211 protein-coding genes, 1 tRNA gene, 1 other RNA gene and 4 pseudogenes (2 of these 217 only partly in view) are annotated in these 230,686 nt (G+C 68.7%); 120 read left to right on the top strand and 97 right to left on the bottom strand.

Annotated elements, in window-relative coordinates:
* From AB0K11_RS01650 to AB0K11_RS01685, 8 genes are all read left to right on the top strand, one after another.
* Positions 1-1,003, top strand: partial view of an acyl-CoA dehydrogenase family protein gene (locus AB0K11_RS01650; RefSeq protein WP_364971656.1) — the 3' portion only. Its footprint begins 179 nt before the window's first position; the window shows 1,003 of its 1,182 coding nt (coding positions 180-1,182); its start codon lies beyond the left edge, outside the window; it ends in the stop codon at positions 1,001-1,003.
* Positions 1,004-1,018: 15 nt separating this feature from the next.
* On the top strand, positions 1,019-1,927 hold the full coding sequence (gene bphC, locus AB0K11_RS01655) for a biphenyl-2,3-diol 1,2-dioxygenase (RefSeq protein ID WP_364971657.1): 909 nt from the start codon (positions 1,019-1,021) through the stop codon (positions 1,925-1,927).
* A complete protein-coding gene (locus AB0K11_RS01660; protein ID WP_364971658.1) occupies positions 1,924-3,390 on the top strand; it encodes an FAD-dependent oxidoreductase in 1,467 nt (488 codons plus the stop codon). Before bphC ends, AB0K11_RS01660 begins: the two co-directional genes overlap by 4 nt.
* A 189-nt stretch (positions 3,391-3,579) precedes the next feature.
* On the top strand, positions 3,580-4,431 hold the full coding sequence (locus tag AB0K11_RS01665; RefSeq protein WP_364971660.1) for an IclR family transcriptional regulator: 852 nt from the start codon (positions 3,580-3,582) through the stop codon (positions 4,429-4,431).
* Positions 4,428-5,372: an alpha/beta hydrolase gene (locus AB0K11_RS01670; RefSeq protein ID WP_364971662.1), complete on the top strand. Its 945-nt coding sequence runs from the start codon at positions 4,428-4,430 to the stop codon at positions 5,370-5,372. The genes AB0K11_RS01665 and AB0K11_RS01670 overlap by 4 nt, the downstream gene beginning before the upstream one ends.
* Entirely contained in the window at positions 5,365-5,712 is a 348-nt protein-coding gene (locus AB0K11_RS01675; protein ID WP_364971663.1) for a hypothetical protein, read from the top strand. Before AB0K11_RS01670 ends, AB0K11_RS01675 begins: the two co-directional genes overlap by 8 nt.
* Entirely contained in the window at positions 5,705-6,343 is a 639-nt protein-coding gene (locus tag AB0K11_RS01680) for a Dabb family protein (protein WP_364971664.1), read from the top strand. Before AB0K11_RS01675 ends, AB0K11_RS01680 begins: the two co-directional genes overlap by 8 nt.
* Positions 6,340-6,774 carry a nuclear transport factor 2 family protein gene (locus tag AB0K11_RS01685; RefSeq protein ID WP_364971665.1) on the top strand — a complete coding sequence of 145 codons (435 nt, stop codon included), beginning with the start codon at positions 6,340-6,342 and terminating at the stop codon, positions 6,772-6,774. The genes AB0K11_RS01680 and AB0K11_RS01685 overlap by 4 nt, the downstream gene beginning before the upstream one ends.
* A 103-nt stretch (positions 6,775-6,877) precedes the next feature.
* Here the strand turns inward: AB0K11_RS01685 and AB0K11_RS01690 are convergent, their stop codons facing one another.
* A complete protein-coding gene (locus AB0K11_RS01690; RefSeq protein ID WP_364971666.1) occupies positions 6,878-7,765 on the bottom strand; it encodes an SDR family NAD(P)-dependent oxidoreductase in 888 nt (295 codons plus the stop codon).
* On the bottom strand, positions 7,743-9,584 hold the full coding sequence (locus tag AB0K11_RS01695; RefSeq protein WP_364973620.1) for an NAD(P)/FAD-dependent oxidoreductase: 1,842 nt from the start codon (positions 9,582-9,584) through the stop codon (positions 7,743-7,745). The genes AB0K11_RS01690 and AB0K11_RS01695 overlap by 23 nt, the downstream gene beginning before the upstream one ends.
* A 217-nt stretch (positions 9,585-9,801) precedes the next feature.
* Here AB0K11_RS01695 and AB0K11_RS01700 point away from each other — a divergent pair, with 217 nt between their 5' ends.
* From AB0K11_RS01700 to AB0K11_RS01725, 6 genes are all read left to right on the top strand, one after another.
* On the top strand, positions 9,802-11,388 hold the full coding sequence (locus AB0K11_RS01700) for an acyl-CoA synthetase (RefSeq protein ID WP_364971667.1): 1,587 nt from the start codon (positions 9,802-9,804) through the stop codon (positions 11,386-11,388).
* Between the two features lie 73 nt (positions 11,389-11,461).
* A complete protein-coding gene (locus AB0K11_RS01705; protein WP_364971669.1) occupies positions 11,462-11,941 on the top strand; it encodes a nuclear transport factor 2 family protein in 480 nt (159 codons plus the stop codon).
* Positions 11,942-11,946: 5 nt separating this feature from the next.
* Entirely contained in the window at positions 11,947-12,807 is an 861-nt protein-coding gene (locus AB0K11_RS01710) for an SDR family NAD(P)-dependent oxidoreductase (RefSeq protein WP_364971671.1), read from the top strand.
* 4 nt (positions 12,808-12,811) lie between these two features.
* On the top strand, positions 12,812-13,756 hold the full coding sequence (locus AB0K11_RS01715) for an alpha/beta hydrolase (RefSeq protein ID WP_364971673.1): 945 nt from the start codon (positions 12,812-12,814) through the stop codon (positions 13,754-13,756).
* A 114-nt stretch (positions 13,757-13,870) separates the two neighbouring features.
* The gene (locus tag AB0K11_RS01720) at positions 13,871-14,947 is read left to right on the top strand and encodes a hypothetical protein (RefSeq protein WP_364971675.1); all 1,077 of its coding nucleotides are present in this window, start codon (positions 13,871-13,873) and stop codon (positions 14,945-14,947) included.
* 3 nt (positions 14,948-14,950) lie between these two features.
* Positions 14,951-15,733, top strand: a complete 783-nt coding sequence (locus tag AB0K11_RS01725; protein WP_364971676.1) for an SDR family oxidoreductase — start codon at positions 14,951-14,953, stop codon at positions 15,731-15,733.
* A 3-nt stretch (positions 15,734-15,736) separates the two neighbouring features.
* Here the strand turns inward: AB0K11_RS01725 and AB0K11_RS01730 are convergent, their stop codons facing one another.
* The 3 genes from AB0K11_RS01730 to AB0K11_RS01740 are packed head-to-tail and all read right to left on the bottom strand — an operon-like array spanning position 15,737 to position 17,982.
* A complete protein-coding gene (locus tag AB0K11_RS01730) occupies positions 15,737-16,549 on the bottom strand; it encodes an SDR family NAD(P)-dependent oxidoreductase (protein ID WP_364971678.1) in 813 nt (270 codons plus the stop codon).
* A gap of 9 nt (positions 16,550-16,558) precedes the next feature.
* Complete coding sequence (locus AB0K11_RS01735; protein ID WP_364971680.1) at positions 16,559-16,846, bottom strand: ferredoxin; 288 nt, start codon at positions 16,844-16,846, stop codon at positions 16,559-16,561.
* Positions 16,843-17,982, bottom strand: a complete 1,140-nt coding sequence (locus tag AB0K11_RS01740; RefSeq protein WP_364971682.1) for a Rieske 2Fe-2S domain-containing protein — start codon at positions 17,980-17,982, stop codon at positions 16,843-16,845. The genes AB0K11_RS01735 and AB0K11_RS01740 overlap by 4 nt, the downstream gene beginning before the upstream one ends.
* A 99-nt stretch (positions 17,983-18,081) precedes the next feature.
* Here AB0K11_RS01740 and AB0K11_RS01745 point away from each other — a divergent pair, with 99 nt between their 5' ends.
* Positions 18,082-19,794 (top strand): 3-ketosteroid-delta-1-dehydrogenase, encoded by a 1,713-nt coding sequence (locus AB0K11_RS01745; RefSeq protein WP_364971683.1) that lies wholly within the window; start codon positions 18,082-18,084, stop codon positions 19,792-19,794.
* 42 nt (positions 19,795-19,836) lie between these two features.
* Here AB0K11_RS01745 and AB0K11_RS01750 read toward each other — a convergent pair whose 3' ends face one another.
* Positions 19,837-20,505 (bottom strand): PadR family transcriptional regulator, encoded by a 669-nt coding sequence (locus AB0K11_RS01750; protein ID WP_364971684.1) that lies wholly within the window; start codon positions 20,503-20,505, stop codon positions 19,837-19,839.
* 235 nt (positions 20,506-20,740) lie between these two features.
* On the opposite strand from AB0K11_RS01750, the gene AB0K11_RS01755 reads away from it, so the two are divergent.
* The 3 genes from AB0K11_RS01755 (at position 20,741) to AB0K11_RS01765 (ending at position 23,409) form a co-directional block, all read left to right on the top strand.
* The gene (locus AB0K11_RS01755) at positions 20,741-22,294 is read left to right on the top strand and encodes an FAD-binding protein (RefSeq protein WP_364971685.1); all 1,554 of its coding nucleotides are present in this window, start codon (positions 20,741-20,743) and stop codon (positions 22,292-22,294) included.
* Positions 22,291-22,884 carry a PaaI family thioesterase gene (locus tag AB0K11_RS01760; protein ID WP_364971686.1) on the top strand — a complete coding sequence of 198 codons (594 nt, stop codon included), beginning with the start codon at positions 22,291-22,293 and terminating at the stop codon, positions 22,882-22,884. Before AB0K11_RS01755 ends, AB0K11_RS01760 begins: the two co-directional genes overlap by 4 nt.
* A gap of 261 nt (positions 22,885-23,145) precedes the next feature.
* Positions 23,146-23,409: a hypothetical protein gene (locus AB0K11_RS01765; protein ID WP_364971687.1), complete on the top strand. Its 264-nt coding sequence runs from the start codon at positions 23,146-23,148 to the stop codon at positions 23,407-23,409.
* Between the two features lie 100 nt (positions 23,410-23,509).
* On the opposite strand, the gene AB0K11_RS01770 is transcribed toward AB0K11_RS01765, so the two are convergent.
* The 10 genes from AB0K11_RS01770 to prfB form a co-directional block, all read right to left on the bottom strand.
* Positions 23,510-24,448, bottom strand: a complete 939-nt coding sequence (locus tag AB0K11_RS01770; RefSeq protein ID WP_364971689.1) for a cutinase family protein — start codon at positions 24,446-24,448, stop codon at positions 23,510-23,512.
* A gap of 148 nt (positions 24,449-24,596) precedes the next feature.
* Positions 24,597-24,965, bottom strand: a transfer-messenger RNA (tmRNA) gene (gene ssrA / locus AB0K11_RS01775).
* A gap of 128 nt (positions 24,966-25,093) precedes the next feature.
* Entirely contained in the window at positions 25,094-27,421 is a 2,328-nt protein-coding gene (locus tag AB0K11_RS01780; protein ID WP_364971691.1) for an EAL domain-containing protein, read from the bottom strand.
* A gap of 91 nt (positions 27,422-27,512) precedes the next feature.
* A complete protein-coding gene (locus AB0K11_RS01785) occupies positions 27,513-28,370 on the bottom strand; it encodes an EamA family transporter (RefSeq protein WP_364973623.1) in 858 nt (285 codons plus the stop codon).
* Positions 28,367-28,861: an SsrA-binding protein SmpB gene (smpB, locus tag AB0K11_RS01790; protein ID WP_364971692.1), complete on the bottom strand. Its 495-nt coding sequence runs from the start codon at positions 28,859-28,861 to the stop codon at positions 28,367-28,369. Before smpB ends, AB0K11_RS01785 begins: the two co-directional genes overlap by 4 nt.
* Before the next feature lie 2 nt (positions 28,862-28,863).
* Positions 28,864-29,760 carry a permease-like cell division protein FtsX gene (ftsX, locus tag AB0K11_RS01795; protein WP_364971694.1) on the bottom strand — a complete coding sequence of 299 codons (897 nt, stop codon included), beginning with the start codon at positions 29,758-29,760 and terminating at the stop codon, positions 28,864-28,866.
* Positions 29,761-30,450: a cell division ATP-binding protein FtsE gene (gene ftsE, locus AB0K11_RS01800; protein ID WP_264012268.1), complete on the bottom strand. Its 690-nt coding sequence runs from the start codon at positions 30,448-30,450 to the stop codon at positions 29,761-29,763.
* Positions 30,451-30,490: 40 nt separating this feature from the next.
* Entirely contained in the window at positions 30,491-31,009 is a 519-nt protein-coding gene (locus AB0K11_RS01805) for a hypothetical protein (protein ID WP_364971696.1), read from the bottom strand.
* On the bottom strand, positions 31,006-31,980 hold the full coding sequence (locus AB0K11_RS01810; RefSeq protein WP_364971698.1) for a mechanosensitive ion channel family protein: 975 nt from the start codon (positions 31,978-31,980) through the stop codon (positions 31,006-31,008). The genes AB0K11_RS01805 and AB0K11_RS01810 overlap by 4 nt, the downstream gene beginning before the upstream one ends.
* Positions 31,970-33,085 carry a peptide chain release factor 2 gene (gene prfB, locus AB0K11_RS01815; protein ID WP_364971700.1) on the bottom strand — a complete coding sequence of 372 codons (1,116 nt, stop codon included), beginning with the start codon at positions 33,083-33,085 and terminating at the stop codon, positions 31,970-31,972. Before prfB ends, AB0K11_RS01810 begins: the two co-directional genes overlap by 11 nt.
* Before the next feature lie 196 nt (positions 33,086-33,281).
* On the opposite strand from prfB, the gene AB0K11_RS01820 reads away from it, so the two are divergent.
* A complete protein-coding gene (locus AB0K11_RS01820; protein ID WP_364971702.1) occupies positions 33,282-34,652 on the top strand; it encodes an FAD-dependent oxidoreductase in 1,371 nt (456 codons plus the stop codon).
* A 3-nt stretch (positions 34,653-34,655) separates the two neighbouring features.
* On the opposite strand, the gene AB0K11_RS01825 is transcribed toward AB0K11_RS01820, so the two are convergent.
* Positions 34,656-35,009, bottom strand: coding sequence for a hypothetical protein (locus tag AB0K11_RS01825; RefSeq protein WP_364971704.1), 354 nt, complete (start codon positions 35,007-35,009; stop codon positions 34,656-34,658).
* A gap of 23 nt (positions 35,010-35,032) precedes the next feature.
* Between AB0K11_RS01825 and hisN the strand changes: the two genes are divergently transcribed.
* The gene (gene hisN, locus AB0K11_RS01830; protein ID WP_364971706.1) at positions 35,033-35,821 is read left to right on the top strand and encodes a histidinol-phosphatase; all 789 of its coding nucleotides are present in this window, start codon (positions 35,033-35,035) and stop codon (positions 35,819-35,821) included.
* 80 nt (positions 35,822-35,901) lie between these two features.
* Here the strand turns inward: hisN and AB0K11_RS01835 are convergent, their stop codons facing one another.
* Entirely contained in the window at positions 35,902-37,650 is a 1,749-nt protein-coding gene (locus AB0K11_RS01835) for an MOSC and FAD-binding oxidoreductase domain-containing protein (RefSeq protein WP_364971708.1), read from the bottom strand.
* Between the two features lie 103 nt (positions 37,651-37,753).
* Positions 37,754-39,019, bottom strand: coding sequence for a cytochrome P450 (locus tag AB0K11_RS01840; RefSeq protein ID WP_364971710.1), 1,266 nt, complete (start codon positions 39,017-39,019; stop codon positions 37,754-37,756).
* A 305-nt stretch (positions 39,020-39,324) separates the two neighbouring features.
* On the opposite strand from AB0K11_RS01840, the gene AB0K11_RS01845 reads away from it, so the two are divergent.
* Together AB0K11_RS01845 and AB0K11_RS01850 are read left to right on the top strand one after the other, a co-directional pair.
* Positions 39,325-40,725 carry an acyl-CoA dehydrogenase family protein gene (locus AB0K11_RS01845; RefSeq protein ID WP_364971711.1) on the top strand — a complete coding sequence of 467 codons (1,401 nt, stop codon included), beginning with the start codon at positions 39,325-39,327 and terminating at the stop codon, positions 40,723-40,725.
* A 41-nt stretch (positions 40,726-40,766) separates the two neighbouring features.
* On the top strand, positions 40,767-41,984 hold the full coding sequence (locus tag AB0K11_RS01850) for an acyl-CoA dehydrogenase family protein (RefSeq protein ID WP_364971712.1): 1,218 nt from the start codon (positions 40,767-40,769) through the stop codon (positions 41,982-41,984).
* Between the two features lie 15 nt (positions 41,985-41,999).
* On the opposite strand, the gene AB0K11_RS01855 is transcribed toward AB0K11_RS01850, so the two are convergent.
* Both AB0K11_RS01855 and AB0K11_RS01860 read right to left on the bottom strand, forming a co-directional pair.
* On the bottom strand, positions 42,000-42,998 hold the full coding sequence (locus AB0K11_RS01855) for an acryloyl-CoA reductase (RefSeq protein ID WP_364971713.1): 999 nt from the start codon (positions 42,996-42,998) through the stop codon (positions 42,000-42,002).
* A gap of 73 nt (positions 42,999-43,071) precedes the next feature.
* On the bottom strand, positions 43,072-44,046 hold the full coding sequence (locus AB0K11_RS01860; RefSeq protein WP_364971714.1) for an alpha/beta hydrolase family protein: 975 nt from the start codon (positions 44,044-44,046) through the stop codon (positions 43,072-43,074).
* Between the two features lie 525 nt (positions 44,047-44,571).
* Here AB0K11_RS01860 and AB0K11_RS01865 point away from each other — a divergent pair.
* The gene (locus tag AB0K11_RS01865; protein WP_364971715.1) at positions 44,572-44,958 is read left to right on the top strand and encodes a nitroreductase/quinone reductase family protein; all 387 of its coding nucleotides are present in this window, start codon (positions 44,572-44,574) and stop codon (positions 44,956-44,958) included.
* Between the two features lie 34 nt (positions 44,959-44,992).
* On the opposite strand, the gene AB0K11_RS01870 is transcribed toward AB0K11_RS01865, so the two are convergent.
* A complete protein-coding gene (locus AB0K11_RS01870; protein WP_364971716.1) occupies positions 44,993-45,472 on the bottom strand; it encodes an SRPBCC family protein in 480 nt (159 codons plus the stop codon).
* Positions 45,473-45,620: 148 nt separating this feature from the next.
* On the opposite strand from AB0K11_RS01870, the gene AB0K11_RS01875 reads away from it, so the two are divergent.
* Genes AB0K11_RS01875 through AB0K11_RS01910 form a run of 8 tightly spaced genes read left to right on the top strand, consistent with a single transcriptional unit; the run spans position 45,621 to position 53,293 of the window.
* The gene (locus AB0K11_RS01875; RefSeq protein ID WP_364971717.1) at positions 45,621-46,745 is read left to right on the top strand and encodes a homogentisate 1,2-dioxygenase; all 1,125 of its coding nucleotides are present in this window, start codon (positions 45,621-45,623) and stop codon (positions 46,743-46,745) included.
* On the top strand, positions 46,742-47,938 hold the full coding sequence (locus AB0K11_RS01880; protein WP_364971718.1) for an alpha/beta fold hydrolase: 1,197 nt from the start codon (positions 46,742-46,744) through the stop codon (positions 47,936-47,938). The genes AB0K11_RS01875 and AB0K11_RS01880 overlap by 4 nt, the downstream gene beginning before the upstream one ends.
* A complete protein-coding gene (locus AB0K11_RS01885; protein WP_364971719.1) occupies positions 47,935-49,176 on the top strand; it encodes a CoA transferase in 1,242 nt (413 codons plus the stop codon). Before AB0K11_RS01880 ends, AB0K11_RS01885 begins: the two co-directional genes overlap by 4 nt.
* Positions 49,173-50,087 carry a hydroxymethylglutaryl-CoA lyase gene (locus tag AB0K11_RS01890; RefSeq protein WP_364971721.1) on the top strand — a complete coding sequence of 305 codons (915 nt, stop codon included), beginning with the start codon at positions 49,173-49,175 and terminating at the stop codon, positions 50,085-50,087. The genes AB0K11_RS01885 and AB0K11_RS01890 overlap by 4 nt, the downstream gene beginning before the upstream one ends.
* 2 nt (positions 50,088-50,089) lie before the next feature.
* Positions 50,090-50,701, top strand: a complete 612-nt coding sequence (locus tag AB0K11_RS01895) for a TetR/AcrR family transcriptional regulator (protein ID WP_364971722.1) — start codon at positions 50,090-50,092, stop codon at positions 50,699-50,701.
* Positions 50,702-50,722: 21 nt separating this feature from the next.
* A complete protein-coding gene (locus AB0K11_RS01900; protein WP_364971723.1) occupies positions 50,723-51,961 on the top strand; it encodes an acyl-CoA dehydrogenase family protein in 1,239 nt (412 codons plus the stop codon).
* A 1-nt stretch (position 51,962) separates the two neighbouring features.
* Positions 51,963-52,949, top strand: coding sequence for a phosphotransferase family protein (locus AB0K11_RS01905; RefSeq protein WP_364971724.1), 987 nt, complete (start codon positions 51,963-51,965; stop codon positions 52,947-52,949).
* On the top strand, positions 52,949-53,293 hold the full coding sequence (locus tag AB0K11_RS01910) for a DUF6285 domain-containing protein (protein ID WP_364971725.1): 345 nt from the start codon (positions 52,949-52,951) through the stop codon (positions 53,291-53,293). The genes AB0K11_RS01905 and AB0K11_RS01910 overlap by 1 nt, the downstream gene beginning before the upstream one ends.
* On the opposite strand, the gene AB0K11_RS01915 is transcribed toward AB0K11_RS01910, so the two are convergent.
* Complete coding sequence (locus AB0K11_RS01915) at positions 53,278-53,916, bottom strand: class I SAM-dependent methyltransferase (protein WP_364971726.1); 639 nt, start codon at positions 53,914-53,916, stop codon at positions 53,278-53,280. The two genes, AB0K11_RS01910 and AB0K11_RS01915, sit on opposite strands and share 16 nt — an antisense overlap.
* Positions 53,917-54,113: 197 nt before the next feature.
* On the opposite strand from AB0K11_RS01915, the gene AB0K11_RS01920 reads away from it, so the two are divergent.
* From AB0K11_RS01920 to AB0K11_RS02005, 18 genes and pseudogenes are all read left to right on the top strand, one after another.
* Entirely contained in the window at positions 54,114-54,650 is a 537-nt protein-coding gene (locus AB0K11_RS01920) for a YceI family protein (RefSeq protein WP_364971728.1), read from the top strand.
* A gap of 77 nt (positions 54,651-54,727) precedes the next feature.
* Positions 54,728-55,129, top strand: a complete 402-nt coding sequence (locus AB0K11_RS01925; protein WP_264012235.1) for a hypothetical protein — start codon at positions 54,728-54,730, stop codon at positions 55,127-55,129.
* 182 nt (positions 55,130-55,311) lie between these two features.
* On the top strand, positions 55,312-55,716 hold the full coding sequence (locus tag AB0K11_RS01930; RefSeq protein ID WP_364971729.1) for an NADH-quinone oxidoreductase subunit A: 405 nt from the start codon (positions 55,312-55,314) through the stop codon (positions 55,714-55,716).
* A complete protein-coding gene (locus AB0K11_RS01935) occupies positions 55,707-56,261 on the top strand; it encodes an NADH-quinone oxidoreductase subunit B (RefSeq protein ID WP_264012237.1) in 555 nt (184 codons plus the stop codon). The genes AB0K11_RS01930 and AB0K11_RS01935 overlap by 10 nt, the downstream gene beginning before the upstream one ends.
* On the top strand, positions 56,258-56,974 hold the full coding sequence (locus tag AB0K11_RS01940; RefSeq protein WP_364971730.1) for an NADH-quinone oxidoreductase subunit C: 717 nt from the start codon (positions 56,258-56,260) through the stop codon (positions 56,972-56,974). The genes AB0K11_RS01935 and AB0K11_RS01940 overlap by 4 nt, the downstream gene beginning before the upstream one ends.
* Positions 56,974-58,314: an NADH dehydrogenase (quinone) subunit D gene (nuoD, locus tag AB0K11_RS01945; protein WP_364971731.1), complete on the top strand. Its 1,341-nt coding sequence runs from the start codon at positions 56,974-56,976 to the stop codon at positions 58,312-58,314. Before AB0K11_RS01940 ends, nuoD begins: the two co-directional genes overlap by 1 nt.
* A 28-nt stretch (positions 58,315-58,342) precedes the next feature.
* Positions 58,343-59,218 (top strand): NADH-quinone oxidoreductase subunit NuoE, encoded by an 876-nt coding sequence (gene nuoE, locus AB0K11_RS01950; RefSeq protein WP_364971732.1) that lies wholly within the window; start codon positions 58,343-58,345, stop codon positions 59,216-59,218.
* A complete protein-coding gene (gene nuoF, locus AB0K11_RS01955) occupies positions 59,215-60,540 on the top strand; it encodes an NADH-quinone oxidoreductase subunit NuoF (protein ID WP_364971733.1) in 1,326 nt (441 codons plus the stop codon). Before nuoE ends, nuoF begins: the two co-directional genes overlap by 4 nt.
* The gene (locus AB0K11_RS01960) at positions 60,537-62,927 is read left to right on the top strand and encodes an NADH-quinone oxidoreductase subunit G (RefSeq protein WP_364971734.1); all 2,391 of its coding nucleotides are present in this window, start codon (positions 60,537-60,539) and stop codon (positions 62,925-62,927) included. Before nuoF ends, AB0K11_RS01960 begins: the two co-directional genes overlap by 4 nt.
* Positions 62,927-64,099: pseudogene (gene nuoH / locus AB0K11_RS01965) on the top strand (NADH-quinone oxidoreductase subunit NuoH); the annotation flags it as partial. The gene AB0K11_RS01960 and the pseudogene nuoH, both read left to right, overlap by 1 nt.
* 12 nt (positions 64,100-64,111) lie before the next feature.
* Positions 64,112-64,700: pseudogene (gene nuoI / locus AB0K11_RS01970) on the top strand (NADH-quinone oxidoreductase subunit NuoI).
* An 11-nt stretch (positions 64,701-64,711) separates the two neighbouring features.
* Positions 64,712-65,539 carry an NADH-quinone oxidoreductase subunit J gene (locus AB0K11_RS01975; RefSeq protein WP_364973627.1) on the top strand — a complete coding sequence of 276 codons (828 nt, stop codon included), beginning with the start codon at positions 64,712-64,714 and terminating at the stop codon, positions 65,537-65,539.
* Positions 65,536-65,835 carry an NADH-quinone oxidoreductase subunit NuoK gene (nuoK, locus tag AB0K11_RS01980; protein WP_364971735.1) on the top strand — a complete coding sequence of 100 codons (300 nt, stop codon included), beginning with the start codon at positions 65,536-65,538 and terminating at the stop codon, positions 65,833-65,835. Before AB0K11_RS01975 ends, nuoK begins: the two co-directional genes overlap by 4 nt.
* Positions 65,836-65,842: 7 nt before the next feature.
* On the top strand, positions 65,843-67,723 hold the full coding sequence (nuoL, locus tag AB0K11_RS01985; RefSeq protein ID WP_364971736.1) for an NADH-quinone oxidoreductase subunit L: 1,881 nt from the start codon (positions 65,843-65,845) through the stop codon (positions 67,721-67,723).
* The gene (locus AB0K11_RS01990) at positions 67,717-69,297 is read left to right on the top strand and encodes an NADH-quinone oxidoreductase subunit M (RefSeq protein WP_364973630.1); all 1,581 of its coding nucleotides are present in this window, start codon (positions 67,717-67,719) and stop codon (positions 69,295-69,297) included. Before nuoL ends, AB0K11_RS01990 begins: the two co-directional genes overlap by 7 nt.
* 1 nt (position 69,298) lies before the next feature.
* Entirely contained in the window at positions 69,299-70,861 is a 1,563-nt protein-coding gene (gene nuoN / locus AB0K11_RS01995; RefSeq protein ID WP_364971738.1) for an NADH-quinone oxidoreductase subunit NuoN, read from the top strand.
* A gap of 12 nt (positions 70,862-70,873) precedes the next feature.
* Positions 70,874-71,656, top strand: coding sequence for an enoyl-CoA hydratase (locus AB0K11_RS02000; protein WP_364971739.1), 783 nt, complete (start codon positions 70,874-70,876; stop codon positions 71,654-71,656).
* A gap of 29 nt (positions 71,657-71,685) precedes the next feature.
* Complete coding sequence (locus tag AB0K11_RS02005) at positions 71,686-72,465, top strand: SDR family oxidoreductase (RefSeq protein WP_364971741.1); 780 nt, start codon at positions 71,686-71,688, stop codon at positions 72,463-72,465.
* On the opposite strand, the gene AB0K11_RS02010 is transcribed toward AB0K11_RS02005, so the two are convergent.
* Positions 72,462-73,079 carry a TetR/AcrR family transcriptional regulator gene (locus AB0K11_RS02010; protein WP_364971742.1) on the bottom strand — a complete coding sequence of 206 codons (618 nt, stop codon included), beginning with the start codon at positions 73,077-73,079 and terminating at the stop codon, positions 72,462-72,464. The two genes, AB0K11_RS02005 and AB0K11_RS02010, sit on opposite strands and share 4 nt — an antisense overlap.
* 44 nt (positions 73,080-73,123) lie before the next feature.
* Between AB0K11_RS02010 and AB0K11_RS02015 the strand changes: the two genes are divergently transcribed.
* On the top strand, positions 73,124-74,260 hold the full coding sequence (locus AB0K11_RS02015; RefSeq protein WP_364971744.1) for a phosphotransferase family protein: 1,137 nt from the start codon (positions 73,124-73,126) through the stop codon (positions 74,258-74,260).
* On the top strand, positions 74,260-75,372 hold the full coding sequence (locus AB0K11_RS02020; protein ID WP_364971745.1) for a hypothetical protein: 1,113 nt from the start codon (positions 74,260-74,262) through the stop codon (positions 75,370-75,372). The genes AB0K11_RS02015 and AB0K11_RS02020 overlap by 1 nt, the downstream gene beginning before the upstream one ends.
* Before the next feature lie 445 nt (positions 75,373-75,817).
* Here AB0K11_RS02020 and AB0K11_RS02025 read toward each other — a convergent pair whose 3' ends face one another.
* Positions 75,818-77,308, bottom strand: a complete 1,491-nt coding sequence (locus tag AB0K11_RS02025; protein WP_364971746.1) for an NAD(P)/FAD-dependent oxidoreductase — start codon at positions 77,306-77,308, stop codon at positions 75,818-75,820.
* A 43-nt stretch (positions 77,309-77,351) separates the two neighbouring features.
* The gene (locus AB0K11_RS02030; RefSeq protein WP_364973633.1) at positions 77,352-78,335 is read right to left on the bottom strand and encodes a TIGR03617 family F420-dependent LLM class oxidoreductase; all 984 of its coding nucleotides are present in this window, start codon (positions 78,333-78,335) and stop codon (positions 77,352-77,354) included.
* 28 nt (positions 78,336-78,363) lie between these two features.
* Here AB0K11_RS02030 and AB0K11_RS02035 point away from each other — a divergent pair, with 28 nt between their 5' ends.
* Positions 78,364-79,728, top strand: a complete 1,365-nt coding sequence (locus tag AB0K11_RS02035) for a flavin monoamine oxidase family protein (RefSeq protein WP_364971747.1) — start codon at positions 78,364-78,366, stop codon at positions 79,726-79,728.
* On the opposite strand, the gene AB0K11_RS02040 is transcribed toward AB0K11_RS02035, so the two are convergent.
* Positions 79,725-80,687 carry an alpha/beta hydrolase gene (locus AB0K11_RS02040; RefSeq protein WP_364971749.1) on the bottom strand — a complete coding sequence of 321 codons (963 nt, stop codon included), beginning with the start codon at positions 80,685-80,687 and terminating at the stop codon, positions 79,725-79,727. The genes AB0K11_RS02035 and AB0K11_RS02040 overlap by 4 nt on opposite strands.
* 44 nt (positions 80,688-80,731) lie before the next feature.
* A complete protein-coding gene (locus AB0K11_RS02045; protein WP_364971750.1) occupies positions 80,732-81,817 on the bottom strand; it encodes an NAD(P)-dependent alcohol dehydrogenase in 1,086 nt (361 codons plus the stop codon).
* Positions 81,818-81,860: 43 nt separating this feature from the next.
* Between AB0K11_RS02045 and AB0K11_RS02050 the strand changes: the two genes are divergently transcribed.
* From AB0K11_RS02050 to AB0K11_RS02065, 4 genes are all read left to right on the top strand, one after another.
* On the top strand, positions 81,861-82,832 hold the full coding sequence (locus AB0K11_RS02050; protein WP_364973636.1) for an NADPH:quinone oxidoreductase family protein: 972 nt from the start codon (positions 81,861-81,863) through the stop codon (positions 82,830-82,832).
* A 94-nt stretch (positions 82,833-82,926) separates the two neighbouring features.
* The gene (gene aceA, locus AB0K11_RS02055; protein ID WP_364971751.1) at positions 82,927-85,212 is read left to right on the top strand and encodes an isocitrate lyase ICL2; all 2,286 of its coding nucleotides are present in this window, start codon (positions 82,927-82,929) and stop codon (positions 85,210-85,212) included.
* 7 nt (positions 85,213-85,219) lie between these two features.
* Complete coding sequence (locus tag AB0K11_RS02060; protein ID WP_364971753.1) at positions 85,220-85,981, top strand: DUF1684 domain-containing protein; 762 nt, start codon at positions 85,220-85,222, stop codon at positions 85,979-85,981.
* A 115-nt stretch (positions 85,982-86,096) separates the two neighbouring features.
* Positions 86,097-87,476, top strand: coding sequence for a DUF222 domain-containing protein (locus AB0K11_RS02065; protein ID WP_364971754.1), 1,380 nt, complete (start codon positions 86,097-86,099; stop codon positions 87,474-87,476).
* A 22-nt stretch (positions 87,477-87,498) separates the two neighbouring features.
* Here the strand turns inward: AB0K11_RS02065 and AB0K11_RS02070 are convergent, their stop codons facing one another.
* The gene (locus tag AB0K11_RS02070) at positions 87,499-89,436 is read right to left on the bottom strand and encodes a potassium transporter Kup (protein ID WP_364971756.1); all 1,938 of its coding nucleotides are present in this window, start codon (positions 89,434-89,436) and stop codon (positions 87,499-87,501) included.
* Positions 89,437-89,627: 191 nt separating this feature from the next.
* Between AB0K11_RS02070 and AB0K11_RS02075 the strand changes: the two genes are divergently transcribed.
* The 7 genes from AB0K11_RS02075 to AB0K11_RS02105 all read left to right on the top strand — a co-directional run bounded on the left by AB0K11_RS02075 (position 89,628) and on the right by AB0K11_RS02105 (position 94,431).
* On the top strand, positions 89,628-90,026 hold the full coding sequence (locus tag AB0K11_RS02075) for a DUF6319 family protein (protein WP_364971758.1): 399 nt from the start codon (positions 89,628-89,630) through the stop codon (positions 90,024-90,026).
* 105 nt (positions 90,027-90,131) lie between these two features.
* Positions 90,132-90,647, top strand: a complete 516-nt coding sequence (locus AB0K11_RS02080) for a nitroreductase family protein (RefSeq protein WP_364973639.1) — start codon at positions 90,132-90,134, stop codon at positions 90,645-90,647.
* Position 90,648: 1 nt separating this feature from the next.
* Complete coding sequence (locus AB0K11_RS02085; protein ID WP_364971759.1) at positions 90,649-91,236, top strand: hypothetical protein; 588 nt, start codon at positions 90,649-90,651, stop codon at positions 91,234-91,236.
* Positions 91,237-91,350: 114 nt separating this feature from the next.
* Complete coding sequence (locus AB0K11_RS02090; protein ID WP_364971761.1) at positions 91,351-91,755, top strand: helix-turn-helix transcriptional regulator; 405 nt, start codon at positions 91,351-91,353, stop codon at positions 91,753-91,755.
* A complete protein-coding gene (gene modA, locus AB0K11_RS02095) occupies positions 91,752-92,528 on the top strand; it encodes a molybdate ABC transporter substrate-binding protein (protein ID WP_364971762.1) in 777 nt (258 codons plus the stop codon). Before AB0K11_RS02090 ends, modA begins: the two co-directional genes overlap by 4 nt.
* Positions 92,525-93,337, top strand: coding sequence for an ABC transporter permease (locus AB0K11_RS02100; protein WP_364971764.1), 813 nt, complete (start codon positions 92,525-92,527; stop codon positions 93,335-93,337). Before modA ends, AB0K11_RS02100 begins: the two co-directional genes overlap by 4 nt.
* The gene (locus AB0K11_RS02105) at positions 93,334-94,431 is read left to right on the top strand and encodes an ATP-binding cassette domain-containing protein (protein WP_364971765.1); all 1,098 of its coding nucleotides are present in this window, start codon (positions 93,334-93,336) and stop codon (positions 94,429-94,431) included. The genes AB0K11_RS02100 and AB0K11_RS02105 overlap by 4 nt, the downstream gene beginning before the upstream one ends.
* On the opposite strand, the pseudogene AB0K11_RS02110 reads toward AB0K11_RS02105, so the two are convergent.
* Both AB0K11_RS02110 and AB0K11_RS02115 read right to left on the bottom strand, forming a co-directional pair.
* Positions 94,413-95,044, bottom strand: a pseudogene (locus tag AB0K11_RS02110) (SRPBCC family protein). The gene AB0K11_RS02105 and the pseudogene AB0K11_RS02110 sit on opposite strands and share 19 nt — an antisense overlap.
* Positions 95,041-95,379 (bottom strand): metalloregulator ArsR/SmtB family transcription factor, encoded by a 339-nt coding sequence (locus tag AB0K11_RS02115; protein WP_364971766.1) that lies wholly within the window; start codon positions 95,377-95,379, stop codon positions 95,041-95,043. The pseudogene AB0K11_RS02110 and the gene AB0K11_RS02115 overlap by 4 nt, the downstream one beginning before the upstream one ends.
* 219 nt (positions 95,380-95,598) lie before the next feature.
* On the opposite strand from AB0K11_RS02115, the gene AB0K11_RS02120 reads away from it, so the two are divergent.
* From AB0K11_RS02120 to AB0K11_RS02130, 3 genes are all read left to right on the top strand, one after another.
* Positions 95,599-96,066, top strand: coding sequence for a hypothetical protein (locus AB0K11_RS02120; protein WP_364971768.1), 468 nt, complete (start codon positions 95,599-95,601; stop codon positions 96,064-96,066).
* 46 nt (positions 96,067-96,112) lie between these two features.
* On the top strand, positions 96,113-96,874 hold the full coding sequence (locus AB0K11_RS02125; RefSeq protein WP_364971769.1) for an alpha/beta hydrolase: 762 nt from the start codon (positions 96,113-96,115) through the stop codon (positions 96,872-96,874).
* 88 nt (positions 96,875-96,962) lie between these two features.
* Positions 96,963-97,304 carry a hypothetical protein gene (locus tag AB0K11_RS02130; RefSeq protein WP_364971770.1) on the top strand — a complete coding sequence of 114 codons (342 nt, stop codon included), beginning with the start codon at positions 96,963-96,965 and terminating at the stop codon, positions 97,302-97,304.
* 25 nt (positions 97,305-97,329) lie between these two features.
* Here AB0K11_RS02130 and AB0K11_RS02135 read toward each other — a convergent pair whose 3' ends face one another.
* Genes AB0K11_RS02135 through AB0K11_RS02150 form a run of 4 tightly spaced genes read right to left on the bottom strand, consistent with a single transcriptional unit; the run spans position 97,330 to position 100,927 of the window.
* On the bottom strand, positions 97,330-97,923 hold the full coding sequence (locus tag AB0K11_RS02135) for an HD domain-containing protein (protein ID WP_364971771.1): 594 nt from the start codon (positions 97,921-97,923) through the stop codon (positions 97,330-97,332).
* Positions 97,923-99,278, bottom strand: a complete 1,356-nt coding sequence (locus AB0K11_RS02140; RefSeq protein ID WP_364971772.1) for an MFS transporter — start codon at positions 99,276-99,278, stop codon at positions 97,923-97,925. The genes AB0K11_RS02135 and AB0K11_RS02140 overlap by 1 nt, the downstream gene beginning before the upstream one ends.
* Before the next feature lie 12 nt (positions 99,279-99,290).
* A complete protein-coding gene (locus tag AB0K11_RS02145; protein WP_364971773.1) occupies positions 99,291-100,196 on the bottom strand; it encodes a DMT family transporter in 906 nt (301 codons plus the stop codon).
* A complete protein-coding gene (locus AB0K11_RS02150; RefSeq protein WP_364971775.1) occupies positions 100,193-100,927 on the bottom strand; it encodes a VIT family protein in 735 nt (244 codons plus the stop codon). The genes AB0K11_RS02145 and AB0K11_RS02150 overlap by 4 nt, the downstream gene beginning before the upstream one ends.
* Before the next feature lie 105 nt (positions 100,928-101,032).
* On the opposite strand from AB0K11_RS02150, the gene AB0K11_RS02155 reads away from it, so the two are divergent.
* On the top strand, positions 101,033-105,253 hold the full coding sequence (locus AB0K11_RS02155; protein WP_364971776.1) for a TIR domain-containing protein: 4,221 nt from the start codon (positions 101,033-101,035) through the stop codon (positions 105,251-105,253).
* A 15-nt stretch (positions 105,254-105,268) separates the two neighbouring features.
* Here the strand turns inward: AB0K11_RS02155 and AB0K11_RS02160 are convergent, their stop codons facing one another.
* The gene (locus AB0K11_RS02160; protein WP_364971777.1) at positions 105,269-107,044 is read right to left on the bottom strand and encodes an NAD-binding protein; all 1,776 of its coding nucleotides are present in this window, start codon (positions 107,042-107,044) and stop codon (positions 105,269-105,271) included.
* 140 nt (positions 107,045-107,184) lie between these two features.
* On the bottom strand, positions 107,185-107,766 hold the full coding sequence (locus AB0K11_RS02165; protein ID WP_364971778.1) for a TetR/AcrR family transcriptional regulator: 582 nt from the start codon (positions 107,764-107,766) through the stop codon (positions 107,185-107,187).
* 112 nt (positions 107,767-107,878) lie between these two features.
* Here AB0K11_RS02165 and AB0K11_RS02170 point away from each other — a divergent pair, with 112 nt between their 5' ends.
* Genes AB0K11_RS02170 through AB0K11_RS02180 form a run of 3 tightly spaced genes read left to right on the top strand, consistent with a single transcriptional unit; the run spans position 107,879 to position 110,508 of the window.
* Positions 107,879-108,748, top strand: coding sequence for an alpha/beta hydrolase (locus AB0K11_RS02170; protein ID WP_364971780.1), 870 nt, complete (start codon positions 107,879-107,881; stop codon positions 108,746-108,748).
* A 30-nt stretch (positions 108,749-108,778) separates the two neighbouring features.
* Positions 108,779-109,474: an SDR family oxidoreductase gene (locus tag AB0K11_RS02175; protein WP_364971781.1), complete on the top strand. Its 696-nt coding sequence runs from the start codon at positions 108,779-108,781 to the stop codon at positions 109,472-109,474.
* Positions 109,475-109,506: 32 nt separating this feature from the next.
* The gene (locus AB0K11_RS02180; RefSeq protein ID WP_364971783.1) at positions 109,507-110,508 is read left to right on the top strand and encodes an NADP-dependent oxidoreductase; all 1,002 of its coding nucleotides are present in this window, start codon (positions 109,507-109,509) and stop codon (positions 110,506-110,508) included.
* A gap of 14 nt (positions 110,509-110,522) precedes the next feature.
* On the opposite strand, the gene AB0K11_RS02185 is transcribed toward AB0K11_RS02180, so the two are convergent.
* A complete protein-coding gene (locus AB0K11_RS02185; protein ID WP_364973641.1) occupies positions 110,523-111,335 on the bottom strand; it encodes an SDR family oxidoreductase in 813 nt (270 codons plus the stop codon).
* Between the two features lie 177 nt (positions 111,336-111,512).
* Between AB0K11_RS02185 and AB0K11_RS02190 the strand changes: the two genes are divergently transcribed.
* The 5 genes from AB0K11_RS02190 to AB0K11_RS02210 all read left to right on the top strand — a co-directional run bounded on the left by AB0K11_RS02190 (position 111,513) and on the right by AB0K11_RS02210 (position 116,094).
* A complete protein-coding gene (locus tag AB0K11_RS02190) occupies positions 111,513-112,439 on the top strand; it encodes a LysR family transcriptional regulator (protein ID WP_364971784.1) in 927 nt (308 codons plus the stop codon).
* A gap of 160 nt (positions 112,440-112,599) precedes the next feature.
* Positions 112,600-113,442: a sulfite exporter TauE/SafE family protein gene (locus AB0K11_RS02195; protein WP_364971786.1), complete on the top strand. Its 843-nt coding sequence runs from the start codon at positions 112,600-112,602 to the stop codon at positions 113,440-113,442.
* A gap of 40 nt (positions 113,443-113,482) precedes the next feature.
* Positions 113,483-114,166, top strand: coding sequence for a cysteine hydrolase (locus AB0K11_RS02200; protein ID WP_364971788.1), 684 nt, complete (start codon positions 113,483-113,485; stop codon positions 114,164-114,166).
* A gap of 55 nt (positions 114,167-114,221) precedes the next feature.
* Positions 114,222-115,046 (top strand): alpha/beta hydrolase, encoded by an 825-nt coding sequence (locus tag AB0K11_RS02205; protein WP_364971789.1) that lies wholly within the window; start codon positions 114,222-114,224, stop codon positions 115,044-115,046.
* A 169-nt stretch (positions 115,047-115,215) separates the two neighbouring features.
* Positions 115,216-116,094: a 1-acyl-sn-glycerol-3-phosphate acyltransferase gene (locus AB0K11_RS02210; RefSeq protein ID WP_364971790.1), complete on the top strand. Its 879-nt coding sequence runs from the start codon at positions 115,216-115,218 to the stop codon at positions 116,092-116,094.
* Between the two features lie 495 nt (positions 116,095-116,589).
* Here the strand turns inward: AB0K11_RS02210 and AB0K11_RS02215 are convergent, their stop codons facing one another.
* The 3 genes from AB0K11_RS02215 to AB0K11_RS02225 all read right to left on the bottom strand — a co-directional run bounded on the left by AB0K11_RS02215 (position 116,590) and on the right by AB0K11_RS02225 (position 119,897).
* On the bottom strand, positions 116,590-117,537 hold the full coding sequence (locus AB0K11_RS02215; RefSeq protein ID WP_364971792.1) for a TIGR03619 family F420-dependent LLM class oxidoreductase: 948 nt from the start codon (positions 117,535-117,537) through the stop codon (positions 116,590-116,592).
* Between the two features lie 168 nt (positions 117,538-117,705).
* Positions 117,706-118,695, bottom strand: a complete 990-nt coding sequence (locus AB0K11_RS02220) for a hypothetical protein (protein ID WP_364973643.1) — start codon at positions 118,693-118,695, stop codon at positions 117,706-117,708.
* Positions 118,696-118,766: 71 nt separating this feature from the next.
* The gene (locus AB0K11_RS02225) at positions 118,767-119,897 is read right to left on the bottom strand and encodes a sulfotransferase (protein WP_364973645.1); all 1,131 of its coding nucleotides are present in this window, start codon (positions 119,895-119,897) and stop codon (positions 118,767-118,769) included.
* A gap of 222 nt (positions 119,898-120,119) precedes the next feature.
* Here AB0K11_RS02225 and AB0K11_RS02230 point away from each other — a divergent pair, with 222 nt between their 5' ends.
* Entirely contained in the window at positions 120,120-121,055 is a 936-nt protein-coding gene (locus AB0K11_RS02230) for a LysR family transcriptional regulator (protein WP_364971794.1), read from the top strand.
* A 481-nt stretch (positions 121,056-121,536) separates the two neighbouring features.
* A pseudogene (gene mobF, locus AB0K11_RS02235) lies at positions 121,537-122,830 on the top strand (MobF family relaxase).
* Positions 122,831-122,988: 158 nt separating this feature from the next.
* On the opposite strand, the gene AB0K11_RS02240 reads toward mobF, so the two are convergent.
* From AB0K11_RS02240 to AB0K11_RS02275, 8 genes are all read right to left on the bottom strand, one after another.
* Positions 122,989-123,065: transfer RNA gene (locus tag AB0K11_RS02240), tRNA-Met, on the bottom strand.
* A gap of 170 nt (positions 123,066-123,235) precedes the next feature.
* Positions 123,236-124,624, bottom strand: coding sequence for an FAD-binding oxidoreductase (locus AB0K11_RS02245; RefSeq protein ID WP_364971796.1), 1,389 nt, complete (start codon positions 124,622-124,624; stop codon positions 123,236-123,238).
* A gap of 92 nt (positions 124,625-124,716) precedes the next feature.
* Entirely contained in the window at positions 124,717-125,262 is a 546-nt protein-coding gene (locus tag AB0K11_RS02250) for a hypothetical protein (RefSeq protein WP_364971797.1), read from the bottom strand.
* Positions 125,259-126,455 carry a type VII secretion target gene (locus tag AB0K11_RS02255; protein ID WP_364971798.1) on the bottom strand — a complete coding sequence of 399 codons (1,197 nt, stop codon included), beginning with the start codon at positions 126,453-126,455 and terminating at the stop codon, positions 125,259-125,261. Before AB0K11_RS02255 ends, AB0K11_RS02250 begins: the two co-directional genes overlap by 4 nt.
* A 1-nt stretch (position 126,456) precedes the next feature.
* Positions 126,457-126,969, bottom strand: a complete 513-nt coding sequence (locus AB0K11_RS02260; protein ID WP_364971800.1) for a hypothetical protein — start codon at positions 126,967-126,969, stop codon at positions 126,457-126,459.
* Between the two features lie 78 nt (positions 126,970-127,047).
* Positions 127,048-130,476 (bottom strand): BTAD domain-containing putative transcriptional regulator, encoded by a 3,429-nt coding sequence (locus AB0K11_RS02265; RefSeq protein WP_364971801.1) that lies wholly within the window; start codon positions 130,474-130,476, stop codon positions 127,048-127,050.
* 29 nt (positions 130,477-130,505) lie between these two features.
* The gene (locus AB0K11_RS02270; RefSeq protein ID WP_364971803.1) at positions 130,506-133,520 is read right to left on the bottom strand and encodes a UPF0182 family protein; all 3,015 of its coding nucleotides are present in this window, start codon (positions 133,518-133,520) and stop codon (positions 130,506-130,508) included.
* Positions 133,521-133,605: 85 nt separating this feature from the next.
* Entirely contained in the window at positions 133,606-134,634 is a 1,029-nt protein-coding gene (locus AB0K11_RS02275) for a PDZ domain-containing protein (RefSeq protein WP_364971805.1), read from the bottom strand.
* A 71-nt stretch (positions 134,635-134,705) separates the two neighbouring features.
* Between AB0K11_RS02275 and AB0K11_RS02280 the strand changes: the two genes are divergently transcribed.
* The 3 genes from AB0K11_RS02280 (at position 134,706) to AB0K11_RS02290 (ending at position 138,403) form a co-directional block, all read left to right on the top strand.
* Entirely contained in the window at positions 134,706-136,085 is a 1,380-nt protein-coding gene (locus tag AB0K11_RS02280) for a zinc-dependent metalloprotease (protein WP_364973647.1), read from the top strand.
* 86 nt (positions 136,086-136,171) lie between these two features.
* Positions 136,172-137,029, top strand: a complete 858-nt coding sequence (locus AB0K11_RS02285; protein WP_364971806.1) for a cyclodehydratase — start codon at positions 136,172-136,174, stop codon at positions 137,027-137,029.
* A gap of 42 nt (positions 137,030-137,071) precedes the next feature.
* On the top strand, positions 137,072-138,403 hold the full coding sequence (locus tag AB0K11_RS02290; RefSeq protein ID WP_364971807.1) for an AarF/UbiB family protein: 1,332 nt from the start codon (positions 137,072-137,074) through the stop codon (positions 138,401-138,403).
* 25 nt (positions 138,404-138,428) lie between these two features.
* Here the strand turns inward: AB0K11_RS02290 and AB0K11_RS02295 are convergent, their stop codons facing one another.
* Positions 138,429-138,710 (bottom strand): WhiB family transcriptional regulator, encoded by a 282-nt coding sequence (locus AB0K11_RS02295; RefSeq protein WP_364971809.1) that lies wholly within the window; start codon positions 138,708-138,710, stop codon positions 138,429-138,431.
* 490 nt (positions 138,711-139,200) lie between these two features.
* On the bottom strand, positions 139,201-141,321 hold the full coding sequence (locus tag AB0K11_RS02300; protein WP_364971810.1) for an ATP-dependent DNA helicase UvrD2: 2,121 nt from the start codon (positions 141,319-141,321) through the stop codon (positions 139,201-139,203).
* A gap of 83 nt (positions 141,322-141,404) precedes the next feature.
* On the opposite strand from AB0K11_RS02300, the gene mrx1 reads away from it, so the two are divergent.
* A complete protein-coding gene (gene mrx1 / locus AB0K11_RS02305) occupies positions 141,405-141,659 on the top strand; it encodes a mycoredoxin Mrx1 (protein ID WP_364971811.1) in 255 nt (84 codons plus the stop codon).
* Positions 141,660-141,670: 11 nt separating this feature from the next.
* On the opposite strand, the gene nudC is transcribed toward mrx1, so the two are convergent.
* Both nudC and AB0K11_RS02315 read right to left on the bottom strand, forming a co-directional pair.
* Positions 141,671-142,621, bottom strand: coding sequence for an NAD(+) diphosphatase (gene nudC, locus AB0K11_RS02310; RefSeq protein ID WP_364971813.1), 951 nt, complete (start codon positions 142,619-142,621; stop codon positions 141,671-141,673).
* Complete coding sequence (locus AB0K11_RS02315; RefSeq protein WP_364971814.1) at positions 142,618-143,712, bottom strand: potassium channel family protein; 1,095 nt, start codon at positions 143,710-143,712, stop codon at positions 142,618-142,620. Before AB0K11_RS02315 ends, nudC begins: the two co-directional genes overlap by 4 nt.
* 48 nt (positions 143,713-143,760) lie before the next feature.
* Between AB0K11_RS02315 and AB0K11_RS02320 the strand changes: the two genes are divergently transcribed.
* Positions 143,761-144,156 (top strand): hypothetical protein, encoded by a 396-nt coding sequence (locus tag AB0K11_RS02320; protein WP_364971815.1) that lies wholly within the window; start codon positions 143,761-143,763, stop codon positions 144,154-144,156.
* A 13-nt stretch (positions 144,157-144,169) separates the two neighbouring features.
* Here AB0K11_RS02320 and AB0K11_RS02325 read toward each other — a convergent pair whose 3' ends face one another.
* Positions 144,170-147,403 (bottom strand): ATP-dependent DNA helicase, encoded by a 3,234-nt coding sequence (locus tag AB0K11_RS02325; RefSeq protein ID WP_364971817.1) that lies wholly within the window; start codon positions 147,401-147,403, stop codon positions 144,170-144,172.
* Positions 147,400-150,546 (bottom strand): ATP-dependent DNA helicase, encoded by a 3,147-nt coding sequence (locus AB0K11_RS02330; RefSeq protein WP_364971818.1) that lies wholly within the window; start codon positions 150,544-150,546, stop codon positions 147,400-147,402. Before AB0K11_RS02330 ends, AB0K11_RS02325 begins: the two co-directional genes overlap by 4 nt.
* Before the next feature lie 77 nt (positions 150,547-150,623).
* Here AB0K11_RS02330 and AB0K11_RS02335 point away from each other — a divergent pair, with 77 nt between their 5' ends.
* A complete protein-coding gene (locus tag AB0K11_RS02335) occupies positions 150,624-151,433 on the top strand; it encodes an alpha/beta hydrolase (protein ID WP_364971819.1) in 810 nt (269 codons plus the stop codon).
* A gap of 1 nt (position 151,434) precedes the next feature.
* Complete coding sequence (locus AB0K11_RS02340) at positions 151,435-151,731, top strand: MGMT family protein (RefSeq protein WP_364971821.1); 297 nt, start codon at positions 151,435-151,437, stop codon at positions 151,729-151,731.
* A 6-nt stretch (positions 151,732-151,737) separates the two neighbouring features.
* Here AB0K11_RS02340 and AB0K11_RS02345 read toward each other — a convergent pair whose 3' ends face one another.
* The 3 genes from AB0K11_RS02345 to AB0K11_RS02355 all read right to left on the bottom strand — a co-directional run bounded on the left by AB0K11_RS02345 (position 151,738) and on the right by AB0K11_RS02355 (position 155,005).
* Positions 151,738-152,592: a TIGR02569 family protein gene (locus AB0K11_RS02345; protein WP_264010867.1), complete on the bottom strand. Its 855-nt coding sequence runs from the start codon at positions 152,590-152,592 to the stop codon at positions 151,738-151,740.
* 85 nt (positions 152,593-152,677) lie between these two features.
* Positions 152,678-153,856: an adenylyltransferase/sulfurtransferase MoeZ gene (moeZ, locus tag AB0K11_RS02350; protein ID WP_364971823.1), complete on the bottom strand. Its 1,179-nt coding sequence runs from the start codon at positions 153,854-153,856 to the stop codon at positions 152,678-152,680.
* 111 nt (positions 153,857-153,967) lie between these two features.
* Positions 153,968-155,005 (bottom strand): DUF3152 domain-containing protein, encoded by a 1,038-nt coding sequence (locus AB0K11_RS02355; protein WP_364971825.1) that lies wholly within the window; start codon positions 155,003-155,005, stop codon positions 153,968-153,970.
* A gap of 169 nt (positions 155,006-155,174) precedes the next feature.
* On the opposite strand from AB0K11_RS02355, the gene AB0K11_RS02360 reads away from it, so the two are divergent.
* The gene (locus AB0K11_RS02360; RefSeq protein WP_364971827.1) at positions 155,175-155,849 is read left to right on the top strand and encodes a TetR/AcrR family transcriptional regulator; all 675 of its coding nucleotides are present in this window, start codon (positions 155,175-155,177) and stop codon (positions 155,847-155,849) included.
* On the opposite strand, the gene AB0K11_RS02365 is transcribed toward AB0K11_RS02360, so the two are convergent.
* Entirely contained in the window at positions 155,836-156,093 is a 258-nt protein-coding gene (locus AB0K11_RS02365) for a DUF3107 domain-containing protein (protein ID WP_364971828.1), read from the bottom strand. The genes AB0K11_RS02360 and AB0K11_RS02365 overlap by 14 nt on opposite strands.
* A 244-nt stretch (positions 156,094-156,337) precedes the next feature.
* On the opposite strand from AB0K11_RS02365, the gene AB0K11_RS02370 reads away from it, so the two are divergent.
* Positions 156,338-157,174, top strand: coding sequence for a hypothetical protein (locus AB0K11_RS02370; protein WP_364971830.1), 837 nt, complete (start codon positions 156,338-156,340; stop codon positions 157,172-157,174).
* Between the two features lie 3 nt (positions 157,175-157,177).
* Here AB0K11_RS02370 and AB0K11_RS02375 read toward each other — a convergent pair whose 3' ends face one another.
* Positions 157,178-157,882 carry a ferritin-like fold-containing protein gene (locus AB0K11_RS02375; RefSeq protein WP_364971832.1) on the bottom strand — a complete coding sequence of 235 codons (705 nt, stop codon included), beginning with the start codon at positions 157,880-157,882 and terminating at the stop codon, positions 157,178-157,180.
* A gap of 254 nt (positions 157,883-158,136) precedes the next feature.
* Here AB0K11_RS02375 and AB0K11_RS02380 point away from each other — a divergent pair, with 254 nt between their 5' ends.
* Together AB0K11_RS02380 and AB0K11_RS02385 are read left to right on the top strand one after the other, a co-directional pair.
* Positions 158,137-159,609: a DEAD/DEAH box helicase gene (locus AB0K11_RS02380; RefSeq protein ID WP_364971834.1), complete on the top strand. Its 1,473-nt coding sequence runs from the start codon at positions 158,137-158,139 to the stop codon at positions 159,607-159,609.
* 18 nt (positions 159,610-159,627) lie between these two features.
* Positions 159,628-160,839, top strand: a complete 1,212-nt coding sequence (locus AB0K11_RS02385; RefSeq protein WP_364971835.1) for a hypothetical protein — start codon at positions 159,628-159,630, stop codon at positions 160,837-160,839.
* Positions 160,840-160,854: 15 nt separating this feature from the next.
* On the opposite strand, the gene AB0K11_RS02390 is transcribed toward AB0K11_RS02385, so the two are convergent.
* A complete protein-coding gene (locus tag AB0K11_RS02390; RefSeq protein ID WP_364971837.1) occupies positions 160,855-161,562 on the bottom strand; it encodes a PP2C family serine/threonine-protein phosphatase in 708 nt (235 codons plus the stop codon).
* A gap of 9 nt (positions 161,563-161,571) precedes the next feature.
* Entirely contained in the window at positions 161,572-162,411 is an 840-nt protein-coding gene (locus AB0K11_RS02395; RefSeq protein WP_364971838.1) for a ParA family protein, read from the bottom strand.
* Between the two features lie 51 nt (positions 162,412-162,462).
* Here AB0K11_RS02395 and AB0K11_RS02400 point away from each other — a divergent pair, with 51 nt between their 5' ends.
* Genes AB0K11_RS02400 through AB0K11_RS02410 form a run of 3 tightly spaced genes read left to right on the top strand, consistent with a single transcriptional unit; the run spans position 162,463 to position 164,650 of the window.
* The gene (locus AB0K11_RS02400; protein ID WP_364971840.1) at positions 162,463-163,074 is read left to right on the top strand and encodes an acid phosphatase; all 612 of its coding nucleotides are present in this window, start codon (positions 162,463-162,465) and stop codon (positions 163,072-163,074) included.
* On the top strand, positions 163,071-164,162 hold the full coding sequence (locus tag AB0K11_RS02405; protein ID WP_364971842.1) for an isochorismate synthase: 1,092 nt from the start codon (positions 163,071-163,073) through the stop codon (positions 164,160-164,162). The genes AB0K11_RS02400 and AB0K11_RS02405 overlap by 4 nt, the downstream gene beginning before the upstream one ends.
* Positions 164,159-164,650 (top strand): GNAT family N-acetyltransferase, encoded by a 492-nt coding sequence (locus AB0K11_RS02410; protein WP_364971844.1) that lies wholly within the window; start codon positions 164,159-164,161, stop codon positions 164,648-164,650. The genes AB0K11_RS02405 and AB0K11_RS02410 overlap by 4 nt, the downstream gene beginning before the upstream one ends.
* Here the strand turns inward: AB0K11_RS02410 and AB0K11_RS02415 are convergent.
* The gene (locus AB0K11_RS02415; protein ID WP_364971846.1) at positions 164,596-165,036 is read right to left on the bottom strand and encodes a hypothetical protein; all 441 of its coding nucleotides are present in this window, start codon (positions 165,034-165,036) and stop codon (positions 164,596-164,598) included. The two genes, AB0K11_RS02410 and AB0K11_RS02415, sit on opposite strands and share 55 nt — an antisense overlap.
* Before the next feature lie 64 nt (positions 165,037-165,100).
* On the bottom strand, positions 165,101-166,924 hold the full coding sequence (locus tag AB0K11_RS02420) for a TIM barrel protein (RefSeq protein ID WP_364971848.1): 1,824 nt from the start codon (positions 166,922-166,924) through the stop codon (positions 165,101-165,103).
* Between the two features lie 89 nt (positions 166,925-167,013).
* Between AB0K11_RS02420 and AB0K11_RS02425 the strand changes: the two genes are divergently transcribed.
* From AB0K11_RS02425 to AB0K11_RS02475, 11 genes are all read left to right on the top strand, one after another.
* Positions 167,014-167,658 (top strand): TetR/AcrR family transcriptional regulator, encoded by a 645-nt coding sequence (locus AB0K11_RS02425; RefSeq protein ID WP_364971850.1) that lies wholly within the window; start codon positions 167,014-167,016, stop codon positions 167,656-167,658.
* Between the two features lie 105 nt (positions 167,659-167,763).
* On the top strand, positions 167,764-168,621 hold the full coding sequence (locus AB0K11_RS02430; RefSeq protein WP_364971851.1) for a shikimate dehydrogenase: 858 nt from the start codon (positions 167,764-167,766) through the stop codon (positions 168,619-168,621).
* 31 nt (positions 168,622-168,652) lie between these two features.
* Positions 168,653-170,008, top strand: coding sequence for an MFS transporter (locus AB0K11_RS02435; protein ID WP_364971853.1), 1,356 nt, complete (start codon positions 168,653-168,655; stop codon positions 170,006-170,008).
* A gap of 16 nt (positions 170,009-170,024) precedes the next feature.
* Positions 170,025-170,822 (top strand): protocatechuate 3,4-dioxygenase subunit beta, encoded by a 798-nt coding sequence (gene pcaH, locus AB0K11_RS02440; protein ID WP_364971854.1) that lies wholly within the window; start codon positions 170,025-170,027, stop codon positions 170,820-170,822.
* A complete protein-coding gene (gene pcaG / locus AB0K11_RS02445; protein WP_364971855.1) occupies positions 170,819-171,376 on the top strand; it encodes a protocatechuate 3,4-dioxygenase subunit alpha in 558 nt (185 codons plus the stop codon). The genes pcaH and pcaG overlap by 4 nt, the downstream gene beginning before the upstream one ends.
* A complete protein-coding gene (gene pcaB / locus AB0K11_RS02450; RefSeq protein WP_364971857.1) occupies positions 171,373-172,575 on the top strand; it encodes a 3-carboxy-cis,cis-muconate cycloisomerase in 1,203 nt (400 codons plus the stop codon). Before pcaG ends, pcaB begins: the two co-directional genes overlap by 4 nt.
* A complete protein-coding gene (gene pcaC / locus AB0K11_RS02455; RefSeq protein ID WP_364971858.1) occupies positions 172,572-173,810 on the top strand; it encodes a 4-carboxymuconolactone decarboxylase in 1,239 nt (412 codons plus the stop codon). The genes pcaB and pcaC overlap by 4 nt, the downstream gene beginning before the upstream one ends.
* Positions 173,807-174,502 (top strand): 3-oxoacid CoA-transferase subunit A, encoded by a 696-nt coding sequence (locus tag AB0K11_RS02460; protein ID WP_364971860.1) that lies wholly within the window; start codon positions 173,807-173,809, stop codon positions 174,500-174,502. The genes pcaC and AB0K11_RS02460 overlap by 4 nt, the downstream gene beginning before the upstream one ends.
* Complete coding sequence (locus AB0K11_RS02465) at positions 174,499-175,176, top strand: 3-oxoacid CoA-transferase subunit B (protein ID WP_364971861.1); 678 nt, start codon at positions 174,499-174,501, stop codon at positions 175,174-175,176. Before AB0K11_RS02460 ends, AB0K11_RS02465 begins: the two co-directional genes overlap by 4 nt.
* A gap of 51 nt (positions 175,177-175,227) precedes the next feature.
* Positions 175,228-176,181 (top strand): diacylglycerol kinase family protein, encoded by a 954-nt coding sequence (locus AB0K11_RS02470; RefSeq protein WP_364971863.1) that lies wholly within the window; start codon positions 175,228-175,230, stop codon positions 176,179-176,181.
* Between the two features lie 258 nt (positions 176,182-176,439).
* Complete coding sequence (locus AB0K11_RS02475; protein ID WP_110319505.1) at positions 176,440-176,694, top strand: WhiB family transcriptional regulator; 255 nt, start codon at positions 176,440-176,442, stop codon at positions 176,692-176,694.
* 118 nt (positions 176,695-176,812) lie between these two features.
* Here AB0K11_RS02475 and AB0K11_RS02480 read toward each other — a convergent pair whose 3' ends face one another.
* The 4 genes from AB0K11_RS02480 to AB0K11_RS02495 all read right to left on the bottom strand — a co-directional run bounded on the left by AB0K11_RS02480 (position 176,813) and on the right by AB0K11_RS02495 (position 179,805).
* The gene (locus AB0K11_RS02480; RefSeq protein ID WP_364971866.1) at positions 176,813-178,303 is read right to left on the bottom strand and encodes a sensor histidine kinase; all 1,491 of its coding nucleotides are present in this window, start codon (positions 178,301-178,303) and stop codon (positions 176,813-176,815) included.
* A gap of 37 nt (positions 178,304-178,340) precedes the next feature.
* Positions 178,341-178,556: a biotin/lipoyl-binding carrier protein gene (locus tag AB0K11_RS02485; protein ID WP_264010909.1), complete on the bottom strand. Its 216-nt coding sequence runs from the start codon at positions 178,554-178,556 to the stop codon at positions 178,341-178,343.
* Between the two features lie 311 nt (positions 178,557-178,867).
* On the bottom strand, positions 178,868-179,176 hold the full coding sequence (gene rsrA, locus AB0K11_RS02490; RefSeq protein WP_364971867.1) for a mycothiol system anti-sigma-R factor: 309 nt from the start codon (positions 179,174-179,176) through the stop codon (positions 178,868-178,870).
* Positions 179,173-179,805, bottom strand: coding sequence for a sigma-70 family RNA polymerase sigma factor (locus AB0K11_RS02495; protein WP_364973651.1), 633 nt, complete (start codon positions 179,803-179,805; stop codon positions 179,173-179,175). The genes rsrA and AB0K11_RS02495 overlap by 4 nt, the downstream gene beginning before the upstream one ends.
* Positions 179,806-180,026: 221 nt before the next feature.
* On the opposite strand from AB0K11_RS02495, the gene AB0K11_RS02500 reads away from it, so the two are divergent.
* Positions 180,027-180,515, top strand: a complete 489-nt coding sequence (locus AB0K11_RS02500) for a YbaK/EbsC family protein (RefSeq protein WP_364971869.1) — start codon at positions 180,027-180,029, stop codon at positions 180,513-180,515.
* 21 nt (positions 180,516-180,536) lie between these two features.
* Positions 180,537-181,406, top strand: a complete 870-nt coding sequence (locus tag AB0K11_RS02505; RefSeq protein WP_364971870.1) for an NAD(P)-dependent oxidoreductase — start codon at positions 180,537-180,539, stop codon at positions 181,404-181,406.
* Here the strand turns inward: AB0K11_RS02505 and AB0K11_RS02510 are convergent.
* Entirely contained in the window at positions 181,403-182,122 is a 720-nt protein-coding gene (locus AB0K11_RS02510; protein WP_364971871.1) for a DUF2071 domain-containing protein, read from the bottom strand. The two genes, AB0K11_RS02505 and AB0K11_RS02510, sit on opposite strands and share 4 nt — an antisense overlap.
* A gap of 66 nt (positions 182,123-182,188) precedes the next feature.
* On the opposite strand from AB0K11_RS02510, the gene AB0K11_RS02515 reads away from it, so the two are divergent.
* Positions 182,189-182,968 (top strand): methyltransferase domain-containing protein, encoded by a 780-nt coding sequence (locus AB0K11_RS02515; protein ID WP_364971872.1) that lies wholly within the window; start codon positions 182,189-182,191, stop codon positions 182,966-182,968.
* A 10-nt stretch (positions 182,969-182,978) separates the two neighbouring features.
* Here AB0K11_RS02515 and AB0K11_RS02520 read toward each other — a convergent pair whose 3' ends face one another.
* The 4 genes from AB0K11_RS02520 to AB0K11_RS02535 all read right to left on the bottom strand — a co-directional run bounded on the left by AB0K11_RS02520 (position 182,979) and on the right by AB0K11_RS02535 (position 188,042).
* Entirely contained in the window at positions 182,979-184,142 is a 1,164-nt protein-coding gene (locus tag AB0K11_RS02520) for an NDMA-dependent alcohol dehydrogenase (RefSeq protein ID WP_364971873.1), read from the bottom strand.
* Positions 184,139-185,686 (bottom strand): aldehyde dehydrogenase family protein, encoded by a 1,548-nt coding sequence (locus AB0K11_RS02525; RefSeq protein WP_364971874.1) that lies wholly within the window; start codon positions 185,684-185,686, stop codon positions 184,139-184,141. The genes AB0K11_RS02520 and AB0K11_RS02525 overlap by 4 nt, the downstream gene beginning before the upstream one ends.
* 80 nt (positions 185,687-185,766) lie before the next feature.
* Positions 185,767-187,233, bottom strand: a complete 1,467-nt coding sequence (locus AB0K11_RS02530; protein WP_364973653.1) for a methyltransferase — start codon at positions 187,231-187,233, stop codon at positions 185,767-185,769.
* A gap of 56 nt (positions 187,234-187,289) precedes the next feature.
* Positions 187,290-188,042, bottom strand: a complete 753-nt coding sequence (locus tag AB0K11_RS02535) for an SOS response-associated peptidase (RefSeq protein ID WP_364971875.1) — start codon at positions 188,040-188,042, stop codon at positions 187,290-187,292.
* A 114-nt stretch (positions 188,043-188,156) separates the two neighbouring features.
* Between AB0K11_RS02535 and aroA the strand changes: the two genes are divergently transcribed.
* The 3 genes from aroA to AB0K11_RS02550 all read left to right on the top strand — a co-directional run bounded on the left by aroA (position 188,157) and on the right by AB0K11_RS02550 (position 191,410).
* On the top strand, positions 188,157-189,464 hold the full coding sequence (aroA, locus tag AB0K11_RS02540; protein ID WP_364971876.1) for a 3-phosphoshikimate 1-carboxyvinyltransferase: 1,308 nt from the start codon (positions 188,157-188,159) through the stop codon (positions 189,462-189,464).
* Positions 189,461-190,441: a ribosome small subunit-dependent GTPase A gene (gene rsgA / locus AB0K11_RS02545; RefSeq protein ID WP_364971878.1), complete on the top strand. Its 981-nt coding sequence runs from the start codon at positions 189,461-189,463 to the stop codon at positions 190,439-190,441. Before aroA ends, rsgA begins: the two co-directional genes overlap by 4 nt.
* A gap of 120 nt (positions 190,442-190,561) precedes the next feature.
* Entirely contained in the window at positions 190,562-191,410 is an 849-nt protein-coding gene (locus tag AB0K11_RS02550; RefSeq protein ID WP_364971879.1) for an aldo/keto reductase, read from the top strand.
* Positions 191,411-191,414: 4 nt separating this feature from the next.
* On the opposite strand, the gene AB0K11_RS02555 is transcribed toward AB0K11_RS02550, so the two are convergent.
* From AB0K11_RS02555 to AB0K11_RS02580, 6 genes are all read right to left on the bottom strand, one after another.
* The gene (locus tag AB0K11_RS02555; RefSeq protein ID WP_364971881.1) at positions 191,415-192,893 is read right to left on the bottom strand and encodes a heme peroxidase family protein; all 1,479 of its coding nucleotides are present in this window, start codon (positions 192,891-192,893) and stop codon (positions 191,415-191,417) included.
* Positions 192,894-193,158: 265 nt separating this feature from the next.
* Positions 193,159-194,442 carry a fatty acid desaturase gene (locus AB0K11_RS02560; protein ID WP_364971882.1) on the bottom strand — a complete coding sequence of 428 codons (1,284 nt, stop codon included), beginning with the start codon at positions 194,440-194,442 and terminating at the stop codon, positions 193,159-193,161.
* Positions 194,443-194,511: 69 nt separating this feature from the next.
* Positions 194,512-195,678, bottom strand: a complete 1,167-nt coding sequence (locus AB0K11_RS02565) for a ferredoxin reductase (RefSeq protein ID WP_364971884.1) — start codon at positions 195,676-195,678, stop codon at positions 194,512-194,514.
* A 62-nt stretch (positions 195,679-195,740) separates the two neighbouring features.
* Complete coding sequence (locus AB0K11_RS02570) at positions 195,741-196,238, bottom strand: hypothetical protein (RefSeq protein ID WP_364971886.1); 498 nt, start codon at positions 196,236-196,238, stop codon at positions 195,741-195,743.
* 14 nt (positions 196,239-196,252) lie between these two features.
* A complete protein-coding gene (locus AB0K11_RS02575; RefSeq protein ID WP_364971887.1) occupies positions 196,253-197,992 on the bottom strand; it encodes a BCCT family transporter in 1,740 nt (579 codons plus the stop codon).
* Positions 197,993-198,053: 61 nt separating this feature from the next.
* Positions 198,054-199,463 (bottom strand): wax ester/triacylglycerol synthase family O-acyltransferase, encoded by a 1,410-nt coding sequence (locus AB0K11_RS02580; protein WP_364971888.1) that lies wholly within the window; start codon positions 199,461-199,463, stop codon positions 198,054-198,056.
* A gap of 174 nt (positions 199,464-199,637) precedes the next feature.
* Here AB0K11_RS02580 and AB0K11_RS02585 point away from each other — a divergent pair, with 174 nt between their 5' ends.
* Positions 199,638-200,129 (top strand): Rv3235 family protein, encoded by a 492-nt coding sequence (locus AB0K11_RS02585; protein WP_364971889.1) that lies wholly within the window; start codon positions 199,638-199,640, stop codon positions 200,127-200,129.
* Between the two features lie 4 nt (positions 200,130-200,133).
* Here the strand turns inward: AB0K11_RS02585 and secA are convergent, their stop codons facing one another.
* From secA to AB0K11_RS02605, 4 genes are all read right to left on the bottom strand, one after another.
* A complete protein-coding gene (secA, locus tag AB0K11_RS02590) occupies positions 200,134-202,986 on the bottom strand; it encodes a preprotein translocase subunit SecA (RefSeq protein WP_364971890.1) in 2,853 nt (950 codons plus the stop codon).
* A gap of 156 nt (positions 202,987-203,142) precedes the next feature.
* Positions 203,143-203,814, bottom strand: coding sequence for a ribosome-associated translation inhibitor RaiA (raiA, locus tag AB0K11_RS02595; protein WP_364971892.1), 672 nt, complete (start codon positions 203,812-203,814; stop codon positions 203,143-203,145).
* Between the two features lie 298 nt (positions 203,815-204,112).
* A complete protein-coding gene (locus AB0K11_RS02600) occupies positions 204,113-204,742 on the bottom strand; it encodes a ComF family protein (protein ID WP_364971894.1) in 630 nt (209 codons plus the stop codon).
* Between the two features lie 41 nt (positions 204,743-204,783).
* The gene (locus AB0K11_RS02605; protein ID WP_364971895.1) at positions 204,784-205,281 is read right to left on the bottom strand and encodes a DUF302 domain-containing protein; all 498 of its coding nucleotides are present in this window, start codon (positions 205,279-205,281) and stop codon (positions 204,784-204,786) included.
* Between the two features lie 148 nt (positions 205,282-205,429).
* Between AB0K11_RS02605 and AB0K11_RS02610 the strand changes: the two genes are divergently transcribed.
* Entirely contained in the window at positions 205,430-206,740 is a 1,311-nt protein-coding gene (locus tag AB0K11_RS02610; RefSeq protein ID WP_364971897.1) for a DUF2252 domain-containing protein, read from the top strand.
* Positions 206,741-206,769: 29 nt separating this feature from the next.
* Here AB0K11_RS02610 and AB0K11_RS02615 read toward each other — a convergent pair whose 3' ends face one another.
* The 5 genes from AB0K11_RS02615 to AB0K11_RS02635 form a co-directional block, all read right to left on the bottom strand.
* Positions 206,770-207,816 (bottom strand): substrate-binding domain-containing protein, encoded by a 1,047-nt coding sequence (locus tag AB0K11_RS02615; protein WP_364971898.1) that lies wholly within the window; start codon positions 207,814-207,816, stop codon positions 206,770-206,772.
* A gap of 134 nt (positions 207,817-207,950) precedes the next feature.
* Entirely contained in the window at positions 207,951-209,711 is a 1,761-nt protein-coding gene (gene lpqB, locus AB0K11_RS02620) for an MtrAB system accessory lipoprotein LpqB (RefSeq protein WP_364971899.1), read from the bottom strand.
* Positions 209,708-211,357: an MtrAB system histidine kinase MtrB gene (gene mtrB / locus AB0K11_RS02625; protein ID WP_364971900.1), complete on the bottom strand. Its 1,650-nt coding sequence runs from the start codon at positions 211,355-211,357 to the stop codon at positions 209,708-209,710. The genes lpqB and mtrB overlap by 4 nt, the downstream gene beginning before the upstream one ends.
* A gap of 22 nt (positions 211,358-211,379) precedes the next feature.
* Complete coding sequence (gene mtrA / locus AB0K11_RS02630; RefSeq protein ID WP_264015934.1) at positions 211,380-212,066, bottom strand: two-component system response regulator MtrA; 687 nt, start codon at positions 212,064-212,066, stop codon at positions 211,380-211,382.
* A 50-nt stretch (positions 212,067-212,116) separates the two neighbouring features.
* Positions 212,117-212,746 carry a dTMP kinase gene (locus AB0K11_RS02635; protein WP_364971902.1) on the bottom strand — a complete coding sequence of 210 codons (630 nt, stop codon included), beginning with the start codon at positions 212,744-212,746 and terminating at the stop codon, positions 212,117-212,119.
* 166 nt (positions 212,747-212,912) lie between these two features.
* Between AB0K11_RS02635 and AB0K11_RS02640 the strand changes: the two genes are divergently transcribed.
* The 7 genes from AB0K11_RS02640 to AB0K11_RS02670 all read left to right on the top strand — a co-directional run bounded on the left by AB0K11_RS02640 (position 212,913) and on the right by AB0K11_RS02670 (position 219,741).
* On the top strand, positions 212,913-213,677 hold the full coding sequence (locus AB0K11_RS02640; protein WP_364971903.1) for a WXG100 family type VII secretion target: 765 nt from the start codon (positions 212,913-212,915) through the stop codon (positions 213,675-213,677).
* Positions 213,678-213,696: 19 nt separating this feature from the next.
* Complete coding sequence (locus AB0K11_RS02645) at positions 213,697-213,981, top strand: WXG100 family type VII secretion target (protein ID WP_364971905.1); 285 nt, start codon at positions 213,697-213,699, stop codon at positions 213,979-213,981.
* Positions 213,982-214,001: 20 nt separating this feature from the next.
* Complete coding sequence (locus AB0K11_RS02650; protein ID WP_364971907.1) at positions 214,002-217,154, top strand: hypothetical protein; 3,153 nt, start codon at positions 214,002-214,004, stop codon at positions 217,152-217,154.
* Positions 217,154-217,756: a hypothetical protein gene (locus tag AB0K11_RS02655; protein ID WP_364971909.1), complete on the top strand. Its 603-nt coding sequence runs from the start codon at positions 217,154-217,156 to the stop codon at positions 217,754-217,756. Before AB0K11_RS02650 ends, AB0K11_RS02655 begins: the two co-directional genes overlap by 1 nt.
* A gap of 247 nt (positions 217,757-218,003) precedes the next feature.
* The gene (locus AB0K11_RS02660) at positions 218,004-218,255 is read left to right on the top strand and encodes a hypothetical protein (protein WP_364971911.1); all 252 of its coding nucleotides are present in this window, start codon (positions 218,004-218,006) and stop codon (positions 218,253-218,255) included.
* Positions 218,256-218,317: 62 nt separating this feature from the next.
* Positions 218,318-219,289 carry a hypothetical protein gene (locus AB0K11_RS02665; protein WP_364971912.1) on the top strand — a complete coding sequence of 324 codons (972 nt, stop codon included), beginning with the start codon at positions 218,318-218,320 and terminating at the stop codon, positions 219,287-219,289.
* Complete coding sequence (locus AB0K11_RS02670) at positions 219,286-219,741, top strand: hypothetical protein (RefSeq protein ID WP_364971914.1); 456 nt, start codon at positions 219,286-219,288, stop codon at positions 219,739-219,741. The genes AB0K11_RS02665 and AB0K11_RS02670 overlap by 4 nt, the downstream gene beginning before the upstream one ends.
* Before the next feature lie 36 nt (positions 219,742-219,777).
* Here AB0K11_RS02670 and AB0K11_RS02675 read toward each other — a convergent pair whose 3' ends face one another.
* A complete protein-coding gene (locus AB0K11_RS02675) occupies positions 219,778-220,161 on the bottom strand; it encodes a hypothetical protein (protein ID WP_364971915.1) in 384 nt (127 codons plus the stop codon).
* A 121-nt stretch (positions 220,162-220,282) separates the two neighbouring features.
* On the opposite strand from AB0K11_RS02675, the gene AB0K11_RS02680 reads away from it, so the two are divergent.
* Together AB0K11_RS02680 and AB0K11_RS02685 are read left to right on the top strand one after the other, a co-directional pair.
* A complete protein-coding gene (locus tag AB0K11_RS02680; RefSeq protein ID WP_364971917.1) occupies positions 220,283-220,843 on the top strand; it encodes a mammalian cell entry protein in 561 nt (186 codons plus the stop codon).
* A complete protein-coding gene (locus tag AB0K11_RS02685) occupies positions 220,840-221,349 on the top strand; it encodes a hypothetical protein (protein WP_364971919.1) in 510 nt (169 codons plus the stop codon). The genes AB0K11_RS02680 and AB0K11_RS02685 overlap by 4 nt, the downstream gene beginning before the upstream one ends.
* Before the next feature lie 7 nt (positions 221,350-221,356).
* Here the strand turns inward: AB0K11_RS02685 and AB0K11_RS02690 are convergent, their stop codons facing one another.
* The 7 genes from AB0K11_RS02690 to AB0K11_RS02720 all read right to left on the bottom strand — a co-directional run bounded on the left by AB0K11_RS02690 (position 221,357) and on the right by AB0K11_RS02720 (position 228,269).
* Complete coding sequence (locus AB0K11_RS02690) at positions 221,357-222,622, bottom strand: lipase family protein (protein ID WP_364971921.1); 1,266 nt, start codon at positions 222,620-222,622, stop codon at positions 221,357-221,359.
* Between the two features lie 225 nt (positions 222,623-222,847).
* A complete protein-coding gene (gene ahcY, locus AB0K11_RS02695) occupies positions 222,848-224,308 on the bottom strand; it encodes an adenosylhomocysteinase (RefSeq protein ID WP_364971922.1) in 1,461 nt (486 codons plus the stop codon).
* A gap of 78 nt (positions 224,309-224,386) precedes the next feature.
* The gene (locus AB0K11_RS02700) at positions 224,387-224,929 is read right to left on the bottom strand and encodes a TetR family transcriptional regulator (protein ID WP_364973656.1); all 543 of its coding nucleotides are present in this window, start codon (positions 224,927-224,929) and stop codon (positions 224,387-224,389) included.
* A gap of 107 nt (positions 224,930-225,036) precedes the next feature.
* Positions 225,037-225,219 (bottom strand): rubredoxin, encoded by a 183-nt coding sequence (locus tag AB0K11_RS02705; protein WP_364971924.1) that lies wholly within the window; start codon positions 225,217-225,219, stop codon positions 225,037-225,039.
* Positions 225,216-225,389 (bottom strand): rubredoxin, encoded by a 174-nt coding sequence (locus AB0K11_RS02710; protein ID WP_364971926.1) that lies wholly within the window; start codon positions 225,387-225,389, stop codon positions 225,216-225,218. The genes AB0K11_RS02705 and AB0K11_RS02710 overlap by 4 nt, the downstream gene beginning before the upstream one ends.
* The gene (locus tag AB0K11_RS02715; RefSeq protein ID WP_364971927.1) at positions 225,386-226,624 is read right to left on the bottom strand and encodes an alkane 1-monooxygenase; all 1,239 of its coding nucleotides are present in this window, start codon (positions 226,622-226,624) and stop codon (positions 225,386-225,388) included. The genes AB0K11_RS02710 and AB0K11_RS02715 overlap by 4 nt, the downstream gene beginning before the upstream one ends.
* Before the next feature lie 175 nt (positions 226,625-226,799).
* Positions 226,800-228,269: an amino acid permease gene (locus AB0K11_RS02720; RefSeq protein WP_364971929.1), complete on the bottom strand. Its 1,470-nt coding sequence runs from the start codon at positions 228,267-228,269 to the stop codon at positions 226,800-226,802.
* 76 nt (positions 228,270-228,345) lie between these two features.
* Between AB0K11_RS02720 and AB0K11_RS02725 the strand changes: the two genes are divergently transcribed.
* Positions 228,346-229,707, top strand: coding sequence for an oxidoreductase (locus AB0K11_RS02725; RefSeq protein WP_364971931.1), 1,362 nt, complete (start codon positions 228,346-228,348; stop codon positions 229,705-229,707).
* Positions 229,708-229,719: 12 nt separating this feature from the next.
* Here AB0K11_RS02725 and manA read toward each other — a convergent pair whose 3' ends face one another.
* Positions 229,720-230,686, bottom strand: partial view of a mannose-6-phosphate isomerase, class I gene (manA, locus tag AB0K11_RS02730; protein WP_364971933.1) — the 3' portion only. Its footprint extends 260 nt past the window's final position; 967 of the gene's 1,227 nt are visible here — the last part of the coding sequence; its start codon lies beyond the right edge, outside the window; its stop codon occupies positions 229,720-229,722.

The raw sequence follows: 230,686 nt of genomic DNA on the forward strand, positions 1-230,686 counted from the left end.
GTTCGCCGAGACCGTGATGGCCACCGCGGCGCTCGACCCGGCGGCGGGGTGGGTCAACGGCGTGGTCGGCGTGCACCCCTACCAGCTCGCGTACGCAGATCCTCGGGTCGCACAGGAAGTCTGGGCCACCGATGTCGACACCTGGATCGCCTCACCCTATGCCCCACAGGGGGTGGCCAAGCCAGTCGACGGCGGCTACGTGTTCAACGGCCGCTGGCAGTTCAGCTCCGGCACCGACGCGTGCGACTGGATCATCCTCGGCGCGATGGTCGGTGACGCCGACGGCAAACCCGTGATGCCGCCGCAGATCCTGCACATGATCCTGCCGCGCACCGACTACGAGATCGTCGACGACTCCTGGGACGTGGTCGGTCTGCGCGGCACGGGGTCCAAGGACGTCATTGTTCGCGACGCGTTCGTACCGGCATACCGCACGATGGACGGCCTGAAGGTGATGGACGGCACCGCGCAGATCGAAGCCGGCATGACGAAGACGCTCTACAAGATGCCGTGGTCGACGATGTTCCCGCTGGGGATCAGTGCCGCCACCATCGGCATTTGCGAGGGTGCGCTGGCGGCGCACCTGGACTACCAGCGTGAACGTGTTGGCGCCAACGGCACCGCGATCAAGGACGACCCCTACGTCATGTTCGCCATCGGCGACGCTGCAGCCGAGATCGAGGCATCCCGCCAGGCGCTGCTGGCCAACGTCGACCGCGTCTACGACATGGTCGACGCAGGCAAGGAAGTCAGCTTCGCCGACCGTGCGGCTGTGCGGCGCAGCCAGGTGAAGGCGGTCTGGCGGGCAGTCGCCGCGGTCGACCAGATCTTCTCCCGCTCGGGCGGCAACGCACTGCGGATGGACAAGCCGCTGCAGCGGTACTGGCGCGATGCGCACGCCGGCGTCGCCCATGCCATCCATGTCCCTGGCACCATCTACCACGCCTCGGCGCTGAGCTCCCTGGGCGTCGACCCGCAGGGGCCGCTGCGGGCGATGATCTGACCTGTAGGACACGACATGACAGCACTCAAGAGCCTCGGATACGTCACCGTTCAAACCGCCGACGTCGATCGCTGGCGCCACTTCGCCTTTCAGGTGCTGGGTTTCGCAGAAGGACGCGGATCCAACGAGTCGGCGCTGTATCTGCGGATGGACGAGCGGGCAGCGCGCATCATCGTCACCCCGGGAGACGCCGACCGCATAATGACCGTCGGCTGGGAGGTGCGCGACCGTGCCGGCCTGGAGGACGTCAAAGCCGCCCTCGACGGCGCGGGCGTGCCCTTCAAGCAGTTGTCGCTGGAAGAGGCCGACGCACGCCGTGTCGAAGAGGTCATCGCCTTCGACGACCCGGCCGGCACCGCGATCGAGGTCTTCCACGGACCGGTCCTCGACCACAGTCCGGTGATCACGCCGTTCGGGGCACGGTTCGTCACCGGAGCACAGGGGCTGGGGCACGTGGTCATGCCCGCGCTGGACGCCGACGGCCTGTTCGACTTCTACACCGGTGTACTCGGATTCCGTTCCCGCGGCGCGTTCCGGGTGCCGGTGCCACCGGAGTACGGGCCGGTGCGTGTGCGCTTCCTCGGCATCAACGAGCGCCACCACAGCCTGGCGATCTGTCCGGCGACAACCGTGCGCGATCCCGGTCTGGTCCATCTCATGGTCGAGGTCGACAGCCTCGACACGGTCGGGCAGGCGCTGGATCGCGTCGGCGCCGACGGGTACCAGCTGTCGTCGACGCTCGGTCGGCACACCAACGACAAGATGGTCTCCTTCTATGTCCGGGCACCGGGCGACTGGGACATCGAATTCGGCACCGACGGGATGCGCGTTGACGAAACTTACTACACCGCAGAGGAAATCACCGCCGACAGCTACTGGGGTCACCAGTGGGTGAGCGACCTGCCTGCAGCGATGCAGCCGTGAGACCCGACGCCGACGTCAGCCCGGTCTCGGCGTCCACGATCAGCCACTGGGATCATGAGGCGGACGTGGTGATCGCCGGTTACGGCATCGCCGGCGCCGCCGCAGCGGTTGAGGCCGCCCGAGCGGGCGCCGACGTGCTCGTGCTCGAACGGACCGGCTCCTGGGGCGGGGCGGCTGCCATGGCCGGCGGCTTCATCTACCTCGGCGGCGGGACGGCGCTGCAAAAGGCCTGCGGCTTCGCTGATTCCGTCGAGAACATGGCGGCGTTCCTGAACGCGGCGATGGGTCCCGGCGCCGACGGCCGCCGCATCGCCGACTACTGCGAAAGCAGTGTCGCCCACTTCGACTGGCTCGTCGAAAGCGGCGTGCCGTTCAAGGCCGAGTTCTTCGGTGAGCCGGGCTGGGAGCCGATGGGCGACCAGGGTCTGATGTACAGCGGCGGGGAGAACTCCTACCCGTTCAACACCATCGCCACGCCGGCACCCCGCGGACACGTCCCGCAGATGTCGGACAAGAAGCAGGGCGAGGCCAGCGCCGGCTACATGCTGATGAAGCCGCTGGTCGAGACCGCCACCGCGGCCGGGGCCAGGGCGCTCTACGACGTGCGGGTGCAAACCCTGGTGGTGGAAGCCGACGGCCGGGTTGCTGGCATCCGCGCCCGGCAGTACGGCACCGAGGTGACGATCCGCGCGCGTCGTGGCGTGGTGCTGGCCACTGGCAGCTTCGCCTACAACGACGCGATGGTGGCGCAGTACGCCCCGCGTATTGCCGGACGTCCGGCGGCGTCGATCGAACAGCACGACGGTCAGGCGATCCGGATGGCCCAGGCGCTCGGCGCCGACCTCGCCCACATGGACGCAACCGAGGTCGCGATCTTCATCGACCCGCAGCAGTTGGTCCGCGGTGTCCTCGTCAATGAACGCGGCCAGCGTTACGTCGCCGAGGACACCTACCCGGGCCGGGTGGGCCAACTGACGCTGTACCACCAGAACAACACCGCGTACCTGATCATCGACGGCGACGCCCAGGAAGAGGCGATGGCATCGCTGTCCCCACAGTTGATGATGCGTCCGCCGACGTGGGTGTGCGAGACCGTTGCCGAACTCGAAGCCGAGATCGGGTTGGCGCCCGGATCACTTCAGGCCACGATCGCCGCCTACAACCACGGGGCAGCGCGCGGTGAGGATCCGCTGCTGCACAAGAAGCCGCTGTGGCTGCGCCCGGTCGGCTCGCCGGTCGGGGCGATCGATCTGCGGGAGATCACCGGAGGATTCACCCTGGGCGGCCTGCAGACCTCCCTTGACGGCGAGGTGCTGCACGTCAGCGGAGAGCCCATCCCCGGGCTGTTCGCCGCCGGGCGCTCCACCGCGGGCCTCGCTGCCTGGGGCTACGCCAGCGGCATCTCGTTGGGCGACGGAAGCTTCTACGGGCGACGCGCCGGCCGCCGCGCCGCCAAGGGCTGACCGCGACCCAGCCGGAATCAACGTGGCGTCGTCCTCGTGAGCGGGGCAGACGACCGGTTGACCGGCGCTGCCTCCTGATGGCCTCTCTCATATCGACACTCTTTGTGTGACACGGCCCACTCTGATGTGGTACAAACAGGCATATTCCTATTAGGCATATGTGCTCTGCACATTCAGCGAGGAGATGTCATGACTGCAGCCCCCGTCACCCAGGAATCCACCACGCCCAGCGCGGTCATCGATCGGGTGTCGCTGGTGCTCGACGCGTTCGACGGCCCGGGCAGACTGACGCTGGCTCAGATCGTCCGTCGCACCGGGTTGCCCCGATCGTCGGCGCACCGCATGCTCGAGCGCCTCGTACAGCTGCGGTGGCTGCGCCGCAGCGGTCGTGACTACGAACTCGGAATGCGGCTGGTCGAACTCGGCTCGCTGGCCGTTCACCAGGACCGGCTGCACCGCGCCGCCGCCCCCCTGCTGCACGACCTGCACCGCGCCACCGGCCTGGTCGTGCACCTGGCGGTGTTGGACGGCGCCGACGTGGTGTACCTCGACAAGATCGGCGACCGCATGGCCGCCGCACTACCCAGCCGTGTCGGCGGCCGCCAGGCGGCGCACTGCACCGCGATCGGCAAGGCGATGCTGGCGTACAACGCCGACGCAAGCGACGAGGTCGACCTGTCGAATCGGCGCACCCGGTACTCCATCGGAAGCGCCGCCCAACTCGCCGGCGATCTGGCCAAGGTCCGGGCACACGGGGTCGCCTTCGACCGCGAAGAGGCGCTGAGCGGATTCGGCTGCGTCGCAGCGCCGATCGGGGCCCCCGGTGACGCCGTCGCCGCTCTGTCGGTGTGCGGGCCGATGAGCCGGATGGCCTTCGACCAGCGCCTGGCCGCACCGGTACGGATGACCGCCATGGGCATCTGGCGCAACGTGGAAGGCGGGCCGCAGCGCGTCGCTCCCACGCTGCAGCAGGTGCGCCCGCTGCGCGGCGGGCCTGCGCACCGTCCGCTGCACGAGTCGGCCGCCCTGCAGCTCGCATGACGCTCGACCCGCAAATCGCCGAGATCATCGACACTCTCGACAGCGGATTCCCGGCCGTCGAGACGATGACCGGTGAACAGGCGCGCGCCATCATCCGATCGCGTTTCGTCGCACCGGCCCAACCGGAACCGGTCGGCAGTGCCACGGATCGGATCGTCGACGGTCCGGGTGGCAGCATCCCGGTTCGGATTTACCACCCGGCCGAAGCCGCGGCCGGATTGCTACCGGGCCTCGTCTACGCCCATGGTGGCGGATTCGTGTTCTGCGACCTCGACAGCCACGACGGGCTGTGCCGCGACCTGGCCAACCGACTCGGCGCGGTGGTGGTGTCGGTCGACTACCGCCTCGCACCCGAGCATCCGTGGCCGGCGGCGGTGGACGACGTCTACGCCGTCACCCGGTGGATCACCGACAACTGCATCGAACTCGGCGTCGATACCGGCCGCATCGCGGTGGGCGGCGACAGCGCCGGCGGCAACCTCGCCACGGTGACCGCCCTGATGTCTCGCGACCGCGGGGGACCTGCACTCTGCGCCCAGCTGCTGATCTATCCGATGATCACGCCCGACTTCACTACGGAGTCCTACCAGCGCTACGGGAGCGGCTTCTACAATCCCGAGTCCGCGCTGCGCTGGTACTGGGACCAGTACGTGCCCGACGAGGCGGACCGCACCGACCCCTACGCCTCCCCGTTGCACGCCGATCTGCACGGGCTGCCGCCGGCGGTGGTCGTGATCGCGGGACACGATCCGCTGCGCGACGAGGGTCTGGCCTACGGCGCAGCGCTCAACGCGGCCGGAGTGCCGACCGTGGTGGAGACGTTCGAAGGCGGCATTCACGGGTTCATGACAATGCCCAGGTTCACGATCGCTCAGACGGCGCGGGCTCGATTGTGCGAGCAGGCAGCGAGTCTCATGGCCGGAGTAGCGGCGCGTGGGTGACGGTGCGGTGTACGTCGTCGACCGCGTGGTCACCCGGCCGGGGTGCGCACGGCGCTTCGTCGACGCCTACCTCGCCGGATATGCACCGGGTGCCCGCAGCCGCGGTATGACGCTGGAGCATGTGTTGGTCAGTCCCCCCATCTGGTTCGAGGACCATCCGAATACGGTCACCGCGACGTGGTCACTGCCCAGCGCGCAGGCGTGGTGGGAGATGACGTGGCAGGGCCGCCCGGATCCGGCGATCGGTGAATGGTGGGAGAGGATCGGCGATCTGATTCTCGAGCGCAGCCGCAGCGTGGCCGCCGCCGCCGCTGACGTGGACGCCCTCTGCGATGTCTAGCGTCATCCGGCTGGTCGAGACAGCCGACGAAACGCAGCGGGACCGGTTGCTCGACCAACTGCGCGGCTGCGCCCGCGGAATCGGCGCCCAACGGGCACTCGTGCAGCCGACGCTGCCGGGTGTGCGGAACGGCGGAGACATTCTCGTCCACCTCAGATTCCCCGGTTCCGACGCCCGCGCGGAGGGAATCGCCGCGATCGACGTACTGCTCGGCGACCCGGCGGTACGGCATTACAACGGCGCCACTTACGACGGCGTCCCCGTCGCAGCGGCCGACGGATCCGGCACCGTGTACCGCACGCTGCTGCTGCGGGTGCGCCCTGACACCGACGACATGGCCGTCCAGCGGTTCGAAGACGACCTACGCCTGCTCCCCCGCTATGTCCGCACCATTCATTCGTGGCAACTCAGCCGCGTCGAGGAGGCCGTCGGTGCCTCACCGTGGACGCACGTGTTCGAGCAGGAATTCACCGACCTCGACGGCCTGATGGGCCCCTACCTGATGCACCCCGTCCACTGGGCACGTGTCGATCGCTGGTTCGACCCGGAGTGCCCGGAAGTGATTGTCCGGGAACGTGTCTGCCACAGCTTCTGCCAGATTGTCGAGTTGACGGGCAGGATCGCCGAGTGACCGAAGATATCAAGTCCCTGCTGGACGAACGCGAGATCGTGCGCGCGCTGTACACGGCAGCGCGCGCGATGGACGACCACGACTGGTCCACCCTGACCGAGATCTTCGCCGAGGACGCCAACGGTGATCTCGGCACCGGCCGGCTCGGCAGTGCCACAGCCATCATCGAGGTGATTCGCAACTTCTTGGACTCGTGCGGACCCACTCAGCACATGCTCGGCAACGTCGTCGTGGACCTCGACGGTGACAACGCGGTGTCGCGGGCATACGTCCATGATGTTCATCTCTCGAAGGACCTGACGCAGCGGTTCTACACGATGGGTGACTATCGCGACACATGGGTGAGACGCGGAGGTCGCTGGCAGATCACCGAGAGAGTGAAGAGGAACCGGTCGTACGTCGGATCGCTCGACGCCGTGTTCGGTACGTGACGCCGGCGGTCGATGGGCACACCGACGCGCACTTCCGCGCCGACGACTGGCCTCGTCCGGTTTCCGGCGCGCCGGTGGTCAGCTATGTGCGGCGCCTTCGCAATCAGACTCCGGCCGGGAGGATGTTCGGATTGGCCGTCGCCGGTGGCTGCAGCGGCGGCAGGAGGCCCGCCCCATCGAGCGTATGCACCGGCAAGTTCTGTGACCACGGGTAGTGCAGGCTGAACGCGACCAGTCCGGTCCGTTCGGCGGCAGGCAGGTGGCTCATGGCCAACACCGTTTCGGCGAGGTACTCGACGGGCTCGGTCGGGAAGGTGTCGGGGATCAGGTCCGAGGCGCCCGGCGTGCGCACCGCGGTCGACGGGCCGACGCAGTTGACGGCGATGTTGTCGTCGACCAACTCGGCCGCCAGGCCCTGGGCGAAGCGGTGCAGTGCCGCTTTCAGCGAGGCGTACACCACGTCTCCGGAACTCTTGTTGTAGTCGCGGAACGGGCGCACGGGCGCCATGCCGGTGACCGAGCCGATGTTGACGATCCACCCGCCACCGCGGCTGCGCATGTGCGGAATCGCCTGCTGTGACAACACGAACGGGGTGCGCAGGTAGTGCTCGACGGTGCGGTCGAAGGTGTCCATCGCCATGTTCTCGATCACCGAGTAGTCGGCATAGCCGGCGTTGTTGACCAGGATGTCGAGTCGGCCGGTGTGTTCGATGACGTTCGGTATCAGTGCTTCTCGTTGCACGGCGTCTTCGAGGTCGGCCGCCAAGCCGATGGCCGTGCCACCTGCCGCCTCGATGAGTGCAATCGTCTCGCCGATCGTCCCCGGCAGCGCCGTCGCCCCTCCCGCGCGCACCGAGGGCGACGGCGTGTGGGACCGCGCAGTCACCACCACGCTGGCGCCCTCGGCGGCCAGACGCTGGGCGATCGCCCGTCCGATCCCCCGGCTGCTTCCGGTGACCAGTGCGGTCTTACCCCGCAGCAGATCCGCCACCGGGTGCTCCTTGTCGGCCGTCCAATACGAAATGCTCCTCGATCGGCGCCCGGTGCTGATGCCAGACGTCGACCAGACGCCACGGGGTGGCCACCACCACCCGTCCCGAGCCCGACCGGTAGTAGGTGTGCGCATTGGGAGTGTGGCACCACACTGTGCGCGACATGGCGTCGTCGATCTGCGCCACGTAGTCGTCGTAGGCCTGCTGCGTCACTTCCATCGTCGTCACGCCGCGCGAGGCCATCAATTGCAGGCACTCCACGATGTAGTGCGCGAGCACCTCCATCGAGAAGTTGGCGCCGGCACCATGGCCCGGGCTGTAGTTGGGCGCCGAGGTGATGAACAGGTTCGGGAAGCCAGGCACGGTGCCGCCGCGGTACGCACGGGGGCTGTCGCCCCACTCTTCACGCAGTGTGCGCCCGTCGCGTCCCCGGATGTCCACCGTCGACAGGAAGTCGAGGTGATAGCCCGTGGCGTAGATGATCACATCGAGGTCGATCTGTCGACCGTCCTGCGTGACGATTCCTTCTGCGTTTACCGCTGCGGGCTCACTGGCCTCCACGTCGACGTGATCGCGGGTCAGCGCGGCGTAGTAGCCGCCGGGATCGCGGATGATGCGCTTGCCGTACGGTGCGAAATCCGGCGTGACCTTCCTCGCCAGTTCTGTTCCCTCGCCGAACATCCGGTCGATGTACTCCGTGCACATCTGCAACAGCACGTCGTTCGCCGGAGAGATCGACAGATGCTCGGCGGCCCACTCCGGGTCTCGCAGGATCACGGGATAATTGTTGTCCGCGGTACCCCAGTACGACTTCAGCCGATGCCAATTGGCGTAGTACGGCAAGTGTCGTCCGAGAAAGCGGCGGAAGTCCGGGACGTCGTCGGAAAGCCGTTTGCGCGGTGCCACCCAGTGCGGCTGCCGTTGGAACACTGTCAGATGGTCGACCTGATCGACACAGGCATCGACGATCTGCACCGCTGTGCAACCGGCGCCGATGATCGCCACCCGCTTGCCGGTCAGGTCCAAGGTCGAATCCCACCGCGCGGAGTGCACGCTGACACCGGCGAAGCTCTCGCGGCCGGGAAGGTCCGGCCAGCGAGGACGATTCAGGTAGCCCGCGGCGGTGATCACCACCCGGGCGTGACTCACCTCGCGGTGACCCTCGCGAGTCACCGAGTGGATCTGCCACTGCCGGCGGTCCTCGTCCCACCACAGCGCCTCGACTTCGGTACCGAACCGCGTGTGCTCACGAAGCCCGTACCTATCGGCGAGTGACACGAGATAGGCCTGGTATTCCGCGCCTTGCGGGTAGTAGTTCGACCAATCCGGGTTGACCTCGCGTGACAACGAGTAGTACACCGACGGGGTGTCCACCCCGATGCCCGGATAGGTCGTCGTCAACCAGGTACCGCCGACCTCGTGGTTGCGGTCGTAGATCTCGTAGGTCACGCCCGCATCCGCGGCGGCCAGTGCATTCACGATGCCGGCGATACCGGCGCCGATGATCGCGACCGTCGTGGTGGCTGGAATCGGCACATCACGCGGGAGTGCAGGTTGCGACAGCTGAAAGCCGCCCTGCTCGAGCAGAAGTGGGACGAACTCGTCGTCGACGTCGGAACCGAGGGCGAGCGGGAGCAGGCGGCTGAAGAGCACCTCATCGACGGGCACCGGTGCCGCTTGAGCTTCGAGGGCGCTCACCAGTGCCGCCACGATCGCCTCCATGGTGTCGGAGTCGGTGACACCCCTCTTCTCCGGAGGGTCGGGTTCGTGCGAGATCATCGGCGCGAATCGGTCGAGCACCGACGCGTCATCGGTCATCTGTGCCAGCACCGCCACCAGTACGCCCGGATCCGCCTGCCGCAGGTGGGTCCTCAGCGCCTCGAGGTCGACCTGGGATGCGTCGTGCGTCGTCGGGGTTGCGGCGTCAATCGTCACGTCATCGAGTATCGAACCGCTGACCGGTGACGGCACCGGCTGTGCCTACTGAGCGGGACAGCGATCGGTGAGCAGGGGTGGTTCGTGTTTGGCTGCCCTCATGCAAGGCGACCCCGACACCGACAGCCTGGTCGCACGGGCTCGCAGCCACGCACTCGGTGACATCCCGCGGCGGTCGGCCCGCCGGCAACCCGACAAGACCGCGATCATCGACGGCGAGGTCATACTGACGTTCGCAGAGTTCGATCGGCTTGTCGACCGCACCGCAGCAGCGCTGCGCGACAACGGCTTCGATGTCGGTGACCGGATTGCGCTGCTGTCCCACAACTGCTGGCAGTACGCCGTGCTGACGTTCGCAACCGCGCGGGCAGGCGTGGTGCTGGTGCCGGTGAACTTCATGCTCACCGCCGAGGAGATCGCCTATCTGCTCGGCCACAGCCGGGTCACCGGCTTCATCGTCGAAGCCGAGCTGACGCCCACCGCCGAGGAAGCCATGCTTCGCGGCGGCGCGGTCACCACCACGGTGTCGCTGACCCCCGACGGGGCCACCCCGCCGCCCGGATGGCAGGACTTCGCCACGTGGCTCGACACCGACAGCCCGTCCCCGCGCCCACATATCGACGACGAGCAGGTGCTGCGCCTGATGTACACCAGCGGCACCGAATCGCGACCCAAGGCGGTGATGCACACCAGCCGCAGCTTGATGTGGCAGTACGTCAGCACGATTCTGGCCGGAGGCATGTCCGGTGGCGACGTCGAGATCCACTCCCTGCCGCTGTACCACTGCGCGCAGTTGGACAACTTCCTGGCGACCGACATCTACCTGGGAGCCACCAGCATCATCCTTGCACTCCCTGATCCCGAGACGGTTCTGCGCACCATCGAGCGGTACCGGGTGACGAACTACTTCGCGCCGCCGACGGTGTGGATCAGCCTGCTGCGCTGTCCGGTCTTCGATCAGGTCGACCTGTCCAGTCTGCGCAAAGGCTACTACGGTGCGTCGGCGATGCCGACGGAGATCCTCGCCGAGATGCGGGAACGCCTTCCCGAATTGCGGCTTTGGAACTTCTACGGACAGACCGAGATGGCGCCGCTGGCCTCGGCGCTCGGCCCCGACGAGCAGGACGCGCACGCCGGCTCCGCCGGGCGCCCGGTGCTCAACGTGGAGACCACCATCCTCGACACCGCTGACTCGCCGGTGCCCACCGGCGTCATCGGCGAGATCGCCCACCGCAGCCCCCATCTCATGCTCGGCTATCTCGACGACCCGGCCAAGACTGCGGAAGCGTTCCGTGCCGGCTGGTTCCACTCCGGCGATCTCGGCTACTACGACGAGCACGGGCTGCTCCACGTCGTCGACCGCAAGAAGGACATGATCAAGACGGGCGGGGAGAATGTGGCCAGTCGTGAGGTCGAGGAAGTCCTCTATCGCCACAACGGGATACAAGAAGTCGCGGTCTTCGGGTTGGCTCACCCGGTATGGGTGGAAGCCGTTGTCGCCGCGGTGGTGCTGCGCGAGGGAGCCGACATCACCGAGGACGACGTGATCGCGCACTGCCGAGCGCACCTGGCCGGGTTCAAGGCTCCCAAGCAGGTGTTCTTCGTCGAGGCACTGCCGAAGAACCCCAGCGGCAAGCTGCTCAAGCGCGATCTGCGCCAGCGGTTCAGCCTCGAGCACAGTCACTGAGAGGGGCCGATGGTGTTCCGCTCACCGGTCACGCCTCTGTTTCCGAATCCTCGAAGGGGCTTGACTGACCGGCATGAGCAACGACATCACCCTGGCTGAACTCCAGGACTTCGTCTCCGGCTATTGGTACGCCTACGACGAAGCGCTGTACGACGACATGGCGGCGGCGAAAGCCGAGGACATCCGCTTCATCACCCGCAGCGACTCCGGCGCCAGCCCGTTCGAGGAGCTGATGTCGCCCGAGCTGCACGGCCGCGACGCGGTGATGGAGTGGCTCACCGACCATCGCCGCCAGAGTCCCTACCCGCTGCGCCACCACGCCACCAACATCCACCGCACGGGCACCCACGACGGCACCGTCCGTGCCCGCTTCTACATCTTCGTCAACCAGGTCACGAATTTCGTGCCGTTCGCGGTGTCCAGCGGCGTCGCCAACGTCGCGGTGCGCCGCGGCGCGCGCGGGCTCGAGTTCACCGAGATGGAAATGGTCCTCGACACCACGAATTCGGTGCTGCTATCGGAGATGTCCGCCGACGCCAGTGCGGGCGCCTGAGCGGCGTGGACGCCCGCGAGACCTTCTCCGGCGGTGTCGCCGTCATCACCGGCGCCGGTGCCGGCATCGGCGCCGGGCTCGCCCGTCACGCTGCCGAGCTCGGCATGACGGTGATGCTGGCCGACATCGACGGCGACGCCATCGCCGCGCTGCGCGACGAACTGACCGCACAGGGCGTTCGTGCGATCGATGCGGTCTGTGACGTGACTGATTTCGATGCGGTGCAGGAACTCGCCGCCCGGACCTACCGCGACGCCGGGCCGGTCCGTCTACTCATCAACAACGCCGGTGTCGAACAGTTCGGCTTCCTGTGGGACATTCCGGTCGCCAATTGGCAGCGGCTGGTCGACATCAACATCTCAGGCGTATTCAACGGCATACGTGCGTTCCTGCCGCACATGATCGCGGCCGGATCGCCGGCGTGGGTATGGAACCTGTCCTCGATCGGCGGTGTCGCGGTGGTGCCGCTTCAGGCGCCCTACATCATGAGCAAGCACGCGGTGCTGGCCCTCACCGAATGCCTCAAGTTGGAGACACAACTGGCGGGGCATGACCACATCCACGTGCAGGCGGTGTTGCCGGGTGCGGTGGTGTCGAACATCTTCGAGTCCGCGGGCGGCGTCTCCGACGGGGACATCGAGGCTGCTGAAGCGCAACGCAGCGCCATGCTCGACATCAAAGCCGAGGCGATGGATCCGGTCGCGGCGGCCGAGGTGATCTTCGAGCAATCCGCCGAGGGGCGCTTTTATCTGCTCACCCAGCCCGAGTACGTCGGGTCGGCGATGGCCGAGCGTGCCGACGTACTCCGTTCGCAGCGCGCACCAGCACTGAAGACCAAGCAGCGCTTCGATTCCGCGAAGCACTGACGGGATGTCCGGGTACGCCTTGGACCCCGATGCCGCCGCGCGCGTCGAGGCGTTCGGGGTGATTCCTCCGATGCGGCAGCGTGGCCTGGCCGAGGTCCGCCGATCCGTCGAGGCGGCGCCGTTGCCCGAACTCATGCCGGAGATGGCCGACGTTCATGATCTCCTGGCGCCCGGACAGGCCGGACCGATTCCGCTGCGGATCTACCGGCCGACCCAGCAGCATCGGGCTCCCGTGCTCGTTTACTTTCACGGCGGCGGCATGGTGCTCGGCTCCAACAACTCCTTCGAACCTCTCGCTCGGGCCTTGGCCGCGGCCAGTGGGGCGACGGTGGTGTCCGTGGGCTACCGCCTCGCACCCGAGGCGCGACCGCCCGCCCAGTTCGACGACGCCTACGCCGCCACCGCGTGGGTCAACACCCATGCCGATGCGCTCGACGTGGACGCGCGCCGCCTCGCTGTCGTAGGAGACAGCGCCGGCGGGTCGCTGGCCGCGGCTGTCGCGCTGGCCGCCAGGGACCGTGGCGAACCCCCGATCTGCGCTCAGGTGCTGCTCTATCCGGGTCTCGATCGCGACATGACGTGTTCGTCCATCGTGAGCATGCCCGACGCACCGATGCTCAGCCGCGACGACATCGACTACATGCACGAACTGGCGGACCGTGGCGTGATCACGCCGCCTGGCCCTTACCGGTTCCCGGCACTGGCAACCGATCTCGCGGAACTTCCGCCGGCAATCGTGGTGACCGCGGCCTGCGATCCGATTCGTGATTGGGGGGAGCGCTATGCAATGAGGCTGCGAGATGCAGGTGTGCAAACCACCCTGACCCGTTATCCAGGCGTCTACCACGGGTTCCTGATGCGTTCGGACGCCACCGCCAGAGGCCGGCTCGCGATCGCCGAGACCGGAGCTTTGATTCGCGCCAAGTTTGCTCACCCCCTGTCGGTCTGAGCCGGTGTTCGCCTCCCGATCACCGGACAGGTGGGCTCGCCGGAAGCCGTTACCGCCCCAGTATTGACGTTACGACGGTGCTGCCGAGCGCCTGATGGAACTGGAGGAGACCCGATGCTGACTGATGATCGGCGCATGGAGCTGTCGGACGTGCTGCGCCCGGCCTCGCCGCCGCGGGAGATCGACGAGGTCTACACCGACGACCAGCGGGAGCGTCTGCTCGACGTGGTGCGCACCCAGGGACCGTGGAAACTGATCATCGCCCAGCACTTCGCGTCGGCCGACGAACTGATGGCCACTATGAGCGGCGCGTTCCCGGAAGGATTCGAACCGTCACTCGACCTCTTCCTCACGCCGACCTTCCGTGGCTACCTCGCCAACTACGGTGCGGTGCTCTACCCCGAACTGCACGATTGCTTCTACAACGAGACCTTCCTGAACCAGGCCAAGAGCTACTGGAACGCCCAATACGCCAAGCCCGAGCTGATGCTGTTCAACATCAACGGCCCATGCGCCAACCGCGACCCCGGCCACCTGGACTCCCCCAGCTTTCGCGGTGTGCGCCACGAGAACGCACCGACGTGGCTCTGCAGTGTGATGGGCAAGTCCGGCCTGTTCCAGGACTATCTGATCAAGATGGCCCAGGTGATCACCTGGTTCTCACTCGATGAGCGCAGCGGCTTCACCTATTGGCCCGACGGTCCACTCAAGGCCCCGCAGCGTCTGCTGCCGCCGGTCTTCAACCGTGGCGTCGTCGTGCAGAACGAGATGATGGTGCACCGCGGCGAAGCCAACGGCCCATTGGCGCAGCAGGTCCCGGCCGGTCTCCGGTTCGATACCGTCTTCACCGGCGACTCGGGAGATCGGGACCAGTGGCTGTTGAAGAACGGCGATGACGTGATCGCCCGCCATCACACCGACGAACTCCGCTTCCTGGTGCACTGGTCGGCCGAGGTGTTCTCCGACTTCGACGAGCTCAAGAAGAACATGGACCACTCCGACGACCTGACCATCGAGCAGGCCATCGGCATGATGGTCGACGACCTCAGCCGCAAGGGCATCAAACTGGACGTGCCTGGTGAGCCGCTGCACGACCCGCAGTTCATCGGTGCGCTGAACGCCGCCTACGACCTCGGTGGACCGGCGATCTATCCCGACGAGGCGCCGCTGTCGGCGTTCCAGATGGCCTGACCGATGGATCGTTTCATCGATCGCCGAGTCATCGTCACCGGTGCGGGATCGGGCATCGGTCAGGCGACCGTCGGTCGTCTGCTCGACGAGGGTGCAACCGTCGTCGCCTTCGACATCTCGGAAGACGGTTTGGCGCAGACAGTGTCGGCCGCCGCAGACGCCGGCACCGACAAACGGCTGAACACTGCGGTTCTCGACATCTCGGACGAGCAGTCAGTGACCTCCTCGGTCGGCTTCGCGATCGATGATCTGGGCGGACTGGACGTCCTCGTCAACGCGGCGGCGATCCAACGGTGCGCCAACACCCACGAGCACACGCTCGACGACTGGAACGCCACCTTGGCGGTGAATCTGACCGGCACTTTCCTGATGACCCGCCAGGCACTACCGGCGCTGTGTGAATCCGGCCGAGGCGTGGTCGTGAACTTCACGTCCACCTCGGCATCTTTCGCTCACCCGTACATGGCGGCCTACGCGGCCAGCAAGGGCGGGATCCTGGCATTCACGCACGGCCTCGCACTCGAATACGCGAAGCAGGGACTGCGCGCGGTCAACATCCAGCCCGGTGGCGTGTCCACGGCGCTGGCGCTGAGCACCCTGGACAAGATGCCCGAGGGCTACGACCTCGGCCTGTGGGCCAAGCAGACACCGATCCTGCCGCAGGACGACGGCGGCATCCTGGGCGAGCCCGCCAAGGTCGCCTCCGTCATCGCGATGGTGGCCTCTGAAGACGGAGCGTTCATCACCGGCACCGAGATCCGCATCGACGGCGGCGCCCACGCTTGATCGTCAGCGCACGATCACCTCGCTCGGGGTCCGGGGCGCTCCCAGCACCTCTCGGTGTGACGGCGGAGTTCGTCCTTCCTCGTCCGTGACTCCATAGCGCTGCGCCAGCTCGGCACTGATCAGGGTGTGGCCGCTGAGCGCCGCCCGGTCCGGATCGCGGAAGTGGGCATCGATGACATAGCCGGTGAACTCCGGCGTCTCGGCGTGCTGCGCGAATGCGTCCAGCGCATCCCCGTCTTCGCCGAAGGCTCGCCGCATCTTCTCGGTGAGCAGGATCCCCATCCAGAGGGAAATGACATCGACCGGAGTACCGCGGAAGTCGACCGCCATGTCGGCCGCCATCTTGTCGATGCCGGCTTTCTGCGCGCCGTACGCCGGGCCGTGCATGTAGCAGACGGACCCCGGGGATGACGTGAACACGACGAGCCCCGAACTGCTGCGCAACAGAAGCGGGGCCGCATGCCAGGACGCGACGTACGCCGATCGCAACCCGACATCGAGGATGTCGGCCAAATCGATCGGTTTCTCCCAGAACGGGTTCGGTCCGGTCAATTCATCGTGCACTGCGGCAGCATTGTTGACCAGCAGGTCCAGCCGACCGCTCTCGCGTTCGACCCGGGCGAACAGCTGGGCGACCGCGGCGTCGTCACGGTGGTCCAACGGCACCGCGACCGCTCCATCGCCGGTCGCGACCACGGTTCGGCCGGTCGCGTACACCCGCCACCCGCAGTTCGACAGGGCCCGCGCGATGCCGCGTCCGGCGCCGCGGCTGGCGCCCGTCACCACCGCGACGGGTGCGTCAGAAGAGTGAGTCACACTGCGAGGTTAAGGTGCGACCGGCGCCTCGTCGACGATCTGCAACCGGCCCCCGCGCACCGCGTCCACGATCGATTCGGTCAGCTCGGAGCAAGAGAGAAACACTGGGGGGCGGCCGTGTGCAGCCAGTTCCTCGGCGGCACGGCGCTGCGGACATGTACGCACCGCCGCGGCGTTCCACTGCACACTCGTCTGCTCCCAGGTGCTCTTGCGCGCCAGCACGTCCGCCCCGCAGGCCCGGCAGGTCACCGGAACCATCGGCGCGTCGTCCAGGCGGTTGTCCGGCCGTATGCTCATCCCGCGCTCGACGCCGAGACTCTCGCCGCCAGGTTCTCCTCGACGACCTTCATCCACTCCTCCCGAGGGCGGGTGGTGTCGATCTCGTACTCGAATCGGTCGACCATGTCCGGGGTGACATCAGCGGCGTCGACATAGAACTGTTCGTACCAACGGCGCAGCTGGTAGACCGGACCGTCCTCTTCGCACAGCAGAGGGTTGTCGATGCGCGCCTTGTTCCGCCAGATCTCGACGTCCTGCTCGAAACCCATCTTGACGAAGTCGCCCAGCGCGACGGCCGTCTGCACGGCCAGATCATCGGGTAGTGCATCAGATTTCCTGACGATGATGCCGTATTGCAGGACAAAGGATTCCGCGTCGACGGGGTAGTGGCAGTTGATCAGCACCGTGTGGTGGTCGGCCTGCTCGTAGTGGTAGGTCAGGTCGTCGATCATGAAAGACGGGCCGTGGTAGGAGGCGACCGAGGTGGTGCCCAGCATCTTCGGCCCCTCGGTGGGCTGCATGTCGGGCCGGCCGGCGCTGTTCATGTACTGCGTCGCCACATGGCCCTCGAAGATGTTCTTGAAGTGGGTGGGCAGGGACCCGTGGATGTAGAAGAAATGCGCCATGTCGACCACGTTGTCGATGACTTCCCGGCAGTTGGTGCTGACCACCGTTGTGTACCAGTGCCAGTCGGTCCACTCGTCGCTCGTGGCGCCCTCGATCCGCGGGATCGTCACGCCCTCCGGCGGAGGTTTGCGCTCCGGGTCGTTCCAGACGAACAACATCCCGTCCTGCTCGAGGGTCGTCCACGTCGCCGTGCGAGCCAGTCGGGGGGCCCGCTTGCTGTACGGGACCTTCTTGCATCGACCGTCACCGCCCCAACGCCAGTCGTGGAACGGGCAGGCGATCTCGTCGCCCTTGACCTCGCCCTGGCTCAGGTCCCCACCCATATGCCGGCAGTACCCGTCCAGGACGTTGATCTTGCCGTCGCCGCCACGGAACACCACCAACTTGTTGCCGAAGGCGTTGACCGAATGAGGTTGCCCATCACCGAAATCTTTCGTCAGACCGAGGCAGTGCCATCCGCGGGCGAAGCGTGTCGGCGCCGCATCGGCTTCGATGTGCCGCACCTCGACATCGGGCTGTAGCGTCATGGGACTGTTCTACCGCCGTTGGAGGCAGCGAGAAACCTGCTGTTCCGCTCATCAGGACAGGCAATGCCGTCCTCCGCCCGAGCCACCTAACGTCGGTTCGTGACCACTGCGCCGCACAGCACCATCCCGACGGGCCTGCCCGTCAACGACAGCATCATCGACTTGTTGGTGGTTGGGTCGGGCACCGGTATGGCTGCGGCCCTGGCCGCAAGGGATCACGGGCTGTCGGTGCTGATCGTCGAGAAGTCCGGATACGTCGGCGGGTCGACGGCACGTTCCGGTGGAGCCCTCTGGCTGCCCGCCAGCCAGGTGATCAGCGGCGACGGGGGCGGCGACACCCAGCAGCGGGCGCGGACCTATCTCGACGCCGCGGTGAACGGCACCGCGCCCTCGTCGCGTTCCACCGCATTCCTCGCACACGTCGACTCGACCATCGACCTGCTGCGCCGCACCACACCGATGCGCTTCTTCTGGGCGAAGGAGTACTCCGACTACCACCCCGAGCTTCCGGGCGGCAGCGCGGCGGGTCGAACCTGTGAGTGCCGACCGCTGGACACCGCGGTGCTCGGCCGGCATCGCTCGCGACTGCGTCCCGGCGTCATGGAGGTCAAGATCCCCATGCCGACCACCGGTGCGGACTACCGCTGGCTGAACTTGATGTCACGGGTGCCCCGCAAGGGTGTACCGGTGGTGCTCAAGCGGCTCGGCCAGGGCCTCGGCGGCCTGCTGTTGGGCCGGCGGTACGCCGCCGGCGGTCAGGCGCTGGCGGCGGGACTGTTCGCCGGGGTCTTGCGGGCCGGTATCCCGGTTTGGACCGAGACGTCGCTGCAACGCCTCACCATTGACGACGACGGCCGAGTGACGGGTGCGGTGGTCGACCATTGCGGGCGGGAATTCAGCGTGACCGCGCGACGCGGCGTCGTGCTGGCGGCCGGCGGATTCGACCACCGCATGGACATGCGCTGGAAGTTCCAGTCCGAGTCGCTGGGTGAACATGCCAGCCTGGGCGCGGAGACCAACACCGGCGATGCGATCCGTGTCGCTCAAGATGTCGGCGCCGCAATCGATCTGATGGACCAGTCATGGTGGTTCCCCGCCGTGGCGGCCCTGCCCGACGCCGATCCGAAGGTGATGCTGGCAGAGCGGTCACTCCCCGGATCACTCATCGTCGACCACACCGGCAGCCGGTTCGTCAACGAGGCCACCGACTACATGTCCTTCGGACAGTGTGTGCTCGATCGCGAGCGCGCCGGCAATCCCGTCGACTCCATGTGGATCGTGTTCGACCAGCAGTACCGCAACAATTATGTCTTCGCGGCGGAACTGTTTCCTCGCATGGCGCTTCCGCAAGCGTGGTACGACGCGGGCATCGCGCACCGCGCGGACGATCTCGGCGAACTCGGCCGCAGGATGGGGGTGCCGCCCGCCGACTTCCTCACCACCATCGCTCGTTTCAACGAGATGGCTCGCGCCGGACAGGATTCGGACTTCGGGCGCGGTCGCAGCGCCTATGACCGCTACTACGGCGATCTCACGGTGACGCCCAATCCGAATCTGCGGGCGCTCGACCGCGGGCCGTTCTACGCGGTGAAGATGGTGCTCAGCGACCTCGGCACCTGTGGCGGCCTACGCGCCGACGAGCGCGCAAGGGTGCTGCGGGAGGACGGCACCGCGATCCCTGGTCTCTATGCGATCGGCAACACGGCCGCCAACGCGTTCGGGACGACCTACCCGGGCGCAGGTGCGACGATTGCACAAGGACTGGTGTACGGATACATCGCCGCCCGAGACGCCGCACAACACGCGACGTAGAGCGGCCGATGCGTCAGAGACGCATCGACGTGAACGGGCGGACTACTCCGGCTCTTCGGCCTGCACTCTGCGCTCGATCTCGTACCAGTAGTCGCGCAGCAAGGGCGGCGTCCCCTTGTCGCTAGCGGGTTGCGCCTTCGCGAAGGCTTCCTCGGCCTCGTCGAGGTCCTTGATCACTTTGAGCGCCAGTTCCCGCTCGGCGGCGTAATAGCGCTCGGCCCACTGCAGCGCCACACGTCCGTACGCCCAGGCGGGTTCCACCTCGGCCCACTTCGCCTCGACGGCGGCTTCGCGCTGCATCCGATCGGCGAACGCCACGTGCTCCTGCATGATCTCTTTGAGTCGGGCCGGATTGGTCAGGTGCCCGAACATCACTCTCAGCAGAGGATTGTGCTTGAGCTGCGGCGGGTCGACAGGCGCTTTCTCGGCCCATTCCCGCAACGCGGCCGACCCCGCTTCGGTGATCTTGTAGAGCCGCTTGCTACGTGCACCGCCGTCGTTCTCGACCCGCGAGGTGAGCAGATCCTGCTCTTCGAGCTTCTTGAGTTCGGTGTAGATCTGGCTGTAGGCCGGGCTACCGTAGAAGAACCGCAAGCTCCACTCGGTCCACTTCTTGATGTCGTACCCCGACAGCTCGTCCTCATACGACAGCACCCCGAGCAGGGCCCAGCCTGTCGCGGTCACCTTCGGCCTGTCGGCACTCGAGGGCATTTGTCCAGGCTAACAACTCCCGGTCGCAGCGGTCGTCGCGTCATCCGCTGATCGGGAGCGCCACTTGCCAGTGCGTTGTGGGCCGCCGACAGTTGAGGTACTCCAGACCCGGCCAGGATGGTGATGACGATCAGCGAGACCACTCAGACGAGCGTCGAGGACTGCTCTCCCGATCCCGCGGTGATGCGGCGGGTGTTGGGCCACTTCGCGGGACGCGTGGAGGCGGGCTCCGGCGATGCCTGACGACGCCTTCGATGACGAGGTGGATGTCGTCGTCGTGGGGTCGGGCGGCGGGGTCGCGGGCGCATACACCGCGGCGCGCGAAGGCCTGTCGGTCGCCCTGGTCGAGGCGACTGATCAATTCGGCGGCACCACCGCGTATTCCGGCGGTGGGGGCATGTGGTTCCCGGGCAATCCGGTGATCCAGCGAGCAGGCGTCGACGACAGCCCGCAGCAGGCGCTCGAGTACTTCCACGCGGTGGTCGGCGATCGAACCCCGTACGAACTGCAGCAGACCTATGTGGTGGGCGGGTCGAGGCTCATCGAATACCTGGAGCGCGACGAACATTTCGCGTTCGCCGAACTACCGTGGCCGGACTACTACGGATCGGTGCCGGGCGCGCGCGCCGACGGGCGGCGGCACATCGTGCCGGTACCGGTGTCGGCGTCGGCACTCGGAACTCTGGCCGAGGTCATCCGTGGTCCGCTCGACACCGAACGTCTGGGCCATCCGGCACCGCCGATGCTCACCGGGGGGCGGGCGCTCATCGGCCGGTTCCTGTGGGCACTCAGCCGGTTTCGGCACGCACGAACGTATCTGAATTCGCCCCTCATCGAGTTGATCACCACGGGCGACGGCGCCGTGACCGGGGCCGTCGTGGACCGCGGTGGCGAAGAAGTCAGGATCGGCGCGCGGCGGGGAGTGCTGCTGGCGGCCGGCGGCTTCGAACAGAACCCTCGGTTGCGCCGGTACTGGGGTGTGCCGGGACGCGCCGAGGACAGCATGGGGTGTCCCGGCAACACCGGCGCCGCACATCAGGCGGCGATCCGCGTAGGAGCCGACACCGACCTGATGGATCAGGCCTGGTGGTCGCCGGGATTGACCCATCCCGACGGCCGCTCCGCCTTCGCCCTCTGGTTCACCGGCGGCATCTTCGTCGACCGGACCGGTGAGCGATTCGTCAACGAGTCCGCTCCCTATGACCGGCTCGGTCGTTCGGTGCTGGCTCAGATGGATGCTCGGGGCACGGCGTTGCCGTTCTGGATGATCTACGACGACCGTGAGGGCGAGACGCCGCCGGTGAAGGCGACCAACGTCTCGATGGTGGATCCCGCGCACTATCGGTCGGCTGGTTTGTGGCACACAGCCGAGAACCTCGGCGACCTCGCGGCCCTGATCGACGTGCCGGCCGAAGCGCTGTGCGCCACCGTCGCCCGTTACAACGCCCTGGTCGCCGGTGGGCGCGACACCGACTTCGGGCGCGGCGACGAGCCCTACGATCGAGCCTTCTCAGGCGGTGAGCTGCCCCTGGTTCCGATCGAGAAGCCGCCCTTCCACGCCGCGGTCTTCGGGCTGTCCGACCTCGGCACCAAGGGCGGTCTGCGGACCGACGTCGACGCACGGGTGCTCGACACGTCCGGTGCGCCGATCCCCGGGCTCTACGCGGCAGGCAACACCATGGCGGCGGTCAGCGGCACCACCTATCCGGGCGGCGGCAATCCGATCGGCGCGTCGCTGTTGTTCAGCCACCTCGCCGCTCTCGACATGGTCCGCCGGGCATCGCGGTGACAATCAACGGCCAACTCGGCGAACACGACCCGCTGACGGAGTCGGTACGGGCGCTGATCGACAGGGTCATCCGCACCAGGGCCGACACGGCCACGCAAGAGGCCGCCCGAGCGCATGTGGCTGCCGCTCTGGGTCTGCTCGAGGAACGGATGATGCCGGCTTCGTTCGGCGTGCACGCACTCGCAACCCACGGACCCACGACAGCGGGCAATGTGGTGATCGGCGAACGCAATGCCATCGCTCCCCCGCTCATCGTCGAGCGCGACGCCACCGGCCAGGTCAGTGCCGACGTCGACCTGGGTGCCGCGTATGAGGGGCCGGTCGGCCATGTGCACGGCGGTGTCTGCTCATTGCTCCTCGACCACGTCCTCGGCGCCACCGCCCACCGGCGGGGACGTCCCGCCTACACCGGCACGTTGCAACTGCGTTACCTTCGCCCGACTCCGCTGGGTCGGCTCCGGGTGGAGGCGTGGGTCGAGCACGAGCAGGGACGCAAGACCTATGCGCGGGGCCGCATCCTGTGCGAGGGCGACGCCACGGTCGACGCGCAGGGCATTTTCATCCGGCCCCGAGACGTCGACGCCGGTTGATGAAGAGCAGCGGCGTTGTGAGCGGCTTCGGGGTGTTCTCGACTCGCCGTCGTCTGGTTGACCACCAGCAGCACCTTCGCCACCCACACAACAAAAAGGGTCAGGACTTCTGTCCTGGCCCGCTTCCCTTACCTCGAAGCAAGCCTGACCTATCCAATTGACTGAAAATTGTGGCTCCCAAAGGGATATCAGGCGACACTGCAGCCTTCATACGATCTCCAGCAACCGGCTCACCTTGAGGGCCGAGACTAGGAGAAAACCATGACCTCCACGATCGTGACTCGAATCGGATTCGGCTTTGCCGCAGCCGCTTTCATGACGGGCATCGCGCTCGGGGCAAGCCCCCTCGCCAGCGCACTTCCCGAGGGCACCATCAAGTCTGAATGCAAGTCCGCGGGAGGCACGTACGGGACGGGCGTCGGACCCGACGGCAACAGGTACTCGGATTGCAGCTACACAGACATCCGTGGCGGGCTGCACGTCGACCATTACAAGAACGGTAAGTACACGGGCACGTCCGAGTAGGGCGGAATCGCGATCAGTCGAACTTCACCGACCGGGCCAATACTCCTACGGAGGGAAGCTCTCCATAGGAGAAGCCCCATCCATGCGAGGTCGAGGAACGTCAGGGCAATCCGGCCGCGACCGAGGGGTCGTACCCCGGCCCGGACGAGGTGTAGCCGGGCAACTGCTGGTACGCCGGCGCCTGCGGGCCATACGCCGGGGTCTGCGCGTAGTACCCCGGCGGCATGTGATCAGTGCCTTGCGGCGGAGACGCATAAACCGGCGCCGGCGAGGCATAGGAAGGCAGGGGTCCATAACCCGTCGGCGGCCCGAAGCCGGATGTTGATGGGGCCATCCCAGCCAGCAATTTGGACGCAGCGAAACTCGCGGCCTGCGCGGTGTACGCGGGGACGTAGCCGTCGGTGTGCCCGCTCCATGCGTTGCCCGGGCCTGCGTGACAGATCGGATCGGCTGGATGGCAGAAGTCGATCGCCTTGCCGGTGAACATTGCGGACTCGGAAGGCAGCTTGGTGCCCGCGCGGTGGGCGACGTTCCCGAAGGTGGCGATCGCCACGATGTTGTCCGCCATCGAAGACGGGAGTGCCTCGCCCCACGCGATCCCGACGATGGGATTACCTGCGACGATGTTGACGACGTTCGCGCCCTGCGAATAGCCACCCAACACGATCTTGGTGTCGGGGCACGAGGCCACCACGGACTTGATGTGCTTGATCACGTCCTTGGCGCCGTCGCCGCTGCCCAGCTGCAGCTTGCCCGCGTCATAGTTCACCGCGTAGGTCGCGATGTTCATGCCAACGGCCTGCTCCCGCAGTGAGTCGACGAAGGCATCGCCGACGACGCCGATTCCGTCGGGCTCGTCGGTGCCCCTGGCAAACACGACTTCGGCGTCGGCGCAGTCGGCGGCGGACGCAAGCGGTGCGGCGCTCGGACTCCACGCCTGAACGGCGGCGATGACCAGCGCAACCGCGCCACGCCCGGCCCAGCGGCCCACCAATCGCGCATTCGTCGCCCGCGAGCTACGCCCGCAACGAGGTGGCATACATGGAATCTACCCTTAGCCAGGAGATACGCAGCATTCGTGCGGGATCGAGGGTTTTCAGCGAATGTGAACGCGGACCATCGCGGTGAACAAACGGCGAGAACATTGACACAAAACCAGGCCAGGGCTTCCGCCCTGGCCTGGTTCCTGGTGGAGCTGCCGGGAATCGAACCCGGGTCCTACGGCACTTCCTCGAGGCTTCTCCGTGCGCAGTTCGCTATGCCTCTACTCGGATCTCCTGATCACGCGAACAAGTCAGGATGACGATCCCAGTCGCTGTTTGATGTCCCCACGGGTTCCGCGACCGAACCCGTGGGTGGGTCCCTCTAGCTGATGCCAGGGTCCGGGCCGAGGGCGCTCCCGGTCTGACAGACACACCGTCGCTTAGGCAGCGAGGGCGTAGTCGCGCTGATTGGTATCGGCGCTTAATTGGTTGCAACGACGCTTACGGTGGTCAATTGCCTGCACCGGCACGCTTCCCTTGATTCGATGCGCGAAGTCGAAACCGTTCAGCCCCTCGCACACCCGCCGAACATCGGCAGGAAAATCAATGGTACGCCCACATCAACGAGCGTTTCCACTCGATTGTTCCGTGTCGCGACGCGCACCCTCGGCAGGCCGCGAGCGTGCGCAGACGCCGACGATCTACGGCGTGTCGGCCGACAGACCCGCACGCTCGCGGGATGTGGTGGAGGAGTCGAGCTCGGCGGCGATCTCGTCGATCAGCATCGCCCGGCCGAACAGATGGCCCTGCGCCATCCGGCAGCCCGCCCGGAACACGACGTCGGACTGTCCCTGCGACTCGATGCCCTCGGCGATCACCTGCAGACCGAGCGCGTCGGCCAGGCCGACCACCGAGCGGTACACCGCCAGGTTGCCGTCGTGCTCGGCGCCGACGGCGAGGCTGCGGTCGAGTTTTAGGATCTGCACGGGCAGCGCGTGCAGGTAGGTCAGCGAGTTGAACCCCGCGCCGAAGTCGTCGAGGGCCACCCGGACGCCGCTCGCGGTCAACCGCCTGATCGCGGCGGCGCCTGCGGCGAGGTCGACGATCGGAACCGTCTCGGTGATCTCCAGCACCAGGCGGCCGGGTGCCACGCCATGACGGCCGAGCGTGCGGTTCACCTGCTGCTCGAACGCCCGGTTGCCCAGCCGCGCCGCGCCGATGTTGACGTGGATGTCGAGGTCCAGTCCGGCGACCTGGACCTGCCGGCAGGCCAGATCGAGCACCAGGGTGTCGAGAGCGGCGCCCAACCCCGCGCCCTCGGCCGCCGCGACGAACGTCTCCGGGGGGATCTGCATGCCGTTCGGCGCCGCCCATCGGGCGAGTGCCTCGACGGCGACGACTCTGCCGTACGGCAGATCCACCACCGGTTGGTAGGCGAGGCTGAACCCCTTCGGCGAGTCGCCGTTCGCCCGCCGCAGCGCGGTCGGGAAGTCGACGGACACCCCCGATGACGGTTGGTAGACCACGGCGGTGTCCTTGCCGAGCCGCTTACCCGCATACATCGAGATGTCCGCCTGCCGGAGCAGGTCGTCCGAGGTCGGACGCGGTTGCTCGGATCCCGGCCGAACCAGCCCCATGCTGGCGCGCACCCGCACCGACGAACCGTGCACGGCGAACGGATCACGCAGCGCCACCCGAAGCCGGTCCGCGACCACCTCCGGCGCCTCGTGTTCGTCGTCGATCAGGATCGCGAACTCGTCTCCGCCGATGCGGGCCAGCGTGTCCGTGTCGCCGACGCACCCCTTGAGGCGTTCGCCGACGGCCCGGAGCAGCTCGTCGCCCGCGGCGTGGCCGAACCGGTCGTTGACCTCCTTGAAGTCGTCGAGGTCGACGAAGATCAGCACGAATCCGCCGTCGGTCAACGCCGCGTCGAGCCGCTGCGCGAACAGCACCCGGTTGGGCAGTCCCGTCAGCGGGTCGTGGTGCACCTGATGGGCGAGCCGGCGCTGCGCCTCGTACAGGCGACGGGTCAGCTGCCGCTGCGCACGCATCGTCGCCACCTGTCGTGCGGTGACCAGCAGGACGATCACAACTCCGAGACACACCACCGCCGTGCTGAGGTTGCGCCCGATCAGCACGTGGTAGGCCGCAAGCACGACGATGCCGAGGAAGCCGAGGTAGGGCACGACCGCCCGCACCCAGTCCATCGCATCCTGGGCGCGGTCGCTCGACGGTTGCGGCTGCAGATCGAGGACGGCGAACAAGATCGTCAGCGGCCCGAGGATGCCACCGATGCCGCCCCACAGATCCCAGTTGTCCGCACCGACGGAGCGGAAATACGCCACCAGTCTGTCCGACGCGGCGATCATCACGACCCCGCCCGCGAGTAGGAGATAGTTTGCGCGGTAGGGACGGTTGCGCTGGAAGGCCATCGCCATCAGGACGGCCAGCACGACCACCACCAGCTCCAGCGCCGAGTACGCGAGCACGATGGCGGCGTTCTGCGACCGGGGCGCCGCGGCGCCGGTCAATGCGCCGCTGCCGGCGATCACGACGAGGAACGCGAAGGACACGGCCGCGACCAGCCCGTCCAGCGCCGCGATGAGCGGCGGATTACCCGCCCGTCCATCCTTGGCGGTGCGCAGCCCGCCGGCGCGGGCCAGCATGATCATCGCTGCCAGGGACAGCACGGGCGGCAGGAAGTAGGCGACCACCGCGGCCGTCGGCGCGGCCTCACCGCGCTCGTCTGCGCCACTGAACTGCCAGATCAGCTCGCCGACGAGCCAGCTGACCATGGCGCCGATGACCAGCAACCGCCACCAGCGCGCGACGCCGTCGACCCGGCGAGCGACCACCACCGCACACACCATCGCGCTCGCGCCAACCGCCGATTGGAGGGCGACTCCGACCCAGCGGGCGGCCTGGTCTCCGTAGGGAGCGGGCGCGTTCACCGACGCCAGCGCCAGGACGCCGGCGAACAGAACGAGGCGAAGATGGTGGGCCCTGACCGCGACCGCCCCCTCCCTCACGCAGGCCACGTAAACCTATGCCGCCATGATGGCCTACCTGGCGCGGCGCCGTTCGACAACGCAGCTACCTGATGATCCGCGGAAGGATTTCTCAGCCGCCGGCGATCATCGCCACCGCGGCGAGCGCCGCCACCATGCCCAACACCTGCCACCGGGTGACCCGTTCCCGCAGCACCACGATGGCCAGCACCATCGTCGCGGCCGGGTACAGCGACATCAACACCCCGGCCAGCGACAGCAGCGAGGCCTGCAGCGCCAGCAGCATCGCCACGTTGGCACCGGTGTCGAGCACACCCGCCAGCAACGCCAGCCGCAGCGGAGTGCCGGTCGGAGCCCGCAGGTTGCCGCTCACCACCGCGATCACCAGCACCAGCACCGTCGCCGTGACCCTGGCGAACACCAGCGGCCACAGGCCCGCTTCTGCAGGCGCCTGATCGATCAGCACGAAATTCAGGCCGAATGCGATGCCGGAGCCGAGCGTCAGCCAGGCGACCTTCGGGGTGAACGGCAGCGCCGCCGCGTCGGGCGAGGCCGACTGCCGGCTCACCAGCACCACGGCCACCAGCGCGAGGCCGACACCCGCGGTCGCGACGGGGCTGGGCCGCTCCCCCAGCGCCAGGCCGACACCGACCGGAACCCCCGCGACCACCACCGCCGTCAGCGGTGAGACCACCGAGATCGGGCCCGAACCGAGCGCGGCATAGAACCACCACACGCCGAACGCCTGCGACACCCCGCAGAGCGCGCCCCAGATCACCGCGCCACGGGAGATGTCACCGCCCACGACGAACGCGAGCCCCGCCAGCAGGACCATTGCGACGGGGTACGAAATGAGCACCACCCGCAGCGCGGCGACGCGGCGCGAGGCGATGCCCCCGACGAAATCACTGACCCCGTAGGCGAGACCCGATGCCAGCGCGAAAGACGGACCCTCGAGCGGCCCGCTCAGGTCATGCCCTTGGCGCGCCGGCCCAATTCGCGCACGACCTCACGGGCGGCGTCGCGCTTGGCGATGTCCTGCCGCTTGTCGTGGGCCTGCTTGCCGCGTGCCAGCGCCAGCTCGACCTTCACCTTGCCGTCGGTGAAATACAGCGACAGCGGCACCAGCGTGAGGTTGCCGTCGCGGATCTTGCCGATCAACGTGTCGATCTGGCTGCGGTGCAACAGCAGCTTGCGGTTGCGCCGCGGCGTGTGGTTGGTCCAGCTGCCGTGGTGATATTCCGGGATGTGCAGGTTGCGCAGCCAGATCTCGCCGTCGTCGACGGTGGCGAACGCATCGGCCAGCGACGCGGTGCCGTCGCGCAGGCTCTTGACCTCGGTGCCCATCAGGGCGACCCCGGCCTCATAGGTCTCCAGGATCGAATAGTTGTGCCGCGCACGCCGATTCGTGGCGACCACCTTGTTGTTGGATTTCTCGGCCTGCTGAGCCTTCTTGGCCATCGCTACCTCCGCACGTACAGGCGCAGCGTGACGTAGGCGGTGATCCCCGACATGGTCAGACCGAGACCCAGCATCCACGGCGCGCAGTAGTAGACGACGTCCTTGAAGTCGACCTTGGCGATGAGGTTCGCTTGGTAGAACTGGTCGAGCGCGTCCTCGAGGAACAGCGCGCGCACCAGGATGAGCCCGACGATGGCGAGGACCACGCCGATGAACGCGGCGAGCATGGCCTCCACGAGGAAGGGCAGCTGCGTGTACCAGCGGGTGGCGCCGACCAGTCGCATGATGCCGATCTCGGTGCGCCGCGTGTAGGCGGCGACCTGCACCATGTTCGCGATCAGCAGCACCGCGCCGACCGCCTGCACCAACGCGATCGCGAACGCAGCGTTGCTGATGCCGTCGAGGACGGCGAACAGCCGGTCGATCAGGTCCTTCTGGTTCAGCACGTTGAGCACGCCGGGCTGGCCCACCATCGACTCGTCGAAGCCCTGATGTTCCTCCGGGTTGGCGAGCTTGACGACGAACGACGCGGGGAAGGCGTCTCTGCCCGCGACCTCTTTGTACTGCGGGAACTTCTTGATCGCGTCGTCGTAGGCCTGATCGCGGTTGAGGAAGCGCACCGACGCGACGTCGCCGCGCTCCTCGATCTTCGCCCGCAGCGCCCGGCACGGGTCGGCGTCGCAGCTGGGATCGCCCGCCGACACCTCCGGTGTCAGGAACACCTGGCTCTCGACCCGGTCGAGGTAGATCTCCCGGGACTGGTCGGCGAGCCGGATCACCAGCAGGCCGCCGCCGAACAGGCCGATCGAGATCGCCGTGGTGAGGATCATCGCCACCGTCATGGTGACGTTGCGACGCAGGCCGGTGAGGACCTCGTTGATGAGGAAGCCGAAGCGCACTTAGCGGTCCATTCCGTAGACGCCGCGCTGTTCGTCGCGAATCAGGCGGCCGAGTTCGAGTTCGATGACGCGCTGGCGCATCGAGTCGACGATGTGGTGGTCGTGGGTGGCCATCAGCACCGTCGTGCCCGTGCGGTTGATCCGCTCGAGCAGGTCCATGATGTCCTTGCTGGTGTCCGGGTCCAGGTTTCCGGTGGGCTCGTCGGCGAGCAGCACCAGCGGCCGGTTGACGAACGCGCGGGCGATCGCCACCCTCTGCTGTTCGCCACCGGAGAGCTCGTTGGGGAGTCGATTCGCCTTGCCCGACAACCCGACCATCTCGAGCACATCGGGCACGACACGGTTGATGACGTCGCCGCGCTTGCCGATGACCTCGAGCGCGAACGCGACGTTCTCGAACACCGTCTTCTGCTGAAGCAGCCGGAAGTCCTGGAAGACGCAGCCGAGCACCTGACGCAACCCGGGGATGTGGCGGCCGGGCAGCTTGTTGACGTGGAACTTCGACACCCGGATGTCACCGGTCGACGGCGACTCCTCGGCGAGCAGCAGCCGCATGAATGTCGACTTGCCCGAACCCGACGGCCCGATCAGGAAGACGAACTCACCCTTGTCGATCTTGAGAGAGACATTGTCCAGAGCCGGACGGGCCGAAGACTTGTACTGCTTGCTCACGCGGTCGAGGGTGATCATCACGGCACGCCAGTGTAGCGGTGTGGCCGGCCCGGCCGGACTACCGCGGCGGCGCAGGCGTCGTCGGCGCCGGTCCCGGGCCCTCCAGCGGTGCGGTCGCCGTCGGCGTGGTGGGCGGGAACGACTGCACGGTCTGCGTCTGCGGGGGCAGCGGCCCGAGGCCGTCGGGGTCGATGACCGTGGTCTGCGGCGTCGTCGAGGTCGGCGTCGTGGTGGTGGCGCTCGGGTCGGTGGTGGTCGTCGCGGTGGGGGCGGTGGTCGTCGTGGTGGTGGTCGTGGTGGTGCGGCGCGTCGTGGTGGGCTCCTGCACCTGGGTGCGCGGCACCCAGGTGTACTCGGGATCGGGCACGAAACCCGGCGGCACCACCGCGGCGGGCGGCGGCGCCGGCTCCGGTTCGAACCTCTGCTGCACCCAGGACAGTGCGAAGAACGCGATGAGGAGCGCGGCGGTGGTGGTGCGCACCCGTCCGCCGAACAGGTATCCCGGCCAGCCCTGGCCGACCTTGCGCGCGGCTGCGCGGGGACGTAGCACCGCGCGGGAGAACTCGGTCAGCTTCATTTGTTCACCGGGCCCTGGTTCTCCTCGGCGCCGCCGGCCGTGGCGGGGTGCACGATCGCGCCGACGGTCGGGGTGGCGCCGCCGTCGCCCGGGGTGACGACGCCCGCGCGCCGCAACGCAGCGATAACCAGCACCCGCAGCCGCCTGCCGACCTCGAACTGCTTGCCCGGCAGGGTGCGGGCCACCATCCGCAGATTCACGGTGTCCAGCTCGATGCTCTCGACGCCCATCAGTTGCGGTGCGTCGAGGACCAGCTGACGCAGCGCGGGGTCCTCCATCGCCTTCTGGGCCACCTCGTGCAGCAGGTCGTTGACCTTGTTCAGGTCGGCTGACGCCGGCACCGGCACGTCGATCACCGCGCGGGCCCAGTCCTTGGACAGGTTCACCGATTTGACGATCTGGCCGTTGGGGATGGTGAGCATCTCGCCGTCCGACGAGCGCAGCTTGGTGACCCGCAGCGTCACGTCCTCGACGGTGCCCTCGGCGGGCAGCGCGATGCCGGCGACCGTCAGCGCGACGAGGTCACCGAATCCGTACTGCTTCTCGGTGATGATGAAGAAGCCGGCCAGCAGGTCCTGCACCAGGCGCTGGGCGCCGAAACCCAGCGCGGCGCCGAGCACCGCGGCGGGAGCGACCAGTGACCCGACCGGGATCGCGAGCGCGTCGGTGATCTCGACCGCGACCACCACGAACAGGATGGCGATGGACACCCAGGAGATCACCGAGGCGACGGCCTGGCGGTGTTTGGCGCTCTCCGAGCGCACCAGCTGGTCGCTCTCCTGATACTCGGCGTCGATGCGGCGGCTGATGCGCTGCGCGGCCCAGTTGATGAAGCGGGCGGCCAGCAGTCCGCCGATCAGCAGCAGCGCGATGCGGATGCCGCTGGTGAGGATCCATCTACCGATCTCGCCCTGCCAGAAGCCGGACCAGCGTTCTGACATCGAGAGTGCGAGTAGAGAGTTAATCGTCATCTTTCCTGTTGCGCCACCGGATTCCGGCTTCGAGGAACCCGTCGATGTCGCCGTCGAGCACGGTGGCCGGATTGCCCACCTCGAAGTCGGTGCGCAGATCCTTCACCATCTGGTACGGGTGCAGTACGTAGGACCGCATCTGGTTGCCCCACGAACTCCCGCCGTCGCCCTTCAACGCGTCCATCTCAGCACGTTCCTCGCGACGTTTGCGTTCCAGCAGTTTCGCCTGGAGCACGCGCATCGCCGAAATCTTGTTCTGCAGCTGCGATTTCTCGTTCTGGCAGGTGACGACGATACCGGTCGGGATGTGGGTGAGTCGAACGGCGGAGTCCGTCGTGTTGACCGACTGCCCGCCGGGACCGCTGGAGCGGTAGACGTCGACACGCACGTCGCCCTCGGGGATGTCGATGTGGTCGGTGGTCTCGGTGACGGGCAGCACCTCGACCTCGGCGAAGGACGTCTGACGGCGGCCCTGGTTGTCGAACGGGCTGATCCGCACCAGTCGGTGGGTGCCCTGTTCGACCGACAGCGTCCCGTAGGCGAACGGTGCGTGCACGGCGAACGTGGCGCTCTTGATGCCGGCCTCCTCGGCGTAGGACGTGTCGAACACCTCGACGCCGTAGGAGTGCTGTTCGGCCCAGCGGATGTACATCCGCATCAGCATCTCGGCCCAGTCGGCGGCGTCGACGCCGCCCGCACCGGACCTGATGGTCACCAGGGCCTCACGTTCGTCGTACTCGCCGGACAGCAGCGTGCGGACCTCCATCGCCTCGATGTCCTCGCGCAGCTTGACGCGCTCGGCATCGGCCTCGACCTCGGCCGCGGAACCGGTCGCGCCCGCTTCCTCGGCGGCCAGCTCGTAGAGCACCGGAAGGTCGTCGAGGCGCTGTCGCAGCTCCTCGACCCGGCGCAGTTCGTTCTGGGCGTGTGACAGCTCGCTGGTGACCTGCTGGGCATGGGTCTGGTCGTCCCAGAGCGTGGGGTCGGACGCCTCGTTCTCGAGCTTGTCGATCCGGGCACGCAGACCGTCGATGTCGAGCACCCGCTCCACGGTGGTGAGCGTGGTGTCGAGGGCAGCGAGGTCGGCTTGACGGTCGGGATCCACGAAAGTCGAGGGTACCGGTCAGCGGGCGGATTCCCGCCTGCCGCCCGCCGGGGGCCGTCCCACTGTCCGGCGCACCGGTTCTCCGCGACTTGCCGCGACGCGGCGGGTCACCCGGTTAGCATCGGTGGCGGTTACCAGCCCGGCCGCGCCGTGACAGCCCCTCGCGGGTGACCGGGCAAGCGACAGAAGGCTGCCCATGCAGAAGCGCCCCTATCACGTGGCGATCGTCGGCTCCGGTCCATCCGGTTACTTCGCCGCGGCGTCACTGCTCAAAGCTGCCGACACCGAGGACTCCCCCGATGTGCGGGTCGACATGCTCGAGATGCTGCCGACGCCGTGGGGGCTGGTCCGCTCCGGCGTCGCCCCGGATCACCCGAAGATCAAGTCGATCAGCGCCCAGTTCGACAAGACCTCCGGCGATCCGCGGTTCCGATTCTTCGGCAACATCGCCGTCGGCGAGCACGTGCAGGCCGCCGAGCTGACCGAGCGTTACGACGCCGTGGTCTACGCCGTCGGCGCCCAGTCCGACCGGTCGCTCGGCATTCCCGGTGAGGACATCCCGGGAAGCGTCGCAGCGGTGGACTTCGTCGGCTGGTACAACGCCCATCCGCACTTCGAGCAGATGGGCCCCGACCTGTCGACGGGACGCGCGATCGTCGTGGGCAACGGCAACGTCGCCCTCGACGTGGCGCGCATCCTGGTCACCGACCCCGACGTGCTCGCCAACACCGACATCGCCGACCACGCGCTGGACTCGCTGCACGCACGCGGTGTCGAGGAGGTCGTCGTCATCGGCAGGCGCGGACCGCTGCAGGCCACGTTCACCACGCTGGAACTGCGCGAGCTCGGTGCGCTGGAAGGTCTCGGCGACGTCGACGTCATCGTCGACCCGGCTGATTTCGCCGGCATCACCGACGAGGACCTCGAAGCGGCGGGCAAGACCGTCAAACAGAACATCAAGGTGCTGCGCGGCTACGCCGAGCGCGAGCCCGCCGGAGCCAAACGACGCATCGTGTTCCGGTTCGCCACCTCCCCGATCGAGATCAAGGGCGGCGAGCACGTCGAGTCGATCGTGCTCGGGAGAAACGAGCTGGTCGAGGAGAACGGCCGCATCGTGGCCAGGGACACCGGTGAGCGCGAGGAACTGCCCGCCCAGCTGGTGGTGCGGGCGGTGGGGTACCGCGGGGTGGCCACCCCGGGCCTGCCGTTCGACGAGAAGACCGGCACCATCCCGCACACCGACGGCCGCGTCGACGGCAGGCGCAACGAGTACGTCGTCGGCTGGATCAAGCGCGGGCCGTCCGGCGTCATCGGCAGCAACAAGAAGGACTCACAGGCGACGGTCGACACGCTGCTCGCCGACCTGTCCGGTGCACAGCTCTCCGATGTCGACGAAGACCACTCCGAGCAGCTGGTCGAGTGGCTGCTGTCGCGGCAGCCGAAGCTGGTCACCGACGACCACTGGCGGCTGATCGACGAGCACGAGCGCACGACGGGTGAGTCGGCGGGCCGGCCGCGCAGGAAGCTCACCAGCGTGGCCGAACTGCTGCGCATCGGCCACGGCTGAGAATCAGGAGTAGGTCTGCGGCGGGGGCGGTGGCGGCACCTCGTCCGAGCCGAAGCCCCACTTGTCCGGGTTCTTCGTCGAGTACACCACCGGGATGAGCTGCCCCATGGTGGGCCACTGCTCGACGTCGACCACCATCCGCTGGTAGACGACGTGTTCGTTGACCGTGGGCCCGTTGATCACGCCGGTGATCGTGACGAACTGCTCGCCCGGCACGTCCGGGCGCGGGCTGACACCTGTCACCAGCAGCGTGCCCTGGGCCAGTTCACCCTTCATCCCGCGCCGCCGCATGATCATCGGCCCGATCAACAACGCGAGCGCACCGACCATGAGCAACAGGATTCCGAATTCCCACACCCGGCCATGGTAGGACTGCTGCCATGACCGCGGCTCCTCCTGATGATCTGACGCTGGCGCTGCGGCTCGCCGACCAGGCGGACGCGGTGACCGTCGAGCGCTTCGGCGCGATGGATCTGCGCGTCGACACCAAACCGGACCTGACTCCGGTGACCGACGCCGATCGCTCCGTGGAAGCGGCCCTGCGCGACACGTTGACCGCCGAGCGGTCGGGTGACGCGGTGCTCGGCGAGGAGTTCGGCGGTTCGGCGGTCTTCGCGGGACGGCAGTGGGTGATCGACCCGATCGACGGCACGAAGAACTTCGTCCGCGGCGTGCCGGTGTGGGCGACGCTGATCGCGCTGCTGCACGACGGTGTGCCGGTCGTCGGCGTGGTGAGCGCACCGGCACTGCAGCGCCGGTGGTGGGCGGGCGCGGGCGCGGGCGCCCACGTGTCGGTGGCGGGCGGACCGGCTCGCCGGTTGTCGGTGTCGTCGGTCGGTGATCTCGAGTCCGCGAGCCTGTCGTTCTCCAGCCTGTCCGGCTGGGCCGACCTCGGTGTGCGCGACCGGTTCATCGCGCTGACCGACGCCGTGTGGCGGGTGCGCGGATATGGCGACTTCCTCTCCTACTGCCTGCTCGCGGAGGGGGCCGTCGACATCGCGGCCGAACCCGAGGTGTCGCTGTGGGATCTGGCCGCCCTCGATGTGCTCGTCCGTGAGGCGGGCGGCGCGTTCACCGGTCTCGACGGCACCGCCGGACCGCACGCGGGAAGTGCGGTGGCCACCAACGGCCTGCTGCACGGCGCGGTGCTGGCGGCGCTGCGCGGCTGACCGTCGCCGAGTGTGCAACCTCGGCGATTTTCGGGCCGGATTCTCGCCGTGGGTTCACACTCGGCGCACTGCTCCGCCGTTCACAGATCGAGCACCACCGGCTCGTCGGGTTGTGCGCAGCAGATGAGGATGTTGCCCTCGGCCGCTGGCTCGAGGGGTTCGGGGTCGTAGCGGACCGATCCGGACAGCAGCGCCGTCTCGCAGTTGTGACACACGCCGGTGCGGCACGACCACCGGGTCGGGACGTCGCACGCTTCGGCGAATTCGAGCAAGCTGGTGCTCGGCGGACCCCACGGCGCTGAAACGCCGCTGCGGGCGAACTGGACGGCCGGCCCGGGTCCTGGCGGTCCCGCAGGCACATGCGGACTACCCGCCGCGGCCGCGGCGATGCCCGGGGTGAGCGCCGCTGTGGCGCCGAATATCTCGGTGTGAACGCGTCCGGATCCGAGGCCGCGGCTGACGAGGTCCGCGCCCAATTCCGCCATGAAGGTCGCCGGCCCGCAGAGATACGCGTCGGCGTCGTGCGGCAGGTCGAGCCGACTGACCGCCTCGGAGGAGAGGCGGCCGCGGACGTCGTAGTCGACGCCGACCCGGTCATCGGACGCCGGGCTGCTGAAGAACACCCGGGACTGACCGCCCGGCAACTGCTCGAGCAATGCGCGGCTCTCCCGCGCGAACGGATGCTCAGATCCGTTGCGAGCTCCGTGCAACCACCAGACTCGCCGCGTCGACTGTGCGCTCACGAGCGAGTGCAGCATCGAGAGCACCGGGGTGGCGCCCACTCCGGCCGAAAGCAGGATCACCGGGCCGTCGCCGCCTGCGAGGACGAAGGTCCCCCGTGGTGCGGCCACGTCCAGCAGATCGCCGGTCGCGACGTGTGCGTGCAGGTGAGCGCTCGCGACGCCGTGCGGCTCGCGTTTGACACTGATGCGGTACTCGGCGGAACCGGGTCGGTTAGACAGTGAGTAGTTGCGGATCACCGGGCCGTCCGGGGTCGACATCCGCACCGTGATCGATTGGCCGGCAGACCATTCCGGTAATGGAGAACCGTCGGGGTCGGCGACCGTGATGGATCGGACGTGCGTGCTCTCGTCGTGCACCGCCGTGACCTCCAGCGGCCGGAACCCCGCCCACGCCGGTGGCGGATTGCCCCCCGTTGCCGTCAGCCCGGCATTGCCCGCCCCGTCACCCTGTTCGGCCAGGCTCTGCAGGGACGCTTTCCAGCCGGGGCTGAGCGCGGGGATGCGCAGGGCGCGGTGCAGGTCGTCGCGAGGATGGCCCGGCAGGTACAGCAGTGCGTCGATCTCGGCCACGGTGACGCGTTCGGGCCCGGATCTGATCTTGACGATCTCCTGACCGGCCTCCACTTCACCCTCGGTGATCACCCGGCAGTAGAAGCCGGGCCGGCGGTGTGACACCAGCAGCGCAGCCATCCTCGGCTCGCCGATGCGCAGACCGGCTCGGTAGCAGGTGACCCGTGGTTGGGTGACCTCGAAGACCGCATCGCCGATCCGGTACCGGTCGCCGATGCACACCTCGTCGTCGGGCAGCCCGTCGACGGTGAGATTCTCGCCGAGCGTCCCAGGCGGGAGGTCGTCGCGGTGGAACTCCTCGGCCCAGTGCCGGTACGAATCCCGTTGGTAGACCAGCACTGCCCGGTTCTCGCCGCCGTGCCCGCCGAGGTCCCCCTGGCCGTCCCCGTCGATGTTGAGCCGCCGGACCATGCGCGGACCGCTGACCGGGTCTTTCCAGGCGCCGGTGTACACGGTTCGGTCGTTCCAGATGACGTTCCTGGGCAGACCGACGTTCACCGATATCAACGTCGCCATGGTGCACACTCTCGACCATCAACCGCCCCACGTCAGCACAACGCCTCAACATCGGGCGGTGGGGCTGAGGTAGCGCACGCCGGTCACGAGCCGGCGTGGCAGGTCACGCCCACAGCGCGGCATCCGCGGTGGAACGAGCTTCGGCTGCGGTGTCGGCCAACCGCTCCCCCGGGGTGAACACCACCGGGATACGCCGGTATCCCCGGGTGATCGAATTTCCGTGGAACGTCGCCGTGGCGTCTGGAGCGAGCGAGAGGTCGGGCATTCGTCGCAGCGCCTGCTCGACACCGATGCGGAACTCCAGCCGCGCGAGATTGGAGCCGAGGCAGCGGTGAACGCCTGCGCCGAAGCCGAGGTGCCGGTTCGCGGTCCGGTCCAGCACGCAACGCTGCGGCTCGGGGAAGGCGTCGTCGTCTCGGTTGGCCGACGCGTAGTTCACCACGACCGACTCACCGGGATGGAAGGTGTGCCCGCTGACTTCGACTTCCTTGGCGACGGTTCGGGGGATGCCGTGGATCGAGCCTGCGAATCGGAGGAATTCCTCGATCGCCTTCGGCATCAGGTCGGGTTCACCGATCAGGCGATCGCGATCACCGGGATGCGTTGCGAGGTAGTGGAATGCGAAGGACATCGCGTTGGCCGTCGTCTCCAACCCGGCCTGCACCAGCAACATGGCGTTGGAGACGACGTCCTCGAAACGCAGCTTCTCGCCGTCGATCTCCGCCCGGAGGAGAACGTCGATCATGTCGTCCCTCGGTGACTGCGTGCTGCGCAGGGACACCGCATCGTGGATGTGCTGGTAGAGCCCGCCCCACGCCGTCATACGGTCCTGCTCGGTCTCACCGTTCAGCGCGCGGTCGGCGAGCTGTATGCACAGCGGGACATCGTCCACGGGCATACCGAGCAGGTATTTGAAGAAAACGATCCCGGGCTGCCGCCAGGCGACCTGCGCCAGGTCGCCCTCGCCCTCCTCGATGAAGCCGTCGATCAGTAGGTCGGTTTCGGCGCGGATCTGAGGGCTGAGCGCCTTCATCCGCGCCGGCGAGAAGTACGGATTGAGGACCCGGCGGAACTCCTGCTGCCGTGGCGGATCGAGGGTGATGACGAGATCGCCGGCGAGTTGCTCGGCACCCTCCGGGGTCGGATTGCTGGAGAAGTGCTCCCAGTCCTGCAGGATCTGGTGACATTCGCGGTAACGCACGGCGACCCACGCCCCGCCCGGCGACGTGCTGAGGAACGGTGTGTCGGTGTGGACGAACGGGCCGTCGCGCCGCATGACGGCGTACACCTCGTAGAGAAATTCGTCGTCCTGGAAGTCCTCGTGCCGGAGGTCCCAGTCGGCGGCATGCGATTCGGGCGGCTTCGGCACCTGGGCGGCTCCTGCCTGTATCCGCCGGACGACAGTCGTCCGACTCGCGTCACTCGGCCGTAACGGCAAGGTCGCGTCCGACTTTCACTGACTATAGTCATCGAGAGCGCTGCAGCGGAAGGCCTCGCCCATCAGGCAAGCGATTGCCGCACAGCACCTCGCCCGTCTTCCGAAATTCAAGTGTGGTGACCACAGTCAGCGAAGCGCCGCCTCCTGTCGACCTGTGACGTTCGCGACAGAACGGGCGTACCTTACTCTGGAGTAAGATACGGTCCAGATACCGCCCGACGAAGTGAGGCTGTCGCATGACCAACACCCTGCCGTCCAAGCACGGCTCCGAGCCGCAGCGTCCACGGCGCTCCGGGCGCGAGAGCGCCATCGGCATGCAACGCCCCAAGCGGACGGCGACATCCGTGGGATTGGCGCTGGTCACACCCCTCGTCGGCCAGGAGTTCCTGGACCGGCACGGGCTTCGCGACCCACTCAATCGCGGTCTGCGCTACGGCGTGAGGACGGCCTTCTCCGCCCTCGGCGCCTCCACCCGCCAGTTCAACCGCGTGCAGGGTCTCGGTAAACCGCCGACGAGACTGAAGCCGAGCGGCGCGGACTATTTCGACCTGACGCCCGACGACGACCAGAAAATGATCGTCGAGACGGTGGCGGAGTTCGCCGAGGAGATCCTCCGCCCGGCCGCGTACGACGCCGACGCAGCCGCGGCGTACCCGGCCGATCTCATCGCCAGGGCCGCTGAACTCGGTATCACCGCCGTCAACGTCCCCGAGGATTTCGACGGCATCGCCGAGCACCGCAGCACGATCACCAACGCGCTCGTGGCCGAGGCCCTCGCGTACGGCGACATGGGGCTGGCGCTGCCCATTCTGGCCCCCGGCGGCGTCGCGTCGGCGCTGACCCACTGGGGCAGCGCCGACCAGCAGGCCACCTACCTCAAGGAGTTCGCCGGCGAGAAGGTCCCGCAGGCGTGCGTCGCGATCGCCGAACCGCACGCGCTGTTCGATCCGACCGCGTTGCGGACCACCGCGGTGCGCACTCCGAGCGGCTACCGGTTGACCGGCGTCAAATCCCTGGTCCCTGCCGCGGCCGACGCAGAGCTGTTCGTCATCGGCGCTCAACTCAACGGCAAGCCCGCCCTGTTCCTCGTGGAGTCGGCTTCCGAGGGACTGACCGTCAAGGCCGATCCGAGCATGGGCATCCGCGCCGCCGCACTCGGCCGTGTCGAACTCGACAACGTCGCGGTTCCGCTGAGCAACCGGCTCGGCGAGGACCAGGCCACCGATGCGGACTACTCGGAGGCGATCGCGCTGGCCCGATTGGGTTGGGCCGCACTGGCCGTCGGCACGTCGCACGCCGTGCTCGACTATGTCGTGCCCTACGTCAAGGAACGTGAGGCCTTCGGCGAGCCGATCGCGCACCGTCAGTCGGTCGCCTTCATGTGCGCGAACATCGCCATCGAACTCGACGGGCTGCGGCTCATCACCTGGCGCGGCGCCGCGCGCGCCGAACAGGGCCTGTCCTTCGCCCGCGAGGCGGCGCTGGCCAAGAAGTTCGGCACCGACAAGGGCATGCAGATCGGTCTCGACGGCGTCCAGCTGCTGGGCGGTCACGGATTCACCAAGGAACATCCGGTGGAACGTTGGTACCGCGACCTGCGCGCGCTCGGCGTCGCCGAGGGCGTCGTCGTCCTGTAACGCACGGCAACCACCTAGATACCAGGAACGGAAAACCAGTCATGGCAATCAATCTGGAAATGCCGAAGAAGTTGCAGGCCGTGATCGACATGGCCCACGAGGGCGCCGCGGAGATGCTGAGGCCGATCTCGCGCAAGTACGATCTCGCCGAGCACGCCTACCCGGTGGAATTGGACACCCTCGCGGACCTGTTCGAGGGGATGTCCGAGGCGAACACCATTTCGTTCGCGGGCGCGGAGGCGTTCCGCGACACCTCGAGCGGTGGCCCCAAGCAGAACGTCAACGGCGGGAACATGTCCGCCCTGGTGAACGCGATGGAGGTCAGCTGGGGCGATGTCGCGTTGCTGCTGTCGGTGCCACGTCAGGGCCTGGGTAACGCCGCCATCTCCTCGGTGGCCACCCCCGAACAGCTGGAGAAGCTGGGCAAGGACGTGTGGGCCGCGATGGCGATCACCGAGCCCGGCTTCGGATCCGACTCGGCGGCGGTGACCACCACCGCGGTGCTCGACGGCGACGAGTACGTGATCAACGGCGAGAAGATCTACGTCACCGCGGGATCCCGCGCCACCCACATCGTGGTGTGGGCGACCCTGGACAAGTCGCTGGGCCGGGCGGCGATCAAGTCGTTCATCGTGCCGCGCGAGCATCCGGGTGTCACCGTCGAGCGCCTCGAGCACAAGCTGGGCATCAAGGCTTCCGACACCGCCGCCATCCGCTTCGAGAATGCCCGGGTGCCGAAGGAGAACCTGCTCGGCGACCACGAGGTGCACGTCGACAAGGGTTTCGCCGGGGTCATGGAGACCTTCGACAACACCCGCCCGATCGTGGCCGCGATGGCCGTCGGGATCGCCCGCGCCGCCCTCGAGGATCTGCGCAAGATCCTCACCGACGCCGGCATCGAGATCTCCTACGACAAGCCCGCCCACGCGCAGAGCGCCGCGGCCGCCGAGTTCCTGCGGATGGAGGCCGACTGGGAGGCGGGCTACCTGCTGACCGTGCGGTCGGCGTGGCAGGCCGACAACGCCATCCCGAACTCGAAAGAGGCGTCGATGGGGAAGGCGAAGTCCGCCCGGGTGGCCAGCGACATCACCCTCAAGGCCGTCGAGATGGCCGGGACCACAGGCTATTCCGAGGAGACGCTGCTGGAGAAGTGGGCCCGCGACAGCAAGATCCTCGACATCTTCGAGGGCACCCAGCAGATCCAGCAGCTGGTGGTCGCGCGCCGGCTGCTCGGGTTGTCCTCCGCCGAGCTCAAGTAGTCGCCGGGCCGGAGATCAGAAGCCGCCGGCGACCGCGACGCGGGTGCGCCCGGTGACGCCGCCGCCGACGATGGTGCGCAGCGTCTTCGGCGCGTCGAGAATCGACACGTCGGTGGTGATCGCGTCGAGGTGGGCCGGCTTCAGGTCGCCCTCGATCGACCGCCAGAGTTCGCGGCGCCGCTCGATCGGCAGTTGCACCGAGTCGATTCCCGCCAGGGTGACGCCGCGCAGGATGAACGGCAGCACCGTGGTCGGCAGCTCCGGTGACCGCGCGAGACCGGACACTGCCGCCACGCCGCCGTAGTTCAAAACGCTGAGCGCGTAGGCGAGGGTGTCCCCGCCGACGCTGTCGACGACGGCGGCGTAGCTGGACCTGCCCAGCGGGCGCACCTTCTCGCCCTCGGCGGGCAGCCTGCCGATCACCTGGTAGGCGCCCAGCCCCATCAGGTAGTCGTGGGCGTCGGATTTGCCCGTCGAGGCGATCACCTCGTAACCCAGCCCGGCCAGCAGGTCGACGCTGATGCTGCCAACGCCTCCGGTGGCGCCCGTCACCAGGATCGGCCCGTCCTGGGGACGGATGCCGTTGATGCGCAACACATCCACGCTCATCGCGGCGGTGAAGCCGGCGGTGCCGATCGCTGCCGCCTCGGCGGTGCTGAGCGCCTCGAGCTTGACGAGATAGTCCGCCGGGTGGCGGGCGCGGTCGGCGTACCCGCCGTGTCGGCCGGTGCCGATGTCGTAGCCGTGCGCGACCACCCGGTCGCCGGGCGCGAAACTGTCGGCCGAGCTCGCCACCACGGTCCCGGCGGCGTCGATGCCGGGAATCAGCGGATAGGAGCGGGCCACGCCGCCCTTGGGGGTGACGGCCAACGCGTCCTTGTAGTTCACGCCGGAGTATTCGACGGCGATCGTGACCTCACCGTCGGGCAGAAAGCTTTCGTCGACCACCTCCGGGTTCAGGGTGATCGATCCGTCGGAGTCCTGGTGCGCCACGAGGGCGTTGACTGCGGTCATGTCGCCATCGTAGAGACGCGAAACCCCCGCGACGCGCGAGGCGTGGCGGGGGTTCCGCGATCTCTTCGTTCGGTCAGCCGATCAGCACCCGCTGAAGGTCGGGCTTCATCTGCTGCAGCTGCTGGCCCCAGTACATCCAGGTGTGGGTGCCGCTCGGCGGGAAGTTGAACACGCCGTTCTGGCCGCCCGCGGCGATGTACCGCTCCTGGAAACTGATGTTCGTGCGCAGCGTCAGACTCTCCAGGAATTCCTGCGGCAGGCCGCCGCCGCCCAGCTCGCCGGGCTTGCCGCTGCCGCAGTAGACCCAGATGCGGGTGCCGTTCGCGACGATCCTGTCGATGTTGACCGTCGGGTCGTTGCGCCGCCACGCCTCGCTGCCGCCCGGGCCCCACATCGGTTCGGACTTGTAGCCACCGGCGTCGCCCATCGCCAGGCCGACCAGGAACGGCCACTGGCCCTCGGACAGGTTCAGGAAGCCCGACAGCGACGCGGCATAGATGAACTGCTGCGGGTGGTAGGCCGACAGGATCAGCGAGGCGGATCCGGCCATGGAGAGACCGACCGCGGCACTGCCGGTGGGCTTGACGTCCCGGTTGGCCGCCAGCCAGTTCGGCAGCTCGGAGGTCAGGAAGGTCTCCCACTTGTAGGTCTGGCAACCGGCCTTGCCGCACGCCGGCTGGTACCAGTCGGTGTAGAAGCTCGACTGTCCACCCACCGGGAGCACGAGCGACAGACCCGAATCGAGGTACCACTCGAACGCCTGGGTCTCGATGTCCCAGCCGTTGAAGTCTTCGCGGGCGCGCAGTCCGTCGAGCAGATAGACGATGGGCGAGCCGGCGCCACCGCTCTGGAACTGCACCTTGATGTCGCGGCCCATCGACGGTGACGGAACCATCAGGTACTCGACGGGCAGGCCGGGACGGGAGAACGCCCCGGCGATCGCCGAGCCGCCCGTGAAGCCGATCAGGCCGGGGAGCAGCGCCGCGACGGCGGCGGTCACCGCGAAACGGCGGGCCCAACGGTTACGAAACTTGTCAACGAAGGTCATAGAGAGGAGTCCATCCATCTACCGGTTACCGCGTCATTCGTCACTAGCACGCGATCACAGATCGCACAGACGGCACCGCAGCGGTTTCTTCACTGCGCTGTCGCGCGCCCGCCCGGCTTGACCGTGAGAACGGCAGCAGAACGGACCGAAGGTTCAGTTCTCGCGCCCTGAGTAAAACATGAGGGTCAAGCTGAGAAAACCCCGTGAACAGGTGAGTCGTCCTCCGGAGATCCCAAGCGAGACGCCACCTACTCCCAGGCAGGGCCGTCCGCACACCCCCTACCAGGGCGAACACCGGTGAATCTCCGATTCAGCCAACGTGGAACCATCCCTGCCGCGGGTCTCGCACATCGGCCTTTCCCTTAGCGGCGAGGCACGTCAGTGCCTGCAGCGACCGGTCATCGAGCGCGGCCACCGCCCGCGACTGGGCGCGGAGATCAACCGCCGGCAGGGGCCGATGCCGGTATCGTTCGGTCCGCCGTCGAGGACGCCGAGCGCATCTCGGCCGACCAGGAGGAGACGACGATGGCCCAATTGCGCGACGGCTTCACCCGCGGGTTTCAGAAGTACCTGGCCAATCCGCTGATGCGGCTGGTGCCGATCCAGACGCTCCTCGAGACCACCGGCCGCAGATCAGGCTTGCCCCGGCGAACTCCGCTGGGCGGCAGGAGAATCGGCGACGCCTTCTGGTTCGTCTCGGAGTTCGGCGAGAAGTCGCAGTACATCCGCAACATCCAGGCCGACCCGCGGGTGCGGGTGCGGCTGCGGGGCAGGTGGCACTCGGGCACCGCGCACCTGCTGCCGGACGACGACGCCCGCGCCCGATTGCGTGAGCTCCCGCAGTTCAACAGCTTTGGAGTGCGCACCTTCGGCACCAGCCTGCTCACCGTGCGCGTCGACCTCGACGGGTGAGGATCGCCGGCACGTAGGATCCGGAGCCGCCCCATCATTCGCGGCGCGCCAGTGCGGCCAGATGGTCGAGCGAGTTCTGCAGGTGCTCGATCCCGAACGGCGGGAACTCGATGTGCTCGCGCAGGCTCGGCGGCACCGCGGACCAGTCGTAGGTCAGTGTCACCCGGGTGCGAGCGGCGTCGTCGGCGGCCAGGTCGTAGCGCCAGATCCAGCCACCGAACTCGAGATCCCCTCCGTCCGAGGACCGTTGGCCCGGTTCCCAGGCGATCGCCTGCGGACGGTCGAAGTGCACCACCTTGTTCGCCATCTCGTAGTGACCGTCGGGATGGTTCCCGTGGAACATGGCGATCCGGAAGATCTGGCCGGCCTCGGTCAGTACGCGTCCGTCGAGCGACTCGCGCACCCACCCGGTGCCGTCGATCGCGGCGTGCTGCGCGGGATCGGCCAGGATCGAGAAGACTGCGTCGGCGGAGGCGTCGACGGTCGTGGTGGCGGTGATGACGTCGTTCGGCATGGTTGTGGCCCTTTCTCGGCGGCTGTCACGAGAACGACCCGGAACGCGCTCCGAACTCATCGGAGACCCTTGCACCGCACCATAGATGAAAGTAACGTCAGATTTAGTTTTGCGAACCCTCGAACACCCAACGTCATCGGAGCCGCTGATGGAATCGTTCGTCCACCTGCACAGAGGCAAGACGCCGCGCCGCGTGCACGCGGACCTCGACGGACAGAAGGACGACGAACTCGGTCGCGGCGGGTTCACCGGACGCACGGCCCACCTGTACCGGCGTAACGATCCCACCGCGTTCCGCGCCGCAGGTCCGCTGCGTCCCCTCGACGTCCTCGGGGACCAGCTCGAGCCATCGGACGCGACCGACGCCGCAGGCGCGCCGCTGCTGATGTTCTCGAACACCGACTGCCAGGTACTGCTGTCGCGGCGAGCCGACGAGATGCCCTACTTCGCCCGCTACATCGACGGCGACCTGCTGACCTTCGTGCACAAGGGGTCCGGCCTGCTCGAAACGGAGTTCGGGCCGCTGCGCTACCGCGAAGGCGACTGGGTCTACATCCCGAAGGCGTGCAGCTGGCGCCAGGTCCCCGATCACACCGGGGACGGTCCTGCCGAGTCCATGTGGCTGATGATCCAGGCCACCGACGACTTCCGGGTACCGCCCGCCGGCTCACTGGGCAGGCACTTCCCGTTCGACCCGTCACTGATCGTCGTTCCCGAACCGGCGCCCATCGACGACGGTGTCGGCCCCCGCACCGACGGCGAGTACGAGGTGCGGCTCTTTCACGAGGGCGGGCCGACCAGCCTGTACTACCGACACCATCCGCTCGACGTCGAAGGGTGGCGGGGCGACAACTTCCCCTTCACCTTCAACATCGCCGACTACAACGTCATCACCTCCGACAGCGTGCACCTGCCCCCGACGGTGCATCTGTTCATGCAGGCGACCGGTGTCTACGTGATGAACTTGCTGCCCAAACCCGCCGAATCCGTACCCGGCACCGAACGCACCCCCTGGTACCACCGCAACGTCGACTTCGACGAGATCGCGTTCTTCCACAGCGGATCGCTCTACGGCATCCCGATGCCGCCAGGACTGATCTCCCATGCGCCGCAAGGCGTCCATCACGGCGCCCCGGAGAAGGCACGTGAACGAGCCCGCAGGAAGTTCGACGAGTACAGCCGGGTCGACTGGTCGGTGATCGCTGTCGACACCAGGCGCAGGCTCGTCCCGTCGGCCGAGATCCTCGCCAACGACCTCGGGCAGCACGCATGAGCGCCGAAGCCGTGGCACCGGTCAGGCACGAGTACGACCGGGTCCCGTATCTCGTTGCCTATCAGAACGCTTCGGGCGTGCGCGATGTCTACGGCGGCGTCGCCGAACTCGTCGTGCTGGAGAGTCATCTGCTCCGGCCGAAGACCCCGTCCGATACCGTGCTGGTGTTCATGCACCCCATCGGCGGTGGCGCCTACCTCCCGATGATGAACGCGCTGGCCCGCGCCGGGCACCATGTCATTTACTGCAACAGCCGCTTTCGTGGCACCGACTCCGCGCTGTTGATGGAGAAGGTGGTCGAGGACCTCGGCGAGTGCATCAAGGACGCCAAGAACCGGCTCGGCTACCAGAAGGTGGTGCTGGCCGGCTGGAGCGGTGGCGGCTCCCTGTCGGCGTTCTATCAGCAGCAGGCCCAGCATCCCACCGTGACGGCCAGCCCGTCCGGCGACGGACCCGACCTGACGAAGCTGGGTCTCGTCCCGGCCGACGCCATCATGCTGCTGGCCGCCCACATCAGCCGGCACGGCACGCTGACCGAGTGGCTCGACGCCTCGATCCTCGACGAGTCCGACCCGACCAGACGCGACCCCGAACTCGACCTCTACAACCCCGACAACCCGAACCAGCCGCCGTACACGCATGCCTTCCTCGAGCGCTACCGGCAGGCGCAGATCGACCGCAACCGACGGATCACGAGGTGGGTCAAGGCCAAACTGGCCGACCTGAAGGCCGCAGGCCGCCCGGACGACGAGTTCGCCTTCGTCGTGCACGGCACGATGGCCGACCCCCGTTGGCTCGACCCGGCCGTCGACCCGAACGAACGGGCGCCGGGCACCTGCTACCTGGGCGACCCGCAGGTGGTCAACAACGGCCCGGTCGGGCTGGCCCGGTTCTGCACCCTGCGCAGCTGGCTGTCGCAGTGGAGCTACGACGACGCCAACGGCGACGCGGTCGCCGCCGGGCCGGACATCGCGGTGCCCGCGCTGGTGATCGGCAATCTCGCCGACGACGCCTGCACGCCCAGCCACACCCGAAGGCTCTTCGAGGCGCTCGGGCACCCCGACAAGGAGATGCACGAGATCCCCGGCGCCAACCACTACTACGCCGGTCCCGACCAACGCGCTCAATTGCGCCAGGCGGTGAGTATCGTGACGGACTGGCTGATCCGCCACGACTTCGCGAGGGCGCAATGACACCTACCGGCGGGCGAGAAGCCGATCCGGGGCAGACTCCGACCGGTGCGCTCGACGGCGTCCGCGTCATCGAGGTGGGCACGTTGATCTCCGGTCCGTTCGCCGGCCGGCTGCTCGGCGACATGGGCGCCGAGGTCGTCAAGATCGAACCGCCCGGCGCGCCCGACCCGCTGCGCACCTGGGGACAGGCCGAAGTCGACGGCAGGCACTTCTTCTGGACGGTGCACGCCAGGAACAAGAAGGCGATCACCCTCGACCTGCGCACTCCCCGCGGCCGCGAGCTGTTCCTCGAGCTCGTCGAGCGCTCCGATGTGATCGTGGAGAACTTCCGCCCCGGCACGCTGGAGAAGTGGGACCTGGGCTACGAGGTGCTGAGCGGGCGCAACAAGGGCATCATCCTGGTCCGGGTCTCCGGCTACGGGCAGACCGGACCGGACGCGCACCGCGCGGGATACGCCTCGGTCGCCGAGGCGGCCAGCGGACTGCGCCATCTCAACGGCTTCCCCGGCGGCCCGCCGCCCCGGCTCGCGCTCTCGATCGGCGACAGTCTCGCAGGCATGTTCGCCGCCCAGGGCGCGCTGGCGGCGCTCTACCGCCGCTCGGTCACCGGCGAAGGCCAGATCGTCGACACCGCGCTCACCGAATCCTGTCTGGCCGTGCAGGAATCGACCATCCCGGACTACGACGTCGGCGGTGTCGTGCGCGGACCTTCGGGCACCCGGCTGGAGGGCATCGCGCCGTCGAACATCTACAAGACCGCCGACGGCAGCTGGGTGGTGATCGCGGCCAACCAGGACACCGTCTTCCGGAGGCTGTGCCTGGCGATGGACCGCGAGGAGCTCGCCACCGACGACCGGTTCGCCGACCATGTGGCCCGCGGACGCAACCAGGACGAACTCGACAAGATCATCGGCGACTGGGCGGCCGAGCGGCAACCCGGCGACATCATCGACGTGCTGTCGGCCGCCGGGGTGATCGCCGGGCCCATCAACACCGTCGCCGAGGTGGTCGTCGACCCGCAGCTGCGATCCCGCGGCATGATCGCCGAACACTATGACGAGCGGATCGAGCGCACGGTCCTGGGCCCCGGCATCGTGCCGAAGCTCTCGGAATCGCCGGGAAGTATCCGCAGTGCGGGCCCATCCCGACCGGGCCGGCACAACGACGAGATCTACCAGGGTCTGCTCGGCCTGACCGCCGGGCAACTCGACGAACTGCGGGCGGAGGGAGTGCTGTGACCGGATTGCCCGACAGAGTCGACCTCCGGGAGGTGTCGCTGCGCGACGGGCTGCAGATCGAGGAGCCGATCCCGTTGACGGCCAAACTCGAACTGCTCGAGGCCGTCGTCGCGACCGGCGTCCGCGAGATCGAGGCGACGGCGTTCGTGTCACCGTCGAAGGTGCCCGCGCTGGCCGACGCCGCCGAACTGGCCGCCGAACTGGACCGGTTCCGGGCCGAGCGCGACGTCGAGTTCTCCGCCCTGGTCGCAGGTCCCGGCGGGGCGAAGCGGGCCATCGCCGCGGGAATGGGATCGATCGAGTACGTCGTGTCTGCGGCCGACGGCCACAGCCAGGCCAACGTGGGGCGGTCGACGGCCGAGTCCACCGATCTGATCGCCGACATCACCCGCATCGCCCACGACGGCGGCGCCACCATCGAGGTCATCATCGCCACCGCGTGGGACTGTCCCTTCGACGGCCCCACCGATACGCGCCGCGTCGTCGACATCGTCGCAGCGGCAACCGAACTCGGCGCCGACCGGCTGGCGATCGCCGATACGATCGGCACCACGACACCGAGGCGGGTCGCGGACCTGGTCGCTGCGGTCCGCCCGGCGGCCGGCGACGTCCCTCTGGGCGCGCACTTCCACAACACCCGTGGCGCGGGCCTCGCCAGCGCATACGCCGCCGTCACCGCCGGGATCACCCGGCTCGACGCCTCGGTCGGGGGGCTGGGCGGTTGCCCGTTCGCCCCCGGCGCCAGCGGCAACATCGCCACCGAGGATCTCGTCTACCTGCTGCGCGACAGCGGTATCGAGGTCGACGTCGACCTGCAGGCGGCCATCGCCGCCGCCGACGTGGCGCGCCGGGTCGTCGGCCACGATCTGCCGAGCGCGCTGCTGCGCGCCGGCGACCGGATCCTGCGCTGACCGTGGCCACCGACTCGCTCACCGCCAAGGGCCGCCAGACGCGTGGGGCGATCGAGACCGCGGCACGGAAGCTGTTCGCCGAACGCGGTTTTCACGGCACGACGCTGGCCGACATCACCGCGGCGGCGGGCAAGTCACCCGCGGTGTTCTACCGCTACTATCGCGACAAGGAAGACCTGCTGGTCGCGCTGGCGGAGTCCTTCCTGCACGACGTCGTGGTGCCGTCCGGGCTCACCGTTCACCTGCCCGAGTCGGCCGACGACACCGCGTTCTTCTCGGCAGTCGTCACCGGCTACTGGAACATGTTCAAGCAGAACATCGGCATCATGATCGCGGTCAATCAGCTCGCCGACACCAGGCCGCGATTCGCCGACGTGCAGAACGAATTCCGGCGCTTCGGCGTCGACATGGTCTCCGCGACCGTGCGACGCGCGCAGGAGCAGGGCTACGCCGCCGATCTGACACCGGATCACACCGGGGCGGCGATCGCGCTGCTGTTCGAGAACTTCACGGCGGTCTTCCTGCGGCCCAACGGCCTCGGGCTGCAGATCGGCGACGCCGAGGCGATCACCACGCTGTCGACGATCTGGAAGAAGACACTGTACGGGTACTGAGCGCACCAGAGAGGAATCAGAGTGGATTTCGCACTGCCGCAACACCTTCCCGCGCTACTGGAGGAGATGGACGCGTTCGTCGAGGCGGAGATCAAACCGCTGGAGCGCGAACACATCCAATACTTCGACCACCGCCGCGAGTACGCACGCACGGACTGGGACAACGGTGGGATTCCGCGCCGCGAGTGGGAGGACCTGCTCGACGAGATGCGGCGGCGCGCCGACGCGGCGGGCTGGCTGCGCTACGGGCTGCCGTCCCGGTTCGGTGGTCGCGACGGCACCAACATCGACATGGCGGTGATCCGGGAACATTTGGCGCACAAAGGCCTCGGTCTGCACAACGACCTGCAGGACGAGTCCTCGATCGTGGGCAACTTCCCCCAGGTCATCATGATGGACCGGTTCGGCACCGAGGCGCAGAAGGCAGAGTGGATCGAGGCCATGCTGACCGGCGAGCGGTCGATGGCCTTCGGACTGACCGAGCCCAAGCACGGCTCCGACGCCACCTGGCTGGAGACCCGCGCCGTGCCCGACGGCGACGGCTGGGTGATCAACGGCACCAAGCGGTGGAACACCGGGGTGCACCGCGCCACTCACGACCTGATCTTCGCCCGCACGTCCGGGGAACCCGGCCAGGCCCGCGGCATCACGGCGTTCCTGGTGCCGACCGACTCCCCCGGCTTCACCGTGCCGTACTACTGGTGGACGTTCAACATGCCCACCGACCACGGCGAGGTCGAACTGAAGGACGTCCGCGTGCCTGCCGACGCCGTGCTCGGCGAGGCGGACCGGGGCCTGGAGGTGGGCCAGACGTTCCTGCACGAGAACCGGATCCGGCAGGCCGCGAGCAGCCTCGGCGCCGCACAGCACTGCATCGACCGCGCGGTCGCCTACGCCAACTCGCGCAACGTGTTCGGTAAACCGCTGGCCGTCAACCAGGCCGTGCAGTGGCCACTGGTCGAGCTTCAGACCGAGGCGCAGATGGTGCGGCTGCTGGTGTACTACGCCGCGACCGAACTGGATCGCAGCCATCACATGGAGGTCTCGGACAAGGTGTCGATGGCCAACTACCGGGCGAACCGGCTGGTGTGCGAGGCCGCCGACCGGGCCATGCAGGTGCACGGCGGCGTCGGCTACAGCCGCCACGAGCCGTTCGAGCACATCTACCGCCACCACCGGCGCTACCGCATCACCGAGGGCGCCGAGGAGATCCAGATCCGGCGGGTGGCCCAACGGCTCTTCGGATTCGGCAAGCGCTGACATGGCGGGCGGCGACGTCACCACCGATCTGGCCGACGCACTCGTCACGGTGCTGCGGCCGGTGCTCGGCGACACGGTGACGGTGCGCGATCTGCACCGCCTCACCGGTGGCGCCAGCCGCACCACCTGGTCGTTCGACGCGGTCACCGACCGGCCGCAGGCGCTGATCCTGCGCACCGGGCCGCCCGACGAGGTACACGCGGGCATGGAACTGGAGGCCAGGGCGCAGCAGCGCGCGGCTGCCGTAGGCGCACCGGTGCCTCACATCCTCGCCGCGGACAATTCGGTTGCCGCGCTGGGCAATCCGTATCTGATCTGCGGGGCCATCGCGGGTGAGACCATTGTGCGGCGGATCTTCCGCGGCCTCGACGACACCGGGCGCGACCGGCTGCTGAGGCAGTGCGCCCGGGCGCTGGCCGCGATCCATCGCGCGGACCCCGACGGCATCGGCCTGACGCCGGCCGACCCGCTGGCCGAATGGCGTGACCGGCTCGACGAGATGGGCGATACCACCGCGACGTTCGAGTGGGCGTTCCGCTGGCTCGAGGCCAACCGGCCGCCGCCGACGCCACCTCGGCTGGTGCACGGCGACTTCCGGATGGGCAACCTGATCGTCGACGACCACGGGCTGGCCGCCGTGCTGGACTGGGAACTCGTCCACATCGGCGAGGTGCACGAGGATCTTGCCTGGTTCTGCATCCGCGCCTGGCGGTTCGGCGCGCCGGAACACCTCGGCGCGGGCGGACTGGGCAGCGTCGAGACGTTCCTGTCGGAGTACGAGGCCGCGGGCGGAGCTCAGATCGACCGTGCGGCTTTCCGGTGGTGGCTGGCGGTGGCGACACTGCGCTGGGGCGTGATCTGCCGCTTCCAGGCCGAGCGGCATCTCAGCGGACAGACCAGGTCGGTCGAGCTCGCCGCCATCGGCAGGCGTGTCTGCGAGACCGAGTGGGACCTGCTGGAGCTGCTCGAGGGAAGGGGGCCGCGGTGATGCCCGACGCACCGCTGCACGGCCGTCCCACCGCCGCCGAACTCGTCGCCGCCGTCGCGGAATTCCTCGAGCACGACGTGCGCGCGGCCACCGAGGGGCAGGTCGGCTTCCATGCCCGGGTGGCGGCGAACGTGCTGCGCACCGTCGAACGCGAACTGCTCGATCCTTCGGCGGCCGACGTCACCGCAGCGGTGCGTGACCTCGGCTACGACGACGAAGCGCACCTGGCTGCAGGCATCCGGGCAGGCGAGGTCGACGACCGGCCCGCCGAGTTGCTGGCCGCGCTGCGGGTGCTCGTGCGGCACCGCCTCACCATCGCCCATCCCGGCTACGACGCGACGTGACGCACGGTCGCCAACCAGGCCGGCTCCTCGACCCGGGTGCCCACCGGCAGGCCGTACGCCTCGCTCTGCGCCTGGCCGACCACGCCGTGGTAGGTCGCGGTGTCCAGCGCCTCGAGTGTCCAGCCGCCGGCGAATGCGCCACGGATGTCGGCCTCACTGACCTGCGGCCCGAACCCGCGACCGGCGTCCGACAGCGCGAGCACGTGCACCAGCCCGTCGGGACGGCACGCCCGGTGCAACGCGGCGACGTAGCGGGCGCGGTCGGCCACGTCGAACACGTGGAACAGTGCGCTGTCGACGATGGCGTCGTACTGCTGCCGCCCGTCGAGTTCCAGCGCATCGGCCACCTCGAACCGCGCGCTCACGCCCCTGGCCGCTGCGTTGTCACTGGCCGTGCGCACCGCGTGGGGCGAGAAGTCGATCCCGATCACGTCGTAGCCGAGGCCGGCCAGCAGGATCGTGTGCTCACCGGCGCCGCACCCGGCGTCGAGGACCTGCCCCCGGATGAGTCCCCGTCGTTCCAGCTCGACGACCGCGGGCTGCGGGCCGTCGATCACCCACGGCGGGGTCCCCGACCGGTAGGCGTCGTCGAACACGGACCTGGTGGGTGTCACGTCGGGCATTGCCTGGCCTCCTCTGATGCGGAATCCTGCTTGTGACTGCAGTGTGAAACCTCAATAATCATTGAGGTCAAGTCCCACGACGAGGAGGTCGCCATGGCACCGGCACCGCTTCAGGCTGCCGACGACGTGGCCGACCGGCTCTTCACGGCGATCGAAGCCGGGGCGCCGCTGCTCGATCAGCAACCACGGAGGTGATGATGGCCAGCCTGGCAGAACTGCTCGCCAGCCGGCAGGCGGTGGGCGTGTGGACCCTGGAGCCGGACCGGTCCCGGATCGGTTTCAGCAATCGGACGTTCTGGGGCGCCGCGAAGGTGAAGGGGTCGTTCAGCGACTTCAGCGGCGACGGGCAGATCACCGAATCGGGTGCGGTGTTCGGCAGGGTCGACGTGCGCGCGGCCTCACTGAGCACCGGTATCGGTAAACGCGACGCGCACCTGCGGTCCGACGAGTTCTTCGACGTCGAGGCCCACCCCGAGATCAGCGTGGTCGTGACGGCCGCCGAACCACGCGAGACCGACCGTGCCGAACTGCGCGCCGAACTGCGCATCAAGGGGGTCACCCGGCCGATCGAGCTGCCTGCCGTCGTGCGGGTGCTCGACGACGGCGCGATCCGGATCTCCGGTGAGACCACCATCGACCGCACGGAGTTCGGGGTCGACGGCAACCTGATCGGGATGATGGGACCCAAGTCCGGCGTGTCAGCTGATCTGGTGTTCCGCCGAGCCACCACCTGACGACCCAAACACGCCGCAACGCTTTCTGATTCGCCGACCCCACTGCCGGCGTCGGCGGAATCGGTAGCATCTCGCGCATGGCCGAGCCGTCCCGCCCGCTGCGGATCCTGGTGTACAGCGACAACCCGCGCACCCGTGAGGCCGTGCAGCTGGCCCTGGGCCGGCGGATCCACCCGGAACTGCCCGAACTGTCCTACGTCGACGTCGCGACCGGGCCCATGGTGATCAAGCACATGGACGCCGGCGGTTTCGACCTGGTGATCCTCGACGGCGAGGCCAGTCCGACCGGCGGCCTGGGCATCGCCAAGCAGCTCAAGGACGAGATCGACGACTGTCCGCCCGTCCTGGTGCTGACCGGGCGTCCAGACGACGCCTGGCTGGCCAACTGGTCGCGGGCCGAGGCTGCGGTCCCCCATCCCATCGACCCGATCCGGCTCGGTGACGCGGTGGTCTCGCTGCTGCGCACACCGGTGCAGTGAACCGGCACCGACCGAACATCAAAAGAATTGGCGCTCTTGGACCTTGAGCGCGAAGACATGAGCGCTGCGGCGCGCCCACCCATTGGATACCGATACTAACCAAAACGTGTGGCGCGGATCGCAAACATGGCTAGGCTGTGGGTTAGCTCACATCGACAGCCACGAGGGAGCGCTTGCGCGGTATGGATTTGTACACACCGATCCTGGTCTTGGGGGCGATCGCGGCCGCCTTCGCGGTGGTATCGGTGGTGATCTCCATGGTCATCGGCCCGAGGCGGTACAACCGGGCCAAGCTCGAGGCCTATGAGTGCGGTATCGAACCGCTGGCGCCGCCGTTCGAGCCGCGGGCCGTCGGCCTGCACAAAGGCGGGTCGCGGTCGGCGACCGTCCAGCGGATCCCGATCAGGTACTACCTGACCGCGATGTTGTTCATCGTCTTCGACATCGAGATCGTGTTCCTCTACCCGTGGGCGGTGGCCTTCGACAGTCTGGGATTGTTCGCGCTGGTCGAGATGCTGCTGTTCATGCTCACCGTCTTCGTGGCCTATGCCTACGTATGGCGGCGGGGAGGCCTGAATTGGGACTAGAAGAACGGCTGCCGGGCGGGATCCTGCTGTCCACCGTCGAGAAGGTCGCCGGCTACGTCCGCAAGGGCTCGCTGTGGCCCGCCACGTTCGGCCTGGCGTGCTGCGCCATCGAGATGATGTCGACCGCCGGCCCGCGGTTCGACATCTCCCGCTTCGGGATGGAACGGTTCTCGGCGACGCCGCGACAGGCCGACCTGATGATCGTTGCGGGCCGGGTCAGCCAGAAGATGGCGCCGGTGCTGCGGCAGATCTACGACCAGATGGCCGAACCCAAGTGGGTGCTGGCCATGGGGGTGTGCGCCTCGTCCGGCGGGATGTTCAACAACTACGCGGTGGTCCAGGGCGTCGACCACGTGGTGCCCGTGGACATCTACCTCCCCGGCTGCCCACCGCGTCCGGAGATGCTGCTGCACGCAATCCTCAAGCTGCACGACAAAATTCAGCAGATGCCGCTCGGCGTCAACCGGGAAGAGGCGATCCGCGCGGCCGAAGAGGCCGCCCTGGCGGTGACTCCGACCATCGAGCTCAAGGGGTTGCTGCGGTGAGCGACGCCAATGGCAACGGGCACGGCAACGGTGCTGCCAATGGTGACGGCGCCGCCACGCCGGAGGTGATCGGCGTGCGCCGAGGCATGTTCGGCGCCAAGGGCACCGGCGACACATCTGGCTACGGACGGCTGGTGCGCCCGGTGGCCCTGCCCGGTGGCAGCCCCCGCCCCTACGGCGGCTACTTCGACGACGTCGTCGACGCCCTCATCGCCGTCCTCGGTGAGGACGCGTACGCCGAGGCGGTCGAGCGGGTGGTGGTGTATCGCGACGAGCTGACGCTCGAGGTGCGACGCGAGCAGCTACCTGCGGTGGCGCGTGCGTTGCGTGACGATGCCGCACTGCGTTTCGAGTTGTGCCTCGGCGTCAGCGGCGTGCACTACCCCGACGACGCCGGGCGCGAACTGCACGCGGTGTATCCGCTGATGTCGATCACCCACAACCGGCGCATCCGGCTGGAGGTGGCCGCCCCCGACGCCGATGCCCACATCCCTTCACTTTTCGGCATCTACCCGACAACCGACTGGCACGAACGCGAGACGTACGACTTCTTCGGCGTCGTCTTCGACGGCCACCCCTCGCTGACCCGTATCGAGATGCCCGACGACTGGGTGGGACATCCCCAGCGCAAGGACTATCCGTTGGGCGGGATTCCCGTGGAGTACCACGGCGCCGAGATCCCCCCGCCCGACGAGCGGAGGGCCTACCACTGATGCCCACGACCCCGAACCCGCCCACCGACGGCGGTGGTTCCGCGGCAGGCACCGACACCGTCGTCGTCGTCGGCGGTGAGGACTGGAACCAGGTGGTGGCCGCCGCGGCGAAGGCGCAGTCCGGCGAGCGCATCGTCGTCAACATGGGCCCGCAGCATCCGTCCACCCACGGCGTGCTGCGACTCATCCTCGAGATCGAGGGCGAGACGATCATCTCGGCGCGGTGCGGCATCGGCTATCTGCACACCGGGATCGAGAAGAACCTCGAGTACCGCAACTGGACTCAGGGCGTCACGTTCGTCACCCGGATGGACTACCTCTCACCGTTCTTCAACGAGACCGCGTACTGCCTGGGTGTCGAGAAACTGCTCGACGTCACCGATGCGGTGCCCGAGCGCGCCAGCGTGATCCGCGTGATGCTGATGGAGCTCAACCGCATCTCGTCGCACCTGGTGGCGCTGGCCACCGGCGGCATGGAACTGGGTGCGATGAGCGCCATGTTCTACGGCTTTCGGGAGCGCGAACAGATCCTCTCGGTGTTCGAGCTGATCACCGGGCTGCGGATGAACCACGCCTACATCCGGCCGGGCGGGCTGGCGGCCGACCTGCCCGACGACGCCGTGCCCAGGATCCGCGATCTGCTGGATCTGCTGCCCGGACGGCTGCGGGATCTCGAGGACCTGCTCAACGAGAACTACATCTGGAAGGCCCGCACACAGGGCATCGGCTACCTCGACCTGGCCGGCTGCATGGCGCTGGGCATCACCGGGCCGGTGCTGCGGTCCACCGGGCTGCCGCACGACCTGCGCAGGGCCCAACCGTACTGCGGTTACGAGAATTACGAATTCGACGTGATCACCGACGACGGCTGCGACGCGTACGGCCGCTACCTGATCCGGGTCAAGGAGATGCGCGAGTCGATCAAGATCGCCGAACAGTGCCTGGACAAGCTGCGGCCGGGTCCGGTGATGATCACCGACAAGAAGCTGGCCTGGCCCGCCGACCTGAAGCTCGGACCCGACGGGCTGGGCAACTCTCCCGAGCACATCGCGAAGATCATGGGCCACTCGATGGAAGGGCTGATCCACCACTTCAAGCTCGTCACCGAAGGCATCCGGGTACCGGCAGGCCAGGTGTACTCGGCGGTGGAGTCACCGCGGGGCGAGCTCGGGGTGCACATGGTGTCCGACGGCGGAACACGGCCCTACCGGGTGCACTACCGCGATCCGTCGTTCACGAACCTGCAAGCGGTGGCGGCGATGTGCGAGGGCGGCATGGTGGCCGACGCGATCTCGGCCGTCGCCTCGATCGATCCGGTGATGGGCGGGGTGGACCGGTGATGAGCGCTTGCGCGAAGAGGAGGCGGCCGTGACGATCTTCCTGGAACTCGGTCAACGTCCCGACGAAGCGGGTCCGCCCATCCACGGAGCCTCGGCCTATCCGCCCGACGTGGCGGAGAGGCTGACCGCGGACGCGGCAGCGATCGTCGCGAAGTATCCGCAGTCCCGCTCGGCACTCCTACCGCTGCTGCACCTGGTGCAGGCCGAGGACGGCTACCTGACCCCTGCCGGGATCGCCTTCTGCGCGGCGCACATCGGCCTGACCGCCGCCGAGGTCACCGCCGTCGCCACGTTCTACTCGATGTACCGGCGCAATCCCACCGGCGACTTCCTCGTCGGCGTGTGCACCAACACCCTCTGCGCGATCATGGGCGGCGACGCGATCCTGGAGGCGCTGCAGGATCATCTGGACATCCACGCCGGTGAGACCACCGGGGACGGCCGCGTCACCCTGGAGCACATCGAGTGCAACGCGGCCTGCGACTACGCACCGGTGGTGATGGTCAACTGGGAGTTCTTCGACAACCAGACCCCGTCGTCGGCACGCGAGATGGTGGACGGGTTGCGGTCGGGCACACCGCCCGAGCCGACGCGCGGCGCGCCGCTGTGCACCTTCCGCGAAACCGCCCGCACGCTCGCCGGACTCGGGGAACCGCGGGCCGCCGCGGGAGCGGCAGGCGCCGCCACCCTCGCCGGTCTGCACGTCGCGCACGAGCACGCCATGACGGCCCCCGCGCCGACCGCCGCCGAGGACCGGCCACCCACCGGTGCCGCCGGGTCCGCCGCCGCGCCGGACGCCGTGGAGACCACCCGCGACGAACCCGCGCCCGCGCCGTCGGCCACCGTGCCCGCCGAATCCAATACCGCCGAAACCACGCCGCGCGCAACGGAGTCCGACGCATGACGGGCCTGACGCCGGTGCTGAGCCGGTTCTGGGACGAGCCGCAGCCGTGGTCGATGGAGACCTACCGCCGGCACGACGGATACCGCGCACTGGACCGCGCGCTGCGCATGGCGCCCGACGACGTGATCGCGCTGGTGAAGGACTCCGGGCTGCGCGGGCGCGGCGGAGCAGGCTTCCCGACCGGCACCAAGTGGTCCTTCATCCCGCAGGACGACACCGGCGCCGGCGCCAAACCGCACTACCTGGTCATCAACGCCGACGAGTCCGAACCCGGCACGTGCAAGGACATCCCGCTGATGATGACCACGCCGCACTTCCTGGTCGAGGGAGCGATCATCGCCGCCTACGCCATCCGGGCCCACCACGCGTTCATCTACGTGCGCGGCGAGGTGGTGCCCGTGCTGCGCCGCCTGCAGGCCGCCGTCGCCGAGGCCTACGAAGCCGGATACCTCGGCAGCGACATCGGCGGCTCCGGTTACGACCTCGAACTGATCGTGCACGCCGGCGCGGGCGCCTACATCTGTGGCGAGGAGACCGCGCTGCTGGACTCGCTGGAAGGCCGCCGCGGCCAGCCCCGGTTGCGGCCGCCGTTCCCCGCGGTGGCCGGCCTGTACGCCTGCCCCACGGTGGTCAACAACGTCGAGTCCATCGCCAGCGTCCCGCCGATCCTGCTCAACGGCATCGACTGGTTCCGCTCGATGGGTTCGGAGAAGTCCCCGGGCTTCACGCTCTACTCGCTGTCCGGCCACGTGACCAGGCCCGGACAGTACGAGGCGCCGCTCGGCATCACCCTGCGCGAACTGCTCGACTACGCGGGCGGTGTGCGGGCGGGACACACGCTCAAGTTCTGGACCCCCGGCGGGTCGTCGACGCCGCTGCTCACCGACGAACACCTCGACGTGCCACTGGATTACGAGGGTGTGGCGAAGGCCGGATCGATGCTCGGCACCAAGGCGCTGCAGATCTTCGACGAGACCACCTGCGTGGTGCGCGCGGTGCGGCGCTGGACGGAGTTCTACGCCCACGAATCCTGCGGCAAGTGCACGCCGTGCCGCGAGGGCACCTACTGGCTCACCCAGATCTACGCCCGGCTGGAGAGCGGGCAGGCGGTTGCTGAGGACGTCGACAAGCTGCTCGACATCTCCGACGCCATCCTCGGGAAGTCGTTCTGCGCGTTGGGGGACGGCGCGGCCAGTCCGATCATCTCGTCCATCAAGTACTTCCGCGACGAGTACCTGGCCCACCTCGACCCGGCCTCACCTGGGTGCCCGTTCGATCCGCACGCCTCCACACTGCTGGCCGCCGAGGGGGTGGGAGTATGACGCAGACCGCCGAACCCGGCACCGAGGTGCCGCCGGTCGAGATGGTCACGCTGACGATCGACGGCGCCGAGGTCAGCGTGCCCAAGGGCACGCTGGTGATCCGGGCCGCCGAGCTGATGGGCATCCAGATCCCGCGGTTCTGCGACCACCCGCTGCTCGATCCCGTCGGCGCATGCCGGCAGTGCCTGGTCGAGGTGGAGGGCCAGCGCAAGCCGATGGCGTCGTGCACCACCACGGTGAGTCCGGACATGGTGGTGAGCACGCAGTTCAGTTCCGAGGTCGCCGACAAGGCGCAGCGCGGGGTGATGGAACTGCTGTTGATCAACCACCCGCTGGACTGCCCGGTCTGCGACAAGGGCGGCGAATGCCCGCTGCAGAACCAGGCGATGTCCAACGGCCGCGCCGAGACCCGGTTCACCGACGTCAAACGCACCTTCCCCAAGCCCATCAACATCTCCGCCCAGGTGCTGCTGGACCGGGAACGCTGCGTGCTGTGCGCCCGCTGCACCCGGTTCTCCGAGCAGATCGCCGGCGACCCGTTCATCGACCTGCTGGAACGCGGTGCGCTGCAACAGGTCGGCATCGCTCCCGGCGAACCGTTCGCCTCCTACTTCTCGGGCAACACCGTGCAGATCTGTCCGGTCGGCGCGCTCACCGGCACCGCATACCGGTTCCGGGCACGTCCGTTCGACCTGGTGTCCACGCCGAGCGTGTGCGAGCACTGTGCCTCCGGTTGTGCGCAGCGCACCGACCACCGGCGCGGGAAGGTGTTGCGCCGGTTGGCCGGTGACGATCCCGAGGTCAACGAGGAGTGGAACTGCGACAAGGGCAGGTGGGCCTTCACCTACACCGGCCTCGGCGACCGCATCACCACACCGCTGCTCCGGGACCCCGACGGCACGCTGCGGCCTGCGTCATGGTCCGAGGCGCTGGGTGTGGCGGGGGCCGGACTGGCCCGGGCGACCGGCGCGACAGGCGTGCTCGTCGGCGGCCGCGTCACCGCCGAGGACGCCTACGCCTACACGAAATTCGCGCGAATGGTGCTCGACACCAACGACATCGACTTCCGCGCCCGGCCGCACAGCGACGAGGAGGCCCGCTTCCTGGCCGCCCACGTGGCCGGAGCGCCGCGCACCGTGCGGTACGCCGATCTGGAGAACGCGCCCGCCGTCCTGCTCGCCGGCCTCGAGCCCGAGGAGGAGTCGCCGATCGTGTACCTGCGGCTCCGCAAGGCGGCACGCAAGAACGGTCTGCAGGTCCTCTCCATCGCCCCCTACGCGACACGCGCGCTCACCAAGATGTCCGGCCGGCTGATCCGGACCGGCCCGGGTGCCGAGGCCGCCGCCCTCGACGCGTTGACCGACGAACCGCTGCTGCGGATGCCCGGAGCGCTGATCCTGGTCGGGGAGCGCCTGGCGGCGGCGCAAGGGGCGCTGTCCGCGGCGACCAGGCTGGCCTCCGCCACCGGGGCGCGGCTGGCGTGGATTCCGCGTCGGGCCGGCGAACGCGGCGCCGTCGAGGCGGGAGCGCTGCCCAACCTGCTCCCCGGCGGGCGTCCGGTCGACGACCCGCAGGCGCGGGCACAGACGGCGGCGGCATGGAACATCTCCGCACTGCCCGCCGCGACCGGACGCGACACAACGGCGATCCTCGATGCGGCGGGCGCGGGCGGTCTGGGCGCCGTCCTCGTCGGCGGCGTCGAGGTGGCCGACCTGCCCGACCCGGACGCCGCCATGGCGGCCCTGCGCGCCGCACCGTTCGTGGTGAGTCTCGAACTGCGTGAGAGCGCGGTCACCGCGATCGCCGACGTGGTCTTCCCCGTGGCCCCGGTCGTGGAGAAGTCGGGCTCGTTCGTCAACTGGGAAGGGCGGCAACGTCCGTTCCCCGCCGCGCTGCCGACCAACGCGAACGCCGACCGCAGGGTGCTGCACATCCTCGCCGACGAGATGGGTGTCGACCTCGGACTACCCACGGCGGAGGCCGCCGCGGAAGAGATGGCGCAACTCGGCCTGTGGGCCGGCGCGCGGCCGGCCGGTCCGGACGAGGCCACCCTGCCCTCCCCCGCACCGGAAGCGGGGCAGGCGGTGCTGGCCAGCTGGCGCATGCTGCTCGACGCGGGCCGACTGCAGGACGGGGAACCGCACCTGGCCGGCACCGCACGCCCACCCGTGGTCCGGATGTCGGCCGCGACCGCCGCCGAGATCGGCTGCGCCGAGGGCGATCCGGTGCTCGTGGGCACCGACCGCGGCGACGTCGTGCTACCGCTGGCCGTCACCGACATGGACGACCGGGTGGTGTGGCTGCCGGCGAACTCCCCCGGCGCGCCCCTGCATCAGCGCCTCGGAGTCGGCGCCGGCGCCGTGGTGACGATCGGCCGGGCCACCTGATGATCCACCCCGACCCGACCCTGTTCGGCCACGACCCGTGGTGGCTGATCCTCGCCAAGGCGGTCGGCGTCTTCGCCTTCCTCCTGCTGACGGTCCTGGCGGCGATCCTCATCGAACGCAAGGTGCTCGGCCGCATGCAGATGCGCTTCGGGCCCAACCGGGTCGGACCGAAGGGCCTGCTGCAGTCGCTCGCCGACGGCATCAAGCTGGCGCTCAAGGAGGGCCTCACCCCGGCCGGGGTGGACAAGCCGATCTACCTGCTCGCGCCGGTGATCGCGACGGTGCCCGCATTCCTCGCCTTCGCCGTGATCCCGATGGGCGGAGCGGTGTCGGTGTTCGGCCACCGCACGGCCCTGCAACTGACCGACCTGGCCGTCGCGGTGCTCTACATCCTCGCCGTCACCTCGATCGGCGTGTACGGAATCGTGTTGGCCGGCTGGGCATCCGGGTCCACCTACCCGCTTCTGGGCGGACTGCGATCGAGCGCCCAGGTGGTGTCCTACGAGATCGCGATGGCCCTGTCGTTCGCGGCGGTGTTCCTCTACGCGGGCACCATGTCCACCTCCGGCATCGTGGCCGCCCAGGACCGCACCTGGTTCGTGTTCCTGCTGCTGCCTTCATTTCTCGTCTATGTCACCTCGATGGTCGGCGAGACGAACCGGGCGCCGTTCGACCTGCCCGAGGCCGAGGGGGAACTGGTCGGCGGGTTCCACACCGAGTACTCGTCACTGAAGTTCGCCATGTTCATGCTCGCCGAGTACGTCAACATGACGACCGTCTCCGCGCTGGCCACCACGATGTTCCTCGGCGGCTGGCACGCCCCGTGGCCGATCAGCATCTGGGACGGCGCCAACACCGGCTGGTGGCCCCTGCTCTGGTTCACCGCCAAGGTGTGGGCCTTCCTGTTCCTCTACATCTGGCTGCGAGGCACGCTGCCGCGACTGCGCTACGACCAGTTCATGGCCATCGGCTGGAAGGTGCTCATCCCGGTGTCGCTGGCCTGGATCATGGTGGTGGCCACGGCCCACAGCCTGCGCGTGCACGGCGAAGGGGCGTGGGCGACCGCCCTGCTCATCGGCGGCACGATCGCCACCCTGCTGCTCGCCAGGGCGCTGTGGCGGGCGCAGCGGCCCGGCACCGAACGATTCGTCGCCGACCCGGTCGCGGGCCCGGATTCGTTCCCGGTGCCGCCGTTGCCCCACGAACGTGCCGCAGCGACGGTCCAGTCCACACCCAAGGAGAAGACCGATGCCTAAGCTCTGGGACGCCGTCGCCGGATTCGCGGTCACCTTCACGACGATGTTCAAGAAGCCGATCACCGAGGAGTATCCGGAGAAGCCCGGCCCGGTCGCCCCGCGGTATCACGGCCGCCACCAGCTCAACCGTTACGCCGACGGCCTCGAGAAGTGCATCGGCTGCGAACTGTGCGCATGGGCCTGCCCCGCCGACGCCATCTACGTGGAGGGCGCGGACAACACCGAGGCCGAACGGTTCTCGCCGGGTGAGCGGTACGGCCGGGTGTACCAGATCAACTACCTGCGGTGCATCGGGTGCGGCCTGTGCATCGAGGCGTGCCCCACCCGGGCGCTGACGATGACCAACGAGTACGAGATGGCCGACGACAACCGCGCCGATCTGATCTGGGGCAAGGACAAGCTGCTTGCGCCGATGCAGCCCGGGATGACGCCGCCGCCGCACGCGATGGCTCCCGGCGCCACCGACGACGACTACTACCTCGGCCGGATCGCGCCCGTCCCGGAGATCACCACGTGACCGATGCCGTGATGCTGCTCGCCGCCGAGGGCGCCACCCGCACCACCACCACCGAGGCCGTCATGTTCTGGGTGCTCGGCACGATCGCGGTGATCGGCGCGGTCGGGGTGGTGGCCGCACCGAAAGCCGTCTACTCCGCGGTGTCCCTGGCAGGCACGATGATCGTGCTGGCCATGCTGTACATCGCCCAGGACGCGCTGTTCCTCGGCGTCGTGCAGGTGGTGGTCTACACCGGTGCGGTGATGATGCTGTTCCTGTTCGTGCTGATGCTGATCGGCGTCGACCTGTCCGAGTCGCTGGTGGAAACGCTTCGTGGACAACGGGTCGCGGCGATCGCGGTCGGACTAGGCTTCGGTGTCCTGCTCATCGCAGGCATCGGCAGCGTGTCGACCACCGGGTTCGCCGGACTCACCGAGTCGTCGGGCCAATCCGCAGGATCCTTGGCCGAAGCCAACGCGGGCGGCAACGTGGAGGGGCTGGCCGCCCTGATCTTCACCCGCTACCTGTGGGCCTTCGAACTGACCGGCGCGCTGCTCATCACCGCGGCGCTCGGCGCCATGGTGCTGGCCCACCGCGAGCGCTTCGAGCATCGGAAAACCCAGCGCGAGCTGGCGATCGAACGCTTCCAGACCGGCGGGCACGCGACGCCGATGCCCAACCCCGGCGTGTACGCCCGGCACAACGCCGTCGACATGCCGGGCCGGCTGCCGGACGGCTCGGCCTCCGAATCGTCGGTCAGCGCGATCCTGCAGCGGCGCCCCGTGCCCACGATGGACGACGCACCGGTCGACGGCAACGGCAGGAACGGTCACGCCAACGGCAGGAACGGTCGTCGATGAACCCCGACAACTACCTGTACCTGTCGGCGCTGCTGTTCACGATCGGCGCATCCGGAGTGCTGTTGCGCCGCAACGCGATCGTCATGTTCATGTGCGTGGAGCTGATGCTCAATGCCGCGAACCTCGCGTTCGTCGCGTTCTCCCGGATGCACGGCCACCTCGACGGCCAGGTGGTGGCGTTCTTCACCATGGTGGTCGCGGCCTGCGAGGTGGTGATCGGCCTGGCGATCATCATGACCATCTTCCGCTCCCGCCGCTCGGCCTCGGTCGACGACGCCAGTCTGCTGAAGAACTAGGCCCGCCATGACACTTCCGGTATGGCTGCTCATCGCCCTCCCGTTGGCGGGCGCCGCGGTTCTGTTGCTGTCCGGCAGGCGCACCGACCGGTGGGGACATCTACTGGGTTGCGCGGCGTCGATCGCATCCTTCGCCGTCGGCGCCGTGTTGTTCGCCGGCATGCTCGGCCGGGGCGCCGAGGACCGCGCGGTGGTCGAGACGCTGTACTCCTGGGTGCCCGTCGCCGGCCTGCAGGTCGACTTCGGGCTGCAGCTCGACCAGCTGTCGATGTGTTTCGTGCTGCTGATCACCGGCGTCGGCTCGTTGATCCACGTCTACTCCATCGGCTACATGGCCGAGGACCCGCAACGGCGCCGATTTTTCGCGTACCTGAACCTGTTCCTGGCCGCCATGCTGCTGCTGGTGCTCGCCGACAACTACCTCGGGCTCTACATGGGCTGGGAGGGCGTCGGTCTGGCGTCGTATCTGCTCATCGGATTCTGGTCGCACAAGCCCTCGGCGGCCGCCGCGGCCAAGAAGGCGTTCGTGGTCAACCGGGTCGGCGACATGGGCCTTGCGATCGCGCTGATGATCATGTTCGCCACCGTCGGCTCGGTCTCGTTCGCGACGGTGTTCGCGGGCGCCGAGGAACTCGGTGACGGCATGCTCACCGCCGTAGGGCTGATGCTGCTGCTCGGCGCGTGCGGCAAATCCGCCCAGGTGCCGCTGCAGTCCTGGCTCGGTGACGCCATGGAGGGCCCCACCCCGGTGTCAGCGCTGATCCACGCCGCCACCATGGTCACCGCGGGTGTGTACCTGATCGTGCGGTCCGGACCCATCTTCGACCTCGCCCCCACCGCACAACTCGGCGTGGTGATCGTCGGCGCGATCACCCTGCTCTTCGGCGCGATCATCGGCTGCGCGAAGGACGACATCAAGAAGGCGCTCGCCGCGTCGACGATGAGCCAGATCGGCTACATGGTGCTCGCCGCCGGACTCGGTCCCGCCGGGTACGCGTTCGCGATCATGCACCTGCTCACCCACGGCTTCTTCAAGGCCGGGCTGTTCCTTGGCGCCGGTTCGGTGATGCACGCCATGGACGACGAGGTGGACATGCGCCGCTACGGCGGGCTGCGCACCGCCTTGCCCATCACCTTCGCGACCTTCGGGCTGGGATACCTGGCCATCATCGGGATCCCGCCGCTGGCCGGGTTCTTCTCCAAGGACGGCATCATCGAGGCCGCCCTCGGTGCGGGCGGCGCCAAGGGCATCATCCTGGGTGGCACGGCGATCCTCGGCGCAGGAATCACAGCGTTCTACATGACCCGGGTGATGCTGATGACGTTCTTCGGTGAGCGGCGCTGGGCGGCCCACGCCCATCCGCACGAGGCGCCGAAGGTGATGACGTGGCCGATGATCCTGCTCGCGGTCGGTTCGGTGGGCTCCGGCGCGCTGTTCGCGATCGGCGGCACGCTCGAACACTGGCTCGAACCCGTCGTGGGCAGCCACGAGATCCATCACGTGGCACCGGTGTGGGTGGTCACCTCGATCATCCTCGGCGTGGTGGCCGTTGGTATCGCGGTGGCCGTGCGCGCCTACGGCACCCGGCCGGTGCCCGCGGAAGCGCCTGCCGGATCGGCTCTCACCGTGGCGGCCCGGCGTGATCTCTACGGCGACGCCGTCAACGAGGCGGTGTTCATGCGCGGTGGACAGGTGGTGACCCGGGCGATGGTCGACGTCGACGACAGGGGCGTCGACGGCGCCGCCACGGGATTGGCCGCCGGGGTCGGCAGGACCTCGGATGCACTGCGGCAGTGGCAGACCGGATTCGCGCGATCGTATGCGCTGTCGATGCTCGCCGGCGCGGCCCTGGTGATCGGCATGATCATGGCGGTGCGGGTCTGGTGAGCGCCTTTCCGTGGCTGAGCGCGCTGTGGGCGGTGCCGATCCTGGGCGCGGGCGCCGTGATGCTGGTGCCTGCGACCCGCAGGACGCTGGCCAAGTGGGTGGCGCTGGCCGTCGCGGTGGCCGCGCTGGTGTTGACCGCCGTGATCGCGGTCCGCTTCGATCCGGCCGGCGCGCAGTACCAGTTCGTCGAATCACGCCGGTGGATCCCGTCGTTCGGCACCGGATACATCCTCGGCGTCGACGGCATCGCGCTGGCCCTCGTGGTGCTGACCGCGGTGCTGGTGCCGCTACTGATCGTCGCCGGCTGGAACGACGCGGGCGCGCAACGCCGCTCGGTGCACACCTACCTCGCGTTGACCCTGGCCGTCGAGGGCATGGTCTTCATGTCGCTGGTCGCGCTCGACGTGCTGCTGTTCTACGTGTTCTTCGAGGCGATGCTGATCCCGATGTACTTCCTGATCGGCGGCTTCGGCGGCGAGAACCGCTCCGGGGCGGCGGTGCGGTTCCTGCTGTACAACCTGTTCGGCGGGCTGATCATGCTGGCCGCGGTGATCGGTCTTTACGTGGCGACCGCGGGCAGCGACGCCTTCGACGCGGGCACCTTCGACTTCCGCGCCATCGTCGCCGCGGTGTCGTCCGGCGAGTTCGCCCCCAGCGCCGCGGTACTGAACCTGCTGTTCCTGGGGTTCATGTTCGCCTTCGCCGTCAAGGCGCCCCTGTGGCCGTTCCACCGCTGGTTGCCCGACGCGGCGGTGCAGGCCACGCCGGCCAGTGCCGTGCTGATGATGGCGGTGATGGACAAGGTCGGCACCTTCGGGATGCTGCGCTACTGCCTGCAGTTGTTCCCCGACGCGTCGACGCTGTTCCGGCCCGTGGTGATCACCCTGGCGGTGATCGGCATCGTCTACGGCGCGATCCTGGCGATCGGTCAGACCGACGTCATGCGGTTGATCGCCTACACGTCGATCTCGCACTTCGGCTTCATCATCCTCGGCATCTTCGTGATGACCAGTCAGGGTCAGTCGGGGTCGACGCTGTACATGGTCAACCACGGCATCTCCACCGCGGCGCTGTTCCTCATCGCGGGATTCCTGGTGTCGCGCCGCGGTTCCCGCCTGATCGACGCCTACGGCGGTGTGCAGAAGGTGGCGCCGGTGCTGGCGGGCACCTTCCTGGTGTCCGGGCTGGCCACGCTGTCCCTGCCCGGCCTGGCCCCGTTCATCAGTGAATTCCTGGTGCTGATCGGCACGTTCACGCGATATCCGGTGCTCGCGGTGATCGCCGCGACCGCGCTGGTGCTGTCGGCGGTCTACATCCTGTGGATGTACCAGCGGATGATGACCGGTCCGGTGCCCGACGATCTGGCCGACGGCGCCCACCGGATCCGCGACCTGGCGCCCCGGGAACTCGTCGTCGTCACACCTCTGATCGCGCTGCTGCTGCTGCTCGGCGTCTACCCGAAACCGGCGCTGGACGTGATCAACCCGGCGGTCGAGCACACGCTGACCACGATCGACCAGCGCGATCCGGCTCCGAGCGTCGCTGTCTCGACCGAAGCCGAAGGGGGTCGCTGACATGCCCACGCCGAGCGTCGAATACGGCCTGCTGTCGCCCATGCTGATCGTGCTCGGCGCGGCCGTCCTCGGCGTTCTCCTCGAGGCGTTCCTGCCCCGGCGCAGCCGCTACGGGGCCCAGGTCGCACTGGCCCTCGGCGCGCTCATCGCGGCGCTCGTCGCGGTGGTCGTGTTGGCGCGCAGACACACCGAGAGCCAGGCGGTGATGGGCGCCGTCGTGGTGGACGCCCCCGCGCTGTTCCTGCAGGGCACCGTGCTGCTGGTGGCCCTGCTGGGCGTCCTGCTCATCGCCGAGCGCCGGATCCCCAGTCGCACCGAAACCGGTGAGGCGACAGGCGGACTCGACTCCTTCACGCCGCAGGCGTCGGCGATCACCGGGAGCGTCGCCGAGCAACTGGCCACCAAGGCGGGGGTGATCCAGACCGAGGTGTTCCCGCTGACGATGTTCGCCGTCGGTGGCATGCTGCTGTTCCCGGCCGCCGACGACCTGCTCACCATGTTCATCGCGCTGGAGGTGCTGTCACTGCCGCTGTACCTGCTGTGCGGACTGGCGCGGCGGCGACGGCAGCTGTCACAGGAAGCCGCGTTGAAGTACTTCCTGCTCGGCGCCTTCTCCTCGGCGTTCTTCCTCTACGGCGCGGCCATGCTGTACGGCTACGCCGGAACGCTGGACCTGCGCGGCATCGCCGCCGTCGTCTCCGACGGAACCGGACCGACATCGCTCGCCCTGCTCGGCACCGGCCTGCTGCTGGTCGGCGTGTTGTTCAAGGTGGGTGCGGTGCCGTTCCACTCGTGGATCCCCGACGTGTACCAGGGCGCGCCGACCCCGGTGACCGCGTTCATGGCGGCGGCCACCAAGATCGCCGCATTCGGGGCGATGTTGCGCATCTTCTACGTCGCGCTGCCCGAATTGCGCGACGACTGGCGGCCGGTGCTGTGGGCGATCGCCATCCTCACCATGGTGGTCGGCACGGTCACCGCCGTCACGCAGATCGACGTCAAACGCATGCTGGCCTACTCGGCCGTCGCGCATTCGGGTTTCATCCTGACCGGCGTGATCGCCGAGAACCGGGCTGGTCTGTCCTCGACGCTGTTCTACCTGTTCGCCTACGGATTCAGCACACTCGGCGCGTTCGCAGTGGTGGCCCTGGTGCGCGACGCCGACGGTGAGGAGGAGACGGCGATGGCCCGCTGGGCCGGGCTGGGCCGGCGGTATCCGCTTGTCGGAGTTGTGTTCTCGCTGTTCCTGCTCGCCTTCGCCGGCATTCCGCTCACCAGTGGATTCGTCAGCAAGTTCGCCGTGTTCAAGGCGGCGGGCGAGGGTGGCGCGATCCCGCTGGTGATCGTCGGCGTGGTCGCCAGCGCCATCGCCGCGTACTTCTACGTCCGGGTGATCGTGTTGATGTTCTTCACCGAACCCCCCGACGACGCACCGGAGGTGTTGGTGCCCAGCGGCCTGACGACGGCAGCGGTGACCGTCACGGCCGCCGTCACCCTCGCCCTCGGCGCGCTGCCGCAGCCCCTGCTCGATCTGGCCGACAGCGCCGACCAGTTCCTGCGCTGAGAAGATGACGCCATGACCGACGTCGACGCGCTCGTCCTGGTCCTCGACCAGGGCCCGGTCCGGCTGATCACCATTAACCGGCCGCAGTCCCGCAATGCGCTCAGCCGCAATCTGATTCGCCGGCTGTACACGGCGCTGACCGATGCAGACGCCGATCCGTCGGTGCACGCGGTCGTGCTGACCGGCGCCGATCCGGCGTTCTGCGCCGGGGTCGACCTCAAGGAGGCACACCAGATCGGCACGGCCTACTTCGAGGAGTTCCGTGAGCACAGCTGCATCGATGCCACCGGCCGGATGCGGACACCGATCATCGGGGCGGTCAACGGCGCGGTCTTCACCGGCGGCCTGGAGATGGCGCTGGGCTGCGACTTCCTGATCGCCTCGGAGCGGGCGGTGTTCGCCGACACCCACGCCCGCGTCGGCATCCTGCCCGGCGGTGGGATGACCGCGCGACTTCCGCACGTCGTCGGCGCCGCCATGGCGCGTCGGCTGTCGATGACCGGTGAGGTGGTCGACGCTGCCCGCGCCGAACGGATCGGCCTCGTCACCGAGGTCGTCGCGCACGACCGCCTCGTCGAACGAGCCCTCGAACTGGCGCACCAGATCGCGGAGGTACCGGCGCAGACGATGGCCGGACTCAAGGAGATCTACGCGCGCGGCCAGGAGCCGGTCCTCTCCCCTGCGCTGGCGGCCGAGCAGGAGATCGCAGCGGCGCAGACCCGGGACTTCGCGGACCTCGGTGAGCGGTTCAGCCAGGTGAGCGCGCGCAACAAGGGGCAGATCGCCGGGGAATAGCCCGCCGCCGGCCGCGGTTGTGGCGACGCATGACCACACTTTCGGGCAAGACCGCGCTGGTGACCGGCGCGTCGCGAGGGATCGGGCGCGCGATCGCGCGCCGGCTGGCCGCCGACGGGGCCGTCGTCGCCGTGCATTACGGCAGCAACGACGCCGCGGCCGCGGAGACCGTAGACGCGATCCGCGCCGCAGGCGGCGAGGCTTTCGCCGTCAAAGCAGAACTCGGCGTCGACAACGACGTCGACACCTTGTTCGCCGGCCTCGAGCAGGGGCTCGACGGCCGTCCCCTCGACATCCTCGTCAACAACGCCGCCATCGCCACCGCGGACGCGACCATCGACAAGGCGACGCCCGAGCAGTTCGAGCGGGAGTTCGCGATCAACGTCCGCGCGCCGTTCTTCATCACCCAGCGAGCCCTGCCGCTGCTGCGCGACGGCGGCCGGATCATCAACGTCTCCTCCGGCGTCACATGGTTCGCGACGCCGCAGATCGTGTACTCCATGACCAAGGGCGCGCTGAATGTCCTCGGCCGGTCACTGGCCAACACACTCGGCGAGCGCGGCATCACGGTGAACAACGTGGCACCCGGGGTCACCGACACCGACATGAACTCGTGGCTGCACGACAGTGACGACGCGCAGACGGGATTCACCAACATCACGGCGCTCGACCGGATCGGCAAGGCCGACGAGATCGCCGACGCCGTCGCGTTCTTCGCGTCCCCCGACAGTCGTTGGGTGACCGGGCAGACGCTCGACGTCAACGGCGGGCTGTTCCTCGGCCCCAGGGAGAAGCTGCTGCCGAGTTAGTCGTCAGCGCCATGTGCCACCACGCCGTGCGCGACGATGGCCGTGGTCTGGCCCACCCAGGTGTCGTCGAGCGGGTGACCGGGAACCAGTAGCAGCCGCAGCATGGTGGCGCCACCGATGATCTCGACGAGCCGGTCGGGATCGACGTCGTCGTGCACCTCTCCGCGGCGCACCGCGTCGGCGAGTCGGATGTGCACTGCGGAGAACACCCCGGCGAACCGTCCCATCACCCGGGCGTTCAGTTCGGCGTCGGCGGACATGTCGGCGATCAGGCCGGGCAGCGCCGCGCGCACCACCGGTGTGGTGAACACGTCGCGGGTGGCTTCGATCATCGCGCGGACATCAGCGGCGATGTCGCCGGCCGGCGCCGTCAGCGCGGTCGGCGCCGCCGGAAACGCCGCCTCGTGCACCAGTTCGGCCTTGCTGGACCACCGGCGGTAGAGCGCGGTCTTCGTGGTGCCTGCGCGCTGCGCCACCGCTGCCATGGTCAGGTTCGAATAGCCGATTTCCACAAGCAGATCCGCGGTCGCGCGCAGTATGGCAGCGTCAATGCGCGGATCCCGGGGCCGCCCGGCGCCCGGGGTCTTGTCAAGCGAAACAGGGTCTGCTTTCATAACGCTACCCACCGTATCGTAATTGCGGCCAAAGGAAGGGTCTCATGCCCACAGAACCGGCTGTCGAAGACGTCGGCCGTCTGCAGCGCTCCGGCCGCGACACCAGCACGCTGCCCGATGTCTTGTCCCGGTGGCTGGCCACCGTGCTGCCCGGCGGGGTCGCGCCACAGGTCACCGTCGAGAGCGGCATCGATGCGAACGGAATGTCCTCGGAGACAATCGTCCTCACGGTCCGACGGGACGACGACGGGTCTGCCGTCGAGGAGCGGTTCGTCGCGCGGGTCGCGCCGTCGGCGGAGGACGTGCCGGTCTTCGACTCGTACCGCCTGGACCACCAGTTCGAGGTGATCCGGTTGGTCGGCGAGTCGACTGACATCCCGGTGCCGCAGGTGCGCTGGCTGGAACCGACGGGGTCGGTGCTCGGCACCCCGTTCTTCCTGATGGATCATGTCGAGGGCATCGTGCCGCCCGACGTGATGCCCTACACGTTCGGCGGGAACTGGTTCTTCGACGCGCCGGCCGAGAAGCAACGCGAACTGCAGGATCGCACCGTCGAAGTGCTTGCGAAGCTGCACGCCGTGCCACAGCCGGAACAGACCTTCGGCTTCCTGGCCGAGAAGGCGCCGGATCGGAATGCGTTACGCCGCAACCTGGACTGGCTTACGTCGTGGTACGCGTTCGCCGTTCCCGACATCGGCCGCTCCGAGCTGATCGAGCGGGCGCTGGCGTGGCTGGAGGAACACTGGCCCACCGAGGTCGCCGACGCCGACCCGGTGCTGGTGTGGGGCGACGCGCGGATCGGCAACGTCCTCTACGAAGACTTCCGGCCCGTCGCCGTGCTGGACTGGGAGATGGCCACGCTCGGTCCGCGGGAGATGGATCTCGCGTGGATGATATTCGCGCACATGGTTTTTCAGGAGCTCACCGGCCTCGCCGGGCTACCGGGCATGCCGGACTTCATGCGCGAGGCCGACGTCAAGGCCACCTACACGGAGCTGACCGGCGTGCCCGTCGGCGACCTGCAGTGGTTCTACGTGTACTCGGCCGTCATCTGGGCGTGCGTCTTCATGCGGACCAGTGCGCGGCGGGTGCGCTTCGGCGAGATCGAGGCGCCCCAGGATGTGGAATCGCTGTTCTACCACGGCGCCCTGCTGCGCCGGCTGATCGGAGACGACGCCTGATGCTCGGACCCATGGACGAATTCCCGGTTCACCAGATCCCGCAGCCGATCGCCTGGCCGGGCTCTTCGGACCGCAACTTCTACGACCGGTCCTATTTCAACGCCCATGACCGCACCGGCGACATCTTCGTGATCACCGGGATCGGGTACTACCCGAATCTCGGCGTGAAGGACGCCTTCATGCTGATACGGCGCGGCGACACGCAGACCGCGGTGCACGTGTCCGACGGCGTCGACCAGGACCGGCTCAACCAGCACGTCGGCGGCTACCGGGTGGAGGTCGACGAACCGCTGCAACGGCTGCGGATCGTGCTCGACGAGACCGAGGGCATCGCGGCCGACCTGACCTGGAACGGCCTGTTCCCCGTCGTACAGGAGCAGCGGCACCTGCTGCGCACCGGCCACCGGGTGACCCTCGATGCGCAGCGGTTCGCGCAGGTCGGCACCTGGAGCGGGCACCTCGTCGTCGACGGCGAGGAGATCCCCGTCGATCCCGCCCGCTGGATCGGGACACGGGACCGGTCGTGGGGCATCCGACCCATCGGCGAGGCCGAGCCCGCGGGCCGGCCGGCTGATCCGCCGTTCGAGGGCATGTGGTGGTTGTACGTGCCGATGGCATTCGACGACTTCGCGATCGTGCTGATCATCCAGGAGGAACCGACCGGCTTCCGGTCACTGAACGACTGCACCCGCATCTGGCGCGACGGCAGGGTCGAGCAGCTGGGCTGGCCGCGGGTGAAGATCCACTACACGTCCGGCACCCGGATCCCCTACGGCGCGACGATCGAGGCCACCACTCCTGACGGCTCGCCGGTGGTACTGGAGGTCGAGTCGAAGCTGGCGGTGCCGATTCACATCGGCGGCGGCTACGGCGGCGACTCGGACTGGATCCACGGAATGTGGAAGGGCGACAAGTTCACCGAGCGGCTGACCTACGACATGACCGACCCGGCGGTGTCGGGGCGGGCGATGTTCGGCGTCATCGACCACGTCGGGCGGGCTTCGTGCAGTGCCGGCGGTCAGACCGTCGAAGGATGGGGCCTGTTCGAGCACGGGGCACTCGGCCGGCACGACCCGTCGGGCTTCGCGGACTGGCTGACCTTGGCGCCCTAGCGGAAGCGGCGGTGCAGCGACTGCTTCGATACGCCGAGGATCCGGGCGATGTCCCCCCACGAGTAGCCGGCGGTGCGCGCCGCACGGATCGCGGCGTCGTGGTTCTCGCGGGCGCGGTCGAGGTCGTCGCGGGCAATGGAGTCCGCGTCGGCATTCGCCCGACATGATCTCGGCGATGACCGGGTCGGGTTCCTCGATGGCAGGCCGGTCGTCGCGTGCTCCGCATCCGAGTTCCTCGAGGGTGCGGCGGCGCATCTCCTCGAGGTCAGGGTGGTCGGCCCACCATGGTTGCCGCGGTTGGGGCGGTTCAGCCGTGCCGCTTCCGTCGGGCGCCATGGGCGCAGTATGCGGATGGTTACCGACAGGCGGGCCGCTGATTTCGACAACCCCAACGACTCGCGCGCGTCAACAAGAGTTGACGCACTCCACCCGCCGGGCGCTGCGCTCAGGCGGTCTGGCTGACCGGCGCGGACACCTTGCCGAACACCATCGACTCCTCGATGCGGTCGAAGCGGTGGTCGATGACGTCGAGGAAGTAGTTGTGCCGGACGTGCCACGGCCGCCTGGTGCCCGACCGCGGCAACGCGTGCGGGGCCCGCTTGATGTAGCCGGACTGCAGGTCGAACGTCGGCTTCTCTTTCATCTGCTGCCCGCCCAGATGCGGATAGGCGTGGGTGTACCCGTGAGAGTCCATGTAGGCGAGCAGCTTTGCCACCGCCTTGGCGGTCATGTCGGCGCGCAGCGTCCACGACGCGTTGGTGTAGCCGATGCACCAGGCCATGTTCGGCACGTCCTCGAGCAGGTACTCCTTATAGACGAACCGGTCGGTCGGTTTGATCTCGTTGCCGTCGATGCTGACCGTGATGCCACCGAGCGCCTGCAGCTGCAGTCCCGTTGCCGTGACGATGATGTCGGCGTCGAGGTGGCCGCCGGACTTCAGCGCGATGCCAGTGGCGTCGATGCGGTCGATGTGGTCGGTGACCACCTCGGCACGCCCGTCGCTGATGTGCTCGAACAGATCATGGTCGAGCACCAGGCACATCCGTTGATCCCACGGGTTGTACCGGGGATTGAAGTGCACGTCGACCTCGTAATCCGGCGGCAGCGCCGCGACCGTGCGGTTGCGGATCAACTTCCGCCCGAACTTCGGCGCCTTGCGGAACAGGAAATAGGTGAGCACGTGGAACACCGCGTTGCGCACCCGGACCACTGGATGAGCCAGCTTCGGGGGCAACAACTTCCGGATGAAATCCACCATCGGATCGATGCGCGCCATCGACATCATGTACGTCGGTGACCGCTGCAACATGGTCACGTGCGCGGCGTCCTTGGCCAGTGCCGGAATCAAACTGATCGCGGTGGCGCCACTGCCGATCACCACCACCCGCTTACCCGAGTAGTCGAGTGTCTCCGGCCAGAACTGCGGGTGCACCACCTCGCCGCCGAACTGCTCGACGCCCGGGAAATCCGGAGCGTAGGGCTCGTCGTAGTTGTAGTAGCCGGTCCCGCAGAACAGGAAGCGGCCCCGGTACTGCCTCTCCTCGCTCCCGTCGGGCCCCTCGTGCACGGCGGTGACCGTCCAGGTGTCGGTGCCGGAGTCCCAGTCGGCCGAGCGGACGTGGGTGTTGAACCGGATGTGCCGGTCGATGCCGTTGTTGCGCGCCGCATCGGCCAGGTAGTCGCGGATGTCGGCGCCCTCGGCGACGTTCTCGGGCCGCCGCCACGGCTCGTAGGGGAAGCTCAGGGTGAAGATGTCGCTGTCGGATCGGATGCCGGGATAACGGAAGAGATCCCAGGTGCCGCCGATGCGCGCCCGTCGCTCCAGCACCGTGTACGTCAGCTGGGGATTCTTCTCGTGGATCCGGTAGGCCGCGCCGATCCCGGAGATACCTGCCCCGATGATGATGACGTCGGAGTATTCGGCCGCGTGTGCCATCCCGATGAACCTCCCTTGGTCCGCTCGGGTACCACGATAGGACTCAGCTCTTGAGCTCGTCGACGATCCGGGCCAACGCGTCGATCTCGATCGGACCCGGCTGGTAGAGACAGATCCGGTCGGACACCCCCGCCACCCGGCCGCGGATGTGCGCGGCCACCTCGGTCGGCGTGCCGCACGCCGCGATCGTGTGCAGCACCTCGTCGTCGATCAGCGAACCCATCTCCTGCCAGCGGCCCTGCTTGGACAGCGCATGCAGGTCCGGCTGCAGATCGCCCCAGCCGTGCACCTCGAGCACCGGGCGGTACGCCGGGGTCGACCCGTAGAACGCCAGCAGTCTGCGGGCGGCGGCGTGGTCAGGGTTGTCGTCGCCGAGGACCGACACGATGATCTCGGGCACCACGGCGAACTCGTCGAGTTTGCGGCCCGCTGCCGACAGTCCCTCACGCACGGCCGGCAGCGTCGCCTCCTCGAGGTACCGCCGTGACCCGAACGGCATCACCAGCAGACCGTCGGCGACCTCGGCGGTGGCCCTGGTCAGCCGTGGTCCCAGCGCGCCGACGTAGATGGGCGGCGGTCCAAAGGGATTGGCACGCGGGGTGAATGTCGGCGTCATCAAGGTGTGCCGGTAGAACTCCCCGCGGAAGTCCAGCCGCTCCCCCGTCGACCAGGTCTGGAAAATCGCCCGCAGCGCCGCGACCAGTTCGGTCATCCGGGCAACCGGACGGTCGAAGTCGGCGCCGAAGCGCTTCTCGATCTGAGTACGGATCTGGGTGCCCAGGCCGAGAGTGAACCGGCCCTCGCTGAGCAACTGGTGATCGATGGCCTGGTGGGCGAGGTGGATCGGGTTGCGCGGAAACGCGATCGCCACGTTCGTCATCAGCTGCAGGCCGCCGACCGTCGAGGCGAGCGTCAGCGGCGCGAACACGTCGTGCGGACCCTCGAAAGTGAACACGCCCGCCGCTCCGGCCTCGCGCAGTGCCTGCGCCCGGTCGATCGCGTCCGTCGGGCCGAACAACGCCGTCATGACCTCCACGGCGTGAGAGCCTAGTCCGATGACCATGCCAGCCGAGGCGGATGTCGTCGTGGTGGGCGCGGGTTTCGCCGGATTGGCGGCCGCCCGCGAGTTGACACGGCTCGGGCGCGACGTGGTGGTGCTCGAGGGTCGCGACCGCGTCGGCGGCCGCTCGTCGACCACCACGATCGCCGGCATCCCGGTCGACCTGGGCGCGACGTTCGTCGGGCCCACCCAGGACGCGGTCACCACATTGGCCGCGGAGCTCGGTTGTCCGACGGTGCGCACCCACAGTCGCGGCAAGAACCTCATCCGCTGGCGCGGCAAGGTCCGGTCCTACCGCAGCACGGTCCCGCGGCTGTCGATCATCGAACTGGTCGACGTGTCGCGGATCCAGTGGCGATTCGAGCGGTTGTGCCGACAGGTGAAGGTGGCCGAGCCGTGGGCGTCGCCGGCGGCGCACCGCCTCGACGAACAGACCCTCGAGAGCTGGCTGCGCTCAGTGCACGCCAGCGCGTCGACCCGCGACCTGATGGCCATCATGGCGCGGGTGACGTGGGGCTGCGAGCCCGACGAGGTGTCGATGCTGCACGCCGTGCGCTACGTCAAGGCCGCGGGCGGGATCGGGCGGATGCTCGACGTGGAGGGCGGCGCACAACAGGAGCGGTTCCCGGCGGGGACGCAGGAGATCGCGCTGCGGATGGCCGAACAGCTGGGCGTCCGCGTCCTCCTGAGCACGCCGGTGCTGCGCATCGACCGCCACGACGACGGCACGGTCAGCGTGCACGCCGGGTCCGGCGCCTCGACGACGGCGAAGGCGGTCGTCGTCGCTGTCGCGCCCGCGCACCGGGACGCCATCACCTTCGAGCCGGCCCTGCCCGAGGGGTGTCGCGAGCTGGCCGCGCACTGGCCGCAGGGCCGGTTGAGCAAGGCCTACGCCGCCTACGAGACGCCGTTCTGGCGGGCCGGCGGCTGTTCGGGCGAGGCGCTGTCCGACGAGGGCCCGGTGTTCATCACCTTCGACGTCAGTCCGGGCGACGGGCCGGACGCGGACGGCCCCGGCATCCTGCTGGGCTTCACCGATGCCCGCACCTTCGACGCCCTACCCCCGCAGGATCGCCGCCAGGAGGCGCTGGACGGTTTCGCGGCACTCTTCGGCGAACCGGCGCTGTCGCCGATCGACTACGTCGACCACTGTTGGGGCGCCGATGAATTCGCGCCCGGCGGGCCCACCGCTGCCGTGCCGCCGGGGTCGTGGACCGCCTACGGTCCCACGCTGCGCCTGCCGGTCGGGCCGATCCACTGGGCAGGCACCGAGACCGCCGACGAGTGGACCGGCTTCCTCGACGGCGCGGTGCGGTCGGGACTGCGCGCGGCGGCCGAGGTGCACGCCGCCCTGGGCTAGGAGGTGGCGCGGCGGTCGGCCGCCGAGGACTCCAACAGCTCGCGCAGGTGGCGGTTGACCTCGTCAGGGCGCTCGAGGATCGCGCAGTGCCCGCCGCTCAGCTCGACGAACGCCGCCAAGTTGGGGGCGTGCTCGGCGATCCGCCGCGACGACGTGATCGGCAGCAGCCGGTCCTTCGCGCTGCCGATGACCAGGGTGGGCACCGTCAGGTTCTGCAGGCCGATGTGGTCTCTGCCCATCGCGTCGACGAGGATGCGGGCCCAGCCGCCCCGACCCGCGGGCGGGGTGTTCACGAACAGTTCGTAGACGAAGTCGGCGACCGACGGGTCGGCGTCCCGTCCGACCGCGAGCGTCGAGACGAAACGCCGGCTCGACCGTTCCGCGGCGCGCAGCGCCGGGACCGCACCGAAGGTCTTGAGCAGCGTGCCGCCCGCACGGACCCGGGCCGCCGACAACCGCTCCGGAACCGGCAGGAACTTCACGTCGCGCAGCAGGTCGCCGGTCGTGGTGTTGATCAGCGCGGCGCCGCGGACGCGTTGCGTCACCCGCTGCGGATACCGCTCTGCCCACGACGTGATCGCGATGCCACCCATCGAGTGGCCTGCGACGACGGCGCGCTCGTCGGCGGACACGGTGGCGGCAAGCACAGCGTCGAGGTCGGCGGCCAGATAGTCGAGGCTGTAGTTGCCTCGCCGCGCGGGCACACCGCTGCGGCCGTGCCCGCGGTGGTCGAAGGCGATCACGCGATAGTCGCGAGCCAGGTCGGCGATCTGGTACGCCCACACTGCGATGGCGCAGGTGATGCCGTGAGCCAGCACGATCGGCGGCGCGTCGTTCGGGCCGAACACCTCGGTGTGGATGCGGACACCGTCGATCGACCGGACCGGCACGATGCGGCCGGTCGGGAGCGATCTCGCGGCGGCGAATCCCCCACTGCCCCTGCGGTCACGCCGTGCCATGGTTCGCTCCGATCGCCGCCGGCAACGCTGCCGGAACTGCCAGATTAACTCCCGGTGACCAGAACCGGTTTGACGACCCGGCCGGATTTCGCCGCCGCCCAGCCGTCGGCGAAGTCGTCGAACCGGTACCGCGTCACCACCTTCTCCAGCGGCAGCTCACCGCTTCGGACGAGCCCGGCCAGCCGCGGGATGAACGCGTGCGGCTCGCTGTCGCCCTCGACGACGCCGCGCACGGTCAGGCCGCTGCCCATGATCAGTCCCACCGGCAGCGCCGCGGTCGGCGCGCCGAGGCCCACGATGGCCAGCGTTCCGCGTGCCCGCAGCGCCGTCAGCGCGCCAGCCAGGACGTCGGGAATCGCGGTGGTGTCGACCGCGGCGTGCGCACCGCCGCCGGTCAGCTCGACGATCTGGGCGGTGGCGTCCGCGGACGTGGGGTCGACAGCGGCCGTCGCGCCCAATTCCGCGGCGAGGTCGCGGCGCCCGGCCACCGGGTCCACCGCGACGATCACGCCGCACCCGGCGATCCTGGCGCCCATCACCGCCGACAACCCGACCGCACCGACGCCGTAGACCACGATGGCGTCCCCGCGCTGCGGCGCGATGGTGTTCAGCACGGTGCCCACGCCGGTCTGCACGCTGCAGCCCAGCGGGGCGGCCAGCGCGGGGTCCAGGTCGTCGTCGACCGGCACGGTGTTGCGGCCGGAGGCCAGGGCGTAGGTGGCCAGACTCGACTGGCCGAAGAAACCGCCGGTGATCGCCTCGTCGCCCAGGTGCAGCGCATTGCGCCAGCCGCGCATGTTGAGGTCGGTGGAGCGCCTGCAGTACGCCGGACGGCCCTCGACGCAGTTCGCGCACTCGCCGCAGCTGGCGAAGGTCAGCACCACCCGGCGGCCGACGGCCACACCGGCGGCGGGCCCGGCCGCCTCGACGGTGCCCGCCCCCTCGTGGCCGAAGACCATCGGCAGCCGCCGCTGCGGCCAGCGGGCCGCGACACTGATGTCGGTGTGGCAGATGCCGACGGCGTCGATGCGCACCAGCACCTCGTCACCGGCGGGCGGGCGGATCCGGATTTCGGTCAGCTCCGGGTCGGCCCCGGCGTCGAGCAGCACCGCGGCACGGGCATCGATCACCCGGGAAGGTTAAATGTTCTTCGTCGACGACAGGAAGGCGGCCATGCGCGCGATCCAGATAGCCCGGCTCGACGGTCCGCAGGCGGCGGAGGTCGTCGACATCGACGAACCCGGCGCCGACGGCGCCGTCCTGATCGACGTGCATGCCGCCGGGGTGGCGTTTCCCGACGCGCTCCTCAGCCGCGGCCTCTACCAGTACAAGCCCGACCTGCCCTTCGTTCCCGGGGCGGAGATCGCCGGGGTGGTGCGCAGCGCACCGGCCGATTCCGGTGTCGCCGCGGGCGACCGGGTGGCGGGCCTGACCATGCTGTCCGGCGGGATGGCCCAGGTGGTGGCGCTGCCCCCGGAGCGAGTGTTCACCCTGCCCGACAACGTGTCCTTCGAGGCCGGCGCCGGCCTGCTGTTCAACGACCTGACCGTGCACTTCGCCCTGCGCACCCGGGGTCGCCTCGCCGAGGGCGAGACCGTGCTGGTGCACGGCGCCGCAGGCGGCATCGGCACCTCGACGCTGCGGCTGGCGCCGGCGTTGGGCGCGTCCCGCACGATCGCGGTGGTGAGCACCGAGGACAAGGCCGACATCGCCCGCGCGGCCGGGGCGTCGGACGTCGTCCTCGCCGACGGCTTCAAGGACGCGGTCAAAGAGCTCACCGGAGGCCGCGGCGTGGACGTGGTGGTCGATCCGGTCGGCGGCGACCGGTTCACCGACTCCCTGCGCTCGCTGGGGGTGGGCGGCCGGCTGCTGGTGGTCGGCTTCACCGGCGGCGACATCCCCACGGTGAAGGTGAACCGCCTGCTGCTCAACAACGTCGACGTGGTCGGCGCGGGCTGGGGCGCATGGACGTTCTCCCACCCGGACTACATCCGGCAGCAGTGGGCCGAACTGGAGCCGCTGCTGGCGTCGGGCAAGGTCTCCGCGCCTGCACCGGAGGTCTACCCGCTCGAGCGGGCCGCCGACGCCATCGCCGCGCTGGAGAACCGGACCGCGAGGGGCAAGGTCGTCGTCGCGCTGCGCTGAGCGGGCACCGACCTCGCGGGAAAGCCTCGCTCGCGGAACGCCCGCCATACACTCGGAGCACAGCGGCAGTCTGCTCAACGAGGAGCGTAGAACCATGACCCTGATCGACGCGGAGCCGACGGCCCGCACCAGCTTCGATGACGACGTCGAGGCCACCCAGCGGTATTTCGACAGCCCCCGGTTCGAGGGCATCATCCGGCTCTACACGGCGCGGCAGGTGGTCGAACAGCGCGGCACCATCCCGGCCGACTATCCGGTGGCGCGGGAGGCCGCCGCCGCCTTCTACCCGCGGCTGCGCGAACTGTTCTCCGAGCACAAGAGCATCACCACCTTCGGCCCCTACTCACCGGGGCAGGCCGTGACGATGAAGCGGATCGGCATCGAAGGCATCTACCTCGGTGGGTGGGCGACCTCGGCGAAGGGGTCCACCAGTGAGGATCCCGGACCCGACCTGGCGAGCTACCCGCTCAGCCAAGTGCCCGACGAGGCCGCCGGCTTGGTGCGCGCCCTGCTCACCGCCGACCGCAATCAGCAGTACCTGCGGCTGCGGATGAGCGAGGAACAGCGCGCGACGACGCCTGCGGTCGACTACCGGCCGTTCATCATCGCCGACGCCGACACCGGGCACGGTGGTGATCCGCACGTGCGCAACCTGATTCGCCGCTTCGTCGAGTCCGGTGTGCCCGGCTACCACATCGAGGATCAGCGTCCGGGCACCAAGAAGTGCGGCCACCAGGGCGGCAAGGTGCTGGTGCCCTCGGACGAACAGATCAAGCGCCTCAACGCCGCGCGCTTCCAGCTCGACATCATGGGCGTGCCCGGCATCATCGTGGCGCGCACCGACGCCGAGGCGGCCAACCTGATCGACAGCCGCGCCGACGAGCGTGACCAGCCGTTCCTGCTCGGCGTCACCAACGTGAACGTGCCCCCGTACAAGGCGTGCTTCCTCGCGATGATGCGCCACTTCTACGACAGCGGCGTCAAGGAGATCAACGGCCACCTGCTGTACGCCATCGCCGACGGAGAGTATGCGGCTGCGCACGCGTGGCTCGACCGCCAGGGCATCCTGGCCGCGATCGATCAGGCGGCCGCGGATTGGAAAGACGGCGACCCCGCCAACGAGAAGCTCTACGACGACATCGAATCGAAGCTCGTCGACGCCTGGCAGGTCGATGCCGGCGTGATGACCTACGGCGAGGCGGTCGCCGAGCTCATCCAGTTCCGGGAAGGCGAGGACGACGGGCTGGACATGTCCGTCGCCGACTGGCGCGCATTCGCCGAGCGGGCCTCGCTCTACACGGCCACCGAGAAGGCCCGCGAACTCGGCCTCGTCGCGACGTGGGACCCCGAGCTGGCCAAGACGCCTGAAGGCTACTACCAGATTCGCGGCGGCATTCCCTATGCGATCGCGAAATCGCTTGCGGCGGCGCCCTTCGCCGACATCCTGTGGATGGAGACCAAGACCGCCGACCTCGCCGACGCCAAGAAGTTCGCGGAGGCGATCCACGCCCAGTTCCCCGACAAAATGCTGGCGTACAACCTGTCGCCCTCGTTCAACTGGGACACCACCGGCATGAGCGACGACGAGATGCGGGTGTTCCCTGAGGAACTCGGCAAGATGGGGTTCGTCTTCAACTTCATGACCTACGGCGGCCATCAGATCGACGGCGTCGCCGCCGAGGAGTTCGCCACCGCGCTCCGCCAGGACGGCATGCTGTCGCTCGCCCGCCTGCAGCGCAAGTTGCGGCTGGTGGAGTCGCCGTACCGCACGCCGCAGACGCTGGTCGGCGGACCGCGCAGCGACGCCGCGCTCGCCGCCTCCTCAGGCCGCACGGCGACCACGAAGTCGATGGGTGAAGGCTCCACGCAGAGTCAGCATCTGGTGCAGACCGAGGTGCCGAAGAAGCTGCTGGAGGAATGGCTTGCGCTGTGGGGTGAGCACTACAAGCTCGACGAGACCCTGCGCGTGAAACTCCGGCCCCGTCGCGCCGGCGGCGAGGTGCTCGAGCTCGGCATCTACGGCGACGGTGAGGACAAGCTCGCCGACGTGCTCGTCGACCCCATCAAGGACCGGCACGGACGCAGCATCCTGACCATCCGCGACCAGAACACCTACGCCGAGAAGCTGCGGCAGAAGCGTCTGATGACGCTCATCCACCTGTGGTTGGTGCACCGGTTCAAGGCCGACGCGTTCTACTACGTGACGCCGACCGAGGACAACGTGTACCAGACGGAGAAGATGAAGTCGCACGGCATCTTCAGCGACGTGCACGAGGACGTCGGCGAGATCATCGTCGCCGAGGTGAACCACCCGCGCATCGACGAGCTGCTGGCGTCCGACCGCGAGGCACTGCAGCGGCTGATCCGCAAGGAGGACTAGCCCGGTCGTGACCACCACCACAACCGCGTCGTTCCGGACTGAGTGGAACGACTGGCACGCCGAACGCGAACGCTACTACCGCGATCCGCTCGGCTGGGTGAGCATCACCGGGTTGCACTGGCTCACGGAGGAATTCGAGACCGTGGCCGATCTGCCGGGTCGTTGGCGCGCCGACGCCGACGCGGTGTACGTCGAGGGCATCGACGGCATCGAGCGGCTGGAGCCCGTCGAGGGCGCGCCGGGGCTGCTGGTCGACGACGGCGACCGGCGCATCGAGGTCATCCGTCGGACGGGATCGGTGGCGCTGCGGGTACACGATCCGCGGTCGCCGCACCTGGCAGAATTCTCTGGAATACCCGCCTACGAGCCGGACGAACGCTGGCGCGTGACGGGAACCTTCACGCCGTTCCGGCATCCGGAGACGGTGACGACGGGCGCGGTGGTGGCGGGACTCGAGCACCATCACTCGGCCGTTGGCACCATCGATGTCGACATCGCGGGCACCGCAGCGCGATTGATCGCATTCGCCCGCCCGGACGGGTCGCTGCATCTGCTGTTCACCGACGCCACCAGCGGGGTGACCACCTATCCGGGCGCGCGGTCGCTGGCGGTGGCGGCACCGGACGATGCGGGGCAGGTGGTGCTCGATTTCAACCGGGCGGCAAACCTGCCGTGCTCGTTCACCGACTTCGCGACATGCCCGGTGGCACCGCCGGAGAACCGGCTCGCCGTCGCGGTCGAGGCGGGCGAGAAAGACCCGCGGGACTAGAGGTCGGCCCGGAGCGCTCGGTCGCCGGGTTGGCAGCGAAAACACTTGCTTCACAGTGGTTTCTGCTGTCACAGCGCGGCCGATTCTGTCGGACCCTCGCACTAGTGTTCGAGGCATGGACAGGGAGCAGGTGGTGGCGGCGTTGGAGGCGTGGGATGCCGCGCGTGCCGCGTTCGCCGCCCTGCCCTTCGACAGTCTCTCCGCCGCGGACCTTCTCGCGGTGTATGAGCGCCGCGTATACGCGCACCGCCAGGACACGGGCCTCGACCACGCGGTGCTGGCCCAACTGAAGCAGCAGTTCCGCCCCGAGGTGTACGGCAACACCAGCCTGCGTGATGTGTTGGCCCAGCGGCTGCATCTGGACACTGCCGATGCGACGCGACGCCTTGCCGCGGCTGAGACGTTGGGGCCGCGGTGGACGTTCACCGGTGAACGCCTCGACCCGGCCTGGGTGCACACCGCCGCCGCGTTGCGTTCGGGGGCAATCGACCCCGCGCATGTCGAGGTGATCCGCAAATGCCTCAAGAAGCTGCCCGGCTGGGTGGACGCGACGACCCGGGCCGATGCCGAACGCGACCTCGCCGGCTGGGCTCAACGGATGCCGCCGCAGGATCTCGAGGTGGCCGCGGACTACCTGCTCAACGCGATCGACCCCGACGGCGCCGAACCCGATCACGATGAGCAACAGCACCGCCGCAACCTGGTCATCGGTGAGCAACAGCCCAACGGCATGACGCCGACCAAGGGTGACCTCGACCCGGAGACCGCTGCGCTGTTGGACGTGATCATCGCCAAGTACGGCCCCCCGGGTCAGAATCTGCCTGAGGATCCGGGCGCCGGGGAGACCGTCCCGCGGGAGGTCTTCGGGATCGCTGACCCGCGTACCCGCCGGCAGCGCCACCATGATGCGCTGAAGACCGCGTTGCGTGACGTTGCCGCCTCGGGATCCTTGGGTCAGGTCAACGGTGTGCCGGCCACCATCGTGGCCACCACCACCGTCAAGGATCTCGAGTCCCGGGTGGGGTACGCCGACACCGCCGGCGGCCGCAAGCTGCCGATGCGGGATCTGATCCGCCTGGCCGGGAAGTCACAGCATTATCTGGCGGTGTTCGACGACCACACCGAGGAAGTCCTGTACTTCGGGCGGGCGCGGCGGTGTGCGTCGACGGCGCAGCGGTTGGCGTTGTTCGCCCGCGACAAAGGTTGCACCCGACCCGGCTGTACCCGCCCGGCGTTCGACTGCCAGGTCCATCACGCTCAACAGGACTGGTGCGAAGGCGGTTTGACGAACACCACCGACATGGCCCTGGCCTGCGCACCGGACAATCACCTCATCGAGAACACCGACTGGACCACCCGCCGGCGTCACGGCCGCACTGAATGGATCCCCCCACCCACCCTCGACACCGGCCAGACCCGCGTCAACAACCACCACCACCCCCAGCGCTACCTGACCGAGCGAACCAACGAGGACGACGAGGGCGAGGCGGACTAGCTGGGATCACCGCCCAGTCGGGTCACAGCTCCATCCGCGACCCGACGAGTATCGTGCGGTCCCACGGCAATTTGAAGTAGCCCGCGGCATCGGCGGTGATGAAGGACGTCGCGATGAACAGCCGCTTGCGCCATGGCGCCATCGTGGGCTCGTCTCCCGCCGACAGGTCGAGCTTCGACAGGAAGTAAGACGCCCTGTCCAGGTCGATGTGCCCCTCCGTCTGCGACGGATCCAGTAATCGCAGCGCGGCGGGCACGTCGGGTCGTTCCATGTAGCCGTACCTGGCCGTCACATGGAGGATTCCGTCGTCGGCGTGCCCGAGGTCGTTGATCACCATGCGATCGCTGTCCGAGACCCTCGGCACCGGTTGGGTTTCGAGCGCCAGCACCACGACATGCTGGTGCAGGACGTGGTTGTGCTCGACGTTCGCACGCAACGCCAGCGGAGCGCTGTCGTCGCCGCGGTTCAGGAAGACGGCGGTTCCCGGAATGCGCGGCAGCGGTGGTTGCCGTTCGGCGCACTCGTCGACGAAGTCGCGCAACGGCCCTTCGATCTCGGCTCGCTTCTCGGTGACGAGTCGACGTCCGCGTTGCCAGGTGGTCATCACCGTGAACGCGGCGACGGCGATCAACAGCGGCAGCCACGAACCGTGCAGCAGTTTCGTCAGATTCGCTGCCAGGAACAGGAAGTCGACCGTGAGCAGCACTCCGCCACCGATGAGCACCAGCCACAGCGGCACCTTCCACCGCGAGTGTGCGTAATAGAGGAACAGCGTTGTGACGATGGTGATCGTGCCGGTGACCGCCATGCCGAAGGCGTACGCCAGCGCCGACGAACTCCGGAAGGCGAACACCAGGGTCAGCACCGCCACGAGCAGCAGCGTGTTGATGAACGGCACGTACACCTGACCGATCACCGACGCGGACGTGTGCGCGATACGCAACCGCGGCAGGTATCCCAGTTGCATCGCCTGCGACGCCACCGAGAACGCGCCGGTGATCACGGCCTGGGAGGCGATGACCGTCGCCATGGTCGCCAGCAACACCAGGGGAAGCAACGCCCAGGACGGCGTCAGCAGAAAGAACGGTGCACGCACCGCTTCGGGGTCGCCCAGCAGCAGCGCACCCTGACCGAGATAGTTAAGAGTGCACGCCGGCAACACGACGCCCAGCCAGCCGATGGTGATCGCGCGGCGGCCGAAGTGCCCCATGTCGGCGTAGAGGGCTTCGGCGCCGGTGACGGCCAGGACGATGGCGGCCAGCGAGAAGAAGGCGATGTGGAAGTGGCCCACCAGGAATTCGACCGCATACGTCGGCGACAGCGCCTTCAAGATCTGCGGATGGGTGGCGATGCCGCCGACGCCGCACGCGCCGATCACCGTGAACCACACGATCATCACCGGACCGAAGAACCGTCCGATCACGGCCGCCCCCCGGCTCTGTACGGCGAACAGGCCGATGATGATCACAGCGGTGATCGGCACCACGAAGTCCTCGAAGTCCGGTGTGAGGACCTTGAGGCCCTCCACCGCGGACAGCACCGAGATTGCGGGGGTGATCATGCTGTCGCCGAAAAACAGTGAGGCGCCGAATATCCCGAGTGCCGCCAGCATGAGCGCGGTGCGCTTGCCCTGACGCTGGCCCCATTTCCGCAGCAGCGTGATCAGCGCCATGATGCCACCCTCGCCGTGGTTGTCGGCGCGCATCACCAGCGTGATGTAGGTGAGGGTGACGATGAGCATGACCGACCAGAAGATCGTCGAGACGACGCCGTAGACGTTGGTGTCGTTGAGCGGGACCGGATGCGGATCGGTCGGGTCGAACACCGTCTGCAGCGTGTAGATGGGGCTGGTGCCGATGTCTCCGAACACCACACCGAGTGCGGTCAGCACCACGACCGGTCGCGCCGACGGGCGGTGGGCCGCGTCGTCCTCCGCCACATCGGACAAGCGCTGCGCCATCGTGCGATCCCCTCTGCAGCCCGGCAGCGGCCGCCGGCGAACCCGTCTCGACATTATGTGCGGCGACGGGCGTCCCCCGCCCGTGAACCGAAGGACGGGCCCCGCGGGATCACTCCCGACGTCGAACGTGTGTTCTAATGGCTCGGACCGCGAGCCTGCGCACTGCGGGCGATGACGAGAAGGAGTTCGCCGTGACGTTGACCGTAGACACTCTGGCAGAAGATGCGTTGCCGGCAGCGTCGGACACCCCCGAGGTCCTGGTCGCTGCTGAGACTCCTGCCGGGAAGCCCGAGAAGGGGCCGGCCAAGAAGGCGACGAAGAGATCCAAGACGCTCGAGCTCACCCTCACCGTCACCGGTACCGCCGACGGCGAATGGAGCGCGGAACTCAAGCGGGGCAGCAGCTACCTGGTGCGTGACCTCGCCGTCGCGGCTGCCGCAGTCTCTCGCGCCGCGAGGGAACTACACGACGATCTCTCCGCCCCGATCGACGAGGTCATCGAGGAGGCGCGTGCCCAGCAGGCCGCCAGGGTCGCCGCCCTCGAGGCCGAACTCGAGGCCGCCCGAAAGGTTCTCGCCGACCTGGACTGAGGTGTCGCGGCGTCTGGCGGTCGTGATGCAATCAAGTCAGACGCCGGAAGCGCGGCTGTTCTCGTCATGACAGGACGCGGCAGCCGCACAGGGATGGAGGACGACGTGGAGACCTGGGATGCGCTGCGCGCTCGACGCAACGTCAGGAGCTACCGGCCGGACCCGGTGCCCGAGGAGGCGCTGCGGCGCATCGCCGAGGCCGGGTGGCGGTCACCGTCGGCGAGGAATCGTCAGCCGTGGGAGTTCGTGGTCGTCACCGACCCTGCGACGCTGCAGGAACTGTCGACGGTGTGGCAGGGCGCGGGTCACATCGCATCGGCACCCGCGGCCATCGCGCTCGTCGCGCCGGTGCCGCCGGAGGAGCGTCGCAAGACACTCGACCAGTACGACCTCGGGCAGGCGACGATGGCGATGATGCTCGCCGCGACCGATCTCGGCATCGGCACCGGACATTCCTCGGTCGGCGATCAGGAGAAAGCTCGCGCCATCCTGGGTGTCCCAGAGGACCGCATCGTCGCGTATCTGCTCGGCATCGGATATCCCGCCGACCGCCCGCTGGCGCCGATCACCACACCGGACCGCCGCCCGTTCGACGACGTCGTCCGCCACGGCCGCTGGTGACATGCCGGTAGGGAGCACGCAGGATGCGTTCCGCGACGCTGCGCGCGAAGACGGTGTCGAACTCGCCGGTCAGCGCTTCGAATGGCTCAACCAGCGCGGTCACCTCGGGCTCCCGCCCGGTGCGCAATTCGCCTCGGTGAGGGCGACTCTGGAGAGCATCTACATCGCGCTCGGCGGCGACCTGGCGACGCTGGCGACCGCCCGCACCACGGCACTGCGCGGCGACTTCCTCCACGTCGACTCCGGGACGCTGATCGAGGTCGACGAATCGCAGCACTTCACCTCGGCAAGGCTTCGATCACTGCTGCTGTATCCGCATGACGCGCCGCTCGGCTTCGAACACGGCCGGTACACGGCCCTCTCCGAGACCTGGCTCGGCAGGTCGGACAACTTCTACCGCACGAAGGCAGCCCGCGGCTTCGGGATCGGCGGCCGGCAGCGCCAGCGTGCGTATTACGACGCACTCCGCGACCTGGCCACGCCCGCGGCGGGACATCCACCACTCATCCGGATCGACGCCGCGGAACGCGACGGCGCTGACGCCTACCGACGGCACCGGAATAGGCTCCGCGCGGCGCTCGGGATCTAGCACTCCCGAATCGCGGATACGGGCCTGTTACCCGCGCACATCCGCATTCATGGTTGAATTCGGAGAGAACTGCCGCAACTGCGGTGACCTGATTTCCGACCAGTGAGTGATGCGGTGCCCGCAATGAAGATCAAGGACGCTGCGGCGATCCTCGGCGTCAGCGACGACACCGTCCGCCGCTGGATCGACAGCGGCAGCCTCGCGGCCCATAAGGACGACGCGGGCCGCAAGGTCATCGACGGCAAGGTCCTGGCCGAATTCGCCCGCGAACATGCCACGCCGCCACCGGACCCCCTCGGCGGCGGTAGCTCGGCTCGCAACCGGTTCGTCGGGCTCGTCACCAAGGTGACAGCCGACCAGGTGATGTCCGAAGTGCAGATGCAGTGTGGGGCGTTCACAGTGGTCTCCCTGATGAGCACCGAGTCGGCCCGACAGCTCGGCCTCGAACCCGGCGTGCTCGCCGTCGCGGTGGTCAAAGCCACCAACGTGATCGTCGAGACTCCTGGCGGCGCCTCGTGAAGTCGACCGTCGGCGCCGCCGCGACCCTGGCCGTTGCGGTACTCGTCGCGGCATGTTCGTCGTCGTCGACCGACTCGTCCTCCACCAGCGACGGTGCAGGCGCGCCGATCACCGTGTTCGCCGCGGCATCGTTGAAGGCGACATTCACCGAACTCGGCGCCCGGTTCGAGCAGGACAATCCGGGCGCCACAGTCACATTCAATTTCGCCGGCTCCTCCGACCTGGTCACTCAGCTGACCCAGGGCGCACCCGCCGACGTCTTCGCCTCCGCTGACGTGAAGAACATGACCAAAGCGGTCGACGCAGGCCTGGTGGCCGGTGAACCGGTCAACTTCGCCACCAACACCCTGACCATCGTCACGCAACCCGGAAATCCCCTGCAGATCATGACATTCGCCGATCTCGCGAAGCCCGGAACGCAGGTGGTGGTGTGCGCACCGCAGGTGCCCTGCGGCTCGGCCACCGAGAAGGTCGAGCGGGCCACCGGTGTCACGCTCACCCCGGTGAGCGAGGAGTCCGCCGTGACCGACGTGCTCGGCAAGGTCACCTCGGGCCAGGCCGACGCCGGACTGGTGTACGTCACCGATGCCACCGCCGCGCGGGACGAAGTCACCGCGATCCCCTTCCCCGAAGCCGGCGAAGCGGTGAACACCTATCCGATCACCGTGCTCGAGGACTCGGCGAACACCGCTGCAGCACAGGCATTCATCGACCTCGTCACCGGCCCGACGGGCCAGCAAGCCCTCGCGGCAGCGGGCTTCGCCGCGCCGTGACCACCCCGCGGCGGACGAGCGGGCTGATCCAGGTCGGCCTGCCGGCCTGGGTCTACCTCCCCGCCGCGGCGGGAGCGCTCTTCGTCATCGTGCCGCTGGTGGCCATCCTGCTGCAGATCGACTGGGCGCACTTCATTCCGCTCGTCACTTCGGAATCCTCACGTGCCGCACTTCTTCTGAGCCTGCAGACCGCGACGGCGAGCACCGTGGTGTGCGTGCTGCTCGGCATTCCGATGGCGCTCGTCCTGGCTCGCGGCAACTTCCCGGGACAATCCGTGCTGCGCGCGCTGGTGCTGCTTCCGCTCGTGCTGCCGCCCGTGGTGGGCGGCATCGCGCTGTTGTACACATTCGGTAGGCAGGGGCTGCTCGGCCACCAACTCGACCTGCTGGGCATCCGGATCGCCTTCTCCACCTCCGCGGTGGTGCTCGCCCAGTCGTTCGTGTCATTGCCCTTCCTCGTCGTCAGCCTCGAGGGTGCGCTGCGTTCGGCGGGGACGGGCTATGAACACATCGCCGCCACGCTCGGCGCCCGACCCACCACGGTGCTGCGGACCGTGACGATGCCCCTGGTGCTGCCCGGGCTGGTGTCGGGTGCCGTGCTCGCCTTCGCGCGCTCGCTCGGCGAGTTCGGTGCCACGCTGACCTTCGCCGGCTCGCTGCAGGGCGTGACCCGGACCCTGCCACTGGAGATCTACCTGCAGCGCGAAACCGACGCCGACGCCGCCGTCGCGCTGTCACTGCTGCTCATCGTCGTCGCCGCGGTTATCGTGATCGCCTCGGCGGGCCGCCGCATGACGGGCCGGCTGTGAGCAGCGTGCGCGTCGATGCGCGCCTGACACGACGCGGAGTCGACCTCGACCTGGACCTCGACGACGGCGAGGTGCTGGCGGTGCTCGGCCCCAACGGCGTCGGCAAGTCCACCCTGCTGCTGATGATCGCAGGCCTGCTGCGGCCCGACGACGGACGGATCGAGCTGGGCGGCACCGTCGTCACCGACACCCGCACAGGCACTTTCGTTCCGGCTCACTCGCGCAATGTCGCGATGCTCACCCAGCAGGCTCTGTTGTTCCCGCACCTGAGCGTCGAAGCCAACGTCGCCTACGGGCCGCGCTGCGGCGGGCAGTCCCGGTCGGTGGCGAAGGCCACGGCCCACCGCTGGCTCGACGCCGTCGGCGCCACCGATCTCGCCGCGCGCAAGCCCGGCCAGCTCTCGGGCGGGCAGGCGCAGCGCGTCGCCATCGCCCGCGCGCTGGCCGCCGAACCACGGCTGCTGCTGCTCGACGAACCGCTGGCTGCGCTCGACGTCGCCGCCGCTCCTGCGTTGCGCCGACTGTTGCGCGAGATGTTGCGCGACGGCGGCCGTACCGCGATCATCGTCACCCACGACGTGCTCGACGCGTTGGCCGTCGCCGACAGGATCGTCGTCATCGAGAACGGCCGGGTGGTGGAGAGCGGCCCGGCCCGTCGTGTGCTCAGCGCACCTCGCAGCGACTTCGCGGCCAGGATCGCCGGGGTGAACCTCGTCCCGGGCGTCGTCACCGAACCCGGGGTGATCCGCACGTCATGGGACGCCGCCGTACACGGAACCGGCGAGGTCGAACCGGGCGCCGGCGCCATCGCACTGTTCCGGCCCGGTGCGGTCGCGGTCCACCTCGAACCGCCACACGGCAGCCCGCGCAACGTGATCGCCGTGACGATCGCCGAGGTCGACATCCACGGCACCGCCGTGCGGATCAGGGGCGCCGAACAACCCGACGGAAGCACCGGGCTGGCGGCCGACATCACCACGGCCGCCGCGGCCGATCTCGACGTCGAACCCGGCAAGACGGTCTACTTCGTGGTCAAAGCACAAGAAGTGCAACTGCATCCGGCGTTACCGCGGCCCTACTCCTCCCCCAGGTAGGCCTTGAGGCACCGGTCGGCCAGGGCGCGCGCCGTCGGACCGTCCGCGCCATTGCCGACGTTCGCGGTGTACCAGTCCTCACTCGACAGCCGCAGGAAGCGGCGGCCGCCGTCGGTGGCCAGCCACTGCTGTCCGAAGGCCGGGTCGATGGACTCCCCACTGGCCAGATGCAGCGTCAGGCCCAGCAGCATCGAGTCCCAACCGATACCGACCGCGCCGGGCCCGAACTCACGCCAGTTGTCGTCGTCGGCATCGATGATGTGCTCGAGCACCACTCGGGCCCGACCGGGGCCGTCACCGGTGACACGGACGTCGATCCAGCTGACGTTGTCGCCGTATTCCCAGGTGGCCGTGAGTTCTCCGGAGGGTCGCAGGTGAGGATCCTGCCGCCGGCATGACCCTCGAACTGGTAGGTGCCGCCGACGGCCAGGTCGCCGGATATCGGCAGGAACCACCGCGGGATCCGCTCGATGTTCGTCACCGCGTCCCACAGGTCGGCCTGGTCGGTGTCGTAGGACTGGCTGATGGTCAGGATGCGGGCCTCCCCCGCGTCGTGCACCGTGTCACCGACGGTGCGCCGCACCGCATTGATCTGATGATCGACGTCAATCATGATGTATTTCCTCGTCGTTGTCGTTTACCTCGTGCGATCTCGGTCGCCAAGGCATCCAGGCGCGGAGCCCAGAATCGCCGGAAGGTGTCGAGCCATTCGTCGACGTCGCGCAGCGCTGCGCCGTTGACGGCGTAGAGGCGGCGCTGGCCTTCCGGTCGTACCGTCGTGAAGCCGCTGTCCCGCAGCACTTTCAGGTGCTGCGACACCGCCGGCTGGGTGATGTGGAACTCGCCCCGGATGACCGAACCGATGTCACCCGCTGGCCTCTCACCGTCGGCGAGCAGTTCGAGAATGCGGCGACGCACCGGGTCTCCGAGAACGTCGAACGCGTGCACCATCCGACGATAAAGCTGCCGCTTAAATAAGTCCAGGCTGAACTATGACTGCGGCCCACCATGCCGAAGTCGCCGCACGTCGAGGCGGCCAGGGAATGACTTTTGTGCCGATTTCGTTATCAGAGTTTGTCCCACTTGTCACATGGGTAACTCCAGTAACAGCGGACGGGACATCTGCTCCGCTGTCAACGGCGAGAAAGAGTCGAATGGATCATCGCGATGAACACAATTCTCTACTTCAGCACCCGCGGCACCGTATATGAGACCCGTGCCTACACCAGGGCCGACATCGAACACCTCATTCACGACCAGGGCCTGCACAGCCTGACCAGCGCCGACCGGCAGTTCGACTTCTGGTTCAGCCCCTCGGCGAGCCGGTGCCAGCGCCGCGTCAACCGCAGTGCCACCGAACTGTTCCTGGCGACCACCGATTTCACGGCCAAGACCGTCCCCCTGCTGCGGGGTTCCGTGGTCGTGGCCACTCACGACGCCGACGGTGACCTCGACGGCCTCAGCTGGGAGCAGCTGGACCTCCTGGTCGACCGCAACCGCGCCATGAGCCGGCGCGACGAACGAGTGCTCGGCCGGCGGATACAGCGCGAGCTGCGTGCCGAGCGACGGACGGTCGAGACGCCGCAGGTCGCAGGCGTCAGTTGCGCGAGACCGCGCACCCTCGTGCAGCGCTGACGACCTCTCGTCACGCCGTCGCGGCGCGGATGGAAAAGTGGCCGCGATGAGTGCGAACAAACCCGACCTGGTGCTCCTGCACGGCGTCACCATGTCCGCCGCAGCCTGGCGGGACGTGGCACCGCTGCTCGACGCCGACTTCGAGGTCCACGCACCCACCGCCGCCGGACACCGCGGCGGTCCCGCGGCACGCCGTCGCCCCGCCACCATCGCCGACACCGTCGACGCGGCGGAACGCTACCTCGACGAGCGCGGACTCGCCCGGCCGCACATCGCGGGCAATTCGATGGGCGGCTGGATGGCCGTCGAACTCGCGCGCAGAGGACGGGCGGCGAGTGTGTGCGCCCTCTCGCCGGCAGGCTTCTGGACCGTGGGACAGCGCTCGCACTCCGCGTCGACCGCCCGAGTCCGGCGCACGGTCACGATGAGTCGGATACCGCGGCCTCTGTCGTCGGTCACCCTGCGGTCGGGTCTCGCGCGGCGGCTTGCGTTCCGCGACATCGCGTCCCGCGGGGAACGGCTCTCCCATGGGCAGGCCGTCGCCGCGATCGACGACGTGCTCGGCTGCGCGGTCGCGACCGACCTGCTCGGCACCCCGGAAGCCGTCGCGTCCCTCGACCCACTGCCGTGCCCGGTGACGCTGGCCTGGGGCGAACGCGACAAGGTGTTCCCCGTCGACGTCAACGGCGTGATCGCACGAGAACGCCTGCCGCAGGCGAGGTTCGTGGTGCTTCCGGGCGTGGGACACGTGCCGATGATCGACGACCCGGCCCTTGTCGCCGAAACCATTCGCACAAGCACAGGCTGAGGCGTTGGCACCGCAACGCAGCGTGACCCCGGAGACACTGGGGGCATGGGTGATCAAGTGCAATCCGCACAGGACTCCCGTGGAACCCATGCGCGCGTCGGGCCACGCCCACCCGGCATGGTGCGTGGCCGGCAACTATCGTTCGGCACTCATCCGGCCGGATCAGCGGGTGCTGTTCTGGGTGTCGGCGCACCCTCAGCGAGGGATTTGGGGCACCGGCCGGGTCACCGGGGACGTGTCGATCGAGGATGGGCAACTGCGTGTGCCGGTGCACATTCCGCTGTTCAGCCAACCACTCACCGTCGACGAACTGTCCGCGGTACCCGGCCTGCGCTCGATGGAGGTGTTCCGGTCGCCGCAGCAGGCCAACCCGTCCTGGGTGAGCGTGGCGGAACTGGCGCTGCTCGAACCCCTGCTGCGGGCCCGGTGACGAAAGGCGCAGACCCAATGGGGTTTCAGCGATCCGCCCCGCTGTGACCCGAGCGCACGAGTGCATCGCCGGGCCGTAGGAAGCCGGGCTGCTGCAACGTGCGGATCGCACGCAACGTCCCCATCGGGATCACCCGCTTGAAGAAGGCGCCGGCGTCGAACGTGCCGCGAACCTCCTTCACGTAGGTCTTCGGTAGGCCGAACCGGATGATGCCCTGGCTGACGTCGATGAGATCGGCGCGGCGGACGGCCTCGACGAGCGGCGCGTGCGGCCGCGGTGGGCCGTACGTCCGCAGCCGGTGGTGCTCGGCCACGATCAGCGCGAGTTCGTCGGACCACGGTTCACGGCCGGTCCGGTGCAGCCACGCATCCTGCGCCTCGATCGAGGGCACGAGGTAGTCCAGTGTGTCGAATGCGGCGAGGTCGTGGAATGCCGCGGCGATCGCGAGCTTGTCGTCACGGTCGTTCTCATCGGGGGTCAGCGCTCGGGCGAAGTTGATCACGCGGTAGACGTGTGCCTTATAGGCGTCGAAGCCCTCGTCGTCACCGCGGGCCACGTGGCGGTGCGACTCGAGGATCTCGTCGGCCAGCGGGGAACTGCGGAGGATGTCCGGGGCCATCACTGCAGTTCCTTGGCGCCGGCATCGGCCTGGCGCCGCAGCAACAGCATCGAGGTGACGCTGATGACGGCGAGCACGTCGATGTAGCCGGCCACCGACCAACTGGTGTGGGTGGCCGCGAGCAGCGACGCCGTCACGAACGGAGCGAGGCCACCGCCGAACACGGTGCCGACCTGGTACCCCAGCGATGCCCCGGAGTAGCGCACTTCGGTCGGGAACAACTCCGAGTAGAGCGCCACCTGCGGCCCGAACATCATCGAGTGCCCGACGAAACACACGACGAGCGCGAACAGCAACAGCCACAGGTTGGCCGTGTCGATGAGGGCGAACATCGGCCACGCCCAGATCGCGACTCCGAGCGCTCCGATGAGGAAAAGCCTTGGCCTGCCGTACCGATCGCTGAGGTGGGCGAAGTACGGGATGAAGAACAGCGGGCAGGCGCAGGCGGCGAGGATGACGCCCAGTACAGCTTCCCGGCGGAGTTCGAGTGTCTGGACGCCATAGTTCAGCATGCCCGACACGATGATGAACACGACGGCGTTCGGCAGGACGAACGCTCCGCCGGCGAGCAGGATCGTTCGCCAGTGATCCCTCACGACGCTGACGACCGGCGCGGAGTCGGGGCGGGTCGCGGCGGCCGGGCGGGAGGCGCGCTCGGCCTCGAGACGACGGAACATCGGGGTGTCCTCGATCGCACGGTGGATGTAGAGGCCGATGCCGACCATGACGATGCCGCTCAAGAAGGGGATGCGCCACCCCCACGACATCAGTTGCTCGTCGGTGAACGCAAGCGACAGAACGAAATAGCTCGACAGTCCGCCGATGAGCCCCAGTTGCGCCCCGATCTGCACGAAGCTGCCGAAGAACCCCCGGCGTCCGGCAGGAGAACCCTCCGTCAGCAACAGGGACGCCCCACCCCACTGGCCGCCGAGTGCGAAGCCCTGCAGGATTCGCATGGCGATCAGCACCGCCGGTGCCGCCCAGCCGATCGCGGCCGCGGTGGGCAGCAGGCCGATGACGAACGTGCTCACGCCCATCAGGAGGTTCGACGCGACGAGAACGGGTTTGCGGCCGTACCGGTCGCCGTAGTGCCCGGCGACCGCGCCGCCGAGAGGACGGGCCACGAAGCCCACGGCGAAGGTCGCGAACGAGGCGAGAGTGCCTGCCGTACCGCTCAATTCCGAGAAGAACAGGGGGCCGAGGAAGATCGCCGAGGCGGTCGCGAACACGAAGAAGTCGAAGTACTCGACGGCCTGGGCGAGGACGGCGACCGTGATCACCCGCCGCGGCGGCCCGGAGCTTTCGCTGCGCGCGGCGCGAGCCGGGTCAGGATCCGCGTGCGCAGTATCGGTCATCGTCGCCGCTTCCTATGTGTCCACGGGTGTCGGCTCGGGCTTCTTGCGGATCGCGACGATGCCGCCGCCGATCACCAGAACCATGCCGAGGACGACGAACACCGTCGGCGCCCGGTCCCACAGCACCCAGTCGATCAGTGCGGTGAACACGATGACCGTGTAGATGAACGGGCCCACCTTCACCGCCGAGGCGTAGCGGTAGGCCAGCACGATGAACACCTGGCCGACGAGCAGGGTCAACCCGATACCGACCAGGTATATCGACGCTTTCGCACCGAAAGGTTCCCAGTCGGCCAGCGCGAACGGCGCCACCAGCAGGGTGGAGAACAGGAAGTAGTAGAACAGGATCCTGGGCGCCGGCTCGGTCGTCCCCAGCCAGCCGACGGTCATCAGCGCGACCGCGAGGAAGAACGCACCAGCCAGCGCGTAGACGACGCCGACGTTGAAATCCTGGTGATGGGGCTGCAGTACGAACACCACGCCGACAAAGCCGATCGCGGCGCCGACCCATGTCGCCCTCGACACGCGTTGGCGTCGAACGGCCCAGGCGATCACCGGCATCCACAGTGGCGCACTGAAGGTGAGCAGGATCGCGTTCGTCAGCGGCATCAGTGTGATGGCGACGAAGAGCGCGTACCAGGCTGCCGTTCCGGTCACCGCGCGGAGCACGTGCAGGCCGATCTTGCGGGTGCGCAGCGAGGCCCAGCCGCGACGGAGGGTGACCGGAACGATGAACAGGAGACAGATCAGGTTCTGGAACAGCAGGATGACGGCGGTCGAGGTGAGATCCTCGGTGGCTCTCACCAGAGCGCTCATCACCGCGGTGCAGAAGAACGACAGTGAGCTCAGCGCGGCCCCGAATGCCAGGTTCTCCGGCATGCTTCCTGCGCCGGTACCGGGCATCTGGGCCGACGTCATGCCATCATCACGCCGACGAGGTGGCCGATGCCGAACGTGATGGCCATCGCCAACCCGCCGCCCACGGTCACGCGCAGTATCGGGCGCAACGGCTTCGCGCCGCCGAGCCGGGCAGCCACCCAGCCGGTGACCGCCAGCGCCAGCAGCACCACGACGGCGGTGACCGGGACACGGGCCGTTGGTGGCGGAATGAGGATCGCGAGGAACGGCAGCAGGGCGCCGACCGTGAATGACGCCGCGGACGAGAACGCCGCCAGCCACGGATTGGTCAAATTCTCCGGATCGATTCGCAACTCGACCTCCGCGTGCGCGGCGAGCGGGTCGAAGGCGGTCAGCTCGGCGGCGGCCTGACGCGCCGTCTGCGGCGACAGCCCCCGCGCCTCGTACAGCCCGACCAGTTCGTCCATTTCGGCGTCCGGCTGCTGTTGCAGTTCCTGTTCCTCCCGGTCGAGCATCGCCTGTTCGGTGTCGCGGGCAGTGCTGACAGACACGTACTCGCCGACCGCCATCGACAGCGCCCCGGCCACCAGCCCGGCAAGGCCGGCGGTGAACAGCGGTCCGCGGTCGGCGGAGGCCGCGGCGACCCCGACGACGATCCCCGCCGTCGAGACGATGCCGTCGTTGGCCCCCAGAACTGCGGCACGTAGCCAGTTGAGCTTGTCGGCGACCGACCCGTGATGCGGCTTCGCCGTACCCGGCGTGGGGGCGCTGCCGGCACCGTCAGTTGTCATAGGTTGAGGCTAAACCGGCCGTTGACGCTGACGACGATTTCCCGCAAAGCGACTTCACGCTCCGACAGGGAGGTTTAACCTCCGAGCTAACCACCCAAGGATCACATGTCGCGGATATTCCTCAGCCATTCGAGTCTCGATGCGCGCGAGGCGTTGGCTCTGAAGCGCTGGATGGTGGGCCAGGAGCCTGCACTGGCGACCGAGATCTTCCTCGACATCGACCCAGAGGTGGGGCTGCGGCCGGGAGAGCGGTGGAAGGACAGACTGCAGCAGGCCAGCGCCCGATGTGAGGCCGTGGTCTGCCTGCTGTCCGCCAATTGGGAAGCGTCCCATGAGTGCAAGACCGAGTACCGCGTCGCGGAGAATCTGAACAAGCAGATCCTGTGTGCCCGGATCGAGCCTTCGGTCGGTGACGAGCTGACCTCGGAGTGGCAGCGGTGCGACCTCTTCGGTGAGAGCGACATGACCTCCATCGACGTCGGCAGCGGACCGCCGGTGTTGTTCGCCACCAGTGGCTTGTACCGGTTGCGCGACGCCATCCGTGGGACCGGAATCAGCGCGAATTCCTTTGTGTGGCCGCCACCGGAGGATGTGAATCGGGCCCCGTACCGCGGTTGGGAGCCGTTCGAACAGGTCGACGCGGCGGTGTTCTTCGGCCGCGATGCGCCGATCGTGCGGGGGCTCGACGAGCTCCGCGGCATGAGACTTGCCGAAACGAAATCGCTGTTCGTGATTCTGGGCCCCTCCGGCGCAGGCAAGTCCTCGTTCCTCCGCGCGGGTCTGCTGCCGCGCCTGGCGCGCGAGGATCGTCGGTTCACACTCCTGGGCACCGTGCGGCCCGGTCGCAACGCGCTCACCGGCGATACCGGGCTGGCAACGGCCGTCTGGCACGCCCGGGACAGGATGGGTATGTCGACGCCAAGTCTCGGCGACATCAAGACGGCGTGCACGAACGACATCGAGCGCCTCCGCGAACTACTGCTCGACGTTCAACAGGCAGCGGCCGACCGGTTGCCCGATCCGGTGCGCGGCGACGAGCGAGCAGCCGCTCCGACGTTGATACTGCCCCTGGATCAAGCCGAGGAGTTGTTCTCCGCTGACGCCGGGGCGCAGGGTGCGGAGCTGCTGTCGCTGATCAGGCGGCTGACGACTCGGACCGACATTCGCCCCCTGAGCCTGATCGTGGTGGCGACCATCCGGACCGACCGGTTCGAGATCATGCAGACCCATCCGGAACTGGCCGGTATCGAGTCGAGGGTCTTCGACGACCTGAAGCCGATGCCGCCCACCCAATTCAAGGAAGTGATCACCGGTCCGGCGGCGCGCGCCCGTGAAGGGGGACGCCGCCTCTCGATCTCGCCCGCCCTGGTGGAGACGCTGCTCACCGACGCCGCCGAAGGTGCCGACACCCTGCCGATGCTGTCGTTGACGCTGGCACGCCTGTACGCCGACTACGGCTCGACCGGTGAACTGACGGTCGAGCAGTACGAGGCGATGGGTGGGATGCGCCGCGTCGTCCAGACCGAGATCGACGAGGTGCTCGCCACCGATCCCGACGAGCGGACCAGGCAACTCGGCTGTCTGCGAGCTGCTTTCATCCCCTGGCTGGCCACGGTGAACCCGAAGAACGACCAGCCCCTGCGGCGGATGGCCCGTTATGACGACCTTCCGGAGGACAGCAGACCACTGATCGACCGGCTGGTCGCCAAGCGACTGCTGGTCAAGGATCGGCGCGAAGGCCAGGTGGTGGTCGAGGTCGCCTTGGAAAGCTTTCTGCGCCAGTGGGACGAGCTGGCGGAATGGCTTCGCGAGCAGCGGCACGAACTGCAGGTCGCCGACGACGTCGAGCGCGCCGACACGGCGTGGAAGGCCAACAACAGGGATGCGGCGTGGCTGCTGGCCGGAACCCGTCTCACAGATGCCGAAACCGTGGTGAGTTCGCCTACTTTCACGCAACGCATGCAGCCGGTGCGCGAGTACCTCGACGCTTCCCGTCAGAGCGAGAACGAACGGGTGGCCGCGGAGGAAGAACGTCGGCACGCCGAACTGCGTCATGCGCAGGAACGGCAGGCGGAGGCCGAGGCGCACACGAACGATCTCCGCAAGCGATCGCGCATCCTGCGTGCCGTTCTCGCCATGACCGCGGTGGTCGCCGTGGTTGCCGTCGTCGGGCTCGTCTACGCCACCAGTGCTCGCCATCAGGCACAGGACCGGTTCCGCCAGGCGACGAGCGTCCGGCTGGCCTCCGACGCCGACAGCATGCTCAATGGCAGCAGGCCGGGCAGTGATGCCCGGGCCCTGCACGAGCTACTAGCCGCGAACGCGCTGTCTGCGAACACATTCGACCAGAACATGTACTCCGTCGGTGTCGACACGTTCGACACCCTCAAGCTGATCGACCCCGCTATGGGCGTCTTCGGTGCCATTTTCAGCCCGGACGGCCGGCGCTTCGTCGCAGGCGGGGACAACGGGACTTTGCGCTTGTACGACGCTCAGACCGGCCTTCAGCTGGGCCCGGACCTGGTCGGACACACGAAGTGGATCGACGGCGCCACCTTCAGTCCAGACGGTCACACCATCGCCTCCGTCAGTGACGATCTCACCGTACGGCTGTGGAACGCCGACACCGGGCAGCCCATCGGCCAGCCGATGACAGGCCATCAAGATCAGGTGTGGGCGGTGTCGTTCAGCCCGGACGGGCAGATGCTCGCGTCCGGCAGCATCGACCGCACCGTGCGGCTGTGGAATGCCAAGAACGGCCTGCCCATCGGCCAACCGCTGAGACACCCGGACAGGGTCATCAGTGTGGAGTTCAGTCCCGACGGCCGGCGCATCGTCACCGGGAATGCCGACGGAACGCTGAGGTTGTGGGACGTCAAGACAGGGAAGCAATCCGGGCCTTCTCTGACCGGTCACGCCGGCGAGGTGATCGACGTGGCGTTCAGCCCCGACGGCCGCCGCATCGCGTCCGCGGGCGGCGACGGAGATGTGCGGTTGTGGGACGCCGCGACCGGGCGGCCGATCGGCGAACCGCTTGCCGCCCGCGGGAGCCGGGTGCTCAGCGTGGCGTTCAGCCCCGACGGTCACCGGCTCGCCTCCGGTAGTGGTGACGGTGCGGTGCGCCTGTGGGACGCCGACACTCGCCGACTACTCGGCGCGCCCATGCTGGGCCAGAAGGGTGGAGTGTGGACTCTGTCGTTCAGTCCCGACGGGACGCGCCTCCTCTCGGGATCGCAGGACGGGACGATTCGATTGTGGGATGTCGGCATACGTCGGCCCCTCATCGGCCACATCGGCGGCGTGTCCAGCGTGGCGGTGAGCCCCGACGGAAAACGCATCGCGTCGGCCGGCGACGACGGCACGGTGCGCCTGTGGGACGCGGCCAACGGCCGCCCGATCGGCAAGCCGCTCGTCGTCAGCGACAAGCCGCTGTCCAGCGTCGCGTTCGGCCCGGACGGACGGCGTCTCGCCATCGCCGGCGTCGACGGCTTCGTGCGGATGTGGAACGCGGACACGGGCACGGCCATCGGTACGCCGATCGATCCAGGGCAGGGGCCACTGACGAGCGTGGCGTTCAGTCCCGACGGACGCCGGTTGGCCATCGGCGGCGGTGACACGTCGGTCGGCGTGGAGAGCGACCGCGACGGCACCGTCCAGTTGTGGGATGTCACGACATTCCGTCCCGTCGGTGAGCCGCGCAGACACGGCGAACGGGTGAACAGTCTTGCGTTCAGCCCGGACGGGAACCGCATAGTCTCCGGCGGCGACGAGGGTGACAACACCGGGTCCGTGAGGTTGTGGGACACCAACACCGGGCAATTGGTGGCGGCCACAACGATCGGCGAGGAGCGGAGAATCGTGTGGGCCGTGACCTTCAGCCCCGACGGGCACCGCGTCGCCGCCGCCGGTGTCGACGGTTTCATCGAGATCTTGGATGCCAACGGGCTCGGCATCGTCGGTCAGCCGATGGAAGGCCATGAGGACAGGGGGGTTTCCCTGGCGTACAGCCCGGACGGCCGCACCATCGCCTCCGCCAGTCGCGACGAAACAATCCGGCTGTGGAACGTCGAGTCCGGCCAGCAGGTGGGTGATGCACTGACCGCGCACACCGACAACGTGAACAGCGTGGTGTTCACCCCCGATGGCCGCCGCATCGTCTCGGGCAGCGCTGACGGTACCGTCCGGGTCTGGCCGGCCGTTGCCGGGTCACAAGAGTTGTGCGACAAGTTGACTGAGAACATGAGCCACACGCAGTGGAACGACTGGGTCTCACCCGACATCGACTACATCAAGGTCTGTCCGGATCTACCGATTCATCCCGACTAGCTGTACCCGGCACGCCTACCGATCATCGCCGACGAGCGTGGGCTGTCCGAGGCGGCGAGGGGCCGTGTCGGTCCGGACGGCCTTGAGATCGACCAGAGCGAGTGCGTCAGGAATCTGACGCACCGCATCACGGTCGAGATCGGCGATGTCATCCGGGAGTTCGTCGAACGGTACGAGATACGGCGTGGTCTTCTGCTCGACGTCTTTGGGACCCGGACGCCAGCCCGACTCCAGGCGCTCGGTGACCCAGCGCTTGTGCTCCGCGACCGCCAGCATCTCGAACTCCGCCTCGGTGAATTCGAATGCGGGGGCGCCCATGTCATGCAACGGCGCGATGCTGCATCCGATGCTGCGCAGCTTGACCGGCATGTCGCGGGCTTGCGCCCGGTTGGACTCCCTGCGCGACTCGTCCAGCTCCGACCAGGGCGGCGCGTCCTTGCCTGCGGCGAGTTGCCCGGAGCGCCAGCGCTCGTGGATGGCGATGGCAACCCGCTCGTACGACCCGCCTGCGACGAACTCGGCCGTGCACGTTCGCTCGAGCGCTGGGAACACATTGACGTGCGTCAGCTCACCACTGGCGGTGGCATCGGTGATGAGTCGGGCCACACCGTCCGTCCGCGACAGCACGACGATCATCGGAACCGTCGGACCGACGTCGTGGCGCAGCCTCAGCATGGCCTCGATCGCGTCTTCGTCGCGGTACGCGCTCACGTAGGCGCGCGTGACGGGCGGAGCGCCCGCCTCGGCACGCATTGTGTCGAGTCGGTCCAGATCACGCACCGACATCGACGATTCGATGAACCGGCACGTCGATTCGAGCGCGGGGTACCGGTCGAGCAGCGCCTGGATGCGGTCGCGGGCCTGGTCGTCGACGACCGTGACCCACAGCGGCGTGTCGTCCTTCCGGTCCGAATACCAGCTCCAGGCGGCGTGTTTCACCAGCCACGTGCCCACCGCGTCGAGGCGGCTGACGAGAATGTGCGGCCTGTCGCACTCCCCCACGGCGATCGGGAACTCGTCGAGGCACAGCTGCGCGCTGATCTCTTCGAGGTTGAAGAAGTCCAGCGACGACGGCGAACCGGCGGACAGGTTCGCCTCCTGTACACGCAACAACCGGCACAGCTCGGGATTGTCGATCCTCGCCAGGCATCGCAGTGGACCCCGCCGTCGACCCGTGACGAGTCGCCGCGCGACGGCGACGATCTCGGTGTTCACCGAGTCGTCCGGGCAGACCGCGAGAAGGCGGGCCGCGCGCTCCACCCCGGCCTCGCGCAACGTGGCTTCCAGTCGCGCGTCGCCCAGAATGACGGGGCTACGCCAGCTCCGGGACACCTCCAGCTGCGGATTCGCCGGGTCCAACTCGACGACGACGACCCGATGGCCGGCCCGCCGCAGGCGGTCCACGAACAGAGTGCCGACATAGCCCAGTCCGCAGACGACGACGTGGCCCCGCATCAGCGGGATGCGGAGCTGTTGCACTCGGTCGCGGAACAGCAGGGCCAGCCCGCTCAGTGCGGCGTACCCGGACACGAGCGGCGCGAGAATCCGGGCGATCTCGAGCGTCACCGGTAACGCCGTCGCGCCGGGCGATCCCCCGAGGAAGAGTTTGAAGGTGTTGTAGGCGATGTCGGTTGCCACGGGAGGATGCTTGGCGGACCCCTCGACGTACAGTTCGGTGAGGTGGTCCGAGTAGCCCACCCAGCCGAGCACGAACGCCACGAGCGCCGCGAATCCCAGCCAGGCCCAGCGGAAGTCGGCGAAGACGCGTTTGACCGAGCGCGGGCGGACCATGCAGGGATCCCTACGCCGACGTCACGTCGTCAATGCGCGATCCACTTCGGGGCGACGCCATGGGGCGAGCGTATCCGACCACCTGTCGTCGCCATGGGCAATCGCCGAGCATCGGTGCGATCGACGGCGGACTCGAGGCGCTACGGCTCGCTGCGGAGCAGGACGATCGCGTTGTGGACGCCCGATTCGAGTAATTCGTCCGAGAGCTTCCTGTCGGAGACCGCGCGTGCGAGTTGCATGGTGGCGACGAGGATGGTGAGCAGACCCAACGCCTTGGTCCGCGCCGCGGTCGGGTCGCCAGGAGACAGGTGCGCCGCCATCACGTCGACGATGGATTGCATGCCCGTGGTGTAGGACTCGCGCACGGTGTCGCCGCAGCGGCCGATCTCCTCCAGCAGGGCCGCGTTCGGACAGCCGGTGGCGGGGTCGTCGCGGTGTTGCGGCGACAGGTACTGGCGGACGAACTCTTCCACTGCTGCGCCGCCCTCTGGCATTGCCGCGAGGACGGCACGTTGGGCCGCCAGCTGGTCGCCGATCACGGTGCCGACGAGGTCGTCCTTGGACTCGAAGTGTGCGTAGAACGCACCGTTGGTCAGCCCCGCGTCGGCCATCAGCGCCGCCACGCCTGAGCCGTCGATGCCGTGCTGCTTGAAGCGGCGGCCCGCGGTGTCGACGATCCGCCGACGGGTGCGCGTCTTGTGCTCGCTGTCGTATCTGGCCATCCTGGGCGCCTCCCGTCATCACATCTGCAGTGCTTGCACATCCTACCCCATTGGCTTACAGTCATAATATTACGGTCATAAGCCAACTGAACCGGTGACGGGAAGACGATCGATGAACGCTCCGCGCGACCCACAGGCCCTGCACACGACGATGTCGTGGAAGGAGACGCCCAATCGGACCGTCGACGTCGGCGGCGTCCGGTTCGCGTACCGCGAACTGGGCAGCGGTCCCGGAATTCCGGTGGTGTTCCTGCATCATCTGACGGCTGTCCTCGACGACTGGGACCCGCGCGTCGTCGACGGCATCGCCGCCCATCACCGCGTCATCGCCTTCGACAATCGCGGAGTCGGCGCCACCGAGGGGTCGGTGCCCGCGAGCGTCGAGCAGATGGCCGCCGACGCGATCGCCTTCATCCGCGCCCTGGGACTCGACAAGGTCGACCTGTTCGGCTTCTCACTCGGCGGCGGCGTCGCTCAGCTGGTCGCCCTGCAGGCTCCCGAACTCATCCGCCGCATGATCCTCGCCGGCACGGGACCGCGCGGCGGCGGCGGAATCGACAAGATGGCCACGATCGTCGGCGGCGCGTACCTCAAGGCGGCACTCACCCGAAGCGACCCGAGGAACTTCCTGTTCTTCCCGCGCACGCCCGAGGGCAGGCGCGCCGCATCGGAGTACCTGGGTCGGCTCGAAGAACGGACGATGAACCGCGACAGGAAGATCTCGATGCAGGCCCGCCTCGCACAGATCCAGGCGATCCGGCGTGCAGGCCGGAGCGCACCGGACGACCTGTCCGTCATCACGCATCCCGTCCTGGTCGTCAACGGCGATGACGACCTCATGGTGGCAAGCAGCCACTCGGCCGACATGGCACGACGACTTCCCCACGCACAACTGACGATCTACCCCCGATCCGGACACGGTGGTGTGTTCCAACATCACCAGACCTTCGTCGCGGACGCACTGCAATTCCTCGCCGACTGACCAATACCTCGAAACCATCAGGAGAATCGCATGACATCGCTGAAGGACCAGACCGTGCTCGTCACCGGCGCCAATCGCGGCATGGGACGCGAATACGTCACCCAGTTACTCGAGCGAGGCGTCGCCAGGGTGTACGCCGCCGCACGCAACCCGCGGCAGATCGACGTCACCCACCCGCGCGTGATCGCGCTGCCACTGGACGTCACCGATCCGGCGTCCGTCGCCGCGGCGGCCGAGGCTGCGCCCGATGTGAGCGTCCTGATCAACAACGCCGGCATCGTGCGCGGCGCTTCGGTGCTGGCTGACGACAACGCCGATCTGCGAGATGAGTTGGAGACGAACCTGTTCGGGCCCCTGGCCATGGCGTCCGCCTTCGTGGATCGCATCGCGGAAAGGGGCGGAGCGATCGTGAACGTGGCGTCGGTCCTCGCCTGGCTGCCCATCGGAGCGAGCTACGGAGTGTCCAAGGCGGCGTTGGCGAGTGCGACGGACGCGATGCGTATCGAACTCACATCGCGCGGCGTGCAGGTCCTTGGCGTGTACGTCGGTCTGGTCGACACCGACATGGCGTCCTTCTCCGACAGTCCGAAATCGGAACCGGCCGACGTGGTCCGCCAGGTGCTCGACGGCATCGAGTCCGGCGCCGCAGAAGTGCTCGCAGACGAACTGAGCCGCCAGGTCCGTTCGCAGTTGCACCTGCCGGTTCTGGACCGCGCCGTGGGTTGAGCCGGCCGGCCATTTCGAGAAAGCGAACAGAGATGAAGGCATTCGTCGTCACCAGGTACGGCCCGGATGGACTGCGCCCCGGTGAGGTGCCCCACCCGCCGGTGGGCCCCCGCGACGTGTTGGTGAAAGTGAGCGCGGCCGGCATCAATCCGCTCGACAAGATGGTGCGCAACGGCGAATTCAAGCAGCTCCTGCGTTACAAGAAGCCGTTCGTGCTCGGCCACGACCTCGCCGGGTCGGTGGTCGACGTCGGTGCGGACGTCCGGGGCTATGCGGTCGGTGACGAGGTGTACGCGCGGCCGCGCGATATGCGGATCGGCGGCTTCGCCGAGTACATCTCGATCGACCAGGATGACGTCGCCCACAAGCCGGCGTCGCTGAGCCTGCACGAGGCCGCGGCTGTCCCGTTGGTGGCGTTGGCCGCCTGGCAGATCCTGGTGGACACCGCGCGCATCCGGCCCGGGCAGAAGGTGCTCGTGCACGCCGGCGCCGGAGGGCTCGGCTCCACCGTCATCCAGCTCGCGAGGCATCTCGGGGCGCACGTCGCCACGACCGCTGGCCCCAAGAACGAGGAACTCGTCCGCGAACTGGGCGCCGACGTCGTCGTCGACTACACCAGGCAGGACTTCGCCGAATCCCTCTCCGGATACGACCTCGTGGTGGACTCCCTCGGCGGGCTGAACCTCTTGAAGTCGCTCACCGTGCTCAAGCCGGGCGGTCTGGCCATCGGTGTCACCGGCCCACCGGATGCCGGCTTCGCGCGACAACTCAAGGCTCCCAAACCCGTCGAGTGGCTGATGTCCTGGCTCAGTCGCAAGGTGCGCAAGGCCGCCAAAGACTTCGACGTGCGGTACCAGTTCTTCTTCATGCATGCGAGCGGTGGCCAGCTCGCCGCCCTGGCCAAGCTCTACGACGAAGGCCATCTGCGGCCGGTCATCGACCGGACGTTCCCGTTCGAGCAGACCGTCGAGGCGCTCTCGTACTTCGAAGCCGGAAAGGTGAAGGCCGGCAAGGTGATCATGACGCTGGACTGACGACGTGGTTTCGTTCAGCGGTCGCGGCTGGAACCGGCCGCGATCTGAGACGGCATCTTCAGGTCGGACTGTCCGCCGTCGACGAAGAGTTCGGTGCCGGTGATGAAACTGCTCTGTCCTGAGGCCAAGAAGAGCACTGCGGCGGCGAGTTCATCGGGTCGGCCCACGCGGCCCATCGGGATCCTGGCCGCCTCGCCGTCGAGAAGTTGCTGTTCCTGTCCGGCCGGGGCCAGCCCCGTGAGTCCCGGGGTTTCGATCGGACCGGGAATGACGGTGTTGACCCGGATACCGCGCGGGATCAGTTCAGTGGCCCAGGTCCGCCCGAACGAACGGATCGCCGCCTTGGTCGCGGCATAGATGCTGAATGCCGGCGTTCCGTTGTACGCCGCGGTGGATCCGGTCAGCACGATCGACGCACCTGGGTTGAGTAGCGGCAGCATCGCTTGCACCGTGAACAGGGTGCCACCGACGTTGGTGAGGAACACCGAGCTGAACTGGTCCGCGGAGATCTCCGCGAGCGGGGTGAACTCTCCACCGCCCGCGTTGGCGAACAGAACGTCGAGGCCGGATCCCCGAGCCGCGATGGCTTCCGCGACCGTGGCCAGGTCCTCGACGCTGGACACGTCGGCGCGGATGCCGGTTGCGCTGCCACCGATCGTCGCTACCGCGGCGTCGATCGTCTCCTGATTGCGCCCGGTGAGAAAGACATGGGCGCCCTCGGCCGCCAAGCGCTGAGCGGTGGCCAGTCCGATGCCGGAGTTTCCTCCGGTCACCAGAGCCGTCTTTCCTTCGAGTTGGCGCCCCGCGGGAGTTGTCGCTGGGGTCATAGGTGCGGAGCTGGTCATGGCGACTCTCTTTCGATGCTGGGGACGCCCGAGTTGGGGCGTCGAACTCATCGTGCGGGGCGCGTACCGGCCGAAAAAGGGCCGGTACGCCAACACACTCATCGACGAGGGCGATCAATGCGCTGCTGACCCGACCAGCACGCATTACCCTCGGGATGCATGGAGCTGCGGCAGCTCGAAGCGTTCGTCGCAGTGGCCACCGAGCTTCACTTCGGGCGTGCGGCCGAGCGACTGCGCATGGGTCAACCGACGCTCAGTGACCTGATCCGCCGGTTGGAACGCGAACTCGGCGCTCCGCTGCTGACCCGTACCACCCGCAAGGTCGCCTTGACCGGCGCCGGGCAAGAACTCCTCGGCCGGGCCAAGGTCATCCTCGACGAAGTCGCCGCCGCCGCGGCCGCAGTGCGGCGCACCGCCCAGGGCGACAGCGGCACGGTCCGGGTGGCGATCACTCCCCCGGTGGCGCCCGTGCTGGCCCCGCACCTGCTCGGTGCCGCCGACGAGCATCTGCCCGACGTCACTGTCGCCGTGCAACGGATGTGGCTGCCCGATCTCACCAGGGCACTTGCCGAGGGCACCACCGACGTGGCGATCACGTGCGCTCGACTGCCCGACGCACCCGGAGTGGTGAACACGGTCTTTTGCAGTGAGCCCCTCCTGGTGGGCTTGCGACCGGACCACCACCTCGCAGGCAGAGCCGAGGTGACGCTCGACGATCTGGCACACAAGCGACTCGCGATGCCCAGTGACAGCCTGTTCCCCGCTCTGGCCCTGGCCCTGCGTCAAGCCCTGGACTCGGCGGGTGTGTCCCCGCCGGTGGTGACCCTCGAGGCCACCGACCTGTCGGCATCAGGCTGGGCGAACCAGCCCGAGGCGACGTGGGTACTGCTCCCCGCGTCGTTGGGAACGCCGCCGGAAACCGTAGTCTCTCAGGTGATTCCGGCACTACGGGTTCCCTACACGCTGCAGTGGAGCCCGGAACGAACCCAGACCGCCGCGGTCGCCCGCTTCGTCCGACTGGCCCTGGCGATGGCCGTTCCACCGGGATGGCACCTCGAGCCCGGGCATCTGCGCCATCGCGGCTGACGTGCCTGCACGCCGCCTTCGTCCGCAAGCGCTCGTGTTGATTCGCGTCCGTCATTGATCGGCCCAGCCGATCAGTGCCTGAACGGATTGGCCCTTTTTCCGCACCGGCGCAGCGCGCACGCTTCGAAGCGACATCCTCACCAGTGCGCAGGAGAACCTCGTGACCACAGCTTCGATGACCCGCACGGCCCCCTCGGACGCCGCTGCCGTCCGAACCGCGTGGGCCGCGCTGATCCTCACCGGTGCGGTCGGCGGGGTGCTCTCGGGGTTGTTCGCGGTCGGCGGCGCCATCGTGATGGTGCCGCTGCTGGTGTGGCGCGCCGGCATGGATCAACGCCGCGCCGCCGCCACCTCGCTGGTGGCGATCATGCCCACGGCCGTGGTCAGTTCGGCGACCTACTTGGTCCATGTCGACGTCGACATCGCCGCCGTGGCGTTGATCGCTTTGGGCGCCATCGGCGGTGCCGTCATCGGTAGCCGCCTCTTGCGCCGTCTCCCCCTGACATGGCTGCGATGGTTGTTCATCACGTTCCTCCTCCTCGTCGCCGCGCACATGCTGATCGCCGACCCTGAACCCGTTCACGCACTGGTCTTTTCACCTCTGGTCGCCGTCGGCTATCTGGGTCTCGGCGTCCTCACCGGCATCGCATCGGGCTTGTTCGGCATCGGTGGCGCCATCATCTCCGTGCCCGTGCTGGGATCGGTCTTCGCTCTGAGCGATGCAGTCGCCAAGGGCACCGCGCTGCTGGTCAGCATTCCGACCAGCCTGGCCGGCACCATCAGCAACCGCAACGGCGGCAGCTTCGTCGACCTCCGCGCCGGGCTGATCCTCGGTGTGACCGCGGCTGCGACATCGGTGCCCGCGGTGTACGTGGCTGTCGCACTCCCTCCCGCAGTATCTGCGGTGTCCTTCGCCGTGCTGCTCATCGCGATCGCCATTCAACTCAGCGTCACGGCCGCCCACGCCAGCCGCACCGACCCACGTGCACAGCTCCCCGCCTGACCGCAACTCTCACTCACCGACCCCGAAAAGGACTTTCCACATGAGAATTCACCACAGCGACACCGCGGTCGTCATCATCGACCCGCAGAACGACGTCCTGAGCCCACACGGAAAGAACTGGGACAGCGTGGGGGCCAGCGTCACCGAGAACAACACAGTGCAGCACCTGCTGGACATCCTCGACGCGGCCAAGACTTCCGACTTCGGCGTGTTCATCTCCCCGCACTACTTCTATCCCACGGACAGCACCTGGCTGTTCAACGGGCCGCTGGAAGCAGACGAGTTCGCCAGCAACACATTCGCCCGCACTGGCGCACTCACCCTGGACGGATTCACCGGGTCAGGAGCCGACTGGCTCGACGACTTCAAACCGTACATCGAGGACGGGAAAACCGTCATCGCCAGCCCGCACAAAGTGTGGAGCCCGGCAAGCAACGACCTCGTCCTGCAGCTACGCAAACGAGCCGTCTCCAAAGTCATCCTGTGCGGCATGCTCGCGAACATCTGTGTGGAATCCCATCTTCGGGACCTACTCGAAAACGGCTTCGAGGTCGCCGTGGTACGCGACGCCACCGCCGGCCCCCGGCACCCCACCCGCGGCGACGGCTATCAAGCGGCCCTGATCAATTACAGGTTCCTCGCCCACGCCGTCGTCACCACCGAGGACATCGTCGATGCCATGTCCGGCGAACCTGCGACCGCTGAGTTACCCACCCTGACTTGACCTCCGACTGATCCGAGAGCACTCGTCAATCTCGTCTACCAAGAAAGAAGCACCCATGCCCACGATCACCACCTCCGACGGCGTCGAGATCTTCTACAAGGATTGGGGGTCGGGCCGACCCATCGTGTTCAGCCACGGCTGGCCGCTTTCCTCCGATGACTGGGACAACCAGATGCTGTTCTTCCTGGCCCAGGGCTACCGCGTGATCGCCGCCGACCGCCGCGGACACGGCCGCTCGGGTCAGGGCGCCGACGGCCACGACGCAGACCACTACGCCGACGACCTGCTCGCCGTCGTCGAGCACCTCGACCTGCACGACGTCTTCCACGTCGGACACTCCACCGGCGGGGGCGAAGTCACCCGCTTTCTGGGTCGCCACGGCGAGTCTCGCGCATCCAAAGCCGCACTCATCTCCGCCGTACCCCCTCTGATGGTGCGAACCGACGCCAACCCCGACGGCCTACCCAAGTCCGTGTTCGACGACCTGCAAGCGCAATTGGCCGCCAACCGGTCCACGTTCTACCGCGAGCTGGCTTCCGGGCCTTTCTACGGATTCAACCGCGACGGTGTGGAACCCGTCGAAGCCGTCATCGCGAACTGGTGGCGTCAAGGCATGATGGGCGGCGCCAAGGCCCACTACGACGGCATCGTCGCCTTCTCCCAAACCGACTTCACCGAGGACTTGAAGAAGATCACCATCCCCACCCTGGTGATCCACAGCAGAGACGACCAGATCGTGCCCTATGTCGCTGCGGGCCCGAAATCCGCAGAGCTCCTTCAGAACGCCACCCTGATCACCTACGAGGACTTCCCCCACGGCATGCCCACCACACACGCCGACACCATCAACGCCGACCTACTCGCCTTCCTCGAGTCCTGAGCCGCAACAGGTTCGAGTGACCTGCCGTGCGAGGGGCCGAGCCTGGGATTCACACTGACGGGCAAGCGCGAAGACCGGTCGATCCGACATTCGGCCAAGGCACATCCGGTGAGCGATCAATGCGGCATCATTTGGGTAACGCGACGGACGGAAACGATGGAAAGGTCCCATGCCCGGCACAGAGTCCCAGGACCACGACGACGTCGAGAGACTTGCCGATGCACTCCTGGCAGCAATCGAGGAGGGTGCCGAGGCGGACACCAGCGCTGCAGACAACCCCAGTGACTTGATCAGTGGTGCGGCCTTTGCGTTCCGGCGCATGGCCATCGAATTCGTCCGTCGATACAACCGCCTCGAGGTGACCGCCGAGGCGACGACTCCAGACGACGCCGTCCTCTTCGTGGCGAATCACGGATTCGGCGGGATCTTCGACCTCAACGTCTTTGCGGTGGCAGCCACGCTGGAACAGTTGGCACTGGAGCGCGAGGTAACGATTCTCACCCACCAATTGGCCTGGACGCTGAGAGTCGGCAGCCTGATAGAGCCTCTCGGGGCGCGGCCGGCCAACAAGCAGTCCGCGCAAGAGGCATTCGCGCGAGGCGACCACGTCGCCGTGTTCCCCGGCGGCGACATCGACTCCGCCAAGTCGTGGGACGACCGCAACGTCATCAAGTTCGACGGTCGCGCCGGGTTCGCCCGGTTGGCCATCGAAGCGGGTGTTCCCATAGTCCCGATCGTCACCGCAGGCGCAGGCGAGTCTCTGTTCGTGATCTCCAGCGGCGAACGCCTGGCTCGGGCGCTCCGGCTCGACAAGCTCCTTCGTCTCAAGACGGCCCCGATCAGCGTTTCTCTTCCCTGGGGCATCAACGTCGGCGCCGTCGGCTTGCTGCCCTATCTTCCGCTGCCCACCAAGCTCATCACTCGCGTTCTACCCGCGATGTCGGCGTCCGAGAGCGAGGATGCCGACGGGTACGCAGCCCGCGTCCAAGCCGCGATGCAAGACGCGCTCACCGACATGACCGCGACCCGGACTCCCCTCATCGGGTGACGTCCACTCGCAGCGTCGGCCAGTAGGCTTCTGACTAGCCATCATTGGCCCGGGGTGAGCGGGCTCGCCGGCTGAAGCCGACGACAGAACGACCGCTCTCACCAGCGCATGAAAACGGCCCCCGGGAGTGATCTCCGAGGGCCGTTCTACCTAGTAGCGGGGACAGGATTCGAACCTGCGCCTCTGGGTTATGAGCCGAGCGCCAGGCATGCGCCCGGATGCGCCGCGTCTCATAACGCCTGCTCACGCCGCGGACGGCGTCGTGGATGCGGCGCAGGGTCTCAGCCGTTCGGGGCGGTTTCGTAGCGTTTCGTTCCCATTACTGTTCCCATTCCGGTCCTTACTTCGAGGGGTCGCGCCCACGCTCGCTTCCATCGCTCGGCGGCTCATCCTTGCAGTCATCCGAATCCAAAGTCCGCGAGGTACCGCGTTCACGAGGCGAGGTCCCGCCTCTACTTGCACGCGACCTGGTACCCGACCGAATTTTGTCGTGCCTTAGCTGCCCTTGGCAGACGTCGGTTTGATCTGGGCGATGACGTGCTCGCCGATGAACGCGGCGTTATCGCACCACTCGTTGCGGGTTCTGCCAGACACCGATATCGCCACGGCGCTGACCCCGAGCTCCCGGAAGCGGCCGATGCGGTCAACCAGCATCGATGGCGTCCACTGCTCACCCGGTGCCACAACGCTGCCGAGGACGATGTCCAAAGGCCTCGTGCGTCCGACTTGATCGCTGACTTCTGCGATGTAGGAGATGGCTGCGCGCAGATCGTCCTTTCCGGTGAAGGACGCGGTCCGGGTGGTGGCAAGGTCGACCCCGGAAACGGAGGTCAGAAACGGGTTCCAGCCGTCCGCGAACTCGACGGCGCGGCGGATAGCGCGCCGAGAATTGCCTCCCACCAGAATCGGAGGGTACGGCCGCTGAATGGAGCCGGGAAGTACGCGGTTGCCGTAGGCGGTGAAATCCCCACCGGCGAATACGAACTCGTCCAATGACAGCGCTGCTATCAGCGCTGGCAGGTACTCGTCGGTGAGCTCGTTACGGCGGGCGAAGTCCACGCCCAGCGCGCGATACTCCCCCTTGAGGTAACCGGTACCGACACTGAGGGTGACGCGTCCGCCGGTGAACCGGTCCAGCGTAGCCACGGCGCGGGCGACGATGAACGGGTTGCGGTAGGGCAGCACGAGGATGCCGGTCTGCAGTCGTAGAGTGCGGGTGGCTGCGCCGAGCAGCGCAAGCATCACGAAGGGGTCCTGGGCGTGGTGTCCGCCGGCGTCGAGCCAGCGCCCGGTGGGGCATGGGTGATCGGTCACCAGCCCGGCGTGAAAGCCGGCAGCTTCAAGTGTCTTTCCGATGTGTGTGACGGCTTCCGCGGTCAGGAACTCCTCGGCTGCGTCGATGTTGTCGAAGGGTAGTGGCACGTTGATGGCGATGTCGGTCACAGGATGTCCTCAAAGGTCGCGTGCCGGCGTGGCGGGGTGTGCAGTTGTCGTCTCAGATTCGTCGGCGAGGATGTTCTCCTCAACGCTGTCCGGTCAGCCGATCGACCGGGCTCTTGACAGCACCGCCGTCCATGCCCACGGCGATGACGCCAGGGTGTCGTGTGACCGTCACCGCTCGATCTTGTCCAGGGGGTTGGAGCGCTCCAACATTCCGTAGGTCTCTTCGCCGTCCCAGCGGTACCGGACGCCTGCCTGCTGCAGCGCAGGGAAGTTCGGGGTCTCCTTCTTCATTGCTGTCACCGAGTAGGTGTCGTCGTCGTGATGGATGTCGTGGGTGGAGTACACCGTCTCACCCTCGATGCGCACGGTGCCCTCCGCGGTTTCCAGTTCCAGCGAGACGTCTTCGCCGACCGCCTGCAGACGCGTGAGCCACGGCGCAGTCACCACTCGAGCAGGGATGAGGGGCCCGTCGCCGGCGAACAGGTAGCCCTCGTTGAAAGTGGGCTCGCCGTCGGGCCGGGGCGGATAGGCGATATAGCCGAATGCCTTGCCGCTGGGAAACACGGCCGATTGCCAGGCGTGGCCCCAGAATCCGGCCAACTTGCGAACACCTTGGCGGCGGATCCGTAGCCCGCTTCCGGTGAAGTCGCGCCGCTCGCCCCCGTCGATGGTGAGCGAACCCTTCGCCCGGTAGAGCTGCTCATAGCGGGCACCGCCCATGAGGTCTCCCTCGATGGAGGACTTGATCTGCTCACCGGCTTCGCGCTGGAGCGATCCCTGGACCCAGGGCGGAACAGCCATTGTGGCTTCGACGGTGAACTGGATGTCGACGAGCGGTCCGGCCTTCTTGCCGGCGACCAGGTCAGCTGAGGAGGTCTGCACCGCCTTGCCGTCATAGGTCATGGCCCAGGTGTGGAAGGGGTCGACGCAGCGGAAGGTCAACCCCGCCGCACCCAGCACGGTGGGCTCCCCGTCGGGGCCCCGTGGTGACAGTGAGGGGCCGCCACCGCGCAGGCGGTAGACCTGTCCGTCCGGGAAGGCGACGTTGATCTGGATCTCGTGGTTGTCCCAGTTGTCGGCCACCGCCTCGACGCCGATGCGGGGCAAACCAAGTTCACCCCGATCATCGACGGTCCAGAAGCTCACAGAGTCGCGCATCTCGGGGTCGTCGGGGCGTTCGGCGAAGACGTGTTCGCGGGCCGGATTGATTCCGCCGCTGAGATCAGTGGTCACTGTGTCCTCTCGTGGGCTGTCCATCGGCTCGCGTGGTCCACGTAGTCGGCGAAGCGGGGACGTACCTGGTCGATGTCGATGCCGAACTCGATCGGATCGGCGCGCAGGCTCGGCTCCCGTTCGGCAGCCGCCTGCGTCCACCAACTGCGCATGCGTTTCTCGAACACGTCCCCGACCGGCACTCCCAACCAGGAGTAGAGACCGGTGACCTCGCCGATCGGATCGGCCTGCATGGCGGGGAAATCGATGTCATAGAACCGGTCGCCGGCCTTTCTGGCCCGAAACTCAAGGGTCCGCTCCATCCCGAGTGCCCAGTGCTCCACGTTGAGCCGGCCGATGTACTGGCGGTCCAGGTGATCGGTGAACGATCCGATGATGTCGGCATAGAGTTCGGCCACCGATAGGATGACATCGGTTGGGTCACGATGTGTCATAACGTATCTGGCGTCAGGAAAGGCGGCGTCGACAGCTTCTAGCCACAGCACGTGCGACGGGCACTTCAGGCGCCACGGTTTCGTCGGTTCACCCCACTGCAGCAGTTTCATCACTCGACGTTGATATGCGAGTGTGGGACGCAGGTCGGCCTTCTCGCTCAGCCACGCCGAGTACGCCGGGACTTGGGCGAAGGACTGAAATAGGTGTGAGGCGAAACTCAGGGCCATCAGGTCATGGCATTCCATCGGGCCGTGCGTGTCGGCCGGCACGTGGTAGCGGGTGCCGATCATCTCACCCTTGTCCGGGGGGATACGCGGGTCGACGCCCTGCACGGTCGACGGTGGTGGGCACGGCTGCGAGGATTCCCATCGGCGGACATACCGCACGTTGGGGTCTTGGGCCAGCAGCATCGACAGCGCCGTCGATCCGGTGCGAGGCAGCCCTAGCCCGATCAGCGGCGCCTCGATCTGCTCGTCATCGATTTCGGGATGGCGGCGGTACCAGTCCTCGACCTGCAACCGCTGGCCCAGGTACCCGACGATGCGCTGGTAGATGAACGCCTCACCGTGAGCGCTGAGTCGCGCTTCGTTCCGAAGCGATGCAAGAAGGATTTCGAGACCCTCGACGTACGAATCGTCTCCGAACTCGTCTAGACCCGTCTGCGACGTAGCGGCATCGTGAACAGCCCTCAGTGTGGTCACGCCCAGCCCAGGTTCACAGCAGGGGGCGCCGACCGGCCCAGATCAAACGCCGTGATGGCGGCAGCCTCGCTGTCGTTCACCAGCGTCATGAAGAGTCTCCTCGCTTAGGTCCTTACTTTGATGGCGACACTATGGCCGCTAACCCGCCCGCTGGTAATACCGATCTGGGGATTCAGTCATGCCTTTTTCTTATGCCTGCTATACCTGGATGGAGTGGACACCCACCGGTTGAAGTACTTTTTGCGCGTCGCCGAAGAGGGCTCGATCACGCGTGCGGCGAGCGTGCTGGGGATTGCCCAGCCCGCGTTGAGCCGACAGGTGCAGTTGCTCGAAGAGGATCTCGGCGTCACGCTCTTCCATCGCACCCGCCGCGGCGTACATCTCACCGAGGCAGGTGAGCGGCTTCGCTCCTCGGCAGCCGCACCGCTGCGGCAATTGGAACTGGCCGTACAGTACGTGGGTTCACCGCTGGCGCGGCTGGAGCGGGGCCTGCAGCTGGGATTGCCAGAGACGGCCGTCGACGTCCTGGCAGCACCACTGATCACGAGCCTGACGACCCTGTTCCCGCGCGTCAGCTTCTCGGTGGTGGCGGGCAGCACCGATGACTTGGTTGAGGCGATGCTCAAAGGGTCGATCGATGTCGCCATGGTCAACCCGGTACCCGACGACCGAGTGTTTTACCGCAAACTGCTCACCGAAGACTTGGTTCTCATCGGTGGGCCCGACTCGGCCCTTGACCCAACTCGCGGTTCCACTTTCGCCCACGTAGTCGAGCTACCGCTGGTGGTGCCGCGGTCACCGACAGGAATCGGTCAAGCCCTCCAGAATGCGGCGCTACGCGCCAAAGTCGCCCTCGCCTACCGAAGCACGACCGACTCCCTTAGTGTGATGAAGTGCCTGGTTGAAGCGGGGCTCGCATTTGCGGTGTTGCCACAGTCGGCATGTTCACGCGAGCTGCGAGACGGTCGAATGCGCTTCTCGCCCATAACGGAACCGGTCCTCAGCCAACAACTGGGTGTTGCCGCGACAGCCCAGCTGGATCTGCCCAGCGAGATCGCGACTGTGCTTGGGGACACGCTGCGCGAGGAGACGGCGCGACTCATCAGGTCCGGCCGTTGGTCAGCGCGACTTCTTTCGAATGAGGCTTAGGACACAGGCATCTATAGGCGCGGTTATCGCACCGCGACGCCGACACGAGGCTGTGACTCGTCCACTAGAGCTCAATGTCAGCCATCCGCAACACATCTCGTCCGGCGCAGGTCGTCATTCGATCCGAAGTGGCGACCTTGGCAGCGCTCGACGTCTTGATCAAGCCCCCAGTGCCGGACTAGCTCAGCCACCGCTTGTTGTACTGCCGCCGGCAGTAACTTCGAGTGCGCCGCTCACACGCCGACCGGGCCGAAGCGGCAGGCTTGCCCATTGCTACGAGTACTTCATCTTTCCAGGGCGTTCCACCCACGAGCTCGCACGTCAACAGCCCGCTCTTGCGCAGCGTATTGCCACGTCTAACAACTCCATCACCGTCTCAACTACGATCGAATCGTCTCTTTCGCAACAATTTTCAAATTCTTCCTGCAAATGACCATGGCACATTTGCACGGGGAGTGCGAGGTTGGTTCCAGGTGCGGGCATGCGATCGAAGTCCGGCCTGACGGGGAGGTGCGGAGACGTGCTGACCGTCGCCAAGCTCAAGCGGTGGTCGATCAACTACTACAAAGACACCGCCCGCGCGGCAGCTGCCGCTACTGACGCCAGAAGAGCCGGCGGAGGATTGGGTGAGTACTACTCCGAAAGTGAGACGCGAACTGCCGTCTGGTGCATCTCAGGAGACGCTGAAACGGTGGCGAGGCTGGTCGGTTTGACAACCGCACTGCGGGCGGGCGCGGCGGCGGATCCGGACGCCGTGCAGCGATGGCTCGACGAGGGAGTGAGCCCCAACGGCGGGGCCGGTCGCACATTCAACAGCACCAGTGTTCACGGCTTTGATTTGACGTTCTGCGCCCCCAAGAGCGTTTCGCTTCTGCGCGCCGTCGGCCACGAAAGTGTGGCGGGCAAAGCGGTCGCTAACGCTCACGCCGCCGCGCTCGCGGAGGCAATGAACTACCTCAGTCAGCACGCTGGATACAGCCGCGTTCACAACGCCGCCGCGGGTCAGAAGGACCTCCTTCGATTGCCCGGCATCGCGGCTGTGGCGTATCAGCATGAGACATCCCGCGAGGGCGATCCGCACCTCCACGCACACGTCATCGTCCCAAACCGGCAGGCGCGTAGCGACGGCCGGCTGGTGTCGCTCGACGGCACGTCGCTACCACGAAGCCCGCGCCGCCGGCGTCATCTATCAAGCCACGCTTCGACGTGAACTGACTAGCTCATTAGGTATCGAATGGGGTCCCGGCGACCCGCACACGGGAATGGCGGAAGTGGCGGGCGTCGATCGAAAGGACATCCGAGCATGGTCGCGGCGCTCCACGCAATTGCACGAATGGGCGGCGCTCAACCTCACTGTGGCGGACAGTGGCGATCGGCTGACCGCGGCGCAGTTGGGCATCGCCCAGAAGGCCACCCGGCCAGCCAAACCCGAGCACGTGTCGTGGCCAGAATTGCTTCGCAAATGGGCCGCGGACTCGCGCGGATTCTCGGTCGACGAGGCCGCCCAAAGAGCCGCGCGGATGAATCGGTTGGCCGCGCAGCCGGACGCGCTCGCCGCTGCGCGTGCAGCCGTCGCCGACATCACCAATCCAGCCTTCACCCGAGCCGACCTCGTCGAAGCGATCGCCGCCCGCATGCCGATCACCGACGACGCCGCCGCGGGCACGGTGCGCACCCAGGTCGAAGCGCTCGCCGGCCGCGTAGCCATCCGCATCACCGCCACGCGCGAGCCACATCAACGCGAGGGACACTCATTTCTCGGCGGTGCTGCGTGACGGAGGGACGTGCGGTGCCGCACCCACGTCTCAGAGAAGCGACGACTAGACCGGCCCACGTGTGCCCTCAGACGACATGTGCGGGCGCGACGTTCCCAAAAGCGTTCCCAAGCGGCATGAAAACGGCCCCCGGAGTGATCTCCGGGGGCCGTTTTACCTGGTAGCGGGGACAGGATTCGAACCTGCGACCTCTGGGTTATGAGCCCAGCGAGCTACCGAGCTGCTCCACCCCGCGTCGGGTGAACGCAAGGTTACCTATGCCGGGGGCGCAGCTCCAAATCGCGTGGTCGCCGGCCGTCGACGCACCCTCACAGCGCGTCGAGCGTGCACAAAGTGCTGGTCATCAGCGGCGTGTCACCGGCAGACACGCACGCTCGCGGAGAACGGGCGAGGGTGTGGCGCTGGTCACGCCCGCACCACCTGACCGTTGCGGAAGACGCCGGCCGGGTCGTAGCGGTCGGCGAGCGCGGCGAGCCAGTGCCTGGTGTCCTCGCCGTACACCCGCGCGGTGCGCTCAGGATCGGCCGACGGCGCGAAGTTGGGCAGCTGACCACCGGTCGACCACGGCGCCAACGCGGCGAGCACGGCAGCCGCGTGCGCGGGCACCGCCTCGGCGAGTTCGGGGATCAGCGCGCCGATCGTCGCGAGCGTGAAGGCCGCGTCGCGGTGCCCCAGCGCGCTGCGGTGCCGCGGTTCGCGGGCGAACGCGCCGCCGAGCATCCGCAGCTCCACGATCGCCTGCACCGAGCCCGAGCCGGGACCCGCCACCGACAGCAGGGCGTCGGCCGCCTCCGGCGTGAACGACCCCAGCAGGGCGTGCTCCTCGTGCACCGGCATCGGATCCGTCGGATCGGCGTGCACCGCGCCGATCGCCGCGTAGGGCAGCATCCCGACGGTGTCGAGCAGCGGGACCGCGGCCGCCCGCATCGGCGCCAGCAGCCGTTCGGCCTCGCCGAAGTCGCCCAGCGCGGTGTACCGCACCGCTACCGTCAGCCGGCCGGCCAGCGGTTCGGGGATACCGGGCAACGGCGGCAACTGCTGCAGCGCCAGCGAGGTGTTCACCGTCTCGGGAAGCTCGGCGCACCACCGCTGCCAGGTGTGCAGCACCGCCGCCGCGTCGGCGCCGTCGAAAAAGACTGCGCCGCCGTAGAACTCGGTGACCGGTTTCAGGTCAATCTCGACCTCGGTGACGATGCCGAGCGTGGCCTTGCCGCCGCGCAACCCCCAGAACAGGTCGGCGTGGTCGTGCGGCGTCACCCTCAACAGGTCCCCCTCCCCCGTCACCAGCTCAAAGGACCGCACGTGGTCCGAGGACGCCCCGAAGGTGCGCACCAGCGGGCCGATCCCGCCGCCGGTGAGGAAGCCGACCACCCCGACGCCGGGCGCCGAGCCGCACAGCGGCGCCAGCCCGAACGGCGTAGCGGCGTCGACCACCCGCTGCCAGCTGGCGCCCGCACCCACCCGCGCCGACCGGCTCATCGGATCGACCGTCACCGCGGCCATGCCGGTGGTCGAAACCAGGATCGTGTCGGAGGCGACGCCCAACGCGCCGTGGCCGGTGGCCTGCACCGTCACCTGCAGGCCGCGCTTCGCGGCGAAGCGCACGGTCTCGGCGACGTGGTGCGGTGCGCCGGCCAGCACCACCGCGCCGGGCGTCACCGCCGCGGCGACGTTCCATGGCGCGCAGCGCTCGTAGCCGGCCTCGCCGGGCAGGGCCACCGGCGCGGACACCTCGCGTCGCAGAGCGAGCAGCGCATCGTCGAGTCCGTCGCGGGCGACATCGGTCACGGTCATCGAAATCCCTTCAGGTCTGATGTGTGACCAGCATCGGGGACCGCGCTTGGCGTCGGCTTGGCGCGCACACCAAGTGCCCACCAAGGATTCAGTCAGGCCGTGGCCTGGGGGTTGGCGGTGCAGACGGCGGCGAAGTCCTTGCCGTCCCCGGCGGCCACATCGGCAGGGGTCAGCCAGCCCACGCCGTCGAACCAGTAGGTGTCCGGCGGGTGATCGGGTGAGCCGTCGACGATCTCGGAGACCTTCGACCCGGACCCGAAGTTGACGCCCTTGCCGTCGACCTGCAGCACCAATTGGTCGGCGCGGCGCCAATCCGCGTCGGCCGGCCACGACTCGGTGACCGTGAAGCCCGGGTATGGCCCGCCCAAGGTCAGGTACTCGACGTCGGCGCCGTCGGGACGGACCGATGCCAAGCGCAGCTCAGCGCCGCCCATGTTGTAGCCGAGTGAGAGTGTGGTGATCCCGGTGCACGGCGAGCCGGTCCAGATCTTCAACTTCCCGTCGGTCTCCCGGGCACCCCAGACGGGCAGCAAGCTCGGCGCGCCGGGCGGCGGGCGGTAACCCTTCTCGCTGTCGCACGCGCTCGAGGAAGCGAGCGCCGCAACGGCCATGGCAACGGCGAACCACCGACGGATCACCGTGTGTACCCCCCGTCGTGCAGCCCGGCGTCTTCCTCGAGTGGATTCGTCATGCCGTGCTGGTCCATGTAATAGCCGGTGCCGTAGTCGATGCCCATCATGAGGGTGCCCTTCTCGGCCCACTGCTGCGAATGCCGCTCCTCGTGGTGCAGGAGTCGATCGAGGTCCAGGCCGCCCTGGACGGCGGACCCTGGAGTGGTACCCGCGTACCACATGTCGCCGGACTCGATGATCGCGGTGAGCTGCCCGGCCGGGTCCGCAACGTTGTTGATGTTGACCGCGAAGATGTCCCCGTAGGTGGAGCCGCCCTGGAAGGCCGCGTAGTCGGTCGGCTTGCCGCCCAGCGACATCAGCATCCCGTTGGGCGTCGTGGCGACCGCCGCGCCGGTGTAGGGCAGTCCGGCGGCGACCAGATAACTCCTGTCGTTCTCGTTCTGCCGGTCGATGATCCGCTGGATTTCCTCGGCCGAGTACGGCACTTCCTCGAAGTCGTTCTGCACGTCGTCCGACGTGCCGGCGATCCCGTCATCACCGGCTGCCGCCTTGCCGTAGTCGGTGCCGGCATTGAGCACATAGGTCATCATGGTCGCCTTCTTGATGTCCGCCGGGCTGGTGCCGGGCGGGATGATGAAGAACGACTTGCCGTCGGCATCCTTGACCTCCTGCATGCCGTCGAACACGTCGAAGTCCTGCGGGTCGATGTCGTGGGTGCGGGCGATGTCGACGATGGTCTCGGGCGGCACCCCGTTCTCGGCGGCGTTCAGCAGCCACTGTTCGTACTTGGACCCCTTCTCCACCGGACCGGTGAGAAGGCCGGCGTCACGCAGCGCCTGTTCGTAGGCCGGAAGCTTCTGTTCGGGTGTCGCGTTGGGGTCCTCGGCCGGGGGTTCCTCCGGCCCGGCGAAGTCGATGTTCTCGGCCGCTTCGATGTCGCCGTCCTGATACCTGCTCGCCGCCAGGTAGAGCTTGTCGGAAAAGTCGGAGACGTCGTTGCCCAGTGATTTCGCCTGACCGGTCAGCGATTCGCCGACCTCGGTGAGCGCGGACGCGGTCGCGAAGCCCGACATCCCTCCCGCCGCCGCCGACACCTCTCCACCTGCGTGGTCGAACCAGAGCCACTTCGAGATCGTGGCGAGCCCGCTCGCGCTGTCGCGCATCCCGTCGATGCTGACGTCCAGAGCCTCGGGCGCCACATCAGTTCCGGTTCGCCGTGCGGATCGCGCCTGCGGCGGCCTTGTCCGCGGCGTCGAACTTGTCGAGCGCTGTCTGGATCTTCGTCTGCAGCTGCAGCCGCCTGATGTTGACCTCCATGGCGTTTCGCGCCGACAGCGCGCCCCACGCGAGCAGCCGCCAGCCGGGCGTCACGGTCCCGTCGTCGGAGATGTCGAAGTATCCCGCCTCGCCGCTGCTCACCAGGTCGGACAGCTCCTTGCGGATGTCGCGCAGGCTCGCCCCGTAGTGGTTCAGCTGCTTCTCCAAGGCGGACAGCTTGTCGCGGTAGATCACCTGGTCGCCGATCATCTCCTCGCCGCTGACCTGGGCCGCCTCGGCGGCGGTACCGGTCCACTTGCTGTCCAGATCAGCGAACTGGGTGCGTCCGCCGGCGATCTGGACATCGACGTTCGACACCGACTCGACGATCTGACCGGCAGCGGTGATCAGTGCCTCGGGCTTCGAGCCGAGGACCGCTGCGATTCCCGGAGACACCGTGCCGATCCCCTGTCTGCGTGGCCAGTGCCTCCATTGTGCGTGCTGGGGCCGAGGGTCGGATGCACCAATATCGCGTCAGGCCAGTCGGTCGGCCGCCTCGGCGACCGCACGCATCCCGAGCCGTCGTGCCTGCTCGGCCACCTCGCGAGCGGCGGCACTGCGCTGCGGCCCGGGCTGCTCGAGCTCGCATTCGAGCAGCCTGCAGCGCACCAGCGAGGGCGTCCCGCCCGTGCGGGTGGCGATGTCGCGCGCCTGCGCCACATCGGCCAGCGCCCGACCCCGGTCGCCGAGCAGGGCGTGCAGCCGCGCCGTCGCGAGGGCCACCGGCCCGGCGCAGCCGACCTGGCCGATCACCGCGATGCGGTCGGCGAACGGCTCGAGTGCCGACACCAGCGGCACGGCGAACTCGTCCAGACGGTGGTCGGCCGCAAGGTGGGCCAACAGGGTCTGATGACCGAGCGCCGTCCAGACGTGCGCCCGGCTGCCCGACGCCCGCCACTCCCGCAGGCGGGCAAGGGCCGCGGTGCGCGAATCGGGCCGGTGATCGACGGTGAGCAGCGCGGTGTGGACGAGTCCCACCATCCCCTGCCCGCCCGTCTCCCGACTCGCACGCAGTCCCGGCCAGTCGTCGCCCACCGGACCGCCCTTCTCGCGCAGCAGCGACACCGCCGCCACCAGGCCGCTGCCCGCCTCGTAGAGCTCGGTCTGCTCGTGGACGTGCGCGGCGATGCCGTGATGGCGTTCGGCCTCGGCGAAGTCGCCCCGCCACACCGCGATCACCGCTTCCATCCAGCGCAGCTGCGCCCGCAGCACCGGCAGTTGCAGCTGCTCGCTGCCCTCGATGCCGGCCCGCAGATGTGCCGCCGCGCCGTCCACGTCGGTCAGGTTCATCGCCGCCATCGTCGCCACCGAGCGTGCGATCACGTTGTCCTCGTGAGAGCGGTTGTGCCGCAGACCGTTCAACTGCGTCACCCAGTCCAGCGTCTGCCGGCTCAGCGGCGCGACGCCGGAGTAGGTGATCAGCCGGCCCATCAGCACGTCGGCCACCACCTCCCGATCGCCGGTGCGGTCGGCCAGCTCCTGCGCCAGGTCGAGGTGGCCCGCGGCCACCGAGGTGTCCGGGTGGTAGCAGTGCCCCACCGCCAGCGCGGCCAGCACCCGGGCCCCCGCCGCGGGCGAGGACTGCGCGATGGCCGCCGCGCGCTCGAGCAGCGCCAGCAGCGCTCCAGGATCGTGGCCCGGAGCCAGCCACGGCCATCCCCCACTGGCACGCAGCAGTGCGCTGGCCACCCGGCCCGCCGTCCCGGCGTTGCCCGCCCGCACCGCCTCCGCCAGGTTGCGTTCCACGGTTTCCAGCACCAGCCGGCCGCGACCCGCACGCGAATGCGCTTCCAGCAGTGCGACGGTCAGCGCGTCACGCTCATCGTCGGTGCGCATCGACGACGGCAACCGGTCGTAGGCGTCCAGCGCCGACTGCCACCAGCCGGCGGCGATGTCCGAACTCCACCGCGCGGTGGCCTCTTCGGCGGCTCGCCGGCACGCCTGCACCACCTCGGCGGGCTCGACCAGCGGCTGGGCGGCCACCAGGTGCCGGGCCCGCCGCGTCACTGCGTCACCGGAAACGCTGCCGCGCAACACCTTCGCTATCTGGGCGTGCAGACGCTGCCTGCGCAGTGCGGGCATGTCGGCCAGCAGTTGCTCGCGGAGCAGGCCGTGGGCGAAGGTGTACCCGTCGCCGCTGTGCGCGGTGACGATGATCCGCTCGTCGGCAGCCTGGTCCAGATGGTCGGCGAGCGTGTCCATGTCGAGACCGGTGGCCTCGGCGAGCACCCGCACCGCATCGATGTCGAGGACGTCGCCGATCACCGCCGCGGCGCGCAGCACGGCGATCACCGCCGGGTCCAGCGCGGCGAATCGCCGGTGCAGCACCGACTTCACCGCCACCGGGATCTCCGCGCCCACCCGCTCCGCACGGGGCAGCCTCGCATACTCGCAGACGAAGAACGGGTTCCCACCGGTCCGATCGGCCAGAACGGCGGCCTCGGCGTCGCTCACCGCGTCGTCGGCCACCTGGTTGGCCAGATCCACCACGTCGCGCGCCGACAACGCGGACACCTCGATGTGGCGGTTGCGGTCGCCGCGCGCCACCGTCGCCAGCAGCCGCGCCACTTCGGCGGAGTGATCGCCGTCGCGGACCGTGACGATCACCGCCACCGGGTGGTCACGCAGTGCGCCGGCGACATAGGCCAGGCAGGCCGCCGACGTCGAATCCGCCCACTGCACATCGTCGATCACGACGGCCAGGGTCCGCGACACGCCCTCGAGCAGCGTCTGCACCCGCTCGTAGACCCTGAACCGCGCGGTGTCCGGGTCGGCGTCGGGCGGCACCTCGAGCACCTCGTCGGCATCGGCGCCCAGCGCGCGCACCAACTGGCGCATCGGCCACCACGGCGGAGTGGTCCTTTCGTCGGGACAACCGACCCACACCACGTCGCCACCCGCCCCGTCGACCTGCGCGACGAGCTCCTCGGCCAGCCGGGTCTTTCCGATGCCCGGCGGCCCCGACAGCACCAGCCAGCGCGCGGCGCCGGCCGACACATCGGCGAGCAGGCTTGCCGCAGTGGTCATCTCGCGCGCACGGCCGACCAGTTGTCCGCGCGACGGCGCCGCCGCGGGCCCGTCCAACACCACGTGTGCGGCGAGCGGGGTCGCCACCTCGCCGGCACCGGTCCACTCCGGATGGCGGGGCCACGCCGCCAGCTCCGGCGCCTGCCGCAGGATCGCCGTCTGCAGCTCCCGCAGTTCAGCGCCCGGCTGCAGGCCGAGTTCGGTGTCGAGCCGCCGGGCGTAGCCGCCGTAGGCCTCCAGCGCATCGGGCGCACGGCCGGCCCGGTACAGCGCCAGCATCTGCAGCCAGCAGCCGCGCTCGGCCAACGGATCGGCGGCACGCAGCTCGGACACCGCGGTCAGCGCCTGCGGCACCCGGCCCAGCGCGAGCAGCGCGGCGATGCGCTTGTCCAGGCAGTCCGCCCGCATCACCTCCACCCGCGCCGCGTCCTGCGCCACCCACGGCTGATCGCTCAGATCGTCGAGGAACGGCCCGCGCCACAGCGCCATCGCCGCGTCGGCGATATCCAGCGCCGCCGGCCAGTCACCGGCCTCGACGGCGGCGGCCACCTCCGTGCACCGCCTCGCGAACACCGCCAGATCGACACTGTCGGCGTCGATGTCGAGGAAATAGCCGGGTGCCTGGCGCACGATGGGCGATGCCTGCGCGTCGTCACGCAACGCGCGCCGGAGGTTGGAGATGTAGGCCTGCAGGCCGGCCGTCGCACTGCCCGGCGCGTCGTCTCCCCAGACCGCGTCGACGAGCCGGTCCACCGACACCACCCGACCGTGGGCGAGCAGCAGCACGGCCAGCACGGCGCGTTGTTTGGGCGGGCCGAGGTCGACCGGCACACCGGCACGGACCACCTGAAGGGGTCCGAGCAGTCGATAGTGCACCGGTCGAGCTTAAGTGGGCCGTGCGCGGGTCAGCGCGCGTTGGTGTACTCGGTCATCGCGTCGTTGAGACGCTGCAGTGCCTCGCCGTACTGGGCGAAGTCACCACTGCGCTGCGCATCCTGGGCGGCCGTCAGAGCGGTCTCGACCTCCCGCAGTGCCTGCGCCTTGGCCGCCGACAACTGCTGCGGCCCAGCAGGACCCGGTGGTACCGCGCCGGCGGGCAACGGTGTCTCCGGGGCGCGGCCGGCCTGGTTGGACGGCGGCGGTGACGCAGGCTGCCCGTCGGGTGTCGCCGCGGCAGGACGCCCGTTGGGCGGCGCCGTGGGCGCCGGCCCCTGAGCGGTCGCGTCCGCGCCGGGACCGAACAGGTCGGTGAGCGCGTCGCGCACCGTCGGGCCGTAGCCGACCTTGTCGTTGTACATCATCGCGACGCGGATCAACCGCGGGTAGGACGACGCCGCATCGCTCGCCCCGGGTGAGGCGTAGACCGGCTCGACGTAGAGCAGGCCGCCGTTGCCCACCGGCAATGTCAGCAGGTTGCCCCACCGGATGCGGTTCTGGTTGTCGCGGCCGATCACGCCGAGGTCCTGGCTCACCGCGGTGTCGGTGGTGATCGCGTTGTTCGCCAGCTTGGGACCGTTGACCTGGCCGGGGATCGTCAGCACCGTCAGCTTGCCGTACGTGTCCGGATCGGAACTCGCGCTGATGTAGGCCGCCAGGAAGTCACGCCGGAACCGGTTCATCGCGCTCGTCAACTGGAACGACGACGAACTGTCCTCGCGGGCGAGGTCTTTGGCGACGATGTAGTACGGCGGCTGAAAGCTGCTCGCCGTCGGGTTGGGATCGAGCGGCACGTCCCAGAAGTCCGAGGTCGAGAAGAACGTCACCGGATCGTCCACGTGGTACTTGGCCAGCAGGGCGCGCTGCACCTTGAACAGGTCCTCGGGGTAACGCAGATGGGCCTGCAGCTCGGGCGAGATCTCGCTCTTGGGCTTGATGGTGCCGGGGAACACCTTCATCCACGCCTGCAGCACCGGGTCCTGCTCGTCCTGCGCGTACAGCGAGACGGTGCCGTCGTAGGCGTCGACCGTGGCCTTCACCGAGTTGCGGATGTAGGACACCTGCTTGTCGGGCGCCAGCCGGTTGACGGCCACCTCGTTGGAGTCGGCGGTCGCCGAGGACAACGTGGTCAGTTCCGAGTACGGGTAGTTGTCCAGCGTGGTGTAGCCGTCGATGATCCACACCATCCGCTTGTTCACGATGGCCGGGTAGACGCTGGTGTCGGTGGTCAGCCACGGCGCCACCGCCTCCACCCGCTCGGCCGGATCACGGTTGAACAGGATCTTGCTGTTCTCGCCGATCACGTTGGAGAACAAGAAGTTTCGCTCGGCGTACTTCGCGGCGAAGACGCTGCGCGTCAACCAGTTGCCGATCTCGACGCCGCCGCTGCCGGTGTAGGTGTAGTTCTTCGTCTCGACGTTGTTCTCGTAGTCGTACTCGCGCGGGGTGCCGTTCTCGCCGACGATCGCGTAGTCCGCGGGAGTGTTGGCGATGACCGGGCCGAAGTAGACGCGCGGCTGGTCCAGCGGTGCCGGGCCGGGCCGGTCGACGGTGCCGTTGGGGCCCACGACACTGGCCAGGAACTCCGGGTACCCGCCGTTCTGGTTCGGGTCCTCGGCGACGCCGCGCACCACGTTGGCCGGCGAGGCGATGAAGCCGTTGCCGTGGGTGTAGACGGTGTGCCGGTTGATCCAGTCACGCTGGTTGTCGATCAGCCGGTCGGGGTTGAGCTCGCGGGCGGCGACCACGTAGTCCCGCAGATTGCCGTCCCGTCCGATGTAGCGGTCGATCGACAGCTGGTCGGGGAAGTAGTAGAAGTTCTTGCCCTGCTGGAACTGCGTGAACGCCGGGGCGACGATGTTCGGGTCCAGCAGCCTGATGTTCGACGTGGTGGCGCGGTCGGACGCCACCTGCTGGGCGGTCGCGGCGGCGTTGCCCGGGTAGTCACGATAGCTGACCACGTCGTCGGTCAGCCCGTAGGCCTCCCTGGTGGCCGCGATACTGCGGCTGATGTATTCGCTCTCCTTCTGCGCCGCATTGGGTTTGACGCTGAACTGCTCGACCACCAGCGGCCAGCCCGCGCCCACCACCAGTGACGACAGCAGCAGCAGCACCACGCCGATCGCCGGGATGCGCAGGTCGCGCAGAACGATCGCGGAGAACACCGCGGCCGCGCAGATCAGCGCGATCGCGAGCAGGATCAGCTTGGCGGGCAGCACCGCGTTGATGTCGGTGTAGCCGGCGCCGGTGAACGGCTTGCCGCCGCGGGTGTGCACCAGCAGCTCGTAACGGTCCAGCCAGTAGGCCGCCGCCTTGAGCAGGATCAGCACGCCCACCAGCGTCACCAGCTGGATGCGCGCCGAACGGCTCAGCGCACCGCTGCGCCCGGCCAGCCGGATGCCGCCGAACAGGTAGTGGCCCAGCAGATTGGCGACGAACGCCAGGAAGACGGCGACGAACAGGAAGCTCAGCACCAGCCGGTAGAAGGGCAGGTCGAAGGCGTAGAAGCCCAGATCCAGACCGAACTGCGGGTCGGTGACACCGAAGCTGCCGCCGTGCAGGAACAGCTGGATGCGCACCCAGTAGCTCTGCGCGACGAAGCCGGACAGGATGCCGATGAAAGCGGGGATGCCGAGGCCGAACAGCCGCAGCCGGCTCATCACCGTGGTGCGGTAGCGCGCGACCGGGTCGTTGGGTCCGATGGTCGGCACGAACACCGGGCGGCTGCGGTAGGCGAGCGCCAGGCCGGCGAAGACGATGGCGCCGATCACCAGCGTCACCACCAGGAAGATCAGCACCCGCGTCAGCAGCACCGTGGTGAACACCGAGCGGTAGCCGAGTTCGCCGAACCACAACCAGTTGACATAGCCGTCGATCAGGCGGGGCCCGATCAGCAACAGCACGACCACCGCGAGTGCGGTCCCGATCAGGAAACGGCTACGTCGCGTCAGCTTCGGCATCCTCGCCGCGGGCCGCATACCCACTCGTCACTCCAGTTCTGGGGAAGTCCATCGAAGGCACGTCTGTCGACGTGGCACCAACTCTACGCACCCGACCGGGTGTCGCGACCTAGCAGCGGGGCGGTTCGCCACCAGCGGAAAGCGTCTTCAGCGCGTCGACCGTCTGCGTGAGATTCTCCGCCTTGACCAACTCCAGGCCGTCCTGCGGATCGGTCTTCGCCTCGGCGCAGTTGTCGGCGGGCACCAGGAACACCGAGGCGCCGGCCTCCTTGGCCGCCAGCATCTTGTGCGTGATGCCGCCGATCGAGCCGACCTCGCCGTCCGCGGTGATGGTGCCGGTACCGGCGACGAACCTGCCGTCGTTGAGGTCGCCGGTGGTCAGCTTGTCGACCACGGCCAGGCTGAACATCAGGCCCGCCGACGGCCCGCCGATGTTCGCCAGGTTGAAGTCGATGGTGAAGTCGGCCCACGGCGCGTCCAGCACGCCGACCCCGAGGAAGCCCTGCCCGCCGTCGGGGTGCTTGCCCAGCGTGATCGTGGTCTCGCCGTCGTCGGCGTTCTTGCGGCGGAAGGCCACGGTGATGGTGTCACCGGGCCGGGTGGCCTTCACGATCGCCTGGAACTCGTCGAGGGTGGCGACGGGTTTGCCGTTGACCGCGTCGATGGCGTCACCGGCCTGCAGCTTGCCCGCCGACGGCCCGGGGTCGGAGACCGACTCGACGGTGACCGCCTTGGGGTACTTCAGGTAGGCCAGTGCCGCGTACTCGGCGTTGTCCTCAGAACGACGGAAGTCGGTGCTGTTGGCCTCGTCGATCTCGTCCTTGGACTTGTCGGGCGGATAGACCAGGTCGCGGGGCACCAACTGCTCGCGGCCCGACGTCCACAGCGCCAGCGCCTGGCCGAGGGTCAGGCCGTCGCGCTGCGACACCGTGGTCATGTTCAGGTGCCCGGAGGTCGGGTGCACGTCGGCGCCGGGGCCCTCGATGTCGACGACCTGCTTGCCGTCGACCTCACCGAGGGTGTCGAACGTCGGCCCGGGGCCCAGCGACACGTACGGCACCGTCGTCACCGACAGCAGCACCCCGAACACCACGATCGGCACGAGCGCCACCAGCAGCGTCAAAACCCGCCTGTTCACGCCGCCCACAGTAGAGGCCGGGGGGCGGTTCACTCTCAGCGTGACCCGCGCACCCGCACGGGCCGCCCATGGTGAGTACCGTTGACGGCATGGCTGACCTGCCCTTCGGGTTCAACTCTGGAGACGACCCCGAACGTGACCGCAAGAAGGACCCCGACCCGGGTTCCGGTGCGGGCGGGCCGTCGAATCCGTTCGGTGTGGGCGGGGCCGGCTTCGACATGTCCGATCTCGGCCAGATCTTCACCAAGCTCGGTGAGATGTTCAGCGGCGCCGGCGCCATGACCCCGGGCGGGCAGGCCGGCCCGGTCAACTACGACCTGGCCCGCCAGATCGCGTCGAGTTCGATCGGCTTCGTCGCACCGGTGCCGGAGTCGACCAGTTCGGCCATCGCCGACGCGGTCCGGCTGGCCGAGACCTGGCTCGACGGCGTCACCCCGCTGCCTGCGGGCACCACCCGGGCGGTGGCCTGGACACCGTCGGACTGGCTCGACAACACCCTGCAGACGTGGAAGCGGCTGTGCGACCCGGTGGCCGAACAGATCTCCACGGTGTGGGCGTCGGCGCTGCCCGAAGAAGCCAAGAGCATGGCCGGCCCCCTGCTGGCGATGATGTCGCAGATGGGCGGCATGGCCTTCGGCTCGCAGCTCGGCCAGGCGCTGGGCACGTTGTCGCGAGAAGTGTTGACCTCCACCGACATCGGGCTCCCGCTCGGCCCCAAGGGATTGGCCGCCCTGATGCCGGAGGCGGTCGAATCGCTGTCGGAGGGGCTCGAACTGCCCCGCAGCGAGATCCTGACGTTCCTCGCGGCGCGGGAGGCGGCCCACCACCGGCTGTTCAGCCACGTGCCGTGGCTGTCGTCGCAGCTGCTCGGCGCCGTCGAGGCCTTCGCCCGCGGCATGAAGATCGACATGAGCGGCATCGAAGACCTGGCGCGCGGCTTCAACCCCGCCTCGCTCGGCGACCCCTCGGAGATGGAGCAGTTGCTCAACCAGGGCATCTTCGAGCCGAAGGCCACCCCCGAACAGGTCGCCGCGCTGGAACGGCTGGAGACGCTGCTGGCTCTGGTCGAGGGCTGGGTGCAGACCGTCGTGATCGCCGCGCTCGGCGACCGCATCCCCGGCACCTCGGCGCTGTCGGAGACGCTGCGCCGCCGCCGCGCCACGGGCGGGCCCGCCGAGCAGACCTTCGCCACCCTCGTCGGGCTGGAACTGCGGCCGCGCAAGCTGCGCGAGGCCGCCCTGCTCTGGGAGCGGCTCACCGACGCCGTCGGCGCGGATGCGCGCGACGGGGTGTGGCAGCACCCCGACCTGCTGCCGGACTCGTCCGACCTCGACGAACCCGCCGGCTTCATCGACCGTGTGCTGGGCGGCGACACCAGCGGCATCGAGGACGTCATCGCCGAGTTCGAGAAGAACGACAAGAAGGACGACGACAAGGGCGGGGCCGACTAGATCGTCCTCGCGGCGACGCTCGAGTCGCCGTCGGAGCCCTGTGGACAACCCGCGGCGGGGTCTGCCGACCGTGGCACAGTCATCGCATGACGCGCTATGCGCTCGACCCGTCGATGCCGGTGCTGCTGCGGCCCGACGGTGAGGTGCAGATCGGGTGGGATCCCCGGCGCGCACTACTGGTTCGCCCGCCGGACGGCGTCACCCCCACCGCTCTGACCGGCCTGCTGCGCATGATGCATGGCGGCGTCACCCTCGACGGCCTGCGCGCCGCCGCCACCGACGCCGGCCTGTCCGATGCCGCCGCACTGGACGACCTGCTGGCCGCGCTGGTCGACGCCGGCACCGTCACGGTGACGCGTACGTCGGCACGCACGCACCGGACCCGCGCCGCGTCGGTCCGCATCCACGGGCGCGGCCCGCTGTCGGACCTGCTGGCCGGCGGCCTGCGGTGCTCCGGCGCCCGGGTCTTCCAGAGCAGGTTGTCGCACGCCGAGGTCACCGCGGAATCGACGGATCTGGTGGTGCTTTCGGACTATCTGGTGACCGAACCGCGCGTCGTCCAGCAGCTGCACGACGCGGGGATGCCACACCTTCCGGTGCACATCCGCGACGGCGCGGGCGTGATCGGACCGCTGGTGATCCCGGGCCGCACCAGCTGCCTGGAATGTGCCGACCTGCACCGCAGCGACCGCGATTCGGCCTGGCCCGCGGTGGCGGCGCAACTGCGCGGCACCGTCGGCTCCGCGAACCGGGCGACGCTGCTGGCCACCGCGGCGCTCGCCCTCGATCAGGTCGACCGGGTGATCCGGGCGGTCCGCGAATACGAGGATGCACGCCGGCCCGCCGATCCGCCGCCGACGCTGGACACCACCCTCGAATTCGACGTCCGCAGGCACTCCATCGTGGCCCGGCACTGGTCGCGTCATCCCCGCTGCGGCTGCTGAAAACGATTGTTGCCAGTTGGTGACGGGCCGTTCAGCTGAGTCGTGGATGATGGACTGGTGGCTGACATCAAACGCGGGCGCGCCGCCCGTAATGCGAAGCTCGCGAGCCTGCCCGTCGGCATGGCTGGCCGTGCCGCACTCGGCTTCGGCAAGCGGCTGACCGGCAAGTCACGCGACGAGGTCAACGCCGAACTGATGGACAAGGCCGCCCAGCAGCTGTTCACCGTGCTGGGTGATCTCAAGGGCGGAGCGATGAAGGTCGGCCAGGCGCTGTCGGTGATGGAGGCCGCCATCCCCGAGCAGTACGGCAAGCCCTACCGCGAGGCGCTGACCAAGCTGCAACGCGAGGCCCCGCCGCTGCCCGCGGCCAAGGTACACCGGGTGCTCGACGGCCAGCTCGGCACCAAGTGGCGCCAGCGATTCACCTCGTTCGAGGACCAGCCCGTCGCCTCGGCCAGCATCGGCCAGGTGCACAGGGCGGTGTGGGCCGACGGCCGCGAGGTCGCCGTCAAGATCCAGTACCCGGGCGCCGACGAGGCGCTGCGCGCCGACCTCAAGACGATGCAGCGCATGACGAATGTGCTCAAGCAGCTCGCCCCCGGCGCCGACGTCGACGGCGTGGTCGACGAGCTCATCGAGCGCACCGAGATGGAACTGGACTACCGGCTCGAAGCGGACAATCAGCGCGCGTTCGCCAAGGCCTACGAGGACGACCTGAAGTTCGTCATCCCCCGCATCGTCGCCAGCGCGCCCAAGGTGCTGATCGCCGAATGGATCGACGGCATCCCGATGTCGCAGATCATCCGCGAGGGCAGCCCGGAAGAGCGCGACCTGATGGGCACCCGGCTGGCGGAACTGACCTACAGCGCGCCGCGCCGGCTCGACATGATGCACGGCGACGCCCACCCGGGAAACTTCATGTTGATGCCGAACGGACGGATGGGCGTCATCGACTTCGGCGCGGTCGCTCCCCTGCCGGGCGGGCTCCCCGTCGAACTCGGCCGGATCATGCGTTACGCGCTGGACGACGACTACGACAACCTGATCGCCACCATGGAGAAGATCGGGTTCATCCAGCCCGGCGAGAAGGTGTCGGTGCAGGACGTCGATGACATGCTGCGGCAGTACGTGGAGCCGCTGCAGGCCGGAACCTTCCACTTCACCCGCAAGTGGCTGCAGAGGATGACCGCCGTGCAGCTGGACAAGTCCGTCGCCCAGATCAAGACGGCCAGGCAGATGGACATCCCGGCCAAGCTCGCCATCCCGATGCGGGTGATCGCCTCGTCGGTCGCGATCTCGTGTCAGCTCGACGCCCACGTGCCCGTCAAAGCCATTGCGATGGAACTGGTTCCGGGATTCGTCGAAGCCGCATGACCGTCCGGGAAGCCCGGCGGCGACACTAGGCCGCCGCCGGATTCCCTTCGGTGTTCTTGCGCGGCCGTCCGCGCGGACGCTTGCGTGCCACGACGGTGCCACGGTCGAGGATCTCCCCGCCCCACACCCCCCACGGCTCCTGCCGTTCCAGCGCGGCGTTGAGGCACTCACGCCGGATCGGGCAATCGGCGCACAGTGCCTTGGCCCGTTCGAGGTCGGTCGGACTCTCGGCGAACCACATGTCGGGGTCGTTGAGGTGACATGGCACTGCCGGCAGCTTCCGCTCGAGGCACATACCCTGCGACATCAGTTGATTCCTGCTTCCTGGTCGTTGTTTCCTCGGCCATCTGATTTCTGATGGATCTGGGACCAGGTGCTCGGATCATCTCCGAAAAAACTCTGGCCACGGATCCGGTGACTGCGGGTCCGTGGCCATGTGGCGTGTCGAAGGCGTACCTAGGTGGTGCCCCGATTCACGGACGGACGAGTCGCGGTGGCGGCGTGGCGCTTGCGCGGCGCCGGAATGGCGGCGGCAGGCCACGCCGCAATAGCGGCGGCGGCAGCCGCGGACGCGTGATACGCCGCAACGGCGGAGGTGCCGGCGACGACGTGGAGGGTCCGCGACATACCGGCAACGCCTACACCGACAAACGCGTTCGTGTTGCTGATCATGATCCGGGCACCCTCCTTCCGACTCGTCGCCCAACGTGTGATTCGAGGCTAAGCCTAACAGCGCAGCCGCACAACCTATTTTCTACCTGCGCTTTTGGCGGAATCTTTGCGATTCCTGGCCGCCTTCAGCCCCTCTCGCGCACCAGGGCCAGCACGTCGGGCCCGTACTGCTCGAGCTTGCGCGCACCGATGCCCGGAATCGCCACCAGCGCGGCGTCGTCGGTGGGCAGCGTCTCGGCGATGGCGATCAGCGTGTTGTCGGTGAAGACCACGTAGGCGGGCACTTTCAGCTCCTTGGAGGTCTGCAGCCGCCACTCCTTGAGCCGCCCGAGCAGTTCCTCGTCGAGGTCGGACGGGCAGGACTCGCAGCGGCGCAACATGATCGCCGGCGGACTGGTCAACGCGCCGTTGCAGACCCGGCAGCGCGGGGTGGCGCCCTTCTGGCGACGGGGCCGACCGGGGCCGGTGTCCGACGAGGCCTGCGGTGCGAGGCCGTTGAGGAAGCGCGACGGCCGCCTGCCCTGCCTGCCGCCTGGCGCGCGGGCCAGTGCCCAGCTCAGTGCGAGGTGCACGCGCGCCCGCGTGATGCCCACGTAGAGCAGCCGGCGTTCCTCCTCGACCGGTTCACTGTCGGGGCCGTGGGTCAGGGCGTGTGAGATCGGCAGCGTGCCGTCGGCAAGCCCGACCAGGAAGACCGCGTCCCATTCCAGCCCCTTGGCGGCGTGCAGCGACGCCAGGGTGACGCCCTGCACGACCGGTGGATGGCGGGAGTCGGCGCGCTGACGCAACTCGACCACCAGGGCGCGCAGGTCGAGATGCGGCCGCAGCGCCACCTCTTCGTCGACGAGTTCGGCCAGCGCGGCGAGCGCCTCCCAGCGTTCGCGCGCCCGCACGCCCGCGGGCGCCTCGGCCGTCAGCCCGAGCGGCTCGAGAAGGCCGCGCACCACCTCACCGAGTGCGGCCCCGGCCCCGTCGTCCTCGGCCCGTTCCGCGGCGCGCTGCAGGGCGAGCAGGGCCTGACGGATCTCCTGGCGGCTGAAGAAGCCCTCGCCGCCGCGCACCTGGAAGGCCACCCCGGCTTCGGTGAGCGCCTCCTCGTAGACCTCCGACTGGGCGTTGATGCGGTACAGCACCGCGATCTCGGCCGGGGAGGTGCCCGACTCGATGAGCCGGGCGATGGCCTTGGCGACGGACGCCGCCTCGGCGACTTCGTCGGGATGCTCGGAGAACGTCGGCTCGGGGCCCGGTGGACGCTGCCCCACCAGGTGCAGCTTGCTGCCTGCGATGCGTCCGCGCGCGGCGGCGATCACCCGGTTGGCCAGCGACACCACCTGCGGCGTGGACCGGTAGTCGCGTTCGAGCCGCACCACCGCGGCCTCGGGGTGCCGCCGGGAGAAGTCGAGCAGGTAGCGGGGCGTGGCGCCGGTGAAGGAGTAGATGGTCTGGTTCGCGTCGCCGACCACGGTGACGTCGTCGCGGGAACCGAGCCAGGCGTCGAGCACCCGCTGCTGCAGCGGTGTGACGTCCTGGTACTCGTCGACGACGAAACAGCGGTAGCGGTCCCGGAACTCCTGCGCGACCGCAGCGTCGTTCTCGATCGCCGCGGCGGTGTGCAGCAGCAGGTCGTCGAAGTCGAGCAGCGCGGCGTCGTCGTTGCGGGCCTTGAGCGCCTCGTAGCCGGCGTACACCGCGGCGATGCGGGCGGCGTCGAACGGGATGTCGCGGCCGATCTCGGCGACCGCGGCGGCGTAGCCCTCCGGGCTGATCAGCGACGCCTTCGCCCACTCGATCTCACCGGCGAGGTCGCGCACGTCGTCAGTGGAGGACTGCATCCCGGCCCGGTTCGCCGACTGCGCCACCACCGAGAACTTGCTGTCGAGCAGCCGCCAGCCGGTGTCGCCGACGACCCGCGGCCAGAAGTACTGCAGCTGGCGGCGCGCGGCGGCGTGGAACGTCATCGCCTGCACCGACGCCGTGCTGGCGTCGGAGTCCTGGTCGAGTGCACGCAACCGGGCGCGCATCTCACCGGCCGCCCGGGAGGTGAACGTGACGGCGAGCACCTGGCCCGGCGCCACGTGCCCGGCCGCGACGAGGTAGGCGATGCGCCGGGTGATGGTCCTGGTCTTGCCGGTGCCTGCGCCCGCCAGCACGCACACCGGGCCGCGGGGAGCGAGCACGGCTTCGCGCTGCTCGTCGTCGAGGTCGGTGAGCAGCGGCTCGAGCGACGAGCGGGCCTCTACCGACATGCGGTCCATCTTGACAGGGCGGTGTGACAAACGCCCGCCGCAGTGCCGGGCATGTTCGGCCCATCGGTTAGGTTGAATCCGTTATGACTGCTTCCGATACCGCCACCTTGACCATGTACACCACCTCGTGGTGCGGGTACTGCTCGCGGCTCAAGACCGCCCTGAGGTCCGAGGGGATCTCCTGGAGCGAGGTCGACATCGAGGCCGACCCGGCCGCCGCCGAGTTCGTCGGGTCGGTGAACGGCGGCAATCACGTCGTGCCGACCGTGAAGTTCCCGGACGGTTCGACGCTGACGAACCCGAGCATCAAGGACGTCAAGGCCAAACTCGCCGGGTAACCGGGGCGACGTCAGTCCTGGGCCGCCCAGGACTCGATGATCTCCCTGGCGATCGAGATCGATCCGGGCAGCAGAAGCCGTGACGGCGAGCGGCTGTTCCAGTCCCCGTGCTCGAGTGCGTCGCGGATCTCCGCCCGGGTGAACCAGCCCGCCTCGGCGATCTCCCCGTCGTTGTAGGAGAACTCCTGCTCGGGGTCGCCGATCGCGTGGAAGCCGACCATCAGCGAGCGCGGGAACGGCCACGGCTGGCTGCCCAGGTACTCGACGTCGGTGACCGTGAGCCCGACCTCCTCGGCGATCTCGCGGACCACGCACGCCTCGAACGATTCGCCCGCCTCGACGAACCCCGCGAGGATCGAGAACAGCCGTTCGGGCCACACCGTCTGGCGAGCCAGCACCGCGCGGTCGTGGCCGTCGTGCACCAGGCAGATCACCGCCGGGTCGATGCGCGGGAACTCCTCGTGGCCGGTCAGCGGGTTCGACCGGCCCCAGCCCGCCTTGATCGGTCGGGTCGGGGCGCCGTCGACCGGGCTGAACCGGGCGCTGTCGTGCCAGTTGAGCAGTGCCGTGGCGGTCGAGACGAGCTGGGCGCTGACGTCGTCGAAGATGTGCCCCGCCCGACGCAGGTCGAGCACCTCCACCGGTTCGGGACCCTCGGGCGGCTCCAACTCGCCGCGCACCGCCCAAACGTGTCGGCCGTCGTCGAGGCGACCCAGGAAGACCGCGTCGCCGGGGGGCGCGTCACCCAGTGCCGCGGCCGGTCCGAGCACCACCCGTCCGCCGCCGATCAGCACCTGGTTGCGCCGGTCCACCCGCAGCAGCAGGGCGTCGGCCCAGCCCGCGACCGCGGCGTCGACGTCGGTGCGCAGCGTGTCGGCCCGGTCGGCGCCGACCCTGGACAGCAGCGGGACGTTGCGCAGGCTGAACCTGGTCCCCCGTCGCTCCGGCACGCCGGAGGTCATCGCTCCGCGTCCGCGCTGCGGATGTGCAGCAGCCGGTCACCGGGTTCGAGCGCATCGACCTTCGGATCGTCGACGCGCAGCAGCTTCCCGTCGCGCACCACACCGAGCACGATGTCGGACAGATGCCGGGGTGAGCCGGCCACCTCTTTGGGCGTGACCTCTCGCTCGGCGATGGCGAAGCCTGCGTCCGGGGTCAGCAGGTCCTCCATCATCTCCACGACGCTCGGTGTCTGCACCGCGATCCCGAGCAGCCGGCCCGCGGTCTCCGAGGTGACCACCGTGGAGTCGGCCCCGGACTGCTGCAGCAGGTGCTGGTTCTCGGCCTCGCGGACCGCGGCGATGATCTTGGCGTTGGGGGCGAGTTCGCGGGCGGTCAGCGTCACCAGCACGGCGGTGTCGTCGCGGTTGGTGGCGACGATGATCGACTTCGCGTGCTGGGCGCTGGCCAGCCGGAGCACCTCCGAGTCGGTGGCGCTGCCGCGCACCGTGACCAGCCCCGCACTCTTGGCGCGCTCGAGGGCGGTGGGGTTCTCGTCGACGACCACGATGTCGGCCGGGGCGACCTCGTCGCCGATCATCGCCGCCACGGCGGTGCGGCCCTTCGTGCCGTAGCCGATGACGACGGTGTGGTTGCGCACTTTGTTCCTCCATCGCTGGATCTTCAACGCCTGGCGCGACTGCGTGGTGAGGGTTTCGACCGTGGTGCCGATCAGCACGATCAGGAAGGCGACCCGCAGCGGGGTGATCACCAGGACGTTGACCAGGCGGGCCGAATCGGTCACCGGCGTGATGTCGCCGTAGCCGGTCGTCGAGAGCGACACCGTGGCGTAGTACAGACAGTCCAGGAACGACAACGGGTTGTCGGCGTCCGGGGCGCTCTCGATGTCGCGGTAGCCGTGCCGGTCGAGGTAGACGATCAGGACCGCGGCGAACAGCGCGGACAACGCGTAGATCATCCGCATGACGATCCGGCGGGCCGGGCTGACGAACGGCTCCGGAATCGAGAGGACGTCGACCAGGTCGGCGTCCGGCCGGTTGGTCAGATCCTGGTCTACCGCGGCGAGCCGACGTCGCAACCTACCTTTGGCCACGAGGGCCGTTCATCGATCGCCCGGCAGTGCGCACGTCACAATGTAACCATGACCTCTCTCCCACCAGAACTGCAGCGGATCGCCGGCTCGTCCCGCGGGGCCAAGATGGGCGCGATGCTCGTCGGCATGGGGGTGCTGCACTTCGTGGCGCCCAAACCGTTCGACGGGATCGTCCCCGCCGAACTGCCCGGCACCGCGCGGTTTTACACCTACGCCTCAGGGGTCGCAGAACTCGCGGCGGGCGGGTTGCTGATCGCACCGCAGACCCGCAAGGTGGGCGCGCTGGCGGCGGTGGCGCTTTACCTCGCGGTGTTACCCGGCAACGTCAACATGGTCCGGCTGTGGTGGGACAAGCCGTGGCCGATGCGGGTGGCCGCGATCGCCCGCCTCCCCCTGCAGATCCCGATGATCACCCAGGCGCTCAAGGTCTACCGCGAGGCCTAGGACGCCGCACCGGTCAGGCCGCCTCCTGGTTCAGCAGCGCGGCCAGTTCGTCGACGCCGGGCAGGACGGCCGGACGCACGGTCTCGCCGGTGCGCACGTAGTGGAACGCCGCGCGCACCGAGGACACCGGACAATCCTGCAGCGCGGCCCAGGCCAGGCGGTACACCGCCAACTGCACGGCGGCCTGGGTGCGCGCCCGGTCGGTGTCGGGCGGCCCGCCGGTCTTCCAGTCCACCACCGTGACGCCGCCGTCGTCGTCGGCGAACACCGCGTCGATGCGGCCGCGCACCACGGTGTCGCCGATGACCATGTCGAACGGCACCTCCACGTCGATCGGGGTGCGCGCCGCCCAGGGCGACACCATGAACGCGGCCTCCAGTTCGGCCAGTGCCTCGGCCTCACCGCGGCGCAGCTCGCTGTCCACCGCACCAGGCAGGTCGTCGAGGTCGAACAACCGCTCGGCGCCGTAGAAGCGCTGCACCCAATCGTGAAAAGCGCTGCCCAGCAGTGCATGCGGGTCCGGCCGCATCGGCAGCCTGCGGGCCAGCCGCTGCGTGGCCGCCGCCGGATCCCTGCCGAGGTCCACCAGTGTGCTCACCGACACCTGTGCGGGCAGACCGACCTGCGCGGGCCGTCCGGTGCGTTCCCGCTCGGCCAGCAGCGCGTCGACGTCGGCCCGCCAGCCGTCGACATCGGCGTCCTGCCGGAGTTCACCGGCCATCGCCCGCATCACCAACGCGGCACCGCGATCCAGGTCGGCCCGCCGGCCACCCGCCGGATCCGGCGGCCAGACAGCCTTGACGACGTTCTCGCGCAACGGGTTCGGCTCACCGTCGGCCGGGGCCGGAGCCCAGTGTTCGACGACGCCGCACGGATCGCCGTCGGCCACCGAACGGTCGATGATGTCCTTGAGCTCGCAGAGGAAGTCGGACGGCCCCCGCGGTTTTGACTCAGCGGCGCCCCAGTGATGACCCGAGAGCAGCAGTGTGTCCTCGGCGCGGGTGAGCGCGACGTAGAGCAGCCGACGCTCTTCGTCGACACGGCGCTGTTCGAGACGGCTCTTGTGCTCGTGGATGCGGTCCGACAGCATCTTGCGGTCGTTGACGTCGGAGGTGTCCAGTACCGGGACCCCGTGGTCGGCCGCCGTCGCGCGGTCGCCGCGCAGCAGCGGCGGCAGGTCGGCGGCATCGGTGAGCCACGTCCGCGGCTGGGCGGTGGACGGGAACACCCGTGCACTCAGGTGCGGTACGGCGACCACCTGCCACTCCAGCCCCTTGGCGGCGTGCACGGTGAGGATCTGCACCCGGTTGGCCGACACCGACACCTCGGCCGGCGCCAGCCCGTTCTCCACGACCATGGCGGCGTCCAGGTAGGCCAGCAGTCCGCTCACCGTGGCGCCGGGCCGGGCCGCGAAATCCGCGACCACGTCGGCGAGCGTGTCCAGATGCTCGGCACCGGCCCAGCCTGCGCCGACGGGTTGGGCCGCACGGGCCTCGGCGTCGATGCCCAGCACCCGTCGCACGTCGGCGATCAGCTCGGGCAGCGGGAAACCCAGATGCGCGCGCAGGGCGGTCAGCTCACGGCCCAGCGCGACGATCCGGCGGTGACCCTCGGTCGAATACCGTTGCGCCGCACCGGGATCGCAGACGGCATCCGCGAGGCAGGCGGCGTCGGCATCGGGTGCGGTACGGGCCACGATCTCCTCGGTGGACGCCGACCCGGCCGGCGCCGCGGTGTCGTCGAGTTCGACGGCGCGCCGCCACAGCGCGGCGACGTCCTTGGCGCCGAGGCGCCACCTCGGACCGGTGAGCACCCGCATCGCGGCCGCACCGGCCGTGGGATCGGCCAGCAGCCGCAGCATCGCCACCACGTCGGCCACCTCGGGGATCGAGAGCAACCCGGCCAGGCCGACCACCTCCACCGGGACGCCGCGCGCGGTCAGCGCATCGGCCATGGGCGCGGCATCGGCGTTGCGGCGCAACAGCACCGCGGCCGTGGGCACGTCGTCGCCCGCACCGTGGTAGAGCGCGGCCACCCGGTCGGCCACCCACTCCCGTTCGGCCGCCAGGTCGTTCAGCAGCGCGCAGCGGATGGTGCCGGGTTCGGCCCCGGGGCGGGGCCGAAGCTCGCGCACGGCCACCGACCGGCGGCGGGCCTCCGCCGACACCTCGTTGGCCAACCGCAGCGCCCGCGGCGGATTCCGCCAGCTGGTCCGCAGTTCGAGCGTGGGCGCCGGAGTGCCGTCCGCATGCGGGAAGTCGGTCGCGAACCGGGGCAGGTTGGTGGCCGATGCGCCGCGCCAGCCGTAGATCGACTGGATCGGGTCGCCGACCGCGGTGAGCGCGAGACCGTCGTCCACCCCGCCGCCGAACAGCGACGACAACGCGATCCGCTGGGCGTGGCCGGTGTCCTGGTACTCGTCGAGCAGCACCACCCGATAGCGCTGCCGCACCTGGGCGCCGACCTGCGGGAAATCGGCGGCCAGCCGGGCGGCGGCCGCCATCTGCATGCCGAAGTCCATCACCTTGTCGGCCCGCATCCGGCGGTGCAGCGCGTCGATCAGCGGCACGAGTTCGGTTCGCTCGGTCTGCGTCGCCAGCAGCCGCAGCAGCCACTGGCTCGGGCCGCGGTCACGCTGGTACGGGCCCGCGGGAAGGGTGTGCACCAGCCGCTCCAACTCGACGTGGGTGTCGCGCAGCTGATCGGTGTCGACCAGGTGCTCGGCCAGCTGTCCGGCCAGGCGCAGCACCATCGCCGTCACCGCGGCCGGGGTCTTGTCCACCTGCAGCTCACCGGGATGCTCGCACACCACCCGGAAAGCCAACTGCCACAGCTCCGTCTCGCTGATCAGCCGGGTGTCCGGCTCGACCGGCAGCAGCAGCCCGTAGTCGCGCAACAGCGTGCCCGCGAAGGCGTGATAGGTGCTGACCGTCGCCGGGTCTGCGTCGTCTCCGCCGGGCAACAGCCCCACGCCCGCCAGCCGGGACAGCCGGCTGCGCACCCGGCGCAGGAGCTGCCCGGCGGCCTTACGGGTGAAGGTCAGGCCGAGCACCTCGCCGGGCGTGGCGTAGCCGTTGGCCACCAGCCACACCACCCGTGCGGCCATGGTCTCGGTCTTGCCCGCGCCCGCGCCCGCGATCACCACGAGCGGACCCGGCGGTGCGGAGATGACGGCGGCCTGCTCCTCGGTGGGCGCGAAAACGCCGAGCGCCGAGGCGAGTTCGGCGGGGCTGTAGCGGGGTGTCATGACCTCTCTTCTCCGACTGACTGGGCGGGGCAGCTGCCGCGAACGGGGCAGTGCGTGCAGCTGTCGTTGATCCGGGCGACGAACTGCGGACCCTGGGTCGCCGCCGCGGCCCGGCTGACCTGCTGCCGCCACTGCTGCTGAGCCTCGGGGGTGAGCGCATCCTGCTCGCGCTCGGCGGGGCCGCCTGCGGTGGCCTTGCCGAGGTACACCAGCCGACCGCCGCCGGGCTGGTCACCGTCGGACAGCAGGCCGGCCGCGACCGCCAGCTGGTACATGGCCAGCTGGGCGTGGCGCTGCGCGTCGTCCTTGGTGACGGGGCTCTTGCCGGTCTTCAGATCCACCACGACCAGCCGGCCGGCGTCGTCACGTTCGAGCCGGTCCAGCCGTCCGCGGACACGCACCCCCGGCGCTCCGTCGGCGCCCGGCTCGGCGATCAGCCCGTCGACATCGACCTCGGTGCCCACCTCGGTGAGGTCGCGGCGGGTCTGCTCGCGCCACTGCGCGAAACCCGCGAGCATGGCGCGGTGCCGCGTCAACTCGTTGTCGGCGTGCCACGGGGCCTCGAACGGCAGCTGCCGCCAGACTGTTTCGAGCTCGTTGACCAACTGGCTCTCCGTGCGGCCGGGGTCGGCGAGCAGGGCGTGCACGAGCGACCCGACCGCCGACCGCACGTCGCGGGCGTCACTGCCGCCGTGGCGCTCCAGCAGCCAGCGCAGCGGGCAGTCGGTCAGCGTCTGCAGCGTCGACGGCGACAGCGTGACGGTGTGGTCGGCGCCCGACCACAGCGGCTCGACGCTCGACACCGGCGTCATGCCGTACCACTGCGCGGGGTCGGCACCCGGGATACCCACCGCGGCCATCCGCGCCAATTGCGTTGCGGCGCATTCACGGGCGATGCCGTCGGAGCCGTCGCCCGGCGCACAGGCCACCGCCCGCAACCGGCCGACCAGCACGGCGGGGGCGAGTACGCGTGGGGCGCGGGCCGGGAGATCGGGCTCCGGCCGGAGATCGGTGGCCAGCGCCGCCAGTTCGTGGCAGAACGGCGATGGCAGCGCGGCCTCGTCGCCGGATTCACTGTCGACGGCGGTGGCCAGCACCCGGGTGCGGGCCCGGCCGAGTGCGGCGATCAGCAGGCGGCGTTCCTCGGCCAGCAGGGGCGCGCGGCTGGACAGCTCGCGGTCGGTGGCGGCGGCGACGCCGTCCAGCACGTCGACGAGGTGCTGTGTGCCGAGCACCCCGCCGCGTGGAACCGTGTTGGGCCACAGTCCTTCCTGCAGCCCGGCGATCACCACGAACTCCCACTCCCGGTCGAGTGCGGCGTGTGCGCTCAGCACCGCGACCGCGTCGGGTGCGGGCCGCTGGTCGCGCGGCGGTGGCGGCGGCCCGAGCGCGACGACATGGTCGATCAGACCTCGCAGCGAGGCGCCGGCCGTGCGGCTCACGTACTGCTCGGCGACGTCGAAGAGCGCGGTGACCGCGTCGAGATCGCGGTCGGCCTGCGCGCCGGGCGGGCCGCCGCGTTCGCTCGCCGACAACCAGCGTCGCTGCAGACCCGAGCGGTGCCAGGCCTGCCAGAGCGTGTCCCGCGGGTCGGCCCCCGCGGCGGCACTGCGGCGTGCCGCGGTCAGCACCGTGTGGATGCGACGTAGCGGGCGCTGCTGTTCCGGGGACAGGTCCGACGGCCCGTCCTCCAGCGCCGCGACGAGCAGGTCGGCGAAGTCGCGCGGCGGCCGGCTGCCGTCGGCCCGCCGCAGTGCACGGCGCAGCTGACGCAGCGACACCGGATCGACCCGGCCGATCGGCCCGGTGAGCAGCTCCTGGGCCCGCGCGCCGTCGAGGCCGTCGGCGGTGGCTTCGAGCACTGTCAGCAGCGCACGGACCGCAGGGAGATCGGCGAGCGGCGCGGAGGTGGGTGGCACGTCGACCGGTACACCGGCGGCCGACAGTGCCCGCGCCAGAGCCGAACCGGTGCGCGGCATCGACCGGACGAGGACCGCCATCTGCGACCACGGCACGTCGTCGACCAGATGGGCGCGGCGCAGCGCGTCGGCGATGACCGCGGCCTCGGCGTGCGGCGACACCGCCACCCGCACCGCGACGGTTCCGGTGCGGGTGGTGTCACCCGTGAGGTGGCGCACCGCCGACGCGGCGGGCAGCCTGCGGGCGAGCCCGGTGATGGCGTCGGCGACGGCGGACGCACAGCGGTGCGACGCCGTGAGCGTGACGACCGCGCCGTCCCCGTCGTCGCCGCCGCGCAGCAGTGCCGGGTCGGCGCCGCGGTAGCCGAACACCGCCTGGTCGGGATCGCCCGCGATGACCGTCAATTCGGCGCCGGTCGCCAGTACCCGCACCAGCCGGGCGGCCTGCGGATCGAGCTGCTGGGCGTCGTCGACGAGCAGCACGCGCAGCCGGGCGCGTTCGGCGGCGAGCAGGTCGGGGTCGCTGCCGAGGGCCTCCAGCGCGGCGCCGACCAGTTCGGCCGCGCCCAGCGCCGGAACGGTGGCCTGCGGCGCCGCCGCGCCGACCGCCGCACGCAGCAGCATGATCTGCTCGTAGGCCTGAGCGAACCGACCGGCCGCCTGCCACTCCGGCCGCCCCGACAACCGGCCGAGGCGTTGCAGCGCAACCGGATCCACACCCCGTTCGGCGCAGCGGGCCATCAGGTCGCGGATCTCGTTGGCGAAACCCACGGTGGCAAGGGCGGGGCGGAGGGCGGCGGGCCAGCCGCTCGCCGAGCGGTCACCGTCCTCGAGGTCGCCGGCGAGCATCTCCCGGATGATGCCGTCCTGCTCGGCGCCGGTGATCAGCCGCGGCGGCGGATCGCCGTTGCGCTGCGCGGCCATCCGCAGGACCGCGAACGCATACGAGTGCACCGTCCGCACCAGCGGTTCGCGCACCACCGTGCGGGTGCCGTCCCGCAACATGCGGCGGGTGATCACCGCACGGGCCTGTGCGCCGAGCCGGGCCGAACCCGTGAGCAGCAGAACGGATTCCGGATCGGTTCCGGCGGCGATGTGGGCGGCGGCGGTCTCGACCAGCAGGGCCGTCTTGCCCGTCCCCGGGCCGCCGAGCACACGCACGACGCCGCTGCGGCCGGGGCCGGTGAGCGAGGTCGGTGCCGGCTCGGTGCGTGACGCGGTCATGAGGGCATGACACCACGGGGGTCCGACATGTCGGTCCGCGTCGCCCTCCGGGACGGTCCGTCGGGCCGTCCGCTGGGATGGAGCCCTACCATCGACGCGTGACCTCGCGACTGCACGTGCACCGGTACGGGCCCTCGCGGCCCGCGCAGATCCTCGCCGTCCACGGCCTGACCGGGCACGGTCAGCGATGGCAGACCCTTGCCATCCACCATCTGTCCGGATACGCGGTGGCCGCACCCGATCTGATCGGGCACGGGCGGTCGTCGTGGGACGCGCCGTGGACGCTGTCGGAGAACACCACAGCGCTGGCGGCACTGCTCGACGCCGACGCCGGCGGTCCCGTCGTGGTGGTGGGGCACTCGTTCGGCGGCGCGGTGGCGCTCGACCTCGCCTGCGCTCGCCCGGATCTGGTTGCGGGCCTGGTGCTGCTCGATCCCGCGGTGGGGCTGGACGGCGCATGGATGCGCGAGATCGCCGACGACATGTTCGCCTCTCCCGACTACACCGACCGCGCCGAGGCGCGCGCCGAGAAGGCGAACGGGTCATGGGGTGAGGTCGATCCGGCCGAGCTGGACCGCGACCTCGACGAGCACCTGGTCGAGCTGCCCAGCGGGCGCAGCGGATGGCGGATCAGCATCCCGGCGATGATGTCGTACTGGAGCGAGCTGGCGCGGCCGGTCGCACTGCCCCGCGACGGCACCCGCACCACGCTGGTGCGAGCCCTGCGCACGCAGCCGCCCTACGCCTCCGACGAGCTGATCGCCGCACTGGATGCGACGCTGGGCTCGGATCTCGGGGTGCTGCAGTGGGATTGCGATCACATGGTGCCTCATGCCCGGCCTGCCGAGACGGCGGCGCTCATCCGGGCCCATCTCGAACGTCACTGACATGGCACCCATCACCGACGAGCAGGTCGAAGCCGTCCGTGCGCTGGTCGCCAGGATCCCGGCGGGCCGGGTGTCGACCTACGGCGACATCGCCGACGCCGCCGGGCTTTCCAGCCCGCGCATCGTCGGCTGGATCATGCGCACCGATTCGTCGGACCTGCCCTGGCACCGCGTCATCACCGCATCAGGTAGGCCCGCCGCCCACCTTGCCACCCGCCAACTCGAACTGCTGCGCGCCGAGGGTGTGCTCGCCGACGACGGCCGCGTCCGGTTGAGTGAGGCCCGGCACGCGTTCTGACGCGGCCTACAGGACCAGCCGGACCAGCGCAGCGGTACGGGCCAGCCCCGGGAACGCCGCGGCGGTCGAACGTGGATGCAGCGCGTGTACCGCGAGCCGGAACATCAACGCCCGCAACAACATCTGCGGCCACTCCGGCAGCGAGGCCCACCGCTCGATGAGGCCGTCGTCGGATTCACCCCAGGCCAGGGCGTCGACGACCACCACACCGGCCGCCCACGACGCCGGCCGCCAGTACGGGGTGATGTCGGTGATGCCGGGCGCGGCGGCCCCGGCGAACAACACCGTGCCGTAGAGGTCGCCGTGCACCAGCTGGCTGGGGCTCTTGGTGGGTTTGCGCAGCCCTGCGAGCTGACCGATGAGTTCGACCGAACGCTGCCCGTCGGCCGATCCGGGCGACACCCGCGCGCCGGGCGGCAGCTTCTGCAGCGGCCGTTCCTCCCAGGCCGCGCGGTCGGCGGCGATGAAGACGTCCACGTCGGCCCACGGCGCGACAGGAGGCTGGGTCAGGAATCGGGGTCGTTCGAGTTTGGCAGTGGCCTCGTGCAGCCGCACCGCGGCCGAGACGACCTCGTCGTGGCGGGGTTCCGGCGTCCCGGCGACGAAGGTGTCGGCCCGCCACCCGGCGACCACGTACCGGCCGTCGGTCGACCGGACCGGCCGGGCCAGCCGGACGCCGTCGACGAACAGCGTCTCGCGGACCTTGGCCGACCAGGCGGCCCGCGCGTGGTCGGCGATCAGCGAGAGCACCACCTCGCCGCAGCGCCAGCCGCCCTCCCACGTCGACCCGAGCGCCACCGGCCGCTGGCCGGTCAGCCCGAACGCCGCCAGCACGTGCTCCGGCGGACGAGGGTCAGTCACACGGCACAGGCTACCGGCGACAAGTCGCAGGTCGGTGCGCCGTGCAGCCTTGTGTCGGCGTCGTGTCGCGACCGTGACCGTCGGGTCAGTACATCACCATGTCGGGTTCGAGCTGCCTGCCCCAGGCGACGATGCCGCCCTGGACGTGCATCGCGTCGGAGAACCCGGCCTTCTTCGCGATCGCCAGCACCTCGGCCGACCGCACACCCGTCTTGCAATAGAACACCGGCGTGCGGTCCACCTTCAGCTTCGACAGCGCCTCGCCGGTCTCGAACGCACCCTTGGGGATCAGCTCGGCGCCCTCGATGCGGTTGATGTCCCACTCGACCTGCTCCCGCACGTCGATCAGTGCAAGCGGCTTACCCGAATCGAGCAGTTCACGCAGCTCACGGGGGGTGATGGTGGAGTCGGCGGCGGCCTCGGCGGCCGCGTCGGACACCACGCCGCAGAACGCCTCGTAGTCGATCAGCTCGGTGATCTTCGGGGTCTCCGGGTCCTTGCGGATCTTGATCGTCCGGTACGTCATGTCCAGTGCGTCGTACACCATCAGCCGGCCGAGCAGCGGGTCACCGATGCCGGTGATCAACTTGATCGCCTCGGTCCCCATCACCGACGCGATGGACGCGCACAGGATCCCGAGCACGCCACCTTCGGCGCAGGACGGCACCATCCCGGGCGGCGGCGGCTCCGGGTAGAGGTCCCGGTAGTTCAGGCCGAGGCCGTTCGGGGCGTCCTCCCAGAACACCGACACCTGGCCCTCGAAGCGGTAGATCGAGCCCCACACGTAGGGCTTGCCCGCCAGCACGGCCGCGTCGTTGACCAGGTAGCGGGTCGCGAAGTTGTCGGTGCCGTCGAGGATCAGGTCGTACTGCTCGAACAGCTCGAGCGCGTTGTCGGGTTCCAGCCGCACCTCGTGCAGCCGGACGTCGACGAGCGGGTTGATCTCCTTGATGGAGTCGCGGGCGCTCTGCGCCTTGGACCGCCCGATGTCGGACTGGCCGTGAATGACCTGGCGCTGCAGGTTGGACTCGTCGACCACGTCGAACTCGACGATGCCGATCGTGCCGACGCCGGCCGCGGCGAGGTACAGCAGCGTCGGCGAGCCGAGCCCGCCTGCGCCGATCACCAGCACCTTCGCGTTCTTGAGGCGCTTCTGACCGTCGACACCCAGGTCGGGGATGATCAGGTGGCGGCTGTAGCGCGCGACCTCTTCGCGGGTCAGTTCGGCCGCTGGTTCGACCAGCGGCGGCAACGGTGACGACACCGATATCTCCTCAGTTCCTGCGGGCTGCAGACGTGGGCGTACCCCATCACAATAGGCACTTTCCACAACCGTGAACGCCCCGTATTGCTTCCCGTCCGACGGTCGCGGGAATCAGGCGATCGGGTACGGCCAGGGGTTGAACCGGCAGGTCTTGCCGTCGGCGCGCACGGTTTCCGGGTCGAACTTGGCCGCGTCGTTGTTGTTGGTCGAGAACGTCTGCTGCATCATGATCGGCGCCAGCGCGCCGTTCTCCGCGCACTGCTCGTGCCGCTGGTACCCGATGGCGTGGCCGACCTCGTGATTGATGAGGTACTGCCGGTAGGAGCCGATGTCGCCCTGGAACGGCACGGCGCCGCGCACCCACCGGGCCTCGTTGAGCAACACCCGCGGCTGTGCGCCGGCGTAGGCCGGGTTGTAGCAGGACGCCTCGAGCTGGATGTCGTAGCCGCAGCCCTCCCGGACGGTCATCGGCGAGGTCAGCGACACCCGGAAGTCCGGTTCGACGCCGGACGCGGCGTCGACGCGGGTGAACGCGAACTGCGGATTGTGCGTCCAGCTCTTGGGGTTGGCGAGCGTCTCGCTGACCATCCGGGCGAAGCCCTCGTCGCCGCCGATGGTCGTGGTGTCCACCCCGTCCTCGACCTCGACGGTGTAGGTGAACACCTTGGTGGTGCCCTGGCCTGCCTGCGGGGTGGCGCCGGGGACGACGTGCCACGTCCTCGCACCGGCCTCGGTGAACGGGCCGCCCTCGGGCAGGATCCCGGTCGGCAGGCTGGCGTCGAACTGCGTCAGCCCCTTCGGCGGTGCGCCGACGATGGCGGTGCTCGACACCCCGAGCGTCGGCGGTCCCTGCACCGGCCCCTGCTCGTCGTCGGCGGCCTGCGGCGCGCTGGTGCCGGTGATGGTCTGGTAGATCACCACGGCGGTGAGCACCATCAGCACCGGCAGCGCGTAGGCGCGCCAGCCATAGGTGGAGACGAACCGACCGAGCCAGGTCTGCTTGCGCCAGCGCTTGTGCTCGTCGCGATTGCTGCGGACCCGCCCCGAGTCGACGGCCAGCGGATCACGCTGTGCGCGCAGTGGCTCCCGCCATTCGTTGCGCAGCGCCGGGGCACGACCGGGCCCGCGACGCCCCGGGTCGTAGGTCACCGAAACAGGATGGCACAGAGGTGGGCACTTGCACCTCCGCCGCGCCACCGCGGAGGCAGCGGAGGTCGTCCTCGCGCACACCGCCGAAGATCGGTAGTAGTGTCGTTTCGATGAGCGGCTTGGGTGAAACACACCCAAGAGCGCCACTGGAATCCAGATTGAGGACTTGATGAGCGATCTCGCCAACACCGCCGAGAGGAGAGGTGCCAAGAGCGGCGACACCGCGCCGTCCTCGGGTAGCGGCCGCCGCGGCAACCGGCTCCCCCGCGACGAGCGGCGCAGCCAGCTACTGGTTGCTGCCAGCGAGATCTTCGTCGACCGCGGCTACCACGCCGCAGGCATGGACGAGATCGCAGATCGTGCGGGCGTCAGCAAACCCGTTCTCTACCAACACTTCTCATCGAAGCTCGAGCTGTACCTCGCGGTTCTGCAGCGCCATGTCGACAACCTGGTCTCCGGAGTCCGCCAGGCACTGCGCACCACCACCGACAACCGGCAGCGGCTCCGCGCGGCGATCCACGCGTTCTTCGACTTCATCGAGCACGACAGCCAGGGCTACCGGCTGATCTTCGAGAACGACTACACCACCGAGCCACAGGTCGCCTCGCAGGTCAAAGTCGCCACCGAGGCGTGCACCGACGCGGTGTTCGACCTGATCAGCCGGGATTCCGGCCTCGAGGCGCACCGCGCCCGGATGATCGCGGTGGGTCTGGTCGGCATCAGCGTCGACTGTGCGCGCTACTGGCTCGACAGCGAGCGCCCCATCTCCAAGGACGCCGCGGTCGAAGGCACCGTGCAGTTCGCCTGGGGCGGCCTGTCACACGTGCCGCTCACCCGTTCTTGACGGCCTCGGCCCCCACCACGCCGACACCGAATCCGACCCGGCGCACGTCTGCGGCGCCGATCTCGACGTAGGCGATCCGGCCGCTCTGCACGAGGTAGCGGCGGCCCTTCACGTCGGTCAGGGAAAGTACGCCGGACTCGCCGCTCAGTGCCGCGGAGACCGCCTCCTCCACCTCGGCGGGAGTCTGCACGCTGTTGAACGACAACTCGCGCGGGCTGTCCGTGACACCGATCTTGACCTCCACGTTGAACCCTTTCTCGCCTCGGCACCGTCGAGAGTCGACCTGATGCGCTCTCCTGCTGAGCAGGCTAGTGGACGGTACGGCACCCGCGCCGCCGTGGGCGGTTCGCGCTGAGCGAAGCGTGTTCCGGAGCGCGATCGAACCGAGTCCCGACCGTGACCAACACACGGGCTGACACACCTCATCCGTCACTTCTGCCCCGATAGCATCGGGGCCGGTAGTGGACGAGACGATGGGGAAAAACCCGATGGACAGGCGATATTCGGCGAACTCGCCGTACACGACGGCGCCCACCGAGCGGTTCGACGCAGCGACGACCCGGATCGCCGACGGCGGCGTCGGCTATGCCGAGCCCACCTCGCGCGTGGAGGACTATCCGGCGTACGAGGACTACCCGTACGGCGCCGGCTACGACTCGCTGCGCGACACCGGATACGACACCGACTACCGCAGCGCCGACGACTCCGAAGATTCCGGGGAGTCCGACGCCTACGAAGGATTCGACGACGAGCCGCTGCTCGACCCCCGGTGGAAGTTCATCGCAGGCGTCGCGGGCGCGGTGCTGCTCGTCGCCGTGATCTGCACGGTGGTGATCCTCGGCGGCGGCGACAGCGGTTCGGTCACCGCGACGATGGTGCCCCCGACACAGACCAGCCAACCGGCCACCACCGCGGCGCCACCGCCGGCCGCCACGTCCGCACCGACGTCGCTGCCCGCCGAGACGGTCACCACCGTGACACCGTCGCCGAGCGCGACCGCCGCCGCGCCCGTACCCCCTCCGGCCGCGGCCGCACCCCCGCCGCCTGCGCCGAGTCCGCGCACCATCACCTACCAGGTGACCGGCAACCGACCGCTGCTCGATCTGGTCACGGTGATCTACACCGACCACCAGGGCGCGCTGCAGAGCGAGGTCAACGTGGCATTGCCGTGGACGAGGACCGTGGTGCTCGACCCCGGCGTCGATTTGAAGTCGGTGACCGCGACCAGCGTCACCGGTCAGCTCAACTGTGCGATCACCGACGCCGCGGGGGCGACCCTGGCGTCGCAGGCGGCCAACACGATGATCGCCACCTGCACCCAGTGACCGTCAGGCCAGGCCGAGCTCCTGCATCCGCGCGCTGTGGGTGTTCTGCAACCGGTCGAAGAACTCGGTGAGCTGGGTCAGTCCCTCACCGCTGGAGACCACCAGGTCGACGAGTGCGTCGTGTTCGGCCAGCACGTACTGGGCCTGGGTGATGGCCTCGCCGAGCAGCCGCCGGGACCACAGCGCGAGGCGGTGGCGCTGCTTGTCGCTGGCGGTGACGGCGGCGCGCACCTCGGCGACCACGAACTGCGAGTGGCCGGTCTCGGCGAGCACGCCGCGCACCACGTCGGACACCTCGGCGGGCAGCGAGTCAGCGATCTCCAGGTAGAAGTCGGCGGCCAGTGCGTCACCGATGTAGGTCTTCACCAACGCCTCCAGCCAGGTGCTCGGAGTGGTCAGCCGGTGATAATTCTCCAGCGCGGAGGCGAACTTCGTCATCGCGGGGATCACGTCGACTCCCCTGCGCTGCAACGCATCCCGCAGCAACTCGTAATGGCCCATCTCGGCTGCGGCCATGCTCGCCATGTTGATCCGGCCACGCAGATTGGGCGCCATCCGCGCCTCTTCGGTCAGCCGGTAGAACGCGGCGACCTCGCCGTAGGCCAGCAGTGCGAACAGCTCGTCGACCCCTCGATGGGCGGCCGAGACGCCCGACGTCGCCGGGTTGACCGTCTGCTCGGGCGTGGCCGCGGCCGGGGTCGAATTCATGACCCAACTCTAGACGCCGGCCCGCGCAGCAACCCGTTGAGAGCGCGACCAGCTATCATGGGGGCGGATACCGGCGTAAAGCTCTGCTGAGCCGGGACCGAGAAATGTGCGTGCACGCCATGGGCCCGATACCTCGCTGTGCCCAGCGGATCGCCAACGCCCCGCCTCCGGGGCGATGAGACCGCGTCTTTCGTTTCACTCGTGCGCGCGTGACGCAAACGAGGATTGACCACGAAAGGCTCTGTCTACTCCGTATGACTCCACTGCCACCTCTCACCAAGTCCTTCGCCGAACTCGGTGTGCGCGACGAGATCGTCCGCGCCCTCGCCGAGGAGGGTATCGAGCACCCGTTCGCCATCCAAGAGCTCACGCTGCCGATGGCGCTGGCCGGCGACGACCTGATCGGTCAGGCCCGCACCGGCATGGGCAAGACCTACGCGTTCGGCGTTCCGCTGCTGCAGCGCGTCACCACCGACACCGAGAAGGAGCTGACGGGGATCCCCCGCGCCCTGATCGTGGTGCCGACCCGTGAGCTGTGCCTGCAGGTCTACAACGACCTCGCGCTGGCCTCGAAGCATCTGCGGGCAGGCGATCGCAAGTTCTCCGTGGTGTCCATCTACGGCGGACGGCCCTACGAGCCGCAGATCGAGTCGCTGCGCAGCGGCGCCGACGTCGTGGTCGGCACCCCGGGCCGGCTGCTCGACCTCGCCCAGCAGGGCCACCTGCAGCTGGGCGGCCTGTCGGTGCTGGTGCTCGACGAGGCCGACGAGATGCTCGACCTGGGCTTCCTGCCCGACATCGAGCGGATCCTGCGGCTGACACCCGACACCCGCCAGGCGATGCTGTTCTCGGCGACCATGCCGGACCCGATCATCACGCTGGCCCGCACCTTCATGAACCAGCCGACCCACATCCGGGCCGAGGCGCCGCAGTCGTCGCAGACCCACGACACCACCGTGCAGTTCGCCTACCGCGCGCACGCGCTGGACAAGGTCGAGATGGTGGCCCGCATCCTGCAGGCCGAGGGCCGCGGCGCGACGATGATCTTCACCCGCACCAAGCGCACCGCGCAGAAGGTCGCCGACGAGCTGGCCGAGCGCGGCTTCAAGGTCGGCGCCGTGCACGGTGACCTCGGCCAGAGCGCCCGCGAGAAGGCTCTCAAGTCCTTCCGCACCGGCGAGGTCGACGTGCTGGTGGCCACCGACGTGGCGGCCCGCGGCATCGACATCGACGACATCACCCACGTCATCAACTTCCAGATCCCGGAGGACGAGCAGGCCTACGTGCACCGCATCGGGCGCACCGGCCGGGCCGGCAAGACCGGCATCGCCGTCACGCTGGTGGACTGGGACGAGCTGCCCCGCTGGACGATGATCGACAAGGCGCTCGGCCTGAACACCCCCGATCCCGCAGAGACGTACTCCAACTCGCCGCACCTCTACGAGGAGCTGGGCATCCCGGCCGAGTCCGGCGGCTCCGTCGGCAGAGCCACCCGCACCTCGGACAAGCCCAAGCGCGAACCCCGCGACCGCGACCGCGATGCCAAGCCGGCACGCACCCGCAACCGCAGGAGGACCCGCGCGGGCGAGACCCCCACCGAGCACAGCGCCGGGACCGACACCGACGCACCGGCCCAGAGCGCCGACGGCGAATCGTCGGAGGGGTCGCCGGCCAAGCGGCGCCGTCGCCGTCGTCCGCGCAAGACCGCGGCCGCAGGCGCCAGCTAGCGGTCCCGCGACCGGCAGATGGTCACACCCGAGCGCCGCACCCGCGGCGACATCGTGGCGGCGCTCGTCATCGCCGCGGTGGTCGTGGTGACGGCGGGCCTGATCTGGTGGACCAGTGATGCGCGGGCGACGATCAGCCGCCCCGCCGCCACCCCGGTGCCCGCCCTGCAGACGCCCCGCGAGATCCCGGCGTCCCTCCAGCAGCGCTGGACGGTGCCCAGCCCCAAGACCACGACTCCGCTGGTGGTCGCGGGCGCGGTGGTGACCGGCAACGGCCGCGACGTCGAGGCACGCGATCCGGCGACCGGCGCCACGCTGTGGAGCTATGCACGCGACGTCGACCTGTGCGGCGTCACCTACGTCTACTACGACGTGGTGGCCGTGTACCCCGACGCCCGCGGCTGCGGCCAGGTGAGCACCATCGACGGGAAGACCGGCCGCCGCGGACCGGCCCGCACCGCCTACGCCGATCCCGAGGTGACGTTGTCGGCCGACGGCACCACGGTGCTGTCGGCCGGGGACAGCAGGCTCGAACTGTGGCGCTCGGACATGGTCCGGATGCTCAGCTACGGCGCCCTGGACGCCCGGATCAAGCCCGGTGTCCCGCCGTCGCCGGTGTGCCGGCTGGTGTCGGCCGCGGCGAGCTCGACGGCCGTGTCGGTGCTCGAGGCCTGTCCGCACGAAGCCGACCTGCGGTTGACGCTGCTGCGGCCGTCGGACGAGGAGGACACCCCGGAGACCCAGTTCGTCCCCCAACCGGGCGTGTCCGACGACTCGGGCGCCCGGGTGATCGCGGTGTCCGACGTCACGACCGCGGTGTACGTGCCGACCCCGAAGCCCGTGGTGAACATCGTCGACGAGACCGGCGCCACGGTGGCCACCACGCCCCTGCCGGGACCGGTGTCGCCGCAGGCGGCCATGTCGCGCGCCGGCGACCTCATCACCTGGTGGACGGGCAACGCGGTGATGGTCTTCGACAGCGACGAACTGCGCTACAAGTACACGATCAGCCCGTCCGGCGGCGCCGCCGCGGTCGGGCCGGCCACCGCGCTCGCGGGACGGCTCCTGGTGCCGGTCACCACCGGCTACGACGTCTTCGACGCCGCGACCGGCGACGGCCAGCGGCACATCCCGCTGCAGCGGCCCCCGTCGACGGCACCCGTCGTCCCCGCGGTGGCGGGCTCGATGCTGGTCGAGCAGCGCGGTGAGCAACTGGTCGCACTCGGCTGAGCACGGCTGCGGCCGTCAGGCCAGGTCGATCACCACGACCGTGACGTTGTCGGAGCCACCGGCGCCGTTGGCCAGCGCGACGAGTCCGCGCGCCGCCTCGTCGGGATCCACCGGCGCCGCGGTGGCCAGGATCTCGTCGTCGTGCACCTGGCCGAACAACCCGTCGGAGCTGATCAGCAGCCGATCCCCCGGGCGGCAGTCCACGTCGACCACCCGCGGGTCCACCGTCGGCGAGATACCGAGCGCCCGGGTCAGCAGGTGTCGCTTCGGGTGCCAGCGCGCCTCGTCCTCGGTCAGCTCACCGGCGCGCACCAGATGGGCCACGACGCTGTCGTCCTCCGTCAGCCGGTCCAGCGCGCCGTCGCGGATCCGGTACAGCCGCGAATCGCCGATGGTCATCGCGACGGGGCCGCCGTCGGCGTCCGACAGCATCGCCAGCGCGACGAGCGTGGTGCCCATGGTCGCGTTGCCGGTCAGAGTGGCGGAGTGGTCCCAGATGCGGGTGTTGGCGTCACCGACCGCACGAAACAGCCCCTCCCGGTCCGGCGCGGCGGCGAACACCGTGCTCAGCGCCTCGACCGCCAGCCGGCTGGCGATGTCGCCGTAGGTGCCGAACCCGTCGGCGACCACGTAGAGCGGATCCTCGACCAGCGCGCTGTCCTGGTTGGTCGGCCGCACCGGACCCTTGTCGGTGGCGGTCGCAGCGGTCGAGACGGTGGCCATCGGGGCGGCTCACACCTCCGGGGTGAAGGTGGCCATCGCCTTGCCGGTCTTCCAGTGCTTGAGCAGGGCCGCCGCCAATTCGCGGTAGGCCTGGGCACCCTTGTTCTTGCGCCCCGCCAGCACCGACGCGCCCGATGCGCTGGCCTCGGCGAACCGCACGGTGCGCGGGATCGGCGGCGCCAGGACGGGCAGACCGTAGCGGTCGGCGACGTCGAGCAGCACATCGCGGCTGTGGGTGGTGCGCGAGTCGTACAGCGTGGGCAGCGCGCCGAGGAGCGTCAGGTCCGGATTGGTGATCTGCTGCACGTCGGAGATCGTGCGCAGGAACTGTCCGACGCCCCGGTGGGCCAGCGTCTCGCACTGCAGGGGCACGATCGCCTCGGTGGCAGCGGTGAGCCCGTTGAGGGTGAGCACGCCCAGCGACGGCGGGCAGTCGATGATCACGATGTCGAACCGGTCCTTGGCCCGGCCCGACTTCCCGGTGTCCACCGGTCCGGTGATCTTGGCCAGTGCGCGCTTGAGCGCATACTCGCGGCCGGCCCGCATCAGCAGCATCGCCTCGGCGCCGGCGAGGTCGATGTTGGCCGGCAGCAACGTCATTCCCTCGGGCGTCTCGACCAGCGCCGCGTCCGGTTCGACGTCGCCGAGCAGCACCTCGTGCACCGACACCGGCAGCTTGTCCGGGTCGTGGCCCAGCGAGAACGTCAGTGACCCCTGCGGGTCGAGGTCGACGAGCAGCACCCGCCTGCCCTGCTCGGTCAGCGCCGCGCCCAACGATGCCACCGTCGTCGTCTTGGCGACCCCACCCTTTTGATTGGCTATCGCGAGTACCCCCGTCACGGTGTTCATCCTCACATGCGCACCGACCCGGTCGTTGGACGTGCGGCAGAATCGGTGGGCGTGAGTGTTCTGCAGCACCGACTGTTCCTCCTGCGGCACGGCGAGACCGAGTGGTCTCGATCCGGCCGGCACACGAGTCACACCGACCTGGACCTCACCGAGCTGGGCCGGGAGCGTGCCGAGCAAGCGGCGGAGGCGATCGCCGAGCTGGAGCTGGACGACCCGTTCGTGATCAGCAGCCCCATGGTGCGGGCGGTGCGGACCGCCGAACTCGCCGGCCTGCGGGTCGACGAGGTCTCGCCGCTTCTGCAGGAGTGGGATTACGGCGACTACGAAGGACTGACCACACCGCAGATCCGGGAGTCGGTGCCCGATTGGCTGATCTGGACGCATGGCGCCCTGGGCGGCGAAAGTGTCGCCGCGGTCACCGAACGTGCCGACGGCGCGGTGGACCTCGCGCTGCAGTACATGGCGTCACGCGATGTGGTGTTCGTCGGACACGCGCACTTCTCCCGCTCGGTGATCTCCCGGTGGGTCGAGTTGCCCGTACCGAAGGGCATCCGCTTCGCGATGGCGCCGGCGTCGATCGCCGTCCTCGGATTCGAGCACGGTGTCCGCCAGATCATCGCGCAGGGGCTCACGGGACACACGGATTCGTGTAAACCGCGGTGAACGCGCCCTTCGTCCTGGCCGGCCCGGACGGCGTGGTGGTCGCCGCCGGAACCCGCACCGGTTACCGGCGGCTGGCCGACGCGCAGGCGGCGCTCTCCGCCGGTGACGCGTCGATCGTCGTGGGCGCGCTGCCTTTCGACGTGTCGCAGCCGACGGCGCTGATGGCGCCCGAGGCGGTGCGTTTCACCGGCGCGCTGCCGGACTGGCCGGTCCGCCCGCTGCCTGCCGTGCGCGTCGCACGGGCACTGCCCGAGCCCGCCGAGCACCGGGCCCGGGTCGCGGCCGCCGTGCGGCGGCTCAACGACCCGGCGGCCGGACTGCACAAGGTGGTGCTGGCCCGCTCGCTGCAGTTGGTCGCCGACGGGCGGGTCGACGGGTGGACCGTGCTGACCCGGTTGGTGGCCGACGACCCCTCCGCCACCGGGTATCTGGTCGACCTCAGCCCGGCAGGAGGCGTCCACACCGGCACCGTGCTGGTCGGGGCGACGCCCGAACTGCTGGTGGCGCGCCGAGGCGACGTGGTGACCTGCCGGCCGTTCGCGGGCTCCGCGCCGCGCTCCGCCGACCCGGACACCGACCGGGCGAATGGTGCGGCGCTTGCCGACTCCGCGAAGAACCGCCACGAGCACCAGCTCGTCGTGGACGCGATGCGCAAGGCACTCGACCCGCTGTGCGTCGATCTGCAGATCGCGCCGACGCCCACGCTGAGCAGGACCGCGGCGGTGTGGCACCTGAACACGCCGATCACCGCCCGGCTTCGCGAAAGGTCAACCACCGCACTGGATCTGGCGGTCGCGCTGCACCCGACGCCAGCCGTCGGCGGTGTGCCCGCGGATACGGCCGCCGCACTGATCACCGAACTCGAGGGCGACCGCGGCTTCTACGCCGGCGCCGTCGGCTGGTGCGATGCGCGCGGCGACGGCAGCTGGGTGGTGTCCATCCGCGGCGCGCAGCTGTCCGCGGACCGGCGCAGCGCCGACGCCAGGGCAGGCGGCGGCATCGTCGCCGAATCCGACCCGGACGACGAAGTCGACGAGACCACGACGAAGTTCAGGACCATCCTGTCCGGTTTGGGGGTGCAGACATGAGCGGGACCACGATCCGGCCGGTGCGGCGGGGCGACGAGGCCGAACTCGCCGCGATGATTCACGAGCTCGCCGAGTTCGAACGCGCCGCCGCGGGGTGCACGGTGACCGAGAGTCAGCTCGCGACAGCGCTTTTCGGTGACCGCCCGGTGGTCTTCGGACACATCGTGGAAGTCGACGGCGCGCCCGCCGCCGCGGCGCTGTGGTTCTACAACTTCTCGACCTGGGACGGTGTCGCCGGCATCTACCTCGAGGACCTGTTCGTCCGCCCGCAGTTCCGCCGCCGCGGCCTGGCCCGTGCGCTGCTCTCGACCCTCGCCCGCGAGTGCGTCGAGCACGGCTACTCGCGGCTGAGCTGGGCGGTGCTGGACTGGAACGCCGACGCGATCGCCACCTACGACGCGCTGGGCGGAAAACCGCAGACCGACTGGATCACCTACCGGGTGTCGGGCCCTGAATTGTCGGCGCTGGCGGCCCCACCGGCGTCCTGATCGTCGGGCGCGGCCAGCCACTGCAGCGTTGCCGGACTGAACAGCAGCACCAGCACCACCAGCGCGGTCAGCGCCAGCGGGATGCCGTAGGCCCACTGGTGTGATCCGACACCGACGTACCAGGACACCCCCAGCAGCAACAGCTGGGCGAACACCGCCACCCCGCGGCCCCACCTGCGGCCGGTCCACAGCGCCCAGCCCGCCGCCGCGACGGCGCCGCCGATGATCGCGAACCAGCCTGCGGTCCCGTAGAAGTTCAGGCCCGGCTCGCGCTCACCGGACAGCCCGCTCACCACGTAGAACACCGCCGCCGCCAGTCCGGCCGCACCCTGCAGCAGCACCACTACCGCCGCCATCCGCACGGTCGACGGCGCGGGTACCGTCACCGGGCCCGCCGATCGGTCAGGCCGGCGTCCGGCTGGTGGCGCTGCGCACGTCGTTCGGTCACCGTCACACGGTAGCGACGTGCGAACCGCGCTGTGCCGCCAGTCGTACCGGGGCGTTGTCGGCGCCGTAGCCGTCGTACTGGCCGCGGCGCTGCACGAACTCGAAGAACACCGTGCCCACGGTGCGGGTGTAGAAGTGCACGAACTCGCCGCCGTCGGGGTCGCGGTCGTAGAGCAGGTCGAGCTCGTTGAGTTCCTCGACCACCGCGGCGTCGAGGCCGAACCGGCCGGCCAGGTAGTCGTAGTAGTTGTCCGGCACCGGGAGGAACCGGGCGCCGCGGCTGCGCGCGGCCCTGGCCACGGCGAAGATGTCCGCGCAGGCGAACGCGACGTGCTGGGGCATCGTCACGTCGTCGAGAACCTGCGGTGCGACGTTCAGCGGTATCCGCACCGCACCGTCGACGGTCCGCAGCACCTGGCTGCGCACCAGGCCGGTGGGGCCGGGCACTTCGGCGGGCGTGCCGGCCGACAGGCCGAAGACGCTGGTGAGGAACAGCACGGCGTCCTCTGCGGTGTGCCACGGTTGCGACAGGTTGACGTGGTCGATGGCGCGGACGGCCGTCGGCGTCGGCGGGCGCCCGCCGTCGAACTCGTGCACCCAGGCCGGCTCCGATCCACCGGCGGGTTCGGTCACCCAGAACAGCTCGGTGCCGTCCGGAGCGACGGCCGACCCGAGGGCCTGCTCCGCGGCGTAGGTCCGGCGGTAGGCCACGGGAGCCATCAATTCTCGCGCGCGCCTGGTGGTCTCGCCCCCGTCAGGGACCTGGAAGCCGACAGCCGCGACGTGCGGCGCCTGGTCGCGGGCCTGCTGTTCGTTGAGCACCACCCTGGCGTCGCCGGCGACCCACAGCGAGACCGGCTTCGTGCGGTGGCGTCCCGCGGAGGTGAAGCCGAACTGCTCGAGCAGCACCTCGACGTGGGTGGTCTCCTCCGCCTTGATCTCGACGAAGTCGAACGCCGTGGGCGGCTTGGCGGGCGTCAGCGCCACCACGTCGCGGCGCCACCCCTCCGGTTTCCGGTGCGCGGTCTTGTCCTGCAGCCACAGCAGCGAGCGCAGCGCGTGCACCGCGGTGCGCTCGGGGTCGGTCTGCCGGAAGGTGTCGTTGAAGACCTCGAGTGACAGCGGCCCGTCGTACCCGGTGGCCAGCACCCGGGACAGGAATCCGGGCAGGTCGAATGCGCCCTCGCCCGGGAACAGGCGGTGATGGCGGCTCCAGGAGAGCACGTCCATGGTGAGCGCGGGCGCGTCGGCGAGCTGCAGGAAGAAGATCTTCTCGCTCGGGATCCGCTCGATGTCGGCCGGATCGTGGCCGCGGGACAGCACGTGGAAGCTGTCCAGGCACGTACCGACCGCGGGGTGGTCGGCGAGTTCCACGACGCGCCAGGCCCGCCGGTAGTCGTCGATGAAGCGGCCCCACGCCAGTGCCTCGAAGGCGACCCTGATGCCGTACTCGGCGGCGAGATCGCCCAGCCTGCGGAGTTGGCGGGCCGAGACCTCGTCGGAGTCGACGGTGGCCGTCGCGACGTTGCTGCACACCAGGATGGTGTCGATGCCGAGCCGTGCGGCCGTGGCGAAGGTGGCACCCGCGCGACGCAGGTTCTCCGCGAACGTCGCCTCGTCGACACCCTCGATGTCGCGCAGCGGTTGGTACAGGTCGAGCGACAGTCCGAGCCGCCGCGCCAGGCTGCGAATCTCCTCGGGACTGCGGTCGTTGGCGATGAGATCCGGCTCGAACACCTCGACCCCGTCGAATCCGGCGGCGGCGCAGGCATGCAGTTTCTCGGTCAGGGAGCCACTCAACGAGACGGTGGCGATGGAAGTCCTCATGGGCCGTCCTCCAATCGCCACTAATGTACGAAATAGTTAGTTAAGCCACAAGGGCCTACTGCCGCGGCGACCCCGCTAGGCTCGGCGAAGTGACCACCGAGTCCCGCCCCGAGCTGCAGCGCGACGCGGAACGCACGCGGTCGGAGCTGCTCGAGGTGGCGACCACGGTGTTCGCCGAATCCGGGTATTCGGGCGCGCGGGTCGACGAGATCGCCGAGCGCACCCGCACCACCAAGCGGATGATCTACTACTACTTCGGCGGCAAAGAGCAGCTGTACATGGCCGTGCTGGAGAAGGCCTACCTCGGCATCCGCGAGGCCGAGCAGCGCTTGGCGGTCGACCACGTGGATCCGGTGGACGCGCTGCGCGCACTGGCCGGCCTGACCTTCGACCACCACATCGCCCATCAGGAGTTCATCCGCCTGGTGTCCATCGAGAACATCCACCGCGGCGAGTTCATCGGCCGGCTCGAATCATTGCGCACGCTGTCGAGACCGGCGACGACGCTGCTCGACGAGATCCTGCAGAACGGCAGGCGCGCGGGGGTCTTCCGGCAGGACGCCGACGCGCTCGACGTGCACATCGTGATCAGCTCGTTCTGCGTGTTCCAGGTCGCCAACCGGTACACGTTCGGCTACCTGTTCGGCATCGACTTCACCGAGCCCTCGCGGCGCGCTCACCTGCGCAAGATGCTCGGCGACGTGGTCGTCGGCTGGCTCACCTCCGCGCCCTGACCCGGACCTGACCGCGGAGACCCGCTTCACAGCACGGGGTTGACGTGAGCGCGGTCACTGTGTTCTCCTCGACGTACGTACTAGTTAGTACATTGAGGAGACGGCATGAGCCACGACGCCTACCTGGTCGGTCTGGTCGGGACCGGCGTCGGCCCGTCACTGACGCCGAAGTTGCACATGCGCGAAGCCCACGAACAGGGCATCGACTACGTGTACCGCACCATCGACCTGAACTCGGCCGGCATCGCGGCCGAGCGGATCGGCGAGGTCCTCGCGTGGGCGCGCGCCATGGGCTACAACGCGCTCAACATCACCCACCCGTGCAAACAGCTGGTGATGGAGCACCTCGACCACGTCGACGAGCTGGCGGCCTCCGTGGCCGCGGTGAACACCGTGGTCTTCGCCGAGCACGGAGACATCGGATACAACACCGACACCACCGGCTTCGCGATCGGATTCGACGAAGGCCTGCCGGAGGCGCCGAGGACCTCGGTGGTGATGATCGGCGCGGGCGGGGCCGGCGCGGCCGTCGGTGACGCACTGCTGCGACTCGGCGCCGAGCACCTCGCGGTGGTCGACGCCGACCTCGACCGCGCGACCGCCCTCGCACATCAGCTCGGCGCCCGCCATGCCGAGGCCCGCGTGGACGCCTCGACGCCGGACAAGCTGTCGGTGCTGCTGCCCGCCGCCGACGGCCTGGTGCACTGCACTCCCACCGGTATGGCCGAACACCCGGGACTGCCCTTGACCGCCGACCTGCTGCACCCGCGGCTCTGGGTCGCCGACATCGTGTACCGGCCGCTGGACACCGAGCTGCTCGCCGCCGCACGACAGGCGGGCTGCCGCACGCTCGACGGCGGCCACATGGCCGTGCACCAGGCCACCGAGGCCTTCGCCCTGATCACCGGCGTCACCCCCGACGCCGACCGGATGTCCCGACACTTCCGCAGCCTTGTCGGCTGACCAACCACCGCCCGACCGAACAGGAGAAGTCATGAGCCGCACGACCATCGCCGAATCAGACAGCGGCGGAGCTGCGTCACCGCGACGAACGCCCGGCCGCGCCGCCGTCGCCAGCTTCATGGGCAGCGCCGTCGAGTACTACGACTTCTTCGTCTTCGGCACCGCCGCCGCGCTGATCTTCCCGAAGGTGTTCTTCCCGTCGGGCGACGACGCCGCCCTGGTGCTGTCGTTCGCGACCTTCGGCGTCGCCTACGTCGCACGGCCGGTGGGCGCCTTCGTCCTCGGCCACTTCGGTGACCGCCTCGGCCGACGCAACGTGCTGATGTTCACCCTCGTGCTGATGGGGGTGTCCACTTTCGCGATCGGCTGCCTGCCCACCTTCGCCATGGCCGGCTGGCTCGCGCCGGGACTGCTCGTGCTGTGCCGGTTGCTCCAGGGCTTCTCCGCCGCGGGCGAACAGGCCGGCGCGAGCTCGCTGACCCTGGAACACTCCCCCGACAACCGGCGCGCGTTCTTCACCTCGTGGACGCTCACCGGAACCCAAGGCGGCCTCATCCTCGCTCAGCTCGTGATGCTGCCCTTCGTCTCACTGCCCGACGACGCCGAGATGTCGTGGGGCTGGCGGGTTCCGTTCTGGCTCAGCGCGATCGTCGTGGTGGTGGCCTACTTCATCCGCCGCCGGCTGCACGAGACCCCGGAGTTCGACGAAGCGAAGGCCACCGGCGCCATCGCCCGGATGCCGCTCAAGCCACTGATGCAGAACCACTGGAGAGACGTCATCCGGGTGGTGCTCTGCGCGTTCATCGCCGCCGTGTCGACGGTGTTCGGCACCCTGGCCATCGCATACGGCAAGAAGGTGGGCCTCGACGCCGGCATCACACTGTGGCTGGTCGTCGTCGCCAACGTGGTCGCGCTGTTCACCCAGCCGCTGTTCGGCATGCTCGCCGACCGGATCGGCCGCAAGCCGGTCTTCATCTACGGTGCGCTGTCGTCGGCCGCACTGATGCCCTTCTACATGCTGTCGATGAGCAACGACAACACGCTGCTGACCTTCGCCCTGGCCGTCGCCACGTTCTCGTTCGGATACGCCGCCGCCAACGCCGTGTGGCCGTCGTTCTACGGCGAGATGTTCAGCACCCAGGTCCGTTTCTCCGGCATGGCGATCGGCACCCAGATCGGTTTCCTCCTGGCAGGATTCGCCCCGACCATCGTCACCGCGCTCGGCGGTGTCCGGGAGGGCGGCTGGGTGGTCATCAGCATCTTCACCGCCGTCGTCTGCCTCATCGCCGCGGTGGCGGCGACGACCGCACGCGAGACGAAGGACGTGCCGACCGAACTGCTGGGCACCGGGGCGCCCCACTCGCCCAAGACACTTGTCAACGGCTGAGCGGCGGGAGGTGACCGTGGAGAACGCCATCGCCGTGGGCGATCTCGCGCCGGACAACGCACTGCGCAGCCAGCACGAGATCAGTGCCGAAATCGCCTCGATCGCCGGCGAATACGATCGCACGGGTGTGGAGGAGTACCAGCCCCGGCTGACCTACCCGCCGTACCGCAGCAGCCGGCTGCGGCATCCGCACGGTTCGCTGCACACCACCGACCCGGAGGCCGTCGAGCTGAGCGGCCCCTGCTTCGGGAATCGCGACGTTCATCCACTGGAGGCGGACCTGACGATCCAGCACGCCGGCCAACCGATCGGCGAGCGGGCGGTGGTCACCGGCCGCGTCGTCGACGGCGACGGCAGACCGATCCGGCACCAGCTCGTCGAGATCTGGCAGGCCAACGCCGCGGGCCGGTACCTGCACAAGCGCGACCAGCACCCCGCGCCGCTGGATCCGAACTTCACCGGCGTCGGACGCTGCCTGACCGACGGCGACGGCTGGTACCGCTTCACCACCATCAAGCCCGGCCCGTACCCGTGGCGTAACCACCACAACGCGTGGCGGCCCGCGCACATCCACTTCTCGCTGTTCGGAACACAATTCACCCAGCGGATGATCACCCAGATGTACTTCCCCGGCGATCCGCTGTTCGCGTTGGACCCGATCTACCAGTCGATCACCGACCGGAAGGCCCGCGACCGTCTTGTCGCCGCCTACGACCACGACGTGACCACTCACGAATGGGCCACCGGCTACCGGTGGGACATCGTGCTGACCGGCGCCGCACAGACGCCGGTGGAAGGGAACGGCAGCCGATGACCGTGGCACCGACGCCGGGGCAGACGATCGGCCCGTTCTTCGGCTACGCGCTGCCGTACCCCGGCTCTGACGAACTGGTGCGGCCGGGCACGCCGGGCGCGATCCGGCTGCACGGGCAGGTGACCGACGGCGCAGGAGACCCGGTACCGGACGCGCTGCTCGAGATCTGGCAGGCGGGCGCCGATGGAGTGGTGCCCTCGGCCACCGGCTCGCTGCACCGCGACGGCTGGACCTTCACCGGCTGGGGACGGGCGAGCACCGACGACGACGGTCACTACTCCTTCACCACGGTGGAACCCGGTGTGCCACAACCGGACACGGCCGCCTTCTTCGCCGTCACGGTGTTTGCACGCGGACTGCTGAACCGGCTGTTCACCAGGATCTACGTACCCGGTCCGGCATTGGCCGGCGACCGGCTGCTGGCCTCGCTGGACGCGCAGCGGCGGCAGACACTCGTCGCCCGCCGGGACGCGGCTGGGCTGCGTTTCGACATCCGGCTGCAGGGCGGTGCGGACGAGACGGTGTTCCTGCGCTTCCCGGGGCACCGACCATGAGTGACCTGCTGTCGCCCGGCGACGGCCGCGCCGGTGACCTGTTCGGTGACCGGGCGTTCCTGGCCGCCATGATCGCCGTGGAACGGGCCTGGCTCGATGCTCTCGTCGACACCGCGGTGGCCCCGGCCGCCGCGCGCGCCGACCTCGGCGCGGTCGTGTCCCCCACTGACATCGACACCCTCGCCGAGGGCGCCGAGCGCGACGGCAATCCGGTGACCGGCCTGGTCGCCATGCTGCGTGAACGCACCGGCGGCCAGACCGCCCGTTGGCTGCACCGCGGGCTCACCAGTCAGGACGTCGTCGACACCGCGCTGATGCTGTGCGCACGCGCCACGCTGGCCGCCGTCGACGACGAGATGTGCATGCAGATCGCGCAACTCGCGCGCCTGACCGAGACGCACCGCCACGCGCCGATGCTCGCCCGCACGCTCACCCAGGCAGCGCTGCCCAGCACGATCGGCATGAAGACGGCGCACTGGCTCGGCGGAGTGCTGGACGCGGCGGACACTCTCGGCGGCCTGCCCCCGCTACCGGTGCAGGCCGGCGGCGCCGTCGGAACCATGGCCGCGGCAACCGAACTCACCGGATCGGCCGACGCCGCGCTCGGCCTGTCGAACGCGATGGCCGAGGCGCTCGGCCTGGCGCCGGCCATGCCGTGGCACACCACCCGGTCGATCGTCACCCGCATCGGCGACGCCCTGGTGACGTGTTGCGACGCCTGGGGACACATCGCCACCGACGTCGCGACCGGCAGCCGTCCCGAGATCGGTGAGTTCACCGAGGGGCAGGCGGGCGGCTCGTCGACCATGCCGCACAAGCGCAACCCGGTGATGTCGGTGCTCATCCGCAGCACGGCACTGACCGCGCCGTCCCTGGCCGCCGCACTGCACGTCGCGTCGGCTTCGAGTGTCGACGAACGGGCCGACGGGGCCTGGCACGCGGAGTGGGGCACCCTGCGCACGCTCAGCAGGCGCACCGCGGCCGCCGCGGGCCAGACCACCACGCTGCTGACCGGACTACAGGTCGACACCGACCGGGCTGCGGCGAATCTGACTGCGGCCGAAGGTCTCTCGGCCGAGCAGCGGTCGATAGCGGAATTGACCGGCCGCCCCGTCGCCGCAACGTACACCGGTGCGGCCGACCTGTTGATCGAGTCCGTGCTGGCGCGGGCCCGCCGGCACCTCGAGGCACCGTCATGACCGGCCCGCGTCTGGTCGCCACCGACTTCGGCGGACCGGCGGCCGGCCCCCTACTGGTCCTCGGGCCGTCACTCGGCACGTCCGCGCAATCCCTGTGGGGACCGGCCGCTCGACACCTGATCGACCACTTCCGGGTGGTGGCATGGGATCTGCCCGGCCACGGCCACAGCCCGGCGGCCTCGCCGTTCGACGTCGGCGACCTCGCCGCGGCGGTGCTCACGCTCGCCGACGAGTTCCCTGCGGCGGGCCGGTTCCACTACGCCGGCGACTCACTCGGCGGCGCGGTCGGCCTGCAGCTGCTGCTGGCAGCGCCCGATCGGGTGGCCTCGGCGACGCTGATCTGCACCGGCGCCGTGATCGGCACGGCCGCGGGGTGGCAAGAGCGCGCCGCCACGGTTCGCGCGTCGGGAGTCGACGCGGTGGTCGACGCCTCGTCCCAACGCTGGTTCGCCCCCGGCTTCCTCGACCGGCATCCCGATCTTGCTGCGGCACTGCTGAACGCGCTACATACCACCGATGCCGAATCGTATGCGCTGGCCTGCGAGGCGCTTGCCGCGTTCGACGTGAGCGCGCGCCTCGCGGAGATCACCGCGCCGGTCCTCGCGATCGCGGGCAGCGACGACGTGCCGACGCCGCCGCAGGATCTGCGACGGATAGCCGACGGCGTCGCCGACGGCCGACTCGTGGTGCTGCCCGGCGTCGGTCACCTCGCACCCGCCGAAGCCCCGCAACGGGTCGCCGAACTCGTCGTCGAGCACGCCCACCGGCACCGGCCCGGGGTGATTTCGGCGCGCTCGCGATCGCTGAGCGATGGTGAGCGCGCCGAAATCACCCGCCATGACGCCGGGATGGCCGTCCGGCGGCAGGTGCTCGGTGACGACCACGTCGACCGCGCGCAGGCGCAGACCACCCCGTTCAGCGCCGACTTCCAGACGCTGATCACCGAATACGCCTGGGGCAGCATCTGGACCCGCCCCGGCCTCGACCGGCGCAGCCGTTCACTGATCACGCTGACCGCACTCGTCGCCCGTGGTCATCACGAGGAGTTGGCCTTGCACCTGCGGGCAGCCCGGCGCAACGGCCTGAGCGACGACGAGATCAAGGAACTGCTGCTGCAGACGGCCGTCTACTGCGGGGTGCCCGACGCGAACACGGCGTTCCGCATCGCCGGCCGGGTGCTCGCCGAGGACAGCCGAGACCACCCCGCCCGAGACTCCGAGGAGGACCCGTCGTGAGCCGCACCCAGATCCACACCACTGCCGAGCAGGCGGTCGCCGGGATCGCCGACGGGGCAACGGTGCTCGTCGGCGGATTCGGCATGGCCGGCATGCCGACCACCTTGATCGACGCGCTGATCGACCAGGGCGCCGGTGACCTGACGATCGTCAGCAACAACGCAGGCAACGGCGACACCGGCCTGGCCGCACTGCTGGCGGCGGGCAGGGTACGCAAGGTCATCTGCTCGTTCCCCCGCCAGGCGGACTCCTACGTCTTCGACCGCCTGTACCGCGCCGGCGAGGTCGACCTCGAAGTGGTGCCGCAGGGCAATCTCGCCGAACGCATCCGTGCCGCGGGCGCCGGGATCGGCGCGTTCTTCTGCCCGACCGGGGTCGGCACACCGCTGACCGAGGGCAAGGAGGCACGCACCATCGACGGTCGCGATTACGTCCTGGAATACCCGATTCGGGGTGACGTCGCCCTCATCGCCGCGCATGTCGGCGACCGTGCCGGAAATCTGGTGTTCCGCAAGACCGCGCGCAATTTCGGCCCCGTGATGGCCACCGCCGCCGAGATGACCGTCGTGGAGGTGTCCCGGGTGGTGGAGGCCGGTGAACTCGACCCCGAATGTGTGGTCACCCCTGGCATCTTCGTCGACCGCATCCTCGATCTGTCGGCAGCACAGCATGATTCGGAGGTGGCGGTGTGACGACCATCGGCAGTGACACCGTCGAGCGCCTCGACCGCGACCCGCTCGACCGCGACGAGATCGCCGCGCTGATCGCGCGCGACATCCCCGCCGAGTCCTACGTCAACCTCGGGATCGGGCTGCCGACCCGGGTGGCCGAGCACCTGTCACCGGCGGACGGCGTGGTGCTGCACACCGAGAACGGGATGCTCGGCATGGGCGGCGTCGCGGTCGGCGACGCCGTCGACCCCGACCTGACCAACGCCGGGAAGATCCCGGTCACCGAGACCCCGGGGGCGTCCTACTTCCACCACGCCGATTCGTTCGCGATGATGCGCGGCGGCCATCTGGACGTCTGCGTGCTGGGCGCCTACCAGGTCAGCCACCACGGCGATCTGGCGAATTGGCACACCGGCGCACCCGACGCGATCCCGGCGGTCGGCGGGGCCATGGACCTCGCCATCGGCGCCAAGCAGATCTTCGTGATGATGAATCTCTTCACCAAGGACGGCGCGGCCAAACTCGTGCCGGCGTGTGCCTACCCGCTCACCGGCAGGCGCTGCGTGAACCGGGTCTACACCGACCTGGCGATCTTCGAACTGGACCGCACCGGGGAGCGCCCGGTGCGGGTGGTCGAGACGTTCGGCATCGGCGTGGCGGACCTCGGCGACCGGCTGGGTGTCCGTCTGCGCTGACCGTCCGTACCGGCGGCGCAGCCATGCCGCTCTTGGCTAGGCTTTGGCCTCGTGCGCGCCGTGCTGATCGTCAACCCCAATGCGACGTCGACCACCCCCGCCGCGCGCGACCTGCTCGCCCACGCGGTGGAGAGCCGGGTCGAGCTGGTGGTCGTGCACACCGACCACCGCGGCCACGCGATCGAGATCGCCCGCGACGCGGCCCGCGACGAGGTCGACGTGCTGATCGTGCACGGCGGTGACGGCACGGTGAACGAGGTGGTCAACGGCGTGCTGTCGGAACGCAGTCCCGGCCTGCCGGCCCCCGCGGTCGGCGTGGTGCCCGGCGGGTCGGCCAATGTCTTCGCCCGGGCGCTCGGCATCAGCCCCGACCCCACCGAGGCCACCAATCAACTCGTCGACCTGCTCGGCGACTACCGCCGCGACGGCCGATGGCGGCGCATCGGGGTGATGGACTGCGGCGAACGCTGGGCGGTGTTCACCGCGGGCATGGGGGTGGACGGGGACGTCGTGGCCGCTGTCGAGGCGCAGCGGGCCAAGGGACGTGCGGTGACCGCGTCGCGCTACATCCGCGTCGCGGTGCGCGAGATGCTGGCCAGCGCCCGCAGGGAACCCTCGCTGACGCTGCACCTGCCCGACGCCGAACCGGTGTCGGGCGTGCACTTCGCCTTCGTGTCGAACTCCAGCCCGTGGACCTATGCCAACACCCGCCCGGTGTGGACCAACCCGGACACCTCGTTCGAGACCGGTCTCGGCGTCTTCGCCGTCACCAGCATGAACGTATGGGCCAATCTGCGGCTGGTGCGGCGGATGCTGTCCCGCACGCCCCGCATCGAGGCACGCCATCTGCTGCGCGACGACGATGTGGCGTGGTTGCGGGTGACCGCCGACGTCCCGGTGGCCTGTCAGATCGACGGAGATTACGCCGGACTGCGCGAAACGATGACCTTCACGTCGGTCCCGGACGCTCTCGCCGTGGTGGCACCACCCGTCACAACGCTCTGACCTGGGAGTATGGTGCGCGCCCGAAGAATTCAGGGCGCAGATGGGTTGAGTGTAGTACACATGGGTAAGCGCTCCGGTAACACGGTGCCGGAGTGAGATAGCACACGTGTTAACGCAGTTCTCTTGACATCTGTTCAGCCTGTGAAAACATCGGATGCAACAGTGCAGAAACATTTCGTGTGCACGCGTTAACAGCCGAAGAAAAGCTCGTGCGTTTTGCTGCGCATACAAGCTAGTGACTGATGAGGAGTTAGAACTATGGATTGGCGCCACAAGGCGGTCTGTCGCGACGAGGATCCCGAGCTGTTCTTCCCCGTGGGGAACAGTGGTCCCGCGCTTGCTCAGATCGCTGACGCGAAGCTGGTCTGCAACCGCTGCCCCGTCACCACCGATTGCCTGACCTGGGCATTGGATTCCGGCCAGGACGCCGGCGTGTGGGGCGGGATGAGCGAGGACGAGCGTCGCGCGCTCAAGCGGCGCAATGCCCGCACCAAGGCCCGCAGCGGGGTCTGACGACCGGTCAGAACCGCGCGAGCGACGGCCCCGACGACAGCGTCGGGGCCGTCACTTTTTCCCAAGCACTTTCCTGTCAATTCGCTGAGCGAATTTCGTTTTCTGGCTGTGACGTCCGTTACTGCGGGAGCCTCGTTCGACGCCCCAGCGGCACCCGCAGCACCACGTCGGTGCCGCCGGTGGGGACGTCGTGCATCCCCAGCGACCCGTCCAGTTCGGCCGACACCAGGGTGCGCACGATCTGCAGACCGAGCCGGTCGGACTTCTCCAGGCTGAACCCGTCGGGCAGCCCGCGCCCGTCGTCGTGCACCACCACGTCGAGCCAGCGCGCCGAGCGCTCGGCGCGGATCGTCACGCAGCCGTGGGCGGTGCCGTCGTCGAAGGCGTGCTCGATGGCGTTCTGCACCAGCTCGGTGATCACCATGATCAGCGCGGTGGCCCGGTCCGCGTCGAGCACGCCGAGGTCGCCGACGCGGTTGATGCGGATCGGGGTGTCCACGGTGGCCACGTCGTTCATGATCGGCAGGATCCGGTCGACGACCTCGTCGAGGTTCACCTCCTCGTCCACCGACATCGACAACGCGTCGTGCACCAGGGCGATCGACGACACCCGGCGCACCGACTCCAGCAGCGCCTCGCGGCCCTCGGCGTTGTTGGTGCGCCTGGCCTGCAGCCGCAGCAGCGCCGCGACCGTCTGCAGGTTGTTCTTGACGCGGTGGTGGATCTCCCGGATGGTCGCGTCCTTGGACAGCAGCGCCCGGTCGCGGCGTTTGACCTCGGTGACGTCCCGGATCAGCACCGCGGCGCCGACGGCCTCGCCGTGCGCCACCAGCGGCAGGGTGCGCAGCAGAACCGCGGCCCCACCCGCGTCGACCTCCATGCGCATGCTGGAGCCGCCGGCGAGCGAGTCGCGGATGTGATCGGCCAGTTCCTGGGCCTCGAACGGGTCGGAGATGAGCGGGCGGGTGATCGCCACCAGGTTCTGCCCCTCGAGTTCCGACGTCAGCGCCATCCGGTGATACGCCGAGATCGCGTTGGGGCTGGCGAACACCACCGTGCCCGCGCCGTCCAGCCTGATGAAGCCGTCGCCCACCCGCGGGCTGGAACGCGACATCGCGAGGTCACCGACGTTCGGGAAAGTGCCTTCGGAGAGCATGTGCAGCAGGTCCGCGGCGCAGTCGAGGTACGCGCTCTCCAGTGGGCTCGCCGTGCGCCTCGCGGCCAGCGCTGTCTGATGGGTCAGCACCGCGACCACCTTGCCGTCCCAGCGCACCGGAACCGCCTCGACGTTCAGGCCGGGTGAGTCCTGTTGCGTCGCTTCGTCTTCTGTGACGATGACACCGGTGTCGAACGCGGAGCGCACCACCGGTAGCCGCTGGTCGTCCGAGAGCGTGCCCACCGCGTCGGCGAGCAGCACCGTGGGCGCGGTGTTGGGCCGCACCTGCGCGACGCACACCAGGACGCCGTCGTCGCGGCCCACCCACATGAGGTAGTCGGCGAAGGACAGGTCCGCCAGCAGCTGCCACTCGCCGACCAGGGCGTGCAGATGGTCGACGGCATTGCCGGGCAGCATCGTGTGCTCGGCGAGCAGGTCACCGAGTGTGGACATCGAGCATCATGTCGGGCGGTCGGGTACCGGGGAGTGGCTAGCCGATGACCGCGATGAGATGACCGGCCTGGATGACGTCGCCTTCGCTGACGTTGACCTTGGTGACCGTGCCTGCGACCTCGGCGAGCACCGGGATCTCCATCTTCATGGACTCCAGCAGCACCAGGGTGTCGCCCTCGCCGATCTGATCACCTTCGTGGACCACGACCTCGAGCACACTGGCCACGATTTCGGCGCGAACGTCCTCGGCCATCTTCACCCCACTCACTCTCGGTTTCGCGCCTCTATCGAACCACAACCCCGCGTGGCCGGAGCATTCGCCGGGCCGTGAGACAATGGCGTGGTGCCGCCCGTGGGACGCGGGCCGGAAGTACCGAAGACCGTACGGAGGAACAGCCATGGCCAAGCGTGGCCGCAAGAAGCGCGACCGGAAGCACACGAAGGCGAATCACGGGAAGCGACCCAACGCCGGCTCGAAGTCGGTGCGCTAGCCCCACCGTCGACCGAAACGCCCGCCCGTCCTGCAGGACGGGCGGGCGTTCGTCGTGACTGGGCAGGCGCCGTTCAGCCGCCTCGGATGATCGTGGTGCGGCTGATCTCGATCCGCAACCGCTCGCGCAGCCGGTCGGGCGCTTTCTCGCCGCTGCACTTGGTGGCGATCAAGTGCTTCACCCGCTCCTCCACGCCGTAGTGGCGCAGGCAGGCGGGGCACTCCTCGAGGTGGTGCTGGAGCTTGTCGCGGGTCTCCGCGGTGCACTCACCGTCGAGCAGCGTCCACACCTCGGCGATCACCGCCGCACACTCGGGGTGTTCGGGGTCGACAGGGCCCACCGGCGGGGTCCAGCGTTCGTCGTCGCGTGGCTGGTCGGTCATGACGGCACCTCCTCGGGCGCCTGCTCGGCCCGGATGAATCCGCGGTCGCGGGCGACATCGCCCAGCAGGTCACGCAGTTGCTTGCGACCCCGGTGCAACCGGGACATCACGGTACCGATCGGCGTATCCATGATCTCGGCGATCTCCTTGTACGGGAATCCCTCGACGTCGGCGTAGTACACCGCCATCCGGAAATCCTCCGGCAACGCCTGTAGCGCCGCTTTGATCTCGGTGTCGGGCAGCGCCTCGAGCGCCTCCACCTCGGCCGACCGCAGCCCCGTCGACGAGTGCTCGGCGTTGGCCGCCAGCTGCCAGTCGGTGATCTCCTCCGTCGGGTACTCCGCCGGCTGACGCTGCTTCTTGCGGTAGCTGTTGATGTAGGTGTTGGTCAGGATGCGGTAGAGCCACGCCTTGAGATTGGTGCCCTCGCGGAACGACCGGAAGCCGGAGTACGCCTTGACCATGGTCTCCTGGAGCAGGTCCTCGGCGTCGGCGGGATTGCGGGTCATCCGCAGCGCACCGCCGTAGAGCTGGTCGAGCAGTGGGATCGCGTCCCTCTCGAACCGGGCGGTCAGCTCGGCATCGGTCTCGGTCGATCTCTCGGGCGCTGAGCCGTCGACGTCGGTCATCAGGGTCGACACCGTCCCTTCTGTCGCGGCGCCGCCGAACAAGCCCGGCAGATCCACCGGACGTTCCAGGCAAACCGTTGGCACCGTAAGTCCCCTCCTTCGGAGATCCTAGTGGCTGCTCCCGACAACCGACTGACCGCTGCATCAGCAGGCGGAACTGCAGTCAACAACAGCAGACCCGATGGGACTTGTTCCCCGACCGCCGGCACTACCCTGGGCCGGTGGCACGAGCGGCGACCCCGGCGATCGCGGCGCTGCTCGCCGCGGGCGTCCCGCACGAAGTGTTGCGTTACGCCCACGACGCCCGCGCCGAGTCCTTCGGTGAGGAGGCGGTCGCCGCGCTGGCCTCGGACACGGGCGTGCAGCCCGACCAGGTGCTCAAGACGCTGATCGTCGCGGCGCCCGCCGGCCTGGCGGTCGCGGTGCTGCCGGTGCCGGCGAAGCTCTCGCTCAAGGCGGCGGCCGCGGCGCTCGGCGTCCCCAAGGTGGCGATGGCCGAGCGGGCGGCGGCCGAACGGTCGACCGGATATGTGCTCGGCGGCATCTCACCGTTCGGGCAGCGCAGACCGTTGCCGACGGTGGTCGACGCCTCGGCGCTGCGCTGGGGCCGGGTGCTGTGCAGCGCGGGCAAGCGCGGGTGGGACGTCGCGGTGGCGCCGGCCGATCTGGTGCGGCTCACCGATGCGGTCACCGCCGACATCAGAGCCTGACGCCGGGCATATGGTGACCCCATGGCAGCCACGCCCCTCTCCGGGAAGACCATGTTCATCTCCGGCGCCAGCCGCGGCATCGGTCTGGCGATCGCCAAGCGCGCCGCCGCCGACGGCGCGAACGTGGCGCTGATCGCCAAGACCGCCGAACCCCACCCCAAGCTCGAAGGCACGGTGTACACCGCGGCCAAGGAGATCGAGGAAGCCGGCGGGCAGGCACTGCCGATCGTCGGCGACATCCGTGACGGCGACTCGGTGGCCGCGGCGGTGGCGCAGGCCGTCGAACGGTTCGGCGGGATCGACATCTGTGTCAACAACGCCTCGGCGATCAATCTGGGCTCGGTCGAGGAGGTGCCGCTCAAGCGATTCGACCTGATGAACGGCATCCAGGTGCGCGGCACCTATGCGGTGTCGCAGGCCTGCATCCCGCACATGAAGGGCCGGGAGAACCCGCACATTCTCACGCTGTCACCGCCGATCCGGCTGGAGCAGCAGTGGCTCACCCCCACCGCATACATGATGGCGAAGTTCGGAATGACGTTGTGCGCGTTGGGGATCGCCGAGGAGTTGCGCGACGAGGGCATCGCGTCCAACACGCTGTGGCCCCGCACCATGGTGGCCACGGCCGCGGTGCAGAACCTGCTCGGCGGTGACGAGGCGATGGCCAGGGCCCGCAAGCCCGAGGTCTACTCCGACGCGGCGTACGCGATCCTGACCAGGCCCGCGCGGGAGTTCACCGGCCAGAGCCTGCTGTGCGAGGACGTGCTGCTCGACTCCGGGGTCACCGATCTGTCGGTGTACGACTGCGTGCCCGGCTCAGACCTGGGCGTCGACCTGTGGGTGGACACCCCCAACCCACCCGGGTACTCGGCCCCTGGGAATCGGATCTAGGTCACCCTGCTCGGCCGCCCGAACCGGGCGTGGACCCCCGCCGAGTACAGCGCACGCAGCGGCTCACCCGCAGTCGTGACGCCCGCCGCGGACACCAGGTCGTCGTCGAGTGCGACGACGTCCGCGTCGTGCAGGGGCCAGGTCACGTGTTCGTTGGGGAACCACCACGTCCGGCCCGCCTTGCGGGTGTGCGCGCCCCAGCGGGCGGTCAGCCAGACCTCCAGCGGCGTCGGCTCCACCCTGTCGCCGATGTCGACCGTCAACGCGCTGCGCAGACCGCGGCGGGGCCACCGGCGCACGCTCGAATAGGCCAGGCGACGGCCGGATCGGACGACGCGCATCTTCGCCCACGTGTAAGGCACGCCGAGACCGATCCGCGTCACCGGCACCACCGCGGCGCGTTGCGTCTCCAGTGAGCGGAACAGCACTCCGTGGCGGCCCGCGTCGTCGACGGAGTAGAGCCGGACGTTGGTCTCGGCGAACGTCCCGAAGTACCCCAACGGCACCGCGGCGCCCACCCTGGTGTGGCGCATCACGAATGGCACCAGTCCCACATAGGTGAGGCCGTCGTCGAACACGTCCGGGCGGGTGCCCGCGGGGTAGAGGTGCGCGACGGTGCGCGGGTCGACCGGCCAGTGCACAAAGGTGAGCTCCGACCAGAACTGGTCGAAGAACACCGGGCGGGGCAACACCGGCGCCGACACGCGAAAGGTCACGGCGCACCTCTCGCTGGCCGGCGACCGGCACCACTGTTCACCCCGTCATCGTGGCACGCTGGTGCGGTGTCTTCGCCGACGATGTGGTCTGCCGGCCGCTACGAAGCCGTTGCCCGACGGATCGCCCACATCGCCGGGGAGGTGATCGACGCCGTCGAACGGCGACGCCCACTGGCCGGGACCGCGCTGCTCGACCTGGCCTGCGGGACAGGCAACGCGGCGCTGACGGCCGCCGCCCGCGGCGCGCAGGTGACCGGTGTCGACATCACTCCCGATCTCATCGCCATCGCCAGCCGGCACGACGGCGATGCCGCCGTGGACTGGCGGACCGGCGACGCGTCCGACACGGGACTGCCTGCCGCGTCGTTCGACGCCGTGGTGTCCAACATGGGGATCATCTTCGTCGAGCCCGACCGCCAGGTCGCCGAGGTCGACCGGGTGCTCCGCGGCGGCGGCGTGTTCGCGTTCTCGTCGTGGGTGCGCGACACGCACAACCCACTGTTCGACCCGGTGGTCGAGGTGCTCGGACCGCCCGCGCGGTCGGGGTTCTCGCCCGATCAGTGGGGCGACCCGGACACCATCACCGACCGCCTCGCACCCGGCTACGACGCCATCGACATCCGGCGGTCGCGGCACAGCTGGGAATTCGAGTCACTCAGCGCGGCAATGCATTTCCTGCGTGAGGAGTCGCCGATGCACGTCGAGACGTTCCGTCGCGTCGACGGCGCGCAGGCCGAGCGGCTGGCCGCGGCGTTCGAGGCCGCGCTGCGCGAGCACGTCGACGCCTCGGGCACGGTGACGTTCACCTCGCCCTACGTCGTGGTGAGCGCCCTGCGGCGGACGTGACCCGGGGGGCTCAGCCGAATTCGATGACTCCGCGGATGATCCGGCCGTCCCGCAGGTCGGTGTACGCCTCGTTGATCTGATCGAGCCGGTATCGCCGCGTGACGAGCTCGTCCAGCTTGAGGTGTCCGCTGCGGTACATCGACAACAGCATCGGCGTACTGGCATGTGCGTTCATCCCGCCGTAGAGCGCGCCCTGTAACCGCTTGTGCGACATGGTCATCTCGGTCAGCAGCAACGGCACCATCATCTCGTTGCTCGGCACGATCCCGGTGAGCACGCACGTGCCGCCCTTGCGGGTCAGCATCATCGCCGGCATGAGTAGGTCCGGATGCACTACGCCTGCGGTGATCACCACCCGGTCGGCCATCACGCCCCTGGTCAGTTCCTGGACGAGCGGGTAGGCCTCCTCGACCGAGGCCGCGGTATGGGTGGCGCCGAAGGTCGGCGCCGACTCCCGCTTGAACGCAACGGGATCCACTCCGACGACGATCCGTGCGCCGACGGCCCTGGCGCCCTGCAGTGCGTTCATCCCGACTCCGCCGGTACCGATGACCACGACGGTGTCCCCCACCTCGGTGCCTGCCGACACCGTCGCCGAGCCCCAGCCGGTGTTCACCCCGCACGACACCAGCGCCGCCGCATGCAGTGGGATGTCGTCGTCGATCTTCACCAGCGACTGCTCGGCGGTGACCGCGTATTCGGCGAACGTGCCCAGCTGCCCGACGGTCATCAGGTCCTCGTCGCCGAGGTGGCGGCGCGACGTGCCGTCGGTGACCATCTCCTTGGAGTAGGTGCCCGCCCCGAGATCGCACAGGTAGGTCTGGCCCGACGCACACCACCGGCACGACCCGCAGGAGGGCACGAAGGCCACGGCCACCCGATCGCCCGGCCGCACCGACGTCACCCCGGGCCCGATCTCGGCGACGACGCCTGCGCCCTCATGCCCTCCGATCAGCGGGTAGAAATCCGGGACCGGCAGCCCCGCCGCCGTGAGCATCGCGGCCATCTCCGGCGTCGGCACGACGTCGCCGGTGACGAAGTGGTCGTCGGAGTGACACAGCCCGGCGGCGCCCATCTCGACCAGCACCTCGCCCGCCTTCGGCGGGTCCAGCTCGATGTCGAGGATCTCCCAGTCCTTGCCCACCCCCTGCAGGACGGCGGCCCGGCACTTCACCGGTCCGACCTCGGGGCGGCGAATCCGAACCGTCGCCCCCCACGGGCGGCCGCGGCGCGGACCATGCCGAAGGCGAAGCGGCTCCGGCGCCGGGAGACCGGATACCAGATCAGCTCCTTCTTCGGCGTCGGCACCCGCGGTGTCGTGATCGCTTGTGGGCGGCAGTATTTGAGCACACCGGCAGCTCCGCCGTAGCGGGCGCCGACGCCGGAGTTCTTCCAGCCGCCCATCGGCACCGCATAGGAGAAGACGTTGGACAGTGCGTCGTTGATGTTGACCGCCCCCGTGTCGAGACGGCGCGCGATGCGTTCACCGCGCTCGAGGTCGGCGGTCCACACCGTCGCCGACAGCCCGTAAGGCGAGTCGTTGGCGAGGCGGACGGCCTCGTCCTCGTCGGCGACCTTCATCACCGGCAGGGTCGGTCCGAACGTCTCCTCGGTCATGCACGCCATCGAGTGGTCGACGTCCACGAGCACGGTCGGCTCGAAGAAGGTGCCGACACCGGTCGGCTTTCCGCCGGTGAGCACCCGCGCGCCCGCGGCCACCGCGGAGTCGACGTGGCGCGCCACGATGTCGCGCTGCGCCTCGGTGGCCAGGGCGCCCACGTCGAAGCGGTATCCGCGGTCGTCCTCACCCTGACGCAGACCGCTCACCGTCTGCGCGAGCCGGGAGACGAAGGCGTCGTACACCGGCGCCTCGACATAGACGCGCTCGACCGAGACGCACACCTGCCCGCTGTTGAACAGGCCGCCCCAGGCGATGCCGTTGGCCGCCCGCTCGAGGTCCGCGTCGGCCAGCACGAGTGCGGGGTCCTTACCGCCGAGCTCGAGGCTGAAGGGCAGCAGGCGTTCGGCGCACGCGACGGCGACCTTGCGTCCGGTCGCGGTCGAGCCGGTGAACTGGAGATAGTCGACGTTGTCGATCAGCGCGGCACCGGTCTCACCGAGTCCGGTACAGACGGCGAGCACCGGCGGCGCACCGACCTCGGCCCAGCCGCGGGCGAGCTCGACGGCCGACAGCGGCGTCACCTCCGACGGCTTGAGCAGCACGGCGGCACCTGCGGCCAGCGCGGGCACCATGTCCATCCCGGGCATCACGAGGGGAAAGTTCCATGGCGTGATGACGCCGACCACCGGATACGGGCGGTACACGGTGGTCAGCTTCTTGGTGATGGTCAACGGGTTGAGCGACGCCGGCCGCTCGTCGGCGAGGAACCGATCGGCATGCCCGCTCCAGTAGTTCAGCGAGTCGGCCACACAGGTCGGCTCGGCGCTCGCGTCCGCGCGGGTCTTTCCGGTCTCGGACTGCAGGACGTCGGCGAGCCGCTCGGCGTTGTCGAGGACCCACTCCTGGAAGGCGAGCAGCCAGCGTCTGCGCCCGCGCGGACCCATCGCCTCCCACTCGGGCTGGGCCGCGCGGAGCTCGCGCGCCCGGGCGGCGACGGACTCGGCGGAGTGAATCGGCACCGTGCCGACGGTGCGGCCGTTGGCGGGGTTGCGTACGTCGATGACGGCGACATCGGGCCTCGAAGCAAGATCAGTCATGTGAAGAGCATCACACCGCGGCCTAGCCGCCGACAGCTCTTCGACTACGTCAATTCGAGGGCTTTTGCCTGCGCAATCACTCAGCGCGCCTGATGGAGGATCCCGCGGCCGACCGCCTCCCGCACCACCGGTAGAGCGGCCGTCGCGAGGGCATCGGCCTCGACACCGTGGAAGGCGGCGAGCAGCTCGATCAGCGTGCCGAGCGGCACCTCGCCGCGGCAGCCCGCCAGCAGTGCCCGGGACACCTCGTCGACCCCGATCACCGCGGCAGGCCCGCCGGGCCGGCGCACCGCGGCGCCGATCACCTGCCAGCCGTCCGGACCGGGCAGCGAGTGCTCCTCGAGGAGCACCGGCGCGGTCGACAGCCGGGCCGCCAGCAGCTGTTCGTCGGTGGTGTCGTGCAGGTATTCGCGGCGGGCGAAGAACGCCTCCACCTCGGGGCCGGTGAGCGCCTCGTCGGCGCCGGTGATCTCCTCGAGCACGTGGTCGGGCGGGCGGCGCTCACCGGACCGCGGCGCCCGCAGCGTGATCATCCCCATGCCGATTCCCGCGATGCCCTCGTCGTCGAACCAGTCCAGCCACTGCCCGCCGCGGCGTGCGGCGTCGTCGGGCGGTTCGCCGGCATCCGACGTCCAGAGCGACACATAGCTGACCGGGTCGGCGAATTCGCGCTGCACCACCCAGGCGTGCAGGCCGGTGCCGGCCAGCCAACCGCGCACCCGGTCGCGCCATGTGCCGCCCTCGCCGCCGCGTCGCACGATCCAGTTGGCCATGATCTGGGCGGTGCCGCCCGGCTCGAGGTGATCGCCGGCCTGTTCGACGAGGGTGCGGCACAACGCGTCACCGGCCATCCCGGAATCGCGGTACTGGTAATCGAGCGTCCCCGTGCCCACCACGAACGGCGGATTGGACACGATCAGGTCGAAGCGCTCACCGTCCACCGGTTCGAACATGCTGCCCTGCCGCAGATCCCAGGACATGCCGTTGAGGCGGGCCGTCGCCGCGGCCACGGCGAGCGCCCGCGCATTGGTGTCGGTGGCGACGACGGCATCGCAGTGCGCGTCGAGGTGCAGCGCCTGGATGCCGCACCCGGTGCCGAGATCGAGAGCCCGTCCGACGGGTGCGCGGATCACCGCGTGCGCCAGTGACACCGACGCGCCGCCGATGCCGAGGACATGGTCATGCCGCACCGGCCCCGGGCGCAGCGCTGCGTCCAGGTCGGAGACCACCAGGAAATCGCGGACGCCGTCACCGTGCGGGCGGACGTCCAGCGCGGCCCGCAGCGATCCGTGCGGCGTGAGCTCGAGCACGCCGTCGTCGAACAGCGCATCCACGCCCGCGGTGGGCAGCGCGAACGCGACGCGGTCGACGGGTTCGTCGGCGCCGAGCAGGAACAGCCGCACCAGCACGGCGAGCCGACGCCGGTCCGGCGCGGCCCGGTCGGTGGCGCGCAGCGCGGACCACCACAGTCCCCGGCTGAACGCCGCGCCGGCGTCGCCGCCGAGCAGGTCGGTCACCCCGTCGGTGGTGTAGCCCGCGGCACGCATGTCCGCCGCGAGGGCGTCGACGACGGCGGTGTGGCGCAGTGGGCCTGCGGACCCCGTCAAAGCAGCGTCGCCTGCTCGGGTTCCGGCTTGGCGGGTTCGATCAGCTCCGGGCCGTTGTTGCGGACGCTGTTGACCAGACGGGACACCTCCCGGATCTCGATGCGGTCGAGGTCGCCGTGGCCGCGCAGCAGCCCCTCGTCGATCGGGGTGTCCGGGTCGAGCCAGCGGTCCCAGTCGGCGCGGCTGATGGTCAGCGGCATCCGGTCGTGGATCTCGGCCAGCGGGCCTGCCGCGTCGGTGGTGATGATGGTGCAGCTGAGCAAGGGGGGTGCGTCCTTGGGCGCCTCCTTCGGCCGCCAGGTGGACCACAGCCCCGCCATGTACAGCAGCTCGCCGTCACCGCCGTACATGTAGAACGGCGTCTTCGCGCCCTTCTCCCCCCGCCACTCGTACCAGCCGTCCATCGGCACCAGACAGCGCTTGTTCTTCGCCGAGTTCCGGAACGCCGGCGAACTGCTCACCTTCTCCGACCGCGCGTTGATCAGCAGCGGGCCCTTGTTGTCGGGGGCGCCGTCCTCGGTGGTCTTCACCCATGGCGGGATCAGGCCCCAGCGCATCAGACGGACCCGCCGCGTCGACTCGTCCTCGGGTTCGGTGTGCCGCTTGACGACGGTGCTGATGGTGGTGGTCGGCGCCACGTTGAAGTTCGGGCCGACCGAGCCCTTGGCGGCCGTCGTCGCCTCGTCGATCGCCTCGATCTTCTGGGCCAGCAGCGCGGGATCGGTGGTCACGGCGAATCGTCCACACATGCCATCGATAGTGGCAGAAGACGCCGACAGCAGGGTCGGGAGAAGGGGATCCGAGCCGCAGTGGTGCGGGCGGGCCTTTGGCCGCCGCTCCCTGACAGGGCAGGATGGTGAGTCGTGAGCAACTGGCCGGCACCGTCGACGCCCAGCCCGGTCCACGCGACGGTCACCGTCCCGGGCTCGAAGTCGCTGACCAACCGCGCCCTGCTGCTGGCGGCGCTGGCCACCCCGCAGGGTTCGTCGACGCTCAGCGGCGCGCTGCGCAGCCGCGACACCGACCTGATGATCGGCGCGCTTCAGACCCTCGGTGTCACGGTGGAGCCCGTCGGCGGTGACGACACCGAACTCACCGTCGGCGGACGGATCGCGCCCGCCTCGGGGGCGCGGGTGGACTGCGGCCTGGCCGGCACCGTGTTGCGCTTCGTGCCTCCGGTCGCCGCGCTGGGCACGGAGACAGTCACGTTCGACGGCGACGAGCAGGCCCGTGCCCGGCCGATCGCACCGCTGCTCGACGGATTGCGTGCGCTCGGTGTCGACGTCGACGGTGACGGCCTGCCGTTCCGGGTGTCGGGCAGCGGATCGGTGGCAGGCGGCACGGTGGAGATCGACGCGTCGGCGTCGTCGCAGTTCGTCTCCGGGCTGCTGCTCTCGGGCGCGGCGTTCACCGACGGGCTGACCGTCGTGCACACCGGTGAGTCGCTGCCGTCGGCGCCGCACATCGGCATGACGGTGGCGATGCTGCGCGACGCCGGCGTCCAGGTCGACGACAGCCAGCGGTCGCGCTGGCGGGTGCGGCCGGGCCCGGTCGCGCCGCGGCGCTGGGTCATCGAGCCGGACCTGTCGAACGCGGTGCCGTTCTTGTCGGCCGCGGTGGTCAGCGGCGGCGCCGTGCGCGTGACGGGGTGGCCGCCGCGCAGCATCCAACCCGCAGGGGCCATCCTGGCCATCCTGGAGAAGCTCGGGGCGAGGGTCCGTCACGGCGACGCCTATCTGGAGGTGCAGGGTGGCGGCCTGTTCGGCGGGTTCGAGGTGGACCTGCAGGACGTCGGCGAACTCACCCCCACGATGGCCGCGCTGGCGGCGCTGGCCACCCCCGATTCGGTGTCGCGGCTACGCGGTGTCGCCCACCTGCGCGGCCACGAGACCGACCGGTTGGCCGCGCTGTCGAACGAGATCAACGGCCTCGGCGGTCGGTGCGAGGAGACCGACGACGGCCTGGTGATCACGGCCGTGCCGTTGCACGGCGGCACCTGGCACTCCTACGCCGACCACCGGATGGCGATGGCCGGCGCGATCGTCGGCCTGCGCACACCGGGCGTGGAGGTCGAGGACATCGCCACCACCGCCAAGACGCTGCCGGAGTTCCCGCAGCTGTGGGCGGACATGCTGGCCGGACAGACCATCGGGCCCGAGGCAGGTAGTTGAGCCCTCGCGAGTACGACGAGTCCGACGTCCGGATCAGACCGGGTCGGGGCTCGCGACCGCGGACCAAGACCCGCCCCGACCACGCCGACGCGCTCAACGCGATGGTGGTGACCGTCGATCGCGGCAGATGGGGCTGCGCGCTCGGCGGCGACCCGGATCAGGTCGTCACCGCAATGCGGGCACGCGAACTGGGCCGGACCCCGATCGTCGTCGGTGACGACGTGGACGTGGTGGGCGACCTGAGTGGGCGGCCCGACACCCTGGCCCGCATCGTCCGTCGTAGCGAACGCCGAACAGTGTTGCGCCGCACCGCCGATGACACCGATCCGACCGAACGCGTGGTGGTCGCCAACGCCGACCAGCTGCTCGTGGTGGTGGCGCTGGCCGATCCGCCGCCGCGCACCGGCTTCGTCGAGCGGTCGCTGATCGCCGCGTACGCCGGTGGCCTGCGTCCGATCCTCTGCCTGACCAAGTCCGACCTCGCGCCGCCCGAGCCGTTCGCCGCCCAGTTCGCCGGCCTTGACCTGACCGTCGTCACGGCCGGTCGTGACGACCCGCTCGACGTCGTCGCTCCCCTGCTGACCGGCTCGGTCACCGTGCTGCTCGGCCACTCCGGGGTCGGCAAGTCGACTCTGGTCAATCGGCTGGTGCCGGACGCACACCGGGCGATCGGCGTGGTGTCCGGCGTCGGGAAGGGCAGACACACGTCCACCCAGTCGATCGCGTTGCCGCTGGCCGAATCCGGCTGGGTGGTCGACACGCCCGGGGTGCGCTCGTTCGGCCTGGCGCACATCGCGCCCGAGGACGTGCTGTTGGCGTTCGCCGACCTGGCCGAGGCCATCGCCGACTGCCCGCGAGGCTGCCGCCACATGGGGCCGCCGGCCGACCCGGGGTGCGCACTCGACGCCCTGACCGGCGCGGCCGCCGACCGGGTCACCGCCGCGCGCCGACTGCTCGCCGCCCTCAAGGACGCGTGATCCCGCAGGAGATGGTCAGCGTCCTGACCGGCCGATGACGGACGCCTCGGCAGGGTGTGCGGGGTTGTCTTAGTGGGCACCCCTTCAGCAGACCTTGATCCGACCCGAGGAGATCCTCCTGTGAGCACTGTTCCCACCATCTCGTTGAACAACGGCACGCACATCCCGCAGCTCGGCTTCGGCGTGTACCAGATCGACCCGGACGAGACCGCCGGCGCGGTCCGCACCGCGCTGGAGATCGGCTACCGGCACATCGACACCGCGGAGATGTACCAGAACGAGCGGGGCGTCGGGCAGGGCATCCGCGACGCCGGCATCGACCGCGGCGAGGTGTACGTCACCAGCAAGCTGAACAACGGCTTCCACCGGCCCGACGACGCCCGCCGCGCCTTCGATGCCACGCTGGAGGAGCTCGGCTTCGACTACGTCGACCTGTTCCTCATCCACTGGCCGTTGCCGACGCTCTACGACGGCGACTACGTGTCGACCTGGCAAACGCTCGAGGAGTTCAAGAAGGACGGCCGCGCCCGCAGCATCGGGGTGTCGAACTTCCAGGTCGAGCATCTCGAAAAGCTTGCGCGCGAGACCGATACGGCCCCCGTGGTCAACCAGATCGAGGTGCATCCGTACTTCACGAACGACACGGTGCGGGCTTATGGCGCCGAGCACCACATCGCGACCGAGGCGTGGTCGCCCATCGCCCAGGGCAAGGTGCTCGACGATCCGGTGGTGACGCGGATCGCCGAGGCGACGGGTAGGACCCCCGCCCAGGTGGTGCTGCGCTGGCACATCCAGCGCGGCGACATCGTGTTCCCGAAATCGGTGACACCCGAGCGCATCAAGGAGAACTTCGCGCTGTTCGACTTCGAACTCGGTGAATCGGATGTCGATGCGCTCACCGCGCTGGACAAGAGCGAGGACGGCCGCACCGGCGCGAACCCGGACACGTTCGACTACGTGCCGGACTGACCGGTCACAGGGCGCCGACCACGCCGGCGAATCGCAGCAGGTCGACGATGCCGAACTCGCCATCCGCAGGCAGCGTCGGCGTCCACTCCGGGTCCTGCCTGAGATAGGACAGCGGGTCACCCTGCAGCAGGCCGAGGAACACTTCGGCCACGATCCGGCCGCCGACCGGCCCGAGCCGCTTGCCGTCCTCGCGGACGTCGGCCTCGCGCAGCACGTAGAACCACAGCGGTGTCCGCTCCTGCAGCTTGAAGTCGGTGAGGTCTTTGAGGTCGGCGGGCGGGAGCGGGTCGATCTGCATGGCCCGTGCCACCCGTTGACCCGATGGCACACCGAAGGTCAGATGCCGCAGCAGGTTCCGCTGTGCCAGTGACTGCGGTTCGGCACTCGGGATACCGGGCAGGTCGAACAGCACCGACGACAGCGTGGTGTTGATTCGCTTGTTCCCCCGGGCACGCCCGTCACCGAAGTCGAAGAACGTCTGCCAGTCGATGAAGCGCCGTGCCGCCCGCTTGCCCCCGCGCAGGTCGGCGGGATCACCGGAGTCGGCCTGGGTGTCGTCGAAGATGAGCGCGAAGAACTCCTGGCCGTCCGCGGGTCCGAAGTTGGCGCGGTAGCTCGGGCGCACCTGGGAGTGCCCGAACCGGTATGCGGCGACCGAGAATTCGACCGGGATGTACGGCGCGTTGCGCCATTCGTAGAACTTGCGGCCGTTCGTCAACACGTCGTCGACCACCGCCGCTCCCACGGTCTTGGGCAGGAACTCGTGGACGATGATCCACTGGTAGTGCCACCGCACCAGGCGCTGCGCCTCGGCGAAGACCTCGTGCGGGCTGGTGAGACCCAATTCGGCCTTGACCCACTCGACGACGGCGTTGTGGAACTTCAGCATGGCGACGTGCAGTTGCGAGACGATCAGGTTCTCGTCGTTGCGAGGGTCACCGATCAGCGCGATGTTCTGACTGTTCCGCGGCAGGTCGAACCGCGGGCTCCCGTCCCGGGTCCGCGCCTCCGACCCGGGGATCTGCTCGACGAGGAAGGTCGTCAGGCCACCGTCGACCGTGTGGTCGTAGAGGTGCGGTGCGGCGCCCGGGCCCGGACCGTAGAGGTTGTCGAGTTCGAGGACGGGCGTGCGGAAATTCGCGATCGCCTCCGGATCCTGCTGCCGCTCGAGACTCGACGTGGTGTCGAACGTCATGTCGTGGTCCAGGAACTGCCCGAGGAACGTCATCCCGGCAGTCAGGTCCGGATTGTCCCGGTTGTGAACGCTCAGTTGCGGATTCGTGATCAGCGCGACCGGATCGGCGAGCTGGTCCTTGGCGTCCATCAGCTCACCGGCCCTGCCGATGTCCCGTAGCGCCTCACGCACAGACGGGTTGTCGGCGGAGAACGGCGGCAGCGCGGGGAAGAGCCGGCCGAACTTGCCGTGGTCGTAGTGCGTCGAGTGCGGTGGGTTGTCCCCCTGGTTGAACGTTCGACCATGCATCATCGCTCGTGGTGAATGTGTGCAGCCCGACATCGTCGTCCCCTGTCCCCCGTCGGCGATCCGCCCGGTCTGTGAGTGCAGGAGCCGCCGCCGCCCTGCCGCGATGATGGCACGCGGCGGACGCCGTCCAGAAGACCTGTCGGATAACGAGATCGACTGAGGTAGTCGGCTACTCAGCCCCACACCGGAGAACGAAACTGCGGGGAGATCGACGATTCGCTCGGAATCGCGATCTCCCCGCAGTTTCGCGGTGACGTGTGATGGGTCAGGCGGCCAGTCGGGCCTCGACCGCGCCGGCCTTCGCCGCCCGCCTGTCGCGCCGCCACGACCGCACGGTCGCGATCGCGGTCTTGAGGCCACGCCGGCGACCGGTCTCGGGATCTGTTCCGGCGAAGCCGGATTCGAGCTCCGTGAACATCCGCTCGCTGCGGGTCTCGGGAGCGTTGTCGGCGGTCGCGCGCAGGTACTTGTCGGGCAGCGACAACTTGGCGATGGTGCGCCACGTCTTGCCGTACTGCACCAGGAACGAGCCCGTGGTGTAGGGCAGGTCGTACTTGTCGCAGATCTCCTTCACGCGGATCGAGATCTCGTGCAACCGGTTGCTCGGCAGGTCCGGGTACAGATGGTGCTCGATCTGGTGGCAGAGGTTGCCGCTCATGAAGCGCAGCACCGGGCCGTTCTCGAAGTTGGCACTGCCCAGCATCTGGCGCAGGTACCACTGGCCCTTGCTCTCGCCGACCATGTCGGTCTTGGTGAACTTCTCTGCGCCGTCGGGGAAGTGGCCGCAGAAGATCACGGCGTTCGACCAGACGTTGCGGATCACGTTCGCGACCGCGTTGGCCGTCAGCGTCGACCGGTAGGTCGCGCCGGGCGACAGCGACGTCAGCGCCGGGTAGGCGACGTAGTCCTTGGCCAGCTGGGCGCCCGCCTTGACGGCGAACTCCCGCGCCCGGATCTTGCTCTCGTCCCGGTCGTCGCGGCCCTTGTAGATCTTGCCGAGCTCGACGTGCTGCAGTCCGACGCCCCACTCGAAGCCGAGCGCGAGGATGGTGTTGTACAGCAGGTTGCCGAGGTTGAACGGCTTCCACTTGGCATCCCGGGTCACGCGCAGCAGGCCGTAGCCCACGTCGTCGTCCATGCCGAGGATGTTGGTGTACTTGTGGTGCATGAAGTTGTGGGTGAACCGCCAGTGCTTGGAGGCCCCGCCCATGTCCCACTCCCACGTCGACGAGTGGATCTCCGGATCGTTCATCCAGTCCCACTGGCCGTGCATGACGTTGTGGCCGATCTCCATGTTCTCGACGATCTTGGCCACGCCCAGGGCGGCGGTGCCGGCCCACCAGGCGGAACGCTTCGAACTCGCGGCCAGCGTCAGGCGTGCGGCCACTTCGAGGGCGCGTTGCGCGGCGATGGTGCGGCGGATGTAGCGCGAGTCGCGCTCACCCCGGGAGTCCTCGATGTCCTGTCGGATCGTGTCGAGCTCGAGAGCCAGATTGTCAATGTCGGCTTCGGTCAGGTGCGCGAATGCCGGTACGTCCGTGATTGCCATCGTGTGCCTCCTTTCGTGGTACCTACGCTAGCGTAACCTACGACTGCGTAGGTTACCAGCCAGTAACGACTAAACGTCCAGTGTGCAGTCGCCGGATGCCGCGGAGATACAGGTCTGTACCCGGGTACCCGGTTCGTGCTCGACGCCCGTGCGCAGGTCGCGGACGTATCCGTCGACCAGGCCGACGACACAGGACTGACAGATGCCCATCCGGCAGCCGAACGGCATCTGGATCCCGGCCTTCTCGCCCGCATCCATCAGCGACGTCGCGGCGTCCACCCGGACGGTCTTCCCGCTGCGCGCGAAGGCGACCGATCCGCCGTCCCCGTGCACCGCGGTACGGACCGCCGCGAACCGCTCCAGGTGCAGTCGCTCCTCGACGCCCGCGGCCTTCCACATCTTCTCGGCCTCGCTGAGCATGCCTTCGGGCCCGCATGCCCAGGCCTGCCGGTCACGCCAGTCGGGCACCTGGTCGGACAGCCGGGCCAGGTCCAGCCGGCCCTGCGTGCGCGTGGTACGCACGGTCAGGCGATACCCCGGGTGGCTGCGATGGAGCTCTTCGAGTTCCGCGCCGAACAACACGTCGGCCTCGGTGGGGGCGGAATGCAGATGGACGACGTCGGTGATCTGGTCGCGGCGGGCCAGCGTGCGCAGCATCGACATCACCGGGGTGATGCCGGAACCGCCGGTGAGGAACAGCACCGACGCCGGCGCCGGGTCGGGCATCACGAAGTTGCCCTGCGGCGCGGCCAGTCGCACGATCGTGCCCGGCGCCACTCCACCGACGAGGTGGGTGGACAGGAACCCCTCGGGCATGGCCTTGACGGTGATGGTGATCGTCTTCCCGGAGCGGCCGGCGATCGCAGGCCGCCCGGCACCGGTCACCGGGCTCGACGTCAACGAGTACGACCGCCAACGCCAGCGGCCGTCGACGAGCAGGCCGATGCCGATGTACTGGCCGGGCTGGTAGTCGAAGGAGAAGCCCCACCCGGGCTTGATGACCAGCGTGGCGGAGTCCTCGGTCTCGCGACGGACCTCGAGCACGCGGCCGCGCAGCTCGCGCGCCGACCACAGCGGGTTGGCCAGTTGCAGGTAATCATCCGGAAGCAGCGGAGTGGTGATGCGTCCGACCAGCGTGCGCAACGCGTGCAGTCCGGGATGTTTGTGGGCACCCGCGACCTCGGGGCGCACCGTGTCGGCGCCTTTGGCCGCGACCTTGATGGTGTTCTTGGCCATGAAACCTACGGTACCGTAACTTACGCTTCCGTATCCAGTGTGATCTTCAGCTCTAAACCACCTCAGAGCAGGTCGAGGAGGAACGGCAGCTCCTGCGGCGCGTACCACGCGAGGTCGTGATCCTGGGCGTCGCCGACGGTCAGTTCGGCGTCCTCGTCACCCAGGTCGGCCGCGTCCACCACGCCGACCGCCTGCCGCACCGCCGCCTCGGCGTCCGCATTGTCGATGTAGGCGGCGATCACGTCGGTGAGCGCCACCGGACCCGCGAGCCGCACCACCGCGTCGTCGAGGTCGGGACGGGCGGTGGCCTCCTGGACGTCGGCGACCAGCACCGCGCGCCGCGGCAGACCCGACGCGCCGTCCGGGCCGGACAGCAGCCGCAGCGACGCCAGCGCCGCCTCGCGCAGCGCCACCTCCGCCAGCTCGTCGTCGTCGCCTTCGGCGTAGGACTCGCGCAGCGTCGGGGTCACCGCGAAGGCCGTGCCGCTGCGGGCGTGCACCGACCCGTCGGCGACGAGCTGTTGCAGCAGGGCCAGGGTCGACGGAATGTAGACACGCATTCCGCCGACACTAGCTATGTCTTCGTCGGATCCCGCTCGACGGAGATGATGAAGTCGTCGCCGTGTTCGGTGACGCCGTGCACGACGGCCTCCTCGACGGCCTCCTCGGCGTACTGCTTGCGCACCATCATCGGGTCCCGGCGCAGGTCCTTGACCAGTGCGACACACAGCAGGACCATCACGATGACGAACGGCACCGCCGCGATGATCGTGATCGTCTGCAACCCGGTGAGCGCGTCCGAGCCGCCCAGGATGAGCATCACCGCCGCCACCGCTCCGGTGGCCACACCCCAGAACACCACGATCTTGCGCGACGGTTCGATGCAGCCGCGCTCGGACAGCGAGCCCATCACGATCGACGCGGCGTCGGCGCCGGAGACGAAGAAGATGGCGACCAGGATCATCACCAGCACACTGGCGACGGTGGCCAGCGGGTACTGCTCGAGCAGACCGAACAGCTGGCTCTCCGAGCTACCGTCGCCGACCACGTCGACGCCCTGCTGCTGTTCCCGGATCGCCGCGCCGCCGAAGATGCAGAACCAGACGAGCGACACCACGCTGGGCACCAGCAGCACCCCGGCGACGAACTGACGGATGGTCCGGCCGCGCGAGATGCGGGCGATGAACATGCCGACGAAGGGTGTCCAGGACAGCCACCACGCCCAGTAGAACACCGTCCAGCTGCCCAGCCAGGCGTTCACCTCGCCGCCCTCGGCACCGGTGCGCGCCGACATCATCGCCAGCTCCTGGAAGTAGCTGCCCACCGACGTCGGGATGAGGTTGAGGATGAACACCGTCGGGCCGACGATGAACACGAACAGCGCCAGCACCACGGCGAGCACCATGTTGATGTTGGACAGCCACTGGATGCCCTTGGCCACGCCCGACACCGCCGACAGCACGAACGCCACGGTCAGCACGGCGATGATGCCGATGAGCACGGCGTTACCGGTCTCGCCGATGCCCGCGACGATCTGCAGACCTTTGCTGATCTGCAGCGCGCCCAGGCCCAGTGAGGCGGCCGAGCCGAACAGCGTGGCGAAGATCGCCAGCATGTCGATGACCTTGCCCCAGCCGCCGTTGGCGCGTGATCCGATCAACGGCTCGAACGCGGCGCTGATGAGCTGGAACCGGCCCTTGCGGTACACGCCGTAGGCGATCGCGAGGCCGACGACGGCATAGATGGCCCACGGGTGCAGCGTCCAGTGGAAGAGGGTGGTGGCCATCGCGATCTGCGCGGCCTCCTGGTTGCCGGGCGGGCCCGTTCCGGGAGGCGGGGTGACGAAGTGCGTCAGCGGTTCGGCGACGCCGTAGAACATCAGCCCGATGCCCATGCCGGCGCTGAACATCATGGCGATCCACGACACCGTCCGGAATTCCGGTTCCTCGTCGTCGCGGCCGAGCGGGATGTTGCCGAAGCGGCTGACCGCCAGCCACAGCACGAACAGCACGAATCCCGACGCGGTGAGGACGAAGAACCAACCGATGTTGGTCAGCACCCAGTTCAGCGCACCGCCGGAGGCGTCGGCCAGCGTCGACGTGCTGACCCCGCCCCAGACCAGGAACCCGATGGCCAGCGCGGCGGTGACGCCGAACACCACCCAGTCGATTCCGATCCGCCTGGCCTGCGCCTCCTCGTCGATCGCCACGTCGAGGATCGGGTGCGGAATGGCACCGCCGGTGGGCGACCGCAGCGCGTGGTCGACCGTCCGCCGGGCGCGATCGGACTTCTTCTTCTCGGGGCTGATTGTCATGGTGAATTCATCAGAACCTCTCGGCTCCACCACGTCAACTCCCCTGCAGGCTACGAACTGGTTACCTCGCGGCTCCCAACAGTTCGTCGAGGGATTCCTGCAGCAGGCCTGGGAGCACGTCGACGTCGCTCATCGCGTCCCGGTCGGCGTTGATGCCGAAGTAGAGCATGCCGTTGTAGGAGGTCACCCCGATCGACAGCGTCTGGTTGTGCAGCAGCGGCGGAACGGCATAGGTCTCGAGCAGCTTGGTGCCCGCCACGTACATCTGTTTCTGCGCTCCCGGCACGTTCGTGATGAGCAGGTTGAACTGCCGCGCCGAGAACGTCGTCGCGACGCGGATCCCCATGGCGTGCAGCGTGGGTGGCGCGAACCCCGACAGGGTGACGATGGTGCGGGCGTCGACCAGGCTGGCCGCCGTCGGATGTGATTCGGTGGCGTGCGAGATCTGGGACAGCCGCACCACGGCGTTGCCCTCGCCGACGGGGAGGTCGACCAGGAACGGGGCCACCTCGCTGATCGCCTGCCCGGGGCCCGCGGAGTCGATCTCGGCGTCGGGATAGACCGACATGGGGGCCATCGCACGCACCGTCGTGGTGGGCGTGACCGGTTCGCCGCGGGACAGCAGCCAGTTCCGCAGCGCGCCTGCGACCACGGCGAGCAGGATGTCGTTGATGTTGCACTCGTACCTGGCCCGCATCCGCCGGTAGTCCTCCAGCGGGTGACTGGCCACCGTGAAGCGGCGGTTGCGGGAGACCCGGGTGTTCAGCGGGCTGTTCGGCGCGGTGCCGCGGGCGACGGTGCGTGCCACGTCGGCGAACCGGCGGCCCATCTCGACGAGCTGCCCGGCGTTGGTGGCCACGTCGGTGACCGCGTCGCGCACCGCACCCAGCTGTGCCGTCGGCCGGGTCACCCATTCCCCCACCGCGCCGAGCAGGAGCTGGCGGTCGCTCGGTTCGCGGGCCGGGACCCAGATGTCCTCGCCGAACTCGGGCGCCTTCTGCGTCCGGTCGACGATGACGTGACCGATCTCCAGCGCGGTCATCCCGTTCACCAGAGCCTGGTGGGACTTCGTGTAGATCGCGACGCGGTTCTTGGTGAGCCCCTCGACCAGGTACATCTCCCACAGCGGCCGCGACTTGTCGAGCGGACGTGAACCCAGCCGCGCGACCAGGTCGTGCAGCTGGGCGTCGCTGCCCGGCGACGGCAGCGCCGAACGCCTGATGTGGTAGGTGATGTCGAAGTCGGGATCGTCGACCCAGACCGGCCGGGCCAGCCCGAGGGTGACCTCGCGGACCTTCTGCCGGTATCGCGGGATCTGCGGCAGCCGCTGTTCGACGGTGGCCAGCAGGGTCTCGTAACTCAGCCCGTTGCGTGGCCTGCGCAGGATCGACAGCGACCCGACGTACATCGGGGTGGCCGTGTTCTCCAGATGGAAGAACGTCGCGTCGGGCGCCGACAGCCTCGTCACCATGCGGCGCTATCCCCCTCTTCGGCCGTCGCTGCTCGGTCCCCGCCACCGTATCCGGCCGATCTGTGACCCCGCAGCACGGGTGCATCGAGCCCGGTGCGAACCGTGCGACGATGGACAGGTCTGCGACTCTCCAGCAGATGCCGATCAGTACGCCGAGCATCAGGAGAGTTCGTCATGCCCTCGCACGCCACCCATTCCGCGGCCGGTCGCCGCGCCCTCACCTCACCGGTCATCGACTACGAGCCTGCGCCCACCCCGGTCACGGGGCCTTGCCCGCAACCGTCGCCGGCCGCCCTGCACCGGCGCACACCCCGGCCGCTGCGGCCCGCGCCGGCTGCCGTACCCGCTGCGCCGCGGCCCGCGGCCGTGTTCGCCGACGCCGCACTGCGCCGCGTGCTGGAGGTGATCGACGGACGCCGTCCGGCCGCTCAGCTGCGGCCACTGCTGGCGCCGCCGCTGCTCGCCACGGTGGTCATCCACGCCCGGCTGCGGCACACGGCGCCGGCACGGCTGCGCCGGGTCGGCCTGCGCGCGGCGGGATCCGGGTCGACGGCCGCCGAGGTGTTCGCCACCTACAGCCGCGCCGAGCGGGTGCGCGCGATCGCCGCGCGCGTCGAACTCGTCGCGCCGGATCGCTGGCAGCTGGTGGCGCTGCAGATCGGCTGAGCGCTCAGCCGCGGCGGCGTGACCGCGGGGCCTTGGCGCCCTTGGCCTGCTGACGGGCCGCCTCGCGGCGTTCCCGTCGGGTACCGCCTGCGCCGCCGGCACCCGACGCGGCGGGCCGCGGGCCGCCATTGGAACGCTTCACCTCGGCCGAGCCGTCCTCCGCCGGACCGACATACGTCAGCGGTGGCGCCTCGTTGTCGATTCCCTTGGCGCGCAACGACGGTGCGGCCGGCCGCTCCTTGGTGGCCACGCTGCCCTCGCCTGCGCCGCGTTCCTGCGCCTGCGCCGCGGCGGCCTTGGCGAACTCGGCCAGACCGCTCGGCGCGGACACGGGTGCCACCGCAGGCGCGGGGGCGGCCTCGACGGTGACGTTGAACAGGAACCCGACCGACTCCTCCTTCAGCGCGTCGAGCATGCCCTTGAACATGTCGTAGCCCTCGCGCTGGTACTCGACCACCGGGTCGCGCTGGGCCATCGCACGCAGGCCGATGCCCTCACGCAGGTAGTCCATCTCGTAGAGGTGTTCGCGCCACTTGCGGTCGATGACGTTGAGCAGCACGTTGCGCTCCAGCTGACGCATCGCGCCCTCGCCGGCCATCTCCTCGAGCTGACGCTCCCTATCGGCGTACGCGCGTTCGGCGTCGGCCACGAGTGCGTCGAGCAGTTCCTCGCGGGTCAGCTCGCCGGGCTCCCCGACGGCGTCGGAGTCCACCAGGTCGTGGTGGTCGATGCCGACCGGGTAGAGCGTCTTGAGCGCCTCCCACAGCTTCTCCAGGTCCCAGTCCTCCGCGTAGCCCTCGGCGGTGGCGCCGTCGACGTAGGCGGTGATGACGTCGACGAGCATCTGATGCGCCTGGTCCTGCAGGTTCTCGCCCTCCAGGATGAGGCGGCGTTCCCGGTAGATGACCTTGCGCTGCTGGTTCATCACCTCGTCGTACTTGAGGACGTTCTTGCGGACCTCGAAGTTCTGCTGCTCGACCTGCGTCTGGGCGCTCTTGATGGCGCGGCTGACCATCTTGGCCTCGATCGGCACATCGTCGGGCAGGTTCAGCCGGTTGAGCAGCGCCTCGAGCGTCTCACCGTTGAACCGCCGCATCAGCTCGTCGCCCAGCGACAGGTAGAACCGGGACTCGCCCGGGTCGCCCTGACGGCCGGAGCGGCCGCGCAGCTGGTTGTCGATGCGGCGGGATTCGTGGCGCTCGGTGCCCAGCACGTAGAGCCCGCCGACGGCGATGACGTCCTTCGACTCCTCGACGTGCTCTTCCTTGACCTGCTGCAGCACCGCCTCCCACGCCGCTTCGTACTCGTCGGGCGTCTCGACGGGGTCCAGCCCCTGTTCCCGCAGCCGCTTGTCGGCGAGGAAATCGACGTTGCCGCCGAGCACGATGTCGGTGCCGCGACCGGCCATGTTGGTGGCGACGGTGATCGCACCCAGCCGGCCGGCCTCGGCGATGATGCCGGCCTCCTGCTCGTGGTACTTGGCGTTCAGCACGTTGTGCGGGATCTTGCGCTTGGTGAACTGGCGCGACAGGTACTCGGAGCGCTCGACGCTGGTGGTGCCGATCAGGACCGGCTGGCCCTTCTCGAATCGCTCGGAGACGTCGTCGACGACGGCGATGTACTTCGCCTCTTCGGTCTTGTAGATCAGATCCGACTGGTCCTGGCGGACCATCTGGCGGTTCGTCGGGATCGAGACCACACCCAACTTGTAGATCTCGTGCAGCTCGGCCGCCTCGGTCTGGGCGGTGCCCGTCATACCGGAGAGCTTGTCGTAGAGCCGGAAGTAGTTCTGCAGCGTGATCGTGGCCAGCGTCTGGTTCTCAGCCTTGATCTCGACGTGCTCCTTGGCCTCGATCGCCTGGTGCATGCCCTCGTTGTAGCGGCGGCCGAGCAGCACGCGGCCGGTGAACTCGTCGACGATGAGCACCTCGCCGTTGCGGACGATGTAGTCCTTGTCGCGCTGGAACAGCTCCTTGGCCTTCAGCGCGTTGTTGAGGTAGCTGACCAGCGGGGAGTTGGCGGCCTCGTAGAGGTTCTCGATGCCCAGCTGGTCCTCGACGAACTCGACCCCGACCTCGTGCACGCCGACCGTGCGTTTGCGCAGGTCGACTTCGTAGTGGACGTCCTTCTCCATCAGCGGGGTCAGGCGGGCGAACTCGCTGTACCAGTTCGACGCACCGTCGGCCGGGCCGGAGATGATCAGCGGGGTGCGGGCCTCGTCGATCAGGATGGAGTCGACCTCGTCGACCACCGCGAAGTTGTGTCCGCGCTGCACCAGGTCCTCGAGCGAGTGCGCCATGTTGTCGCGCAGGTAGTCGAAGCCGAACTCGTTGTTGGTGCCGTAGGTGATGTCGGCGGCGTAGGCGGCGCGCCGTTCGTCAGGGGTGAGGCCGGAAAGGATGACGCCGACGTCGAGCCCGAGGAAGCGGTGCACCCGGCCCATCCACTCGGCGTCACGTTTGGCCAGGTAGTCGTTCACCGTGACGACGTGCACACCCTTGCCGGACAGCGCGTTGAGGTAGGCGGGCAGCACACAGGTCAGCGTCTTGCCCTCACCGGTCTTCATCTCGGCGACGTTGCCGAAGTGCAGCGCTGCGCCACCCATCACCTGCACGTCGAAGTGCCGCTGGCTGAGCACCCGCCACGCCGCCTCGCGCGCGACGGCGAACGCCTCGGGCAGCAGGTCGTCGAGGTCCTCGCCGTCGGCGATGCGCTTCCTGAACTCGTCGGTCTTGGCCCGCAGCTCGGCGTCAGACAGCTTCTCGACGTCGTCGGACAGGGTGTTGACGTAGTCAGCCACCTTCTTCAGGCGCTTGACCATGCGGCCTTCGCCGAGACGGAGCAACTTATCGAGCACGGATTTCCCCTGTGGGTTGACGTATCAGACGGAGTCCATGGTAGAGGTCGCCGCTGGGAGCCCGGCCCTCCGCGACCTCCTGGGCGTGGGACCGATGCCGAAAACCCCGCGACACCGTGGGCGTCGCGGGGTTCGTGGCGATCGGACCGTGCCGGGTCAGGACAGCCGGATCAGCCCGTAGTCGTAGGCGTGCCTGCGGTAGACGACGCACGCGCGGTCGCTCTCCTTGTCGTGGAACAGGAAGAAGTCGTGGCCGACGAGTTCCATCTCGTAGAGGGCGTCATCGACGGTCATGGGCTTGGCGGGATGCTCCTTGGTGCGCACGATGCGGCCCGGTTCGTGATCGTCGGGTGCGGCGCCGTCGGACATCGGTTCGGCGGTGGACTGGGGCGCGTCCATGGCAGCGGCGAGCGCGGTGGCCTCGGCCACCGACACCGGGCGCTTGTCCCCATAGTGGATCTTGCGGCGGTCCTTGCTGCGGCGCAGCCGGTTCTCGAGCTTGCTTACGGCGCCTTCGAAGGCGGCGTAGAAGCTGTCTGCGCACGCCTCACCGCGCACCACGGGTCCGCGGCCGCGGGCGGTGATCTCCACGTGCTGGCAGTTCTTTCGCTGACGGCGGTTCTTCTCATGGTCGAGCTCGACGTCGAAGAGGTAGATGCTGCGGTCGAATCGCTCCAGTCGCTCGAGTTTCTCGGCGACGTAGACGCGGAAGTGATCGGGGATCTCAACGTTGCGGCCGGTGAGGTTGACGTCCGCCTTCGGCTCGGTTGCCGGCTGGCCCTCCTCGACCACCATCGTTCGGTCTGATTCCACGGATTGAATTGACATACTTGGCAACTCGTTTCTCTCGCGCGTCGCACGCAGTGCGTGCCGGGTGGGTCACGATTCGCGCCGCAGGAGAGGGGATTGAAGAGATTTCTTCCGCGACCAGCGGCGCAAGGTGTCGACTACTCACCTCCTACCGTGGTGCGGCGAAGTGGCGCTGACTGCTGAGCGCCGCCGTGAAGGTGTTCACGGGTGGTTGTTTGCGACGGTAGTCGTTGTTCACCCGGTCGTGCCAGTGATTTCGCGGACGTGTTTTCAGTTCTTCACGCGGGGTTGACCCAGGGGTGATCCGGCGCCTTCGTCAGGCGTGCGCCAGGGCCAGGACGGCGAGCACGTGCGCGCCTGCCGCCTGCAGTACTCGGGTGGATTCGGCGGCCGTGGCGCCGGTGGTCACGATGTCGTCGACGAGGACCACGGCACCGTCGACGGGCCGAAGCAGGCGCACCCGCCCGGCCACGTTGCGCGCCCGGGCGGGACCGGACAGCCCGACCGAGTCCCTGGTCCATGCCGTGAGCCGCAGCGCCTGCACCAGCCCGACACCGGGGTGCCCGGTCACCGCGACCTGACCGATGCGGGTGACCGGGTCGCCGCCGCGGCGGCGCGCGGCAAGTCTGCGGGTCGGCGCAGGCACGACGGTGATCGGCGCCTCGACGATGCCCCACCGCAGCAGCTGCGCCAGCCCCGCCGACAGGGCATCGCCCAGTGGCCGGACGAGGTCGGCGCGCCCACGCTCCTTCACCGCCACCACGGCGTGCCTGCGGGTGCCCGCGTAGTGGCCCAACGAGAACACCGGGACGCCCGGGTCCACCCGCGGCGTGATGAGGTGCGGGGCGTCGGGTGGCACCCGCAGGTCGACCGCGCACCGCGCACACCACCGGGTGGACGGGGCGGCACAGCCACCGCACTCGAGCGGAAGGAGCAGGTCGAGCATGGCGGCAGTGTCGCGCCCGGGTCCGACAGACCCCGGGCTTTCTAACCTGCGGTGACGGCGCCCGCGAGCGCGGCCAGCTTCGCGTCGAGCACCTCGGCGGCCGCGAGCAGTTCCGGCTTGGGTTCGACGACCATCAGCGTCGACGGGACGACGTAGGTCAGGGCGCTGCCGCCGCCGGGCTCGCCGGTGAGTAGGAGTTCGACCGGCGCGAACAGACCGGCGGTCACATCGTGCCGCAGCATCGTGATCGCGATCAGTGGGTTGCCGATCACCACCCGCAGCACCGCCCGGTCGATGCCCGCCTTCGGGAGCCATCCGCCGTGGTCGAAGGAACCGAACAGCATGAAGCCGCTGGGGCCGACGTACGCGCCGACGGCGCGTTCATAGGACTCCCAGCTGTCGGAGCCGGCCGCGACGGCGTCGATCGGCACCGGCTGCTCGCCCACGTCAGCGAGCAGTGCGGCGACCAGCTCGTCGTAGCTCCTGCTGCTGGCGTATCGCACGCGTACTCCGGTGAACGGAACGCTGGTCGCGGTCATGGCGGCTGCCTTTCGTCGGCTCGTTCGGTGTAGGCGCCGGAGGCGGAAACCATTCCTGGGTATGGCGAACAAAACCCAGCAGTGCGCTCTCGGGCCCGGTTCGTCGACAATCCCCACACTCGGGTTCCGCACGCGCTGTACTGGCACCATGCCGCAAGACGAACGTGAGTCGTTCATCGTCGATTGCCTCGTGAAGGCGTTCAAAGAGCTCATGGACGCCGATCCCGACGCCTTCCGCACCAAGTTCCGGAAGATGGCGGCCGAACCGTTCGCGTTCTACCGCGGCAGTGCCTGCGTGTTCTACGCCGACGTGGCCGCTCGCGACGACAGGTGGGCCGACGAGCGCACCAGCCGGGTGTGGATCCAGGGCGACCTGCACGCCGAGAACTTCGGCACGTACATGGACGGCTCCGGTGTGCTGATCTTCGACGTCAACGATTTCGACGAGGCCTACGTCGGTCACTTCACCTGGGACCTGAAGCGGTTCGCCGCCAGCGTCGCGCTGATGTGCTGGCAGAAGGCACTGTCCGACGAGGAGATCTCCAAGCTGATCGACACGTTCGCCCGCGCCTACGCCGACCAGATCAAGTGGTTCCTCGACGAGGCCGACGATTCGAGCTTCTCGCTGAACCTGTCCACCGCCCGGGGCGCCGTGCTCTCGACACTGCAGAGCGCCCGCCTCTCGACGCGCTCCGAGATGCTCAACCGCCTCACCCGGGTCGACAAGTGGGACCGGCAATTCCGCGAGACAGCCGGGGTGCGCCGCCTGGACGACGACGAGCGCGCGAAGATCGAGTCGGCGTTCGAGCGGTATCTGCAGACGATTCCGCGCACCAAGCGGTATCAGGGCATCACGTACGACATCAAGGACGTGGTCGGCAAGAGCGGTCACGGCATCGGCAGTGCGGGATTGCCGACCTACACCGTGTTGATCGAGGGGTTCAACCAGGCGCTCGACAACGATGCCGTGCTGTCGGTCAAGCAGGGCAACGTCGCCGCGCCGAGCCGGGTCATCACCGACAGCCGGGTGCACGACTACTTCGAACATCACGGGCACCGCACCGCAGTCTCGCAGCGCGCGCTGCAGGCCCATGCCGACCCGTTGCTCGGCTACACCGACATCGACGGCAAGGGATTCGTGGTCAGCGAATTGTCACCGTACGAATCAGATCTCGACTGGAGTGAGCTGACCGAGCCCGACGAACTCGGCGAGGTCGTCGCGCAGCTGGGCCAGGCGGTGGCCAAGGTGCACTGCGTGGGCGACACCGACAGTGACCAGTCGCTGGTGGACTTCCAGACCGAGGAGGCGATCGACGCGGTCATCGGCGACCACCTCGACGAGTTCGTCGCCGATCTGGTGACGTTCGGCCTCGAGTACGCTGCGGTGGTCCGCGACGACCACCGGCATTTCGTCGAGGCGTTCCGCGAGGGGCGGATCCCCGGCATCAGCTCGTCCTGACGGCGTCCTTCGCGATCCTGTCCGCCGTCTCAGAAGTTGTACTGCGACACCGTTTTCGCGTCGGCTTCCAGCGACGCGTCACCGACGAAGACGTTGTCGTAGCCGTCCATCTTGGTCAGCGACTCGTACCCGGGGATGCCCAGATCGGTGCCTGCCTCGATCGGCTCGCCCTGCGCCAGCATCAGGGCGATCTGCAGCTGCGCCTCACCGGCGAGGGCGGGGTCCCAGAAGAAGATCTTGTCGATGGAGCCGTCGGCGAGATCTGCAGCGGCCGATGACGGAACCGAGGTACCCATCACGCAGATCTGGTTCTGCAGGCCGGCTTCCCGGACCGCCCGCGCGATGCCGGGCACGTCATTGGCGGCCGAGCCCTGGAAGCCCTTGATGTCCGGATGCGCAGCCAGCACCGCTTTGGCCTTGTCGTAGGCGACCTGTTCGTCGTCGGCGCTCTCGATCGGGTCTCCCACCCGCGCCATGTCCGGGAACCTGGCGACCTGCAGATCATGGGCGGCACCGACCCACTGCATGTGCGTCTTCGCGGTCGGGCCGCCGATGAACTGGACGTATTCGCCTCGCTCGCCCATACATTGGGCGAGGTTCTGCATGATCTGCTCGCCGAAGGCGGCGTTGTCGAACGCCTCGATGTCGATGTCGACGTTCTGGATGCCGGTGGCCTCGTGCGACACCACCTTGATGCCCTGCCCGCGGGCCTGCCCGAGCACCGTCTGCAGCGCCTCAGGTGAGTTCGGCACCACGGTGATGGCCGTCGGATTCTGGGGGATCAGGTCGGCGATGATCCGGACCTGCTTGTCCGGACTGGTGTCGTCCGCGCCCTCCTGGCGAGTCTTCACACCGGTGCGCGCGGCGAAGTTGGCGTCGCCCTCGGCCATCCGGTCGAACCACGGGATGCCCGCGACCTTGACGACGTTGACCATCGTCATGTCCTTGGGGTCCTCGGCGGCGGGAGCAGTGCTGCTGCCCGTGGCGCTCTCACCGCTGCCGCCGGAGCCACAGCCCACGAGCGTGGTCGCGGCCACCCCGAGCGCCACCATGAGAGCCATTCGCCTGTGCTGCATTCGCACTCCTTCGTGACGCCCGTCTGTGTCGAACCGGTCACCCCCGAGGTCCGGCGGCGCAAGACGTGACGTGACTGACAGTCAAGCAAGCCGAGGCCCGCACCGCGGTGTTTCGCGGGTCCCGGCCGGCCAGATCAGCCCGGCAGCACCGGGATGGCGCCTGCGTTCATCAACGGCCGCACCTCCGACCACGCCGGGTCGCCCTCGGCAGCGCTTGACAGCTGCAGCACCCCGCGCTGGTCGGAGACGTACACCGTGGACGGGTTGGCCGCCACGGTGGTGACCGGCATCAGCAGGTTGCGGCTCGGGCCGTCGGAGTTGACGCCGTCGAGGTTCACATAGGAGACCGGGTGCTGCGGATCGCGGCGGCTGACCACGATGTCGTCGCCGGTGCGCCAGGACAGCGAGACCACGGTGTTGCCGAGACCGAAGCCGAGTCGGCGCGGGTAGTTCAGCAGGAACTGGCCGGTGGGGGTCTGCTCGACGCCGGCCAGGATCACCTGGCCCTCGATCACCATCGCCGCGCGCGTCCCGTCGCGTGACAGCTGCAGCTCGCTGATCAGGCCGGGGAACTTCGCCGCCACCGGCGCCACGTCGACCGGGATGCGGGCCGGCTGACCCGAGGCGTCGCGGATCACGCGGACCACGTTGTTGCCGTCGACCACCACCCACACCGCGTTGTCCAGCGACCAGCTGGGCCGAGTGAGGCTCCGCGCCTCCAGTGCCTGGCCGGCCGCCCCACCCAGCGGGCCGATCCACAACGAGGACAACATGTCCGGCGCGCCCGGACGCAGCACCACTACCGACGCGGCATCCTGTCCGCTGCGCGACACCGCCGCCGACACCTGGTTGGGCGCCTGCCCGAAGGAGCCGGCGACCCGTGTTGACCGCTGCCCGTCGAGCGACACCAGCGAGCCGTTGACCAATGCGTGCAACCCGGCCGCCGCGCCGGGGAAGGCGCCCGGGTCGGTGGCCGCCACGTCCGAGGTCTCCCACCCGTCGGCGAACCGGTCGTCCAGAGGTGCGCCGTCGGCGTTGAGCACGTAGGGCCCGTTGATCCCGGCCCGCGACAGTGTCCAGATGATCTGCGCGGCAAGGAGTTGCCTGCTGTGCGGATCGGTGGTGGACAGATTCTCCAGGTCCACGCGGGCGCCGCCGTAGCCACGGCCGATGCCGGTCTTGCCACCGTCGGCGCGGGTCACCGGGCCCCGCAGCTTCAGCGGCGCACCGAGCAGATTGCGCACGGTGTTCGCCATCTCCGGCCGGGGCCCCGCGATCAGCTTGGAGATCAGTTCGGTCGCCAGCTGGTCGGGATCCGACACCGCGACGTAGCGGGGATCGGGCACCACGGTGGCGCCGGTGGGGTCGGCGAAGTAGAGCGTGCTGCGCTTGTAGGTGGCCTGGAACTGCTGCCAGTCGAGGAACACGCCGTTGGGCAGCTTGTCGATCCGCCAGCCGCCAGGGGTCTTGAGCAACTCGATGGGACCGGGGTCGGGCAGCGCGCCGTCGGCGGTCTCGAAAACGCCCATGTCCGACAGTGATCCGAGGATGTCGGCACGCATGCTGACCGAGACATGGTCGGGCCTGCGGGTCTCGACGAACACCACCCGGTCGATGAGCAGCGCGCTGCCGGCATCGTCCCAGTCCTGCGACGCCGACTCGGTGAGGAACTGCCGTGCCGCCAGGTGCCGGTTGGCCGGATCCGCGGTGGCTTTCAGGAATTCGCGCAGCAACACGTCGGGATCCATGTTGGGTGTCGGTGTGGGCAGGCTCGGCGGCGCGGGGCGCTCGACCGTGCCGATCGCCTGCGGCGCCGACGAACTCGGTACCCCGGCACATCCGGCCACGGCGAGTGCGAACAGCATCAGCCATGCCGCGGTCAGGATGCGCCTCACACGCTCTCCCCCGCCGGTTCGCGCTCCACCGCACCGCGTCGCGGCGCCCGGTCGGGCCGGGTGGGCTTGAGCGGCAACGGACTCGTCGTCACCTTGTGGCCGCGGACCAGTGGCAGCGTCAGGCGGAAGCAGGCACCCTTGCCGGGTTCACCCCACGCCTCCAGCCGACCCTGGTGCAGGCGGGCGTCCTCGATGCTGATCGCGAGGCCGAGTCCGGTGCCACCGGACCGGCGCACCCGCGACGGGTCGGACCGCCAGAACCGGCTGAACACCAGCTTCTCCTCACCGGGCCGCAGCCCCACCCCGTAGTCGCGCACCGTGACGGCGACGGTGTCCTCGTCGGCGGCCATCCGGATGCGGACCGGTTTGCGTTCGGCATGGTCGATGGCGTTGGCGATCAGGTTCCGCAGGATGCGTTCCGCGCGGCGGGGATCCACCTCGGCGATCACCTCTTCGCCGGGCACGTCCACGATGAGCTCGACGTCGGCGTCCTGTGCCAGGTGTCCGACGTTGTCCAGCGCGCTCTGCACGGTGTCGCGCAGATCGACCGACTCCACCGACAGCTCGGCGACACCGGCATCGTGGCGCGAGATCTCGAGCAGGTCGTTGAGCAGCGTCTCGAACCGGTCGAGCTCGTTGACCATCAGTTCGGTGGAGCGGCGCAGCGCCGGATCGAGGTCCTCGCTGTGGTCGTAGATCAGGTCGGCGGCCATCCGCACCGTCGTCAGCGGTGTGCGCAGCTCGTGGCTGACGTCGGAGGTGAAGCGGCGCTGCAAGTTGCCGAATTCCTCGAGCTGGGTGATCTGCCGCGACAGGCTCTCGGCCATGTCGTTGAAGGACACCGCGAGGCGCGCCATGTCGTCCTCGCCGCGCACCGGCATCCGCTCGGTCAGGTGACCTTCGGCGAACCGTTCGGCGATCCGCGACGCCGACCGCACGGGGAGCACGATCTGGCGGGCGACCAACAGCGCGATGGCGGCCAGCAGGCCGAGCAGCACCACGCCACCGGTCGCCATGGTGCCGCGCACCAACGCGATGGTGCTCTCCTCGTTGCTCAGCGGGAAGATCAGGTAGAGCTCGAGATTGGTCACCGGCGACGACGTCGGGCTGCCGACGATGAGCGCGGGTCCGTTGAAGCCGTCGGTGGTGACCGTGGCGTACTGGTAGCTGACCTGACCGGCCTGCACGAAATCGCGCAGCGCCTCGGGCACCTGCTGCACCGGTCCTGCGGCGGTCGCGGCGCGCGGGCCGTCCCCGGGGACCACGAGCACGGCGTCGAACGGACCGCCGAGGCCGGCGCCCGCTTCGGCCTTGCGGTCGATGAGGGTGTTGCGGGCCAGCTGCAGACTGCTGTCGAGTGAGCGGCTCTCCTCGCCGCCGACGATGCCGCTGACGGTGTTGCGGGCCCGCTCGATCTCCTCGGTGGCGGCCTTGACCTTCACCTCGAGGATGCGGTCGGTGATCTGACTGGTCAGCACGAAGCCAAGGACCAGGATGACCGCGAGCGACAGCCCGAGCGTGAGCGAGACGACTCGCAGCTGCAGCGACCGGCGCCATGCCAGTCCGAGTGCGCGGCCGAGGGTGCCGAGGCCACGCAGCAGCGGTGCGGACCGTCGGTGAATGCGGCGTCGCGAACTCCAGATCACGTCGCCGCCCGAGCGGCCACGGTCACGGAGGTCCGGCCTTGTATCCCACTCCTCGAACGGTCAACACCACCTGCGGGTTCTCCGGGTCCTTCTCGACCTTGGCCCGCAGCCGCTGGACATGCACGTTCACCAAACGGGTGTCAGCGGGGTGACGGTATCCCCACACCTGTTCGAGCAGCACATCTCGAGTAAACACCTGGCGCGGTTTGCGTGCCAGCGCCACCAGCAGGTCGAACTCCAGCGGCGTCAGCGAGATCTGTTCGCCCATCCTGGTGACCTTGTGGGCGGGCACGTCGATGTCGACGTCGGCGATGGACAGCAGCTCTGCGGGTTCGTCGTCGTTGCGGCGCAACCGGGCGCGCACCCGGGCGACGAGCTCCTTGGGCTTGAACGGCTTCATCACGTAGTCGTCCGCGCCGGATTCCAGGCCGAGCACCACGTCGACGGTGTCGGTCTTGGCGGTCAGCATGACGATGGGCACGCCGGAGTCGGCGCGCAGCACCCGGCAGACGTCGATGCCGTTCATGCCGGGCAACATGAGATCCAGCAGCACGAGATCGGGCCGCAGCTCACGGACCGCGGTGAGAGCCTGCGTGCCGTCACCGACCACCGCGGTGTCGAAGCCTTCTCCGCGCAGGACGATGGTGAGCATTTCGGCCAGCGATGGGTCGTCGTCGACGACCAGGATCCTTTGCCTCATGGTGTCCATGGTGTCACCAGATCGCGACAAAACGCTGCTAGCGCGCACCCGCGAGTCGGCTAACGCCCCAGGTCGGCTGCCAGCTGCGCGGCGACCACGTCGGGACCGACGCTGCGCCACGGTCCACTCCAGTCGCGGGCCGCCAGTTCCCGGTAGACCGCCGCGGTGCGGGACTGCAGTCCCCCGTCGCGCTCGTAGAAGTCCTTCGCGCGGCTGGCGTCCTGTTCGGCCCGCCGGTCGGCGCGGGCGGCGGCGAGTTCCACGGGCACGTCCAGGAGGAGCTGCCAGTCGGGCACCGCCAAGCGCAGCCGGTCGTATTCGAGGCTGCGCACCCACTCCACGACCTCGCCGTCGGCGCCCTGGTTGAGCCGGGCAGCGCTGTAGGCGGCGTTCGAGGCGACGTACCGGTCGAGGATCACGATGTCGTAGGCGGCAGTCAGGTGCCCGATCTCGTCGCGGGCGTCGGCGCGATCGAGGGCGAACAGCACGGCCATCGCGTGCACCGACTGCGCGAGGTCTCCGTGCGCACCGTGCAGGGCTTCGGCGGCGAGGTCGGCGGTGACCGACCGGTGATACCGCGGGAAGGCCAGGGTGGCGACCGAGCGCCCGTCGGATTCGAAGGACGCCCGCAGACCGGTCGTCAGCGTGTTCTTCCCCGCGCCGTCCACTCCCTCGATCGCGATGAGCACGCTGTTCGCTTCTCCCGGGTCGCTTCTCTCCTGCCCCCGGCGAGCGTAACTGGTGCACGTGACCCCCTCGGACCGTCGATAGGCTTTCCTCCGGTTGTGCTGCAGCTGAAAGGAAGCTGTGGCGGGCGCATCGGAGCCGGCCGACGAGTGACTGGGGGTTCGCCGGGTGGGGGGATCGGTCGAGGTCGTCGTCTCGGAGTTGGATTCAGCGGCCGGGCGCGTGGCGGATGCCGGACAGCGCCTGCAGGACGGACTGTCCGCCGTCGACCTGTCGGTCGAGGAGCTACTGGGAAAGGGCTGGAAGGGCGGCGCCGCGACGGCCTACACGGCCGAGTGGGACAAATGGCACAGCGGTGCGGGTCAGATCGTCCGGGCGCTGCAGGTCATGTCGGAGTCGCTCGAAGCCGCGGGTTCGCATTACGCCGCCACCGATCAGCAGGCCGCTGCTGCTGTGGACTCGTCTTTCCAACCGACGGGCGGCGCGCCGGAAGGTGCACCGGCCGGCAGCCCGGCCGGCCCCGCCGGCCCTGGCGCGGGTTCGGCGCCTCTCGACCAGAGTGCGCGTGGTGGTGCACCGAGCGGTCAGGGTGGCTCCGGCGCGATGGCCGAGATGATGAACCTCGGGCAGCCGGCGGCACAGGCCGGGCAGGCGCTCGGCCAGGCGACGGGACAATTGGCCGCCGGTCTGGCGCAGGCCGCCGCCGGGATCGCGCAGGCCGTGACGGCGTTGGCGCAGCAGGCCGCGCAGGCCGCCGAGAAGGACGATCCAGAAAAGGACGACGACGAACGGATCGACGGAGCGACGGAGCAGGCGCGCGAAGCCGAGGAGGCTGCCGACCGGGTGTCATCGCGCGCACCCGTGGACGCCCCGCAGCCCACGCCGACGACCGGTGTTCCCACGGGTGCCTCGAGGCCTTCCAGTGCCGGGTAGCGGTGGTAGCGCCGCGCTGGTGGTCGATTTCGCCCAGCTCGCGGCGGCCATCGAGCACATGAAGGCTTACCAACGGGAAGTCGACGAGTGCCTTGCAGACGTCGACCAGGCCATGGCCGCGTTGCGGGCGACCTGGCACGGCGAGAGTTCGGACGCCCAGGCCCAGACTCAGGCGCAGTGGCGCGCGGGCGCCGAGCAGATGAAGACGGCGCTTTCACAGCTGCAGAAGATCGCGGACACGGCGCAGCAGAACTACAAGGGCGCGGTCAGCAACAACGCTCAAATGTGGGGGAACGGCGAGTAGTGCCTGCCGGCAGCGGGGCGTTGAACGTACGGATCGAGGTCGATCCGGAGGTTCTCATCGGCGCCGGAAAGACCATGGGCTCGTTGGGCGGTCAGCTCGCGGCGCTGATGGGTGCGCTGGGGCCGATGCTGTCCGACGGCATAGCCTCGGGCATTGATCCGGCCGGGTTCGAATTCGCGGCGAAGTACGAAGATGCGGCGCAGAAATTCTCCGACGGGCTTGCTGCGGCGGCGAATGCGTTCAACGCCGTCGGCTACAAACTGGAAGCCAGCGGACACAACTACGCGAACGCCGATGCCGTCTCCACGATCGGAGGTTCGGGGCCCACCGGACGGGTGGGTGAGGTGCCGAGTGAGACGAAAGCCGCCGACGCCGCGACGTTTCCAAGCCTCAGCGTGGTGCCCCCGCCGTCGCATTGGAACCTGATACTGCGATTCCTGACCTTGCGACAGTGGCCCTCGGGCAATCCGTCGTTGCTCCGGGTCACTGCCGAGCAATGGCGCAACCTGGCCAAGGGCTTCGCCGTGATCGGGAACGAGGTCGCCGGGTCGAGGACGGCCGTGTCGACGCAGAAAGTTCCCGAGGGTCCGCAGATCGCCAAGGCGCATGACGACCTCGTGGCCGGGGTGTCCGACTTGGCCTCACAGGCCTCCGAGCTCGCGGTGCTGGTCGAGGACTTCGCGCGCGTGGTGCAGGAAACACAAGACGCGATACGCCGCCTGCTGGACCGCATTTCGCTCGAAGGTCTACTCGATTTCATCGGGGGGATCTTCACCGGCGAGGCCGACGACATCCTGCGTGAGATCGCCCAAGACGTCCAGACGCTCCTCGAGAATTTTCAACGCCAGGTCAAAGCCGTGGGGGGACTGCTCGGAGAGCTCACCGAAGCCCTCGGCGACACCGTGACGAAGCTCCAACAGCACGTCGACGTGACGCTTCGTGAATTACTCGGCGACGAGGTCGGTGGTGCGATCTCCGCTGCCTTCAAGGTGCAGACCGACCTCACCACCGGCGTGCTCACCGGGGCCGTCAACACTGTTGCCGGGGTGGTGGCGATGGCGGACATCGATACCTGGCAGGGAATGGCCGAAACGGCCTGGGCAGTGATCCAGGACCCCACGAAGGCAGACGACGTCGCAATAGCCGTGGCTCAGGAATTCTTCGCCACCGACAAGATCGCCGGAGACAATCCGGCCCGCGGCATCGGTGAGGCAGGTTTCAACGTCGCGACGCTGTTCGTGCCGGGTGGTGCGTTGTCCAAGACCGGCAACGTGGCCAAGGGCGTCAACTGGGCTCGCCACCGGTTCGGCAGTCCCGATTCACCCGCGCCGGACACCGCACCCACCTTCGGATCACACGATCTGGAAGGACTCGGCGAAGGTTCCGGACCAGGGAACCGGCTGACCGACGTCACCGACGTCAGGCCTGATGCGATCCCCGACTCGGTGATCGGCCCCGTCCCACCCAACGGTGTTGACGCGCCGCCGGATCCGCGCGGCCTCGAAGGACCGGCGGGACCGCCTGATCCTCCGTCGCCACACGCGGGCACACCCGGTGGTCGTGAGGATCACGGCGACGGCGGTGGCAGCGGTCCCCCGCCACCACCGGATCCGCCCGAGCGCACGCCCGGTCCGTCGGACTCCGGCCCCGGGCGTACTGACGGCCCGCCTCCGCAGTCGCCGGCATCGCAGGGGCCGGGTTCGGGTTCTGCCGACCCGCCGCCAACAGCGCCCGGTGATGCGCCCTCCGCGGGCGACCCGGCGCCGGGGGCGACGCCGCAGACACCCGAATCTCCCGCTCCGTCTGATCAATCGGCGTCAGGCAGATCGCCGTCCGAGACGGGCTCACCGACCATCAATGAGCCGACGGCGCCGGAAGCTCCCACCAACGGGCACGCGCCTGAACAACACGCGGGAGGGACGGGCACAGGCGAAGATCCGGCGCAGCCGCCGATGGGCAACGACGCGCCGGCCGAAAGCCGACGGCCGGACACCGACGAGCACACCGCACGACCGGATGACCGGATGCATATGCCCGCCGACAACCAACCGGCCAATTCGCCTGCGGCGGAACAGCCGAGCGGTCACGAGCGCACCGGGGACGGCGGCCAGATGCGTGAGCCGGCGCATGCAGCAGGTGACAGCGAGGCGAAGCGGCACGAGCCCGCGGGAGTGATGCCGATCGGGATGGGCGGGTTCGGCACGCCCATGGCATCGCACGGGTCCGGGTCGACGCCGGGTTCCGCCAACGGGTCGCCGGCGGCTCCCAAGACGGCGGAGAGCGCCACACGTAACCCGGACGGTAAAGGTCCGCAGGGCACATCACCGGAAAGCCCTCGGGCGCAACAGCCGACGGCCACGGGCCCGGCCGCTGGAAAGACGCCGTCGGCTCCGGCAGATCCCGCCCCAACACATCCTTCGCGTTCGCCGACGGACGGCCCGCCGGGTGCGCCGCTTCGTGAGTCAGCCGGTTCCCGCGATGGACATGGCCGACCTCCGGTTCATCCGTCCGGAGGCACTACACCCAACAATACTGGTGCGCCGCACCCCGCATCCGGAGATTCCACCGCTCCTGACAACGGCAACGCTCCGGGCTCCACGCCAGCGCCCGACAAGCCCACCGACGCTGACAAATGGCCCAACAATTCGCTCGACGAGATCCCGCCGCCGTTGGTGCGCGAGACGCCGTATCCAAACACCGGTGGAATCTTGCCAAATTATGTAGGCGAACAACATCCCGGAGGCCCCATGGGTTCACCGGGGGTGACGTACCTCGACGAAGCGGCTCGAGAGGCTCGGCGAATAACCATCCGCGATGGCATAGTCTACGACTCGAGCGGTAAGCCTTTTGATACTGCCAACGGCGTTTCGGCCTTCGGTCCGAATCACGACGGTCGCGCGATCTTCGTAATGGACCAGCACGGCAACCTTTACGCGTCGACCTTTCAGAAGTACAGGGTCTTCCATCACTCGAGTTTTCTCGCCGGAGCGCCGGTCGCCGGGGCCGGGGAACTAGTAGTCAAGAACGGAAGGATCGAATTGCTCAGCGACTGTAGCGGTCACTATCGTCCTGGCCAGGCGCGTACACAGCAGGTGCTCGACCAACTCGCGAGCCAAGGGATTCATCTGGATGCTTCGAGTGTGCAGTTGACCGCTCCTCCTGGGACGATCTGATGGCTCCGGACTGGCGCTTCGCGATCGACGAGATCCTCTACAGTCTTTCCTTCACGGAGCAGATCACTGAAGAATTCGTGACATGGATCGCGGATAACGCCGTGCGTTACGAAGCCCTCGATCTAGGACCGCAGGCCTACTACAAAGCAATCAACGATTCGTTGGCATCGGGCGAAATTCTCGACGGGCGCGGTCAACTGCCGCAGTTCAATCAGACACAACTTGCCGACTTCCTGCGTGCGGTCGCCGCGGAACTCGATGTTCGGCGACCTTGGCCCGAACCGAACTTTCGAAGCCTCGACTCCTCCGACTCGCGCAAGGCTTTCAGCCAAGCTGTACCAGTCGCACGACTGCAAGCTACGGTCCGAGAGATCACCGATCTGTTGCAGAAAGGCTTTCGGCCAGTTGGCGATAGTCATCCCGAGCGACAACTGCTCGTACTTCAATTGATCACAGGTGAGACTGTCTTCCTCTCAGGCATCGATCGCCGGGGTGAGACAGTCACCTTGTCTGCCGACCCCTCCGATTCCGGTGCCAACGCGTCAACGATCGAGCACTTCATCGCCGCGACTAATCTTCCGTCTGATCTGGTGATTACGTAGTACAGGGTCGCGTGAGTGATCTGCCGGACGTGCGGAGCGACCGGCAGACGACGACTGATGGTTCTCACGCCGGACACTACTCAGCTGCGGAGAGTAGAGAAGGGTTGCACCAGATGACCATTCATCGATCTCGGGAGGACCTGCCGTAATGTTGCATCTCTTGCTCGTGATCGATCTCCAAGGTGAGCTGGACCAATCGGGACTCGAACGGCTCCGCTGCCAGCTGGGTCTCCGTAGGCGAGGGCGGTTGACCGACGACTGGGATCAAGAGTTCGGCCATCGGACTTCACAAAAGCGCAGCGGAGGGCAAGTAAAAGTCATTCTCCTGCGTCAGTTCGACGGATCGTGGACGCTTCAGGTGCTCGACGACGAGGAACCTGAAGCCAGCGCTGTAGAGCTGGCACAGCTCCGCAGTGACCTGGTCAGCGGAGTGCGGGCGGCGGGATATGAAGCGACCGTTCGTCAGAAGCCGACATTTGGCACAGCAGATAGAGGCTGATTCTGATGACCGTCGTCACCGGACACGCCTCAGCTGTAGTGAGCAGAAAAGAGTTGCGCTAAATGGACAACCAACAACACGGCATCCGCGCCTCCGGCGAGTACGCGACATACGAAGGCCGCGAGTACTTCGCGCACAGCTTCGGCGATCGCGTGCGTCTCCACTCCGACGACGACCCACTTCCCCCGGGCTTCACAGCGTCCACGAAGAGTTGGGTTCGAGGCGAGGCCATCGTTCAGAAGACGGACGTCGAGCGGCTCGACAACATCCGGACCGTGGCCCGATGGTGCGGGTACCGGTTCGAAGTCGGCATCATCATCGGTGACACCGCCAACGTCACTTATCTCGGCGCACGATTCGACGAGGTCTCTGGTCTGCCCGGGATGTACCGTCCCGACAAGTACGAGGTGATCGGCGAGATACCGGTCCCGGAGCTGATCGACGTCGAAGAGCATGTGGCGCTGCGGGGCTCGGCGTCCGACATCGCAGCGGCACTGTTGGCGAGGATGCGCAAGGGCGATGGCCTGTCGGTTCCGTACCACCGCAGATGGGAAGTCGGCGGCTGCGAGCCGACGCGAAGCCTATGGAGCTATCCCTACGACGGCGTGCACGTACTCGCCGCAGGCCTCAAAGACATTGAACGACCCATGTTCACTGCGCCCGACAGGATCATCGTCGAGAACTGGGCGAGAAGCTGCTGGGTGGCGGTGAACCGCGATACCCGGGGGCAGGGCGCACCCGATGCCTACCTCGTCGGCATGGAAGCGGAAGGCACCGGGCGCTACGTCGGCAACGCCGCAGAAGTGGTGATCGAGATGGTCCGAGAAGCGCTGGGGCAGAGCACGCAGACCTCACCGACGCACGAAGACCTCCAGATCGGGTTCCCGGGTCTTCAGAACACCGCGACCACCTATGTCGGCAGTTGGCAGTGGAATGTGCACGGCGAAGTGAGCGACCAGAGCTTGGCCGAACGCGCCGCCCGCGCGACGCTGCGGGCGATCGACGCGAAGAAGAGCGCGGACGCTGCCTCATGAGCCCCGCCACGCGTCCCGAATTCGCCACCGAAGTCGAGCAGACCGTCGGCGCTGCCCTGTCGGATAACGGCCTCGTGCTCGACGAGATCTTCGACGGGCTCGACGACGGAGCAACCGGGCGCCCACTGTCGATCGTGTACTACCGAGGCAGCGACTGCAGACTTCAGATCTACCGGTCGTCGCGCGAGGGTGAGACGAACTGCATGATCGCACCGCTGCACGCGGCGAACGAATACGGACTGCGCAGCAGATCGAAGTTGTGGCGGTTCCTGGGCTTGTCCACAGCTCGCCCGGAGCTCCCGCTCGAGGAGCCGGCGCTTACCGCTCGACGGGAACACGACCGTCACGAGACACCGCTGCACTGGGTGCGATCGATCATCGAGAAGCACTTCGATGCCGCGCACGCGGAAACGCTCGAAAGGTCGCAGACGCACCGCAGTGGCACGGAATAGTGCGATGAGAACCGATCAGGCACCGGCCACACCCGGTCACCGTTGATCCGGTGGCACGTAGCCGGGGGTGAACCCCTTCTCGTCGACGATGAGATTCAGTGTGCCCAACTCGCATTCATGGATGTCGTCGATCGCGATGTCCGGCCGCAGGTCGGTGTGGAAGATCGGACGGCCGTCGGCGTCGTAGCCGCCGTAGCCCTTGTCGCCGTAATCGTCGACGTACTTCTCGATCCCGAGCGCCTCGGCTGCGCGGCGCGCATACGCCTCACCGCCGCCGGACCACAGCAGGATCCGGGTGTTCCTCATACTCGCGAGCGTGATCAGGAGCGTGCGGATGCGCTCGTTGGCCACGAAGCCGTCGGCGATGGTGTTGTCGCGCAGCGTTCCGTCGATGTCGAAGGCAATGGTGACCGTCTTCATTCCCCTGCACCCCCACGTCTCGCACCGGCAGCCACCGGACGGCCAGTCAATCGTAGGCTGCACAGACAGCCGTCAAGACGTGAGTTTCGAGGCACCGCCCCGGCGGTAGATTCACTGCATCATGACGACACCGCCGGCGTACCCGGGCCATCGTGGCCACCCGCCACCCCCTGCGCGGCGCGGATCCATGGCGCTCGTCCTCGCCGTGCCTGTCGTCCTCACCGTCGCCCTGATCGCGGCGATCACGTTCGCCGGCGTGCAGGGCCGGAAGATCAACCCGGTGGCGACCAAGGCGCCCGTCGCCGAAGCCGACTGGAAACCCTATGTGGACGCCGGGGAGACGGTCGCTGAGAACCTCGCCACGATCGACTACCGCACCGCGGACCGTGACGTTCAGCGGGTGCTCGACAGTTCGACCGGTTCGTTCCACGCCGACTTCGCCAAGCGTTCCCGCGAGTTCGTCGAGACGGTCCGCACGTCGCAGTCGATCAGCACCGGCACGGTCGACGGCGCGGGAATCGAATCGTTGGACCCCGACGGTGCAAGGGTTCTCGTCGCGCTCAGCGTTGAAACGGAGAACAGGGGCCGAGCCGATGCCACACCGAGATCGTGGCGGTTGCGGATCACCGTCGTCGAATCCGAGGCGGGGTTCAAGGCGTCCGACGTGGAGTTCGTGTCGTGAACTCGACCGGCGCGCGCCTCGTCTGGTGGACGTTCAACGTCCTGCTGGTCCTCGGCATCGTCGTGGCGACGGCCATCGGCGTGTGGCAGGCCGGCCGCGACGCCCCCGCGAGCCGCCCAGCCGGCCCCGGCGCCACCCCGGAGCAGCTACAGAAACACGTGCAAGAGGTGGTCCCCCGACTTCTGTCCTACACGCCGACCTCGGTCGCCACCATGGCCGACACCGTCGAACCGCTGTTGACCGGCGACTTCAAGGTCGAATACCGCGAGCTCCTCGAAGAAACGATCGTGCCGCAGGCACAGCAACAACGCATCACCACCGACGCCGAAGTCATCGGTGCGGCGGTCGAGTCGCTCGGCACCGACGAGGCGTCGGTGCTGGTCTTCGTCGACCAGCAGACCACCAAGCGCGCCGACCCGCGGCCACAGCGAAGTGAGTCCGCCGTCCAGGTGGGTCTGCGAAAGGTGCAGCACCAGTGGCTGATCAGCTCGTTCGAGCCGGTGTGACCCGCCGCTAGATCCGTCCGCAGTTCGGCGCCGTCGGCACTCCCTTGAACCGGTCGGCGATCCACTGCATGGCCGGCTCACCGTCGACCAGCATCGGCAGCGCATGGTTGACGACCGCCTTGTTCAGGAACGGCGGCTGCTCGTTGGTGCGGGCCTCGATGTCGGCACCCTGGGCGCACCAGTCCCGGCCGAGTTGCATCGCCGGCGCCCACGGCACCAGCGGATCGAACCTGTTGGCGTTGATCAGGACCGGCGCGTTGGGCTTCGTCTTGCCCAGCTTCTGCTCTTCGAAGAGCGACTTGAACGGCTCCTGGCCGACGAGCGTGTTCATGTCCTGGTTGAAGTACGGCTGGAGGTGCCGGAACATGAATTTGGAGATCGTCTCGGCGATGCACTGGTCCTGCACCTTGAACAGCATGTCGGTGCCGCGCGGGGTCAGCGTCGCGCGGATCGCCGCCTCGTGCTCGGGATAGGCCGTCATCACCGAATTCAGCGCATAGCCGACGACACCGACGAGCATGCTGCCGTCGGCGAACGGGAAGAGCGCCTTCAGGTCGGCGGGCGGCGCACCGGCGTAGGTGCCCTTGACGTCGAGTTCGGGGGCGTACAGCTCGGCCATCTCCGCCGCGGACGCCGCCGCTCCCCCGCCTTGGGAGTACCCCCAGAACGCCAGCGGGCCGTCGGGCGCCAGCGACGTGCCGGGCAGCCGCTTGGCGGCGCGGGCGGCGTCGAGCATCGCGTGGCCCTGCGACACCCGGCTCACGTAGGTGTGCAGGCCAGGGGTGCCGAGGCCCTCGTAGTCGGTCATGACGATCGCGAACCCGCGCGCCACCATCGTCGCGACGAAGAGCTCCTCGTAGTTGAACGCGAGGTCGAGATACGGCGACCAGTGGATGCCCTGGTTGAACTGCCGCGACGGTGCGCACTGGTCACCCTGGCCCTGGGTGCCGGGCCCGTAGACGATCAGCGGTCGCGGCCCGCCGAACGGCCACGCGTTGTGCGGCTCGAAATAGGTGCCCGTGACGACGTTCGGGTTCCCGCGAGCATCGGTGCTGCGGTACATGATTCGTGTGCCGTTGGCCATGATCATGCCGAGCTGGCCGGACGGCTCGAGCACCAGCCGCGACGGCTCCGAGCGCACCACGTCTCCCGGCTGGCCCGGCGGCAGCGGATCCGGCGGGGTGTAGAACGCCTGGTACTCGTCCTCGTTGAAATACGGGTTGTGGTCGTCGATGGTCGGGTCGTCGGCGAACGCGGTCGCCGATCCCGTCATCACGACGAACGACAACAGCACGACAAACGCTCGAATCCCCCGACCCACGGCGCGAACGTTAACAGTTCGATAACGACGCCACGGCGCTTTGGTCCTCGAACCACGAGATACGGTGCGGGCCGGAGGTTTTGAGAACGGACTCGTCGGGCCCGCAAACGCCGAACGTGCGCCCACTGCGAGAAATCAGGCTGATCCTCGCCGTGAGCGCACGTTCAGCGCGCGAACTCAGTAGCGGTAGTGCTCCGGCTTGTACGGGCCTTCGACGTCGACGCCGATGTACTCCGCCTGCTCCTTGGTGAGCTTGGTCAGCGAGCCGCCGAGTGCCTCGACGTGGATCTTCGCGACCTTCTCGTCGAGGTGCTTGGCCAGGCGGTAGACCTCGTTGTCGTACTCGTCGTTCTTGGTCCACAGCTCGATCTGCGCGATCACCTGGTTGGAGAAGCTGTTGCTCATCACGAACGACGGGTGGCCGGTCGCGTTGCCCAGGTTCAGCAGACGACCCTCCGACAGCACGATGATCGAGTGGCCGTCGGGGAAGACGAACTCGTCGACCTGGGGCTTGATGTTGATCCGGCGGATGTCCGGGTCACGCTCGAGGCGGGCCATCTCGATCTCGTCGTCGAAGTGCCCGATGTTGCCGAGGATGGCCTGGTGCTTCATCGACCGCATGTGGTCGAGGGTGATGATGCCCTGGTTGCCGGTGGCGGTGATGATGATGTCCGCCCAGCCGACAGCCTCTTCGACGGTCTTGACCTCGAAGCCGTCCATCAGCGCCTGCAGGGCGTTGATCGGGTCGATCTCGGTGACGGCCACCCGGGCGCCCTGGGCCTTGAGCGCCTCGGCGCAGCCCTTGCCGACGTCGCCGTAACCGCACACCAGGGCGGCCTTGCCGCCGATCAGCACGTCGGTGCCGCGGTTGATGCCGTCGATCAGCGAGTGCCGGGTGCCGTACTTGTTGTCGAACTTGCTCTTGGTGACCGAGTCGTTGACGTTGATCGCGGGGAACGTCAGCTCACCTGAGGCGGCGAACTGGTAGAGCCGCAGCACGCCGGTGGTGGTCTCCTCCGTGACACCCTGGACCGACTCGGCGATCTTGGTCCACTTGCCCTTGTCGGTCTCGAACCGCTGGCGCAGCAGGTTCAGGAAGACCTTGTACTCGTCGGAGGCGTCCTCCTCGTCGGGCGGAACCACGCCGGCCCTCTCGAACTGCGCGCCGCGCAGCACCAGCATCGTGGCGTCACCGCCGTCGTCGAGGATCATGTTGGCCGGCTCGTTCGGCCAGGTGAGCATCTGCTCGGCGGCCCACCAGTACTCCTCGAGCGACTCGCCCTTCCACGCGAACACCGGGACGCCCTTGGGCTCCTCCGGGGTGCCGTGCGGGCCGACGACGGTCGCCGCCGCGGCGTGGTCCTGGGTGGAGAAGATGTTGCACGACGCCCAGCGCACCTCGGCGCCGAGTGCCACCAGCGTCTCGATCAGCACCGCGGTCTGAACGGTCATGTGCAGCGACCCCGAGACCCGGGCGCCCTTGAGCGGCAGCACCTCGGAGTACTCGCGACGCAGGGACATCAGGCCCGGCATCTCGTGTTCTGCCAGCCGGATCTCCTTGCGGCCGAACTCGGCCAGGGCGAGGTCGGCAACCTTGAAGTCGATGCCGTTGAGGCTGTCAGCCTTCAACTCAGTCATATGCATTCCTTTTCGTGCGCACGCGTGAGGCCATTTATTTAGCCTGGTTACACAGTAGTCGGCGCGCTCGGGGCGCCGCTAATCCTGCTCGATGACACCGTATCGTTCGGCAAACGGCGTCATCAGCCGGGCCAGGTCACCGGCCACATCGTGGTCGGCCTCCGGCGGCATCGAGACATAACTCATCGCCAGCCGGACGATCGCACGGGCCAGCACGCCCGCGTCCTCGTCGCTCGCCCTGACCCAGCTGTGGGCGAAGGTGTCCGTCAGCCGGTCCGAGCAACGGGTGATGATCGGACCGCTGTCGGTGGTGATGATCTGCAACAGGTCGGGCTTGGTGTCCCCCGACAGCAGCGAGATCACCAGCGGGTCGGCGGCCGACTCGGCGAAGAAGGCACGGAAGCCCTGCAGGAACGCGGCGTGCACGTCGCCGACGTTGCTCTCGATGGCCTCGTCGACGGCGTCGACCAGGCGGTCCGCCAACCGCAGCGCGTAGTTCTGCGCCAGGCCCTGCCGCGAGCCGAACTCGTTGTAGATGGTCTGCCTGCTGATCCCTGCGGCCTTGGCGACATCGGACAGCGTGATCGCCGACCAATCCCGGGTCGTCAGCATGTCGCGCATCCCGTCCAGGATCGAATCGCGCAGCAGCACCCTCGACGCCTCGGCGTACGGGATGCGCTGCGCGCTTCGACGGTCGCGCGGGCTTGTCACACGCGCGAGGGTAGCGGTCAAGACCGCGCTACCTCCACCATCTCGAAATCCGACTTGGCCGCGCCGCAGTCCGGGCAGCTCCAGTCCTCGGGGATGTCGTCCCACCGGGTGCCCGGGGCGATGCCGTCCTCGGGCCAGCCCTTCTCTTCGTCATACTCGAATCCGCACTGCACGCAGACGAACAATTTGTAGTCACTCATCGGGTTGCTCCCATCTCTTCGAAGTCGACCTTCTCGCGCACCGCACAGTCAGGGCAGCACCAGTCGTCAGGGACCTGATCCCACGCTGTGCCTGCCGGAAATCCCTCGCGCGGAGCGCCGTTGGCCTCGTCGTACACGTAGTCACATCCGGGGCAGCGGTAGGCGGTCATCGGGAGACCTCCGCCACCGCCCCGTAGCGCGCCAGCATCTTGTCGCGCATCCGCGGGTGCAGGTTGACGCGGGTGATGTCGCCGTCGTAGTGGTCGAGCACCCGATGGTCCATCACCTTGCGCCACAGCGGCGGGAAGTAGGTGAGCGCGATCATCGACGCATATCCGCTCGGCAGGTTCGGCGCGCCGTCGATGCTGCGCAGCGTCTGGTAGCGGCGCGTGGGGTTGGCGTGGTGATCGCTGTGGCGCTGCAGGTGGTAGAGGAACAGGTTGGTGACGATGTGGTCGGAGTTCCAGCTGTGCGCGGGTGCGCAGCGCTCGTAGCGGCCATTGGCCGTCTTCTGCCGCAGCAGGCCGTAGTGCTCGAGGTAGTTCACCGTCTCCAGCAGCGTGAAGCCGAAGACGGCCTGGATCACCAGGTACGGGATGACGGCCACGCCGAACACCGCGATCAGCGCACCGAACAGCAGCACCGTCATCGCCCACGCGTTGAGCACATCGTTGCCCGGGTAGGTCCTCGGGTCCCATGGGCTGCGGCCGTTGCGGCGCAGGCGCTGGGCCTCCAATTTCCACGACGACCGCAGGCTGCCCCACACACTGCGCGGCACGAACTCCCAGAACGTCTCGCCGAAGCGCGCCGACGCCGGGTCCTCCGGGGTGGCGACGCGGACGTGGTGGCCGCGGTTGTGCTCGATGTAGAAGTGGCCGTATGCGGTCTGGGCCAGGGTGATCTTGCTGAGCCAACGCTCGAGTGAGTCCTTCTTGTGCCCCATCTCGTGCGCGGTGTTGATGCCCACCCCTCCGAGCACCCCCACCGACAGCGCGAGGCCGATCTTCGCCGGCCAGCCCAGACCGCCGTCGAAGCCCAGCCAGCCCAGGTCCGCCGCGGTGAACAGGTACGCCCCGACGATCATGCTGGCGTACTGGAAGGGCAGGTAGATGTAGGTGCAGTAGCGGTAGTACCGGTCGTTCTCGAGCCGCTCCATCACCTCGTCGGGCGGGTTCTGGCCGTCGGGGCCGAACTTCAGGTCGAGCGCGGGCAGCAGCACGTAGAGCAGGATCGGGCCGATCCAGAACGGCACCTGAGCCGCAGCGTGCCAACCGAGGTCGTTGAGCGCCCACACGATCGGCAGCATCACGAACAGGGCGGTCGGGGCGATCAACCCCATCAGCCAGAGATACCGCTTTCTGTCGCTCCACTGATCAGCGGTGATGTCTGAGATTTCGGTCGCCATCGAACAGCCTCCTCGGTGATCGGGATCACGTCTTAGGTTGACTATACGACTCTGTTTGTCCGTTGTCTAGACATCGAAGGCTGTTTTGTAAAGCGACCGGAACGACTTCGGCGCGCTTCCGGTCGCTGAGCGATCGAAAGCGCGCCGAAATCGCGGGGTGGGTGAGGCGGGGGTGTTACTCGACCGAGGCGGCTTCGCGGCGGCCGAGTACCGAGTGCCTGCGGCCGTAGGCGAAGTAGACGACCACACCGATGGCCATCCAGATCAGGAAGCGGATCCAGGTCAGCCCGGTCAGGTTGAGCATCAGCCAGACGCAGGCCGCGATGGCCGCGATCGGCAGCAGCGGCACCAGCGGTGTCCGGAAGCCGCGATCGAGGTCGGGGCGGGTCTTCCGCAGCACGATCACACCGGCGGACACCAGCGCGAAGGCGAACAGCGTGCCGATGTTGACCATCTCTTCTAGCTTGTCGATGGGGAACACCGACGCCGCGATGGCCACCAGGGCTCCGACGATCAGCGTGATGCGCACCGGCGTGCCGTGCTCCCCCGTCTTGGCCAGTTGGCGGGGCATCAGCCCGTCCCGCGACATCGCGAACAACACCCGCGTCTGGCCCAGCATCAGCACGATCACGACGGTCGTCAGACCGGCCAGCGCGCCGATCGAGATCACTGTCGCGGCCCACTCCACCCCGTTGGCGGAGAACGCCGTCGCCAGGTTGGCCTTCTCCCCCGCGTCGCGCAGCACCGTGTAGGACACCATCCCCGACAGCACGACGGCGACCGCGACGTAGAGCACCGTGACGATCGCCAGCGAACCGAGGATCCCGCGCGGCACGTCGCGCTGCGGATTCTTGGTCTCCTCGGCGGTGGTCGCGACGATGTCGAAGCCGATGAAGGCGAAGAACACGATCGACGCACCGGCCAGCAGGCCGTACCACCCGTAGCTGCTGCCCTCGGCGCCGGTGACCAACGAGAACAGGGACTGCTCGGCGCCGCTGCCACCCTCGGCCGCCTGAGCCGGCGGGATGAACGGCGAATAGTTGCTCATCTTGATGTAGCCCGCGCCGACGACCACCACGAGCAGCACGACCGCGACCTTGATCACGGTGATCACCAGGCTGACGCCGGCCGAGAGCTTGGTCCCGCGGGCGAGCAGCAGCGTCACGAACGCGATGATCACCAACGCGCCCCAGTCCACCTTGAAGCCGCCGACCTCGGCGACGCCGCCGCCGAAGTTGAACACCGTGCCCAGGTAGCTCGACCAGCCCTTGGCCACCACGGCCGCGGCGACGGCGAACTCCAGGATCAGGTCCCAGCCGATGATCCAAGCGACGAACTCGCCGAACGTGGCATAGGAGAACGTGTACGCGCTGCCCGCCACGGGCACCGTCGAGGCGAACTCGGCGTAACACAGCGCCGCCAGCCCGCAGGCGATCGCGGCCAGGATGAACGAGATCGAGATCGCCGGGCCCGTCAGGTTGCCCGCGGTGGACGCCGTGATGGTGAAGATGCCCGCACCGATCACCACCGAGACGCCGAACACGGTGAGGTCCCACCACGTCAGATCCTTGCGCAATCGGGTGCTCGGTTCGTCGGTGTCGGCGATCGACTGCTCCACGGATTTGGTGCGCCATCTGCCGCTCATGACGATTTCCTTTCGGATCCGGTGCGGACCAGATTCTCGCCCGGGTGTGCGAAATCTACCGGGTACTGTGCACCCGATGGGGCGGAGTACTAAACACGCAATCGTCATCGGGGGGAGCATCGCCGGACTGTGTGCCGCGCGGGTGCTCTCCGACTTCTATGAGCACGTGACCGTCTTCGAGCGCGACGAGTTGCCCCAAGGTCCGGCCAACCGCGCCGCCGTCCCCCAGGGCCGGCACGTGCACCTGCTGATGGCCCGCGGCGCCGCCGAGTTCGAGAGCCACTTCCCCGGCCTGCTCGACGACATGGTCGCCGCCGGCGTGCCCATTCTGGAGAACCGGCCCGACTGCATCCACTTCGGCGCGGCCGGTCACGTGCTGGGCACCCAGCACACGTTGCGCGACGAATTCACCGCCTACGTGCCGAGCCGCCCGCAGCTGGAATGGCAGATCCGCCGCCGGGTGGTCGCCATCCCCAATGTGGACATCGTTCGCCGGCTGGTGACGGAACCGACGTTCGACGCCGCCGCCCAGCGCGTCACCGGCGTGCGGCTCGAAGACGACGAAGCGGTGCCCGCCGACCTCGTCATCGACGCCACCGGCCGCGGGACCCGGTTGCCGGTGTGGCTGTCGCAGTGGGGTTTCGAGCGTCCCCGCGAAGACGCGGTGGACGTCGGGATCGGCTACGCCAGCCAGCAGGTGCAGGTGCCCGACGGCCTGCTCGCCGAGAAGGTGGTGGTCGCGGGCGCGTCGGACGAGTTGCCGCTCGGTGTGGGGATGCTGTTCTACGAGGACGGCCTGTGGAACGTCACCACCTTCGGTGTCGGCAAGGTGGAGCCGCCGAAGGACTTCACCGGAATGTGCGCGCTCGCCGACAAGATCCTGCCCTCGCATGTCGCTGCGGCGCTGCGGGCCGGGAAACCCGTCGGAGAGATGGCTTTTCACAAGTACCCGACGAGCCGGTGGCGCCGATTCGACAAGCTGGACCGCTTCCCCGCCGGGATCGTGCCCTTCGGCGACGCCGTGGTCAGCTTCAATCCCACCTACGGCCAGGGCATGACGATGACGTCGCTGCAGGCCGGTCACCTGCGCCGGGCGCTGGAGAATCCCGGCGAGAGCCTGGCCCGCACGCTGGGCAAGTCCACCGCGAAATCGACGTACCCGGTGTGGCAGATGAACGCGGTCGGCGACCTGACGCTGCACGGGGCCACCGGTCCGATGCCGTGGTGGTACTCGCCCGTCGGCGGTCTGTTCGACCAGTTCCTGGGCGCCGCGGAGACCGATCCCGTGCTGGCCGAATGGTTTCTGCGGCGGTTCAGCCTGCTCGACAGCCTGTGGATGGTGCCGTCGCCGCGACTCGTCGGCCGCACGATCCGGCACAACATGCGGTTGTGGCTGGCCGAACGGCGGGCTGCGCGCGATCCCGTCGCGGTCGGCTGAACCCGCGGGGCGTCAGACGCCGACGGTGATGCGGAACAGGGTGGTGGGTTCCTGCGCCACCAACCGGATGGGCCCGTCGTCGGCGGCGACCCACGCCGCCGCGCCGCGCTGCAGGGTCAGCGACGTGCTCTTCGCGTGCACCACCGTCACACCCTCGGTGCACAGCAGCACCTGCGGGCCGTCGTAGCGCGACGGCGCGTCGATCTCGTGGCCACACTGGTCGCCGGCCACGCCCAATACCGACACCGCGAACTCCGGCGCCGGCGTGCGGTACACGACTTCCATTCCGTCGCGGGTCATCTCGGGCCGCAGGTCGGCCTCCGGCGTCGGCGTGAAGTCGAGCACCCGCAGCAGCTCGGGCACGTCGACGTGCTTGGGCGTGAGACCGCCGCGCAGCACATTGTCGGAGTTGGCCATCACCTCGACGCCGATGCCGTGCAGGTAGGCGTGCAGGTTGCCGGCAGGCAGATAGATCCCCTCGCCGGGTCGCAGGGTGATGCGGTTGAGCAGCAACGCGGCCAGCACGCCTGCGTCGCCGGGGTAGCGCTCCCCCAGCTCCAGCACGGTCCTGGCCTCGGCGGCGAACCGCTTGTGTCCCGCCCGGACGTAGTCGATCGCGCCCTCGAGCACCGCGGGGACGAGCACGTCGAGGTGGGGCTGCGGCGCGGTGATCCAGGTGGTGAACAACGCGCGCAATCCGTCGGCGTCGGGCTGGCCGGCCAACAGGTTGAGGTAGAGCTCGAGCTGGGGAACCGCCAGCGCCTGCATCAGCTCGATGGTGTGGCTGACGGGAGCGAACCCGGCCAGCGCCTCGAACTGGTCGAGCGCCACCATCAGCTCCGGCTTGTGGCTGCGGTCGCGGTAGTTGCGCATGGGCGCCGACACCGGGATCCCCAGCCGGTCCTCGCGGTCGAATCCCTCGGCGGCCTGCGCCGCGCTCGGATGGGCCTGCAGCGACAGCGGTTCGTCGGCGGCGAGC

Origin of the sequence: Mycobacterium sp. NPDC050551 (assembly GCF_040674075.1) — a bacterium.
Classification (GTDB): Bacteria; Actinomycetota; Actinomycetes; order Mycobacteriales; family Mycobacteriaceae; genus Mycobacterium.

Bases quoted from the DNA above. Each gene is read 5' to 3' on its own strand.
- bphC (WP_364971657.1), top strand. From the start codon at position 1,019: ATGACAGCACTCAAGAGCCTCGGATACGTCACCGTTCAAACCGCCGAC.
- AB0K11_RS01665 (WP_364971660.1), top strand. From the start codon at position 3,580: ATGACTGCAGCCCCCGTCACCCAGGAATCCACCACGCCCAGCGCGGTC.
- AB0K11_RS01670 (WP_364971662.1), top strand. From the start codon at position 4,428: ATGACGCTCGACCCGCAAATCGCCGAGATCATCGACACTCTCGACAGC.
- AB0K11_RS01680 (WP_364971664.1), top strand. From the start codon at position 5,705: ATGTCTAGCGTCATCCGGCTGGTCGAGACAGCCGACGAAACGCAGCGG.
- AB0K11_RS01695 (WP_364973620.1), bottom strand. From the start codon at position 9,584: ATGACCGATGACGCGTCGGTGCTCGACCGATTCGCGCCGATGATCTCG.
- AB0K11_RS01700 (WP_364971667.1), top strand. From the start codon at position 9,802: ATGCAAGGCGACCCCGACACCGACAGCCTGGTCGCACGGGCTCGCAGC.
- AB0K11_RS01705 (WP_364971669.1), top strand. From the start codon at position 11,462: ATGAGCAACGACATCACCCTGGCTGAACTCCAGGACTTCGTCTCCGGC.
- AB0K11_RS01715 (WP_364971673.1), top strand. From the start codon at position 12,812: ATGTCCGGGTACGCCTTGGACCCCGATGCCGCCGCGCGCGTCGAGGCG.
- AB0K11_RS01720 (WP_364971675.1), top strand. From the start codon at position 13,871: ATGCTGACTGATGATCGGCGCATGGAGCTGTCGGACGTGCTGCGCCCG.
- AB0K11_RS01725 (WP_364971676.1), top strand. From the start codon at position 14,951: ATGGATCGTTTCATCGATCGCCGAGTCATCGTCACCGGTGCGGGATCG.
- AB0K11_RS01735 (WP_364971680.1), bottom strand. From the start codon at position 16,846: ATGAGCATACGGCCGGACAACCGCCTGGACGACGCGCCGATGGTTCCG.
- AB0K11_RS01740 (WP_364971682.1), bottom strand. From the start codon at position 17,982: ATGACGCTACAGCCCGATGTCGAGGTGCGGCACATCGAAGCCGATGCG.
- AB0K11_RS01750 (WP_364971684.1), bottom strand. From the start codon at position 20,505: ATGCCCTCGAGTGCCGACAGGCCGAAGGTGACCGCGACAGGCTGGGCC.
- AB0K11_RS01755 (WP_364971685.1), top strand. From the start codon at position 20,741: ATGCCTGACGACGCCTTCGATGACGAGGTGGATGTCGTCGTCGTGGGG.
- AB0K11_RS01765 (WP_364971687.1), top strand. From the start codon at position 23,146: ATGACCTCCACGATCGTGACTCGAATCGGATTCGGCTTTGCCGCAGCC.
- AB0K11_RS01770 (WP_364971689.1), bottom strand. From the start codon at position 24,448: ATGCCACCTCGTTGCGGGCGTAGCTCGCGGGCGACGAATGCGCGATTG.
- smpB (WP_364971692.1), bottom strand. From the start codon at position 28,861: ATGGCCAAGAAGGCTCAGCAGGCCGAGAAATCCAACAACAAGGTGGTC.
- ftsE (WP_264012268.1), bottom strand. From the start codon at position 30,450: ATGATCACCCTCGACCGCGTGAGCAAGCAGTACAAGTCTTCGGCCCGT.
- AB0K11_RS01805 (WP_364971696.1), bottom strand. From the start codon at position 31,009: ATGAAGCTGACCGAGTTCTCCCGCGCGGTGCTACGTCCCCGCGCAGCC.
- AB0K11_RS01810 (WP_364971698.1), bottom strand. From the start codon at position 31,980: ATGACGATTAACTCTCTACTCGCACTCTCGATGTCAGAACGCTGGTCC.
- AB0K11_RS01820 (WP_364971702.1), top strand. From the start codon at position 33,282: ATGCAGAAGCGCCCCTATCACGTGGCGATCGTCGGCTCCGGTCCATCC.
- hisN (WP_364971706.1), top strand. From the start codon at position 35,033: ATGACCGCGGCTCCTCCTGATGATCTGACGCTGGCGCTGCGGCTCGCC.
- AB0K11_RS01835 (WP_364971708.1), bottom strand. From the start codon at position 37,650: ATGGCGACGTTGATATCGGTGAACGTCGGTCTGCCCAGGAACGTCATC.
- AB0K11_RS01845 (WP_364971711.1), top strand. From the start codon at position 39,325: ATGACCAACACCCTGCCGTCCAAGCACGGCTCCGAGCCGCAGCGTCCA.
- AB0K11_RS01850 (WP_364971712.1), top strand. From the start codon at position 40,767: ATGGCAATCAATCTGGAAATGCCGAAGAAGTTGCAGGCCGTGATCGAC.
- AB0K11_RS01855 (WP_364971713.1), bottom strand. From the start codon at position 42,998: ATGACCGCAGTCAACGCCCTCGTGGCGCACCAGGACTCCGACGGATCG.
- AB0K11_RS01860 (WP_364971714.1), bottom strand. From the start codon at position 44,046: ATGACCTTCGTTGACAAGTTTCGTAACCGTTGGGCCCGCCGTTTCGCG.
- AB0K11_RS01865 (WP_364971715.1), top strand. From the start codon at position 44,572: ATGGCCCAATTGCGCGACGGCTTCACCCGCGGGTTTCAGAAGTACCTG.
- AB0K11_RS01870 (WP_364971716.1), bottom strand. From the start codon at position 45,472: ATGCCGAACGACGTCATCACCGCCACCACGACCGTCGACGCCTCCGCC.
- AB0K11_RS01875 (WP_364971717.1), top strand. From the start codon at position 45,621: ATGGAATCGTTCGTCCACCTGCACAGAGGCAAGACGCCGCGCCGCGTG.
- AB0K11_RS01880 (WP_364971718.1), top strand. From the start codon at position 46,742: ATGAGCGCCGAAGCCGTGGCACCGGTCAGGCACGAGTACGACCGGGTC.
- AB0K11_RS01885 (WP_364971719.1), top strand. From the start codon at position 47,935: ATGACACCTACCGGCGGGCGAGAAGCCGATCCGGGGCAGACTCCGACC.
- AB0K11_RS01905 (WP_364971724.1), top strand. From the start codon at position 51,963: ATGGCGGGCGGCGACGTCACCACCGATCTGGCCGACGCACTCGTCACG.
- AB0K11_RS01910 (WP_364971725.1), top strand. From the start codon at position 52,949: ATGCCCGACGCACCGCTGCACGGCCGTCCCACCGCCGCCGAACTCGTC.
- AB0K11_RS01915 (WP_364971726.1), bottom strand. From the start codon at position 53,916: ATGCCCGACGTGACACCCACCAGGTCCGTGTTCGACGACGCCTACCGG.
- AB0K11_RS01920 (WP_364971728.1), top strand. From the start codon at position 54,114: ATGGCCAGCCTGGCAGAACTGCTCGCCAGCCGGCAGGCGGTGGGCGTG.
- AB0K11_RS01925 (WP_264012235.1), top strand. From the start codon at position 54,728: ATGGCCGAGCCGTCCCGCCCGCTGCGGATCCTGGTGTACAGCGACAAC.
- AB0K11_RS01930 (WP_364971729.1), top strand. From the start codon at position 55,312: ATGGATTTGTACACACCGATCCTGGTCTTGGGGGCGATCGCGGCCGCC.
- nuoD (WP_364971731.1), top strand. From the start codon at position 56,974: ATGCCCACGACCCCGAACCCGCCCACCGACGGCGGTGGTTCCGCGGCA.
- nuoF (WP_364971733.1), top strand. From the start codon at position 59,215: ATGACGGGCCTGACGCCGGTGCTGAGCCGGTTCTGGGACGAGCCGCAG.
- AB0K11_RS01960 (WP_364971734.1), top strand. From the start codon at position 60,537: ATGACGCAGACCGCCGAACCCGGCACCGAGGTGCCGCCGGTCGAGATG.
- AB0K11_RS01975 (WP_364973627.1), top strand. From the start codon at position 64,712: ATGCTGCTCGCCGCCGAGGGCGCCACCCGCACCACCACCACCGAGGCC.
- nuoK (WP_364971735.1), top strand. From the start codon at position 65,536: ATGAACCCCGACAACTACCTGTACCTGTCGGCGCTGCTGTTCACGATC.
- nuoL (WP_364971736.1), top strand. From the start codon at position 65,843: ATGACACTTCCGGTATGGCTGCTCATCGCCCTCCCGTTGGCGGGCGCC.
- nuoN (WP_364971738.1), top strand. From the start codon at position 69,299: ATGCCCACGCCGAGCGTCGAATACGGCCTGCTGTCGCCCATGCTGATC.
- AB0K11_RS02000 (WP_364971739.1), top strand. From the start codon at position 70,874: ATGACCGACGTCGACGCGCTCGTCCTGGTCCTCGACCAGGGCCCGGTC.
- AB0K11_RS02005 (WP_364971741.1), top strand. From the start codon at position 71,686: ATGACCACACTTTCGGGCAAGACCGCGCTGGTGACCGGCGCGTCGCGA.
- AB0K11_RS02010 (WP_364971742.1), bottom strand. From the start codon at position 73,079: ATGAAAGCAGACCCTGTTTCGCTTGACAAGACCCCGGGCGCCGGGCGG.
- AB0K11_RS02015 (WP_364971744.1), top strand. From the start codon at position 73,124: ATGCCCACAGAACCGGCTGTCGAAGACGTCGGCCGTCTGCAGCGCTCC.
- AB0K11_RS02020 (WP_364971745.1), top strand. From the start codon at position 74,260: ATGCTCGGACCCATGGACGAATTCCCGGTTCACCAGATCCCGCAGCCG.
- AB0K11_RS02025 (WP_364971746.1), bottom strand. From the start codon at position 77,308: ATGGCACACGCGGCCGAATACTCCGACGTCATCATCATCGGGGCAGGT.
- AB0K11_RS02030 (WP_364973633.1), bottom strand. From the start codon at position 78,335: ATGACGGCGTTGTTCGGCCCGACGGACGCGATCGACCGGGCGCAGGCA.
- AB0K11_RS02035 (WP_364971747.1), top strand. From the start codon at position 78,364: ATGACCATGCCAGCCGAGGCGGATGTCGTCGTGGTGGGCGCGGGTTTC.
- AB0K11_RS02040 (WP_364971749.1), bottom strand. From the start codon at position 80,687: ATGGCACGGCGTGACCGCAGGGGCAGTGGGGGATTCGCCGCCGCGAGA.
- AB0K11_RS02050 (WP_364973636.1), top strand. From the start codon at position 81,861: ATGCGCGCGATCCAGATAGCCCGGCTCGACGGTCCGCAGGCGGCGGAG.
- aceA (WP_364971751.1), top strand. From the start codon at position 82,927: ATGACCCTGATCGACGCGGAGCCGACGGCCCGCACCAGCTTCGATGAC.
- AB0K11_RS02065 (WP_364971754.1), top strand. From the start codon at position 86,097: ATGGACAGGGAGCAGGTGGTGGCGGCGTTGGAGGCGTGGGATGCCGCG.
- AB0K11_RS02070 (WP_364971756.1), bottom strand. From the start codon at position 89,436: ATGGCGCAGCGCTTGTCCGATGTGGCGGAGGACGACGCGGCCCACCGC.
- AB0K11_RS02085 (WP_364971759.1), top strand. From the start codon at position 90,649: ATGCCGGTAGGGAGCACGCAGGATGCGTTCCGCGACGCTGCGCGCGAA.
- AB0K11_RS02120 (WP_364971768.1), top strand. From the start codon at position 95,599: ATGAACACAATTCTCTACTTCAGCACCCGCGGCACCGTATATGAGACC.
- AB0K11_RS02125 (WP_364971769.1), top strand. From the start codon at position 96,113: ATGAGTGCGAACAAACCCGACCTGGTGCTCCTGCACGGCGTCACCATG.
- AB0K11_RS02130 (WP_364971770.1), top strand. From the start codon at position 96,963: ATGCGCGCGTCGGGCCACGCCCACCCGGCATGGTGCGTGGCCGGCAAC.
- AB0K11_RS02135 (WP_364971771.1), bottom strand. From the start codon at position 97,923: ATGGCCCCGGACATCCTCCGCAGTTCCCCGCTGGCCGACGAGATCCTC.
- AB0K11_RS02140 (WP_364971772.1), bottom strand. From the start codon at position 99,278: ATGACCGATACTGCGCACGCGGATCCTGACCCGGCTCGCGCCGCGCGC.
- AB0K11_RS02145 (WP_364971773.1), bottom strand. From the start codon at position 100,196: ATGACGTCGGCCCAGATGCCCGGTACCGGCGCAGGAAGCATGCCGGAG.
- AB0K11_RS02150 (WP_364971775.1), bottom strand. From the start codon at position 100,927: ATGACAACTGACGGTGCCGGCAGCGCCCCCACGCCGGGTACGGCGAAG.
- AB0K11_RS02155 (WP_364971776.1), top strand. From the start codon at position 101,033: ATGTCGCGGATATTCCTCAGCCATTCGAGTCTCGATGCGCGCGAGGCG.
- AB0K11_RS02160 (WP_364971777.1), bottom strand. From the start codon at position 107,044: ATGGTCCGCCCGCGCTCGGTCAAACGCGTCTTCGCCGACTTCCGCTGG.
- AB0K11_RS02165 (WP_364971778.1), bottom strand. From the start codon at position 107,766: ATGGCCAGATACGACAGCGAGCACAAGACGCGCACCCGTCGGCGGATC.
- AB0K11_RS02170 (WP_364971780.1), top strand. From the start codon at position 107,879: ATGAACGCTCCGCGCGACCCACAGGCCCTGCACACGACGATGTCGTGG.
- AB0K11_RS02175 (WP_364971781.1), top strand. From the start codon at position 108,779: ATGACATCGCTGAAGGACCAGACCGTGCTCGTCACCGGCGCCAATCGC.
- AB0K11_RS02180 (WP_364971783.1), top strand. From the start codon at position 109,507: ATGAAGGCATTCGTCGTCACCAGGTACGGCCCGGATGGACTGCGCCCC.
- AB0K11_RS02185 (WP_364973641.1), bottom strand. From the start codon at position 111,335: ATGACCCCAGCGACAACTCCCGCGGGGCGCCAACTCGAAGGAAAGACG.
- AB0K11_RS02190 (WP_364971784.1), top strand. From the start codon at position 111,513: ATGGAGCTGCGGCAGCTCGAAGCGTTCGTCGCAGTGGCCACCGAGCTT.
- AB0K11_RS02200 (WP_364971788.1), top strand. From the start codon at position 113,483: ATGAGAATTCACCACAGCGACACCGCGGTCGTCATCATCGACCCGCAG.
- AB0K11_RS02205 (WP_364971789.1), top strand. From the start codon at position 114,222: ATGCCCACGATCACCACCTCCGACGGCGTCGAGATCTTCTACAAGGAT.
- AB0K11_RS02210 (WP_364971790.1), top strand. From the start codon at position 115,216: ATGCCCGGCACAGAGTCCCAGGACCACGACGACGTCGAGAGACTTGCC.
- AB0K11_RS02220 (WP_364973643.1), bottom strand. From the start codon at position 118,695: ATGCGCGACTCTGTGAGCTTCTGGACCGTCGATGATCGGGGTGAACTT.
- AB0K11_RS02245 (WP_364971796.1), bottom strand. From the start codon at position 124,624: ATGACCGTGACCGATGTCGCCCGCGACGGACTCGACGATGCGCTGCTC.
- AB0K11_RS02285 (WP_364971806.1), top strand. From the start codon at position 136,172: ATGACGCGCTATGCGCTCGACCCGTCGATGCCGGTGCTGCTGCGGCCC.
- AB0K11_RS02295 (WP_364971809.1), bottom strand. From the start codon at position 138,710: ATGTCGCAGGGTATGTGCCTCGAGCGGAAGCTGCCGGCAGTGCCATGT.
- AB0K11_RS02300 (WP_364971810.1), bottom strand. From the start codon at position 141,321: ATGTCGGTAGAGGCCCGCTCGTCGCTCGAGCCGCTGCTCACCGACCTC.
- mrx1 (WP_364971811.1), top strand. From the start codon at position 141,405: ATGACTGCTTCCGATACCGCCACCTTGACCATGTACACCACCTCGTGG.
- nudC (WP_364971813.1), bottom strand. From the start codon at position 142,621: ATGACCTCCGGCGTGCCGGAGCGACGGGGGACCAGGTTCAGCCTGCGC.
- AB0K11_RS02320 (WP_364971815.1), top strand. From the start codon at position 143,761: ATGACCTCTCTCCCACCAGAACTGCAGCGGATCGCCGGCTCGTCCCGC.
- AB0K11_RS02325 (WP_364971817.1), bottom strand. From the start codon at position 147,403: ATGACACCCCGCTACAGCCCCGCCGAACTCGCCTCGGCGCTCGGCGTT.
- AB0K11_RS02330 (WP_364971818.1), bottom strand. From the start codon at position 150,546: ATGACCGCGTCACGCACCGAGCCGGCACCGACCTCGCTCACCGGCCCC.
- AB0K11_RS02335 (WP_364971819.1), top strand. From the start codon at position 150,624: ATGGAGCCCTACCATCGACGCGTGACCTCGCGACTGCACGTGCACCGG.
- AB0K11_RS02340 (WP_364971821.1), top strand. From the start codon at position 151,435: ATGGCACCCATCACCGACGAGCAGGTCGAAGCCGTCCGTGCGCTGGTC.
- AB0K11_RS02360 (WP_364971827.1), top strand. From the start codon at position 155,175: ATGAGCGATCTCGCCAACACCGCCGAGAGGAGAGGTGCCAAGAGCGGC.
- AB0K11_RS02370 (WP_364971830.1), top strand. From the start codon at position 156,338: ATGGACAGGCGATATTCGGCGAACTCGCCGTACACGACGGCGCCCACC.
- AB0K11_RS02375 (WP_364971832.1), bottom strand. From the start codon at position 157,882: ATGAATTCGACCCCGGCCGCGGCCACGCCCGAGCAGACGGTCAACCCG.
- AB0K11_RS02380 (WP_364971834.1), top strand. From the start codon at position 158,137: ATGACTCCACTGCCACCTCTCACCAAGTCCTTCGCCGAACTCGGTGTG.
- AB0K11_RS02385 (WP_364971835.1), top strand. From the start codon at position 159,628: ATGGTCACACCCGAGCGCCGCACCCGCGGCGACATCGTGGCGGCGCTC.
- AB0K11_RS02390 (WP_364971837.1), bottom strand. From the start codon at position 161,562: ATGGCCACCGTCTCGACCGCTGCGACCGCCACCGACAAGGGTCCGGTG.
- AB0K11_RS02395 (WP_364971838.1), bottom strand. From the start codon at position 162,411: ATGAACACCGTGACGGGGGTACTCGCGATAGCCAATCAAAAGGGTGGG.
- AB0K11_RS02410 (WP_364971844.1), top strand. From the start codon at position 164,159: ATGAGCGGGACCACGATCCGGCCGGTGCGGCGGGGCGACGAGGCCGAA.
- AB0K11_RS02420 (WP_364971848.1), bottom strand. From the start codon at position 166,924: ATGAGGACTTCCATCGCCACCGTCTCGTTGAGTGGCTCCCTGACCGAG.
- AB0K11_RS02430 (WP_364971851.1), top strand. From the start codon at position 167,764: ATGAGCCACGACGCCTACCTGGTCGGTCTGGTCGGGACCGGCGTCGGC.
- AB0K11_RS02435 (WP_364971853.1), top strand. From the start codon at position 168,653: ATGAGCCGCACGACCATCGCCGAATCAGACAGCGGCGGAGCTGCGTCA.
- pcaG (WP_364971855.1), top strand. From the start codon at position 170,819: ATGACCGTGGCACCGACGCCGGGGCAGACGATCGGCCCGTTCTTCGGC.
- pcaB (WP_364971857.1), top strand. From the start codon at position 171,373: ATGAGTGACCTGCTGTCGCCCGGCGACGGCCGCGCCGGTGACCTGTTC.
- pcaC (WP_364971858.1), top strand. From the start codon at position 172,572: ATGACCGGCCCGCGTCTGGTCGCCACCGACTTCGGCGGACCGGCGGCC.
- AB0K11_RS02475 (WP_110319505.1), top strand. From the start codon at position 176,440: ATGGATTGGCGCCACAAGGCGGTCTGTCGCGACGAGGATCCCGAGCTG.
- AB0K11_RS02480 (WP_364971866.1), bottom strand. From the start codon at position 178,303: ATGTCCACACTCGGTGACCTGCTCGCCGAGCACACGATGCTGCCCGGC.
- AB0K11_RS02485 (WP_264010909.1), bottom strand. From the start codon at position 178,556: ATGGCCGAGGACGTTCGCGCCGAAATCGTGGCCAGTGTGCTCGAGGTC.
- rsrA (WP_364971867.1), bottom strand. From the start codon at position 179,176: ATGACCGACCAGCCACGCGACGACGAACGCTGGACCCCGCCGGTGGGC.
- AB0K11_RS02495 (WP_364973651.1), bottom strand. From the start codon at position 179,805: ATGACCGACGTCGACGGCTCAGCGCCCGAGAGATCGACCGAGACCGAT.
- AB0K11_RS02505 (WP_364971870.1), top strand. From the start codon at position 180,537: ATGGCAGCCACGCCCCTCTCCGGGAAGACCATGTTCATCTCCGGCGCC.
- AB0K11_RS02525 (WP_364971874.1), bottom strand. From the start codon at position 185,686: ATGACTGATCTTGCTTCGAGGCCCGATGTCGCCGTCATCGACGTACGC.
- AB0K11_RS02530 (WP_364973653.1), bottom strand. From the start codon at position 187,233: ATGCGTGCCGCGGGCTACACCACCGACGGGGTGACCGACCTGCTCGGC.
- AB0K11_RS02535 (WP_364971875.1), bottom strand. From the start codon at position 188,042: ATGTGTGGACGATTCGCCGTGACCACCGATCCCGCGCTGCTGGCCCAG.
- AB0K11_RS02555 (WP_364971881.1), bottom strand. From the start codon at position 192,893: ATGCATGGTCGAACGTTCAACCAGGGGGACAACCCACCGCACTCGACG.
- AB0K11_RS02560 (WP_364971882.1), bottom strand. From the start codon at position 194,442: ATGGCAATCACGGACGTACCGGCATTCGCGCACCTGACCGAAGCCGAC.
- AB0K11_RS02565 (WP_364971884.1), bottom strand. From the start codon at position 195,678: ATGGCCAAGAACACCATCAAGGTCGCGGCCAAAGGCGCCGACACGGTG.
- AB0K11_RS02570 (WP_364971886.1), bottom strand. From the start codon at position 196,238: ATGCGTGTCTACATTCCGTCGACCCTGGCCCTGCTGCAACAGCTCGTC.
- AB0K11_RS02575 (WP_364971887.1), bottom strand. From the start codon at position 197,992: ATGACAATCAGCCCCGAGAAGAAGAAGTCCGATCGCGCCCGGCGGACG.
- AB0K11_RS02580 (WP_364971888.1), bottom strand. From the start codon at position 199,463: ATGGTGACGAGGCTGTCGGCGCCCGACGCGACGTTCTTCCATCTGGAG.
- AB0K11_RS02585 (WP_364971889.1), top strand. From the start codon at position 199,638: ATGCCCTCGCACGCCACCCATTCCGCGGCCGGTCGCCGCGCCCTCACC.
- raiA (WP_364971892.1), bottom strand. From the start codon at position 203,814: ATGTCAATTCAATCCGTGGAATCAGACCGAACGATGGTGGTCGAGGAG.
- AB0K11_RS02600 (WP_364971894.1), bottom strand. From the start codon at position 204,742: ATGCTCGACCTGCTCCTTCCGCTCGAGTGCGGTGGCTGTGCCGCCCCG.
- AB0K11_RS02605 (WP_364971895.1), bottom strand. From the start codon at position 205,281: ATGACCGCGACCAGCGTTCCGTTCACCGGAGTACGCGTGCGATACGCC.
- AB0K11_RS02610 (WP_364971897.1), top strand. From the start codon at position 205,430: ATGCCGCAAGACGAACGTGAGTCGTTCATCGTCGATTGCCTCGTGAAG.
- AB0K11_RS02615 (WP_364971898.1), bottom strand. From the start codon at position 207,816: ATGCAGCACAGGCGAATGGCTCTCATGGTGGCGCTCGGGGTGGCCGCG.
- mtrA (WP_264015934.1), bottom strand. From the start codon at position 212,066: ATGGACACCATGAGGCAAAGGATCCTGGTCGTCGACGACGACCCATCG.
- AB0K11_RS02655 (WP_364971909.1), top strand. From the start codon at position 217,154: ATGGCTCCGGACTGGCGCTTCGCGATCGACGAGATCCTCTACAGTCTT.
- AB0K11_RS02665 (WP_364971912.1), top strand. From the start codon at position 218,318: ATGGACAACCAACAACACGGCATCCGCGCCTCCGGCGAGTACGCGACA.
- AB0K11_RS02670 (WP_364971914.1), top strand. From the start codon at position 219,286: ATGAGCCCCGCCACGCGTCCCGAATTCGCCACCGAAGTCGAGCAGACC.
- AB0K11_RS02675 (WP_364971915.1), bottom strand. From the start codon at position 220,161: ATGAAGACGGTCACCATTGCCTTCGACATCGACGGAACGCTGCGCGAC.
- AB0K11_RS02680 (WP_364971917.1), top strand. From the start codon at position 220,283: ATGACGACACCGCCGGCGTACCCGGGCCATCGTGGCCACCCGCCACCC.
- AB0K11_RS02690 (WP_364971921.1), bottom strand. From the start codon at position 222,622: ATGACGGGATCGGCGACCGCGTTCGCCGACGACCCGACCATCGACGAC.
- ahcY (WP_364971922.1), bottom strand. From the start codon at position 224,308: ATGACTGAGTTGAAGGCTGACAGCCTCAACGGCATCGACTTCAAGGTT.
- AB0K11_RS02700 (WP_364973656.1), bottom strand. From the start codon at position 224,929: ATGCGCGACATGCTGACGACCCGGGATTGGTCGGCGATCACGCTGTCC.
- AB0K11_RS02705 (WP_364971924.1), bottom strand. From the start codon at position 225,219: ATGAGTGACTACAAATTGTTCGTCTGCGTGCAGTGCGGATTCGAGTAT.
- AB0K11_RS02710 (WP_364971926.1), bottom strand. From the start codon at position 225,389: ATGACCGCCTACCGCTGCCCCGGATGTGACTACGTGTACGACGAGGCC.
- AB0K11_RS02715 (WP_364971927.1), bottom strand. From the start codon at position 226,624: ATGGCGACCGAAATCTCAGACATCACCGCTGATCAGTGGAGCGACAGA.
- AB0K11_RS02720 (WP_364971929.1), bottom strand. From the start codon at position 228,269: ATGAGCGGCAGATGGCGCACCAAATCCGTGGAGCAGTCGATCGCCGAC.
- AB0K11_RS02725 (WP_364971931.1), top strand. From the start codon at position 228,346: ATGGGGCGGAGTACTAAACACGCAATCGTCATCGGGGGGAGCATCGCC.